We start from the raw sequence: 221,114 nt of genomic DNA on the forward strand, positions 1-221,114 counted from the left end.
CCGCCTGCCTGGACGCAAGGTGGTGCTGTCTAACGGGCCGACTCACTATGTGGAAGGCGTCGTCGAGCGGATGGGGGTCGAGCGCCACTTCTTCGATTGCTACGGCGTCGAACGGCTCGCCTTCCGCCCCAAGCCGCACAAGGCGGCTTTTCGCGCGGTGTTGGCCGAGCACCGGCTCGATCCGGCCCGCTGCGTGATGGTGGAGGATTCGCTCGAGAACCTGAGGAGCGCGAAGGCGCTGGGGATGCGTACGGTGTGGGTCAGCAGGGAGGCACGCCGTCCGGCCTATGTGGACCGGCGCGTCGGCCGCATCGCCGAACTACTTCGTTTTTGAGGCGCTCCCCCGCATCCGCCACTCGTGAATCAGCGACGCGATCAGGCAAACGCCGGCGATCCACGGCCACAGGTGGGACAGGAATTCGACCAGCGCGCCCATGTTCTCCAGATGACCATAGCCCCAGCGGAACAGGCCGAGCATGTCCTGCGAGTCGGCGCGCAGCGGCCAGATCGCCGCGACCGACTGGCTCGCGACCAGCGCCAGCAGCGCACAGACGGTCTGTACCTTGCGCCCGAAGCGGGTGATACCCCAGACGAGCAGGAAGCCCGCCGACAGGCCGGTCATCACGTTCTGGTCGAACCATTCGAAGAAGGCGAACGGTTTCAGCAGTGCGCCCGCGGCCAAGAGCTTGAACAATAGCGCGAGCAGGATCAAGCCGGCGACCGCGCGCGCGGTGTAGCGGCGGTGGCGCAGGAAACAGGTGGCGAACAGCAGAAACGCGATCAGGTTCAGCATCGCCCCGACGGCTTCGAGCAGGAACAGAAACAGCATCGGGTCGTCGAGTGGCGAGATGAAAGGCTGCGGCAGGCCGATCGGGCGCACGACGACGCCGAAGATCGGCACCGACGGGTTCAGCTGGGTCACGAACCACAGCACGATCAGCACGACCGCGTAGTCGGCCGGGCTGCCGGCGGCGAACCATTCGGCGCGCCAGTAGCGGATATGGCGCCAGGCCCAGACGGTGAACGGACTGATCGCGAGCATCGCCCCGGTGGCCGCGCCGGCGACGTTGTACGCGATGTCGAGGTTGGAGGCGACACGCGTCGGCAGGAACTGCTGCACGAACTCGACGGAAAAGCTGGTCGCACCGGCGGCGGCGATCGCCCACAAGCAGCCGAGCCAGCGCGAGCGCGGCATCAGCGCCAGCGCGAAGCCGTAGGGAATGTAGATCAGATAATTGACGACGTTGTCGAACAGCCGGAAATAGTAGGGCAGCGGGTAGAACAGGAATTCGAGCAGCGGCCGGCCGGAATAGGCCCAGTCGGTAAACGGGTAGAAGCTGGTGAACGCGATCACCGCCAGCATCAGGAGAGCGACGTGGGCGGGCAGGCGGGACGTCGAAGTCGGAGGCAACATGACGCGGTTAAGGGGTACCCCAAGGTTGGCCGAGCCGCCCGACCGGGGAAACCGGCCGGGCGCGGGCTAGACGCTTACTTCAGTTTGATCTCGGACCATACGCGGTTGAGGTCGCGGCGCTGCTTGGCGTTCAGATCCTGCAGCTGCTGCAACTTGGCGACGTCGGCCTTGCCCGGGAAGATCGCCGAGACCTTGGCGATCTCCGGCTTCACGAACGGCTTGGCCGCGGCGTTCGGGTTGCCCGAGCCCACTTCGTTGGTCAGGTCGGCCGCGTTCTTGCCGTCGGCCATAAAGTTGATGAACTTGTATGCCAGATCCTTGCGCGGCGCATCTTTCAGTACGACGAAGTTGTCGAGCGACAAGGTGTTGCCTTCCTTCTGCAGAGCGAAGCCGACGCTGAACGGGCGCTTGGCCTTCTTCGCGTCGACCTGCGCCTGGAACATGTCGCTCGAGTAGCCGTGCGCGACCCAGATGTTGCCGGTCGTCAAGAGCTTGATGTAGCTCTGGTTGTTGAAAGCGGCCCAGAACGGCTTGGCCTTGAGGATCACTTCCTTGGCGGCCTTCCAGTCGTCCGGGCTGGTGCTGTTGGCCGGTTTGCCGAGGTACATCAGCGCGGCGGCCATCAGTTCGCGCTGCGAGTCGAGCACGGTGATCTTGCCCTTGATCTTGGCGAGCACCGCCGGATCGAAGATCAGCGCCCAGCTGTTCGCCTTGTCGAGCACGCCGGCCTTCTTCAGCTGCGTCTCGTTGTAGCCGAGCAAGGTGGTCGTGAACGAGTACGGCACCGAGTACTGGTTGCCCTTGTCGAAGAAGGTGTTCAGGTAGCCGGGGTCGAGGTTCTTGAAGTTCGGCAGCTTGGACTTGTCGAGCGGCGCTGCGGCCTTCTGGTTGATCAGCGTCTGCACCGCGAAGCCGGTCGGCACGACGATGTCGTAGCCCTTCGCGCCGGCGGCGAGCTTGGCCAGCATCTCTTCGTTGTCGCCGTAGAAGTCCTGCACCAGCTTGCACTTGCAGGAGGCTTCGAAGCGTTTGGCGGCGGCTTCCGACAGATAGTTGTTCCAGTTGTACAGATGCAGTTCTTCGGCGGCAAAGGCGTTGGCCGAGGTGGCGAGTGCGAGCGCGAGCAACAACTTCTTCATTAGGATCCCTTTCACTGGCGGGAAGAGCATGACGACGGGCGGATCGCGCCGCCCGGACCGGGTTCACCCATTTGTTCTGAGAGCGCTGGGCGATACGCGCGACGCGATCACGATCAGCACGAGCGTGAGCAGCATCAACAACGAGGATACCGCATTCACTTCGGGTGTGACGGCGATCTTGATCATCGAGTAAATCTCGAGCGGCAGCGTCGACGCGCCGGCGCCGGCGGTGAAGAAGGTGATCACGAAGTCGTCGATCGACAGCGTGAACGCCATCAGCGCGCCGGCGATGATGCCGGGCATGATCAAGGGCAGCGTCACCAGACGGAACGCCTGCAACGGCGTGGCGCCGAGGTCGCGCGCTGCCTCGACCAGGCTCTCGTCCATGCCCTGCATCCGCGCGCGCACGACGATGGCGACGAAGCCGATGCAGAACGCGATGTGCGACAGGATGATGGTGCTCATCCCCAGCTCGAGGATGCCGATCATCTGGTTCACGAGCACGTAGAAGATCACCAAGCTTACGCCCATCAGGATTTCGGGAATCGCGATCGGCGTCAGCACCAGGAAGGGCAGCAGCCTGAGCTTGTACTTCGACAGCGCGACACCGGCGAGCGTGCCGAACACGGTCGAAAACAAGCTCGACACGATGCCGATCATCAGCGAGTTGCCGGCCGCGGTCAGCATCTTCTCATTCTGGAACAGCTGCGTGTACCAGTGGGTGGTGAAGCCGACCCATTCCGCGTTCAGCTTCGAATCGTTGAACGAGAACACCACCACGATCACCAGCGGCAGGTAGAGGAACAAGTAGGTGATGACGGCGGCCGCCCACAGCCACCACGACGGTTTCTTAGCCACGTTTTCCCCTCCTGGCCAGCACGGCGCCGAGCGCCGCCATCAACAACACGCCGCCGGTCAGCATGATCGACAGCACCGAGCCGAACGGCCAGTCGCGCGTGTCGAGGATCTGCTGCTTGATCAGGTTGCCGATCATGATCGAATCGGTGCCGCCGAGGATGTCCGGGATCGCGAACATGCCGAGCGCCGGGATGAACACCAGCGCGGAGCCTGCGAACACGCCGGGCAGGGACAGCGGCCAGGTCACCTTCCAGAAGCGCTGCCAGGCGCTGGCGCCGAGGTCCTGCGCGGCGTCCAAGAGCGCGAGGTCGTGCTTCTCGAGGTTGGCGTACAGCGGCAGCACCATGAACGGCAGGTGCACGTAGACCATGCCGACGATCACCGCGAACGGCGTGAACAACAGCTGCACCGGCTCGAAGCCGAGCGACGTCACGACCACGTTCACCGCGCGGGTGAACGCCGACGCCGGGCCGAGGATGATCATCCACGCGTAGATGCGGATCAGGAAGTTCGACCAGAACGGCAGGATCACCAACAGCAGCAGCAGGTCGCGGTACTTCTTCGGGCTCCGCGCGATCAGCCACGCGAGCGGGTAGCCCATCGCGATGCACGACAGCGTCGTCACCGTCGCGTAGCCGGCCGACTTCAGGAACAACTGCCAGTACAGCGGCTCTTCGAACAAGCGCTGGAAGTTCTCCAGCGTCAGGTCCCACACCAGCTTGCCGTCCTCGATGTTGTACATCGGCGCGAGCCCGCCGAATTCGCCGGGGAAGCGGAACGCCGCGACGAACATGATCGTGGTCGGCACGAGGAAGAACAGCACGAGATAGACAAGCGGCGGCCACGACAGCACCCACTTGCCGAGATTGTTTTTCACCCAGTTCACCGCGTCACTCCGTCACGAAGCTGCCGGCGTCGAAGCGCCAGGCGATCTCGACGCTATCGTCGTCGTCGAACAGCTTGGCGAGGCCCGGCGCGCTGTTCGGCAGCATGGTCTCGATCAAGACGCCGTCGCCGACCTCGACCATATAGATGGTGACATCGCCCCGATACAGGCAGTCGTTCACGCGACCCTTGAAGTGCGCCTCGTCGGCGTCCGACGCCAGCGCTCGGCCAACCTTGATCTTTTCCGGGCGCAGCGCGAACCAGCCCTTCTGCCCCGGCGCGGCGCCGGCCTTCGCGCGCACGCGCATCTGGCCGCAGCCCCTGATCGCGATCGTCATCGTGTCGTCGCCGCCCACCGCCGCGACTTCGGCCTCGAGCACGTTGCACTGGCCGATGAAGTCGGCGACGAAGCGGTTCTTCGGGTAGCTGTAGATGGTTTCCGGCGTGTCGAGCTGCTCGACCTGGCCATTGTTCATCACCGCGATGCGGTGCGACAGCGCGAGCGCCTCGCCCTGGTCGTGCGTGACGTAGACGAAGGTGATGCCGACTTCCTTCTGCAGGTTGATCAGTTCCAGCTGCATCTGCTCCCTGAGCTTGGCGTCGAGCGCGGACAGCGGCTCGTCGAGCAGCAACACGCGCGGACGGTCGACGAGCGCGCGCGCGATCGCGACGCGCTGGCGCTGGCCGCCGGACATTTCGTGCGGATAACGGTCGCCGAAGGCGGTCAGGCGCACGTCTTCGAGCAGTTCGTCGACCTGCGTCGCGATCTTCTTGGCGTCCCAGCCGGCCATCTTCAGCGGGAAGGCGATGTTCTCGCGCACCGTCATGTGCGGGAACAGCGCGTAGCTCTGGAACACGGTGTGCACCGGCCGTTTTTCCGGCGGCACGCGCGACATGTCCTGGCCGTCGAGCAGGATCTGCCCTTCGTTCGGTTGTTCGAAACCGGCCAGCATTCTAAGAAGGGTGGTCTTGCCGCAGCCGGAAGGGCCGAGCAGGGTAAAGAATTCGCCGGCCTCGATCGACAGGCTGACGTTGTCCACGGCGGTGAAGTCGCCGAAGCGTTTCACGACGTTCTTGATTTCCAGCAGAGCCATGAGCTTCCCCGCCCGATGAAAAAGGGCGCCATTGTAACAAAAACCCCCCGTTCGGGGACCCGTCAGCCCGTCTTCGTTTTGGGTCGCCGTGCCGAAAAAAAGCCATGCCATCAAGGTCTCGGCCAACGCTTTAACAAGCGCAAGCCGGGCAGCTGTCATGGTAAACCATCCCCTTCCTGCCATGCAGCATGACGACGCGTCACCACGTCCCTTTTTCAAACCAACGCTGGAAACGCGCGACCCACGGGTCGATGTCGACGCGCTGCGCGGCGAGCCAAGCACGGTCGTAGTAGCTCTCTAGGTAGCGGTTGCCGTCGTCGCAGATCAGCGTGACGACCGAACCGACCTCGCCACGCGCCGCCATCGCGCTCGTCAGTTCGCACACGCCATAGAGATTGGTGCCGGTCGAGCCGCCGCAACGTCGGCCGAGCACCCGTTCGAGGAAGTGCAGCGCGGCGTAGCTGGCGGCGTTCGGCACGCGGATCATGGCGTCGATCACGCTGGGGAGGAAGGACGGCTCGACGCGCGGCCGGCCGATGCCCTCTACGCCGGAGCCGCCGTGGCATTCGAGGTCGCGCCGGCCGGTCAGATACGCGTCGTAGAACACCGAGTTGTCCGGGTCGACCACGCACACCTTCGTCGCGAGGCCCTTGTAGCGCACGTAGCGGCCGAAGGTCGCGCTGGTGCCGCCGGTGCCGGCGCCGACGACGATCCACGATGGAATCGCGTGCGGTTCGAGCGTCATCTGGCGGAACACCGTCTCGGCGATATTATTGTTGCCGCGCCAGTCGGTCGCCCTTTCCGCGTAGGTGAACTGGTCCATGAAGTGGCCGCCCAATTGCTCGGCCAACCTTCGCGATTCGTCGTACAGCGCGGCCGGGTCGTCGACCAGGTGGCAGCGACCGCCGTAGAAGGCGATCGCGCGGATCTTTTCGGCCGACGTGCCCTTGGGCATCACCGCGATGAACGGCAGGCCAAGCAAACGTGCGAAGTAGGCCTCGGACACCGCGGTGCTGCCGCTAGAAGCCTCGATGATGGTCGTACCCTCCTTCACCCAGCCGTTGCACAGCGCGTAGAGGAACAGCGAACGCGCGAGCCGGTGCTTGAGGCTGCCGGTCGGGTGGGTCGACTCGTCCTTGAAGTAGAGGGCGATGCCCGGCAGGCCGGGGATGGTGAGCGGGATCAGGTGCGTGTCGCTCGAACGGTTGAAGTCGGCCTCGATCTTGCGGATGGCCTGCGCGACCCATGGATTCATGTCGTCACCCCCGGTTTGATGTCAGCTTCATTCTACGCACGGCAAAGGCGCACCGCGGGGTGCGCCGCCCCGGTCGCGTTGCGATGGCCTGCTCGCACCCGGCCGACGTTGACTTGGGATCAAGCCGGCAGTAGCGTGCGACGCACGGGGCAGATTACCGAAGCTCCGATCTAGATCATGAAAGAATCATGCGATACCACGACCTGAGGGACTTCCTCGCCCAGCTGGAACAACAAGGCGAACTCAAGCGCATCGCGACGCCGGTGTCGCCCCGGCTCGAGATGACCGAGATCGGCGACCGCGTACTGAAGGCCGGCGGCCCCGCGCTGCTGTTCGAGAACCCGACGCTGGACGGCCGGCGCTTCGACGTGCCGGTGCTCGCCAACCTGTTCGGCACGACTCGCCGCGTCGCGCTCGGCATGGGCGCGAGCGACGTGATGGAGCTGCGCGAGATCGGCAAGACGCTCGCCTACCTGAAAGAGCCCGAGCCGCCGAAGGGCTTCCGCGACGCGTGGGACAAGCTGCCGCTGTTGAAACAAGTCTTGAGCATGGCGCCGAAGGAAGTGAAGAAGGCGCCGTGCCAGGACGTGATCGTCGAAGGGCCGGACGTCGACCTCGGCCAACTGCCCATCCAGCACTGCTGGCCGGGCGACGTCGCGCCGCTCGTCACCTGGGGGCTGACCGTCACGCGCGGCCCGCATAAGAAGCGTCAGAACCTCGGCATCTATAGACAACAAGTCATCGGCAAGAATCAATTGATCATGCGCTGGCTCGCGCACCGCGGCGGCGCGCTCGACTTCCGCGAGCACCGCGTCGCCCATCCGGGCACGCCTTTCCCTGTTTCGGTGGTCTTGGGCTGCGACCCGGCGACCATCCTCGGCGCGGTGACCCCGGTGCCCGATACCTTGAGCGAATACCAGTTCGCCGGCCTGTTGCGCGGCAGCAAGACCGAACTGGTCAAATCGATCGGCAACGACTTGCAGGTGCCGGCGAGCGCCGAGATCGTGCTCGAAGGGGTGCTGAGCCCTTGCGAGGCGGGTTTCGAAGGAAAAACCGAGCACGGCGTGCCGGTGAAGGAAAAGGACGGTTACCTGCACGCGCTCGAAGGCCCGTACGGCGACCACACCGGCTACTACAACGAGCAGGACTGGTTCCCGGTGTTCACCGTAGAACGCATCACCAGCCGCCCGAGTCCGATCTACCACAGCACCTATACCGGCAAGCCGCCGGACGAGCCGGCCATCCTCGGCGTCGCGCTGAACGAGGTGTTCGTACCGATCCTGCAGAAGCAGTTTCCCGAGATCGTCGACTTCTACCTGCCGCCGGAAGGCTGCAGCTACCGGATGGCGGTGGTCAGCATCAAGAAGGCCTACGCCGGCCACGCCAAGCGCGTGATGCTCGGCTGCTGGAGCTTCCTGCGCCAGTTCATGTACACCAAGTTCATCGTCGTGGTCGACGACGACGTGAACACGCGCGACTGGAAAGAGGTCATCTGGGCGATCACGACGCGCATGGACCCGGTGCGCGACACGACGCTGATCGACCACACGCCGATCGACTACCTGGACTTCGCCAGCCCGATCTCGGGCCTCGGCGGCAAGATGGGGCTGGACGCGACCAACAAGTGGCCGGGCGAAACGATGCGCGAATGGGGCACGACCATCGTGATGGACGACGCGGTGAAGCGGCGCGTCGACACGCTGTGGCAGGAGCTTGGGCTGTAACAGGGCCGGACCTTAGGCGCTCGGCCAAGTTTTTTGGAACTCGAAGCCCTCAAGGGGCGGATGGACGCCCGGCCCCGGGCACGAGAAGCCATGGCAAATTCCGTCGAATCCCACTACAAGCGGCTTGCCTTGCCACGAATCGCTGCGACAATGCAGACCACCCTGTGACTACCTAGGAGTTTCCATGCCCCGCAACCCGCAATCGAAACAGCGCCTGAAGCGTCTGAGCCCGCGCCAGCAGAAAAAACTGCGCGTCGGCGCGTTCACCGAAATGGGCTTCGCCTTCGAGGCCGCGCTGAAGGACGGCCTGGTGCCGGCGGCGGAAGACGCCTTCCTCGACGCGTGGCTGAACGAGGTCGACACCCAGGGCGTGAGCTTCGGCGGCAGCTTCGACGCCGGCTCGCCGTCCATCCTCAACGGCATGGTGTTCCCGGTGTCGGGCGTCAAGGTCGACGCCGACCTGCGCGAGACGCTGATCGCGTGGCTGGCGCAGCGCGCCGAAGTCGCCAGCGTCACCGCCGGCGAACTGTCCGACGTCTGGCACGGCGAATAGGCTCGGCCTGCGTCATGAAAAAGCCCCGCGATGCGGGGCTTTTTTGTCGGGAATTTAGCCTTACGCGTGCAGGAAAGCCGCGAGGCAGGCGGTGCCGATGAAGAACACGCCGGTCACCGCGTTGAACAGCTTCTTGCCGGTGTACGAGCGCAGGAAGGGATTCACCACCTTGGCCGACAGGCCGTATGACAGCTTGCACGCGACGTCGACCGCGATCCAGGTCGCGACCATCACGCCCAGCTGCACGTAGATCGACTTCGCCGGGTCGATGAACTGCGGCAAAAAGGCGATGAAGAACAGGATGTCCTTCGGGTTGCTGATGCCCAGCAAAAACGCGCGATTGAACAGCAGGCCGAACTTCGGCTCGAACAGCACCTGCGCGGCCTTGCCGGTTTCGGCGGGCTTTTGCACCGGGATCAGTACGGTCTTCAGGCCCAGGTAGGCGAGGTAGGCGGCGCCGCCGTACTTGGCGACGTTAAAAAGCAGCGGCGACGATACGATCAGCGCGCCCAAGCCGAGCGCCGAGATCACGAGCAGGATCAGCGACGCTGACACGCCGCCGGCGATCGCCGGCCACGACTTCCTCAGCCCGTGGTTGATCACGTTGGAAATCATCAGCAGCGACAGCGGGCCGGGGATGGCGATCACGACGAAGATCGCGGCGACGTACAGCAACCAGACGTCCAGGTTCATCGGTATTGTCTCCTAGTCTTTTTGTTCGAAGCTTCAGGGGTCCCCGAAAAAGGACACACGCCGCAAGAGGCGGCGTGCGGGGGGATGCAGCGATCATAGCATTCGTCGCGCGGACCGAGACAGGGACAAAAACCTGCGAGAGCTTGCGGTACAGTCGGGCTCGGCCAACGTCAGCGAAGGGGTTGCACACCCCCCTCGCCACTGGCCAGCCGCTTAGCTTTTTTTGGAAACGAGGACGGCGTCGGCTCGTGAAGGCATTGCCTACACTATTGACACGGGGCTCCCCCGTGTCTTCACAACGACTAAGGAGAAGAAGATGCATTCCAAGCTACTGGCGGGTGCGCTGATCGTCCTGGCCATGCAAGGCGTACAGGCTGCCGACACGCCGATGAAAGAGGAAGCCCTGCTCCTCCCCTCGGCCGAAATCCAGTGGAAAGACGCCCCGAAGCTGGGCAAGGGCGCCAAGATGGCGGTCCTCGAGGGCAAGCTCGACCAGGCCGAACCGTTCACCTTCCGCGCCAAGCTGCCGCCGCGCCTGCAGATCGCGCCACACACCCACCCGCTTTGGGAGCGGGTCACGGTGCTGTCCGGCACCTTTCACTTCGGGCTGGGCGACAAATTCGACCGCACCAAGGCGCGCGCCTATCCCGTGGGGAGCCTGCTCGTCATTCCACCGGGACAGAGCATGTTCGCCTTTGCCGGAACACGCGGCGCCACCATACAAGTTCACGGCACCGGTCCCTGGGGCATCGATTATCTGGAGCCCGGCGACAAGTGAGCAGCAACCACCGCGGCTCCTGACATGAGCCTGGCGGCTTCGGCACGACAAAGACACGCGCGAGGGAGTCTAGGGATTTATCACCGGCCTTCGCTGCTCGACTTTTCGCGACTCGCAGTCGCACAGCTCGCTGTAGCGGTGGCTCGCGCAGCAGCGCAAGGACGGGCCGGTCGGGCGCGACAAGCGCGCCAACCAGTAGTAGACGCGCAGCCAGTGGCGGCGGAGCGAGCGGGCGGCGCGGATCAGGCGATGGTGACGCCGGGAGTCGGTGCGAGCGGGGGGCTTCGCGCGATGAGAGTCGGGCTCGGGTTCGGCGACGAGCGGATAAAAGACGTGCATGGCAGGCTCCGTGTGGGGAAGTTCTGCATTCATGCTAGGCAGGCGGGTATCAGGATCGCGTAAAGAAACGGACGGACGGCGTAAAGAATCGGCAAGGTTGGCCGAAACGGGCGTCTTACCGGCTAGCCGCCGAAATGGAGCGCGGCCCCTATTCGGCCCTGCTCACAGCGCTGATGTACGCTCCTCGGGAAGTCGCCGCGGCCCACCCCAAGCCATCTATAGTCAGGAAGAGAGGATAGCCGGCCGCTCGTACGCTTGCGGGCGAACGGCAGCCGTTCAGCCATCCGCTTGCAGCCCGCCCTCTCTGTGGGAACGGCCGTCGATCCCTCCACTCGAGTCAGGAGGTCACGATGGGACGCTTATACATTGACTGCCGCGAATATCCGAGCGAATCGCACTGCAGCTTGGCGATGAGCGCGGACAGCGCAGAAGAATTGCTGGAGGCGGCCGTCCAGCATGCGGTGGCGGTCCACCAACATCAGGATACGCCAGAGTTTCGTCAACAAATCAGGCAGCTGTTCAAGGAAGGGACGCCGCCCGTTGAGTCGCCGCCTCATGCATGGGACATAGAAACGGGCTAGCGCTGTGCCCGGCCCGTTCTATCGGTAGCCGACAAAAGCCTGGCGCGAGCCGGGCTTTTCAAGACACTAGCCGTCATGTCTCGAGACTACCGCAGATTCAAAGGTAAAGGCCCTCCGGCCGCTACTCCACCAAACGCACCCAATCCTGCGTCCGCTCCGCCGCGTTAAACTCCCGCACCACCTGCTGCAGCAGCCTAAACGCCGCCTCGGCGTCGAGCGATTCGCACGCGACGGCCAGGCTCTCGAGATAGGCCGCCAGCTCTTCCGGCGGCAGGTGGTACTCTTGCGCGCGCAGGATGCGCGGGTGACCGGTGCCTAGCACGCCGTCGCCGATCAGCAACTCCTCGTACAGCTTCTCGCCTGGTCTCAGACCCGAGTAGCGGATCTCGATGTCGCCGGCAGGGTGCAACTCGTCCTTCACCTCGAGGCCGGACAGATGGACCATCCGGCGTGCAAGCTCGGCGATCTTCACCGGCTCGCCCATGTCGAGCACGAACACGTCGCCGCCCTGCCCCATCGCGCCGGCCTGCAGCACCAGCTGCGCCGCCTCGGGGATGGTCATGAAGTAGCGCGTGATGTCCGGATGGGTGACGGTGACCGGGCCGCCGGCGGCGATCTGCTCTTTGAACAGCGGCACGACCGAACCGGAAGACCCCAGCACGTTGCCGAAGCGCACCATCACGAAGCGCGTGTCGCCGCTGCTCTGTTCACACTGGGCGTGGCGCGCCTGCAGGCACAGCTCGGCCAACCTCTTGGTCGCGCCCATCACGTTGGTCGGGCGGACGGCCTTGTCGGTGGAAATCAGCACGAAGGTCGACACGCCGGCGTCCTCGGCCGCCGCCGCGCAGGTGTCGGTGCCGAACGCGTTGTTGACGATGCCGGCGACCGGGTTGTGTTCGACCATTGGCACGTGCTTGTACGCCGCCGCGTGGTAGACGGTGTCGACGGAAAACGCGCGCATCACCGATACCAGCCGCGCGTGGTCGGTGACCGAACCGAGGATGGCGACGCGCTCGATGCTAGGCGCGAGCTTCGCCAGTTCCTGGTCGATCGCGTAGAGCGCGTATTCGGACAGCTCGAACAGCACCAGCCGCTTCGGCTTGCCGCGCACGATCTGGCGACACAGCTCCGAACCGATCGAGCCGCCGGCGCCGGTCACCATCACCGACAGCCCGTCGATATTGGCCGACAAGAGCTCCTTCTTGGGCGGCACCGGGTCGCGGCCGAGCAGGTCCTCGATGTCGACCTGCTTGAGTTCCTCGACGCGTACCTCGCCGGTCACCAGGTCGGCCAGACGCGGCACACGCTGGATCGGCACGTGCAGCGGTTCGAGCGCCTCGATGATCTCGCGGTGGCGCGCGCGGCTCGCCGACGGGATCGCGAGCAGCACCTGCGCGAAACGCTTCCTGCCGACCAGCTCGGCCATGCGCGCCGGGTCGTACACCTCGACGCCGCGGTAGGTGCGGCCCCACAGGTCTGGCTTGTCGTCGAAGAAGGCGACCGGCTTCATGTCGCGCCCCGACTGCAGCGCAGCCATCAGCGCGAGGCCGGCGTGGCCGGCGCCGTAGATCGCGACCGGCGTGCGCGGCATCTGGCCCGCGTCGATGCTGCGCAACAGCCCGCGCAGCAGGAAGCGGCTGCCGCCGATATACGCCATCGCGAACACCCAGAAGATCAGGATCGACGAGCGCGGGAACGGCGTGATGCGCGCCATCACGATCACCGCGGTCAGCACCAGCACCGCCAGCGTCACGCCGTAGAACACCGTCGTCACGACGCGGTCGTCCATGAAGCGGATCACCGCGCGGTACAGGCCGAGCTTGATGAAGATCGGGATCACCCACAAGGGCGGCACCGCGAAGATCCACAGGTAGGGGTCGAGCTTCGGGTCCCACGCGCCACCGAGGCGCAGCAGCACCGCCGAAAGCAGCGCGAGTGGCAGCAACAGCGCGTCGAGCACCATCAGGAGCGCCATCTTGTGGTGGCGCGAAAAGGACAGCAGCGAATCGAGCATGGTCAGCGGGTGACGATCTTCTTCAGGGGTGGCAAGGATGATGGCGATATCGCCGAAGAGCGTGTGGCTCTTTGCGTAGCGCGCCGAATAGGCGAGCTTCTCGGGCATCACCTGCTGGATGTAGGCAGTTTCCGGGTCGACCGCGGTCGCGAGGATGTCATTCTCGTCGATCATCTCGATCGACGCCCACTCGGTGATGCCCGGGCGCACCGACAGCACCAACGCCTTCACGTCGGCCGGGTAGTGCGCGACGTAGCGTGGCACCTCGGGGCGCGGACCGACCAGGCTCATGCTGCCGAACAGCACGTCGATCAGCTGCGGCAGCTCGTCGAGCTTGGACTTGCGCAAAAACGCCCCGGCGCGCGTGACGCGGTGGTCGCGGCCGACCGTCAGCTGGCCGTGCTTTTCGGCATCCACGCGCATCGTCCGGAACTTGTGGATACGGAACGGCACGCCGAAGCGGCCGACGCGCTGCTGGCGGAAGAACACCGGGCCCTTCGAATCGAGCCTGATCCAAACCGCGACCGCGATCAGCAGCGGCGATAGTGCCAGCAGGCCGGCGCTGGCCGCCACGATATCGAAGGCCCGCTTGGCGACGCCGCAGCCGGGCCTCGCGCGTGAAGGCTCGGCCAACGTTTTGGCCTCGTTCATGCGCCGAGAATCCCGCGCACGGCGGCGATCACGCGCGTCTGGTCGGCGTCGCTCATCTTCGTGTACAGCGGCAGCGTGACCTCGGCCTCGAACGCGGCGTCGGCGATAGGGAAGTCGGAACTTTTCAATCCGTAGCCGTCGCGCCACACCGGGTGGCGGTGCAGCGGGATGAAGTGCACCGAGCAGCCGATGCCCTTCTCGGCCATCTGCACGATGAAGTCGTCGCGGCTGACGCCGGCCTCGGGCTTGATCCGCACCGGATACAGATGCCAGGCGTGCAGGTCGGACGCCAAGGTTGGCCGAGCCGGCAGGATCAGCGGCAGGTCGGCCAGTTCCGCATCGTAACGCGCCGCCATCGCCTCGCGCTCTTCGCGGAAACGCTCGATCTTCTTCAGCTGGTGCAGGCCGATCGCGGCGGCGATGTCGGGCATGTTGTACTTGAAGCCGGGCGCGACCACCTCGTAGAACCAGGCGGGCGTCTTCGACACGTAGCGGTCGAACGCGTCGCGGCTGATGCCGTGCAGGCGCATCACCTTGCAGCGCGCGATGATGTCCTTGTGCTTCGACACCACCATGCCGCCCTCGCCGGTGGTCATCGTCTTGTTCGCGTAGAAGCTGAACACGGTGACATCGCTATCGAGCGTGCCGATCAGCTTGCCCTTGTAGGTCGTCGGCAGCGCGTGCGCGGCGTCTTCGATGATTTTCAAATTATGTTCGCGCGCGATGGAAATGATCTCGTCCATCTCGCACGCGAGGCCGGCGAAGTGCACCGGCATGATCGCTTTTGTTTTCGGCGTGATCGCCGCGCGGATCGCGTCCGGGCTGATGTTGAACGTCGCCGCATCGACGTCGACGCACACCGGGTGCGCGCCCAGATAGCGCACCACCTCGGCGGTCGCGGTGAAGGTGTAGGTCGGCACGATCACTTCATCGCCCGGTTGGATGCCGACCGCCTCGAGCGCGAGGTGCAGGCCGGCGGTCGCCGAATTGACCGCGATCGCCTCGACGCCATCACCGATGAAGGCCGCGAAGTCGGCCTCGAACTGTTTGGTCTTTGGCCCGGTGGTCACCCAGCCGGAGCGCAGCGCGTCGACCACTTCGGCGATTTCTTCTTCGCCGATGTCGGGCAGCGCGAACGGGAGGAATTTTTGTTCGGACATATTCTGCATCTATCGCTTGTCTAATGACCGCCGACTTTGGGATGGGGGCGAGTCAAATTCGTTTGAAATTGTTCGGGATGACGCGTGGGCACGCTGCGCTTTGCCCACCCTACCGCGCTCGGTCGCACCAAAGGTTGGCCGAGCATTAGCCGCGCTCATCCACGTAGATCTCGATCCGCTCCTTGCCGCCGCCGACGTTCTTGCGCCTGAGCCGCAGCACGCCGACCTCCCCGGTCGTCTTCAGGTGGGTGCCGCCACACGGTACTCGCGCGAAGCCGGCGACTTCCCAGTAGCGTCGCTCGTTCGCCTCGTCGGAGAAGGCGCTGACGATGGGCGCGTCGGCGTCGATCAGCGCCTGCGCCTCGCGCGTCAGCTCGGCCAGCATCGGCGTCAGCGGTTCGTGCCACACGAAGTCGATACGCGCCTTGTCCTCTGCGATGTGCGCGCCGACCTTGCCGACGCCGGCGAGCCGCCGCGTGACGAGTTCGAGCACGATCTCGGCGGCGAAGTGCAGCCGCATCAGCTTGTAGCGGCGCGGCCAGTCTATCTTCACCGTCACCACGTCGCCCGGCCACAGGCCGTGGTCGGGCGGCAGCGTGTAGACGATGTCGCGTCCCTGCCAGCGCGCGGCGAGCACCCTGTGGCCGGCGATGCTGCCGGTGTCGCTCTCCTGCCCGCCCGACTCGGCGAAGAACACCGTCGCCGCGAGCGTGACGTCGAGGCCGGCGACGTGCGCAACGCGCGTGTTGAGCGTGGTGAGGTAGGGGTCGGCCCAGAAGACCTTGTCCGTCATGCGTATTCCTTGGCCAGGCAGGCCGGCATCTTAGCTGATGGCCGCGCCGGCGGTCGGCGGAGCCCATGTCGTCTTTCTTTCAGCTCAGCATCCCGGGCGCGGAAGGTCAATCATCCGCGCAAGCGGCAGGCGTCGAGAAAACGCCGCGCCAGCACGCGGTAGTCGTGCTTTTCCAGCACCGCCTGCCTACCGGCTTCGCCCATGCGCGCACGCTCGGTCGCCGGCAGCGCTACCATCCGCCGCACCGCGTCGGCGATCGCCGCCGGGTCCTCGGCGGCGACGGAAAGACCGGCGCCCGATTCGGCCACCAGGTCGTTGCCGGCCTCGACCGAGTGGATCACCGGCTTGCCGGCCATCAGGTAGTCGAACAGCTTGTTCGGGTTGATGCCGAAGCGGTAGATCGGCAGGCGCCGCCAGCCGATGAACAGCGCGTCCATCTGTTCTAAAAACGCCGGCACCGCGCGCTTTTCGATCGCGTCGAGGAACACCACGTTGGCCGAGCCTCGCGCCTTTTCTGCCAGCGCCGCCTTGTCCGGGCCGTCGCCGACCAGCACGAAGGTCACCGGCACATCGTTAAGCTGCGCGGCGGCGTCCAGCAGGTAATCGAGCGCGTTCGCCAGGCCATGGCCGCCGGCGTAGCCGACGAGGAAGCGCCCGGCCGCCTTCAGCTCGGCCAACCTTGCGGCGTGCACGGCCGGCAGCGGCGCGGGATCATCCTGCCATTCCTCGACGTCGACGCCGTTAGGGATCACCGCGTACTTGGCCGGCTCCATGCCGTGCTCGACCATGTAGTCCTTCGCGCACGGCAGCATCGAGATCACCGTATCGGCCTTTTTATATCCAAAATCCTCGGCCCACTGCAGCAGCCGCACGAAAGGATGCTTTTTCGACATGCCACCGACCTCTACCGGCGTCAGCGGCCACAGGTCGTGCACCTCGTACACCAGCCGCGCACCGGTCTTTTTCGCGAGCCACGCCGCCGGCACGGTGTCGAGCGGGTAGGTGCTCGACGCGATGATCAGGTCGGGCTTCTCGCGCTGGATGCGACCGGTCAGCCCCACCAGCCGCCTGAGGAAGGCGAAGATGTTGACCACGCGCTTCGCGCCGTTGCCGCTGTATTCGGGGGTCCGGCACCAGGTGTAGGTGACGCCGTCGATGACCTCGTCGCGGCAGGGCGTGTCCAGGCTCGGGTTGACCTGCCGCAGGTGCGAGAAGTCGGCGGCGACGATGTGCACCTCGTGCCCCGCCCTCACCCACTCGCGCGCGAGGTAGTACGGCCGGAACTCCATGCCGTGGCACGGGCTGCCGGCGTAGTGGTTGAGGTAGAGGATGCGCATCAATACTCCAGCGCGCGGCGCAAGGCCGGCAGACGGCACGACACCGCCGGGACCGGCGCCGACCAGCGCGCTCGCGCCGGGTTCTTCAAGCGTTCGTGGTACACGCTGCCGGGCACTTCCCGCCATTCGCCATCGAGGTAGGCGAAGTGATCCGGTCTCACGCGCACGATCAGGTCGCGGCGCTGCCGTTGGCCTTCGATCAGGTAGTCGTAGCGCACGGCGGCGCGGCCGCCCTGCGCGAGCGGCGCCGGCTTGATGCGGCCGCGGCGGCCGTCCTTTTCATGCGGCAGGAAGGCCAGCTTCCCCGCCACGCGGCCGTGTTCCAACACCAGCCGCGCCGCCACGCTCTGGTGGCGGTCTCTGAGGTAGTAGCAGCGCTCGACAGCGGCCTCGGCCAAGGTCGCGGCACCGACGAGCGTCAACGCCAAGAGCGCGCGCTTCATACTTCGCCGTCCTTGTCGTAGCCCTTGCTACGCGCTTCTTCGTCCAGCCCCTTGAAGCGCGCCTCGTTGAAGCGCCAGCCGATGTAGCACAGGATGGCGATCAGCGCCGCGAGCGAGCTGACGTTCATCAGGTGGTAGACCGGGTCGGGGTTCAGCGGCTTGCCGCGCGCGACGTCGTATAGATACCCGACCGGCAGCGCGATCGCCATGTAGATCAGCCCCTTGCGGGCGATGAAGGCCAGCGGGCCCTTCTTGCGTTGCAGGCGCCAGCGCGCCCAGAATGCCCCGGCGGTTTCGCGTGCCATGTCAGTTCTCCAGATTTTCGTAGAGGGCGACGAGCTTCTCGCTTTCCGCCGCCCAGCTGTATTTCTTTTGCACCGCCGCCCGGCCGGCCGCGCCCATCGCGCGCGCGCGTTCCGGGTCGGCGAATAGGTCTTTCAGCGCCGACGCGATCGCCGCCGGGTCCTGCGGGTCGACGAGCAGCCCGCAGCCGGCGTCGTCTACGATGCCGCGCCAGACCGGGAAGTCGCTCGCGACGACGGCGAGGCCGGCCGCCATGTATTCGAACAGCTTGATCGGCAGCGCCTCGACGTAGTTCGGCGTCGGGAACAAGGTGACGAGGCCGACCTTGGCTTCACGCAGCACGGCAGCGACGCCGGCACGGTCGAGCACGCCCAAATCATCCACCAGACTCCAGCCTTGCTGTTTGACCATCTCGTCGCGCAGCCCCCCTTCGCTCCACGGCCCGGCGAGCTTCAGCCGCACGCCCGCCTCGGGCAAGGCCTCGACGATGGGGCCGATGCCGCGTATGCGCGTGATGCCGCCCAGATAACACGCGACGTCGGCGCGGTCCTCCCAGCGCGTGTCGTTAAGCAGCTCTTCGAGGATCGGGTAATTACACACGTCGACGGCGATCGGCACCCAGCCCGCGAAGCGGTCACGGATCAACGGCGTCGCGGCGACCACTGCGTCGAAGCGGCGCACCGCGTAGCGCTCCATGACTTCTACCGCGCGCGACACGAGGGGTCTGGCTAGCGCCGGGATCCACGGCTTGGCGAGCACCTGGCGCGGCAGGTCCTCGTGCACGTCGTAGACGACCTTGATGCCGGCCTTCTTGAGCGCGAGCGCCGCCGGGATCAGTTCGGGGTCGTGGAAGTGCGCGACGTCGGGCTTCAAGGCAAGCGCCTTTTCCTTCACGCGGCGCACGGTATCGGTCATGCGCGAGAAGCGGCCACCCGATTTCGGGCCGACGTCGACGATATTCACGCCGCCGCGCGTCTCGTCGCCCTGCCCGTCGGCGACGACCAGGGTCACGTCGTGGCCGGCGGCGGCGAGGCTCTGGCATTCCTTGATGAAAATTCTTATGTCGTGGCGCGGGTGCGCGCTGGAGAGATGGGCGATCTTCATGCGGTGCGGGACAAGAGTTTCTTATACAGCGCGGCGTAGCGCGCGACGTTGGCCGAGTTGAGCGCGCGCGTTTCGACCAGCCGCCGGTTGATCGCGGCGGCCTCGGCCAACTTGGCGTCGCAGGAAGCCCATTCGAGCGACTCGGCGAGCGCGCTGGGCAGATTGGCGATATCGGGCACGATGCGGCCGTTGACGCCGTCGAGCACCCATTCGCCGTTCGCCGGCAGGTTCGACAGTAGCGGCAGGCAGCCGTGGCCCATCGCCTCCAGCAGGCTGACGCTGGTCGCGTCCGACTCGGGCACGCTGACGAACACGCGGCTCTCGGCGTAGAGCTCGGCCAGTTTCTGCGGACTCACAAAACCGGCGAAGTCTACACGTCGCAGCTTGAGCCGCGCGGCCTGCGCGCGCAAAGCGTCGGTCTCTGGGCCGCTGGCCGCTATGGTGAGCTGCCAGTCTTTAAATTGCGGCTGCGCCTCGATCGCCGCCCACGCGGCTATGATCTTGTCGATCCGGTACAGGCTCTTGTGCAGCCGACACGACAGCACCTTCTTCGGCCGCCCCGGGGCGGGCTCCACCGGCAGCGCGTCGATGCCGAAGTAGACGATGTCGATGCTTGATGCATTGGGTGCCAGCTCGCGCATCTGCGCGGCCAGATGAAACGAGTCGGCGGTAAGCGCCGACGCCGCCGCGAGGTTGGCCGAGACCATGCGCCGCATCAGCGCGTTCTGCTTCGGCAACAGCAGCACGTCCGAGCCCCACGCGGTCAGCACGCTCGGGATCGCACGATTCTTCAAGGCGCGGAACGCGTGCCAGGCGACGCTGTTGGCCTGGTGCACGTGCGCGAGCTGCGGCTCGACCGCGTCGACGAAACCGGCGAGCTTGGCCGCGCTGCCGAAGGCCTTCAGCGAGAAGTCGAGCTTGCACACGCCCAACAGGTTGGCCGGGGTGAGTTCGGGCGGCGGCTCGCCGTTGCTCGCCAGGTACACCTCTTTCGCGTGCGGCGCGATCCCGGCGAGGTAACGCCAGGTGTGCACCGACGCGCTGCCGACGACGAGCAGGCGTTCAACGACGGTCATCGGCCCACGCCTTGTAGAAACGGTTGAGTTCGGGATGCTCGGCCAACCACGGCGCGTCCATCTCGCGCGTGTCGCCGATCACCTCGGCCGGGTTGCCGGCGAGGATGGCGAAGTCCGGGTAGGAGCCTGCCGCCACGAAGCTGTACGCGCGCACCAGCGAACCCTTGCCGAGGCTCACGCCCGGCATCAGCACCGTGTGCGGGCCGACGAAGGAGTAAGGGCCGATCACGCTCGGTTTCTTCAGGTAGCCGGCGTGTTCGCGGTGGTCGAGGTATTCGGCGCCGTACAGCCGGATTGCGATGTGGCTCGAATGGGTCAGGATGGACACGTAATTGGTGATCTGGCAGCCTTCGCCTATCGTCAGCCCGCCCGACGCGTCGACGAAGTTGAAGTGGCCGATGAAGACGTTCTCCTCGACGTCGAGCTTCGCCGGCGCCTCGATGCGCGTCGTGTTGCTGACGCGCGTGCGCATGAGCTGGATGCCGTCGCCGCGCGTGAAGCCGACCACCATGCGCGGCCGTACCCAGGCGGACAGGCGGAACTTGATCTTGTCGAGAAAGTGGGTCGGACTCATCGCACCGCCTTGTAGATCCAAGCGAAATAAGAAAAGAAATACGCCGCCATCGCCGCCGACAACGCCCACAGCGTCGACGCCAGCGGCCAGCCCGACGCGAGCCCCGACCACAGCACAACGAGAAACAGGCCGTTGCCGACGACGGTGAACGCCAGCGCCGCCTTCTGGCGGCGGATCACCAAGGGCACCATGCCCAAGGGCGACGCGACGAAGTGGCACAGCATATACGGCGACAGCGCGCGCGCGTACTCGCCGGCCTCGCGCCATCCTTCGCCGAACACCAGCGCGAACAGCGCCGGGCCGAATGCCGCCATCACGATAGCGCCGGGCAGCGCCAGCAGCGTCAACAGCACGAACAGCTTCCTGATCTGCGGCGCGAGCGGCTCGCCCGCCGCGTGCGCGGCGGCCAGGTCGCGGTAAGCGACCTGCGCGACCGCCTGACCGACCAGCGCCGCCGGCAGCTTCAAGACGCGCATCATCAGCCCGTAGAAGCCGACCGTCGCCGAGCCACTCATCGCCAAGAGCAGCGTCATCGTCAGCGTGTCCTGCGCCGCGCCGACCAGCGCGTTCACCGCGTTCACGCGCGGGAACTCCGCATACTCGCGCGCGACCTGCTTCATGCCGGCCACGTCGACGTCGCGCCGCCACGCCGCGCCGGTAAGCAGGTCGGGCAAGGCCTGCGCGACGAGCGACGCGGCGAAGCCTGCCGTCTGGCCGATCAGCAAACCGCCGGCGCCGAGGCCGGCCAGCCCCAGCTGCAAGGCTGTCATGCCGACCGCCTGCGCGATCCGTCCGCCGGCGTTCGCGCGGTAGCGCTGGCGGCGGTTGTTCCACTGCGTGTACGCCTGGGTGAAACCGGCGAGGCCGACCGTCAGCGGCAGCAGCCACAGCCACGGCGCGAGCGCCGGCTCGCGCATCAGATGCGCCCAGAAGCCGGGCGCCGGCCACAGCACGAGCCCGAGCAGCGCGGCCAGCGACGCCGCGATGGCGAGCGAGACGCCGAAAAGGTTGGCCGAGCGCCTGTCGCAGGAAGGCAGCACGATCGCCAGCTCGTAGCGGCCGGTGGAGATCACCGCCAGCGCCGACAGCCACGCGGCGTAGACCGACAGCAGGCCGAAGTCGGCCGGCGTATAGAGCCGCGTCAACAACGGCGACGCGATCAGCGGCAAAAACTGCGCGAGCGCCGCGCCGCCGGCGAGCGTCGCGATGTTGCGCGCGAAACCGCCGTCGGCGAAGCGTTTGAGACGGGCGAGCGCCAAGGTCAGGCCAGCGCCTGCTTCACCGCAGCGGCCACCTCATCCTGCGTTTGCTCATCGAGGAAAGGATGCATCGGCAGGCTGATCACGCGGCGGGCGGCCGCCTCGGCGACCGGGAAGCTGCCGACCGATTGGTCAAGGTACGCGAACGCCGGCTGCAGGTGCAGCGGGATCGGGTAGTGCACCGCGGTCGGCACGCCGAGATCCTTGAGCTTCGCGGCGACGTCGTCGCGCTCGTCCACTTCGAGCGTGTACTGCGCGTAGACACTGCTATTTCCCTCGGCCAACGTCGGCACGCGCGCGACGTCTTTGAGCAATTCGCGGTAACGCGCGCCGATGCGTTCGCGCGCGGCCACCTCGGCCGGGAAGCTCGGCAGCTTGGCGAGCAGCACGGCGGCCTGGATCGTGTCTAGCCGGCCGTTCAGGCCGATGATCGGATGGTGGTAGCGGCGGTCCTGGCCGTGCACGCGGATCTCACGCATCTTCTTCGCCAGTTCGTCGTCGTCGGTGAAGCACGCGCCGCCGTCGCCGTAGCAGCCGAGCGGTTTGCTCGGGAAGAAGCTGGTGCAGCCGATACTCGACAGTGCGCCGGACTTCCTGCCCTTGTAGCTCGCGCCGAAGCTCTGCGCGCCGTCCTCGATCACCGGCAGGCCGTGCTTTTCGGCGATCGCGTTGATCGCGTCGAAGTCGGCGCACTGACCGTAGAGACTCACCGGCATGATCGCTTTGGTGCGCGGCGTGATCGCCGCCTCGAGCAATTTCGGGTCGAGGTTGTAAGTGTCCGGGTCGACGTCGACGAACACCGGCTTGGCGCCGAGCAAGGCGATCATCTCGCCGGTGGCGATGAAGGTGAACGGGCTGGTGATCACCTCGTCGCCGGCCGTAACGCCCAAGGCCATCAGCGCGATCAACAGCGCGGTGGTGCCGTCTGACACGCCGATCGCGTGCTTGACGCCGACGTATTCGGCCAGCTGGTCTTCGAGCTCGGCCACTTCCGGGCCCATGATGTACTGGCCGTGGTCGAGCACCGCGTGGATGCGCGCGTCGACGTCGGTCTTCAGCTGCTGGTACTGCGTTTTCAGGTCGATGAAATTCATGGTGCGCATGCTCTCTCGGCCAGGCCGGCCGCTTCTCGCGCCAGGCTAGGCGCGGTGGTCCATTTGCCCCCGAACACGGTCAACAGCCGGCCGTGGGTCGTGAATTGATAGTCGCGCCGCTCGCGGTTCGGGTCGGCCGCCGAGCGGATCAGCGGCCTTATGCCGGCGAAGCGCGCTGCGACGTCGGCCGGGCCCGCCGGCGCGACGAAGTAATGGTTGTAGAGCGCGAGCAGATATTCCTCCTCGGCGGCCGAGCATTCGACCGGGTCGAGCGGCGACTGCCTGAGCTCGGTCGTGCCGATCAGCGTCCTGCCCTGGTACGGCAGTACGAACACCACGCGCCGCTCGTGCGGCACTTCGAACAGATAGCCCTGCGACAAGGACCTATCGAGCACGAGATGGCTGCCGCGCACCGTATCGAGCGCGACGTTGGCCGAGAGTCCGCTGTCTTTCAACAGCGTCTCGGCCCACGGCCCGGCGGCATTGACCACCGCGTCGAAACACAGCGTCTCGCCATCGACGACGACCGTGCCGTCGGCCCCGACGCGGGTCACCGCTGCGCGCTCGCGCAGCGTCACGCCGGCCTGCCGCGCCTCATCAGCCGCCCACAGCCCCAGCCGGTAATCGTCCATCTGGCCGTCGACGTAGCGGTAGCCGCCGGCGAGGCCTTCCGGTTTCAAGCCGTCGCCGCTCTCGGCCAAGCTACGGCGGTCGAGCCAGCGATGCCGGCCCAAGTTGGCCGAGCCCGCCAGCAGGTCGTACAGCACGAAGCCGGCCTTCATCAGCCAGCGGCCGCGCCGCGCGCCTTTATAAATCGGCCAGACGATGGGCAGCGGGTGCGCGAGCGCGGCGTCGGGCGCGTGCGCCAGCCACCATGCGCGGTCGGCGAGCGCCTTCTTCACCAGGCCGAACTCGCCGTTCTCGAGATAACGCACGCCGCCGTGCAGCAGTTTTGACGACGCGCGGCTGGTGGCGCCCATCAGCGTATCGCGCTCGAACAGCGTCACCGCGTGGCCGCGTTTGGCGAGCGTCCACGCGATCATTACGCCGTTGACGCCGCCGCCGACGACCGCGAGGTTCATGCAGGGCTTACGCCAGCGGCGAGCAGTGGTTGCCGCCGATGTCGTAGCGCGCGCCGCATGCCGGGCACGCGTGCTCGCCGATGTCGTTCGACAGGCGCTCGCCGCACGCGCACATCCAGCCAATGCGCTTGGCCGGCGTGCCGACCATCAGCGCGTAGGGCTGCACGTCGCGCGTGACCACCGCGCCGGCGCCGATGAACGCGTACTCGCCGATCTCGTGGCCGCAGACGACGGTGCTGTTCGCGCCGAGCGTCGCGCCCTTCCTCACCACGGTGCGGCGGTATTCGTTCTTGCGATTGACGTGGCTGCGCGGGTTGTTGACGTTGGTGAACACCATCGACGGGCCGCAGAACACGTCGTCCTCGAGCGTGACCGCGTCGTAGATCGACACGTTGTTCTGCATCTTGACGTTGTCGCCGATGATGACGTCGTTGCCGACGAACACGTTCTGGCCGAACGAACACGCTCGGCCAACCTTGGCGCCGCCGCAGATGTGGGTCCAGTGCCAGACGCGGGTGCCCGCGCCGAGGGTGGCGCCTTCGTCGACGATGGCGGTGGGGTGAATCTGAACTGAGCCTTCCATACGCTTCATCGTCCTTATTTCTCGCATTGACGCGTCGGCACACGCGGCACCGGCTTGCTTTGATAACCCTTATCCGGGTCCATCCACACTTCCGTCACCCCCAGTCCACAGCTGACCCACCGGCTGGACACCCGATAATCCTGCCCCACCTGATAGGTCTTTCCCTGCTCCGGGATGAAGGTCAACTCGACCCCACAAGCCTCCCTCATATGAGCCGGCCCTTCGTAGAAGGTGTTCAGGGTCACCGGGACTCCGGCCGGGATGTAGTGCTCGTTGTAATACCCCAGTTTGTAAGACGGCTTGGGCATGCCCAAGTCCTGGTGCGCACGCAGCTCGGCGAACGCCGGATTGGCATAGCCGGCGTTAGGATCGGTGAAACACGCCATATCGCTACCAGGGAAAATCCGGATGCCCTTACCCATGGTGCGCAACTGGGCGCGCGGGCCGTCGGTCGGATCACTGTAAACAGCAGTCAATCCATGCATCACGCCACACCCCGACAGCAACGCGCCAAACACCGCAGCGGCCATTATTTTCTGCAAACCATTCATGCTTTTCTCGCCTGTTTCCTGAATCAGTAATCCAGCGGCAAACTCACGCGGCGGCCGTCGCGCGCCGAGATATAAGTGGCAATCAGCAGCTCCAGCGACTTCAGCCCCTCGCGGCCGTCGGTCTCCGGCTCGGCCAAGCCCTGGAACACGCGGATCACGTTGTCGTAATACAGCGGGTGGCCGAAGCCGTAGACGCTGGTGGTCGCGTAGCTGGCTTCCTTGATGTTTTCGTCCATCGCGTGCGGCGCGTCGAATTCCCAGTGTTGCACCTCGTTCACCGCCACGCCGCCGACGCGCACCGTGCCCTTCTCGCCAATGATGGTGATCGAGCCTTCCAGGTTCTTCGGGTAGGTCAGCATGGTGACGTTCATGCTGCCCATCGCGCCCGAGCGCCACTTGACGCTGACCACGCCGGTGTCCTCGACCTCGATGTTGCGCGCCAGCGTGCCGGTGTACGCCTGCACGCTCTCGACCGGGCCGATCAGCCAGTCCAACAGGTCGACGTAGTGGCTCGCCTGGTTCATGAACGCGCCGCCGTCGAACTCCCAGGTGCCGCGCCACTTGGCCGAATCGTAGTAGTCCTGCGGACGGGTCCAGAACACGTTGACGTTGACCATGTAGATGCGGCCGAAGCGGCCGGCCTCGACCGCCTGCTTCAACAGTTGCAGCGTCGCGTTGCGGCGGTTCTGCTTGACGACGAACAGGCGCTTGCCGGCAGCATCGCCGGCCTCGACCATCTTCAGGCCGTCCTGCCAGCGCGTCGCCATCGGCTTCTCGGTCATCACGTTAAAGCCGGCCGCGAACGCGTCGACCGCCTGGCGCGGGTGCAGCCCGGACGGCGTGGTCAGGATCACGCAGTCGGCGTCGCTGTGTTCGAGCAACGCGGCCAGGCTCGTATGGCCGCGCGCGCCAGTGCGTGCGACCGCGGCTTCGAGCGCCGCCGGGTCGATGTCGCACACGTCGGTCAGTTCGACGCGGTCGGCGTGCTGTTCCAGCGCGCCGAAGTGGTTGTTGGCGATGCGGCCGCAGCCGACCAGGGCGAAGCGGATCTTGCGGTCGAGGATGGGCGTATTCATGGAGGCATCCGGTAGTGGCAAAAACAACGGGCGACCTCGTCGCCCGCCTTCGCGTTCAATACGGCCGATTATACCGCTCAGATCAAGAGGCGGCTGGCCGAATGAAGGTTGGTCTGTTTGATCCGGCCGACCATCTCGGCGAACTCGAGATGGAAGCGCGACTCGAGCTCGGCGGCGCGCTTTTCGAGCGCGGCGAAGGCCGTCGGCGATGGGCTCTCCTTGAACGCCATCACCGCGACGTTGCCGTGGCTGGCGGCCGGCAGCTCGATCACCCGCCCTTCGAACACGTTCAGCAAGCGCTCGAGGAAGACCTGGTAGCGCTGGTCGCCGCTCCACCAGTTGCTGACGAAAACCCCGTGCGGGCTCAGCGCGCGGTGGCAGTTCTCGAAGAAGTCTTCGGTCGTCAGTTCGTCGACGATCTGGAAGCCGTCGTAGCCGTCGACGAGGATGGCGTCGGCAGACTCGCGCAGGATCTTCACGTAGTCGGCGCCGTCGGCCTCGACGATCTCGAAACGCTCGCCCTCTTCGGGCAGGTCGAAGAAGGCGCGCGCGACCGCGATCACCTGCGGGTGGATGTCGACCGCGACGCTCGTCGCGCCCCTCAGATAGAAGTCGATCCAGCGCGCGAACGAACCGCCGCCCAGGCCGATCTGCACGATGTGGCGCGGCGCGTCGTTGAATAGCAGCCAGCCCATCATCGCGCGCGTGTACGACAGCACCATGCGCACCGGGTCTTCGACGTCCATCGAGCTTTGCACCGTCTCGCTGCCCAGGTGCAGCGAACGCACGCCGTCGAGTTCGGAAATCTCGACCTCGGACAAGGCCTCGACGCCGCCGCGCACGCGGCGGCGGAACGGGTGACGCGCCTTACCCGCCACAGGCTTCCCCTTTCGGCCTCGAGTCGAGGATGCTGATCGTGCGGCGCAGCGCCTCGGCCGACGTTTCTCCGTCGGTCGCCGGCTCGCGGAATTCTTCCTTGTCGAACGCGGTGTCGCCGCCGGCCTCGGGCACGGCGCCGGTCTTCAGGTTCACGAAGTCGAACGCGCGCGGGTCGGCCAGGTGCGACGGCACGACGTTCTGCACCGCGCGGAACATCGACTCGACGCGGCCCGGGAAGCGCTTGTCCCAGTCGTTGACCATGTCCTTGACCACCTGGCGCTGCAGGTTGGGCTGCGAGCCGCACAGGTTGCACGGGATGATGGGGAAAGCCTTGACCTTGGCGTAGCGCTCGAGATCCTTCTCGCGGCAGTAGGCGAGCGGGCGGATCACCATATGCTTGCCATCGTCGGACACCAGCTTGGGCGGCATCGCCTTCAGCTTGCCGCCGAAGAACATGTTCAGGAACAGCGTGTGCAGGATGTCGTCGCGATGGTGGCCGAGCGCGATCTTGGTCGCGCCGAGCTCGTCGGCGACCCTATAGAGTATCCCCCGGCGCAGCCGCGAACAGAGGCCGCAGGTCGTCTTCCCCTCGGGGACGACACGCTTGACGATGGAATAGGTGTCTTCCTCGACGATGCGGTACTCGACGCCGACGGACGCCAGATACTCGGGCAGCACGTGCTCGGGAAAGCCCGGCTGCTTCTGGTCGAGGTTGACCGCGACGATGGAGAAGTCGATCGGCGCCGACTTCTGCAGGCCCAGCAGGATGTCGAGCATCGCGTAGCTGTCCTTGCCGCCGGACAGGCAGACCATCACGCGGTCGCCTTGCTCGATCATGTTGAAGTCGTTGATGGCGTCGCCGACGTGGTGCCGGAGGCGCTTGGCAAGCTTGCTGGCCTCGAACTCGGCCTTCTTGGCCTTGTCGTCGATGAGAGCCGTATCGGACATGGAAAGCTACCGCTAAGAAACTGAAAAACAGGCGATTTTAGCGGATTTTCACCGTCACAGCACCACGCTTCTGCCGCCGTCGACCGCCAGCACCTGGCCGGTGACGTAGCTCGCGTCGAACAGCAGGAATTGCACCGCGCGCGCGATGTCGTCGGGCTGGCCGATGCGCGCGAGCGGAATCGACGCCTCGATCGCGGCGCGCCTGGCCGCGTCGAAGAACGCGTCATCCTCGGGCCAGATATTGCTGCCGGGCGCGACGCCGTTGACCCTCACTTCGGGCGCCAATTCGAGCGCGAGGCTGCGGATCAACTGCGCGTGCCCCGCCTTGGCGAGGTTGTAGACCACGTGTGACTTCATCGGCCGCTCGGCGTGGATGTCGACGATGCCGACGATGGCGCCGCCGCTCTGCTTCAGATACGGCGCGGCCGCCTGCGCGAGAAACAGCGGCGCCTTCAGGTTGGAGCCGATCAGGTCTTGCCACGCGGCCTCGTCGATCGCGCCGACCTCGGTCGGGAAGAAGCTCGACGCGTTGTTCACCAGGCCGTCGAGCCGGCCGAAGGCGGTGATCGCGACGTCGACGAGCTCGGCCAAGCTGTCTGTCTTCAGCAGGTCGGACTGCACCAGCAAAACCGACCCCGGCCGCGCGGCGTTAAGCTCCGCGGCGAGCGCCTCGGCGTCGGCGCGCGACGCGCGATACTGCAGCACCAGCCGGCAACCGGCCGCGTGCAGACGTCGGGCGATCCCCGCCCCGATCCGGCGCGCCGCGCCGGTCACCAGCACCACCTTGTCGTGCATCCCCCCCCCTGTCATTGCAGAAGCTCGGCCAACCTCGTGTCCTTACGCTCCGCAGCCTGAGAGAGCGCGCTTGAGCGGGGCGCTGTCGCCCGGCAGGTCGAAGCGCGCCTCGAGCGGCGACGCACGGCCCTTGGCCGGCTTCAGCCGGAACTGCAGCTGGCGCACGTCGACGAGCGCGGCGGCCTCGCGAGCCGGCAGCGCGAAGCTGAGGCCGAACACGCCGGATTCTGCCCAGGCACCGCTGACCTTGGCCGGCAAGAAACGCGCGCGGCCGACCGCGTAACTCGCGAGGCGGCCTTTCTCGCCGGCGCCACCCGGGCCTTCGAACGGCGCGAGGTCGAAACCCTTAGGCTTGCCGAGCAGCCGCACCGACGTCCACGCCGGCGGCGCATCGCGCCGGCAGCTAAGCGCCAGCTCGGCCGGCACGCTGTGGCGACCGAACGAGACCGTGCCCTTCACTCGCGCCTCGATCAGAGGATTGTCGGCAACAGGCTCGGCCAACTGCCACGACGCCGCGTTTACAACGCCGCTCAACAGCGCCAGACCCAGCGCCCAGACTCCGTTCCGCATGCCCTGCCTCCCGTCTTCCGTTACCGGGCGATTTCGCCCACAATGCCAGCCAGATTGTACATGAAGCCCGCCATGACCACCCTGCCCGCCCCCGCGCCCGAGGCGCTCGCCGTAAGCACGACCCTGGCGCAAAAAATCGCCGACGAGATCGCCGCCACCGGCGACTGGATCCCGTTCTCGCACTATATGGAGCGCGCGCTGTACGCGCCGGGCCTTGGCTACTACGCGGCCGGCAGCCGCAAGTTCGGCACGGCGGGCGACTTCGTCACCGCGCCCGAGCTGTCGCCGTTCTTCGCCGCGTGCCTGGCGCGCCAGTTGGCCGAGCTGTTGCCGCAGACGAGCGGCGTGATCTATGAATTCGGCGCCGGTACCGGGCGGCTGGCCGCCGACCTGTTGGCCGAGCTCGACACGCTCGGCGTGACGCCTGCCGCCTACCGCATCGTCGACCTGTCGCCCGACCTGATCGAGCGCCAGCGCGAGACCTTGGCCGAGCATCTATCCAAAGTGGAATGGTTGGCCGAGCTGCCGGCCGAAATCGACGGTGTCGTGATCGGCAACGAAGTGCTCGACGCGATGCCGTGCGAACTCGTCCACTGGACCGAGACCGGCGCGCTGCAGCGCGGCGTCGTTGTCGAAAACGGCGCCTTCGCCTTCGAGGACCGGCCGATTACGGACAAAAGGTTGGCCGAGCTTGCCAAGCGTTACGATAACGGCCTGCCCGGTTACGTCAGCGAGATCTCGCTCGCCAACCGCGGCTTCGTACGCGAGCTGGCCGGCCGTCTGACGCGCGGCGCGATCCTCTTCGTCGACTACGGCTTCTCCGAACGCGAGTACTACCTGCCCGAGCGCCGCATGGGCACGCTGATCGGCCACTATCGCCACCACACCGTGCACGACCCGTTCTACCTGCCCGGGCTGATGGACCTGACCTGCCACGTCGACTTCACCGCCGTCGCCGAGACCGGCATCGGCGCCGGACTCGACCTGATCGGCTACCTGAACCAGGCGCAGTTCCTCGTCAACTGCGGGCTGTCCGAACTCTTGCCCCGGCTCGACGCCTCCGACACCGTGCCGTATGCGAAAGCGGTGTCCGCGGTGCAGAAACTCGTGTCGCCGGCCGAGATGGGCGAACTCTTCAAGGTGATCGGCTTCGGCCGCGGCGTCTCGATCGACTGGCTCGGCTTCACCGACGGCGACCGCTGCCACACGCTGTAAAACGTTTGTCATGGAAATTCGTGGCGCGCGGCAAAAATTGCGCAAGCCCGCTTGACAGTGGAAAAACGCCTGCGTATAGTTCGCTCCACTTCGACGCCGCAAGGCAAGAAGACGTGGCGAATTAGCTCAGTTGGTTAGAGCGACGGAATCATAATCCGCAGGTCCGGGGTTCGAGTCCCTGATTCGCCACCACCCCACATTGAAGAACCCAGCTGCTTAGGCGGCTGGGTTTTTCGCTTTCAAGCCCTTGAAAATCAAGGACTTAGCTGCAAACCCGGTCGCCCCGACACGCCCCAGACTGCTACATTGCACTGCTACAAGGTGCCGTGGCAGACTGCAATCCCACCGGGAGCGCCACATGCACACCTATCTGTTCCGCCGCGAGCAAAGCCAGAACTACTATTTCCGTCGCGCCGTGCCCCCGCATCTGCGCCAGTCCATCGGCAAACGCGAAATCCTCGTCTCGCTGCGCACCAGCGACCGCCTCACCGCCGAACGGCTGGTCCGTCAGCACGCCGTCGACACCGACGCGCTGTTCGAGATGCACGAGCGCCAGCTCAGCGATGCACAGAACACCTTTCCCTACGGGCCCGACGAACCGACCCTCGCGCTGCAGCCGAGCATGATCCCCACCCTGGTGGAGCGCTATCGGGCGGAGGTCATCAATACCCAGCTGGCCACCCCACCGACCAAGCATGAGCTGGCAGAACTGCGAACCTGGTATCGCGAACTGGAGGCGCGACTGACCGACGACGCCGTCGTCGGCGACACATCCTTTATCGAAGAGACGGGGACGTTCCACCTGGAGGCCGAGGGCATCGATCCGGAGCTCAGCGACCCGGCGACCGTGAACCTGTATCTGCAGCGACTGCTGTACGCCGACCTGCAGGCCATCCGCCTGCAGCTCGCCAAGCTGAACGGCGACGACGTCAAGAAGCAAGCCATGCCGCCCCACCCGCTCAACGCCGACCACTGGGACGCCATGCTGGAGTGCTGGCAAGCGGAACGCGCCCCAAGCGCCAAGACCTGGCACGAGGCGTGCAGTCTGGTCGAGCGTTTCAAAGCCTACGCCGGCGACATCTCGCCGCTCGATATCACGGCCGAAATCGCCGAGGGGTTCCGCGACAGCCTGCTCGACCACGGCCTGAGCCGTTCCCGCGTGCACACGATTTTTGCGCTGCTGCGCGCCGTGGTGAATACCGCCATCGAAATGAAGGCCTGCAGCCTGACCGAGAACCCGTTTGCGCAGGTCAAGGTCAACGTGCCGGACCATGAAGCGGACGAGGCACAGCGCCAGCCGTTCGAGCTCGAACAGCTGCGCGCACTGTTCCGCAGCCCGGTCTACCGCGACGGAGCCCGCCCCGCCAAGGGCGGCCGCGACGCGGCGTTCTGGCCCCCCCTGCTGGGGCTGTACACCGGCGCGCGCCTGGAAGAGCTGGGCCAGCTGCACCTCGACGACGTCCAGCAGCACGAAGGGCAGTGGTTCCTGCGCATCCGCGCCCTCCAGCCGAGCCAGAAGCTGAAAACCTCGACCTCCGCGCGCACGGTGCTCGTGCACGAGGAGCTGCTGAATATCGGCTTTATCAACTACGTCGCGGGGCTGCGCGAACAGGGCGAAGAGCGGCTGTTCCCGGCCCTCACCCCGGACAAATACGACAAATACACGAAGACCTTCTCCACCTGGTTCAACGAGTACCTGGACGCACACGTGGTGGACGACCGCCGCTACACCTACCACTCGTTCCGCCACGCCTTCGAGGAGTACGCGGGCTGGTCGGGGCTGACCCACTACCAGGTGGACGGCATCCTCGGCCACGCCCCCACCGGCATGGCGAAAATCTACGGGAAGAAACAAGGCGGTCGCCGCCGCTTCGAGCCCAGGGTGCTGGCCGACGGCATGCAAAAATTCCGCGTCGAGGGACTGGACCTGAGCCACCTGCACTGCACCTATTGACCCCTCAGGCTAGCCGGCGAGGGCCACCGCCCTCCCCCCCCACACACACACCAAGCCCCTCCTTGCCCAATGCCCCCTTCCCCGTCAATGCGCCGGTTGACACCGAAGCGTACACGATTTAGTTTCATATCGTAACGTAACATAACAAAGAGAAATCGATGCCACGCGCCCCCAAGATCAGCCAGCAGCAGGTCGATACCGTCGCCGCCGAGATGCAGGCGATCGGTGAAGCGCCGACCGTCCGCGCCGTGCGGAGCGCCCTCGGTGCCGGCAGCAACCACACGGTGGCCAAGCTGCTAAACGATTGGAAGTCCAGGAACGCTCAGGCGCACCAGGAGGCGAGCGAGCTTCCCGCCGGGGTCAGACAGGCACTGGGGGATTGGGTTGCGCAAGCCATCGCCACGGCCACCGCCGCACTGAGGACTGAGCTCGCGACGACGCAACAGGACAACAGCGACGTCATCGCCGAGTCAGAGCGACTCGCCGTCGAGCTGGATGAACAGACCCAGGGACTGAATAGGCTGGCGACCGAAAAAGCGGAGTTGCTCGGCCGGTTGTCGCAACTCGAGACCGAGCTGGAACTGGCCCGCAAAGCGGTCATGACACAGCAGCAGGCGGCCGAGGCCGCCCGCAGCGAAAGCACCACGCTGCGGCTCAGACTGGAAGCGTTGTCGCGTCTGGAAAACGAAGTCGAGCGACGGCGGAAAGGACTGGAGGAGGAACGCGCTCGTCGCATTGCCGCAGAACAAGCGGTCGCTGTCGGCAGCGCACGACTGGACGCGACCGAAGCACAAGTGGTTAACCTGCAACGCCGCTTGACCGAAGCCGAGAATGAAGCCAAACAGGCGACGCGGGAAGCCCACGAAATGCGCGGGCAGCTGCAGATATTGCAAGGGATGCGGGGCACTAGAGCCCAACCTTAAAGGCCGCTAACAAAACCTCCTTGATGCCGATCGCGTGAAGCCCCATCTGGTCGGCATGTAGCGAAGTGTCATCAGCCAGAAGCTGTGGAAATCGTTGCAACCGCTGTTGCCAACCGTGCCCCGTTCACGACGGGGCGGGTGCCCTCGCCTCTATGACCGGGTGGCCCTCAATGGCATCCTGTGCGTCCTCACAACCGGCATCCCGTGGGAGAAGCTACCGCAGAAACTTGGGTTTGGTAGCGGCACCTGCGCGAGGGGCAGGACCAAGAGGGTTGGAACCGTCTGTACCCAGCGGTGTTGACGCATCTGCATCAACCCAACCAGATCAACGGGATCGCGGCAGCATCAATACGGCGAGAGTTGCCAGGCCAAGGAACTAGAAAACAGCCCCAACCCCACCGACCAGTGCTAGCTTGGCAACAAGAGGTGCAAAAAATCGGCGACCGGATGCGAAATAGCATTCCAACTGCGCACTTAATTGCATTTTCACTGCGCACCCATGACCATTCACACTGCACACTTGTAACATCTACTTGCGAACTGGACTCCCGCAAGGGGCAGACCGATGGGCTGCAGTCGGCCAGAAGCGGACTTCCAACCGCAATCCACGCCTCGACGGATGTGACGTGTTTTGTATATGATTAATGAAAATTGAAGGCTGTGAAGCTAGGCAGGGCAAGGCTTGGCAGCGACCAGAGCGTCAGTGATGCGATATTTAGGCCTCACTTTGTTACTGGTTTAGGGATCACATCGTCACTGGGGTAGACCTCAGTGGTGAAGGTTAATTAATAGTTAGGGTGCCATAAATTCACGCGCCTTTGGTGCTTAGAATTCAACTGGGATTTATATGATATTACGATGCAAGATTGAGCCACATAGTGAAAAACTAGCACTAGAAGCAATTGAATGGCTGCATTCAATTGGAGCAACTTACGTAGATTCAATTGAAGAGCTAATAAAATTACGCCCTGTTGAAGTTCAATTAAAAGTTGTGCCAGAGGTATTGGCGTTTTTTGGTAAATTAGTAGACGCAATTTCAATTTCATCCATAAATGAAAGAGGGATTGCATTTTATCTTACCAATATCCCTCTCCTGGCGGGAATCCCAGAGGAGCGGCAGCGAGTTACCTCAGAAGCGTCAGACGGTGATATATTCTGTCCAATGAATAATGTTGTGGCTGTGAACTTTTTTGGCAGTGTGTCTCGCAAAAAACAAGCATCCTAACATTGCGTTGAAGGCGCGCCCTAAAGGGCGCTGGGACGTTCCGCGCGTGGCGCGAAACACCCCTTAACTTGGGCGTTACCCCACGAATAACCGCTTAGGGTCGATCTGAGCCATTCATGGTCAGGTGCGCAAGTAGGTGCACTTGAGTGTGCAGTCGGTTTGCAATCAGATGAGCAAGTCTGTGCAATTATGCAACCGGAGTGATGCGTTGTTGGCGCTGAGCAATAACCGCCATTTCAACTCATACAAACAGCATTAATGCTACTTGGGACAGGTGGTGAACGGAGAGTTCATCAAGGGTGCCCGGAAGGCACTTGCCTTGCCATTGACGGGCTCGGAGTGAGCATACGCTACCCTCGGCTCTGGGGTCTTCCCAGCCCCGCGAGGATCAAACGCGGCCGTTTGTGGGGCTTGGGGCAACGCCCCAAGGTTTTCGGCTAAACTTCATACGTGCTCTAGCTGTGGCAAGGTAAAGCAATGCCTAAGAGGAAAATCAATTTAACGTGCCCCATACCTCTAACAGAAGAGGAGCTTGAATGGCTAAACGCAACGCCTGTTGGAATGGAGTGGGGAAGTGAGGATTGGGACAAGGAGTTCAACCAAAGTTCAACACCTTTGTCATCAGACGATGATTCAAAGTCACACAACGACAACTAACCTTTTGTAAAGTAAAGCATAGTTGCATATAGTTGAGCTTCTCACTGGCATCATAATCCCCAGGTCCGGGGTTCGAGTCCCTGATTCTTGATGACGAAATACAGAAGGTGCGCAGCCTTGCTTTCGAGGGTAGCGTAGGCCGGCTGCCCGAACACTGTCTGGTCTAGGTTGCACAGAATTGCTGCAAGTCCATCCTCGCGCTCGCGGCCAAACAAATCACTGGCCTCGCCCCGTGTCATCAGGTCAGCCTTCAGGGTGGCAATGGCCTGCCGCGCCTCAGCGGGTACAGCAGAGTGCCACCGGGCGTCCCTTGCGGCTCGGTCAGCCCCCCCTCGTCGTAGCGTTGCAGCAGCAGGAAGGTTTGCGTGTAGCGGCTGACGATCTCCACCAGGCTCCGCCCGGCATCGGCGGTCAACTCCGGAGCTTGGGCGGTTTTCCTGACCAGTGCCAGTGCCGCTTCAAGCTCGGCAGCGTTGCGCTCCAAGCGGGCACGATCCAGTGTCCAGCCCTGGGTCAGGTGGTCGCGCAGCACGCCGGTTGCCCACTAGCGGAATTGCGTGCCGCGCCTGGAGTTGACCCGGTAGCCGACGCTGATAATGGCATCGAGGTTGTAGAACTTCACCGGCTTGTCCGAACCAGCAATGTGCAAATTTTGCACATTGCTTTCTTCGGCCAACTCGCCCTCCCTGAAAACATTTCTCAGGTGTTTGGTAATCACCGAGCGCTCACGGCCGAACAGCTCGGCCATCTGCTCTTGGGTCAGCCACAGGGTATCCCCCTCCAGCCGTACCGTGACCGGTTCGCCGGCTTCATGCTGGTAAATCACCATATCGCTCATTGTTCTTCCTATGCCCTTCCAGTGGGTGGCCACCGGCCAAGAATGGAAGCCAGCCACCCAGCGTATCTTGCGGTGCCCCACACTACCGTCACGAGCCAGCCAAGGCCGATAGCGGCGATCACTGCGCCCCAGCCCGCGCCAAGCCCAAGCTCCAGGGCAAACCCTGCCAGCAGTCCAACGGTCAGGCCGGCGTAGTTGTGCTAATTTTGGCCAAAATGACGCGCATATGCAATATGGTATTGCACGCCACAAGGACTATTTGTTGTGTTTTTGGCCCATATGCCCCACCACAGCAACAAGTTGCTTGGCGGACTGCTCGGCCAACACGCCCAGCACCGCGTAAGCAAACAGCGGATCGACCTCGGCAGCCTGGCATCGTGCACCGATGGTCTTCCGGTCAACATCCAGCAGCTCGGCCAGCTTGCGCTGGGAATAACCCGCCGCCTTGATGGCAGCCTCAAATTCTTGTCCAGTCATCGGATCACCGCCATCTTCACGCTGTTCGTTCTGCCATTAGTCATTGAGCCTCCCCAGCGCCGCTTTGTACGCCGCATTGCGGTCCCGCCGGCCTACGGCGAGCACCAGCACGGTTACGCGCTCATCCTCGACCCGGTAGACCAATCGGAAGCCCGCCGAGCGCAATTTGATCTTGAAGAGGTCGGCCGCGCCGCTGACGCGGGCGCCCGGCACGCGTGGCTCTTCCAGCCGTTCGGCCAACTTCTTCTTGAACTGCTCACGCACCGGCTTATCAAGCTTGTGCCACTCGTCGAGCGCATCCGGGTGAAAGGCCAGCTTAAAGGTCATCAAGTCGCACCTCGACCGCCGCTTTACCATCGGCCAGTCGCTGTTCGGCCACCTCTTTCAGTTCGATGTCTTCGAGCCGGTCGCAGATGGCCTCCCAAGCAGCGGCCGGCAGGAGATAGGCAACCGGCTTGTTTCGGTTGAGCACGGCCACCGGCATGCCTTCAGCCGCCTCGATGACGGCGTTCGGGTTGACCTTTAATTCACTGATGCCGACCGAAGACGGGGCAAGGATGACATCCATATCTAACCTCTTTAACAACCTGTTGAATGGTTTTATTCTACTACCGGGCAGGCTGGACCGTCACTGAAATGACCTTCCAATAGGGCTGAATAGTGGTCTTTAGTCGACTCGCTGAACGTGATTCTGCCCGCCTTCCCAGTGCGGGCCGCCTCGGCAGCCGCCCGGATTCCCGCTGTCAGTAGCGGGATGTCGCGCAGCGGCGTCGCAGGCGACACCCCAATGCGGCGATAGCGGTACAGCACACCGTCCAGTTGCTCCATCACCACCAGCAACCCGCGTAGGCATTGATCGGTCGCCGGGTCCGGCGGAAACAGGTCGCTCGGCAGGATGGTGACGTGTCGGAACGGCCGCAACCATCAATCCACTCACCCTCACCCGCGCAGCCAGGCCACGCCAGCGGGCATCCCGGCCGCGCACAGCCCGGGGCAACGAGTGACGAACCTATCTACACAGTCCTGCTTCGGCGGACCGTTCCGGTACTTAACCCGGTGTCAGGCAGAACCTGGGCCAGTCGAGGCGGAGTAGATGGGCGGCAAGCTCGGCCTCACCGGGACAATCCGCATCAATACGCCTGACCGCTCACTCATGAGCGGAAATATGGCATTACAGCTCATGTGTGAGCTGTTATTTGGTGATGAAATTGACGGCTGGTGGTTGGGTGCCGATAATGGGGTAATTGCCAACTCGCCATCTAACCGCTCACATGGATTCGATAAACAAGGAAAAGCGCTCGCATGTAAGCGTTAAAAGTAAGGCGACTGTGGTGCCGACCCCGGTGGCGCGCGCCTTGAAAAAGCTTGGCCATGACCTCGCCCTAGCCCGCAGGCGGCGCCGGCTGACGCAGGAGTCCATGGCGGAGCGAATCCAAACCTCTGTCGCGACCCTACGGCGGCTGGAAAAAGGCGACCCACGTGTTTCTATTGGGTTGATTGCGCAAGCGTTCTTTGTGCTCGGTGAGCTGGACAAAATCAACTCGCTGCTCGACACGGCGACTGACGACATTGGCCTGACGTTGATGAATCAGCAACTGCCTAAGCGTGTCCGGTCGAAGGGTGGCAAGCCACCCTCGGGAGCATTGTGACCATGGCTTCGGTACAGCAAACCGTCCAGGTTGCGCTCGGACAGTCCGCCATCCCGCTAGGAACCCTGACCTACAACAAGGATGGCGGACGCGAATACTCGACATTTGCCTACGTCCCGTCCTGGCGTGCCGACGCGAACCGGTTCGAGATTTCTCCGGACCTTTCACTGGTCGAGGGGCATCAGTTCCGCAAGGCGCCGTCCAAGGAAGACTCGGTTTTTCATTTTGCCTTCGCGGATACTGAGCCTGACGGGTGGGGCTGCCGGGTTATCGCGCGCGACCACGCCAAGCGCCGCAAGACTGCGCAAGCCGCTGGCAGCTCAACGTCGAGTGCCGCGCTGACCGAAATGGATTACCTCCTCGGCGTGGACGACATGAGCCGCATCGGCGCCATCAGGCTGATGGGCGCTGACGGCCGGTTCCTGCGTACCATCGAAGATGGTGGGCGCGGCACGCCGCTACTACTCGATCTGGCGCAGTTGATGACCGCTTCGCGCGCTGTGGAGATGAACAAGGAAACCGAGGCGGACCTGCGCTACCTGCGCGGCCGTGGCACCTCGGTGGGCGGCATGCGCCCGAAGTGCACGGTGCTCGATGACGATGGGCACCTGGCCATTGGCAAGTTTCCCAGCATCAAGGATGACCGCAGCGTCACGCGCGGCGAGGTGCTCGCCCTGCACTTGGCCAGGAAAGCGGGCATCACCGTGGCCGACTCGCGGGTGGTGATGTCCGATGACCTTCCCGTCGCGCTCATTCGTCGGTTCGACAGGGTCGAGGGTGGCGGCCGGATTCCGTACCTGTCTGCCGGCTCGATGATGCAGGCGTCGCGACAGGAAGACCACGCCTACACGCAGATTGCAGAAAGCATCATCGCCAACTGCGTCAACCCGAATCAGGACCTGGAGGAGTTGTGGCGTCGGCTTGCCTTCAATCTGCTCATCACCAACGTAGACGACCACGTGCAAAATCATGGTTTCCTGCACGTCGAGCATGGCCAGTGGCGCCTAGCACCAGCCTTCGACATCAATCCGTTTCCGGACAAGGACCAGGAGCTGAAGCTCTGGCTCGATGAAGCCTCCGGTCCGGTTAATTCGATAGGAGAGGTGGTGGCCCGTGCGAACTACTTCCGCCTGGATGAGACGGCCGTTCGGCGCGTGCTCGGCGATGTCTACTCCACTGTATTGTCTTGGCGGACCGTCGCCAAATCAGCGCCGGTGGGTATGTCGGAGCGCGACCAGGATGACTTTGCCCCAGCCTTTGAGAACGAACAGATGCGCATCGCAAAGACGTTCCTCAAATGAGCCACGTCGGCTACTCGGTGCCATACCCAACTGAGCTTGGGCGCGATTTCCGGATACCAAGGTAGCGCCTAAGCCGCCTTACCTTCCTGCTCGAACCAAGCGGCATGCTGCTGCGCCGGGGTTCGGTAGCCAAGGGAAGAGTGGCGACGTTTTCGATTGTAAAACACCTCAATGTACTCAAAGAGGTCTTGCCTGGCTTCCGCCCGAGTCGCGTAGTCTTCGTGGAAGACGCGTTCGTTCTTCAAACTGTTGAAGAAGCTCTCCATCGGCGCATTATCCCAGCAGTTGCCTTTGCGGCTCATCGACGCCTGCATGCCGTACTCAGCCAGCAAAGCCTGGTAATCGTGACTGCAATACTGGCTGCCGCGATCCGAATGATGCAGCAGGCCCGACGCGGGCTTGCGGCGGAAACGCGCCATCCGCAAGGCCCCGATCACCAGGTCCCGTGTCATTCGGCCATCCATCGCCCAGCCCACGATGGCGCGGGTGTACAAGTCCATCACCACGGCCAGGTACAGCCAACCTTCGCGGGTCGGGATGTAGGTGATGTCTGTCGTCCAGACTTGATCCGGCGCGGAGGTGTGGAATTGCCGGCTCAGTCGGTTGGGCGCCACCGGCAGGGTATGCTTGCTGTCGGTGGTGACCTTGTAGCGGCGCTTGTGCCGGGCACGAATGCCGTGCAGCTGCATCAAGCGCCGAATCCGGGCTTTGCTCGCCGGATGCCCACGTGACTTGAGCTCTTGATAAATCCTGGGCGAGCCGTAGGCGCCGTTGCACTCGGCATAGACGCTTCGAATCAGCGCCAAGAGCTGGGCATCCGACAGCCATTGCGCCGGTCCGCCGCTAGCCTTCCAGTCGGCAAAGCCACCGGTGCTGACCGATAGCACGCGGCACAAGGATTGCAGGGGATAGTGAGCGCGCATTTGATCGAGCCAGGCGTACTTCACTGCGACTTCTTGGCGAAGTACGCCGTGGCTTTTTCCAGGATTTCGAGCTCCATCTTGAGGTGGGCATTCTCGGCACGCAGCCGGGAGAGTTCCATCTGCTCTGGAGTGACGGGTTTGCCAGAGCCGGAGGCCAGCTTGCCGGCCTTGTGTGCTTTGCGCCAGTTGCTGAGCGTCTGTTCGGAAATGCCTAGATCGCGGGCGACCTGGGCCAGAGACTTTCCCTCGGCCTCGATCTGCCGGATGGCTTCTTGCTTGAACTCTGTGGTGTAGCTTTGTCGTGGAATCTTGTACATCGGAACCTCTGCATGCCAGTTTAGCTGACTACGCTTGGTATCCGAAATCCGCGCCCAAGCTCACACTGCGTCGAACCACTAAATGGCCTGGCCCGCCGCTGGGGCCTTCTAAGCGGGGTGAGCAGAGCCCATCTGCTACGGGTTTTCGACGGTCATCCCGTATAAACCAATATGAGGTAGGCGAACTTCGTTGAACCGTTTCCACCCAGTTTTCAGCTTCGTCTATCATGGTGCGGCAAACTGGCGCTCCAGCTGGTTTGGCACCACCGGCAGCACAGACTTGCCATTCGGCACCGGCCGCCAACGTTTGCGAGAACGCACCGCAAGCCACCTTCCCGCATCAATCGTGCGACCCAATGTCGTCCACAGGCCATATCTTGCGCGACCAGTTCGACATGAATGCGCCGGTGAGTGTATATGCCGTTCATTTCGGCAACCTCCAGGCGAATTTCCCGTCACAAACGACGATGGGGCCTGCTCCCGAGCCGACGGTGGAGGTTGCCGCCACGCGTAGTCGCCACTGCGCAAAACACGCAGCAGCCGGCACGTCAGCGTCACCGGTTGCTCGCGGCCAACAGGTCGATGACCTGAAACCTGACTTCGTGGAGGGCGAGAAGAGGGAGAGCGCCTTTTTGTGTATGTCGCGCTCTGGGGTGACGCGCGCCAGCTCGTCGCGCAGCCGCTTGCGCACGGCAGCCTCGCCGAACTGTTTAACGTTACCGGGATATGCGTCGGCGTCGGCGCCAGCGGTCAGTACTGCTTCCACTTGCCCAGCAAATTCTCGGACAGGCCGAGCGCCCGGTCAAAGTGACGTGGCGGCGAACCGGCCAGAACTTGCTCGACAGCCTCGCGCTTGAAGGAGTCGGGAAAGCATCTATGGGTTGGGTCATGAACGCGCTTTGGTGGGCATTATCCACTTTCAGCCAGTGTCCACCGAGCCCGGGACAGACCACTTTCCCTCTCAAGAAAAGTACGCAGGCAAGGCTGATGTAGCAGAAAAATGCTCAGTTTGAGTCGCCGCTGTTTTTCTGCGCAACCATCTCTGCGTCTCTTAGCAACTCAGATGCGGTTGTTTCTAGGGCATCGGCTAGTACGAACAAGGAGTCCAAGGCAATGTTGCTCTGACCACGCTCAACGAGAGAAACGAAATTCCTGTGCAGGCTGGCTTTCTCCGCTAGATCTTCCTGTGTAAAACCTTTTAAAAGCCTTGCTCTGCGCACAACCTGCCCGAAAGCCATTACGCGGTCCATCTGCCCCCCAAATCCAAAGTGGTGGGGCGAGTGTCTAGGGAGTCAAGATGACAATCTACACAATATATTGTGCATCCAGCCAGACTTGCCTTACAATGCACAACATATTGTGCAATCTGCAACGGGCGACAGCTCTCCTTGCTTGCATATCGCTGCTAGCTCAAGTGGAAACTGAAGGCCCTCATCCATAACTACAAACTCCGGACCTTGCTATGCATCCAATCTTGTTTCTTGATTACGATGGTTGCCTCCACCCTGACGACGTCTACTGCGTCAACGGCGAACCCGTCTTCCGCACACAGGGAGCCCAGCTGTTCGAACATGCCGAACTCTTGGCAGAACTACTTGAGCCGTACCCACAATTGAAAATTGTGCTCAGTACATCATGGGTGCGTGTGTTTGATTTCAATCGGGCAAAAGGATACTTGCCTACAACGCTGCAGAATCGGGTTATCGGGACAACCTATGAATTCTGTGACGATGCTGGGGAATGGTTTGAACTCTCCAAATTCGACCAAATCATGCGATACGTCCAAGGCCACCAAATTCAGTCGTGGCTCGCACTCGACGATGACAATAACTGCTGGCCTGAAATTTTCGAAAACAACTTGATTTGCCCTTACAGGCGCATTGGCTTGGGAGAGTCTCGTGTGCGAGTTGAATTGGCCACTAAGCTTGAGCAACTTCACCAGAACGTCCAATAAGTTGGCTTCTTGGTGCGAAGTCAATGACGCTTTGACGCCATCAACGCTTGAATTGTCAGATTGAGTGCGCAATTGTGCGGCTTTGTTGCATAACCCATTCGTAGGTCGAGCCGCCCCTACCCAAGACGGATTTCAGGCGTGAACAACCGTTTTCGGCATGCCCAGATGCACGAACCGGTTCAAGATCGCGCAACGCACATGCACCTCCGCCACCTGCCGCTCCGGGTTCCGAGCGAGCAGCCTGTCGCCCAGCCGCTTAAAGCGATGCATCGCGGTTTCCACCAGGCTGCGTCGATGGTAGCCGCTCCAGCGCTTCCAAATCGCCCGGCCCAACCGGCCTATCGCTGCCAGCTTGTCGTTGCGGCTAGCCGCCCAAGCGGCTTTGTCTTTCCACGATTTGCCATTCTTGCGCGGTGGAACCACCAATTCCGCCCCGTACTCATGTACGACCCGATAGACCCGGCGGCTGTCATAGGCGCCGTCTCCGCCGAGGCTCGCCAGCACGGTTTCCGGCGGAAGTTGCAACAGCAACTCCTCCACTTGCGGGCCATCGTGACCTGCTCCCCGAATTTAGTCCCATCCTGATGTAGAGTCTGTTTCACCTGAGAGGAACAGACGTGAAGAAGCGCTTCAGCCAAGAACAGATCATCAGCATCCTCAAGGAGGCCGAAACGGGTCTCAAAGTCGCGGAGCTATGCCGCAAGTACGGCATCGCCGACGCGACCTACTACAACTGGAAAGCCAAGTACGGCGAGATGACCGTTTCGGAGGCGCAGCGCCTGAAGGAGTTGGAGCAGGAGAATGCCCGGCTGAAACGGCTCCTCGCCGAGTCCTTGCTGGATAACGCCGCGCTGAAAGACCTGCTTGGCCGAAAGTGGTGAGCCCGCAAGCCCGGCGCGAAGCGGTCACGCTGCTCATGACCGAACGCGCCATGGGCGTGACCCGCGCTTGCGGGCTGGTCGGCATTTCACGGTCGCTGTATCGGTATCGGTCTAGCCGAACGGGTACCGACGGTCTCCTAACGGAGCGGATGGTGGCATTGGCCGGCGAGAAACGGCGTTATGGCTACCGACGGCTGCAGGTACTGTTGCACCGAGAAGGCTGGCGGGTAAACCACAAGCGATGCTATCGCCTCTATCGGCAGGCCGGCTTGAGTATCAGGAAACGCCGGCGCAAACAGATTGCCGGTGTAGAGCGCAAGCCGCTACCGCGCCCGCAAGCGCCCAACCTGAGCTGGTCGATGGACTTCGTTGCGGATGGGCTGGCTGACGGCCGGCGACTGCGTTGCCTGAACATCGTGGACGACTACACCCGGGAATGCCTGGCCATCGAAGTCGACACTTCGCTGCCAGGGCTGCGCGTGGCGTCGGTGCTGGAGCGGCTGGCGAACGCCAGAGGATTGCCCCTTTCCATTACCGTCGACAATGGCCCGGAGTTTGCTGGCAAAGCGCTGGATGCATGGGCTTACGCCCAAGGCGTCAGGCTATCGTTTATTCGGCCGGGTAGGCCGGTGGAAAACGCCTACATCGAGAGCTTCAACGGCCGCTTCCGGGACGAGTGCCTGAACGAGCACTGGTTCGTGTCGATGCGGCATGCGCGGGAAGTGATTGAAGCTTGGCGCATCGAATACAACGGCGAGCGTCCGCATAGCTCGCTGGGCTACCTGACCCCGAACCAGTTTGCCGAAGCCTATCGGCAAGCTGAGTTGTTAACCCCTGACTCTATATTGGTTTCGGACTAAAAATGGGGGCAGGTCAGGTCACTTCCACCGCCTGGATTTCCTGCGTATCCCGGTTGATGGCCAAGTGCACCTTGCGCCAGCCGCGCCGGTACTCCGGCCCGTGTTTCTTCACCTTCCACTCGCCTTCGCCGTGAATCTTGATGCCGGTGCTGTCCACCAGCAGGTGCAGCGGCTCGCGGCTGCGGCGTACCGGTATTTGCACCGTCAGCGTTGCCTGGCGTCGGCTCACCGTACTGTAACTCGGTACGCGCCAGGTCCAAACCTAGCAGGCGCACCAGGCTCGCTGCCAGCCCCTGAGCCTGACGCAAGCCTTGCTGGAACAGTACCTTCAGCGTCAGCATGATCTGAATGGCCTGGTCGCTGTAGTGGGTCGGACGCCCGGCCTTACCCGCTCGCTCGTTGGCGTGCCAAGCCACTTCGGGGGAGAACCAGATCGTCAGATCGCCCCTCGCTTGAAGACTCCGGTTGTACTCGGGCCAGTTGGTGGTGTGGTAGCGTGGTTTCGCGGGTTTCATCCTCTCAGCATGCCAGAACTGTCAAGCCCCCGGACTTCTGAGTTATGCAACAAAGCCCCGTCATAAACACAGTCTTATGCCTATCTCTTGGCTAAGGGGGCACGGATGTCCTGTGTTTCAGGGGGGGGCTCATTCATGCGCAGCGACAGGGTGGGCTGTCAGCGGGAAGGGTTGGGGCATTATGTGTCAGTGGTCGTCTGTACGATTAGACGCAGTTCAAAGCGATTTCTACATATCTTGATTCGTAAAACACATATTTTGTGGTGTTAAATAAATGTTTTGCTGTGGTTGTTGCCACGTATGTGATATCATCATCTTATGATTTACGAAGAATTCCGGCGGCAACTGGGAAAGGCCGGGCTGACCGTCAAGGAGTTTGCCGAGCTGATCAAGCAAACGCCGAACTCGATCACCAACCACGCTGCCGAAGGTGAGGTGCCGTCGCATCTGGCGATCATCGCATCGCTCATGGGCGACATGGCCGAGGCTGGGGTGGATTTCCGGGCAACGCTGGGCCGGATCGAATACGAGCCCAGCAAACCGCGAGGTGGTGCCACGAAGGGAAGGTTCGGCGGAAGCAAGCAGCCGGACATGTTCATCCGAACGGGAAAGGGGCCTAATAAAACCATGACGAACGCAACCACTGGCCTTGGAGGGAACGAGCGGGGAGACATGTTTGCCGGAGATGGAGAGGAGCACGACGATGCCCAGCATTGAACTTTTCACCGGCTGTGGTGGCTTGGCCCTGGGGCTGTCCCGCGCGGGTTTGATGCCAGACATGATGGTCGAATGGAATGCGGATGCTGTGGAAACTGTTCGCCACAATATCGCCTTGAACGTTCCTCTCGTCAGGGACTGGAACATCGAGGCGGCAGATGTCCGCACCATGAACTGGGGGCAGTTCAATGGTAACCTGCATTTGGTGGCAGGGGGGCCACCCTGCCAACCATTCTCGGTTGGCGGGAAACACAAGGGGCATGACGACCACAGGGACATGTGGCCGGAGGCGATTCGGGCCGTTCGGGAAACCCATCCGAGCGCATTCTTGTTCGAAAACGTCCGCGGCCTAACCCGGGAGGCGTTCGCGGACTATCTCCGTTGGATCACGGCTCATCTTCGCCACCCAGGTGTCGTACGCTTGAACGGTGAAACCCATTACGAGCACCTTGAAAGGCTCGAACGCGCTGACGTTCCCCCAGTGTACGAAGTTCAGGTGCTCAAGGTAAATGCCGCTGACTATGGTGCGCCGCAAAAGCGGCATCGCGTCATCGTCGCAGGGGTGCGCCAGGACTTGAACATTGACTTCACCCCTCCGGCTCCCACGCACTCCCGGGATCGTCTGCTATGGGATCAGTGGGTGACGGGTGAGTATTGGGTTCGTCACGGGCTACCAGTGCCGGATGATGTGGCTATTCCGAGGCAGGATGTCTCCCTGGTCCGCAAGCTGCGCGCCAGGAACACTCCTCCCGCAGGCGCTGCCTGGTTGACTACCCGGGACGCCATCATGGGCCTTGGGGAACCCAACGGTGTCAATAACCACCTCTTCCAGGCTGGTGCGAGGGTTTATCCCGGACACACAGGGAGCCCATTGGATCAGCCGGCGAAGGCGCTGAAGGCTGGCGACCACGGCGTGCCCGGTGGGGAGAACATGATGGTGCGCGACGACGGAACCGTACGGTACTTCACCATCCGCGAGGCCGCTCGACTTCAGGGGCTTCCGGACGAGTACGTTTTCCCCGGCTCGTGGACTGAGAGCATGCGTCAGATCGGCAACGCGGTCCCCGTGCAATTGTCCGAGGCGATGGGGAACTGGATCGCTGAATTGCTTGATCGTGCCGACGGGCAGGCGGTGGCTTAGGGCTCGCGGTGAATGATTGTGCCGTGCCGATAGCCACGTGACTCTTTGTATAAGATCATGTGGCTCGGGAAGGCGGTCGATTGCCACCCGGGTAGAGCTTGCGTGATTAGTCGGACTAGTTCTACCACGGGCATGTTGGCGTCCGGCACGGCCACCGTTGCCACCCGGTGGTCTGGATGGCCCTTGCGGTAATCTGCATACTTGTCGCTGCTAAGTTTCTCTGTCTCGTAGCGAATGAGGTATGGAAGCTTCTCCGAATTCTTTAGCGCCACTAGTAGGTCCAGCGCATTCCACGTTCCGGGAACCACCCAAGCGCACGGCCAGTCTTTCTTGATCGGATAACGCATGTCAAAGCCGTCGGGAGCTTTGTTGGTCAGTTCGCGGTTGCGGCCGGGATCGTGTGGACCAAAGCCGTTACCATTCCACTCGCACTCGCCCGTACCTTTCGTCTTGTAGTGGCGGATCATGGCTGTTTCGGGCGCCAACGTGGTCCAGTTCTCATGCACATAAAGGCACTTGAAGCTCATGTCGCCGACGTTGATGTCGCACCTTCCTCTGAGTTTCAGGTGATGCTCACGCAACCGTTTTGGAAGGTTGTCGGCCTTGCCGACATATACCAACAGGTTGGTTTGGTACAGCTGATAGATGCCTTGGCCGGCCTCTAGCGTATCGAGGATCTCGGGCGTCAGCGGTCCCGGGATCAATTTGTCAAAAGCGGCCTCCAGTTGAGACGATAGGGCGCTGATGATGTCTATTTCAAATTTCGCCGAGTGCATAGGGCCTCATGTTCGTCCAATGATGTCCTGGTGCCTTAACCGCACCAGCGGCGCGTGATGCTACCCTACAGTTATGCCAAACGCTAGAGACGTGTCTCTAGGCCGCCCGCCCCACGGGTGTGTGCGGGGCCGAGGAAATCGGAGATTCGTTGGCGGAGCCTGGCGCTGTCGGCGAGTTCGCATTCCCACAGCACCAGAACCTCCCATCCAAGCTCCTGAAGGGCGGCGATGTTCCGCTTGTCTCTGTCGCTGTTGGCGGTGAGTTTTGCCGTCCAGAATTCGACCCTGGATTTCGGAATCCTGGCCTGGGCGCATCCCTCGTGGCGGTGCCAAAAACAGCCATGAATGAAAATCACCTTGCGCCGACCCGGAAAAACCAGATCCGGCCGGCCGGGCAAGCGCCCGACGTGCAGCCGATAACGAAACCTCATCGAGAAGACGAGACGTCTGACTATCATCTCCGGTCCGGTGTCCTTGTTCCGGACTCGGGCCATAATGCGGCTGCGGGTTTCCTTGGTGACGGTATCAACCATAGTTCAAGAATACCGCAGCGCTCAACAGAGGGGAGCTATCTAGGGCAGAAATGCCGACAGGAGCCGGGACGATCCAGTCTGGGCAGAGCCCATGACCGTGGTGGCCGAACCGTTCGGCCTGCCTGACGTCGAGCTCAAGAAGGTATGCATACGCCTAAAAATCCTAGCGCCGACGCGCGGCTACTGGGCCGGTGTGCGTGCGGAGAAGGCCATGAAGCAGCCCCGTTTGCCTGAGCTCAATGCCTCCACCACGAAATCCGATCGTGCTACCGCGAAGGTCAGGCAACAAAACCGCTATCCCGTCTCCAAGGCTATCGTTTGCTCCGTCCGCGCCGCGCGAAACAGATGCCATCGCAAGTTGGGAGCACGGTGAGATCGATCATCGGTACCAGGAGCCACTGCTAACCCCTGCGGCAAAGGATGAGCACAAGCTGATCGCGTTGACGCGGAAGCAATTGCTCAAACGAACGGTGGCCAAGGATGAGCATGGCCGGTTGCGTGCAGTGCAGGTCACCAGGGCGCTCGAAGCGCTGCGGGCAATGCCAGCTGAGATCCGGGCGCACCGAGAAAGGGAAGAGCGGCGCGAGGCGGCCTATCAGGCAGCGCTGCAGAAATACTATCGAGAGCAGAGCTTGTTGTGGGAAGAGGCGGAACGCCTCAAGCAGCTACAGGCTGATGCCGATCCGTGGGAGGCGGCCAGCAAGATTCGTAACTACGTGGCTGCTGTCGAGGAGCGAGCCAAGCAGGACGGGCGCTTGCACGAGTTGCAGGACTTGCACGAGTTGCAGGACTGGACGCGTGGGCGCGGGCGAAGGCCGATGGGCTCGATCCGAGTCTGCCGATGTTGGATCCGATCCTGGGTAGGCCCAAGACGGCGGAGCCTTGGAAAGGGGGCTTTTGAGCGTCTCTACCGTATTAGTTGGATCCATAACTCTTTGTTTTTGCTTGGATTGATACAAAATTTTCACGAAGAGTGCAAATTCTGTAGGGATTTTTCATGATCTCCGCGTATTTGCGGCCCTTTGCGATGCGCACGGCGGTGAAAAAAGCCTTAGGAATCAATAGGTGCGTTTTTCATGATCTCTGCAAACCTACAGCACGCCCAATTGCATCACATCTTATCAGCCAGTTGCAGCGGCTTGCACACCCAGCCGTGAGCGGCTCACATCGGCCCAGAGTGGACGCTTAGACTGTTCAATTTTCCGAAACTCTCTTAAGTAAGAATGGGGACCAGTTCGGATGGCAACATTAGTTTAATTGACGGAAATTCGGTCTCAATTTCACTCCGATACTTCAGGATTGTGATTTTGTCACACGTCAGGAAAACGTCGCAATTGCTCTCGATGGCTTGCATGACGTGCTTGGCGTCATTCTCATCCAGGCCGATCTGTTGAAGTCGCGTAAAAGTTGGATGGTCATCCATTCTCGGGGATGCCAAAAAGCCAAACTGGTTGTCTTGGATGTTGTAACCCTTGAGTTCATGAGCCTCAACGTACTTCACTTTGTTCAGCCGGTCATAAGTCTGGTTGTGCTTCTTTTTCCATTCCTCTGGGCATTTATCGATCTCTTCCTTTGTGACTTGCGACGTCACCAGCTCCAGCCGGTGTTGATCATATGCCTCAAGGATCTTAACTAACGCAGCAGACTCGCCTTTTTGATCGTCGCTGTAGATTGCGCACACCAGAACATTGTCAAGATATGCCTTTTTCATGGATGGTTACTCCTTCCCAGTCTACTGGTGCACTAGCGCTTTATCGCCCGTATGCGTGCAGCCTGCTTCTCCAGTGCTACCGCCTCTTCGACTCGATTCGTTGCCCGGTAAAGTACCGCCATATTCTCAAGGGTAGTGGCCACTGAGGGGTGATCCGGGCCGAGGGCCTTCTCGTCGATCGCCAGCGCGCGCCGGAACAACGGCTCGGCCTGCGCGTACTGGCCTTGGTCTTGGTACAGCCCCGCCAGGTTGTTCAGGCTGGTGGCCACAGCGGGATGATCCGGACCGAGGGCCTTCTCGGCGATCGCCAGCGCGCGCCGGAACAGCGGCTCGGCCTGCGCGTACCGGCCTTGGGCGCGGTACAGTTCCGCCAGGTTGTTCAGGCTTGTACCCACTAGGGGATCATTGGGACCAAGGGCCTTCTCGTTGATCGCCAGCGCGCGCCGGTACAACGGCTCGGCCTGCGCGTACAGGCCTTGGTCTTGGTACAGCGCTGCCAGGTTGTTCAGGCTGGTGGCCACAGCGGGATGGTCCGGGCCGAGGGCCTTCTCGGCGATCGCCAGCGCGCGCCGCAATAGTGGCTCGGCCTGCGCGTACCGGCCTTGGGCGCGGTACAGTTCCGCCAGGTTGTTCAGGCTCAGGGCCACAGCGGGATGATCCGGGCCGAAGGCCTTCACGTTGATCGCCAGCGCGCGCCGGAACAGCGGCTCGGCCTGCGCGTACAGGCCTTGGGCTTGGTACAGCGACGCCAGGTTGTTCAGGCTGGTGGCCACAGCGGGATGGTCCGGGCCGAGGGCCTTCTCGTCGATCGCCAGCGCGCGTCGGAACAGCGGCTCGATCTGCGCGTACAGGCCTTGGGCGCGGTACAGTTCCGCCAGGTTGTTCAGGCTCAGGGCCACAGCGGGATGATCCGGACCGAGGGCCTTCTCGGCGATCGCCAGCGCGTGCCGGAACAGCGGCTCGGCTTGCGCGTACTGGCCTTGGTCTTGGTACAGCGATGCCAGGTTGTTTAGCCTCGTGGCCACAGCGGGATGGTCCGGGCCGAGGGCCTTCTCGGCGATCGCCAGCGCGCGCCGGAACAGCGGCTCGGCCTGCGCGTACCGGCCTTGGGCGCGGTACAGTTCCGCCAGGTTGTTCAGGCTCAGGGCCACAGCGGGATGATCCGGGCCGAAGGCCTTCACGTTGATCGCCAACGCGCGCCGGTACAACGACTCGGCCTGCGCGTACTGGCCTTGGTCTTGGTACAGCGACGCCAGGTTGTTTAGGCTTGTACCCACTAGGGGATCATTGGGACCGAGAGCCTTCTCGGCGATCGCCAGCGCGCGCCGGAACAGCGGCTCGGCCTGCGCGTACCGGCCTTGGGCGCGGTACAGTTCCGCCAGGTTGTTCAGGCTGGTGGCCACGGCGGGATGATTGGGGCCAACGGCTTGTTCGGCGACTTGTAACGCTTTCTTCGCCACCACGACGGCACGGTCATAGCGGCCTTGCCGGTAAAGCGAGTTGACCTCAGCGTTCAGCGTCTCCCATTCGATGCCTTGCGCATGGACGGGTACTCCGCAGCCATACGAGAACAGAAGCAGTAACCATGCGGTTATGAGTACTCTCATACTTCCTCCTTGTATGGCTAACGACGGAGGTAACAGGCGGCCGCCGGGTTGTCCCGATTGGCTACCATGTCAGCTAGGATATGCGGAAAAACCTGTTGGTTTTGGGGTCTGAAAGCCACGCCACACACACGCAACAAATCGGAATTTCCTGTTGAATCGTAGCGGCATTCTCTCTATGATGCAATCATTGTTAATTCGGATAAACCTGTTGGTGATGCTATGAAGCCATCCGACGCTCTTAATGCCCACCGCGACGCCATCCGTCGCATCGTCGAGGCCCATCGCGCCCGCAATGCACGGGTATTTGGTTCGGTCATCCACGGTGACGATACCGACGACAGCGACCTCGACCTCCTGATCGACCCGACGCCCGACACCACGATGATGGACATCGGTGCCATCCGCCACGAGCTGCGCACGCTGCTGGGCGTGCCAGTCGATGTGCTGACCCCCAGGGCACTGCCTGACTCCTTCCGCGCCAAAGTCATTGCGGAGGCCGTGCCGGTATGAGTCGTGACAAGCAGAGGCTGGCCGACTATCTGGCGCACATTCTCAAAGCCATCGGTCGTATTCATCGCTACACCGAGGACATGGCCGAGTGGGCGTTCCTGGAGAACGAGCTGGTGCAGGATGCGGTGATCCGCAACTTCGAGATCATCGGAGAAGCCAGCCGCAATATCGAGCGTCACTATCCGGACTTCGCCGAGGCGCACCCTGAGGTGCCGCTGGCGTTCGCCTATGAAATGCGCAACGCCTTGGCGCACGGCTACTTCAAGGTAGACCTTGAGATCGTCTGGAAGACCATCCTGCGCGACTTGCCAGTGCTCGCCGAGCAGGTTGAGGGCCTGGCTGCAGAAGTGGCCGAAGAGCATAACGACGGGCCGCGCCCATAAGGTGAGTTGATGACGAACGAGCAATTTGACTGCTGCCTGACCCATCGAAGCGGGGCCGCATCGGAAGCGGCCCCGCTGGTGCTGGTGGAAGGGCTAACCGTTGAGGAGGCGAAGGCTAGGACCAAGCTGGCCGAGTCCACTATCCGCAACGCGAGTGGCGACACCTCTGTGATCGAGCAGCGCAAAGCCGTTATCGAGCCGCTGGCCAAGTCCCTTTTGGCCAGGCTCGGAGGTCGATAATCACGCCCCAGAAGAGCCAGACACTGGCCAACGGAAGTATTCCATGCCCGCCAACATTTTAAACTTGCCGCAGTACCGTGTACTGTCGGTGGAAGAAACCGAACACGACTATCATATCGCTGCCGAACCCGTAGAGCCGACCCGTCAATGCCCGCATTGCGGGTCTTCGCGCTTTCAGGGCTGGGGCGGCGCTGAGCAGCCGCGCCTGGTCAAAGACCTGCCGATGCACGGCAAGCGCGTGGGCATCTACATCAACCCCAGGCGCTACCGCTGTCAAGCTCAGTCCTGCCTGAAGACCTTCTTCGTGCCACTGCCTGTGGTGGCCGAAAACCGGCAGATGACGGAACGGCTGGTGAAGTGGCTCAGCCAGCAGTCATTGAAGCGCACCTTCCTGTCGCTGGCCGATGAAACCGGCGTGGACGAGAAGACCGTCCGCAACATCTTCCGCGACTACATCAACGATCTGGAAGCCAAGGTCACGTTCGAGACGCCGAAGTGGATGGGTATCGACGAGATCCACCTGATTAAGCCGCGCTGCGTCATCACCAACATCGAGAGCAACACCGTGGTGGACATGCTGGTCAACCGCAACAAGGATACGGTGGCCAAGTACCTGTACCAGCTCAAGGGCAAGGAGCAGATCGAGTACGTAGCGATGGACATGTGGCAACCCTACCGGGATGCCGTCAAGACGGTGTTGCCGGATGCCCGTATCGTGATCGACAAGTTCCACGTCGTGAAGATGGCCAACGAAGCCATCGAGAAGGTGAGAAAGGCGCTGCGGGCCGAACTGACGCCCAAGCAGCGCCGGGGCCTGATGCACGACCGATTCATCCTGTTGAAGCGTGAACGCGACCTGACGCCGGAAGAGGCGTTCAACCTGGATGACTGGACGAAGAACTACCCGGTGCTGGGACAGGCATACCGGCTCAAGGAGGACTTCTACGGCATCTACGAGGCCGAGACCCGGCAACAGGCGCAAGTCCGCTTCGAGGCTTGGTATCGCGGCGTGACGCCGGACATCTACGAACACTTCGCCGACCTGATTCTAGCCTGGACGAACTGGCAGCCCTATATCCTGAGTTTCTTTGAGCACCCCGTCACCAATGCCTACACGGAGTCGCTGAGCAACCTGATCCGCTGCACCGACCGCGCTGGGCGCGGCTACTCGTGGGAGGCCCTGCGAGCCAAGATTCTGTTCACGGAAGGACTGCACAAGAAGCAGTTCATCCGCCCGAAGTTCGAACGTCGCCGACCCGAGACCGTCATGGAGCGGAGCGTCGGCTTCTACGTGCCAGGTGGCGAAATGGGGTACGGCCTTCCTCCGGGTGCCATCAGCAAGGCCACGACGCGAAACCAACAGGACGGCAAAGGCCAAGAGGTCAATTACGGGGTGGACATATCAACACTGGTGCGAATGATCGAGGCTGGGGAGATTTAGCCCCGACCAACAGGAAAATCCGCAAACCCAAAAAGTGCAAAACATTTACCACAGCTTCAAGCATTCAACTGGCACTAGCATGTAAAACATGCCTGAGTGAGCAAGTCACCAAGTTGAAAGTGCCAAACAGGTCCAGTTTGCCGCTTGGTGAGGTAGAGCTGCAGAAGGGCAAAGCACCCCCAAGGAAGATAACTACCCTCCTCGTGCCTTACCCTTGGACTCTGCCGCTCGGAGCCGGCGTCGCCACGTCAGGGCACGCGGGTCGTGATGCGACGCCCGCGCACAGCCAGACTATCGGACGGCAGCATCCCGCCCCAGTCACCCTCTAGCTGCTCACACCCAGGTCGCGTCCATGACTTCCCGCTTGACGCTTTACAGACGGGCGCGGTGGTTTGAGCCCTCTCCTCCGTCCGGAGCGTGTCACGACAGCACAACGCTCATCACAGAGTAGAGAGCGATTTTAGACATCAGCCCGCTTCTCGACTGGCTCGCTGGATAAGTTGGTTTAAAACACGGCGCTAGACTGAGTCCGACCAACAACTCAACGCCACTACCAGCCACATAGGCCATAACGCAAGACCGACCACCAGCCTTCCAAGCAGGAGGCCACATGGAAAAAAATTTCCCACAAAAATTCAATAACTTACCATCAATTCGTTATTCGGTAACGCAAGTTTATAACGCACCAAATCTCAGCTGGTCTGTTGGCGTCCACGATTCAGCCATGGACGTTACGTACAAACAACTTATCGAGTTTCATCGCGCCCGTATCGAGGCTGGCTGCGTAGCAGAGGCAGGCACCAGTCAGGTCTTCCGCAACCAGATGTCCACACTGCACGGTTACCTAGCCTGTTACAGAAAAACGACAGATGGCAATGTCGGGCGTGAGCTGCGTGGCAGCATCGAAGAAAAGATCGCCGATTACCTGGCGGCACTGGGTCAGCAGCCCAAAACCCTTTCCGACAAGCGCAGTCATTTACGGGCGTGGAAATCCAGCTTTGAGTTGCTTGAACAACGGCTCACCTCCCATACCCCCACTCCCACCACTTTTAACCAAGCGTTGCGCGTGGCGGTAGCGGCGACTGGACTCGCCCCGAAGACATTAGCAAAGCAATGTCATATCTCGACGTCGGCCATGCAACGTTGGATTGCGGGAGCCAAGCCCAATCGGACAACTCTGCCGGCCCTACGCCGCCTCGAAAATGCCTTGGGTTTGACTCGTGGGACGCTGGAAGGCTTGCTTGGGGGCCATTTCGACACAACGGCCGATACAACACCCCAACCCATGGAAATTGAGTATCGGCATCGCCTGAGGGAGCGGGTGACGGACCGCTATCTGCTGAAAGCCGAGCAATTCCTCCCCTCTTTGGCATCGGAATGGCGCGAGTTACTGATTTACAAGACCTCGACCCATCCCCGACTGCAACGACGCAGCGGCGCCATGTGGCGGCTCTTGCCGCTTACGGCAATCCAAAATAGACCGTCGCCACTCACCCAGGTACACGGACTCGGCTGCACCAGCGCCGATGCGATGTTGGGCCGCCTGCGCGCCTATTGGGGCTACCTGCGGCGCGAAGTTGCGGACGGCGGTTCCGGACTCCCCGATAGCCACGCGCAGACCCTCGCCAGCTTGGTCGTGCCCGAATGGGTCGAGGGCTTCATGCAGTTCATGAAACGCCGTGCTCAGGGGAAAACACACCAGAGCCATGCCGTGTTCGCTAGTATCGTGGTCAGCCTGGTCAATCCCGAGGTCGGTTATCTCGCCCAGAGACCGGAGCTGTACCAAAGACTCCCCATCGAGGCGACTCAGGGGCGCCCATGGGAAAGGCTATGTCATGAAACGCTCTTGCTGGCGCGGGCATGGAAAAGGGCTGCGCAGGATGTGTCGCGTGACCCCAGCCTACCGATCCAGCCGCTGCTCAGCCTTGCTGAGCCCCTGGCCCCGATACTGCGCACCGTGTCGCGTCTCGACCAGGCCGCCGCAGCGGCGCTACCCGGTAGCGTCCAACAAGCCATTCACAGGCGCGATGCCTTGCTCATTAGTCTGGCGCTGGTCAACCCATTGCGCCTTCGGACTCTGACGCTCATCACCTATCGCGGCAATACCGGCAATCTGTATCAACGCGGCCACGAGTGGCGATTGCGCTTCCAAGGGAACGACTTCAAGAACGATCGAGGCTCGCGACAGGACAAATACGACGCCCGTGTCCCAGGCCTGGATGAACGCATTGAGGAATATCTCGTGGAATACCGTCCAGTCCTAATAAAGCACTGTCCAGACTGCCCCTACCTGTTCCCGAGCACCCGCAGCCTCGACGGTAAACATACGGGGTTGCACCGTGTTATCGAAAAAATCACTAAACAATACATCCCGGAGGTATTGAGCTTTGGGCCTCACGCATTTCGTCATCTAGTAGCATCGGCATATCTGAAAGCACATCCAAAGGACTATTTGACCGTGGCGCAATTGCTGCATGACGAACTGACGACCGTGATGTCACACTATGCGCATTTATCGGCAGATGATGCCTTTGACCGCCATGCCGAACACATTGCCAAGCTAAAGCATCACAGGGGCGATTGATAAGTATGACGCCACAGGCGACACATGCAAGGGATGGCTCAGCACGACCACGTGCTACACCTTCTGGTGGCTATACGTGGTGCAGGCTCTTTGGCCTGTTCACTTGAACTATCAGGAGGACAACGATGGATGTGAGTCAGCTTTTTGGAACCCGGCTGGATTTTCATTTTCTGCGCGCCGAGGGCTATCGGTGTTTCGGCCCTGAGACCGGCCCCTTTGTTGCCTACACAGACACCTTGAAGCTCGTTTGTGTATGCGGCCATTCCCATCCCACACAGCCCGGCTACCTGCAGCTCGACCGCGCGTGGGACTTTACGATGCCGCTGTTCGAAAATCATATCAGTCTGTCATTCACGTACTTATGGCACGGCTGGCAAGCCCGCTTGGGGAGTGCGACAGCGATGGGGGACAATTTACTAGAGGCAGGTATGCGGTTATCGTCTTGGCGGAATTTAGCAAACAAAACCCAAATCAAAAATAAAACATTTCACATCGGGGGCCTTGGCCCCCGATTTTTTTGACGGGACAATAAGTTGCATAAGTACTGCCAAGCCCGCACAGGAAGCGGCAGTTAGACACTGGACGGCTTTGTTGCATAACACATTCGCAGGTCGAGTTTCCCCTTCCCTAGACGGATTTCAGGCGTGAGCAACCGTTTTGGGCATGCCAAGATGCACGAACCGGTTCAGGATCGCGCAGCGCACATGCACCTCAGCCACTTGACGCTCCGGATTCCGAGCCAGCAGCCTGTCGCCCAGCCGCTTGAAGCGTTGCATCGCAGTTTCCACCAGGCTGCGCCGATGGTAGCCGCTCCAGCGCTTCCAGATCGCTCGCCCCAAAGGGCCTATCGCCGCCAGTCTGTCGTTACGGCTGGCCGCCCAAGCGGCTTTGTCTTTCCACGATTTGCCATTCTTGCGCGGCGGAACCACCTTTTCCGCCGCGTTCAGAATTCGGTCGACTTACTCGCCGGCATGTAGCCGTTGCCCATGTCCTTGGCTTCGGCTTCGCCCGCGATGACCACCAACGCAGCAGCCAGGCGACGCAGGCTGTCCGGGACGATTTCCTGCCCGTTTCCCAGCGGGCTATTGAGCATCACCAGTGGGTGACCGTGCCGGTCGCGGCAAATGGTGTACTTGAGTTCTCGCATCTTCGACGGAGCCAGAGCTGTGCGGATGAAACCGTCAGACATAAACTCCGCCACCAGTTCACCACATGCGGGGCAGTAGCCTTGCTCTTTGTCTTGGCCTCCAGGCACCCCCATTGGATGCTCGGTGACAATGACCTTTGCGTGGCACTTCTTGCATTCGGTCTCGTAACTCATCTCGACTTCTCTCCTGGTTGTGGGCCGGTGGCGTCGGACTGGCTCTCAATAAGGTGCATGTATGACAAGGCCGGTTGACCAGCAGTATGGTCGATGATTGATTCATGGGTGGCGGAAATCACCATTGCGGCAACCTTCTGCGAGGCTACATTAGATACGCCGACTACTGCCTCAATGTAAAAAGGACCGTGGCGGCCTAAGTCCCACCGCATCTCTTCAATACTTTTTTCGAGGACATCTTTGGCAATGCCTTGGTTACGGAAGGGTTCCGCAACTGCGTAGCCAACCTGAAAGCAGGGGATACGATTGTGGTAGCCGCTATGAACATAAACGACGATGGCCTTGACCGTGTCGTTCTCGGTGAGTGCATAGGTAAGACGCTGCTCTCCCTCCGCATCGTCCAGCAGCATCGTCAGATGCTCATAAATCTGGCAGGGCACGGGAGCGATCTTCCCATTCAAATGTGCCTGCTGATAACTGAGCAGGCCAATATGTGGGTCAGCCATTTTTGGCATTGGTTTCTTCCTCATTCTTGAGCCGATCGACCCGCTTTTTCGGCTGCCGGCCGGCGCGGGCACCCGCCTGGGCGCGATGAATTTCCGGGTTAGTGGGTAATGCTGGTTTCAGGCGGGCTGAATGGATAACACTTCTGCTTTTGCCAGTTCGCGTAACGTTCTGGTCAGAACGGTAGCCCATGTCGCCGGCACCATTCATACTCACTGCGGAACGCATCTGCAGTGTTCGCCGCGTGCAGTTCCTGCTCCCAGCTCACCTCGTCGGCCCGGGCCGCTTGAAAGGTAGCCATGCGCTTTTTGCCATCCGCATCGGTCCAGTTGACACCGAACACGAGGTAAAGCGGGCGGCCATGCCTGCGGTTATCAACGCGAAAGTGGCGCGATACGCCATTACGCCACCAGCTCTGCTTGTTCCTCTGCGGCTCGCTACGCATTCGTTCCTTTCCGTTACCTTGATCGGGCTGCTTCCAGGTCGCGGCGGGCCACATCGTTGGCGACCATTGTGTCCGTATATTTGCTCTCCAATTGCGAAATTTTGATGGCCAGCGCGTGCACCAACCCAATCCCCTGCGCGAGTTCTACCTCGGTCGTCGCAGCAGCATAGCGATGCACGGTTTCAAGTTCGGACTTCAGGGAGGCTATGGCCGCTTGGTCCGTCTCTAAATCACGATCCCAGAGTTGCTTAGTTCCAGAATTGAACGCCCCAGCTGCGGCCAGTACGGAGTTGCGTGAAGCGGTCGCGCGGCGGAGAAGGTCCGGGATTTCATCGAGCTGGGAATTCGCGACCACCAGCGCCTTTTCCAGCTTCAACCGCAAATCCAGCGCCTTATGCGTTGCTGCCAGACGTATCGCTTTGCTTCCGGTGATTGCCCCATAGATGCCTGTCACGGTGCCAACTGCACCGGTTATCAAGCCTATGTAGCTCATCCATACGGGTTCAGCCATCATTCCTCCCGTAATCCGTGTCTTCGCGCTTGGCGGTTGAAACAAGCTCCAATAGCCGTGTTTGCTGATAGGTGAGGTTTTTGTCCATTGCAGGTTTCTGATCAACTCAGGTCGTAGTCCCGCTCAAGCGAATTTTCAGCCAGCGGACACTCCCGTAGCGTCTGTAACATGACATGCCCATCCACCACCCTGCGCATCACATTGCGCAGGGCCTCCAGAGAGGCGTCCGTTTGCAGCTCCACTTCAACATCCGGAAACTGGTCATCAGGCTTGGCTTGCAGCGCTGTAATCAGCCCGACTTTCAGGCACTCCTGGTGGAAGCGCTTCACATCTGCCTGGCACTCCGCCCTGAAAGAATAAATTGCCATTTAACTGTCCTTTTCCGGCCCTAGCTGTTAAGCAGTTTTTGCAGTGCTGTACTGGTGGACTGCGCATCCAGGATGGCTTTGTCCTGCTGGCGGAGAGCAACCGCGCATGCTGCCATGTCACCTTTTTCAGAAGCCTCCAGGGCTTTGCGTTGACATTGATTAATTGCCAACAGGTGGACATTCAGAAGGGTTTCAGTCAATTCAATAAGGTCTTGCTTGTTTGCCATGATAATTTTCCGCTGCTTAGAGGGTGTCCGCTGCCGCCCGAGCAGCGTCCAACAAATCGTGCACGATCGCGGCAACCTGTTTGGTGGCAACTTCCTTACTTGGAGTTGGAAATTTGTTCTGAACGGACACGACTCCGGTTACGTCGCCCTCTGCCTCACTCCCCTGGCGCAGCCATTCGGTGACCGTTCGGATAGCATCGTCTCGCCCCATATCCCCAGCAGCGACAAGCGGCGCCGCTGTCCGCGCAATCTGTTTCGCGCAGTCCTCACGGTACTGTTCTTCAGCCTCTTCAACTGCCAGCGTCGATCCGATACCCATTATCGATTCCTATCTTGTCTGATCCCGGCTACCGGCCGGCGCGGGCGCTCTAGGGCGCGATGATGAAAGCTTGCAGATGCCGGCGACCACCGGCATGAACAAGGCTTTTCCGAGTCGGTTATTGAACGATCCAGCGCCCGTTGCGCTTGATCTCATCGTGCATGGCGTCCGGGGCCAGGTCCAGCTCGTCCGGCCAGGTCACTACCCCATCGACCACCTGCACGGCCTCGAACGCCTGCGGGTTGATCAGGTGCGCGAACACGCCCCGGAAGAACGACGGCTTGAACTCCATTTCGCCCTGCACGCCGTCGCGGAACTGGACGAACAGCGTATGCGGCCCGGCCACCTTGACGTTCACCACATCCCATTCCATCACATTACTCCAGCGGTTGAATCGGTTTCGGGTGCTGCATCTGGCGGCACAGCTCCCAATCTTCCAGCAGCTCGGCGCGGTGCGTTTGCGCCCACTCCCGCACCAAGGCGAGCGCCCGGCGCGGCAGTTTGCCTTGGCTAACCTCCAGCGTTTGGATATCAACGACAGCCTTGAATTCGCCGTACTTCACATGGAAGTGGGCCGGTGCGTGGTCATTGAAAAACATCTGGATCAAGATGCCGTAAAAGTGGCTGATGGTCGGCATTTACGTGTCCGCCTATGCGTTAAACATAGCCATATGTATGAACTATAGTTCATACAGGCGCAAGTGTTGTTTTGAACTATTGTTCAAACTATTTTGCCATTGGCAACCCCCGAACAGCATCATCCCAATGCTGATCTCGCTCGGGATTACTGGCGATCTTGCTGATCCAGGTCTCGGATTTTCCCCAGCGGGCGGCCAGCGCTCGCCCCGTCCAGCCGCGTCGTTTGAACTCGGCCTTGAACTCGTCCGGTGTCAGTCGTTTATCAGTAGACATTTGTACCTATACTGCAAATATTTGAATCCAAGTTCAATCATAACGCTGTTTCGTACATAGCGCGAAGCTGTTTTTCTCTACGTGGATATAGGCCGATGTGACCTCGGTATCCTGATGACCTAGGAGAATGGCAACCTGCTCCAGCGTCACGCCGGACTTGAGCAAGGCGCTGGCAAATGAGCGCCTGCCAGCATGGCTGCTGGTCTTTATGCCGGCTGCTCGGTACAAATCGCGGAATCTGGCTTCCAGTGCGTCGGCGGCCCAATAATCGACCTTTCGGCCATCCGGCAGCGTCCGGCGTTTGCGCACCAGCTCGAAGCTACTACCTCGATGCGTGAGCAACAGCTTGGTGCAGGGCATCAGGCCGCGATACTCGGCGTCGCCAAGGGCACACCCAAGTCGATGACTCAGCCGGTACGACAGATAGGTTTCAAGTGCGACGCGGAGCTTCGGACTGGTGAGAAAAATAAGGCGGGCACGGCAGTTCTTTGTGGTCTCGGCGCGCAACTGCACCTCGTCGCGGAGCCTGCCGGTCGGCCATAGCACGTCACGGATTTCAAGGCGGGCAGCCTCCGTGCAACGAATGCCAGTCGCATGAGTTAGAAGGATGGCGAGGCAATCGCGCTCGGGGTGGCGACTGGTTGCCTGGGTGACGGCTAGGACATGGCGAAGCTGTGATGGTTTGAGCGTGGGGGCTCGTTTGATGGCGGGCATGGAACCTCTCTGAAAAGTGCCGGTTTCATTAACGATTCAGAGAGAGTTGCGCGGGGCGTCTTTTTCAAGCGTACCACCGCGCCGTTGTTGATGTCCTCGGAAAATGGTAAGGAGCGGGTGATTGCACTGCCGGACGACAGTTCATTTTCGGTCCGGGCCGGCCAAGAGATCATGCTGATTGGCGTACACAGCCTGCATCTCGAGAAGAACACGGTTTACTACATTGCTCTTGTCAATCACGCTACAGAGAGATGGGTGACGCTAAGCCAACGCGATGTGCTCCGGCGGCTGGCGAGAATCAACAGTGCCGCAGCACAGGGGTTGGTTAACCTGTTTGTCCTTGCCACGCTTGGCGCCGGTGTGATCGTACTCATGCTCATTAACAGGTCGATGCACATTAACTACGCCGCACCGATAAACCAACACGTCCAGCAGATCGCCCAATGGAGCCTCCAACAGACCTAGGCCTCCATACCCAGGCGAAAAGCGGGGTAAGATAGGACTGCTCCTCCAAAATAAGGCATAGCCATGAAAGCTTTGGTGGTCAGCGATCTGCACCTGGAGTTCTCGACACTGGATCTGGATGTTTCTGGCATCGATATCGTTATCCTCGCCGGCGACATCCATCTGGGTACACGTGCTCTTCCCTGGATTCAGGCTCATTGCGCAGACCTGCCGGTGATCTATGTGCCCGGCAACCATGAGTTCTATCGCGGGGAGTATAGCCGCGTGTTGAGTGATCTTAGGGCAGCAGCTGACAAGACGCCGAACGTTCATCTCCTCGACAAAGAGAGCCTTGTCATCGGCGATATCGAGTTCCTGGGGGCCATCTTGTGGACCGATTTTGCCCTCAACGGTGACACGCCTGAAGAGATACGCATCGCAGAATCATTTGCGGCGACTCGCCTGACGGATTTCACGGGAACAATTCGTTTTGAGGAGCACGGCAACTTCCGCCGCTTCCGGCCCAGTGACACGGCCTTGCTACACGCTGAAGCCAAGGCTTGGCTCGCCAGACGCTTGTATGAGCCAAGCGAGAAGAAGCGCGTTGTGATCACACATCACCTACCTTCAGCTCATAGTGTCGCCCCTAGGTTCCAGAACGACCAACTCTCCCCTGCCTTCGCCAGCAGGCTCGACTCGTTGGTGGAACTCGCCGACGTGTGGATTCATGGACATACCCACGACAGCTTCGATTATCAACTCGGGAAATGCCGGGTTGTCTGCAACCCGCGTGGCTACGTGGTTGCAGGCCGACCTCCAGAAAATACATCGTTCACACCAAGACTAATCATCACCCTCTGAACGCTTGAGATACGCAGGGCGCTGTTGCACAAATGCCGGTCAGGGCGCGGAGCCCCTTTCCCGGACGGATTTATGCCACTCGGACGGTGGTCGGCGTGCCCAGATGTGTGAAGCGATTCAGGATCGCCGCCCGCACCTGCAACTCCGCCACCTGACGATCGAAGTCTCTGGCCATCACCCGTTCGCCCAGGAGCTTGAAGCACCGCATCTTGGTTTCGACCAGGCTGCGCCGGTGCTAGCCGCTCCATGTCTTCCAGATCGCCCGACCCAGATGCCGTGTGGTGCGCAGGATCTCGTTACGAGCAACGGCACCCGGTCGATTCTCTTTCCACAGCTTGGCATTCTTGCGGGTCGGTATCACCGCAGCGGCCTGGCGCCGGGTGATCGCCTCATGGCAGCCCTGGGTGTCGTAGGCGCCATCGCCGCTCACGGAAAGCACCGTTTCATCGGACGGGATCTGATCCAGTAACTCGGACAGCATCGGCGCGTCGCCCACCGTGTGGTCGGTGACCTCGATGGCCCGGATCTCCAGCGTCTGCGCATCGATGCCCAGATGGACCTTGCACCACTGGCGGCGGGACTCGGCGCCGTGCTTTTTCGTCTTCCACTCGCCTTCTCCCCGCATCTTGATGCCGGTGCTGTCGATCAGCAGGTACAGCCCCGAACTGGTCGTGCGTGCGGGGATTTGGACCGTCAGGTGCTGCTGCCGGCGACAGAGGGTACTGAAGTTCGGCACGGTCCAGTCCAGACCGGCCAGCTTGATCAGGCTCTCCACCATGCCCGCTGCTTGTCGCAACGCGAGGCCGAAAAGGCATTTGACCGTCAGGCAGAACTGAATGGCCGGATCGCTGAACGTCGGCGTGCGACCCCGTTTTCCGCTTGGGGCGCCCTGCCAGCGCATGCCCTTGTCCAGCCAGATCATCAGCGACCCGCGTGCCTTGAGGGCCGCGTTGTAGGCCTTCCAGTTGGTGGTTTGATACTTGGCGGGAGCGAGTTTGCTCATGCTGCGAGCTTACCTGAAGAGATGCTCAGGCCGCTCTTCGAGCGATTTGCGCAACAAAGCCCAAGTGGACCGGCCGCAGCCAGCAACCGACAAGAGTGACTTTGGCAATGACGGCTCAGCGCTCCGACGCTACAAACGCTGAACGCGGAGGCCAAGCCTCGGCCTGCGCATCGGCCTCCTGCCCCCGATGCCCGACGAGCCACCTGACACCAGCGGCCGAAGAGGCCGCCATGCCAGCCCCCTTCACCTCTTACTCTCACTCACGCGACGATACCGCCATTGAGTTTTACCAAGCAAAACCAACGCTAACCTAACGTCATCCACTCTGGGGGCCGCGCCAGGTCGCATGTGAAATTCCGCCGCCTAATGGCCAATCTGCCTATGGACTCATGAATTCGACATCCCTCGCAAAGCCCTTGCCATTGATACAATCCGCTGCTACAAATTAGTTCATGCAGCCTGGAAAAGTTATATTTTTCAATGTGTTGTTGGTGTATTTTGAAAAATCCCTGATTCGCCACCACCCGATTCGAAAAGCCAGATGCTCGTGCATCTGGCTTTTTCCGTTTCCGGCTGCCATCTTGTCGATCATCGACGAACAGGATCGGAGCCACACCATGAAACTCCCGCTCGCCGCCGCCCTCGACCTCTTGCACGCCGCCGCCTACGGTACCCTCGCCACGCATTCTGTACATCTGCCGGGCTACCCGTTCGCCACCGCGCTGCCCTTCGCACCGGACGAGCACCATTGCCCGCTTTTCCTCGTCAGCGCGTTGGCCGAGCATACCCACAACCTGAACGCCGACCCGCGCGCCAGCCTGCTGCTGGTCGAGCCCGACCTGCCCGACATCCTTGCCGGCGCGCGGCTGACGCTCGTCGGCGACGTGCAGCCGTTCGCGCCGACCGAAGCGCAGATAGCGCGTTACCTGCGCTACCAGCCGGGAGCCGAGCAATATCTTGCGCTCGGCGATTTCACCTTTTTTCGGCTGCAGCCGAAGCGGCTGCGGCTGATCGCCGGCTTCGGCCGCATGGGCTGGATTGAGGCCGACGAGATGCGACGGGCTCTCGCCCTCGCGCCCGACGCGGAAGCGGTGGAACTCGCGGCCTTGCCATCCCTGCCACCGGCGGCCCGCTGGCTGGGCCTCGACGTCTACGGTGCCGACCTGGCACAGGGCAGCCAGCGCCTGCGCCTGTCTTTCGCCGCGCCAGCCGACAGCGCCGACGCGCGCCGCCAGGCGGTCGCCGACGCGCTCGCCGCGCGCTGACTACTCCGTCAAAGGCGAAGGCCGCGCCCGCCCGGTTCGACAGCCGGCGGCCCGCTGCGCTACCATGCCCGCCCTCTGAACCTTGCCCGTATTTTCGATGCCGTCCGCGCCACTTCGCCCCAGCCGTTTTCGCCCGGCGCGGCCCGCCTGATCCGCCATGTCCACCCAGTCACCCCGTTCCGACCCGCGCATCGGCCTGCGCACCATGCAGGAGGCCGACCTCGAAGCCGTTCTCGCCGTCCAGCGCCACTGCTACCGCCCCGAACTGATCGAATCGCGCCACGCGCTCGCGTCGCGCCGCCGTCTCGCGCCCGACACCTGCTGGGTCGCCGAACGCGCCGATACGCTGCTCGGCTATCTGTTCGCCCACCCGTGGGCCGGCGAGAAGCCGCCGGCGCTCGACACGCCTCTGGCCGGCCTACCTGCCGGCGCCGACACGCTGTTCATCCACGACCTCGCGCTGCACCCCGACGCGCGCGGCCACGGCGTCGGCCCCAAGCTGGTCGACGAGGCGTTGAGGGTCGCGCGCGCCCGCGGCCTCGTCTACTCGCGGCTGGTCGCGGTGCAGGGCGCCGACGCGTTCTGGGCGCGCTTCGGCTATCGCGCCTACCGGCTGCCAACGTCCAAACTCGCCTGCTACGGCGATGACGCGCTAGGCATGCAGCGCGCGCTGTAGGCGCGCCGAAGCGACGCGACGAAGGCTCGGCCAACCTTGAACGCGCCGCGCCGCTTGGCCGCGGCGACGTAGCTACCTAATATACGGGAATGCCGCGCGGATACCGCCGGCGCCACCGCCTATGGTAGACTCGCTAACTTGTTATTTTGCCTATGAAAACCCGCCCGACCGTACGCCCCGCCACGGGTCGGCGCCATCGTGGACTTCATGGGCAATGTGAATCGAATCTGGGTGCTGACCGCCGAGGAATACGCGGCCCGGATGCAACAGCTGGAAGCTTCGCCGCAATGAAAAAGGTGTACATCAAGACCTTCGGTTGCCAGATGAACGAGTACGACTCCGACAAGATGGTCGACGTACTCGGCAACGCCGAAGGCATGGTCAAGACCGACACGCCGGAAGACGCCGACGTGATCCTGTTCAATACCTGTAGCGTGCGCGAGAAGGCGCAGGAAAAGGTGTTCTCCGACCTGGGCCGCGTGCGCGAGCTGAAACTCGCCCGCCCCGACCTCGTGATCGGCGTCGGCGGCTGCGTCGCGAGCCAGGAGGGCGAGGCGATCGTCAAGCGCGCGCCCTACGTCGACGTCGTTTTCGGCCCGCAGACGCTGCACCGCCTGCCCGAGATGATCGCCGCCAAGCGCAACACCGGCGCGTCGCAGGTCGACATCTCCTTCCCCGAGATCGAGAAGTTCGACCACATCCCGCCGGCCAAGGTCGACGGCGGCGCCGCCTTCGTGTCGATCATGGAAGGCTGTTCGAAGTACTGCTCGTTCTGCGTGGTGCCGTACACGCGCGGCGAGGAAGTGAGCCGCCCGTTCGACGACGTGCTGACCGAGATCGCCGGCCTCGCCGCGCAGGGCGTGAAGGAAATCACGCTGCTGGGCCAGAACGTCAACGCCTACCGCGGGCTGATGGCCGACGGTGAGATCGCCGACTTCGCGCTGCTGCTCGAATACGTGCACGAGATCCCCGGCGTCGAGCGCATCCGCTTCACCACCAGCCACCCGCGCGAATTCTCGCAGCGCATCATCGACTGCTACGCCCGCCTGCCGAAGCTCGTCTCGCACCTGCACCTGCCGGTGCAGAGCGGCTCCGACCGCGTGCTGATGGCGATGAAGCGCGGCTACACCGGCCTCGAATACAAGTCGATCATCAGGAAGCTCAGGGCGATCCGCCCGGACCTGTGCCTCAGCTCCGACTTCATCATCGGCTTCCCCGGCGAGACCGACGCCGACTTCGAGGCGACGCTGAAACTGGTGAAGGACCTGGAGTTCGACTTCAGCTTCGTGTTCATCTACAGCCCGCGCCCCGGCACGCCGGCGTCCAACCTGCCGGACGATACGCCGCACGAGGAAAAAGTGCGCCGCCTGACCGCGCTGAACGAGGCGATCGAGGCCCGTGGCTTCGCGATCAACCAGGGCATGGTCGGCAGCGTGCAGCAGGTGCTGGTCGAGGGCGTGTCGAAGCGCGACCCGGCCATGCTCGCCGCGCGCACGATGAACAACCGGGTGGTCAACTTCGTCGGCCACCCGCGCCTGATCAACCAGATGATCGAAGTCGTCATCACCGAAGCGCATCCGCACTCGCTGTCGGGCGAGATCCTCACCGTCGAAACCGCCTGACACCCCGCCTCGGCCAACCTTCACACGTTGGCCGAGCCCCAAGGCCCATCCATGCCCCAGACCGAACACCTCGCTTTCAATCCCGTCGACAATGAACGGCTCGCCAACCTGTGCGGCCCGCTCGACGAAAACCTCAGACAGATCGAGACCGCGCTCGACGTGAGCATAGCCCGGCGCGGCGAATCGTTCCGCGTGAAGGGCGACAAGGCGCGCGAGGCGGTCGCCGCGCTGACGCGCTTTTACCTCGCCGCCGAAAAACGCGCGCTCGAGGTCGACGACATCCAGCTCGGCCTCGTCGAAGTGCGCGAACTCGTCCACCACCACGTCGACCCGGCCGAAGATAACGTGCCGGTGCTGCACACGCGCCGCGGCGATCTGCGCGGCCGCACGCCGCGCCAGAACGGCTACATCAAGGCCATCCTCGAGCACGACATCACCTTCGGCATCGGCCCGGCGGGCACCGGAAAGACCTACCTCGCCGTCGCGTGCGCGGTCGACGCGATGGAGCGCGACGCGGTCAAACGCATCGTGCTGGTGCGCCCGGCGGTCGAGGCCGGCGAGAAGCTCGGTTTCCTGCCCGGCGACCTCGCGCAGAAGGTCGACCCCTACCTGCGGCCGCTGTACGACGCGCTGTACGACCTGATGGGCTACGACAAGGTCGCGCGGCTGTTCGAGAAGAACCTGATCGAGATCGCGCCGCTCGCCTACATGCGCGGCCGCACGCTGAATTCGTCGTTCATCATCCTCGACGAGGCGCAGAACACCACGCCCGAACAGATGAAGATGTTCCTCACGCGGATCGGCTTCGGTTCGCGCGCGGTGGTCACCGGCGACATCACGCAGATCGACCTCGCCAAGAGCCAGAAGAGCGGCCTGATCGAGGTGCGCCAGATCCTCAACAATGTGCGCGGCATCCATTTCCACCAATTCCACAGCGACGACGTCGTGCGCCACCCGCTGGTGCAGAAGATCGTCGACGCCTACGAGCAATACCAAGCCAATGAAAAGCGCGAAGCGTAATCCGGCCGGCCTCAGGTTGGCCGAGCGTCTGTCCCTGTCCGTCGACAACCGCAGCGGCGACGCCGCCGTGCCGAGTCGCGCCGACTTCGTGCGCTGGGCGCGCGCGGCGCTGTTGCCGCCGGTCAGGTCGGCCGAGGTGTCGCTGACGCTGGTCGGCGAAGAAGAAGGCCGTACGCTTAACCGCGACTACCGCGGCAAGGATTACGCGACCAACGTGCTGAGTTTCGCGCTGAACGAGGGCGGGGAGCTCGTGCCCGGGCTGCCGCTGGTCGGCGACATCGTGTTCGCGACCGGCGTGGTCGCGCGCGAGGCGGCGGAGCAGGGCAAGACGCTCGCCGCGCACTACGCGCACCTCACTGTGCACGGCATGCTGCACCTGCAAGGCTACGACCATCTCGAAGACGACGACGCCGACGAAATGGAAGCGCTTGAAAGCGCCATTCTCGCCCGGCTAGGATATGCGAATCCCTACGCCGAGGAGGCCGTCTGAACCTGCCCATGGAAGAGCCCAGTAAACCGCGCGGCACCTGGCTGGAGAGGCTGTCCGCTTTCCTGCTGCGCGAACCCGAAGACCGCGAAGAGCTGGTCGAACTGTTGCACGGCGCCTTCGAGCGCCACCTGCTGGACGCCGAAGCGCTCGGCATGATCGAGGGCGTGCTGTCGGTCGGCGAACTGACGGTGCGCGACGTGATGGTGCCGCGCAGCCAGATGGACGTGATCCGCGTCGACGAGGTCGACCGCTTCCTGCCGTTCGTGATCGACACCGCGCACTCGCGCTTCCCGGTCATCGGCAACGACAAGGACGACGTGCTCGGCATCCTGCTGGCCAAGGACCTGCTGCGCTACTTCCACCAGCCTAAGACCTTCGACCTCAAGGCGCACCTGCGTCCGGCGCTGTTCGTGCCCGAGTCGAAGCCGCTGAACATGCTGTTGCGCGACTTTCGCGCGACGCGCAACCACATGGCGCTGGTGGTCGACGAATACGGCGGCATCGCCGGCCTCGTCACCATCGAGGACGTTATCGAGCAGATCGTCGGCGACATCGAGGACGAACACGACCTCGAGGAGGCCGACGACGCCATCGTGCCGGTGCGCGGCAACCGCTTCCGCGTGAAGGCGACCACCGAGATCGCCGACTTCAACGCGCACTTCGGCACCGCGTTCTCCGACGCCGAGGTCGACACCGTCGGCGGCCTGTTGCTCTCCAAACTCTGCCACCTGCCCAAGCGCGGCGAGGTGCTCGACCTCGACGAGCTGCGCATCACCGTGATGCGCGCCGACAGCCGCCGCGTGCACCTCTTGCTGGTCGAACGCGTGCGCGCAGAACCGGACAACAATGCTCAATAAACGCCCGGGCCGCGCCGCCTGGCTCGCCTTCCTCGTCGCGCTCGTCGCCGGCGCACTCACCGTCTTCGCGTTCGCGCCCTACCGCCTATGGTGGCTGATGCCGCTGTTGTTGGCCGCGCTCGGCGTGCTGGTCGAGCGCCGCCCGCAGCAGGGCTTCGCGCTCGGCTACGGCTTCGGCCTCGCCGCGTACACGAGCAACTTCCACTGGATCTACCAGAGCCTGCACAACGTCGCCGGCCTGCCGGCGTTCATCGCCGCGCCGCTGGTGCTGCTGCTGCCCGCCTACCTCGCGCTCTACCCTGGGCTGGTGCTGTGGTGGGTCGGCCGCCTCAAGCCTCGGCCAGGCTTGCGCTGGCTGATCGCCTTCCCGGCGGCGTGGACGCTGACCGAGTGGCTCAGGAGCTGGATGCTGACCGGCTTCCCATGGGGCGCGATCGGCTACAGCCAGATCACCGAGAGCCCGCTGTCGAGCTTCGCGCCGATCGGCGGCATCCATCTGGTGACCTTCGCCGTAGCGCTCACCGCCGGCGCCGTGGTCACCCTCTACCGGCTACGCGGCGCGTGGCTGTTGCTGCCCATCGCGGCGTCGACCGCGCTGTGGTGGGGCGCGGTCGCGCTCAAACCGCTACGCTGGACCGAACCCGCAGGCGCGCCGATCAGCGTCGCACTCGGCCAGGGCAATATCCCGCAGGCGCTGAAGTGGCGGCCCGACGTCTACGAGATGACGCTGGCCCGCTACTACCGCCAGGTCGCGACCACGCGCGCCGACCTGATGATCCTGCCCGAGACCGCGCTGCCCGCCTTCCTCGACGACCTGCCGTCAGGTTATCTCACGATGCTGCTCGGCGACGCGACGCGCAAGAACATGGCGCTCGCGCTCGGCATCCCGCGCCACACGCGCGACGGCGAGGGCTACCTGAACGCGGTCGTCGCACTGACCGAACCGGGCGCGCCGTCGTACGCCAAGGACCACCTGGTGCCGTTCGGCGAGTTCGTGCCGCTGCCGCTCGTCACCGGCTGGATCTACCAGTTCATGGACATGCCGCTGTCGGGCTTCTCGCGCGGCGGCGCCCGGCAGGCACCGATCGCGCTCGCCGGCCAGAAGGTCGCGTTCAACGTCTGCTATGAGGACAGCTTCGGCGAGGAACTGATCGGCCCGGCGAAAAGCGCGACGATGCTCGCCAACGTCAGCAACCTCGCGTGGTTCGGCAAGAGCAACGCGATGAGCCAGCACCTGCAGCTGTCGCAGGCGCGCGCGCTGGAGACCGGCCGGCCGATGCTGCGCGCGACCAACACCGGCATGACTGCGATCATCGGCCCCGACGGCCGCATCGACGCGGTCGCCGCGCCCGACACCGAGCAGGTGCTGACCGGCCAGGTGCAGGGCTACGGTGGCGACACGCCGTATATGCGCGTCGGCAACATGCCGGTGCTGCTCGGCGCCGCGCTCTTGGCGCTGATCGCCGGCCTGATCGGGCGCCGCCGCTAGACCGAGCAGACCAGGCCCCAGACGGGGCTCGGCCAACCTCTCACACGCCTTTCCCAGCACTTGCTTCATAAACCGCGCGCGACCGACGTTGGCCGAGACCCAAGGCAGGCCGGGTCCCGCAGCACCGCCCTGACCGCCTTCGCCCCACGTCCGGAAAAGCTCGGCCAAGCTTGAGCCGGGCGCATGCCGCCCCCAAAGCAAAACGCCGCGCCGGCGGGTTTCCCCGTCGGCGCGGCGTTGCGGCTGGCAATACGCTTACAGCCTGAAGCGCGAGAACTGCTGGCGCAGACTGCCCGCCGCTTCGGCCAGGCCCGTCAAAGTATGATGCGCGCCCTGCAGCGCGCCGTCGCTCTCGATGATGCGGTTGTTGATGCGCTCGGTGCTCTGGGCGATCTGCGTGGTCGCGTTATGCTGCTCGCTGGTCGACAGCGCGATCTCGCTCATCTTTGCGACCACCGCCTCCATCGTCCGGCGGATCTCGCCGATCTGCGCGACTGCCGCCTGCGTCAGCGCGACCCCGCCGTCTACCGAGCCGAGCGCATGCTGCATATTGTCGACCGCCGAGCGCGTCTCGTCGCGGATCGCGCTGACCATGCCCGAGATCTCGACCGTCGCCGCTCCGGTGCGCTCGGCCAACTTCCTGACCTCGTCGGCGACGACGGCGAAACCGCGGCCCTGCTCGCCAGCGCGCGCCGCCTCGATCGCGGCGTTCAGCGCCAACAGATTGGTCTGGTCGGCGATGTCCTTGATCACGTTGGTGATGCCGGAAATCTGCTGCGAGCGGCCGTCGAGCGTCGTCAGCATGCCCGACAGCTCGCGCACCGCGTTCATCGTGCGCTCCATCTCGCGGGTGATGCGTTCCATCGCCTCGGCGCTCTCGCTTGACACCTCGCCGGTGCGCACCACCAGGCCGTCGGCCTCACGCGCCGCGTCGGCGATGTGCGAGATGCTAATGGTGATCTCCTCCAGCGTCGCGGCGTTCGAGCCGGATACGTCGGCGATCTGCCGCGAATCGTCGGCGACGCGTTCGATGGTGGAACCTACCGCCTCGACGCCGCCCGACACGCGGTCGGCCTCGTCGCGCACCGCGCGGAACATCGTGTGCAGGCGCTCGATGAAGGCGTTGAATGCGTGCGCGGTCTCGGCGATCTCGTCTTCGCCGGCCACCTGGATGCGGCGCGTCAGGTCGCCTTCGCCCGCCGAAATCTCCTTCATCGCGTCACGCATGCGGCCGAGGCCCGACAGCATGCGGCCGAGCACGACACCCGCCAGCGGCACCATCGCGAGGAACACGATCAGCGCGGTCGCGAGCACCGTGTAGAGCAACTTGTTGAGCGGGGCAAGCACCTGGTCGCGGTTGACCACCACGCCGAGGTACCAGTCGGTGCCCGGCACGGCGACGAGACGCGTGAAGTAGCCGACGCCGTCACTGTCGACCTCGGCCAACTCGCCGCTGTCGGCCAGCGCACCGACCTTCTCTTCACCCAGCGTCGGAATCTTGTCGGCGATCGGTTTGAGTGTCAGCGACGGGTCGGGGTGCGCGATCACCTTGCCCGACTTCTCGACGAGGAAGGCATAACCGTCGACGTTCAGCTTCACGCCGAGCACCGACTTGACCAGCGCGTCGATGAACACGTCGCCGCCGGCGACGCCGACCAGCTGGCCGTTCGCCATCACCGGCGACACCACGGTCACCACCAGCTTCTTGGTATCGAAGTCGACGTAGGGCTCGGAGATCGCCGGCTTGCCGACCTGCTTCGCCAGCGCGTACCACGGGCGCGCGGTCGGGTCGTAGTCGGGCTTTTGCGGCCGTCCGTCCGAGTACAGCATGCGCTTGTCGGCGTAACCGACGTAGCTGACGTCGAAGCCGCCGGCGCGGTTCAGGTTGTCCAGATACACGAGGGGCTCGGCCAACGTCGCGACCGGCACCGCCGCCTCGACGATGCTGACCTTGCCGCGCGCCCATTCGCCGATCACGTTGCCCTGCCCCGCAACGACGGCCGACAGCTCCTTGGCGATGCCATCCTCGACGCTCTTCTTCATCTGCAGATAGATCAGGCTGGTCAGCACCACGCCGAGCACGCCCAGCATCAGCGCGATCACCAGGATCATTTTGGTGCGTAATGAACGCATGCTATTTCCCCACTGGGCGGCGTGTTATGGGGCAACCCGATCGGCCGCCCAGCGCCCGGGTTGTTGCTTGTTGCTCTAATACGGAATCAGCGTAAGGCCGGGCGGTTGGTCAGCCACACGCCCAGACTGACCAGCGCGCCGCCTATCACCATGCTCCACAGCAGCTCTTCTCCAAACAACAGTACGCCGATCAGCACGGCGAACACCGGGACCAGGTTGGTGAAGACCACGGTGCGCGTCGGGCCGATCGCCTTCACCCCCTCGGCGTACCACAGGAAGGCGACCACGGTGGCGAGCAGCCCCAGGTGCAGCAGGGCCAGCCACATCGCGGGGCCAAGAGTCAGCGTCGCGATCATCCGGCCCTCCCACAGCGCCGGCGGCAACAGCATCAGCGCACCGGCCAGCGCGGCCCAGGTGGTGCTCGCCAGCGGCGAGAAATGTTGAGCGGCGTTACGCCCCAAGAGCGTGTACGCGCTCCACGCCAGCGAACTCCCGAAGACGATCAGCTCTCCGGCGCCGACGTGCGATACGAGTTCATTCAGCTCGCCGCGGCTGATCACCAGCGCCGCGCCGAACAAGGACACCGCGACGCCGCCCCAACGCACAAGGCTCAATCTCTGACCATAGACCGCGGTGGCAGCCAGCGCGACGAGCACCGGGTTCAGCGCGACGATCAGCGCGGCACGGCTGGCCGGCACCCGCTCCAGCCCGAAGAAGAAGCAGATGTTGTAGGCGAACACGCCGGTGAAACCGAGCGCCAGCGCCAGGCGGCCGGCGGCCCCCGTGGGCCGCAGCAGTCGTTCTCGACGCGCGAGGAGAGCCATCAGCGCCGCCGCAGCGAGCGCAAAGCGCCATTCGGCTACCGCCAGCGGCGCCGCGGCCTTCGCGGCGTAGCGACCGATAGGAAAAGTCGCCCCCCAGATCAACGTCGTCAGCACCAGCTTGAGATAGATCAACCCGCCTGCTGTTGGCGTGCGCATAGCAAAGATGAATATTGTATCCGGACGTGCATTGTCGGATCGAAAAAGGGCTCGGCCAACCCCGGTGTTACCCCAAGGTTGGCCGAGCCCCGAAAGCACGCCACAAAAGAAAAAAGCCGGCACGAGGCCGGCTTTTTTCTTCTACAACCGAGGATTACTCGGCCGCGTCGTCCACCAAGACTTCACCTTCCGGACGGTCCACGAGCTCTACCAGAGCCAGCGGGGCGTTGTCGCCCTTGCGGAAACCGTACTTCAGGATGCGCAGGTAGCCGCCGTTGCGCGCTGCAAAGCGCGGGCCCAGAACGTCGAACAGTTTGACCACGATATCGCGATCGCGGGTGCGGTCAAATGCCAGACGACGGTTAGCCAGCGACGGCTTCTTGCCCAGGGTGATGAGCGGCTCAGCCACGCGACGCAGTTCCTTGGCTTTCGGCAGCGTGGTCACGATGGCTTCGTGACGCAGCAGCGAGTTAGCCATGTTACGCAGCATCGCCAGACGGTGGCTGGTCGTACGATTCAGTTTACGATTGCTATAACGATGACGCATTCTAGTGTCCTTTTATCTCAAGCCTTACGGCTTCTCCAGCCCTGCCGGCGGCCAGTTCTCGAGCTTCATGCCGAGCGTCAGGCCCTTGGAGGAGAGAACTTCTTTAATCTCGTTGAGCGACTTGCGACCCAGATTCGGGGTCTTCAAGAGCTCGGTCTCGGTGCGCTGGATCAGATCACCGATGTAATAGATGTTCTCTGCCTTCAGGCAGTTGGCCGAGCGAACCGTCAGTTCAAGATCATCGACCGGGCGCAGCAGAATCGGATCAATCTGAGGCGCCTTTTCCACGACCTCTTCCACCGCCGTTCCTTGCAGATCGGCAAAGATCGACAGTTGATCCACCAGGATACGCGCTGCCATGCGCACAGCTTCTTCCGGCTCGATCACGCCGTTGGTCTCGATGTCGAGAACCAGGCGGTCGAGGTCGGTACGCTGCTCGACGCGGGCGCTTTCGACGCCGAAGCTCACGCGGCTGACCGGCGAGAACGACGCGTCCAGCTGGATGGTGCCGATCGTACGGTTGTCTTCGTGGCTCACGCGCGTCGCTACCGGTTGGTAACCGCGGCCCAGTTCCACTTTGACTTCCATATCGATCTTGCCGCCCGCCGACAGATGGCAGATCACATGATCCGGGTTGATGACTTCAACATCGTGCGGAAGCTCGATATCGCTGGCCAGCACAGCGCCTTCACCTTCCTTTTTCAAGGAAAGGATGACGTTGTCGCGACCATGCAGTTTAAGCACCACGCCCTTGAGGTTGAGGAGGATGTCGACGACATCCTCCCGCACGCCGTCAAGCGCGGAATACTCATGCAAAACGCCAGCGATGGTCACTTCGGTCGGAGCAAAGCCCGGCATCGACGACAGCAAGATACGGCGCAGTGCATTGCCCAGGGTATGGGCGTAGCCACGCTCGAACGGCTCCATCGACACACGAGCGTGCGTCGAGGAAACCGGCTGAACGTCGATCAAACGCGGTTTCAGAAATTCCGAAGCGCTGTTTTGCATAGTGATTCCTTAAAGGCTAGCGATTACTTGGAGTAGAATTCCACAACGAGCTGTTCGTTGATATCGCTAGACAGTTCGGAACGTTCCGGCGCGCTCTTGAACACGCCTTCCATTTTCTTCGAATCCACCGAAACCCAGGACGGGAAACCGGCTTGCTCGGCCAACGCCAGTGCCTCTTGAATGCGCACTTGCTTCTTGGCTTTTTCGCGAACCGTCACCACGTCGCCGGCTTTCACCTGGTAGGACGGGATGTTGACCACGATGCCGTTCACGGTGACGGCCTTGTGGCTCACCAGCTGACGGGCTTCGGCGCGGGTCGAACCCAGGCCGACGCGGTACACCACGTTGTCCAGACGCGACTCAAGGATTTGCAGCAGGTTTTCGCCGGTCGAACCCTTGCGACGAACCGCTTCAGCGAAATATTTGCGGAACTGGCGTTCCAGCACGCCGTAGATACGGCGGACTTTTTGCTTTTCACGCAGCTGGGTGCCGAACTCGGACACGCGCGGTTTTTTCGCACCGTGCTGCCCCGGGGGGGTGTCGAGTTTGCACTTGGAATCCAGTGCGCGACGCGCGCTCTTCAGGAAAAGGTCAGTTCCTTCGCGACGCGCGAGTTTACATTTTGGGCCGATGTAACGTGCCATGTTCTCACACTCTCCGAATTAGATACGACGTTTTTTGGGCGGACGGCAACCGTTGTGCGGCACCGGCGTCACGTCGGAGATGCTGGTGATCTTGAAACCCAGCGAGTTGAGGGCACGCACCGCGGATTCGCGACCCGGGCCAGGGCCCTTGATGCGAACTTCGAGGTTCTTCACACCGTATTCTTGGGCAACTTTACCAGCGTGCTCTGCCGCTACCTGAGCAGCAAAGGGTGTACTCTTGCGCGAGCCTTTGAAACCAGCACCGCCGGAGGTAGCCCAAGAAAGTGCATTCCCTTGACGATCGGTGATGGTGATGATGGTGTTGTTGAACGAAGCGTGCACGTGCACGATACCTTCGCTAACAGACTTGCGCACCTTCTTGCGTACACGGACAGCTGTGTTTGCTTTAGCCATTCTCTGTGTTCCTTAAAATTACTTCTTGCCGGCGATCGCCTTGCGCGGGCCCTTACGGGTACGGGCATTGGTGCGAGTACGCTGGCCGCGGCATGGGAGGCCACGACGATGGCGCATGCCACGGTAGCTGCCCATGTCCATCAAGCGTTTGATGCTCATGGTGATTTCGCGGCGCAGGTCACCTTCAACGGTGAACTTAGCCACTTCCTCACGCAGTGTTTCCATCTCTGCGTCGGACAGATCCTTCACCTTGGTGGAAGGAGTCACGCCGGCCGAAGCGCAAATCGCTTGGGCGCGGGTCAAGCCGATGCCGTAGATGGCCTGCAGGCCGATTACGGCGTGCGCATGGTTGGGGATGTTTACCCCTGCGATACGGGCCATAGTCTTTCCTTAAGACCTCGAAAAGTCGAAGAGTGTACCACGCAACATCGCGGCTAACAAATATTAGCCTTGGCGTTGCTTGTGGCGGGGATCCGTGCAGATCACGCGAACCACGCGATTGCGGCGGATGACTTTGCAATTACGGCAAATTTTCTTTACCGAAGGTTGTACGCGCATTGCAGTTCCTTTCGTACAAAGATCGTATGCGAATCACTTCGCACGGAACACGATACGGGCACGGGACAGATCGTAAGGTGTCAGTTCGACCGTCACTTTGTCACCCGGCAGGATGCGGATATAAAACTTCCGCATCTTCCCGGAAATATGCCCCAATACCACGTGTCCATTCTCAAGCTTGACCTTGAAGGTTGCGTTGGGCAACGACTCCACGATTTCGCCCAATATCTGGATGGTATCTTCTTTAGCCATAACCCAGCGAACTCGGTCACTTAGCGAGTAAACGCGCCACCGTTGCCCTTGAAGTTGGCCTTCTTGAGCAGGCCCTCATACTGGTGCGACAACACGTAGGACTGCACTTGCGTCATGAAGTCCATCGTCACCACCACCATGATCAGCAGCGAAGTCCCGCCGAAATAGAACGGCACGTTCCATTTCAGGATCAGGAATTCCGGCAGCAGGCACACCAGGGTGATGTAGACCGCCCCCACCAGCGTCAGACGCATGATGATCTTCTCGATGTAGCGCGAGGTCTGTTCGCCCGGACGGATGCCCGGGATGAACGCACCGCTCTTCTTCAGGTTATCTGCCGTTTCCTTGGGGTTGAAGACCAAGGCGGTATAGAAGTAGCAGAAGAAGATGATCGCCGCCGCATAGAACAAGATGTAGATCGGTTGACCCGGATGCAGTTTGTCAGCCACACTTTTCAGCCAGCCCATCCCCTCGGTATTCCCAAACCAGCCGAGAACCGTGGCCGGGAACAGGATGATACTCGAGGCGAAGATCGGCGGAATCACGCCGGCCATGTTGAGCTTGAGCGGCAGGTGCGTGCTCTGTCCCTGCATGACACGGTTACCGACCTGGCGCTTGGCGTAGTTCACCAGCACCTTGCGCTGACCACGTTCGACGAAGACGACGAGGTAGGTCACCAAGGCAACGCCGATGAACAGCACAACGGCGAACAGGATAGGCAGCGAACCCTGGCTGGTCAGCGTCAGCGTCTTGCCGATCGCCGACGGCACACCGGCTGCGATACCCGCGCAGATGATCAGCGAAATGCCGTTACCGATCCCGCGCTCGGTAATCTGCTCACCAAGCCACATCAGGAACATCGTACCCGTGACCAGCGTCACGACCGTGGTGAGGTAGAACTCCCACTGTCCGCTCGTCACCAAGTTCGGCTGCTGAAACAACATCACCGCAATACCGAAACTTTGGAAAGTCGCGAGTACTACGGTTGCATACCGAGTGTACTGAGTTATTTTGCGCCGCCCAGCGTCGCCCTCTTTCTTCAACTGCTTCAAGGCCGGAACGGCCTCGGAGGCGAGCTGCAGAATGATGGAGGCCGAGATATACGGCATGATGCCGATGGCAAATACCGTAAATCTCGAAAGGGCGCCCCCGGAAAACATGTTGAACATGTCCAGGAGGCCCGTTTGCGACGTGTGGAACAACTTCGCTAGTTCGGCAGGGTTGATCCCCGGAACCGGAATATGAGCACCGATCCGGTAGACGATCAAAGCACCGATCAGAAACCAGATACGGCTCTTCAGGTCACCATACTTGTTGGCATTGGCCACTAGAGAAGTATTCGCCACAGAGGTGCGCCTTATTCGACGAAGCTGCCACCGGCGGCTTCAATTGCAGCACGGGCACCGGCGGTAGCGGTGATGCCACGCAGTTTCAGCGCACGCTCCACCTTGCCGGACACGATCACCTTGGCAATATCGGCACCGGCCGGCACGACACCGGCTTGCTTCAGCACCAAGAGATCAATTTCGTCGACCGGCAGCAGGTTGAGTTCGGACAGACGCACTTCAGCGGTCTTGCCAGCAGTCAGCGACTTGAAACCACGCTTCGGCAGACGGCGTTGCAGCGGCATCTGACCGCCTTCGAAGCCTACCTTGTGGAAGCCACCAGCGCGGCTCTTCTGACCTTTGTGGCCACGACCGGCAGTCTTGCCGAGGCCGCTACCGATACCACGACCGACGCGACGCTTGGCGTGCGTTGCACCCTCTGCGGGTTTAATGGTGTTCAGCTCCATTTAGCCCTCGCTCTTGAGCAGGTAGCTGATCTTGTTGATCATGCCACGGTTTTCAGGCGTATCGAGCACTTCGACAGTCTGGCGAATCTTCTTCAGACCCAGACCGCGAGCGCACGCTTTGTGGGACTCGAGGCGACCGATCAGGCTCTTCACCAGGGTCACCTTGACAGTCTTTGCATTACTCATGCTCAACTCCCAGGATCTCGTCCACGCTCAAGCCGCGCTTGGCAGCCACTTGACCGGGGGTGTAGATCTTCTGCAGACCGTCCAGCGTGGCGCGAACCACGTTGTACGGGTTGGTCGAACCGTGCACCTTGGCCGAGACGTTACGCACGCCCATGGCTTCGAACACGGCACGCATCGGGCCACCGGCCTTCACGCCGCTACCCTCTTTGGCCGGCTGCATGAACACGGTGGTCGCGCCATGCTTGCCGAACACTGCGTGGTGCAGGGTACCGTTCTTCAGCGGCACCTTCACCAGATTGCGGCGGGCTTGTTCCATTGCTTTTTGCACGGCAACCGGCACTTCTTTCGACTTGCCTTTGCCCATGCCGATGCCGCCATCGCCGTCACCCACCACGGTGAGTGCCGAGAAGGCCATGATCCGGCCGCCCTTCACCACCTTGGTGACGCGGTTGACGCCGATCATCTTCTCGATCAGACCGTCGCCACGATCTTCCATTTCGTGCTTAGCCATTCTTCACTCCGAATTAGAATTCCAGACCGTGCTCGCGGGCAGCGTCCGCCAGGGCCTTGATACGACCGTGGTACTTGAAGCCGGAACGGTCGAACGCCACTTGGGCAACGCCAGCAGCCTTGGCCTTTTCGGCGATACGCTTGCCCACCACGACGGCGGCGTTCACGTTGCCACCCTGGGCAACGTCAGCGCGCACTTCGGCTTCCAGAGTAGAAGCGCTGGCCAGCACGCGAGCGCCGGCAGCATCGATGACCTGGGCGTAGATGTGGCCGTTGGTGCGATGCACGCTAAGACGCACCATCTTGAGCTCTGCAATACGTGCACGGGTTTTGCGTGCGCGGCGGAGTCGAGCTTGTTTTTTGTCCATTTCAGTGCCTCAATTACTTCTTCTTGGTCTCTTTCAGAACCACCACCTCGTCGGCGTAACGCACGCCCTTGCCCTTATAGGGCTCCGGAGCACGATAAGCACGAATCTCGGCGGCCACCTGACCCACGCGCTGTTTGTCAGCGCCTTTGATCAGGATTTCGGTCTGCGTCGGGGTTGCCACGGTGATGCCAGCCGGCATCTGGTGGGCCACCGGGTGCGAGAAACCAAGCGACAGGTTCAGGGTATCGCCTTGAGCTTGGGCGCGGTAACCCACGCCGACCAGCTGCAGCTTCTTCTCGAAGCCTTTGGAGACACCCGCAACCATGTTGTTGAGGAGCGCACGCAGCGTACCAGACATGGAACGCGCGAACTTGCTGTCGGTCTTGGCTGCGAAGGTCAGCTGATTGTCTTCCAGCTTGACTTCCACCTCGTTGCACAGGGCAGTGCTGAGGGTGCCAAGCGCGCCCTTCACGGTCACCTCGGAAGCACCGAATTTCACTTCGACACCGGCCGGGATCGCGACAGGGTTTTTAGCTACGCGAGACATTACACCCTCTCCTTATGCCACGAAGCACAGCAGCTCACCGCCGATACCGGCAGCGCGCGCTTTGCGATCGGTCATCACGCCCTTGGAGGTGGACAGAATCGCCACGCCAAGACCGTTCATCACCTTCGGAATATCCGTGGTGCCCTTGTAGACACGCAGGCCCGGACGAGAAACGCGATCGATACGCTCGATCACCGGACGGCCAGCGTAGTATTTCAGCTGGATGTCGAGAACCGGTTTTTTCTCGTCGCCGGAGATCGCGAAATCTTCGACATAGCCTTCGTCTTTCAGCACCTGGGCAATCGCCAGCTTCAGCTTCGAGGACGGCATGGAAACAGCCGTCTTGGCAGCGCGCTGGGCGTTACGGATGCGGGTCAACATGTCGGAAATAGGATCATGCATGCTCATTCGTTTTCTCCTATTACCAGCTGGCCTTCACAACCCCCGGGATCTCGCCTTTCATGGCGAGTTCACGAAGCTTGTTACGACCCAGACCGAATTTACGGAACACACCACGCGGACGACCGGTAATGGCGCAACGGTTACGTTGGCGCACCGGGCTGGCGTTGCGCGGCAGGGCCTGAAGCTTCAGGCGGGCCTCGAAACGCTCTTCATCCGAGAGGTTGGAGTTGTTGATGATTGCGAGAAGCTCTTCACGCTTGCCAGCAAATTTGGCGACGAGCTTGGCGCGCTTCTTTTCACGGTTAATCAGTGCAAGTTTTGCCATGTGCTTAACCCTTGAACGGGAACTTGAACGCTGCCAGCAGCGCGCGGGCTTCTTCGTCGGTTTTCGCCGTGGTGGTGATGGTGATGTTCATACCACGCAGCGCATCGATTTTGTCGTACTCGATTTCCGGGAAGATGATCTGCTCGCGCACACCCATGTTGTAGTTGCCGCGGCCGTCGAAGGACTTGCCGGACACACCGCGGAAGTCGCGCACGCGCGGCAGGGCGATGGTCACCAGACGGTCGAGGAACTCGTACATGCGTTCGCGGCGAAGGGTCACCTTGCAGCCCACCGGGTAGTGGTCGCGAATCTTGAAGCCGGCGATCGACTTGCGGGCGGTGGTCACCACCGGTTTTTGACCGGTGATCTTTTCCAGATCGCCCACGGCAAATTCCATGACTTTCTTGTCAGCAACCGCTTCACCGACACCCATGTTCAGGGTGATCTTTTCGATGCGCGGCACTTCCATCACGGACTTGTAGCCGAACTGTTTCACCAGTTCCGGAACGACGTTGCTTTTGTAAATATCGTAGAGACGTGCCATGTTCACTCCTTACGCGCCAACGACTTCACCGCTGGACTTGAACACGCGCACTTTGCGGCCGTCTTCCAGCTGCTTGATGCCTACGCGGTCAGCCTTTTGGGTGGCCGGGTTGAAAATGGCTACGTTCGAGATGTGCAGCGGCATGGTTTTTTCAACAACGCCACCAGCTACGCCACGAATCGGGTTCGGCTTCTGGTGCTTCTTGGCGATGTTCACGCCCTCCACAACCAGTTTATCTTCGAGCACGCGCAGGACGGTGCCGCGCTTGCCTTTGTCTTTACCGGTGAGGACGATGACGTCGTCACCTTTACGGATTTTTCGCATCAATCTCTCCCTTACAGCACTTCCGGAGCGAGCGACACGATCTTCATGAATCGCTCGGTACGCAGTTCGCGGGTCACCGGGCCGAAGATGCGGGTGCCAATCGGCTCAAGCTTGGTGTTGAGCAGCACGGCGGCGTTGCTGTCGAACTTGATCAGCGAACCGTCCGGACGACGCACGCCCTTAGCCGTACGAACCACAACCGCGTTGTACACGTCGCCCTTCTTGACGCGACCGCGCGGAGCGGCGTCCTTGATGCTCACCTTGATGATGTCGCCAACGCTAGCGTAGCGACGCTTGGAGCCGCCCAGCACCTTGATGCACATAACGGAACGCGCACCGGTGTTGTCTGCGACCTCAAGCATGGTCTGCATTTGAATCATGTGAAATTACCTTTCTCTCCAACTTAACCCGTCACTTTCATCCGGCTTTGGTGCGAGAGTGCACCTCAACTCAGATGAAACGCCGCGAAGCTTACGCTTGCGGCGTATCAAACGGCCAGTCTTGGAGCCCGTCAGGGCAGAATCCCACCCATAGAGAGGGGCGGAAAATGGCCATTATACAGAGGGGTCACCCCCTCCGCAAGCTTTTACACTTGACGAGCGCGCTCGACAAGCGCAGTCACCACCCACGACTTAGTCTTCGAGAGCGGGCGGGATTCGCTGATCACCACCACATCGCCTTCGCGATACTCGTTGCTTTCGTCATGTGCGTGGAATTTCTTGGAGCGACGGATCACTTTGCCGTAGATCGGGTGCTTAACTTTGCGCTCGACCAGAACGGTTACGGTTTTATCCATCTTGTCGCTGACCACTTTACCGGTCAGCGTACGGACCACCTTGGTTTCGCTCATCTTAAACCGCCTTTTCTTTCAGAACAGTGCGAACGCGCGCGATGTCACGACGCACCTTGTTCAGTTCACTGGTCTTGGCGAGCTGCTGGGTAGCGTGTTGCATGCGCAGCGCAAACTGGGCCTTGAGTAGGCTCAGCAGCTCAACCTTCAGGTCGTCGACGGTTTTTGCTCTCAGTTCGGACGCTTTCATTACTGACCTACCTGTCTAGTCACAAACACAGTCGGGATCGGCAACTTGGCTGCGGCCAAACGGAAAGCTTCACGAGCGAGTTCCTCGTTGACGCCGTCCATTTCATACAGCATTTTGCCAGGCTGAATTTCGGCCACGTAGTACTCCGGGCTACCTTTACCGTTACCCATACGCACTTCCGCCGGCTTGGAGGAGATCGGCTTATCCGGGAACACGCGGATCCAGATACGGCCGCCACGTTTGATGTGACGGGTCATGGCGCGACGAGCCGCCTCGATCTGGCGCGCGGTCAAACGGCCTCGGCCAACCGCTTTCAGACCGAAATCGCCGAAGTTGACCTTGTTACCACGGGTAGCGATACCCGTGTTACGGCCCTTCTGCTGTTTGCGGTACTTGAGTCTAGTTGGCTGCAGCATTTCGACCACCTGCCTTTCTGGATTTCTTCTCCGGAGCTGCCGGTGCAGCCTGCACCTGGCCCGGCTTCAGCTCACCTTTGTACACCCACACCTTGATACCGATGATGCCGTAGGTGGTCTTCGCTTCCGAAGTCGCGTAGTCCACGTCGGCACGAAGGGTGTGCAGCGGCACACGGCCTTCGCGGTACCATTCGACACGCGCGATTTCGGCGCCGTTCAGACGACCCGAGCTCATGATCTTGATGCCCTGGGCACCCATGCGCATCGCGTTCTGCATCGAGCGCTTCATGGCGCGGCGGAACATCACGCGCTTCTCGAGCTGCGAAGCGATACCGTCGGCAACGATCTGAGCATCGATTTCCGGCTTGCGGACTTCTTCGATGTTCACATGCACCGGCACACCGAGACGCTTCTGCAGCTCTTGCTTCAGCAGCTCGATGTCTTCGCCCTTCTTACCGATCACGACACCCGGACGGGCGCTGTGAATGGTGATGCGGGCCGACTTGGCCGGGCGCTCGATGATCACGCGACCGACGGAAGCGTGAGCAAGGCGCTTTTTCAGAAACTCGCGAACTTCGATGTCCTGCTTGAGCATGCCTGCGAAATCCAGGGAATTCGCAAACCACTTCGAGGACCAGTTCTTGTTGACAGCAAGACGGAAACCCGTCGGATGAATCTTCTGACCCATTGCTTACCCCTTAATTGCCCACGACCAGCGTGATGTGGCAGGTCTGCTTTTCGATACGGTTGCCGCGGCCTTTGGCGCGGGCCGTAAAGCGCTTGAGGCTCGGACCCTTGTCCACGAAAACAGTGGCCACTTTCAGGGTATCGATGTCAGCGCCCTCATTGTGCTCGGCGTTGGCGATAGCCGACTCCAGCACTTTCTTGAGGATGGCAGCACCTTTTTTCGGGCTGAAGGCCAGGATATTCAGCGCCTGGTCGACCGGCTTACCGCGAACGAGATCAGCCACCAGACGGCACTTCTGTGCCGACAGGCGGGCATTATTCAGTTGTGCAGATACTCTCATCGCATCACCTTATTTCTTCTTCGCCTTCTTATCGGCCGCGTGGCCTTTGAAGGTACGAGTCAGGGAGAATTCACCCAGCTTGTGACCCACCATGTTCTCGGAGACGTAGACCGGAACGTGGGTACGGCCGTTGTGAACAGCGATGGTCAGACCAATGAAGTCCGGCAGGATGGTCGAACGACGCGACCAGGTCTTGATCGGACGTTTGTCGTTGGTTGCACGCACCGCGTCGACTTTCTTCAACAGGTGCAGATCAACAAACGGGCCTTTTTTCAGCGAACGTGCCATATGTCAATTAACCCTTGTTAGAGAAGCGACGACGCACGATCATGTTGCTCGTACGTTTGTTGCGGCGGGTACGGTAGCCTTTGGTCGGCGTGCCCCACGGGCTAACCGGCACACGGCCTTCACCAGTACGACCTTCACCACCACCGTGCGGGTGATCGATCGGGTTCATCGCCGTACCGCGAACGGTCGGACGAATACCACGCCAGCGGTTAGCACCGGCTTTACCGATCTTACGCAGGCTGTGCTCTTCATTACCGACTTCACCGATGGTGGCGCGGCAGTCGACGTGCACCTTGCGAATCTCGCCCGAGCGCAGACGCAGCTGAGCGTAAGCGCCTTCACGAGCCAGCAGCATCACCGATGCACCGGCCGAACGAGCCAGCTGGGCACCTTTGCCCGGCTGCAGTTCGATGCAGTGAATCGTGGTACCCACCGGGATGTTGCGGATCGGCAGGGCGTTACCTGCCTTGATCGGCGCTTCCGAGCCGGACAGCAGCACGGCACCAGCCTTCACGCCACGCGGGGCGATGATGTAGCGGCGCTCGCCATCGGCGTAGCACAGCAGGGCGATGTTCGCAGTGCGGTTCGGGTCGTACTCGAGACGCTCGACTTTCGCCGGGATGCCGTCTTTGTTGCGACGGAAATCGACGATACGGTAATGCTGCTTGTGACCACCGCCGCGATGACGCGTGGTGATGTGACCGTTGTTGTTACGACCGGCAGTCGATATTTTCTTGTCGAGCAGCGGGGCGTAGGGCGCGCCTTTGTGCAGGTCAGGATTAACGACCTTCACCAGGGCACGACGGCCAGCGGACGTCGGTTTTACTTTTACGATAGGCATGCTCTATCTCCCTTACTCGGCAGCGGCTGCGGTCAGATCGATTTCCTGACCCGGCACCAAGCTGACGTAAGCCTTTTTCCAGTCCTTGCGACGGCCGACACTGCGACCGAAACGCTTGGTCTTGCCTTTGACGTTCAGGGTGCTAACACCTTGCACCTTGACGTTGAACAGCAGTTCAACAGCAGCCTTGATTTCCGGCTTGGTGGCATCGCCAACCACGCGGAACACCACCTGCTGGCTCTTCTCGGCCACCATGGTGCTCTTTTCGGAGACTACCGGAGCAAGGATAACTTGCATCAAACGTTCTTGATTCATGCCCACTGCTCCTCAAACTGCTGCACGGCATCGCGGGTCATCACGACCTTCTTGAAACGCACCAGGCTGTACGGGTCAGCTTGCTGAGCCTCGATCACCAGGACATTCGGCAGGTTGCGGGACGAGAGATAGAGGTTTTCATCCAGCTCTTTGGTAATGAACAGCGCCTGCTCGAGACCCAGCGACTTCACCTTGGCGGCGAACTCCTTGGTCTTCGGGCTTTCAACAGCCAGGCTGTCCACGATCACCAGACGCTCTTCACGCACCAACTGCGACAGGATAGCCGCCATACCGGCACGGTACATCTTGCGGTTAACCTTCTGGCTGAAGTTCTCTTCCGGGCTGTTCGGGAAGGCACGACCACCACCACGCCATACCGGCGACGAAGTCATACCGGCACGGGCACGACCGGTGCCCTTTTGACGGAACGGCTTCTTGGTGGAGTGCTTCACCTCGGCGCGCGTCAGCTGGGCACGGTTGCCGCTGCGAGCGTTCGCCAGGAAGGCAGTCACCAGCTGGTGAACCAGCGATTCGTTGTATTCGCGACCGAACAGCGTGTCGGATGCATTCAGACCTTCGACGGCCTGACCTTGGATATTGATAACTTTCAGTTCCATCACGCACCCGCCTTAACACTAGGACGTACGACCACGTCGCCGTTCTTGGCGCCCGGAACGGCACCTTTCACGAGCAACAGCTGACGTTCCGCGTCAACGCGAACAACTTCCAGGCTCTGAACGGTCGACTTGACGTTACCGTACTGACCGGCCATGCGCTTACCCGGGAAAACGCGACCCGGATCTTGAGCCTGACCGATGGAACCCGGCGTGTTGTGCGACAGCGAGTTACCGTGCGACGCGCGGTTGGAAGAGAAGTTGTGACGCTTGATCACACCGGAGAAGCCCTTACCTTTGGAGGTACCGGTCACATCGACCAGTTGACCCACGGCAAAGATTTCAACGGTAATGGCGTCGCCTGCTTTCAGGCTCGATAGCTCTTCGCTGTTGAGCACGAATTCTTGCAGGACGCTGCCCGCTTCAACACCGGCCTTGGCAAAATGCCCGGCTTCGGATTTGCTGACGCGGTTAGCCTTGCGGGTGCCGAAAGCAACCTGAACGGCGGTGTAGCCGTCGGTTTCGGCGGTTTTGATTTGTGTGACGCGATTCGCGGACATGTCCAGCACCGTCACCGGGATGGATGCACCATCTTCGGCAAAGACGCGGGTCATGCCGACTTTGCGACCGACAAGACCAAGACTCATGGTTATTTCCTTTTGCAGGTGCCGATTGCGATTGACCGGCAGTCTCTAAAACAAAAGCGGACTCGCCCAAAATTGGGCGAGTCCGAGACTCTATCACAGAAAATTCAAGCATCGCAAGCACTTACATGCTTGCGCGCTTTCGTTTCGTGATTACTGCAGTTTGATTTCCACATCGACGCCGGCCGGCAGATCGAGCTTCATCAGCGCGTCCACGGTTTTATCGGTCGGGTCGACGATGTCCATCAGGCGCAGGTGGGTGCGGATTTCCAGCTGGTCGCGCGAGGTCTTGTTCACGTGCGGCGAACGCAGCACGTTGAAACGCTCGATCTTGGTCGGCAGCGGAACCGGGCCCTTGACCACGGCGCCGGTGCGCTTGGCGGTCTCGACGATTTCCTGGGCGGAACGATCGATCAGGTTGTAATCGAAGGCCTTCAGACGGATGCGGATTTTTTGGCTCATATCAGTCTCGATTAGGCGATGATCTTGGCAACGACACCGGCGCCGACGGTACGACCGCCTTCACGGATGGCGAAGCGCAGACCTTCTTCCATGGCGATCGGCGCGATCAGTTCCACGGTGATGGACACGTTGTCGCCCGGCATCACCATTTCCACGCCTTCAGCCAGCGTCACCGCACCGGTCACGTCGGTGGTACGGAAGTAGAACTGCGGACGGTAGTTGGCGAAGAACGGGGTGTGACGACCGCCTTCGTCTTTCGACAGCACGTACACTTCAGCGCTGAACGTGGTGTGCGGGGTGATCGAACCCGGCTTGGCCAGCACCTGGCCACGCTCGACGTCTTCACGCTTGGTGCCGCGCAGCAGCACGCCGACGTTGTCGCCAGCCTGACCCTGGTCCAGCAGCTTGCGGAACATTTCCACGCCGGTGCAGGTGGTCTTGACGGTCGGCTTCAGGCCGACGATCTCGAGTTCTTCGCCGACTTTGACGATGCCGCGCTCGACGCGACCGGTCACCACGGTGCCGCGGCCCGAGATCGAGAACACGTCCTCGATCGGCAGCAGGAACGGCTTGTCGATCGCGCGCTCCGGGGTCGGGATGTAGCTGTCCAGCGCGTCGGCCAGGCGGAAGATCGCCGGTTCGCCGTATTCGCTCTGGTCGCCTTCCAGCGCCAGACGAGCGGAGCCGGTGATGATCGGGGTGTCGTCACCCGGGAAGTCGTACGACGACAGCAGGTCGCGCACTTCCATTTCCACCAGTTCCAGCAGCTCGGCGTCGTCCACCAGGTCGGCCTTGTTCAGGAACACGATGATGTACGGCACGCCCACTTGGCGCGACAGCAGGATGTGTTCGCGGGTCTGCGGCATCGGGCCGTCAGCGGCCGAGCACACCAGGATCGCGCCGTCCATCTGGGCCGCGCCGGTGATCATGTTCTTCACATAGTCAGCGTGACCCGGGCAGTCAACGTGAGCGTAGTGGCGGGCTTCGGTTTCGTATTCAACGTGCGCGGTGTTGATGGTGATACCGCGGGCCTTCTCTTCCGGCGCGCTGTCGATCTGGTCGTAGCCCTTGGCTTCGCCACCGAATTTCTTCGACAGAATGGTGGTGATAGCAGCAGTCAGAGTGGTCTTACCATGGTCAACGTGACCGATGGTGCCAACGTTTACGTGCGGTTTCGTCCGCTCGAACTTTTCTTTTGCCATTTTGCAAAATCCTTGATTTAAAGAACAAAAAGGGTTGGCCGAGCCTATTCGGCCCGGCCGACAGCGCGCTTATTTCTTGGCGTTCATCACCGCGTCGGCAACATGCTTCGGCGCTTCAGAGTAGTGCTTGAACTCCATGGAGTAGGTTGCACGACCCTGGGACATCGAACGCAGCGTGGTCGAGTAGCCGAACATCTCGGCCAACGGCACTTCGGCGCGAATCTTCTTGCCACCCGCTTCGTCATCGTCCATGCCCTGCACGATGCCGCGACGGGACGACAGGTCGCCCATGATGTCGCCCATGTACTCTTCCGGAGTTTCCACTTCGACGGCCATCATCGGCTCGAGCAAAACCGGGCTGGCCTTGCGCATGCCTTCCTTGAACGCCATCGAACCCGCCAGCTCAAACGCGATCTGCGAGGAGTCGACGTCGTGGTAGGAACCGAAGGTCAGGCGGACCTTCACGTCGACCACCGGGAAGCCGGCGAGGATACCGTTCGACAGGGTGTTCTGGATGCCCTTGTCAACCGACGGGATGAATTCGCGCGGAATCACGCCGCCCTTGATCTCGTCGACGAACTGGTAGCCGCCGCCCTCTTCCATCGGCTCGATGGTCAGCACCACGTGGCCGTACTGACCCTTACCGCCGGACTGCTTGACGTGCTTGGCATCGGATTCCACCGTCTTGCGGATGGTTTCGCGGTAAGCCACTTGCGGCGCGCCGACGTTGGCTTCAACGCCGAATTCGCGCCTCATGCGGTCAACCAGAATTTCCAGGTGCAGTTCGCCCATACCGGAAATGATGGTCTGGCCGGATTCTTCGTCGGTACGCACGCGGAACGACGGGTCTTCCTTGGCCAGGCGGTTCAGCGCCACGCCCATTTTTTCCTGGTCGGCCTTGGTCTTCGGCTCGACGGCGACGTGAATCACCGGCTCCGGGAATTCCATGCGCTCGAGGATGATCGGCGAGTCGACGGCACACAGGGTCTCACCGGTGGTGACTTCCTTGAGGCCGATGGCAGCGGCGATGTCGCCGGCGCGGACTTCTTCGAGCTCGATACGGTCGTTCGCCATCATCTGCACGATACGGCCGATACGCTCTTTCTTGCCCTTCACCGAGTTCAGCACGGTGTCGCCCGACTTCACTACGCCCGAGTAGACACGGAAGAAGGTCAGTTGACCGACGTACGGGTCATTCATCAGCTTGAACGCGAGCGCCGAGAATTTCTCGTCGTCGGAAGCGTGACGAACGGCGGCGACGCCATCTTCTTCACCGGCGATCGGCGGAACGTCCAGCGGCGACGGCAAGAGTTCGATCACGGCGTCGAGCATGCGCTGAACGCCCTTGTTCTTGAACGCGGTACCGCACAGCATCGGCTGGATTTCGTTACGCAGCGTACGCTCGCGCAGGCCCTTGATGATTTCTTCCTCGGTCAGCGCTTCGCCGCCCAAGTACTTGTCCATCATCTCGTCGCTGACTTCGGCGGCCGCCTCGACCATCTTCTCGCGCCATTCTTCGGCAACGGGAACGATGTCGGCCGGGATCTCGCCGTACTCGAACTTCATGCCTTGCGAGGCCTCGTCCCAGATGATCGCTTTCATCTTCAGGAGGTCGACCACGCCCTGGAAGCCGTCTTCGGCGCCGATCGGCACCACGATCGGCACCGGGCTCGCGCGCAGACGGGTTTTCATCTGCTCGACCACGCGAAAGAAGTTGGCGCCTTGACGGTCCATCTTGTTCACGAAGGCCAGACGCGGCACTTTGTACTTGTTGGCCTGACGCCACACGGTTTCGGATTGCGGCTGAACGCCACCGACCGCGCAGTACACCATCACGGCGCCGTCCAGGACGCGCATCGAACGCTCCACCTCGATGGTGAAGTCCACGTGACCCGGGGTGTCGATGATGTTGAAGCGGTGTTCCGGGAACTGCAGGCCCATGCCCTTCCAGAACGTGGTGGTCGCGGCGGAGGTGATGGTGATGCCACGCTCCTGCTCCTGCTCCATCCAGTCCATGGTGGCGGCGCCATCATGCACTTCACCGATCTTATGGTTTACACCGGTGTAGAACAGAATACGCTCGGTCGTGGTGGTCTTGCCGGCGTCAATGTGAGCGCTGATACCGATGTTACGGTAGCGCTCGATAGGAGTTTTCCTAGCCACGGGGAAACCTTCTCGATGTAGGTTAAATTAGAAGCGGAAGTGCGAGAAGGCCTTGTTGGCTTCGGCCATACGATGCACTTCTTCACGCTTCTTCATAGCACCGCCGCGGCCTTCCGCGGCATCGAGCAGTTCACCGGCCAGACGCAGGTCCATGGACTTTTCGCCGCGCTTGCGGGCGGATTCACGCAACCAGCGCATGGCCAGAGCGAGACGACGTGCGGGGCGTACTTCAACCGGAACCTGGTAGTTGGCACCACCCACACGACGGCTCTTCACTTCGACGACCGGCTTGACGTTGGAGATGGCGGTGTTGAACACCTCGATCGCGTCTTTACCGCTCTTCTTGGAGATCTGTTCGAGCGCGCCGTACACGATACGTTCGGCGACGGATTTCTTGCCATCCATCATCACGACGTTCATGAACTTGGTCAGCTCCTGCGAACCGAATTTCGGATCCGGCAGGATGTCGCGCTTCGGTACTTCTCTGCGTCTTGGCATTTCAATTCCTTACTATTCAATTCAGTTGAGCGTTTCGCTCGCGACCGCTCATCGAAGCGATCACTTACTCGACGACCTTCACTCGGGTGGTCGCCGTCTCAGCGCACCTTACTTGGGGCGCTTGGCACCGTACTTCGAACGGGACTGCTTACGGTCTTTCACGCCGGCGGTATCCAGCGAACCGCGCACGGTGTGGTAACGCACACCCGGCAAGTCTTTTACACGACCGCCGCGGATCAGCACGACCGAGTGCTCTTGCAGGTTGTGGCCTTCACCGCCGATGTACGAAATCACTTCGAAACCGTTGGTCAGGCGCACCTTGGCCACTTTACGAAGCGCCGAGTTCGGCTTCTTCGGGGTGGTGGTGTACACGCGGGTGCATACGCCGCGTTTCTGCGGGCAGGCTTCGAGCGCCGGGACCTTGCTCTTCGCTTTGATAGCGACGCGGCCCTTGCGCACGAGTTGGTTAATAGTTGGCATTACTCAGGTTCCTATTGAGTGAAAAAACGGCAGTCTCCCGCCGAATCGCAGGATTATAGGGGAGTCGTTAACCGCTCGTCAATGAAACAAACGCCGCCAATCCAGCGTTAACCGTTGAATTGGCAGCGTTTTTTGTTACACCCTGGCGGGTGTCAGACTTATTCCTGGCTTTCAATCGGCTCCGCGCCCACCTCGGCCAACAGCGCGCCGGTCAACGAATCGCTGCCGGGCTCCTGGCGACGACGGTTGCGATGGTAAGCCAGACCGGTACCGGCCGGGATCAGACGGCCGACGATCACGTTTTCCTTCAGGCCGCGCAGGTCGTCCTTCTTGCCCATGATCGCCGCTTCGGTCAGCACACGCGTCGTTTCCTGGAACGAGGCCGCCGAGATGAACGAGTCGGTCGACAACGAAGCCTTGGTGATGCCGAGCAGCACGTTTTCGTACTGGGCCGGCAGCTTGCCGTCGGCGTTCATCCGGTCGTTGGCCGCGTACACTTCGGCGCGCTCGACCTGTTCGCCCAGGATGAAGTCGGTGTCGCCCGAGTCGCTGATGACCACGCGACGCAGCATCTGGCGGATGATCACCTCGATGTGCTTGTCGTTGATCTTCACGCCCTGCAAGCGGTACACCTCCTGCACTTCCTGGACGATGTAGCGCGCCAGCTCTTCGATACCCTGCAGGCGCAGGATGTCGTGCGGATCGACCGGACCGTCGACGATCGACTCGCCGCGGTTCACCACCTGACCGTCGTGCACCAGCACGTGCTTGTCTTTCGGGATCAGGCTCTCCATGGCATTGAGGTCCATATCGGTGATGATCAGACGCTGCTTGCCCTTGGTGTCCTTGCCGAACGACACGGTACCGGTGACCTCGGCCAACATGCCGGCGTCCTTCGGCGAACGCGCTTCGAACAGCTCGGCCACACGCGGCAGACCACCGGTAATGTCGCGGGTCTTCGACGTTTCCTGCGGCAGACGTGCGAGCACCTCACCGACGCCCACTTCCTGGCCGTCCTTCACGGTGATGATCGCACCGACCTGGAAGGTGATGGTCACCGGCGTCTCGGTGCCGGAGAGCTTCGCTTCGTTGCCAAACTCGTCGATCAGTTTCACCATCGGGCGCAGCATCTTCGACTGCGAACCGGCGCGGCGCTTCGGATCGATCACGACCAGCGTCGACAGACCGGTCACATCGTCGGTCTGCTTGGCCACCGTGTTACCCTCTTCGACGTTCTCGAAGCGGACGCGACCACCGTACTCGGTGATGATCGGACGGGTGTGCGGGTCCCACGTCGCCAGCGGCGTGCCGGCCTTGATCGCGATGCCGTCGGTCACGCGCAGCGTCGCGCCGTACGGCACTTTGTGACGTTCACGTTCGCGGCCGACGTCGTCGTGGATCACCACTTCGCCGGAGCGGGTGATCACGATCAGCTCGCCCTTGCTGTTGGTGACGTAACGCATCAGGCTGCCGAAACGCACGGTACCGTTCGACTTGGTTTCCACCTGGCTGGCTGCGGCGGCTCGCGACGCGGCACCACCGATGTGGAAGGTACGCATGGTCAGCTGGGTGCCCGGCTCACCGATCGACTGCGCGGCGATCACACCGACGGCCTCGCCGGCGTTGACGACCTTGCCGCGTGCCAGGTCGCGACCGTAGCACTTGGCGCACAGGCCGTAGCGGGTTTCGCAGGTGATCGCGGTGCGGACCTTCACCTCGTCGATGCCGAGGCTGTCGATCAGGTCGACCATCGCCTCGTCGAGCAGCGAGCCGGCTTCGATCACGGTCTCTCCGGTCGACGGGTCGATCACGTCGATCGCGGTCACGCGGCCGAGGATACGGTCGCGCAGCGCTTCGATCACGTCGCCGCCCTGCAGCACGGCCTTCATGTTGAAGCCGTTCACGGTGCCGCAATCGTCCTCGATCACGACCAGATCCTGCGTCACGTCAACGAGACGACGCGTCAGGTAACCCGAGTTCGCGGTCTTCAGCGCGGTATCCGCCAGACCCTTACGCGCACCGTGGGTCGAGATGAAGTACTGGAGAACGGTCAGGCCTTCGCGGAAGTTCGACGTGATCGGCGTTTCGATGATCGAACCGTCCGGCTTGGCCATCAGGCCCCGCATACCGGCCAGCTGGCGAATCTGCGCCACCGAACCCCGGGCGCCGGAGTCGGCCATCATATAGATGGAGTTGAACGACTCCTGGTCGACTTCATTGCCTTCGCGGTCGATGACCTTCTGCTTGGCAAGCTCTTCCATCAGCGCCTTGGCGACCTTGTCACCGGTGCGGCCCCAGATGTCGACCACCTTGTTGTAGCGCTCGCCCTGGGTCACCAGACCCTGGCGATACTGCTCTTCGATCTCTTTGACTTCTTTTTGCGCGTCGGCCAGCAGTTCGACCTTCTTGGCCGGCACCAGCATGTCGTCGACGCAGATCGAGATGCCGCCGCGGGTCGAGTAGGCGAAACCGGTATACATCAGCTGGTCGGCGAAGATCACCGTATCGCGAATGCCGCAACGACGGAACGAACCGTTGATCAGCTTCGAGATCTCTTTCTTCTTCAGCGCCTTATTGATGTATTCGAATGGCAGGCCCTTCGGCAGGATCTCCGACAGGATGGCTCGGCCAACGGTGGTCTCGAACCGCTTGACCACGGTGACGAATTCGCCCTGCTCGTCGTGCTCCCATTCTTTCAGGCGCACGGTGATGCGCGAGGCCAGCTCGACCAGACCGTTGCCGTAGGCGCGGTGCAGTTCGGCCAGGTCGGCGAACACCATGCCTTCGCCCTTGCCGTTCACCTTGTCGCGGGTCATGTAGTACAGACCCAAGACGATATCCTGCGACGGCACGATGATCGGCTCGCCGTTGGCCGGCGACAACACGTTGTTGGTCGCCAGCATCAAGGTGCGGGCTTCCATCTGCGCCTCGAGCGACAGCGGCACGTGGACGGCCATCTGGTCACCGTCGAAGTCGGCGTTGAACGCCGCGCAGACCAGCGGGTGCAGCTGGATCGCCTTGCCTTCGATCAGCACCGGCTCGAACGCCTGGATGCCCAGACGGTGCAGCGTCGGAGCACGGTTCAAGAGAACCGGATGCTCGCGGATCACGTCTTCGAGGATGTCCCAGACTTCCGGCACTTCCTGCTCGACCAGCTTCTTGGCAGCCTTGATCGTCGTCGCCAGCCCCATCACTTCGAGCTTGTGGAAGATGAACGGCTTGAACAGCTCGAGCGCCATTTTCTTCGGCAGGCCGCACTGGTGCAGACGCAGGTACGGACCGACGGTGATCACCGAACGACCGGAGTAGTCGACGCGCTTACCGAGCAAGTTCTGGCGGAAGCGACCGCCCTTGCCCTTGATCATGTCGGCCAGCGACTTCAGCGGGCGCTTGTTGGCGCCGGTCATCGCCTTGCCGCGACGACCGTTGTCGAGCAGCGAGTCGACCGACTCCTGCAGCATGCGCTTCTCGTTGCGCACGATGATGTCCGGCGCGCGCAGCTCCAAGAGACGCTTCAGGCGGTTGTTACGGTTGATGACGCGGCGGTACAGGTCGTTCAGGTCGGAGGTCGCGAAGCGGCCGCCATCGAGCGGCACCAGCGGACGCAGCTCCGGCGGCAGCACCGGCAGCACCTCGAGGATCATCCAGTGCGGCTTGATGCCGGTGCGCTGGAAGGCCTCGAGCACCTTCAGGCGCTTGGCGATCTTCTTGATCTTGGTGTCGGAGCCGGTCGTCTCGAGTTCGCGGCGCAGGTCCTCGATCTCGGTCGTGATGTCCATCTTGCTCAAGAGCTCGCGCACGGCCTCGGCGCCCATCATGGCGACGAATTCTTCACCGTACTCGTCCTGCTTGTCGAGGTAGTCTTCCTCGGTCAGCAGTTGACGGCGCTGCAGCGGGGTCATGCCCGGCTCGGTCACGACGAAGGCTTCGAAGTACAGCACGCGCTCGATGTCGCGCAGTGCCATGTCGAGCACCATGCCCAGACGGCTCGGCAGCGACTTCAGGAACCAGATGTGGGCGACCGGCGACGCGAGCTCGATGTGGCCCATGCGCTCGCGGCGCACCTTGGACAACGTCACTTCGACGCCGCACTTCTCGCAGATCACGCCGCGGTGTTTCAGGCGCTTGTACTTGCCGCACAAGCACTCGTAATCCTTCACCGGGCCGAAGATGCGCGCGCAGAACAGACCGTCGCGCTCCGGCTTGAAGGTGCGGTAGTTGATCGTTTCGGGCTTTTTGACTTCACCGTACGACCAGGAGCGGATCTTGTCGGGCGAGGCGACGCCGATCTTGATCGCGTCGAATTCCTCTTCCTGGGTGACTTGCTTAAAAAGATCAAGCAGGGCTTTCATTTTTACTCCCGTGAGGGTGAGCCTTCGAAAGGTTGGCCGAGCCTCGGCCAACCTTTCAGGCTCACGCCTTCATCAATAGCGTTCCAGATCGATGTCCAGACCCAGCGAGCGGATTTCCTTCACCAGCACGTTGAAGGATTCCGGCATGCCGGCATCGATCTTGTGCTCGCCCTTGACGATGTTTTCGTACACCTTGGTCCGGCCGGTCACGTCGTCCGACTTCACCGTCAGCATTTCCTGCAGCGTGTAGGCGGCGCCGTAAGCCTCCAGCGCCCACACCTCCATCTCCCCGAAACGCTGGCCACCGAACTGCGCCTTGCCGCCCAGCGGCTGCTGGGTGACGAGCGAGTACGGGCCGGTGGAACGGGCGTGCATCTTGTCGTCGACCAGGTGGTGCAGCTTCAGGTAGTGCATCACGCCGACGGTGACCTTGCGGTCGAATGCTTCGCCCGAGCGGCCGTCGAACAGCGTCATCTGGGTCTTCGAACCGTTGAAGCCCAGTTGAGCGGTGCGCTCGTCCTCGTCAGGGTAGGCGATGTCGAGCATCGCGCGGATTTCGTTTTCCTTCGCGCCGTCGAACACCGGCGTCGCGAACGGCATGCCGCGGCGCAGGTTGTGCGCCAGTTCGAGCACCTCCTGGTCGCTGTACGACGCGATGTCCTCGCTCTTGCCGGTGGTGTTGTACACCTTCTCGACCAGACCTCGCACCTCAGCGGCGGCGCGCTGCTCGCGCAGCATGCGGTCGAACTGTTCGCCGATACCCTTGGCGGCCCAGCCCAGGTGCACTTCCAGGATCTGACCGATGTTCATCCGCGACGGAACGCCCAGCGGGTTCAGCACGATGTCGACTGCGCGGCCGTCGGCCATGTACGGCATGTCCTCGACCGGCAAGATGCGCGATACCACACCCTTGTTACCGTGGCGGCCGGCCATCTTGTCGCCGGCCTGCAGGCGACGTTTGACGGCCAGGTAGACCTTGACCATCTTCTGCACGCCCGGCGGCAGTTCGTCGCCCTGCGTCAGCTTACGCTTCTTGTCTTCGAACTTGAGGTCGAATTCTTCGTGCTTCTGCGCGAGGCTTTCCTTGATCAGCTCGAGTTGCTTGGCGACGTCTTCGTCGCTCATGCGGATGTCGAACCATTCGTGCTTCGAACCCAGGCCTTCCAGGTACTCGGCGGTGATCTCAGTACCTTTGACCAGGCGCTTCGGCCCGCCGTTCGCGACCTTGCCGACGATCAAGCGCTCGATACGGCTGAACGCGTCGTTGGCGAAAATCCGCAGCTGGTCATTCAGGTCGAGGCGGTAACGCTTCAGTTCGCCGTCGATAATCATCTGCGCGCGCTTGTCGCGCTCGATGCCTTCGCGGGTGAACACCTGCACGTCGATCACGGTGCCGGTCATGCCGGTCGGGACGCGCAAGCTCGTGTCTTTCACGTCGGACGCTTTTTCACCGAAGATCGCGCGCAGCAGCTTCTCTTCCGGCGTCAGCTGGGTTTCGCCCTTCGGCGTCACCTTGCCGACCAGCACGTCACCGGCTTCGACTTCGGCGCCGATGTAAACGATGCCCGAGTCGTCGAGGCGGTTCTGCATGCGCTCGGACAGGTTCGGGATGTCGCGGGTGATCTCTTCCGGCCCCAGCTTGGTGTCGCGCGACACCACCGACAGCTCCTCGATGTGGATCGAGGTGTAGCGGTCTTCGGCGACGACGTTTTCCGAGATGAGGATCGAGTCCTCGAAGTTGTAGCCGTTCCACGGCATGAACGCGATGGTCATGTTCTGACCGAGCGCCAGTTCACCCAGGTCGGTCGACGCGCCGTCGGCGACCACGTCGCCGCGGGCGATCTGGTCGCCGACCTTCACCAGCGGACGCTGGTTGATGTTGGTGTTCTGGTTGGAACGGGTGAACTTGGTGAGGTTGTAGATATCGACGCCGACTTCGCCGGCGACCGCCTCTTCATCGTTCACTCGCACCACGATACGGCCGGCGTCGACATAGTCGACCACGCCGCCGCGACGGGCGATCACGGTGGTGCCCGAGTCGACGGCCACCGAGCGCTCGATACCGGTGCCGACGAACGGCTTCTCGGCGCGCAGGCACGGTACGGCCTGACGCTGCATGTTGGCGCCCATCAACGCACGGTTCGCGTCGTCATGCTCGAGGAACGGAATCAGCGAAGCGGCCACCGACACGACCTGACCGGTCGCCACGTCCATGTACTGGACGCGATCCGGCGTCGCGAGGATGGTCTCGCCCTTCTCGCGGCAGGTCACCAGTTCGTCGATCAGCGTGCCGTTCTCGTCCAGCTCGGCGTTGGCCTGGGCGATCACGTAGCGGCCTTCTTCGATCGCCGACAGGTAGTCGATGTCGGCGGTCACCTTGCCGTCGGCCACCTTGCGGTACGGCGTCTCGAGGAAGCCGAACTCGTTGGTGCGCGCGAACACGGCCAGCGAGTTGATCAGGCCGATGTTCGGACCTTCAGGCGTTTCGATCGGGCACACGCGACCGTAGTGGGTCGGGTGCACGTCGCGCACCTCGAAGCCGGCGCGTTCGCGCGTCAGGCCGCCCGGGCCAAGGGCCGACACGCGGCGCTTGTGGGTGATCTCCGACAGCGGGTTGGTCTGGTCCATGAACTGCGACAGCTGGCTCGAACCGAAGAACTCCTTGATCGCGGCCGACACCGGCTTGGCGTTGATCAGGTCGTGCGGCATCAGGTTGTCGGACTCGGCCTGGTTCAGGCGCTCCTTCACCGCGCGCTCGACGCGCACCAGACCGGCGCGGAACTGGTTCTCGGCCAACTCGCCGACCGAACGCACGCGACGGTTGCCGAGGTGGTCGATATCGTCGACTTCGCCGCGGCCGTTCTTCAGCTCGACGAGGATCGCGATCACCGACACGATGTCCTCGTTCGACAGCACCACATCGGCGGTGTCGCGACGATGGCCGAAGGTCTCGCCGATCAGCGACTTAAACCACTCAGGGGTCTTGTCGTCGAACTTGTAGTCGTAGGTGCGGGTGTTGAACTTCATCCGGCCGACGCGCGACAGGTCGTAGGTCTCTTCGCTGAAGAACAGGCGGTTGAACAGCGCTTCGACCGCGTCTTCGGTCGGCGGCTCGCCCGGGCGCATCATGCGGTAGATCGCGACGCGCGCCTGCTGCTTGTCCTGGATGTCATCCGAACGCAGCGTTTGCGAGATGTAGGCGCCTTGATCCAGATCGTTGGTGTACAGCACCTCGATTTCCGGCACGCCGTGGATGTCGAGCTTGGCGACGAGGTCGTCGGTGATCTCTTCGTTGGCCTTCGCCAGCACTTCACCGGTATCCGGGTTGACCGCGGTCTTGGCGAGCACCTTGCCGACCAGCACGTCGAACGGCACTTCGATCCGGTCGATGCTGGCGGTGGCGATGTCGCGCATGTGCTTGGCGGTGATGCGCTTGTCCTTCTGGACGATCACGGTGCCGTCGGCTGCGACGATGTCGGCCTTCGCCACTTCGCCCTTCAGGCGCTCGGCCACCACCTTCATGAACACGCCGTTTTCGGTCAGGTAGAAGGTGTCGGTGTTGTAGAACTCGGACAGGATCCGCTCTTCGCTGTAACCAAGCGACTTGAGCAGGATGGTCACCGGCATCTTGCGGCGACGGTCGATACGGAAGTACAGCAGGTCTTTCGGATCGAACTCAAAGTCCAGCCACGAGCCGCGGTAGGGAATCACGCGGGCCGAGAACAAGAGCTTGCCGGAAGAGTGCGTCTTGCCGCGGTCGTGCTCGAAGAACACGCCCGGGGAGCGGTGCAGCTGCGACACGATGACGCGCTCGGTACCGTTGATGATGAACGAACCGTTGGTGGTCATGAGCGGAATCTCGCCCATGTACACCTCATTCTCGCGCACTTCCTTCACCACCGGTTTGGACGACTCTTTGTCCAGGATGGTCAGACGGATCCGGGCCCGAAGCGGTGCCGCGTAGGTAATGCCGCGCAGATGGCATTCCTGCACATCGAACGGAGGTTCGCCCAGCACGTAGTGAACAAAGTCCAGGCGCGCATAGCCGTTGTGGCTATTGATCGGGAAAATCGACTTGAACGCCGCCTGCAGGCCCGCTTCCTTGCGCTGATCTACCGGCACCCCCAGCTGGAGGAAGTCGGTGTAAGAATCGATCTGGGTCGCCAACAGGAATGGGACATCGAGAACACTATCGCGCTTCGCAAAACTCTTGCGGATACGCTTCTTCTCAGTAAACGAATAACTCATGAGAGTCTCCATCGAGGTGGGGTGGCGCAAGAAACCAAAAGTCAGCAGCCACCTGCAGCGGATTGCTGGCTTTTACCTTCTTTTGTCGAACAACAGGGCGCTATCGGTTACAAGCGCAACAAGGCTGGCGGATTTCTCCGCCAGCCTCTTCATCTTCCCGGAGGGAAGATTATTTCACTTCGGCTTTCGCGCCGGCTTCGGTCAGCTGCTTCAGCACGTCTTCGGCTTCGGCCTTGGACACGGCTTCTTTCACAGCTTTCGGAGCGCCGTCGACCAGGTCTTTGGCTTCTTTCAGGCCCAGACCGGTGATCGCACGCACAACCTTGATCACGTTCACCTTGTTGTCGCCAGCGGCGTTCAGGATCACGTCGAATTCGGTTTTTTCTTCAACAGCAGCGGCAGCGGCCGGGCCGGCAACGGCAACGGCAGCGGCGGACACGCCGAACTTCTCTTCGAACGCCTTGACCAGCTCGTTCAGTTCCAGCACCGGCATAGCGGCAACGGCTTCGAGGATGTCGTCTTTGGTAATAGCCATTTGTAAAACTCCTGAATCGGTATTCGTGTAAAGCAAATCGGATTAAGCGGCTTCGGCCTGCTTCTGCTCGGCCACAGCGGCCAGAGCGCGAGCAAGACCAGCAACCGGAGCCTGCATAACGTACAGCAGCTTGGACAGCAGCTCTTCGCGGCTCGGGATAGACGCAAGCTCAGCAACCTGAGCGGCGTCCAGCACGTTGCCGTCGTAAGAACCCGCCTTGATGACGATCTTGTCATCCTGCTTGGAGAATTGATGCAGAACTTTGGCAGCAGCCACCGGATCAGCGGAAACGCCGTAGACCAGCGGACCGACCATGTGGTCAGCCAGACCGGCGAACGGGGTGCCTTCCACTGCACGGCGGGCCAGCGTGTTCTTCAGAACGCGCAGGTACACACCCTGCTCACGTGCTTTCGCACGCAGCTGGGTCAAGCTGCCCACCCCGATGCCGCGGTACTCGGCGATAACGACGGTCTGAGCTTTGGCAACTTCTGCCGCCACTTCAGCCACGACCACCTTCTTGGCTTCGATATTGAGACTCAAGGTCTACCTCCTAGTCATGAACGGAACGGCCTGTGCCATTCCCCTTCAGTGCAGCGGCGACCAGTTTCAGGAGACATTACGGAATTCCGCCATCGAAACTGGTGCCCATGGGCAGAATTGAACTGCCGACCTCTCCCTTACCAAGGGAGTGCTCTACCCCTGAGCTACATGGGCCCTATCCGACAGCAGATATAAAGCCTGCTGTTCGGGCACACCATCTGCGTAGGATGCTGAATACAGCGATTAAGCCCGAAGGCTCCTACGGTCTTTGACAATCTGGCAGCGGGCGAACCCGCCACCAGCCCAAAGCCTTGGCAAACCAGAGCGGCTTGCCGAAACATCACTTAAGCAGTAACGGTACCGGTATCTACGCGAACGCCGACGCCCATGGTGCTGGACACGGCGACCTTGCGCAGGTACTGGCCCTTGGCTGCAGCCGGCTTGGCTTTCAGCAGCGCATCAACCAGTGCATTCAGGTTTTCACGCAGCGCATCGGCTTCGAACGAAGCGCGACCGATGGTAGCGTGAATAATGCCGGCCTTGTCGGTACGATACTGGACCTGACCGGCCTTGGCGTTCTTCACGGCCTCGGCAACGTTCGGGGTCACGGTACCGACCTTCGGGTTCGGCATCAGGCCACGCGGGCCGAGGATCTGGCCGAGCTGACCGACCACGCGCATCGCATCCGGGGAGGCGATCACGATGTCGAAGTCGAGCTGACCGGCCTTGACCTGCTCGGCCAGGTCGTCGAAGCCGACGACTTCAGCACCGGCAGCCTTAGCCGCTTCGGCGTTGGCGCCTTGAGCAAACACGGCAACGCGAACCGACTTACCGGTGCCGCGCGGCAGCACGACGGAACCACGCACGACTTGGTCCGACTTACGCGGATCAACGCCGAGGTTCACGGAAATATCGATCGACTCGTCGAACTTGGCGGTAGCCGCGCCCTTGACCAGAGCGATGGCTTCGTCAACCGGGTACAGCTTGTTACGATCAACGTTGGCGTTGAGAGCTTGCAGACGCTTGGAAACCTTAGCCATCTTACAGACCCTCCACTTCGAGGCCCATCGAGCGGGCCGAACCAGCGATGATGCGCACCGCGGCGTCAAGATTGGCAGCGGTCAGGTCCGGCTGCTTGGCCTTGGCGATCTCTTCCAGTTGAGCGCGGGTCACCGTGCCGACCTTGTCGGTATGCGGCTTCGGCGAGCCCTTCTGGATGCCAGCGGCTTTCTTCAGCAGGATGGTCGCCGGCGGGGTCTTCATCACGAACGTGAAGGACTTGTCCGCGAAGGCGGTAATCACCACCGGAATCGGCAGACCCGGCTCAACACCCTGAGTCTGGGCGTTAAAGGCCTTGCAGAATTCCATGATATTCAGACCGCGCTGACCCAGAGCCGGGCCGATAGGCGGCGACGGGTTGGCTTTGCCAGCGGGCACTTGCAGCTTGATATAGCCGACAATCTTCTTTGCCACGATTTACTCCTAAAACGGGTGATAACGCGCACGCCAAGCGAGCGCTTCCCAGCGAAAGCGCAGAATTTTACACGCTTCCCAACAACCTGCCAATCAAAGTTTCTCGACCTGGCCGAATTCGAGTTCGACCGGCGTCTCGCGACCGAAGATTTGCACCGCTACGCGCAGCTTGTTGCGCTCGTAGTTGACTTCGTCGACCACGCCATTGAAGTCGGTGAACGGGCCGTCGTTGACGCGCACCTTCTCGCCCACTTCGAACAACACCTTCGGCCTCGGCTTTTCGGTACCCTCTTGCATCTGCTGCATGATGGCCTCGACCTCCTTGGCCGAGATCGGCGCCGGCCGGTTTGCCGTCCCACCGATGAAGCCGGTCACCTTGGGAGTACTCTTCACCAAGTGCCAGCTCTCGTCGGTCATTTCCATCTCGACCAGCACGTAACCCGGGAAGAACTTGCGCTCGGTGATCGACCTGCGACCGTTCTTGATGTCGACGACTTCTTCGACCGGCACCAGAATCTGGCCGAACAAATCCGGCACATCCGAGCGATCGATACGCTCGCGCAAGGCCTTTTGCACGCTCTTTTCAAAACCCGAATAGGCGTGCACCACATACCAACGTTTTGCCATTGCTTAACCTCGACCGAGCAGGAGATCGTAGAAGAGCCAGGAAAGACCAGAGTCGACCGACCACATGAAGAGCGCGAGCACCAGCACGAACAGGAACACGAGACCCGTCAGCTGCAGGGCCTCCTTGCGCTCGGGCCACACCACCTTGCGCGCCTCGCCGACCGAGTCCTGTGCGTAAGAAGCAAACGCCTTACCCGGCGCCGAAACCCACAGCACACCACCGGCCAGCACGAGACCCGCCACGAAGGCAAGCGCACGCAACAAGCCCTGCGACTCGGGAACCAGATAGAAACCCACGATACCGCCAACCAGCAACAAGGCCGCGAAAGCGAGCTTGAGTTTGTCTTGCATTTCCATGCGGAATATTCTCTTCGCGTATGCGACAAAAGACCAACCGGCGAAAACTCGCCGGTTAGTCTTGTTTGGCAGGCCAGGAGGGTCTCGAACCCCCAACCCTCGGTTTTGGAGACCGATACTCTACCAATTGAGCTACTGGCCTAAAAACCTTTCAGATATCGCGATTAGGCGATGATCTTGGCAACGACACCGGCGCCGACGGTACGACCGCCTTCACGGATGGCGAAGCGCAGACCTTCTTCCATGGCGATCGGCGCGATCAGTTCCACGGTGATGGACACGTTGTCGCCCGGCATCACCATTTCCACGCCTTCAGCCAGCGTCACCGCACCGGTCACGTCGGTGGTACGGAAGTAGAACTGCGGACGGTAGTTGGCGAAGAACGGGGTGTGACGACCGCCTTCGTCTTTCGACAGCACGTACACTTCAGCGCTGAACGTGGTGTGCGGGGTGATCGAACCCGGCTTGGCCAGCACCTGGCCACGCTCGACGTCTTCACGCTTGGTGCCGCGCAGCAGCACGCCGACGTTGTCGCCAGCCTGACCCTGGTCCAGCAGCTTGCGGAACATTTCCACGCCGGTGCAGGTGGTCTTGACGGTCGGCTTCAGGCCGACGATCTCGAGTTCTTCGCCGACTTTGACGATACCGCGCTCGACGCGGCCGGTCACCACGGTGCCGCGACCCGAGATCGAGAACACGTCCTCGATCGGCAGCAGGAACGGCTTGTCGATCGCGCGCTCCGGGGTCGGGATGTAGCTGTCCAGCGCGTCGGCCAAGCGGAAGATCGCCGGTTCGCCGTATTCGCTCTGGTCGCCTTCCAGCGCCAGACGCGCGGAGCCGGTGATGATCGGGGTGTCGTCACCCGGGAAGTCGTACGACGACAGCAGGTCGCGCACTTCCATTTCCACCAGTTCCAGCAGCTCGGCGTCGTCCACCAGGTCGGCCTTGTTCAGGAACACGATGATGTACGGCACGCCCACTTGGCGCGACAGCAGGATGTGTTCGCGGGTCTGCGGCATCGGGCCGTCAGCCGCCGAGCACACCAGGATCGCGCCGTCCATCTGGGCCGCGCCGGTGATCATGTTCTTCACATAGTCGGCGTGACCCGGGCAGTCCACGTGAGCGTAGTGGCGGGCTTCGGTTTCGTATTCAACGTGCGCGGTGTTGATGGTGATACCGCGGGCCTTCTCTTCCGGCGCGCTGTCGATCTGGTCGTAGCCCTTGGCTTCGCCACCGAATTTCTTCGACAGAATGGTGGTGATAGCAGCAGTCAGAGTGGTCTTACCATGGTCAACGTGACCGATGGTGCCAACGTTTACGTGCGGCTTCGTCCGCTCGAACTTTTCCTTAGCCATGGCAAATTCCCTGAATCCGAAAACAAGGTTAAGCGATGGTGCCCATGGGCAGAATTGAACTGCCGACCTCTCCCTTACCAAGGGAGTGCTCTACCCCTGAGCTACATGGGCCCTATGACAGGCGTTTACGCTTGGAGCGGGTGAAGGGAATCGAACCCTCGTCGTAAGCTTGGAAGGCTTCTGCTCTACCATTGAGCTACACCCGCCTTTACGATCTCGGACGCTTCCAGCTTCACGTCGTCAAGACGCTAAAGTAATCTGGTGGAGGGAGAAGGATTCGAACCTTCGAAGGCAGAGCCGTCAGATTTACAGTCTGATCCCTTTGACCGCTCGGGAATCCCTCCTGAAAGAGACCCGAATATTATAGATCGCCCGATTTTCCGTCAATACCTTTTCGCACATTTTTCCGTGTTTTTTGCCGCTCGAAAGCCGAAACGCCCCACCATTCATCAGAACGACGGGGCGTTTTCTTTCGGATCAACAACTTAGGCCTTTTCGCTGATCACGAGGTATTTCTGGTACAGCTGCTCCTGGGTCTCTTCGTGGCTCGGGTCGAGCGGAATACAGTCGACCGGGCAGACCTGCTGGCACTGCGGCTCGTCGTAATGGCCGACGCACTGGGTACAGAGATTCGGGTCGATCACGTAGATCTCTTCACCCTGCGAAATGGCGTTATTCGGGCATTCCGGTTCGCACACATCACAGTTGATGCATTCGTCGGTAATCATCAAAGACATGGACGGATTCCTTCACACTACTATCACGGACAACCTGGGATTCTGGCAGCCGTCAAGCCCGACGGCAAGCGCAATCGATCATTAGCTTATTCCTTTGGGCCAAGTTGCGCCACTTGCAACAACACACAGTGCACTTGTCCGGCCTTGGCCTCGCGCACGATCTGCCAGTCGCCGAGCGCCGGCAGGCGCCGCGCCTCGCAATAGAGGAAACCGCCGTCGGCGAGATGTTCCCGCATCAAAGGCAGCAGCGCCCCGAGCAGATCGCTGTCGAACGGCGGATCGAGCAGGATCAGGTCGAAGCGCTCGCGGCTATTCCTTATATATAAGTTGGCGTCGGCCTCGATGACTTCGATCTCGGCCGCGCTCAACATTTGTTTGTTATCGCGCAGGCTGGCGACGGCGACGCGCGACTTCTCCACCATCACGACACGCTTGGCTTCCCGGGACGCCGCCTCGAAACCGAGCGCACCGCTGCCGGCGAACAGGTCGAGACAGGTCCAGCCGTAGAGTTCCTGCCCCAGCCAGTTGAACAGCGTCTCGCGCACGCGGTCCGGCGTCGGGCGCAGGCCGGGCTGGTCGGGGAAGGAAAGCAGGCGGCGCCGGTAACGGCCGGCGATGATGCGCACCTGGTTGCGTGTCGCGCTCATGAAGACTCCAGAGAAGGGCAAGGCCGGCAGTTTACCGCGACTGGCCCGCCGGCTCACCCTTGGCGCCCTGCTCGGCCAACGTCGCCGGACCGATCACGACGGTAGCGAGCCTGGCCGGATCGATACGGCGACGCCACGCGTCACGCACGTCGGAAACGGTCAGCGCCGACACTTTTTTCGGGTAGTCGGACAGGAAAGTCAGCGGCAGCCGATACCAGCCGATCACCGCCAGATAGCCCAGGAGCTTGCGGTTGCTGTCGAAGCGCATCGGGAAGCCGCCGACGATATTGGCCTTGGCCTGTTCGAGTTCGGCCTCGGTCGGGCCGTCTGCGACGAAGTCGGCGATCGTGCTGCGCGCCACCGTCAGCGCTTCGCCCGCCTGGTCCTTGCGCGTCGAGAACGACACCTCGAACGGACCGGCCTTTTCATGAGGCGCCAGCATGCTCGACGCGCCGTAGGTCAGACCCCGCTTGTCGCGCAGCTCGCGCATCAGCCGCGCATCGAAACCGCCGCCGCCGAGCACGTAGTTGCCCGCCATCAGCGCGTAGTAGTCCGGATCGTGGCGCGTGATCAGCGGCAGGCCGAATACGACGTGCGCCTGGCTCGCCGGGTGGGCGATCACCTTCTGCTGCCCCGGCACGATGGCTGGAACGTCAGCCAGCGCCGGCGGCGCCGGGCGCCCCTTGGGCAGACCGGCGAGCAATCTCTCGGCCAAGCGTTGTGCGTCGGCACGCGTCAGATCGCCAACGATGGCGACCACCGCCGACTCCGGTCGGTAATACGTACGCCAGAACGCCAGCAGGTCTTCACGGCTTATGCGCTTGAGGCTGTCTGCCGACAGCCGGGCGCCGCTGCCGTACGGATGGGCCGGGTACATCAGCCGGGTCAGCTCGCGGCCGGCGAGAAAGCCCGGGTCGGTCTCCCGCTGGCGCAGGTTGTCGATGCTGCGCTCCCGCTCGCGCTTCAGCACCGCCTCCGGGAAGGCCGGATGCGCGACCAGGTCGGCGACCAGCGCGACCGCCGGATCGCGCACCTCAGGACGCGCGAGTACGCGCAGCGTGAGGCTCGCGCTGTCAGCGTCGGCCGAGCCAGACAGGCTGGCGGCCAGATCGGTGAGCCTCTCGCGCACCGCCTCCTCGCCCATCTTCGCGGTCCCCGCGTCGATGAGGCCGAGCGTGAGGTCGGCCAGCCCCGGCTTGCCGGAGGGGTCGCGCCGGTTGCCTGCGTCGAAGTTCAGCTGCACGTCGACGATAGCATTCTCGTGCGCCTCTACGAACAACACGCGCGCGCCCTCTTTCGTCTGCCAGCTCTGGAGCTGCGGATCGGCGAGCGCCGGCAGCGCGGCGGCCGCGACGCCGGCGGCGATAATCAGTCTTTGCAGGCGCATCAGCGCAGCTCCTTGGGGTTGGCCGGCGGCGCGACCTGGCGGCCTTTCAGCGGCTGGGCGACGAGCGTCACCACGGTGAGTTTGTCATCGACGAGGCTCTGCGCGGCGCGCTTGACCGCGGCGGCGTCGACCGCGAGCAGGCGGCGGTTCATCTCGTCCTCGTCGCGCCACGAAAAGCCGAGGCTCTCGAGCGAGCCGATCTGCATCGCCTGGCCGAACATCGAATCCTTCTCGAACACGCGGCTCGCCTCGACCTGGCGGCGCACGCGAGCGAGCTCTACCTCGCTGACGCCGCCCTGCGCGATGCGGGCGATCTCGCCCTTGAGCGCGGCCTCGAGCTTGCCCATGTCGGCGCCGTTGGCCGGCACCGCGGTCAGCGTGAACAGCGTCGCGCCGCGGCCGAGTGGGTCGTAGCTAGACGAGGCGCTCAGCGCGACCTTCTTCTCGCGCACCAGATGGCGCGGCAGACGCGCCGCGTCGTGGCCGTCGAGCAGCTCGGTCAGCATCGACAGTGCGTAGGGATCGGCCTCGGCCAACCTGGTGAGCCTGGGCACCTGCCAGGCGAGCGTCAGGTAGGACAGTTCGGACGGCGCCTTGACCGACACGCGCCGCACGCCCTTCTGCTCCGGCTCGCGCTGCGGCCGGCGCTCGGCCAACGTCTTGGACTTGAGCGGTTCGAACTCCTTGCGCGCCAGCGCGATCACCGCCTGCGGGTCGACGTCGCCGACCACCACCAGCGTCGCGTTGTTCGGCGCGTACCACTCCCGGTACCAGGCCCTGAGGTCGTCCGGCTTCATGTTCTGGATGTCATCCATCCAGCCGATCACCGGGTAGCGCACCGGGTTGGCGACGAAGGCGTTCGCGTACAGCGTTTCGGCGAGGATGCCGGTCGGCTGGTCGTCGGTGCGCCAGCGGCGCTCCTCCTTCACCACCTCGAGTTCTTTCTTGAACACGTCGTCGGCGATTGTGAGGTTGGCCATGCGGTCAGACTCCAGCGTCAGCGACAAGGGAAGCCTGTTCGCCGCCAGTTGCTGGAAGTAGACGGTGTAGTCGCGGCTGGTGAACGCGTTGTCCTGGCCGCCGGCGGCGGCGATGCGGCGCGAGAACTCGCCGGCCGGCACGGTCTTCGTCCCCTTGAACATCATGTGTTCCAACAGATGCGACAGGCCGGTGCGGCCGTTGACCTCATCGACCGAGCCGACGCGGTACCACAGCTGCGACACCGCGACCGGCGCGCGCGCGTCGCGCCGCACCACCACCTTGAGGCCGTTCTCGAGCGTCGCCTCGACCGTTTCGGCCGCCGCCGCGCCGGCTGCGGCGGCGAAAAGCCCCGCCACCACGAGCTTGTGCCAGTTTTTCATAGGCTTATTGGGAGCACTCCGGTAATTGACGATACAATTGCACCATTTTCATCGAGTTGCTTGACTCCGGATTCGCATGTTTAGTTTCTTCAAGAAGAAAGCCCCGCCCGCCGCTCCTGCCGCCCCGTTGCAGGAAGAGGCCGCCCTCCCGGTCGCCGACGAAGCCCTCGTCGCCGCGGAACCCGTCGCAGAAACCGCTGCGCCGACACCCATCACCCCGAGCCCCGCAGCTGCGTTGGCCGAAGACGCCCCCGTCGTCGCGCCGGCTCCGGACGCCGAAGCGGCGCCGGTCAAGAAGGCGAGCTGGACCGAGCGCCTGAAGGCCGGCCTGTCCAAGACGCGCGACAAGCTCGGCAAGTCGCTCGCCGGCCTGTTCGGCGGCGGCCAGATCGACGAGGACCTGTACGAAGAGCTGGAAACCGTGCTCTTGACTTCCGACATGGGCGTGCCGGCGACGACCGGGCTCCTGAAGGACGTTCGCGAACGCGTGACGCTGAAGGGCCTGAAGGACGCCAGCGAACTGAAGGGCGCGCTGAAGGACTCGCTGTCCGAGCTGATCGAACCGCTCGAAGTGCCGCTGTCGGTCGAAGGCGGGAAGCCCTTTGTCATCATGATGGCCGGCGTGAACGGCGCCGGCAAGACCACCAGCATCGGCAAGCTCGCCAAATACTTCCAGTCGCAGGGCAAATCGGTGCTCTTGGCGGCCGGCGACACCTTCCGCGCCGCGGCGCGCGAGCAGCTGATCGCCTGGGGCGACCGCAACAACGTCACCGTGATCGCGCAGCAGGGCGGCGACTCGGCGGCGGTGTGCTACGACGCGATCCAGGCGGCGCAGGCGCGCGGCATCGACATCGTGCTGGCCGACACCGCCGGCCGCCTGCCGACGCAGTTGCACCTGATGGAAGAGATCAAGAAGGTGAAGCGCGTGATCCAGAAGGCGATCCCCGACGCGCCGCACGAAATCATGCTGGTGCTCGACGCCAACATCGGCCAGAACGCGATCAACCAGGTGAAGGCGTTCGACGACGCGCTCGGCCTGACCGGCCTGGTGCTGACCAAGCTCGACGGCACCGCCAAGGGCGGCGTGATCGCGGCGATCGCCAAGGAGCGCCCGGTGCCGTTACGGTTCATCGGCGTCGGCGAAGGCATCGACGACCTGCGCCCGTTCGACGCACGCGACTACGTGAACGCGCTGTTCGATTGACGTGAACGCTTGCTGATGCAAAGGTTGGCCGAGTTCGGCCAACCTTTATCTTCCAACCGCGACTTCTCCGAGGTCCCGATGATCCAGTTCGATCAGGTCAGCAAACGCTACCCCGGCGGCATAGATGCACTGAAAAACCTGTCTTTCACGATCGAGTCCGGCGAAATGGTCTTCCTCGCCGGCCACTCCGGCGCCGGCAAGTCGACGCTGTTGAAGATGATCGCCGGCATCGAACGCGCGACCTCGGGCGGCGTGCTGGTCAACGGCCAGAACCTGTCGAAGCTGCGCGCGAGCCAGCTGCCCTATGTGCGCCAGCACATAGGCCTCGTGTTCCAGGACCACAAGATCCTCTACGACCGCAGCGTGTTCGACAACGTGATGATGCCGCTCGACATCATCGGCTACGACCGGCGCGAAGCGGTGCGCCGTGCGCGCGCCGCGCTCGACAAGGTCGGCCTCGCCGGCAAGGAGAAGACCGCGCCGGTCAGGCTGTCCGGCGGCGAACAGCAACGGCTGTGCATCGCGCGCGCGGTCGTACACCGCCCGGCGATCCTGCTGGCCGACGAACCCTCGGCCAACCTCGACCGCGCGTACGCGCTCGACATCATGGAATTGTTCAAATCCTTCCACCAGGTCGGCGTCACCGTACTCGTGTCGGCGCACGACGAAACGCTGATGGAAGACTACGGCCGGCGCATCCTGCGCCTTCGCGAAGGGCAGTTCGCCGCATGAAACACTATTTCTATCTGCACTGGCTAAGCGCGAAGACCGCGCTCGGCAAACTGCTGCGCCAGCCGCTGGCGAGCCTGTTGTCCTTGCTGATGCTGTCGATCGCGCTTGCGCTGCCGATCTCGCTGTACCTGACGGTGACGAGCCTGCAGGACTGGATCGGCCGGCTGACCGCGACGCCGCAGGTCACGCTGTTCATGGAGATGAGCGCCGAGGAGGCCGACCTCGCCGCGGTCAACGGTTCGCTCAAGGGCCACCCGAAGGTCGAATCGTACCAGTACGTGAACCGCACCCAGGCGCTCGCCGAGCTAGAAAACCGCCACGGCCTGGCCGGCGTCGCCGAGGGACTGGACGGCAACCCGCTGCCCGACGCCTTCGTCGTCACGCCGGCGACGCTCGAGCCGGGCGACCTCGAACGGCTGCAGAAGGAGTTGTCCGGCCTGCCGATGGTAGAGGAAGCGCAGTACGACGCGCACTGGGCGAAACGGCTGTACGGCCTGATGGAGCTAGGCAAACACCTGACCGTGGCGCTCGCCGTCGCGTTCGCGGTCGCGCTGGTGCTGGTCACGCACAACACCATCCGCATGCAGATCCTCGCGCGGCGCGACGAGATCGAGGTCGCCACGCTGATCGGCGCGACCGAGAGTTTCATCCGCCGCCCTTTCCTGTACCATGCCTTTTGGCAGGGCCTCTTGGCCGCGCTGATCGCGTGGGGCCTGTCGGCACTCTACGTCGCCAACGCGAACCCGGCGATCGTCGAGCTGGCGCGCCTCTACAACGAGCGCGTGGAACTCAGGGGCCTCGCGCCACTCGAACTGGCTGCGCTGATCGCAGGCGCGATCCTGTTGGCTGCGCTCGGCGCGCGGCTCGCCGCCAGCCACCACCTGCGCCGCCTCGCGCCGCGCTGAAGCCGCATAGTCTGGCCCTATCGGCCGATAGAAAATCACATTGACCGGGAACCCGGAACCGCCTGGCACTCTCCAATCGCGAGTGCTAGGATTGCTCTACCGAAGGAGGTAGTAGATACATGACAGCGACTTTCGCCTTGCCCGTCCCTTCTGCCAGCGGCAGCCTGGAGCAGTACATCCAGGGCGTGAACAGCGTCCCGATGTTGACCGCCGAAGAGGAAAACGCGCTCGCGACCCGCTTCTCCGAACACCAAGACCTCGACGCCGCCAAGCAGCTGGTGATGTCGCACCTGCGCGTCGTAGTGTCGATCGCTCGCGGTTACTCCGGCTACGGCCTGCCGCACGCCGACCTGATCCAGGAAGGCAATATCGGCCTGATGAAGGCGGTCAAACGCTTCGAACCGAACCGCGGCGTGCGCCTGTTTTCGTTCGCCGTGCACTGGATCAAGGCCGAGATCCACGAATTCATCCTGCGCAACTGGCGCCTGGTGCGCGTGGCCACGACCAAGCCGCAGCGCAAGCTGTTCTTCAACCTGCGCAGCATGAAGTCGACCTTCTCGGCGCTGTCCGACAAGGAAGCGCGCCACATCGCCGAACAGCTCGGCGTGAAACCCGAGGAAGTGCGCGAGATGGAAACGCGCATGAGCGGCCAGGACATCGCGCTGATGGCCGACGACGGCGACGACGAGGGCTTCGCGCCGATCGACTGGCTGGCCGACAGCGAGCACGAACCGACGCGTCGCCTCGAAAAGCAGGCGTTCGACCGCCTGCAAAGCCGGGGCTTGATCGAAGCGCTGGGCTCCCTCGACGCGCGTAGCCGCCGCATCGTCGAGGCGCGCTGGCTGGCCGACGACGGCGGCGCGACGCTGCACGAACTGGCCGCCGAGTTCGGCGTGTCGGCCGAGCGCATCCGCCAGATCGAAGCCAAGGCGCTGCAGAAGATGAAGGCGGCGATCGGCACGCGCGACGCGGCGCTGGTCTGACGCGTTTCTTTCGCCGCGACGAAAAACCCGGTCCATGCGACCGGGTTTTTTCATGGCTGGCGTTTGGCGGCACTTAAGGTTGGCCGAGCTGATTGCATGAGCGGCTCGGCCAACCCTGGCGCGCGTCAGCGATAGCGCTCGGGAAGCTTCGCGATCGCTTCTTCGGCCTGACGGCGCAGGCCGGCATACGCCGGATCGTCCTCGGGCAGGTCGTCGAGGAACTGCGGCGCGTAGGTCGGGAAGGAACCGAGCGCGCGCGCCATGCTGCGCTCGGCGCTCGTCTCGTCGCCCGCCAGCGCGGCGAGGCGCGCCTCCTTGAACAGCACGTCCGGGTATGGCCGGAACGCCGACAACTGCGCGATCCAGCGCCGCTTGGCGTCGAGGTTGCGCTTGTCGACGGTGAGATAGTTGTCGAGCGTGTTGAGCGCGTGAAAGGCGAACAGCGGCTCGGTGCGGACGATCTCGGCCAACCTCGCGACGCGCGCCTCGTCGCGCGCGCCCTGCCCGGTCGGCGAATAGAGGCTGACCATCTCCCAGTAGCGCGGAATCGCCATCAGTGACACGACGCCGAGCGCGACCGCCAGCACCAGGTTGGCCGAGCCTGCGAACAGGGAACGGCGTGGAGCGGCCGGCGCAAGCGCCATCATCATCACCAGCACGGCGAGGAAATACAGATACCACAGCGGGTATTCGAGCTGGCTGTGGATCAGCGTCGCCGCCATCACCGAAAGCGGCAGCACCTGCGCCGCGCGCGCAGCCCGGCCGAAATAAGGCCACACCGCCCAGGCGAAGCCGCCGATCGCCAACAGCGCGCCCGGCCAGCCCATCTCGGCCAAGAGCTGCATCTCGAGGTTGTGCGCGTTGGAGAACAGGCCGCTGTTGAAACCGGCGTCGCGGAACATCGGCAGCATCTGCAGACGTACGCTTTCGGCGGCGAACTGCGACCAGCCGGCACCGGTCAGCGGCGCATCGCCGAACACCAGCCAAGCCTTGTGCCACTCGGTGATGCGGCGCGCGCCCATGCCGTCGCCGCTGGCAGCGAGGCGCTCGATGCCGCTCTCAACCGTCATCGCGCTGTGGGTGAAATGCGCGACGAGAGCATTCACCAACGGCAGCACGAACTGCATCGCGACGATCGCCGCTGCCGCGACGGCGAAGGCCGCGAACAGCCGCTTCGATTCTTCGCCGCGCACACGCCAATGCCAGACGCCGGCGATCGCGACCAGCGCCACCGCGTAGATCAGCACCGTACGCGAGCTCGCCCACGCGATCGACAGCGCCAGCCAAAGCAAGAGGAAAACAAAAACGCGGCGCGACACCGCACGCTGCGCAAACAGGTAAGCGAGCGCGGCGCAGCCCCAGGTCAGATAGTGCGCATACTGGTTGCGCTGGCCGATATGGCCGAACACATTGGTCGTAGGGTGTGCGCGGTCGTAGAACAGCACGCCGCCCATGACCTCGGCCAACCCTGTGACCTGACAGAAGCCGATCGCGGACTGCAGCACGGCGCCGGTCAGCAGCGCCCACGCGAGCGAGCGCACCAAGTATTCTTCGCCCCAGCGCTCGGAGAGGCCCGCGGTGACGCCAGCCAGCAGCGCGAGAGACAGAAAACCGAGCGCCGTCGCCCAGTTCATGCCCGGGAAGTCGAGCGGCAGCCACAAGGGCTGCGCCGCCCAGAATGCGGCGAGCGCCAGCATCCACCACGCGGCGCGCGGCCAGCTCACCGCACTTGCGCGCGGCGCACAGAGCCAGGCGAGCACAGCGAGCCACACCACCGTCGCCTCCCCCCACCATTGCGGCAACGGAACGTAGTGCAGGCGCGAGATAAAGGGCAGGACCGCGACCGCGCACCAGGCGAGAAGCGCGGCGCGGTTGAGGACGGCTTGGACAGGCATCGGACGGCTCGCTACGGGCAAAACAACCATGTTAACGCATCCTGCACCTTCAACGCCGCGACACTTTAAGCAAGGCCGACGCGGCATCGGCCGCCGCCACCGGCCCGCCGGCCTTGTAGGCTTGCGCGGCGCGCGCGGTGAACGCGGCCAGCGGTTTCATCGCCGGGTCTTTCATCTGCGCAAAGTAGGCCATGTAGGCGGGCGTCAGCCCCGGATAGGCGGCGACCGCCATCGCCAGCGCCTCTTTGGCGCCGCGCGTATCGCCTTGCATCTGCCTGGCGACGGCCAGCTTCTGCAGCACGTTCGGATACGGCCGGTAGCTCGCCAGCCGCTCGAACAGCGGGCGCTGAACGGCCACGAGTTGACGGCTCGGGATCTGATAACCCGACAAGACCAGGTCGGCCTCGTACGACCACAGCGGGTTGCGGCCGAGGTCGACCAGGGAACGGATGCGCTCGACGTTCTCGGCCGGCGACGGCGACGGGTAGAGCCAAGCGCTCAGGTTGCGGAAGTGCGACACGCCGGTCGCCGCGTAGGCGAGCACGGCGACCGCCAACACGGTCGCGAAGAAACGGCGCAAGGAAGAACGCACCGGCAGGCCGATCGCCGGCGCCGGAGAAAACCCCAGCAACAGCGTCACACCCAGCAGGAAGGGCAGATACCACAACGGATACTCGAACAGGCTGTGGATCGTACTGATCATCAGCATCGCGAGGACGAACAGGCTGTTAGCGTTCGCCGCCCGCCGGGCAAACAAGGGCCATGCCGCCCACAAGCCACCACCGACGACGATAATGGTGCCGGCGACACCCGTCTCGGCCAGCAATTGCATGAAGATATTGTGCGTATGCGTGAACAGCGCATTCTCCGGCATGCGACCAAAGAGGCCGAGTGCCTCGAGGCGCACGCTCTCGTAGGCATACCCCCCCCAGCCGACGCCGGCCAGCGGATGGTCGAGAAAGACTCGCCAAGCCTTCGCCCATTCGACACGGCGGCGCGCGCCGAAGCCGGCGTCCATCATGCGCTCGGAACCGCTGGCCGCATGAACCGGCAAACCGAGCCAGCGCAGGAAAGCGTTGATCTCCTGGCTCCACAACAGGCAGACCGCCAGGCACAGCAGCGCGATCCCTGCCGCCTTGCCGAACCGCCTCAAAGCGCCGTCGTCGGCGCGCCGCAGCCAGATCAGCGTCAGTACGCCGAGACCGAGGCCGTAGCCGAGCACCAAGCGCGAAGCGGACCAGCCCATCAGCAAGGCCAGCGCCAGCGCGACCGGGACGAACAGACCGATGCGCAGCCGGCCGACGCTGTGCAGATAGCAGGCCGACACCAGCCCCCAGCCGAGGTAGTGACCGAGCTGGTTGCGCTGACCGATGTTGCCGAGCACCGTGGTCGGCGCGTTCATGTCGAACAGCAACCAGCCCTGCGCCAGCGGCGCGAGGCCGAGCGCTTGGGCGAAGCCGATCGCCGCCTGCAGCAAGGCGCCGAGTAGCACGACGGCGGCAAAAGTTGTCAGCACGGCGTCGCGACCCAGACGCGCGATAGCCTGCTGCTGGAGCGACGCGGCGAGCATTAGAAGCAGCAGCACGGTGGCGGCCTGCAGCGCCACGCCCGGATAGGCGGGCATCACGCTCAACGAAGGCAGCACCAAGCCCACGGCCAACGCGGCCAGTCCGAGCTGGACCCGGTGCAGCCGCGCCGACGGCGAAACGGATGGCAGCCAGGCAGCGAACAACGCGGCGAGCGCGATCAAGGCGGCGGCGGCGACGTCGCTGCACCAGTCGGGCAATGGCGCGTAGCGCAAAGGGCTGAGGAACGCAAAGGAAAGAGGTGCCAGCAACATGGCACCCAGCATATGTGGGGCGAACCGGAAACGCATGGATTAACCCATGAAAAACGGGCGGTTACCCGCCCGTTCGAGAAGGATGACGACTCGGAAATTAGCCGCGGCAGTTGGCCGGCAAATATTTCACATTGATACCAGACGAGGCCGCTACAGCGCACCTCCACTCGACCCCAGTAGAAGACAGGGTAGGCGTCAGAGCAAATTGGTTTGCACCACTCGCAACCTCGCCACCGACATTCGCCGCATTCAGCACTACAGTAATCACCCCACTAGTCCCAACAGTAAGGCTGGTAACGTATTTTGAAGTGGTCGACGTAACTCCTGCCGACGCATTGCTGACCGGCAACACGTTATTAGTCAACGCAAATTCAGAAACGGCCGTTTTGGCCGCTGCTGCAGCTTGCATACCTTCACTTACTTTGGCTCGTACCGTGTAATCCTGGTACGCCGGAATCGCGATCGCGGCCAAAATACCGATGATCGCGACGACGATCATCAGTTCGATCAAGGTAAAGCCCTGTTGTGCCTTCTTCATTTCCACTCCTCGTTATAGGTATGCATTAAAAATGCAGGGGTAATTTATCACAAACTCATTCATTCCCGGCAACTGGAAGGCATAAGCCGTCGCAAAGTGGACTCTCCGCCGCAGCGCCAGCGGTAGGAACCGCTCGCGTCCTCTTCGGAGGCGAGCCAGACTTGGGCGTTGTCCTGCACCTTGTCGTTCAACGTGATCCGGATCACGCCGACCGAACCCGATGCCGCCAGGGTCAACGCCTTCACGGCTTCGCCCCAGTAAGCCTCCGGTTCCTGCAGTCCCGCCGACGCGTTGCTGGTCGGCCAAGCCCCCTTCGACGCGTGATACTCCTCGGCCGACGTTTTCACGCTGCCGGCGAAGCCCATCGCCTCGGCCAGATAAGCGCGCTTGGTGTAGTCCTGATACGCGGTTATCGCCATCGCTGCGAGGATGCCGACAATCGCGATCACGATCATCAGCTCTATCAGCGTGAAACCTTGTTCACGGTCTTTCATGGCATAACCTCTTGTGCGCGGATATGACAAAGCATGGATCGTGCCAGCCGCTTTTCCTGAAGATTTTCCCGTTTCACGCCGCAAATTACGGCGTCATTGGTCACGAACTGACAATTTGCGTCAGTCCCGTCACGTAAACGGCGGCTATGTTAGCATCGCGCATCATTTAAATTCCTGCTTTGACGAGGCGAACGTGAGCGAATCCAGCGACTGGCTCGAACGCAGCCGACGCGCGGTATGGCACCCGTGCACCCAGATGAAACGCCACGAGCGGCTGCCGCTGATCCCGATCGCGCGCGGCGACGGCGCGTGGCTGATCGATTTCGACGGCAAGCGCTACCTCGACGCGGTCAGCTCGTGGTGGGTGAACCTGTTCGGCCACGGCCATCCGGCGATCAAGGACGCGATCAAGGCGCAGCTCGACACGCTCGAGCACGTGATGCTGGCCGGTTTCACCCACGCGCCGGTGGTAGAACTATCGGAGCGGCTCGCCGCGCTGTCCGGCCTCGGCCACGCGTTCTACGGCTCGGACGGCTCGAGCGCGACCGAGATCGCGCTGAAGATGAGCTTCCACTACTGGAAGAACCTCGGCCAGGCGCAAAAGTGCCGCTTCGTCAGCCTGGAGAACGGCTACCACGGCGAGACGGTAGGCGCGCTGGCTGTGACCGACGTGCCGCTGTTTTCGGCGACCTACGCCGAACTTACGCACAAGGGCCTGCGCGTGCCGACGCCCGACGCGCGCCTCGCCTTGCCCGGCGAGAGCGCCGCCGACGTCGCTGCGCGCGCCGCGACCGCGCTCGAGAACGTGCTGGCCAAGCGTCACGGCGAGATCGCCGCGCTGATCCTCGAGCCGCTGGTGCAGGGCGCCGCCGGGATGGCGATGTACCACCCCGACTATCTGAAGCGCGCGCGCACCGCGTGCGAGCGCTACGGCGTGCACCTGATCGCCGACGAGATCGCGGTCGGCTTCGGCCGCACCGGTACGCTGTTCGCGTGCGAGCAGGCCGGCATCCGTCCCGACTTCCTGTGCCTGTCGAAAGGCATCACCGGCGGATTTTTGCCGCTGTCGTGCGTATTGACGACCGATTCGGTATACGATGCATTTTATGACGATGACGTCGCGCGCGGCTTCCTGCATTCGCACAGCTATACCGGCAACCCGCTCGCGTGCAGCGCGGCGCTCGCGGTGCTCGACCTGTTCGAGCGCGAAGACGTGCTGTCCGCCAACCGCGACAAGGCCGAGCGCTTCAGCAAGCTGATGGCGCCGTTGGCCGAGCATGAAGCGGTGCGACATTTTCGCCACACCGGCATGATCTGGGCGTTCGACGTTACGACGTCGCGCGCCGACTTCTCGCAGGCCTTCTTCTCGGCGATGCTGGAAAAATCGTGCCTGACGCGACCGATCGGCCAATCGGTCTACTTCATGCCGCCTTACGTGGTCGACGACGAGCAGATGGCGCAACTCGTCGATGCGACCCTCGAAACGCTGTCGACGCTGCGCCTGGCCGGCGACGACGAAGCCGCCGAGGCGGCCCTGCCCTGACGATGTGAAAGCATGGAAGCGATCCTGGTTGATACCGACCCGGGCAGCGTGGCCGATTGGCTGGCCCGCCTGCCCTACGCCCAACCCAAACTGGCGGCCAAGCTGCTCGCCGAGACGGTGCACGCGCTCAACCGCGCCGAAGCGAAGCCTGCGCTGCGCCAGAAGCTGATGCGGCTGTACGCCGAGGCGGCCGACAAGCTGATGCACGCCGCCGAGAATGCGCTGGCGCTCGAGGAACTGACGCTGTCGCAGGACGCGCAGATCATCGCGTCGCGCACCCAGCGCGCGTTGGCCGAGGTCCATCGCGGCACGCTGCTCTGCCTGTCCGAACAATTGCAGAAGAAGGGGTGGTTCGAGCGCGACCAGCCCAAGGTCGAACTCGTCGTGCAGGCGCTGGCCAGCGCGCGTGCCTGGCTCGGCTGGGTGCACCAGAGCTATTTGCCGTTGCCGCGCGGCTTCTGGCACGAGGTGCACGCCCTCTACCGCCTCGCCGACGAGCGCGGCTGGCTGCGCGAGGCGCGCGACGCGTTGCCGCAGGCCATCACGCTCTACCGCGAACTGTTGCTGCTCGGCCTCACCGACAGCCGTCGCCTGACGCAGGAGCAGATCCGCTGGCTGCGCGCCGCCTTGCCCGAACTGGCGGCGACCGCACGCGTCCTGCCGCTGACCGGTCCGCTCGACGGCGGCCGCGGAGCCTACCTGGTCGACACCGCCGCCGACGCCCAGCCGTGCTACATGCTGATAGCGCCGCGCGACCCCGCGCACAGCTGGCTGTGGCTCGACCTGTCCAACACGCTGGCCGCGCTCGCCTTGCGCGAAGACAAGCTCAAGCACGCCCTGGCACAGGGCCCTGACGGCGCGGCGGAGGCCGAATTCGAACTGATCCAGCTGCTGTCGCACGCTTGGCAGCAGCCGCAGCGCCGCCGCCATTCGCGCGATGCGGCCAGCGGCGAATTGAACGTCGTCAGCCAACTCGCCGCCATCTGGCGGCACCTGAACGACGGCGCGGCGGCGCAGCCCCAGGCTCACGCGGACGCTCCACCCTGCCCATTGAGCGTCGTCAACCAGAGTCCGATCGGGCTGATGCTGCGCGGCGTGCCGCAAGGCCACAGCCTGCGCGCCGGCGACGTGCTGTTCGCCGAGGACCACGGCGTGCCGGCCGGCCTGTTCTTCATCCGCTGGGTGACGCTGGTGCAGGACCGGCCGCTGGTCGAATGCGGCATCGAACGCATCGCGACCGAAGCGCGCGCCGCCGAGGCGATGCCGAGCATCACCCGCGCCGACGACCACTTCCTGCCGGCGCTGATCGTGCCCGGCAACCCGCGCTTCGGCGTCAGCGAGCGCTTGTTGATGCCCGGCCGCGTGTTCGGCCGGCTGCGCGAGTTCCGGCTGCGCGACGGCGGCGTTGAGCGGCTGATACGCGTGACGCGCATCGTCAGCCAGTCGCCGTACTACCAGTTGATGGAATTCCGCGCGAGCGAAGACTTCTGACGCCTTCCCGATGACCGGCAAGCTTGGCCGAGCTTTTGTCACCCAGGCTCGGCCAAGCTTCGCGGCGCGCTATAATCTCCCGATCCGTTTTTCAAGAAGACAGACATGCAATCGGTCATTCACGCGGCCAGCCGCATCGTGGTCAAGGTGGGCTCGAGCCTCGTCACCAACGACGGCAAGGGGCTGGACAGGGACGCGCTCGCGCGCTGGGCGGCGGAAATCGCCGACCTCAGGCGCCGCGGCAAGGAAGTGGTGTTGGTGTCCTCGGGCGCGATCGCCGAGGGCTGCCAGCGCCTCGGCTGGACGACGCGGCCGAAGGCGGTGCACGAGCTGCAGGCCGCCGCCGCGGTCGGCCAGATGGGGCTCGCTCAGGCCTACGAGACCGCGTTCTCGCTGCACGGCCAGAAGACCGCGCAGGTGCTGCTCACGCACGAAGACCTCGCCGACCGCACCCGCTATCTCAACGCGCGCTCGACGCTGACCGCGCTGTTGGCGCTGAACGTCGTGCCTATCATCAACGAGAACGACACCGTCGTCACCGACGAGATCCGCTTCGGCGACAACGACACGCTCGGCGCGCTCGTCACCAACCTGATCGAGGCCGACGCGCTCGTCATCCTCACCGACCAGCAGGGCCTGTACACCGCCGACCCGCGCAAGGACCCGGCCGCCGAGTTCGTTCACGAGGCACAAGCGGGGGATATGGCGCTCGAGGCGATGGCCGGCGGCGCGGGTTCCAGCGTCGGCACCGGCGGCATGTACACCAAGATCGTCGCCGCCAAGCGCGCGGCACGCAGCGGCGCGGCGACGGTGATCGCCAGCGGCCGCGAAGCGAACGTGCTGTCGCGGCTCGCCGACGGCGAAGGCATTGGCACGCAGCTGATCGCGCCGACCACGCGCATGGCCGCGCGCAAACAATGGCTGGCCGACCATCTGAAACTGTCCGGCCGTCTGGTGCTCGACGCCGGCGCGGCGCGCGCCTTGCGCGAGAACGGCGTCAGCCTGCTGCCGATCGGCGTGATCGGCGTCGACGGCGACTTCCTGCGCGGAGAGGCGGTCGCCTGCGTCGACGAGAACGGCGCCGAGGTCGCGCGCGGCCTCGTCAACTACAGCTCGGACGAGGCGAGGCTGATCATGCGCCACCCGACGCGCGAGATCGAAACGGTGCTCGGCTATCTGGTCGAACCAGAGCTGATCCACCGCGACAATATGGTCAGCCTGTGAGATATCCCGGTCCACGAAAAAACCGCCCAGATGGGCGGTTTTTGTTTTTCGACTCCCAGCGCGCCGCGTCTCAGAAGTGGTAGGAGACGTTGACGCCGATCTCGTCGGTCTTGTTCTTCGGCTCCATGCCGCTTCCTATCACGATCCCCGAAACACGAATCGGTTGCGTATCGCTGTCGTCGATCCGCCACGCGCGCCAGAACGGCGTGATCGACACCGCCTTGCGCTCCTCGAGCTCGCGCACGAAGGAGGCGCTCAGCTCGAAGCCATAACCGTGCTTCTGGTTATTTTTCAGGTCTTCGGCGGCCGGGTTGATATCGCTCAGGCGCGACACCTGCTTGCCCTTGAGCAAGTAGTTGTACGACAGCTTGGGTTCCACTTTCCACTCGCTGCCCAGCGCGTGGACGCTGCGCAAGCCGAGCGTCGCGTACTGGTAGGTGGACTCGCGCTGATAGCCGCCGAGACCGGCTTCCTGCAGCTTGTCCTCCAGACGGCGGCGACCCAGACCGATCTCGGGAATGATCCGCTGCTGGCCGACGTCGAAGTCATGCTGATAGACCAGGCGGAGATCGTAGGTACTGCGCCCCAAACCGCTGTGCTCGCTCGACGCACTCGAGTAGTCGGCATCGCCCCAGCCCCAACGCCCCTCCAAGGACAAGGCGTCTTTCTCGCTCAAATCGAAACGGATCGCGCCGCTGACGCCGAGCATGCGCGCCTTTTCTTCCATGAAGCGCGAACCGTCAAGGGTTTCTTCATACTTTTCCTGGTAACCCTCAAGGCCGACCTTGACGATAGGCTGGCTGCTGTCGGCCAGTGCCACGAAGGATGACATCAGCCCTAGCAAGCCCAACGATGCGACAGTTTTTTTCATTGTGTTCAGACTTTATGGCTTTAGTGGAAGACCGGCATTTTCGTTAGCGCAACAAACAATGTCAAACGGATATTTGTCCTGGGCATGCCCTGTTACAAATACGCTTGAGCCAGGCGCTGCTTGCAGCTTGCCGGCGCGAATGATCCTGGTAGCGTCATCTTGACGACGGCCAAGGGAAGGCCCCGCAGGAGCAAGGTTGGCCGAGCCTTGACAAGACGAGTAGGTGCCTGTCACTGCGGGAAGGGATGTGGCAAGCCTGGCGCGAGTTCGGGGGGCGGGAAGCGGCCGGCAGGGCGCCGGCCGCGCGGCGGCTCACTCGCCGAGGTGCTTGTCGTGGTGCTTGATCTCGATCGCGCGCACGATCACATAGGCGATCATCGCGGCCAGGAAGAACAGCAGCATCATCCACGCGATGCTCTGCAGCGTCTCGATCAGCGTGCGGTAGATCTCGAGCGTCCAGCGCATGCCGTTCAGCTCCAGCGTCGCCGACTCGCGGCTGGCCGTCACGTACTTCTCGAGCTCCCACAAGCGCACGCCGCCCGACACGCCGACCACGAGGATCGCGAAGCGCAGATACTTGCGCCACGCGTCGGCCAGGTCGTCGCCGACGATGCGCGCGAGGATCTTCTGCACCGCGGAATCGAAGAAGCGCGCGGTGACGTAGGCGGTGGCCAGCGCTACCACGAGCGTTGCCACCAACAGAGCGAAGAACATGCGTATCCCCTAATGTGTGATGTAAGCGATTGTACGCGAAACGCTTGCCCCCCCACCATCGCCCCCGACAGCGTCATCGCGTTGACAACTTACCAAGCAGTAAGTAAGGTCGTTTCTGGCTAACAAGACCACAACGACCATCATTCATAAGGTGGCCAACACGAGGATGCCCCCATGACCGCTTACCCCGCCTTGCTCGCCCCGCTCGACCTGGGCTTCACGACGCTGAAAAACCGCGTGCTGATGGGGTCGATGCACACCGGCCTCGAAGAGGCGCCGCAAGGCTTCGAAAAGATGGCCGCCTTCTACGCCGAGCGCGCGCGCGGCGGCGTCGGCCTGATCGTCACCGGCGGCGTGGCGCCGAACGAGGAAGGCCGCGTCGCCGAGGGCGCGGCGATGCTCACGGACGAAGCAGAGGTGCCCCACCACCGCCTCGTCACCGACGCGGTGCACGAAGCAGGCGGCAAGATCGCGCTGCAGATCCTGCACACCGGGCGCTACAGCTATCAGGAAACGCTGGTCGCGCCGTCTGCATTGCTCGCGCCGGTCAACTTCTACACGCCGCACGAGATGAGCGAAGATGACATCGAGCGCACCATCGCCGATTTCGCGCGCTGCGCGAGGCTCGCTCAAGCCGCCGGCTACGACGGCGTCGAGGTGATGGGTTCCGAGGGCTATCTGATCAACCAGTTCATCGCGCGCCGCACCAACCACCGCACCGATCGTTGGGGCGGCGCGTTCGAGAACCGCATCCGCTTCCCACTCGAAGTGCTGAAAGCCGTACGCGCGGCGACGGGTCCCGACTTCATCATCATCTACCGGCTATCTATGCTCGACCTGGTCGACGACGGCAGCTCGTGGGATGAAGTCGTCGCGCTCGCCAAGGAGGTCGAAAAGGCCGGCGCGACGATCATCAACACCGGCATCGGCTGGCACGAGGCGCGCGTGCCGACCATCGCAACCATGGTGCCGCGCGGCGGCTTCTCATGGGTGACCCGCCGCCTCAAGGGCGAGGTGAAGCTGCCCTTGATCACCACCAACCGCATCAACACGCCCGAGGTCGCCGAACAAATCCTCGCCGAAGGCTCGGCCGACATGGTGTCGATGGCGCGGCCCTTCCTCGCCGACCCGGCCTTCGTCGCCAAGGCGGCGGCCGGCAAGCCCGAGACGATCAACACCTGCATCGGCTGCAACCAGGCCTGTCTCGACCACATCTTCCAGGGCCGGCTGACGTCGTGCCTCGTCAACCCCTTCGCGTGTCGCGAGACCGAGCTCAAGGTCGAACCGGCGACGATGAAGAAGACGATCGCCGTCGTAGGCGCGGGCCCGGCCGGCCTCGCATTTTCGTGCACCGCCGCCGAGCGCGGCCACGCGGTGACCTTGTTCGACGCGGCGGATCAGATCGGCGGCCAGTTCAATATCGCCAAGCAGATCCCCGGCAAGGAAGAATTCCACGAGACGTTGCGCTACTTTGGCGAACGGCTGAAGTCGGCCGGCGTTCAAGTTAAGCTCGGCCAACGTGTCGCCGCGTCGGACCTCGAACGCTTCGACGAGGTCGTGCTCGCCACCGGCATCGCGCCGCGCCTGCCCGACGTCGACGGCATCGACCATCCGAAGGTCTTGAGCTATTTGGATGTATTGCGCCACAACAAGCCGGTAGGCAAGACGGTGGCGATCATCGGCGCCGGCGGCATCGGCTTCGACGTCGCCGAATACCTGACGCAGGACGGCGAATCGACGTCGCTCGATCCGTCCGCCTTCATGACCGAGTGGGGCGTTGACATGAACGTCAGCCGCCCCGGCGGCCTCGCGCCGCAGGGCCCGCAGCCGCACCCGAGTCCGCGCAAGGTGTGGCTGCTGCAGCGCAAGAACAGCAAGCCCGGCGAAAAGCTCGGCAAGACTACCGGCTGGATCCACCGCGCGAGCCTGAAGATGAAGGGCGTAGAGATGCAGGGCGGCGTCAGCTACGACCGCATCGACGACGCCGGCCTGCACGTGACGATAGGCGGCGAGGAGGCGACGCTCGCGGTCGACAACGTGATCGTCTGCGCCGGCCAGGAGCCGCTGCGCGAGTTGGCCGAGCCCTTGAAGGCGCTCGGCAAGCCGGTGCACCTGATCGGCGGCGCCGACGTCGCGACGGAGCTGGACGCCAAGCGCGCGATCGACCAGGGCACGCGCCTCGCGCTCGCGATCTGATTCGTTCTTAAAAAAAGCTCGGCCAACCTTCATAAGGTTGGCCGAGCTTTTTGACGAATAAGGGCAAACGAATCAGTCGAGCGTGCGCCGCATCTTGCGCCCCGCCACCGGCGCGAGGCCGTTGGCCTGGTAGAAGGCGAAGGAGCGGGCAAACGCGGGCAGCGGCGGCGTGGTGACTTCGAGCGCGCGCCAGCCGTCGGCGCGACCCAGCGTCTGCGCCTCACACAACAGGCGTTGGCCTACACCGTGCGAGCGCCATTCGGGGCGCACGTAGCACTCCTGCACGACGCCGATGCCTTCGGCGCTGGCGAGGGTGGCGACGCCGACGGCGCGGCCGGCCATTTCGGCGATCAGCGCGCGGGTCTCGCCGCCGTTCAGCCGTTCGCGGCAGGATTGACGGTTTTCAGCGACGTCGAACGCCGAATGGCGCAGGTCGGTGCGGGCGCAGATTTCGGCCATCAGCGCCAGCACCAGGTCGGCCACGGTATCGGCATCCTGGAGGCGGGCTTCGCGCACGGTCACGGGGTACGGTGTCATGGCGGGCAAGAAGGGACGGATATCAGCGCAGTTTATTCCTCGCCCGCGCCGAATGAAGTCCGGAGATTCCCTACTGCCGCACCTCGACGCGCGTCACAGCCGCGGTTCGACCGCCGCGCGCAGGTTGGCCTCGCTGACGGCGCCGAGCAATCGCGCGACGACCTTGCCGTCGCGGTCGAGCACCACGGTGTACGGCAGACCGCCCGACGGGTTGCCGAGGCCGCGCATCAGATTCATCGTGTTCGCGTCGCCCATCCACACCGGGTAGCCGATCTTCAGTTGCTTGACGAAGGGTCTGACCTCGGCCGGCTGGTCGAGTGCGATGCCGACCATCGTCATGCCGCGGCCCTTCAGCTCGCGCGCGACCTTGTCGAGCATCGGCATCTCTTCGCGGCACGGTGCACACCAGGTCGCCCAGAAATTGACCACGGTGACCTTGCCCTTGAACACGTCGAGGCTCACCGGCCGGCCGGACAGATCGGCGAAGCGCGCGCCGGCAAACACCGGGTTGGCCGAGGCCGGCAGCGCGGCGGCGGCTAGACAGGCCGCCAGCGCGATGCTCAGCAGCCGGGTTGTGACGATTCGGTTTTTCATTCGGGTTTCCTTGGCGAAGGTCGGGAGGCGTCGATTGTAAGCGCGCCCTCCCTTTATCGGCGATGCGCGCCGCCCGTGCTTGACCGGCCGCGCGGCCGCCGGTTCCGGGCGTGGTAAAATCGGCCATCGTCTACCCGAAAGCCGCCATGAGTCTCCTCGTCTGCGGGTCGCTGGCCTTCGACACCCTGCTCGCCTTCGAAGACCGTTTCGCCGATCACATCCTGCCCGATCACCTCGCCAAGCTGTCGGCCGCGTTCCGCGTGCCCGTCATGCGCCGCGAATGGGGCGGCTGCGCCGGCAACATCGCCTACACGCTGGGCCTGCTCGGCGAAGCGCCGTGGGTGCTCGGCGCGGTGGGCGCCGACTTCGCGCCGTATCGAGCCCATTTGGCGGCCAACGGCGTCGAAACCGACGCGATCCGCGTGCTGCCCGACGCGTACACCGCGCAGTGCTTCATCATCAGCGACGTGGACGCCAACCAGATCACCGCCTTCCACCCGGGCGCGATGGATCGCTCGGCCGAGTGCAGCGTCGCCGACCTGCCGACGTTGCCCAAGCTCGCCATCGTCGCCCCGAGCGGCCGCGAAGGCACGCTGAAGTTCGCCGAAGAACTGAGCGCCGCCGGCATCCCCTTCGTGTTCGACCCGGGCCAGGAGCTGCCGCTGTTCGCGCGCGACGAACTCATCGGGCTGATCGACGCCGCGGCCTACGTCACCGTCAACGACTACGAATCGGAACTGCTGCTGCAGCGGGCCGGCCTGACCTTAGCCGAGATCGCCGACAAGGTCGACGCGCTGATCGTCACGCGCGGCGCGGCCGGCTCCGACATCTACACCGGCGGCGAGCGGCTTTCCATCCCCGCTGCCGCGCTCGAAGCCGAACTGGCAGACCCGGCCGGCTGCGGCGACGCCTACCGCGCCGGCCTCTTGTACGGCCTCGCGCACGGCCTTTCCTGGGCCGACACCGGCCACGTCGCGAGCCTTCTGGGCGCGCTCGTCGCCGAGCAATCGGGCGCGCAGAACCACCGTTTCGATATTGATAGCCTCGCCGCGCGCTACCGCCGCGCCTATGGTCACGGTTGGCCGTTGCGCTAAGCGACGCTTAATCGTCATGCAGCAAGGGTTGAAGACCGCGGTAGCAACCCCCACCATGGATAAGTTGCATTCACCTTCATTAGGGAACGCCATGCCGGTACCCCACCTCACCACCGCGCTGCAGGGCCCGCTGCTCGAGCTCGAAACGCGCATCCTCGCGGCCCAGCCGCAGATCGAACACTGGTTCCGCAGCCAGTGGCACCAGCACGCCGCGCCGTTCTACGGCTCGGTCGACCTGAGAAACAGCGGCTTCAAGCTCGCACCGGTCGACATGAACCTGTTCCCCGGCGGCTTCAACAACCTGAACCCCGACTTCATGCCGCTCGCGGTGCAGGCGACGATGGCGGCGGTCGAGAAAATCTGTCCGGAGGCGAAGAGCGTCCTCTTGATCCCGGAAAACCACACGCGCAACGCCTACTACCTGCAGAACGTCGCGACGCTGGTGCACATCCTCGAACAGGCCGGCCTCAAGGTGCGCTTAGGTTCGCTGAACCCCGAGATCACCGCGCCGACCGAGCTTGTAGCCGCCAACGGCGACACCGTCACCGTCGAGCCGCTCATGCGCCAGGGACGGCGCGTGCTGCTCGAGGACGGCTTCAACCCGTGCATGGTGCTCTTGAACAACGACCTGTCGGCCGGCCTGCCCGACATCCTGAAGGACCTCGAACAGAACCTGCTGCCGCCCTTGCACGCCGGCTGGGCGGTGCGCCGCAAGACCCATTTCTTCGACGCCTACGACAAGGTCGCCGCCGACTTCTCGAAGCTGTTGTCGATCGACCCGTGGTTCATCAACCCCTACTTCGAGCGCTGCGCCGGGCTCGACTTCCACAGCCGCCAGGGCGAAGAAGAACTCGCGGCGACCGTCGACGCGCTGATCGCCAAGATCCGCGCCAAGTACGACGAGTACGGCATCGACCAGGAGCCGTTCGTCATCGTCAAGGCCGACGCCGGCACCTACGGCATGGGCGTGATGAGCGTGAAGTCGGGCGAGGAACTCGTCGGGCTGAACCGCAAGCAGCGCAACAAGATGGCGGTGGTCAAGGAAGGGCTCGAGGTGTCCGAGGTGATCGTCCAGGAGGGCGTGTACACCTTCGAGAGCGTCAACGAGGCGGTCGCCGAGCCGGTCGTCTACATGATCGACCACTTCGTCGTCGGCGGCTTCTACCGCGTGCACACCGGCCGCGGCATCCACGAGAACCTGAACGCGCCGGGCATGCACTTCGTGCCGCTGTCGTTCGAATCGCCGTGCCTGCCCGACAGGAAGGGCGCGCCCGACTGCCCGCCGAACCGCTTCTACGCCTACGGCGTGATCTCCAGGCTCGCGCTGTTGGCCGCGGCGTACGAGCTCGAGGCGACCGACCCGGACGCGCACTGAGCACCCGCCCCGAACCGCCGCCCCGCCCGCCGGGGCGGCGTCGCTTGAGCTACCCTTAATCCGAATCCCCGACGCCCGACTCGAAAGACCGCCATGCGCATCCTCGTCATCGCCGACCCGCTCGAACACTTCAAGATCTACAAGGACACCACCTTCGCCATGATGGAGGCGGCCGCGAAGCGCGGCCACGCGCTGTTCGCTTGCGAGGCGCACCAGTTGGCGATCGAGGGCGGCCGCGTGCTCGCCGATGTCGCGCGCATCACGCTCACCGGCGACAAGGGCGAATGGTTCAAGCGCGGCGACACCGAGCGTCACCCGCTATTCGCGTTCGACGCGGTGCTGATGAGGAAAGACCCGCCGTTCGACCTCGAATACCTGTACGCGACCCAGCTGCTGACGTTGGCCGAGCAGCAGGGCGCCAAGGTATTCAACAGCGGCCAGGCGATGCGCGACTTCAACGAGAAGCTCGCCATCCTGAACTTCGCCGACTACACGTCGCCGACGCTGGTCTCGGCCGAACCCTCGCGCCTGCGCGCCTTCGTCAACCAGCACCAGGACGTGATCCTGAAGCCGCTCGACAGCATGGGCGGCGACAGCATCTTCCGCGTCACGCCGCAGGACGCGAACCTGACGGTGATTATCGAGACGATCAGCCGGCGCGGCACGCGCACGGTGATGGCGCAGCGCTACATCCCCGAGATCCGCGACGGCGACAAGCGTGTGATCGTGATCGGCGGCAAGCCGGTCGACTTCTGCCTCGCGCGCGTGCCGCTGGCCGGCGAGACGCGCGGCAACCTCGCCGCCGGCGGCACCGGTGTCGCGCGCGAGCTGACGAAGCGCGACCGTGAGATCGCCGAGGCGCTCGGCCCGGAACTGGTACGCCGCGGCATCCTGTTCGCCGGGCTCGACGTAATCGGCGACTACCTGACCGAGGTCAACGTCACCAGCCCGACCTGCTTCAGGGAGATCATGGACCAGAGCGGCATCGACGTCGCCGGCCTCTATATCGACGCGCTGGAAGCCGCGTGCGGGCAGACGGCGTAAAGAACGGTTTGCAGCACCCATACACGTCGCAGGAAAAAGGCTTAGGGACGGCACCGCCGTCGCGCGGGCGCAGCGCTCGGCCAACCCTGGCCCTGCTCGCCACCTTCGCCGCGCTCGCCGGCTGCCAACGCGCACCCGAGCCGTACCGGCAGGAAAGCTACGCCTTCGGCACGCGCATCGAGATCACCGTCGCCGGCGTACCGGACGCCACCGCACGGCAAGCCGTAGGCGCGGTGCTCGCCGACCTCGACCGCCTGCACCGCGAACTGCACCCGTGGCAGGCCGGCAGCGCGCTGGTGCGGATCAACGCGGCGCTCGCCGCCGGCAACACCGTTTCGATCCCGCCTGAGGTCGCCGAACTGGTTTCGCTGTCGCAGGACTACGCGCGCCGCTCCGACGAGCTGTTCAACCCGGCGATCGGCGCACTGGTCAAGGCGTGGGGCTTTCACGCCGACCACTACGCGCCGCTTGCGCCGCCGGCCAAAACCTTGGCCGAGCTCGTCGCCGCGCGGCCGGTGATGGCCGAGCTGTCGCTCGACGGCACGACACTGAGCTCGGCCAACCCCCGGGTACAGCTCGACTTCGGCGGCATCGCCAAGGGCTGGGCGCTCGACCGTGCGCGCGACACCTTGAAAAGAGCCGGCGTCGCGTCGGCCCTGGTCAATATCGGCGGCAATGTGCTGGCGATCGGTAAGAAGCCGGACGGCGCGCCGTGGAAGGTCGGCCTGATGGCGCCGCGCGGCGCGGGCGCGATGGCGGTGCTGGCGCTTGCCGACGGCGAGGCGGTCGGCACCAGCGGCGACTACCAGCGCTACTTCGAACTTGCCGGCCGCCGCCACTGCCACCTGGTCGACCCGCGCGACGGCGACACCGACTGCGCGCAGCAGGCCGCGACGCTGATCGCGCCGCCGGGCCCGCACGCCGGCGCCGTCTCCGACGCGGCGACCAAGCCGCTCTACTTCGCCGGCGCCAAAGCCGCGTTACACTACGCGCGCCGTTTCGGCGCCCGCGACGTATTGCTCGTCGACGGCCGCGGCGCGGTGTGGGTGAGCCCGACGCTCGCGCCGCGCCTGGAATGGCTGGACCCCAAACCTTCTTCCCTGCACACGCTGACACCATGAATCCGCACAAGGAAAGCCCGTTCAAGGGCAAGACCGGCGTCAGGCGCCTGATCAACGCCTTTGGCTACTCGATCGACGGCCTGAAGGCGGCCTTCACCCACGAAGACGCGTTCCGCCAGTTGGCGCTATTGGCGCTGGCGCTGATTCCGCTGGCCTTCTTCATCGACGCGACTGGGGTCGGTCGCGCGCTGTTGATCGCCAGCAGCCTGGCGACGCTGATCATCGAACTGTTGAACTCGGCGATCGAGGCGGCGGTCGACCACACCTCGCTCGAACGCCACCCGCTCGCCAAGCGCGCCAAGGACATGGGCAGCGCCGCGCAGCTTCTGGGGCTGATCAACCTCGCGTCGATGTGGGCGCTGGTGCTGTGGGGATAAGTCGCTTGAAGCGACAAGGTTGGCCGAGCCTCGGCCGAGCTGAAGAGCGCCACGGTACCGGACGGGCGCCACAAAGAGGAACGCCCCGCGGGGGCGGGGCGCTTTTCACCGGATGGTGGGGTGTTCAGTCTTCCAGACGGCGGTAGATCAAGCCGGGACAGACCCGGATCGTATTGCCAACGACATTGACCTCGTCGTCCGTGCCGAGCAATTGCCAGCGTGCATCGCGGCTCCTGAGCACCCGGTACACGGGGTAGCCCGCGCGATAGCCGATCAGCCCTTCTCCCGTGAAGCCTTCCAAAGGGAGGAGAGGCAATTCGCAGCGGGGCAGGAACATTTCGGCCACGCGTGCGTCCAGACCGGCCAACTGCTCGCGATCGGCCAGTACCAGCCCGAAGAACAACACGAACAGCGCCAACAACAACATCGGCCATGCTTCACTGACAAAGGCGATACCTGCCAACACCGAACCGCCGGTGAAAAAGAAACTGCTGTGAAGTTTCATGGCGATCGTAAAACTTCTTAAGAATAAAAACGCCGCCTGAACAAGGCGGCGTTTAATGCCTGTCTTGGCATTCCGGCCCATCTTGGCGCCGTAATTGCCAGGCCTAACCTGGCTTCTGGATCAGGGCCAACCACGCCCCTTACAGTAATCACTATAAACCGGCCCCGGCGATTTACCAGCATAAAGTTTATTATTTGCCCATGCCTCACGGGTAAAGTAAACGATGTGGCGCGGGTTTACCCTTGTTTTAAGCCATGGGGTTGGCCGAGGCTGCGGGCTTCACCCGAGCGGGCTTAGCAACAAAAACGGCGCCCCAAGGGGCGCCGTCTTCGAATCAAGGTCTTAGTCGACCTTTTCTTCCTTGGGCTCGGGCGGGGCGATCACCTCGCTGTAACCGCATTCCTTCTGCGGGCAGACCTTCTCGGTGCCGCGGCGCTTGGTGACCTTGATCGTCAGGATCGGCCAGTTGCACTTCGGGCACGGCTCGGCGACCGGCGGGTTCCACGTCGCGTACTTGCACTTCGGATAGGTGTTGCAGCTGTAGAACAGCTTGCCGTAGCGGCTCTTGCGTTCGATCAGCGAGCCGGTCTTGCACTCGGGGCAGGTCACGCCGGTGTCGCGCGGCTTTTCCAGCGGTTCGATGTGCTTGCACTTCGGATAGTTGGCGCAGCCGATGAACTTGCCGTAGCGGCCCTTCTTGATGTGCAGCTCGCCGCCGCACTCGGGGCAGGTGCGCCCTTCGACCACCGTCGGCTCTTCGGCCTCGGCGGCGGCGCTCTCGGCGGTCTCGCCGATGTTGCGCGTGTAGTCGCAGTCCGGGTAGCCGGTGCAGGCGATGAAGCGGCCGCGCTTGCCGAACTTGATGATCAAGGGCTTCTCGCACTTCGGGCACGCCTCGTCGAGGCTCTCGGTCGTCACCTCGGCGCGCGAGATGCCCTCCTTCTCGGCGAGTTGCTTCGCAAAGCCCTTCCAGAAGCTGTCCATCACCGGCACCCACGGGCGGCCGCCGTTGGCGATGTCGTCGAGCTGGTCCTCGAGCTTGGCGGTGAAGTGGTAGTCGACGTACTGGCCGAAGTGCTCGGTCAGGAATTTGTTGACGATCTCGCCGGTATCGGTCGGCAAGAAGCGCTTTTTGTCGATCACGACGTATTCGCGGTCCTTCAGCGTCGAGATGATGCTCGCATAGGTCGACGGGCGGCCGATGCCGAACTCCTCGAGCGCCTTCACCAGGCTCGCTTCCGAGAAGCGCGGCGGCGGCTGGGTGAAGTGCTGCTCGCCGGTGATCGCGTCGACCGGCAGCGATTCGCCTTCTTCGAGCGCCGGCAGCTTGGCGTTGTCTTCGTCCTCGGCGTCGTCGACGTCCTCCTCGTACACCGCGAGGAAGCCGGCGAACACCAGCACCTGACCGGTCGCGCGGAACACGCCTTCGCCGACGGCGATGTCGATGCTGGTGGTGTCGAACTTGGCCGGCGCCATCTGGCAGGCGAGCGTCCGTTTCCACACCATTTCGTAGAGCTTGAACTGGTCGGCGGTCAGGAAGGGTTTGACCGACTCGGGCGTGCGGTAGATCGACGTCGGGCGGATCGCCTCGTGCGCTTCCTGCGCGTTCTTCGCCTTGTTCTTGAACGCGACCGGGTTCTTCGGCAGCGACGCGGCGTCGAACTTGTTCTCGATGTAGTGGCGGATCTCGGTCACCGCTTCGGCGGCCAGCGCCACCGAGTCGGTACGCATATAGGTGATCAGACCGACGGTCCCCTGGCCGACGTCCATGCCCTCGTACAGCTGCTGCGCGGTGCGCATCGTGCGGTCGGTCGTCATGCCAAGCTTGCGCACGGCTTCCTGCTGCAGCGTCGACGTGGTGAACGGCGCGGCAGGGTTGCGGGTTTTCTTTTTCTTCTCGATCGTGCCGACGACGGCCGGGTGGCCGGCAAGGCGCGCGAGGATGTCCTTCTGCGTTTCTTCGTCAGGGATGTCGAACTGGTCGAGCTTCTGGCCGGCCAGCTGCGTCAGCTTGGCGCCGAACTTGGTGCGGCCCTTGTGGCTGGCCAGATGGACCGACCAGTATTCCTGCGTCTCGAACGCGCGGATCTCGATCTCGCGCTCGCAGATCAGGCGTAAGGCCGGGCTCTGCACACGGCCGGCGGACAGGCCGCGGCGGATCTTCTTCCACAACAAGGGCGACAGGTTGAAGCCGACCAGGTAGTCGAGCGCGCGGCGCGCCTGCTGCGCGTCGACCAGCGGCTGCGAGATGTCGCGCGGGTTCTGGATCGCATCGAGCACCGCGTTCTTGGTGATCTCGTGGAACACCACGCGCTGCGCGGTCTTGCCCTTGAGCAGTTTCTTGCCCTCGAGGATCTGCACCAGGTGCCACGAGATGGCTTCGCCTTCGCGGTCCGGGTCAGTCGCCAGGTAGACGTGGTCGACGTCGCGCACCGCGGAGACGATCGCGTCGACGTGCTTGCTGTTCTTCGCGATCAGCTGGTACTTCATCGCGAAGTCTTTTTCCGGGTCGACCGCGCCGTTTTTCGGCACCAGGTCGCGCACGTGGCCGTAGGAGGCGAGGACTTCGAAGTCCGCGCCCAGGTATTTTTTCAGCGTCTTCGCCTTGGAGGGCGATTCAACGATCAAGAGGCTCGAAGGCATGTCGGCGTCCGCTGGGGTTCCATCGTAGTGACTGACACATCCTGTATCCGTCAAACAAAACAAGAGCGCAAGGGGCGCTCTTGTGCATAAGGTTCAAAAGGCCGCGATGGTAACAGCGTGCCTCTTGCGCCTCAAGTTGAGGCGCTTGTCCCCGATTCAAGCTTTATTGCATCGTCGGCTCGCCGTGGATCGCCGCCAGCAGCTCTTCGCCGACCAGGATGGGCAGCTCGCTTTGCTGGCTCCATAGCACCATCAGCGCGACCAGTTTGGCGAGGTCGACGTCGATGTCGTCTTCGGGCAGCGCCATCAGCCGGTCTATCGTCAGCTCGCGCTGCGCCGGCGTCAGCCCGCTATTGTCCTCGAGGAACTGGATCAGGCCGCGCACTTCGGTCGGCAGGTGTTCAAGCTCGCCGCGGCTGTAGACGCGCATCGAGGAGGCATCGTTGGCGCCGTCGAACACGCCGGACGATTCGCTCGTCAGGTGCTCGACCCAGTCGAGCGCCTCGTCGATTTCGTCGTCCTCGAAGCCGGCGGCGACGAGGTGGCGCGACAGGTCGTCGCGGTCGGGGCAGGTTTCAAGGTCGCTGTATTCTTCGAGCAGATAGCTGAGAACGTCAAACATCAAGGCTTCTATGGGGTACGGTCAGGATTCAGGAGAGGCGCTGGAAGCGGCCGCCGGGCAGACCCGCCACGCACCCTTCCAGTTCGAGCTCCAGCAGCATCGCGTAAACCTCCCCGGCCGTCAACTTGAGGCGCACCGACAAGGTGTCGACGTCGACCGGGTCGTAGCCCATCGCCGCCAACAGCGGCGGCTCGGCCAACCCTTCCCCTCGCTCCACCGCTTGGGGCCTCGTTTCCGTCTTTTCCGGCGCGATGTGCGCAAGCGGCGCCGGCGCTCGGCCAACCTCGGCGAGCACGTCGTCGACCGTCTCGACCAGCTTGGCGCCGTCCTTGATCAGCCGATGGCAGCCGCGCGACTGCGGGTTGTGGATCGAGCCCGGGATCGCTAGTACCTCGCGGCCAGCCTCGGCGGCGAGCCGCGCGGTGATCAGCGAACCCGATTCGACGTTCGCCTCGACCACCAGGCAGCCCACCGACAGCCCGGCGATGACGCGGTTGCGACGCGGGAAATTGTGCGCGAGCGCGCCGGTGCCGAGTGGAAATTCGGACAGGATCAGCCCGTGCTCGGCCAACCTCAGCCCCAGTTCGCGGTTGCGCGCCGGGTAGATGCGGTCGATGCCGGTGCCGATCACCGCGATGGTCGACGCCGGCGCGGCGAGCGCGCCTTCGTGCGCGGCGGCGTCGATGCCGCTCGCGAGTCCCGAGACGATGGTGTAGCCGGCCTTGGCCAGTTCACGGGAGAACGCGCGCGCGTTGTCGAGGCCCTGCGGCGTCGCGTTGCGGCTGCCGACGACCGCGAGTTTCGGAAACCCGAGCAACTCGCGCCGGCCTCGTGCGAACAGCAAGGGCGGCGGGCCGTGCGTTTCGGCCAGTGGCGCCGGGTAGTCGTCGTCGAGCAAGGTCAACAGGAAGGCGCCTTGCGTGCCGTCTACCCAGACTTCGGCCGCTTCGACGCGCTCCTTGGCCGCGCCGGCGATAAGCGCGTCGGCCGCTTCCTCACCGATATGTGGCGCAAGCTGCGCGCGCCGCGCGCCGAGCGCCATGCCTGCCGAGCCGAAGGCGCCGATCAGCTTGAGCAGCCCGACCGGGCCCAGGCCCGGCGTCAACGCGAGCGTCAGCCACGCGCGGCGTTCGGCGTCCATCAGTCGCGCGGGCTGCCGAACGGGTCGCCGACGTTGATCGCGACCGGGCTTTGCATCACCAGCGCATACGCGACCTTGTCGAACACGCGGTAGACGAACAGCGTGCCGGCGTCTTCGGTCGGCAGTTTCAGCACCTGCGACTTGTTGCCGCCCTCGCCGGCGACCTTGATCGCCCCGCCCTTCTTGAACACGGTGAACACGTGGCCGATCTCGACGCCGTTACGACGGCCACGATTGATCACCAGGTTCTGGAACTGCGCCGCCTCGGCGACGCCGTTGTACACCGCCATCACGCGGCCGCGGATGTCGCTCTCGGGCGCGTGCGGCGCGTAGCTGACGAAGGTATCCTTCGGCGCCTGCACCAGACGGTCGCCGACCTGGATCTCCTCGCTGATGGTGGTGATGCGCAGCGTTTGCGCCTCGCCCGCCTGGCCGAGCTTATGCACCTCGAGGTCGCCGCCGTAGATCGCCTCGAAGCCGAGGTTCTCTCCGGTGTCCGGGTCACGCAGCGGCACGCCGGCACGGTAGGCCTGCCAGGTGCCGCCCTCGGCCAGGCCGGTCGCGTAGGCCTTGTCGCCGGTGGTCAGCACGACGCGCTCTTCCGGGCCGGCGACCAGGCGCGGCGCGCCCTGGAACTGCTTCTCGTCGATCACCAGCGGGCGCTTGAGGAAGGGTTCGATCAGCCTGGACGGGATGCTCGCGATCGCGCGGTCCGCATCTTCGATGCGGATGCGCGGCGACAGCTTGACGTTGCGCTGCCCGCCCTCACGCGACAGCCGCGGCTGGCCGTCGACGAAGGTCAGCAGCAGCGCTTCGCCCGGGTAGATCAGGTGCGGATTTCTGACCTCGTCGCGGTTCATGTCCCACAGCTTCGGCCACTTCCACGGGTTCTTCAGATAGCGGGCGGAGATGCCCCACAAGGTGTCGCCCTTGACCACCACGTAGCGCTGCGGCGCGTCCGGACGCAACGAGAGAGTATCGGCAAAAGCCGGAACGGACAGCCCTAGACCGACGAGCAGAGATATAATTGTTTTACGCATGGCTAAAGTGACCCATTGTTCGACGCCTTCGCGCGTCGTTTCGCCCCGACGGGCAGACTTGCAATGTGCATAGTCTAATGGCGGTCGCTGCGCTCGACTACGACTACATGGAGTGACCCGGCAAGATGGCATTGCTGAATATTCTGCATTACCCCGACGAGAGGCTGCATACCGTGGCCAAACCGATCGCCACGGTCGACGACCGCATCCGCACGCTGGTCGACGACATGGCCGAGACCATGTACGAGGCGCACGGCATCGGCCTGGCGGCCACCCAGGTCAACGTCCACGAACGCCTGGTGGTGATCGACGTGACGGAAGACAAGACCGGCCTGACCGCCTTCATCAACCCGGAGATCGTCGAACGCCGCGGCGACACGGTGTACGAGGAGGGCTGCCTGTCGGTGCCCGGCATCTACGACAAGGTGCACCGCTCCGAGTGGGTGAAGGTGCGCGCCGAGGACCGCAACGGCGAGCCGTTCGAGATCGAGACCGACGGGCTATTGGCGATCTGCATCCAGCACGAGATCGACCATCTGAACGGCAAGGTCTTCGTCGAATACCTGTCTCCGATGAAGCAGGAACGCATCAAGACCAAGCTGAGAAAGCGCGAAAAGAACACGCTGTGACCGGCACGCTCGCCTGCGAGCCCCACGGATCGTCCCACCCCAACGTTGGCCGAGCTTAAGGCTCGGCCAACGTCTTTTCACTGCGAGCGATACCGCCCGATGAAACTGATTTTTGCCGGAACCCCCGACTTCGCCGCCGCCGCGCTCGCCGCGCTGATCGCCGCCGGCCACGAGATCGCGCTGGTGCTGACGCAGCCCGACCGCCCCGCCGGCCGCGGCATGAAACTGAAGCCGAGCCCGGTCAAGGCGCTGGCGCTCGAGCACGGCCTCACCGTCGAGCAGCCGGTGTCGCTGAAGACGCCCGACGCGCAGGCGATGCTGACCGAGGTCAACGCCGACGTGATGGTGGTCGCCGCCTACGGGCTGATCCTGCCGCAGGCGGTGCTCGACATCCCCGCACGCGGCTGTCTCAACATCCACGCGTCGCTGTTGCCGCGCTGGCGCGGCGCCGCGCCGATCCAGCGCGCGATCGAGGCGGGCGATGCCGAATCGGGCGTCGTCATCATGCAGATGGACGCCGGCCTCGACACCGGCGACATGCTGCTCACGCACAAGGTCGACATCGCGCCTACAGAGACCGGCGCGACGCTGCACGACAAGTTGGCCGAGGCCGGCGCCGAAGCGATCGTCGCGGCACTGGCCGAGCTCGATCAGCTGGTAGAAGAGACGCAGCCCCATGACGGCGTCACCTACGCACAGAAGCTTTCCAAGGCCGAGGCCGAGGTCGACTGGATGCAGGACGCCGAGACGATCGCTCGGCGCATCCGCGCGTTCAACCCGGTGCCGGGCGCATTCACGGTGCTCGAGGGACAAGCGCTGAAGCTGTGGTTGGCCGAGGCCACAGACGGCAACGGCCGGCCGGGCGAGGTACTGCACGCCGACGCGAACGGCGTGCTCGTCGCGGCCGGTTCCGGCGCGGTGCGCGTCACCGAACTGCAGGCGCCGGGCGGCAAGCGGATGGGCGCGCGGGACTTCGTCTTAGGCCGGGCGCCGCTCGCGGGAACGTTGCTAGGCGCTTGATTTTCCAAGCCTGCGACCCATATCTGTAACGAAAGCAACCACCCCTAAAGAGGGCAAGCGATGAGCGGCAACTGGTTCAAGACCACGCTATTGATGGCGGCGATCGTCGCGCTGCTCGGCGTCATCGGCGCGATGATAGGCGGCAAGGGCGGGATGCTGATCGCGCTGCTGTTCGGCGGCGCGATGAACGTCTGGGCGTACTGGAACTCGGACAAGATGGTGTTGCGCATGTACAACGCGCAGCAGGTCGACGCGTCGACCGCGCCCGAACTCTACAACATGGTCGCCGAACTCGCGCAGCGCGCCGGCTTGCCGATGCCGCGCGTCTACGTGATCCACGAAGACCAGCCTAACGCGTTCGCCACCGGCCGCAACCCCGAGAACGCCGCCGTCGCGGCGACCACTGGCATCATGCGCCTGCTCGACTACCGCGAACTCAGAGGCGTGATGGCACACGAACTCGCGCACGTGAAGCATCGCGACACCTTGATCTCGACCATCTCGGCGACGATGGCCGGCGCGATCTCGGCGCTCGCCAACTTCGCGGTGTTCTTCGGCGGGCGCGACGAGGACGGCCACCCGGTCAACCCGATCGCCGGCATCCTGGTCGCCATCCTCGCGCCCTTGGCCGCCAGCCTGATCCAGATGGCGATCTCGCGCGCGCGCGAATTCGAGGCCGACCGCGGCGGCGCCGAGATCTCGGGCGACCCGCTGGCGCTCGCCAACGCGCTGTACAAGATCGAACGCTACGCGCAGGGCCTGCCGATGTACGCGGCCGAGGCGCACCCGGAAACGGCGCAGATGATGATCATCAACCCGCTGTCCGGCGGCGGCGTGTCCGGCCTGTTCCGCACCCACCCGCACACCGAGGAGCGCATCGCGCGCCTGCAGGCGATCGCCGCCGGCCACGGCTGACGCGCCCCTCGGCCAACCTTTAGATACCAGCCACGGCAGAGACGCCGTGGCTGGTATCGTTTTAGAAGAAACCCATGTCCAGCATCCAGACCCTCGCCGCCCACGTCCTCGCTCGCATCGACGAAGGCCGCACCCTGACCGACGCGCTCGCCGAAATCTGGCAGCGCCACCCCGACCTGCCGCCCGGCAACCGCGCCGCGCTGCAGGACCTCGCCTATGGCAGCGTGCGCCGTCTGGCCGAGCTGCGCTTCATCCTGCGCCAGCTGGTGCCGCGCGCGCTGCCGGAGCCGGCGCTCGAGCGCCTGTTGACCGTCGCGATCTACCAGCTCGCCTACACGCGTACCGCCCCGTATGCGGTGGTCGACCAGGCGGTGACCGAGGCGAGCAAGTTCGCCGGCGGCCGCTTCAAGGGTCTGGCCAACGGCACGCTGCGCAACTTCCAGCGCCAGCAGCAGGAGCTCTTGACGCGCGCGTCGCGCGACCTCGAGGCCGGCACCAACCACCCGCGCTGGTGGGTCGACAAGCTCAAACAGGCGTTCCCGAAGCAGTGGCTGGCGATCGTAGAGGCCGACAACGGCCATCCGCCGATGACCCTGCGCGTCAACCGCCGCCACGCCGACGCCGACGCCTATCTGGCGACCTTGGCCGAGGCCGGGCTGGACGCCGAGAAGCTGTCCGACGGCGCGGTCCGGCTGGCCCGTCCGGTGCCGGTGCGCGACCTGCCCGGCTTCGCCGACGGCGTCGTGTCGGTGCAGGACTTCGGCGCGCAAGCTGCGGCGATCCGGCTCGACGTGAAGGAAGGCCAGCGCGTGCTCGACGCGTGCGCGGCACCCGGCGGCAAGACCGGCCACATCCTCGAGCTGGCCGACGTCGACCTGACCGCGCTCGACGTCGACGCCGCGCGATTGAAACGCGTCGAGGAAAACCTCGACCGCTTGCGACTCTCGGCCACGCTGAAAGCCGCCGACGCGGCACAGCCCAATACCTGGTGGGATGGCGTGCCGTTCGACCGCATCCTCGCCGACGTGCCGTGCTCGGCATCGGGCGTCGTGCGCCGCCACCCGGACATCAAGTGGCTGCGCCGTCCGGGCGACTTTGCCGGGCTCGCGCGCCAGCAGGCGGCGATGCTCGACGCGCTGTGGCCCTGCCTCGCCAGCGGCGGCAAAATGCTTTACGCTACCTGCTCGATTTTTCCCGAAGAAAACCGCCAGCAGCTGGCCGCCTTCCTGACGCGTCATCCCGACGCGACCCATCTGGGCGACGAAGCGCTGATCCCGTGCGAGCGCCATGACGGCTTTTACTACGCGCTGCTTGAGAAACGTTAGCCTGGTGCTGGGGCTGTGGTTCGCCATCGCCCTTACCGCCTTTGCCGACAACATCACCGCCGGCCGCGCCGAAGCCGAGATCGTCGACGGACAGCTCTCGCTCAATACCCGCTTCCAGACCCGGCTGCCGCCTACGCTTGCCGACGCGCTGTCGCAGGGGGTGCCGCTGACCTTCCGGCTCGACTTCGAGCTGACACGGCCGCGCACCGAGGCGTACAAGCTCGACGTCTCGAACTGGTTCGAGCCGCACGCGTCGCTGACCTTCAAGCTCTCCTACCAGTCGCTGACCAACCGCTACCGCGTCACCATCGGCACGCTGCCGCGCTTCTATAGCAGCCTCGCCGAGGCGCTGTCGGCCATCGGCAGCATCCGCGGCTGGCGCGTGCTCGAACCGGGCACGCTGTCCGGCGTCGAGGCGGGCGACGTGAAGGCGCGCGCGCGGCTGGAACTCGACATCACCGAACTGCCCAAGCCGTTCCAGTTCAACGCCTTCGGCTCGTCCGACTGGGCGCTGTCGTCGGGCTGGGTCGGCATCGGCGTCAAAGAGGCCAGCTGATGCGCTATCTGGCGATCGCCGGCGCCACGCTCGCCGCCATCCTGCTCTACCTGTTGGCGGTCGCCACCGGCAACACGTCGAAGTTGGCCGAGTACTACTGGTGGGTGTTCGGCCTCAACGTGCTGCTCTTCCTGTCGCTCGCCGGCGTGCTCGGCCGCCAGCTGTTCCGCCTGCGCAAACGGCTGAAGAACCGCATCTTCGGCGCCAAGCTCACACAGAAGCTGATGGCGATGTTCGCCGTCGTCGCGCTAGTGCCCGGCGTGCTCGTGTTCACCATCTCGGCGCAGTTCCTCACGCACAGCATCGAGAGCTGGTTCGACGTCAGGGTCGAATCGGCGCTCGACAGGGGGCTCGGGCTCGGGCGCAACGCGCTCGAGTACGTGCTCGACGACGTCGCGCGCAAGAGCCGCGTCGTGCTCGCCGACATCGACGGCAGCCCCGACTCGCTGTTGCCCGCCCGGCTCGAGCAGCTGCGCGAGCAGTTCGGCCTGAGACAGGCAGCCATCTTCACCCGGACCGGCCAGCTCGTCGCGTTCGCGGTGTCGCCCGACACCGCCGCGACGCCGATGCCGCCTTCGTTCGACACCTTGCGCCGGCTGGGGAGCCGCGTACCGCTGAAGAGCATCGAGAACAGCGGCGACGAACTGGTGCTCAAGGTGCTCTTGCCCTACCGCACGCCGAACGAGGAGTCGCGCGTGCTGGCACTGGAACAGCCGGCGCCGACGGCGATCGCGCGCGACGCCGAGATGATCGAGGCGGCGCGCGCCGACTACCGCCAGTTGCTGCTGTCCCGCGACGGCCTGAAGACCTTCTACATGCTGACGCTGCTGTTGGCGCTGCTGTTGGCACTGACCGCCGCGCTCGCCTTTGCGCTGTTTCTGTCCGAGCGCTTGTCGGCGCCGCTGTCGGAGCTGGCGGCCGGCACCCGCGCGGTCGCGCAGGGCGACTTCTCGCGCCGCCACCCGGTCTACCGGCGCGACGAGCTCGGCGTGCTGACGACGATGTTCAACCGGATGACGCAGCAGCTCGAGGACACGCGCCACCTCGCCGAGGAAAACCGCCAGGAACTGGAAGCGGCCAAACTCTACCTGGAAGGCGTGCTCGCCAACCTGACCGCCGGCGTGATGGCCTTCGACGCCGACTGGCACCTCAGGGCCGCCAACCACAGCGCGGCGCGCATCCTCGGTGCCGACTTCGAAGCGCTGGCGGACGAACCCTTCCCGTCCTGGCGCGACAAGCACGCGGCGCTCTCGCCTCTGGTCGACACCCTGCTCGAACACGCCGGCGGCAACGGCAGCCCGGACTGGCAGCAGCAGATCGACTTCGCCGCGCAGAACGGCACGCGCATGCTGGTGCTGCGCGGCGCGCGCCTGCCCGAGGCATCGGGCAGCGGCTACGTGATGGTGTTCGACGACATCACCCAGCTGGCGCGCGCGCAGCGCGACGCGGCGTGGGGCGAAGTCGCCAAGCGCCTCGCGCACGAGATCCGCAACCCGCTGACGCCGATCCAGCTGTCGGCCGAGCGCCTGGCGATGAAGCTGGCCGACAAGCTCGAAGGCCCGGATGCCGATATGCTGCGTCGCTCGACCGACACCATCGTCAAGCAGGTCGCTGCATTGAAAGGCATGGTCGACGCCTTCCGCGACTACGCGCGCGCGCCGCGCACGCAGCTGGCGCCGCTGAACCTCGACCAGGTGCTGCGCGAAGTGCTGACGCTGTATGAAACCAACCCGGCTGTGAAGGCCGAGTTTTCCGGAGAAAGCCTGTCGATCATGGGAGATGCCGCGCTGTTGCGGCAGGTTCTGCACAACCTGATCCAGAACGCGCAGGACGCGGTCCTTGACGCTGGCATCCCGATGATTCAAATTAGCAGCCGACTCGAAGGGAGGAACGCCGTCGTCAGCGTCGAAGACAACGGACCAGGCTTCAACCCCGACATCCTGCCCCGCGCATTCGAGCCCTACGTCACCAGCAAGTCCAAGGGGACGGGACTGGGGCTCGCGGTGGTGAAAAAAATCGTCGAGGAACACAAAGGCCAGGTCGCGCTCGTCAACGTCGAGCCGCACGGCGCGCGTATCCTCCTCACCCTGCCATTGCTGGAGGCCTAATGCGTAGCAGTGACATCTTGATCGTTGACGACGAAATCGGCATTCGTGAGCTGTTGTCGGAGATCCTGCAAGACGAAGGATATACGGTGGCGCTGGCGGAAAATGCCGAGGTCGCCCGTCAACTGCGCAACCAGACGCGCCCGGCGCTCGTCCTCTTGGACATCTGGATGCCCGACTGCGACGGTGTCACGCTGCTCAAGGAATGGGCGAAGTCCGGCCTGCTGAACATGCCGGTGGTGATGATGTCCGGCCACGCCAGCATCGACACCGCCGTCGAGGCGACGCGCATCGGCGCGTTCGACTTCCTCGAAAAGCCGATCGCCTTGCAAAAACTGCTGTCCACCGTACAGCGCGCGCTCAAGTACGGCGACATGCAGGCCAACACCTCGCTGTCGCTCGACAAGCTCGGCAAGAGCGAACCGATCCAGGAACTGAAGCGCCAGCTCGAAAGAGTCGTCAAGGTGAAGTCGCCGGTGCTGTTGACCGGCGAGTCGGGTTCGGGCTTCGAGCTCGTCGCGCGCTTCTTCCACCACGGCAACACGCCGTGGGTGACGCCGGCCAAGCTCGAGCAGCTGGCCGACGCGCCGCTCGAACTCTTGCAGAAGGCGAACAACGGCGTGCTCTACCTGCCCGAGATCGGCCAGTACAACCGCCGCATCCAGCAGGGCCTGTTGTTCCTCCTGTCCAAGCTCGACCGCTTCAACGTGCGCCTGGTGTGCTCGTGCAGCCGTCCGCTGCAGGAATTGCTGGTCGACCCGGAGTGCGACAACCGGCTGTTGACCGCGCTGTCGAGCGTGATCGTGCCGATCCCGCCGCTGAAGGAACACGCCGAGGACATCATCTTCGTCGCCGAGCAGATCCTCACCGAACTGGTCGAATCGAAGCAGGTGCCGACGCACCGGCTGACCACCGCCGCGCTGAACGCACTGCGCCAGTACGACTGGCCGGGCAACCTGGAGCAGCTGAAGAGCATCATCAAGAGCCTCGCGCTGACCGCCGACGCCGACGACATCGACGCGCCCGAGGTCAACAAGGTGCTCGCGCAGTTCCGCCACGAAAAACCGGTCGAAGAGACCGGCTTCGACTTCAACATGCCGCTGCGCGAACTGCGCGAACAGCTCGAACGCCGCTACTTCGAGTACCATATCACGCTGGAAAACGGCAATATGAGCCGGGTGGCGCAGAAGGTCGGCCTCGAGCGCACCCACTTGTACCGCAAGCTCAAGCAGCTCGGGATCAAGTTCGCCCGCAAGACCGCCGAAGAATCATAGCGCCGGGCCGCGAGCCCACGCACTGAAGAACGGGGCCGCTCAAGCGGCCCCTTTGCATGTGACCCGCCATGACCGAATTGAACGATACCACCCTGCTCCGCTACAGCCGTCACATCCTGCTGCCCGAGATCGACATCGCCGGGCAGGAACGCCTGCTCGCGTCGCGCGCGCTGATCATCGGCGCCGGCGGCCTCGGCTCGCCGGTCGCGCTTTATCTGGCGAGCGCCGGCGTCGGCCATCTGACCATCGTCGACGATGACGTGGTCGAATTGACCAATCTGCAGCGCCAGATCGCGCACGACACCGCGAGCCTCGGCCACGGCAAGGCCGAGTCGGCGGCCAAGCGCATGCGGGCGATGAATCCGGACATCGCCGTCACGCCGGTCGCCGAACGCCTCGAAGGCGCAAGGTTGACCGAGCTCGTCGCAGCGCACGACCTGGTGCTCGACTGCTCGGACAACTTCGCGACGCGCCACGCGGTGAACAAGGCGGCAGTATTCGCGCGCGTGCCGCTGGTTTCGGGAGCGGCGGTGCGCTTCTCGGGGCAGCTGGCGGTGTTCGACGCGCGCGATCCTGCGTCGCCGTGCTACCACTGCCTGTTCCCCGAGGAAGGCGAGGCGACCGACGGGCCGTGCGCGACCTTCGGCGTCTTGTCGCCCTTGGTCGGCGTGATCGGCAGCCTGCAGGCGGTCGAGGCGGTGAAACTCTTGTCGGGGCTGAAACCGGCGCTCGGCAGGCTGACGCTGTACGACGCGCTGACCGGCGACTTCCGCGCCATGAAGGTACCGCGCGACCCGGGCTGCCCGGTGTGCGGCGCTCACTAGCTCGGCCAACCTTCAGCCCCCGCACCAACGAAAACCCCCGCTCTCGAGCGGGGGTTTTGCTATGCAGCGGAAACGTTGGCCGAGCGCTAGGCCTTGATCGCTTTCTCGATCAGGCCGTTCAGCTCGGTGAAATCGGGCACGCCGACGAAGCGCTTGATCACGTTGCCGTCCTTGCCGATCAGGATCGAGGTCGGCGTCAGCTGCACGTCGCCGAAGGCCTTGGCGATCGAACCCTGGCTGTCGAGCACGACGAAGAACGGCAGCTGCTTGTCGCTGACGTAGGCGTGCACGTAGTTCGGCGGGTCATAGCTCATCGCCACCGCGACCGTCTCATAGCCCTGAGGCGCGTAGCGCTCGTGCGTCTTCTTCAGCTCTGGCATTTCCTGGATGCAGCCCGGACAGCTGGTCGCCCAGAAGTTCACCAGCACCACCTTGCCCTTCAGGCTGTCGGTGCTCGCGGTCTTGCCTTCGATCGACGTGTACGCGACCTGCGGCGCGCCCGCCTTGTCGAACCACAGCGTATAGCCGGCCAGCGCCAGCACCACCAGGCCCACAACGATCAATATGCCCTTTTTCATCTTGCCTCTTTCCTGCTCATTCAGTCTGCGTCTTGGTCCCGCATCGCCTCGAGAAGTTCCTTGAGCCGCCCGTCGAGCTCGACCGCGCGGCCGAGTTTTCCGTCGAACACGACGAAGGTGACGTCGGCCTCGGCGACCACCGTGCCGGTGCCGGCCAGCATCACGCGCTGGTGGATCACCGCGCTGCGGCGGCCGATGCTCTTCACGCCGCTCGACACCGCCAGTTCCTCGTTCATCAGCGCCGGCCGGCGGTAATCGATATTGATGTTGACCACCACCAGCGCGAGGCCGGACGACAGGAACCACGGCAGGTCGCCGTGCTCCTCGAAGAAGGTCCAGCGCGCCTCCTCGAGAAACTCGAGATAGCGCGCATTATTCACGTGACCGTAAAGATCGAGATGATAGCCCCTTACCTTGATAGACGTCAGATGCGGCATGTTATTCCTCGTAACGGTGGTGTTATCCGCCGCGCGGTTCACCCATGTCGAGCGGGATGAATGGCTCCCGCTCGAGCGCGGCGTCGACCAGGTCGGTCAGCACCGAATGGATCTCCACCTCGAACCATTCGGTGAAAAGCGGCTGCGTCAGCGGCGCCGGCCACAGCGCCTCGTCGTCGCACCAGTCGGCGAGCTCGGCGGCGAACAGCGCGCGGTAGTGCACACGCACGAAGTCCTCGGCGCTCGCGTAGTCGTCGGCGGCCGGAATCAGGAGCGCGTTGCAGTCGCCCCTCAGTTCGTCCAGCGAGGGCAGGCCGTCGACGTCGCCGGGCAGCGACTCGAGCCAGTCGATAAACGGCGCCTTCGGGCGCAACAGCGCGACACTGCGGTTGACTTCGTACATGGGAAATCCTTACTGGCCCGAGAGCCGGTTGTCGGTGGTAAACGTCCACCTGCGGGTGATTTCTAGCGAGCCGAAGCGCTCGGCGAGCGCCGGCGGAAAAGGCGCGAACGGCGCGGCGAGCTTGACGATGTTCCTGGCCGCCTCGTCGAGCACCGGCTGGCCGGAGCCGCGGCGGACGCGCACCGAGCGCAGGCTGCCGTCGGCGTTGATCAGCACGGTCAGCAGCGGCCCGCCGGTCAGTTGCTGGCGGCGCGCCTCTTCCGGATAATTCAGGTAACCGACGCGCTCGACCTTCAGCCGCCAGTCTTCGATATAGCGCGCCCAGTCGACGCCTTTCGCCGACACCCCGTACACCGCTTTGACCCTGCCGCCAGCCTGAGGCGTCTCTTCACCCGCCTCGGCCGCGCCACCGACGCCGCGCGCGAGCAAGCGCGCCTGCGCCAGGAGACCGTAGCGGTCGCCCGACAGCGCGGGCGAGGAAGGCCCTTCGTCAGGGGAGGGAAGCGCCGGCCGATGCGCTCTTGGCGGCGGGCTCTTCGTCTCGCCGCCCTCGCCTGGCGGCGGGGCCGGGTTCCGGGCCGGTCTTGCAGGCTCGGCCACCGGCGCGGGCGTCTTGCGCCGCGGCGCTTCGCGCGGGCTTTCGGACCTGGCCGGCGGGGCTTCTGCCGGTTTTTCGGCCGGCGGCGCGACGGGCATTGAAGCCGCCCGCGGCGCGAGCAGGGTCACGGACAGCGTCTGGGCGGCCGGCGGCATGGGTACGCGCAGCCACGGCAGATTCGTCACCAGCAGCAGGGCAAGGTGGACCAGCGCCGACACGACGACAGCACCGGCGAGAACGGTCTGCGACAGCGGGGGCGGCGTTCGGTGAAGGGGGAGGCTCATGGGCGAAGAAAAGCCAAGCGTTGTCGGCCAGTGTAGCACGCGCCGATTACGCTTGACCCTGTGCGGACGGGCCCGCTGCGACGATCAGGATTCGAGCAGGCTGCGCAGCATCCACGCGGCTTTTTCATGCACCTGCAGGCGCTGGGTCAGGAGGTCGGCCGAGGGCTCGTCGTGGCTCCGCTCGACCAGCTCGAACAGCGAACGCGCGGTGCGGCACACGGTTTCGTGGCCTTCGATCAGTTGGGCGACCATCTCGTCAGCGGCCGGCACGCCGTCTGCCTCCGTGATCGCGGTCAGCTTGGCGAACTGGCCGTAGGTGCCCGGCGCCGGGTGGCCGAGGGTGCGGATGCGCTCGGCGATCAGGTCGACCGCCAGCCACAGCTCGTTGTACTGCTCTTCGAACATCAGGTGCAGCGTGCGGAACTGCGGGCCGGTGACGTTCCAGTGGAACTGATGCGTCTTCAGGTACAAGGTGTAGGTGTCGGCCAACAGGCGCGACAGGCCCTGGGCGATCTCTGCTCGGTCTTGCGTGGAAATGCCGATATCCATGCCTGATCTCCTTGAATGGCGGCAGACGACGCTGCCACAATGCGCGCGAACGAATCCAACGAACTGCACTCACCGATGAAACCCTGGTACCGCCGCGCCGCCGACCACGTCGAACTCGCGCTTTACGTGCAGCCCGGCGCGAAGAAAACCGAATGGGCCGGCGAATATGACGGCTCGCTCAAATTGAGGCTAGCGGCCCCGCCGGTGGAGGGCAAGGCCAACGCGGCGCTCGTCGCCTGGCTCGCCGACGCGCTCGGTGCGTCTTCTCGCCGGCGACAAGAGCCGGCACAAGCGGCTCGCGCTCGACACCGACCTCGACTACCCCGAGCTGGCAAGGCGCCTGGGGCTCCCGTCTTCCTGAAGCCGCCCCGGCGCTAATGACGATCAGTGCAGGCGGCGACCCGGATCGGCCGGATCGTCGACGCGGCGGAATTCGCCGTCGATCACGTCGTCGGGGCCTGCCGCCGGCGGCCGGTTCGGCATGCGCACGCTCGGCCCCTTCAGCGGCAACAGCAGCAGCAGCGCGATCAGGTCGCTGATCGGGCCGGGGATGATCAGCAACACGCCGGCGAGCAGCGTGCGCACCGGCCACAGCAGGCTGTAGAGCGAGACTTCGCCGCCGCTGCGCAGGAGCGCGCCGGCGGAAAGCAGCATCGCCAGCTTCTGGTTGCGCAACAGCACGAAGCCCAAGAGCGCGCTTGCGATCAGCCACAGCAGAACCGGCCCGCCGCCGAACTTGTCGGTCAGCATGATCAGCGAAACGATCTCCGCCAGGGGATAAAGAAGAATCAGCCACAAGAGACCGCGCATGATGAAGGAGCTTCCCGATGAATGAATGGATCGTATTGTGTAACGCGCCCGACGAGGCCACCGCAAGCCGCCTCGCCGAGACGCTGGTCGGCGAGCGCCTCGCCGCCTGCGTGAACCTGTTGGCGCCGTGCCGCTCGGTCTACCGCTGGCAAGGCCGCGTCGAAACCGCAAGCGAAGTCCCGATGCTGATCAAGACCACCGCCGAACGCTACCCGGCGCTCGAAGCGAGGTTGGCCGAGCTGCACCCGTACGAGGTGCCGGAAATCGTCGCGCTGCCGCTTTCGGCCGGCTTGCCGGCTTATCTAGCATGGCTCGCCGACAGCATCGCCTGAAAGCCGCGGCGCGAAAGATGAAAATGGGGACGAAACGCGCCTTCCTCAAGTCCCTTTTAAAACAGAAGTTTACGGATTATCGGCGGCAATCGCGTCGAAACCTGCCGAAAAAGGATTGACAGCCCCGGGGGCTGTCTTTATAGTTGCGTTCTCTCGCGGGTCGTTAGCTCAGTTGGTAGAGCAGCGGACTTTTAATCCGTTTGTCGCAGGTTCGAGCCCCGCACGACCCACCACGAGAACCCCCAAGGGGGTCGTTAGCTCAGTTGGTAGAGCAGCGGACTTTTAATCCGTTTGTCGCAGGTTCGAGCCCCGCACGACCCACCAAGAGATTCAAGCAGAAGCCCGGTCAATCAGACCGGGCTTTTTGTCGTCTGACCGGAGCGCAACCCTTCCTTCCCCCGTCATCGGCGCGCCCTGCTCACGCCCCTGGCTCCCGCGTCGTTTCGCAACCACCCGCCCTCCCGCCTCCAGCAAAGCGACTTCGCCGGCCCGGGCCGAAGCCCCATGGAACCATGCAAATACGTGAAATATATACACTATTCACAATATAAAGTGTATTGGTATATACCATAAGAATTTTGAGTGTTAACATTTTTTAAATTGTTTACACATGACGTTTAAGCAACAGAAACGATTCAAGCCATTCCGCCGGGCCTTGCACGATAGAAAAGACATAACGATCAATCACTTAACATGAATTCGTTGATTTTAAATGGAGTGGCGGTCGCGCTTCTCTGCGCGGCGCTACCGGCTCATTCCGTTCCACTATGGAAACGAGCCGACTACGTCCAGGCCATTCGTTCGGCGCGCGACGGGGCTCCGGCCTCGGCACTTCGAATACTGGAGCCGCTCCATCGGGCGGGGACGCTGCAACAGCCGCTGGTCGACGATTATCTGACGCTGCTCGTCTGGGCCGGGCGGGACGACGAGGCCGTGGCGCTGGCCGAAGGCCGCTACCCTGCCTACATGCTCGGCCCCGGCGCGCTCAATATTCTTGCGCGCCATCAGCGCGACCGCGGCCATTACGAGGCGGCCGAATCGCTGTACCGGACCTCGCTACGGAAACAGGCGACCGCGTCCGCGAGCGCCGGGCTCGCGATGACGTTGGCCGAGGCCGGCAGGAAAAGCGAAGGGATGGCGGTTCTCGACGCGGCCACCGCGGCCGGTGCGGCGGATGCGCTCGCGCTGGACCGCGCACGAAGCTATCTGCTCGCGATGTCCGACGAGCACACGGCCGCCCTCACGGAAATGCAGGCCCTGCTCGCCAGGCATCCTGACGACCCCGAGCTGGCCAGGTCCTACGCTTCGCTGCTCGTGCGCATCGGCGCCCCCCACGAGGCGTACGCCTATCTGAAGCAGCGCGATATCGCGGCGCCGGCCCTCTACAACCGCATGCTGCTGGACAAGGCCGCCATCGAAACCCGCTGGGGCAAGAGCGAGACGCGGCTCGAGGTCGGCGAAAACCGGTTCCGGATGACCGATCTCGCGCTGGCCAGCAACGAACAGGCCGGGCTCGGCCTGCTGCCGGGCGACCTAGCGGCCAGGCGAACCGCCGTCGCGGACCGCCTGGTCGCACTCGAACAGCGCGCCCGCTATCGCGACGCCATCGCTCTTCATCGACAGCACGCCGACGACGCCCAGCCCCGTTACGCGCTGGCGGCGGCGGCTAGCGCCTATCTCGCCGAAGAGCAGCCGCTCGAAGCGATCCGCCTCTCAAGGCAGGCGATGGACGGCACGCCGCGCAGGGACGTCCCGATCGACTGGCGCATCACCCTCGTCTACGCGCATCTGGAAGCCGAGCAGCCCGACGAGGCGCGTGCCGAGCTCGAGTCGCTCGAGCAGGACGTGCAGCGCATCCGCTACGACGCGCCCAGCGGCCAGAACCGCTTCAACCCCGCTTATCAGCAGGTGAGGCTGCTTAGCGCGATGTTCGACGCCTACGTCGGCCGAACCCGCTCGGCGAGGGGCCGGCTCGACGCGCTGCTCGAAGACGCCCCCTTCAACGGCGAATTGCGTCAGGATGACGGCGAACTCGAGCTGATGCGCGGCCACCCGCGCGCGGCGGCGGACATCTTCGGGCGCCGGCTGGTCGACGATCCGCGCGCGGTCGAAGCCAAGCGCGGATTGGCGGCCGCCCATCTGGACAGCCACCGCTACGCGGACGTGCCTCTGCTCGTCGCCGACGTCGCCGCGCTCGCGCCGGAAAGCCCGTCGACGCGCAAGTTGCTTGAACGCTGGAAATGGAGCCGGCGCCCGCAGCTGGTCATCGATGCCGAACGCGAGCTATCCGGCAGCCGCGGCGAGGGAGACGACGGCGGCTGGGGCGTGGAGACCCGGCTTTACAGCGCGCCGATCGCGTCCCACTGGCGGGCTTTCGCCCGCTCCTACAGCTCGCGCGCCGACTTCGTCGGCGGCGGGCGCTCACGGCGCGACACGGTCGGCCTCGGCGCCGAATACCGAGGCCCCGCATGGTCGGCCGAGGGCGCGCTGACCGGCGGCCGGAACGGTGGCGGCGGCTTCGTCGCTGCGACCCGCAGCTTCGACGACCGGTTCAGCGCCGGCCTGCGCTACGAGCACGACAGCGACCAGGTCCCGATGCGGGCGCGTCGGGACGGTGTCGACGGCAACCGCCTCGCCGCCGAATTCGCCTACCGGGTCGACGACCATCGCCGTTTCGACGCCGCCGTTTCCGCGCTCGACCTCTCCGACGGAAACCTGCGCGAGCGCATCGGCGGCTCGTGGACGGAACGCTGGCTCGTCGGACCGAGCTATACGCTGGACACCGTCCTGTCGGTCGGCGCGAGCAGGAACCGCGGCGCGACCGGCGTGGGCTACTTCAACCCGCGCAAGGACGGCGAGGTCGGGCTGACCGTGCTGCAGGAGGGGCTGCTCTGGCGCCGCTACGACGCCAGCTTCCGGCACCGGCTCGGCCTCTACGCGGCCCACTACCGGCAGGAAGGCTACGGCGGAAAACCGGCTTCGGCCGCCTTCTACGAACAGGAATGGCGCTGGGCGTCGAGGGCGGGCCTGCGCTACGGCATCGCCCACACCGTTCATCCCTACGACGGCGACAGCGACGTGGCCAACCGCCTCTATTTCAACTTCGACTGGCGCTTCTGAGATGACCATCCGACCCTGGAAAATCGGCCTGATCGCCGCGCTGGGCCTCGCGTGTTTCGCGCCGGCGCAGGCGGCGTCAAAATTCATCGCCCTGTGTTACCACGAAGTCGTTCACAATGAGGGCGCGACCGACCCCTTTGCCGTCGACACGCGCGGCCTCGTCAACCAGCTCGAATGGCTGCGCGCCCGCGGCTACAGCTTCGTCGGCATCGACGACGTGCTCGCCGACCGCGAAGGCCGCCGCCCGCTTCCCGACAAGGCGGTGCTGCTCAGTTTCGACGACGGCTACCGCAGCGTGTACAAGCACGTCTTCCCCATCCTCAAGCTCTACAAGGCGCCGGCGGTGGTCTCGCTGGTCGGCGGCTGGCTCGACGCGCCGATGGGCCACACGGTCAAGGACACTAAGCTCGCGCGCGAAGGCTTCTTGCTGCCCGGCGAGATCCGGGAGATGCAACAGAGCGGCCTGATCGAGTTCGCGAGCCACAGCTACGAACTGCACCGCGGCATCACGGCCAACCCGCAGGGCAACCAGCAGCCGGCGGCGACGGCGCTCGGCTACGATGGACGGGGCTACGAAAGCCCGTCCGCGCAACTGCAGCGGATCGACCGCGACCTGGCTCACAACAGCGCCGCGATCGAGCGCCTCACCGGCAGGAAGCCGCGCGTCATGGTCTGGCCCTACGGCAGCTACACCCGGCCGCTGCTCGACATCGCCCGCAAGAACGGGATGCCGATCACGCTCACGCTCAACAACGGCATCAACGAGCCCGACACGCCGTTGGCCGAGTTGAGCCGCGTGCTGGTCGGCGCCGACATGACGCTGACCGACTTCGCCGAAGAGATCCTCGTCCGCGAGCGCGAACCCGGCGGCATCGCGGCGTCCTGGACCCGCGCGATGCATGTCTCGCTCGACCAGGTCTACGACCCGGACCCGGCCGCCCAGGAAAAGAAGCTCGGCCAACTGCTCGACCGGGTGCTGGCGATGGGGGCGAGCGCCGTCTATCTGCGAGCCGATACCGACCGCGACGGCGACGGCCGCGCCGACGCCGTCTACTTCCCGAACCGGCGCGTCGCGGTGAAGGCAGACCTGTTCAACCGCGTCGCCTGGCAGCTCAGGACCCGCGCCCACGTGCAGGTCTACGCGGCGCTGCCGCTGGCGGCCTTCGAGCTGGCCGGCGCGTCGCCCTCCGATAGCGACAGGCGCGCCGCGCGCGAGCTGGTCGAGGACCTCGGCGTCTCGTCCCGGTTCGCCGGCCTCGTCCTGAGCGACGATCCGGCCCGCCCGGGGTTGGCCGAGCCCGGCGCGGCCGCACTGTTCGATCTGGCCGGCGAGCTGTTCGCCGCCGCGCGGGCGTATCAGCCCGAGCTCAAGTCCGTCGTCACGCTGCACGCGGGGAAACTGGACGACGAGCGGGAAACCCTCCGCTTCTCGGAGGCTATCGCCAAGGCGCTGTCCCGCGCCGACTACGTCGAACTGCAGCCGCAGGCAGCCGTCTCCCCCGGCCGGCCCTGGATGGAGCGGGCATTCGCCGCCGCCGGGTCTTCGCAAAAAACCGTGTTCGCGCTGCCGAGCCGCGCCGTTGACAGCGGCGATCTGGCGCGGGCGGTGGCGACCCTCCACCTGCTGGGGGCGCGGCACATCGCCTACGGCCCCGACGACGTCGCCAACGACCTGCCCCGGCTGGCGGTGATGAGGCGGGCCTTCTCGCTGCGCAGCCAGCCCGAACGATGACAAGAAAACGCGACCATGTTTCCGCTTCCCTTTGACCTGCTGCACTGGCTATGGGCCGCCCTGTTGGGCTACGCCTTCTATTACCCGCTTTTCATGGCTTATCTGTGGATGGCGGGCGCCCTTCATTACTACTTCCACTACGAAAGGAAGGAGCCGCCGCTGGACGCGCTGCCCGAGCTGGACTATCCGCCGATCAGCATCCTGATCCCGTGCTTCAATGAGGAGGACAGCGTCGAGGAGACGCTGCGCTACGCGCTGGCGGTGGACTATCCGGAATTCGAGGTCATCGCGATCGACGACGGCAGCTCCGACGCCACCGCCGGCCTGCTCGACGAAGCCACCCGGCGCGAACCGCGGCTGCGCGTCGTCCACCTCGCGCAGAACCAGGGCAAGGCCATCGCGCTGAACACCGGCTGCCTGCTGGCGCGTCACGAACACCTGGTCTGCATCGACGGCGACGCGCTGCTCGAACCCAACGCGCCCAAGTGGCTGGTCCGGCAGCTGATCGGCAGCCCGCGCGTCGGCGCGGTCACCGGCAACCCGCGGATCCGCAACCGCTCGACCCTGTTCGGCAAGGTCCAGGTCGGCGAGTTCTCGTCGATCATCGGCATCATCAAGCGCGCGCAGCGCACCTACGGCCGGCTGTTCACGATCTCGGGCGTGATCGCCGCGTTCCGGAAGACGGCGGTCCGGCAGGCGGGGTACTGGAGCGACGACGTGCTGACCGAAGACATCGACATGAGCTGGAAGCTGCAGCTCGCGCACTGGGACGTGCGCTTCGAGCCGCACGCGCAGGCGTGGATACTGATGCCGGAGACCTTCCGCGGGCTGTGGAAGCAGCGCCTGCGCTGGGCCAAGGGCGGGCTGCAGGTGCTGCTGCGCAACGCGGGCGCGCTGTGCAGCTGGCAAAAGCGCCGGATGTGGCCGATCTACGCCGAATACCTGTTCAGCCTGGTATGGGCGTACGTGATGATACTGCTCGTCGTGGTGTGGCTGGCCGGGATGCTGTTCCCGCAGATCGGCTGGATGCAGATCTCGTCGCCGCTGGTCCCGGGCTGGCACGGAATGGTGCTCGGGATGACCTGCCTGCTGCAGTTCACGCTCAGCAAATGTCTCGACCGCCGCCACGACCACGGGATCGGCCGCAACTTCTTCTGGATGATCTGGTACCCGCTGGTCTTCTGGACCATCCATATCGTCACGACCGTCGTCGCGCTCCCTCAGGCGGTCGCGCACGGCCGGGGGCTGAGGGCCCGCTGGACGAGTCCCGACAGGGGGGTCAGGGCATGAAGAGGACCATCATCAACGTCGAACACCGGCTCGGGCACACCCATCGCGTCGTCGCGCGCTCGCTCACCGCGCTGCTGTGGCTGGCGTGGGGCTATCTGTGCCTGCCCTTCCTCAGCCTGTTGGCGTGGCTCGCCGGCATCGAGCTTTTCTACCGGGAAATGCTGGTGCGCAACGACGTCGACAAGCTGCTCGACCTGCTTTTCGTCTACGCGATCGTGGTCGGCGCGACCAGCAGCGTCCTGATCCTGTGGGCGCGCGTCAACTACCTGCGCTTTCGCAACCGCGAAAGGAGGCGACGGGCGCCCGACGCATCGCTCGAGGAGTTCGCCGGCGACTACCGCGTCCCGCCCGCCGAGCTCGCGGCGACGCAGCAGCGGCAGATCGTCACCGTCCATCACTCCGATCACGGCCATATCGTCAGGATCAGCCGGCATTGATTCCGGATCCGAGCCGCCCCGAGGGGCGGCCTTTTCCTGGTGCTTCGCGGGTCGCCGGGCAAAGCGGCTTTGATCTTCGGGAAGGAATGCGCGCCGTCCCGCCGGCCGGTGTGCACCGGCCTACGCCCTCGCCGGCCCGGCCCGGCCGGCCTCCGCCATGAGGGTGTTCCACACCTTGCACAAGGCATCGCTTATGACTAGCTTAATGACATGTTTGAAGATATCTGGGCACTCACATGGGAAACGATATCAGGCTCGAGCTCCCTGACAACCTGTTTGTGCGACACCGCTTGCATCAGGAGGGGGCCCTGCACTTCCGGCTGGACAAAAAGTTCCGTCAAGTTCTGATCGCCCCCCACCCTGCGGGCGCCGAACCGCAGCTGCCCGAGCGCTCGCCTTTCGCGTTGTGGGAAACCAGCGCACTGGTCAGTTACTACAGCCAGCTGATTCCCACCTTCGCCGGCGGCCGCCTTCGCGCCGAACAGTTGACGCTCCTGTGCGAACGGCTCGCCGCGTCGGCCCGCCAGTCACGCGATGGCGTGGTGGCCGCGATCCTGCTGTGCCCATGGCAAAACTATGTCGCTCACCATGCGGTCAATACGGCTTTGTTGGCCTGCCAACTGGCCGATGCGCTCAAACTCTGCGCGGAAGAACATCGAGTGTTGATGTTGGCGGCGTTGGCGATGAACCTCGGCTCTATCGCGCTGCACAACGAAATGGCCCGGCAAGAAGGGCCGCCCAGCACCAGCCAGCGCCAGCTGATCGATATTCATCCTTTCGTGGGTTCCGCACTGTTGCGCGAAGCCGGCCTCGACGATGAACGGCTGCACCGGATCGTGCTGATGCATCATGAGCGCCATGACGGACACGGCTACCCCTTCCGGCTGAAGGGGGACGAGATCGATCCGTTGGCCCACCTCCTGCACGTGCTGGACGTCACGACCGCCAAGTTGATGCCGCGCAGCTATCGTCCGCGCATACCCGCTCAACGGGCCCTCGCCCAGTTGTACACCAATGCCAATGAGAAATTCGATCCGCGCTATACCACGCAGCTCGTCAAAGCCCTGGGAGTGTACCCGTCGGGGAGCTTCGTAAAGCTCGAGTCGGGCGAAACCGCGATCGTCGTGGCCCAGACCGATCACCTCCATGAACCTCAAGTCGCCACCCTGCGGAGCCGTTACGATTTGATCGCCTCGGCAACGCCCGGCCAGCGCATCGCCAAGAGCGTCACAGTAAAGGTCGATGAGCGCCACCTTTCCAAGCTCGCGCCCTTCTGGGGCCTGCAATAACGATTTTCTTGTGAACAGCACATAGGCTCGATGAGCTTCGTGTTCCCCGTTCGAACCGGGGAAAAATCCGGATGGCCGGCCCTGCTTCGGTCTCTTTATCGCCCATGCATCGACATGACATTTTTCACGACGAACCGGGGGGGGGATACCCCATGCTTTGGATACCCGCAGAACCCGGCACCTCCCCTACCGGCGGGCCTCGCACTGGTCGCGCCTACGGCAAGAAAGGACAAGCCATGCTAGGGATGGTATTTACCGAATTCGTGGAAATGGTGGAGTCCGCCTTCTCGTCCGAGCTAGCCGACGCCATGCTCGTGGCCGCAAAGCTCCCGCATGGCGGCTCTTATACCGCAGTGGGCTATTACCCCCACGAAGAAATTGTCCGGCTCGTGGCCGCCTTGGCCCGCCTGACCGGCGAGCCCGCAGAAGGGCTGGTGCAAGCCTTCGGCCGGCACCTCCTCAAGGTCTTTTCCACGGCCCATCCGGCCTTTTTCGCCAGCAAGGTCAATGCGTTCGACTTGCTGGCCTGCGTGGACGCAGAAATTCATCGGGAGGTACGCAAGCTGTATCCGGACTCGCAGCTCCCCACCATTGAAGTCATCGGACGCGATGCGCAATCGATCACTTTGCAGTATCGCTCGCCGCGTTCAATGGAGGCGCTGGCGCTGGGACTGATCGAGGGTACCGGCCTGCACTACGGAACCCCGTTGACGATTACCCAAAGCAAAGCCCGTGACGCGGATGACACGACCCTGTTTCATGTAGCGCTCACGGAATAAACGGAATAAGTGGCATGCCACCACCCTCCACCACGCTCAGCCCTCCCGGCCTTGGCCCCGACGTTCTGGAGCGCCGGCTACTGCGAGAGCGTGCGGCGCGCAAGGCCGCCGAGCAGTTGCTCAACAGCAAAAGCCTGGAATTGTACGAGGCATCGCAGCGCTCTTCCCATGCGCAAAGACTCCTGGAATTGGCGCTTTGGGCAAGCAGCGAATCGATCTGGGAGTGGTCGGCGGAACACGACCTGTATGTAGTCAGGACCTTTCCCGACACCGACAGCCCGCCGGCGGTACGCCACGGCTTGCTCCGCGAATTCATGGGCGGCCTTCATCCCGAAGATCGCGACAAAGCCCGCGTGAGTTGGCAGAGGCATGTCGCCGGAGCCACGGATGTGCTCGAGATCGCGGTACGCCATCGAGGAGACGAAGGTTGGCGCTGGCTGCGCATCCGGGGCAAGGTCGTCGAATGGGGCGCCGACCGGCAGGCCGTCAGGGTGGTCGGAACCGTCAAGGACATCACGTCCCACCGCGATGCCGAGCATTCGTTCCGCCTGATGGCTTCGGCCTTCGCCAGCTCGCGCGATGCCATGACCGTGCTCTCGGAAACATGGCAGATCATCGAGGCGAACAAGGCCTTCCAGCAGCTGGCCCTCGCCGAATCCTACCCGATCGAGGGCGCGCCCCTGTCGCATTATCTCGAGCTGCCGGCCGAGCTGCTCGACGAGGTTGGGCAAAGGGGTTATGCGCAACGCGAAAGCCGCTTTCGCACGCACCGTCTCGATCAGATCCCGGTGGAGGTCACGTTGAGCCGCTTCGTCGCAGGGGACGGTGCCGCGTCCTACCTGATTGCGACCATCCGCGACATCACGGATCGCAAGCAAGCCGCAAGCGAACTCGAACGGATCGCTCACTTCGACGCGCTCACCCAACTCCCCAACCGGGTCTCCCTCCAGCTGGAGCTCGCCCGCCGCCTGCAGCATATCTCGCCCGAACAGTCTCAGGCCGTCTTGTTCCTCGACCTCGACGGCTTCAAGGAAGTCAACGATTCCCTCGGGCATGACGCGGGTGACGAACTGCTGCGGACCATGGCGCGCCGGCTGCCGACCCTGCTGGGCCCCAAAGACATGCTGGCCAGGTGGGGAGGCGATGAGTTTGTCGCGTTGCTCGCGATCGAGGGCGCCGCCGAGCGGGCACAAGAGATCGCGCAGCTCATTCTTTCGACATTGAGCCAGCGCATGGAAATCCGGGGGCACGGGATCAGCGTTTCCGGCAGCATTGGCATCGCCCTAGCACCGCACGACGGCCAGGATGTGGAAACCATCCTGCGCCATGCCGACGCCGCCATGTATGCAGCCAAGCACGCAGGCAAGAATCGCTGCGCCGCCTATCACAAAGCGATGACCGCCGATGCCCTGTGGCGCGTGACGCTTCTTGCCCAGTTGCGGGCAGCCGTAGAGCAGGACGGCCTGGATTTCGTGTTGCAGCCTAAATTTTCCGCCAGGGGCACGATCGTCGGAGCCGAACTGCTTGCGCGCTGGAATACCAAGCAGCACGGAACGATTTCCCCATCGCTCTTCATTCCGCTTGCGGAGCAAAACGGCCTGGCGGCACCACTCGGCCGGCTGGCGATCCAGAAAGCCGCACAATACGCCGCCACGCTGGCGCAAAACGGCCACCCCATTCCTGTGGCCGTCAACATTTCGCCGCTGCAGGTCCTAGACGACCAGCTCGCCAGCGTGCTGCAGGAGGCCTGCCGCGCCCATCGCATCGAACCCGCCCAACTCGAGCTTGAGGTCACGGAGTCGATCTTCCTGCAGGACTCGGACACGCCGGTACAACGTCTCATGGCACTACGCGAGAAGGGCTTTCCCATTGCGATGGACGACTTCGGGACGGGCTACTCGTCGTTGGGCTACCTGCGCCGCTTGCCGTTCGACACCATCAAGATCGACCGTAGCTTCCTGGTCGATGTGGACCAGGATGAGAAATCGAAACGGCTCCTGATTGGCATCGTCAACCTGTGCTCGCTTCTTGGCGTTCACACCGTCGCGGAGGGCGTGGAAACCGCCGAGCAATTCCACCTTCTGCAAGAGCTAGGCGTCGTCCATTACCAGGGTTTTTTCCTGGCCCGGCCAATGCCGCTAAAAGGGGTGCTGGCCTTGCTTGCCGTCCATTCGACAATGGCCGATAGCCGAGTAAAGCCGGGGATGCAAAGAGATTAATAGCAGCGCCAAATCTCGAGAAAACGACATTATCAAGCCATCTTGCATGCATCGATTCAATGGCCTAGAAAAACTGTAAGACGTTTATTTGGCGGATGGATCCATCATGTTTACAGTCAACTATTACAAGCATTTCTTGTATCGGACGCGAAGGCCATACCGTCATGGCTGCAAGCGATGGGGGCAGGAGCCTTTCTGTTCCATGCCACTCAGGCACCACGAGGCGAGTTCCTCGACACCGCCTTCTCTTCCAGTGCATTGATTTTTTCCTGAATAGACCAGGCATTAACCTGAACCGTCTCGCCTCGACACACGGAACCGTCTTCCCCTTAAAAACCACGGTCTCACCTCACTCGGCGCGGAGGAAATTATGCCAGCATCCATAGATGATATCCGGACGGCGCAGCAGCGCTTCCTGATAGAAAATCCCCATGTGCAAAAAGAGCTCTATGCGATTACGCCGTTTTACGCAGAGTTCATGGGAGAGGATCTGGAGCAGCTGCGGCAATATCATCTTGCCACGACGATGGAAAGATCGGCCTGGGCAAAAAACATGGACATGATCGAGTATCAGATCCTATTTGGCGTAGACGACCCCCGTAGAGCGAAACCGCCTTCGCATCGCCCGCCACAAGGAAATGGCCGATGCGCTGGGATATGATTGGGAGGACTACCTCGCGCTGAATTGGGTGAAGCTCGAATGAGCCCCTTTTCGGACGGGGAAATACCGTCAGAAAAACAGCCGGTCACCGCATAAAAACACGAGCCGCGATGCCGCAGGATTAGCGCTGCTCAATAAGGACTCGGGCCGGACTCGCAAGGCGACGGGATGCCTTCGCGTCTGCCCTGGGAACTTGCTTTTTGGCGGTGCGCGCCCTCCCGTCCCACCATAAGCCGTACGGCCCGAAGCGCCGGGCTTCAGCCTTTGCACGCCACGCAGTTCTTGCCCGCCATCTTCGCCCTATACATCGCGGCATCCGCGCCGGACAGCACCGCATCCGGTGACAGGTTTTGGGTCGGCGTGAAGATGGCGATGCCTATGCTGGTCGATATCGATACGGCATGGGTAGAAACGATGGCCGGCACGGAGACATTGGCGACGATTTTCTTCGCGAGCGCTTCCGCCTCTTTAAACGGCTCCTTCAGCCCTTCCAGGATGATGGTGAACTCGTCGCCCGCCAGTCTGGCGACCGTATCGGTCTTGCGCACCGAGGCCTGCAGCCGTTGGGCGAACAACTGGAGGATCTGGTCTCCGACATCATGGCCGTAAGCGTCGTTGATCTGCTTGAAGCCGTCGAGGTCCATGAACAGGACGGCGCCGGCCTTGTCGTTGCGCTGGGCCCGATCAATCGCCTGCTGCAACCGGTCCATAAAGAGACGCCGATTGGGCAGATCGGTGAGCGCATCGTAGGTCGCTTCGCGCTGCAGCGTCGCCTCCAGGCGTTTACGCTCGGAAATATCGCTGAACGCGACCACGGCGCCGATGCGCTGCCCCTCCCGGACGATGGGGGAAGCGCTCGCCTCGACCGGTAGCGGACGGCCATCCTTGCGCCAGAAGGTTTCTTCGCCACGATGGAGCCGCCCGGAGCGCAACACCTTCAGCATTTCGCTGGCTTCGGGAAGCAGCGGCGATCCATCGGCATGCATGTAATGGAACAGGGAATGGGCCTTCTGGCCGAGCATTTCATGCTCGGCCCGGCCCAGCAGCCGGCAGGCTTCGGGATTGGTGAATATGATCCGCCCGTCTTCGTCCAGCACGTACACCCCCTCCGCCAAGGCCGAGGCGATCTCGAGGATTCTCGCCTCGCTTTCCTTCAACGCCTCAGTGCGCTCCTTGACCTGCGTTTCGACCCTGGCGGTATGACCGCTCGCCAGCATCAGCAGCGCCCCCAGCAGCCCTATGCCCAGCGTCCCGGCGGCGAGCACGACCCAGCCCTGCCATCCGCGATGCTGGGCAAGATAGGAAGGCTTCGGCGCCGTTTCCAGCAGGTAGTGACGGCCGCCGAATGACACGCGCTGCTGGAACAGCGCGGCGCCGTCCGGCATGAAGAAGCTGTTGTAGAGGGTACGGCGCGCATCCGTGTCGATCAGCCGGACGCACAGCAATGCCTGCGACCCGGGCAGCAGTTTTTCCATGAAGTCGGCGACATGGAGGACGACGAGCACCACCCCGCCGAGCCCATCGCCCGTTTTGACGTTCAGCAGCAGGAGCAATCCCCCCTGCTGCGCCAGCACCAGCCGGAGCGGCACGCTGGCGATAACCGAACCCGTCCGGGTCGTCTTGCCGATCGCCTCCCGGCGATCCGGCAACGACGCCAGATCGAAGCCCGAGACCGCCTGGTTGCCGATCCATGGCTCCGTGAAGGTGACCGGATAGAAATAGTCCCGCCCCCGCGCGCGCCTGAAGCCGTGCCCGTCGCCGAGCTCGCGAATTTCAAAGCCGGGAACGTCTCTGCCCTGCGCCGCTTCGAAGGCCTGCCGCTGCGATGCCTCGACGCGCGGCGCCCAGTCGATCGCCTGAATCATCGGAAAGCGCTGCAGCGCCTTTTGGGTAAAGCGGCGGAATTTCTCGCGGGTGATATTCCCGCCGTTGACGAACAGGCCTTCGGTCTGCTCGAGCAAGGACGCCTGCTCTTCCAGCCGATGATGGAAATTATTGGCCAGCCGCTGCGACTGGACCCGGAACTCCATGAGCGAATCGCCTTCTTCCCACCGGCTAACATTGATGAAGAGGGCGACGAGCAAGGCACAGGCCGCCAGCATCGGCACCGCGACCGTCATCGCCCTTTTCCGCCACAATGCCCGCGGTTCGCCCGCGACGACCAGCGCCAGCGGCAACATGACCAGCACGCCCAGCATGTCGCCTATCCACCAGACAAACCAGCTCATGGCAAAACTGCCCGCCGGGATGACGCCGAGCGCAACCAGACAGGATACCGACAGCGTGGCGCTGACGAGGCAGATCACAGGGGAAAGGAACAGGAAGAAGAGCACCTCGCGCGCGCTGTCGAACGGTGCCGGGTAGGCTACGGCCTTACGCAGGCACCAGCCCCCCACGCCCGCCTGCAGCGTCGACGCCAGCGCGATCAGGCATGCCGCGCTCAAGCCCAGGACGGTCAGCCGATCGCTGCTCTCGTACCCGATCCAGACGTTGAGCAGCAAAGAACCCAGCAGAATCCCGGGGAGGGTGCGCTTCCCCCCCATGAAGGACGCCGCGACCGCGATGCCGGCCGGCGTGAATATTGCAGACGCATATCCTGGAGGAATGGCCAGCCATAGACTCAGCTTGCCCGTGCCGATATAAGCGGCGACCAGGAGCAAGGTGAGCCAGCCGAGAGGCTGCGTGCGGCTAGGGACCGCCATATCGGGAGCGGACTGTTTGCTTGCGGGTCGACGCTTCGTGTCCATCTCTTGACCTTGCTGTACGGCATTCATTCCGGATGAACTGTCGATATTATCAGCTCGGCCCGGCGACACGCATAAATCGTCCCCGCCGCCGCCATCGCCTTCCCTCCGCGCACCTTTGCCGCCATTTTCTGTCCAACCGCCATACCGGGAGGAGAGCCATCATGAGCGCACGGTCTCTTGTCGCAGGCATGGGCCTGTTCATCGCGCTGGCGCCGGCCGTCCGGGCGGAAGTCACGGTCGAGTTCGTCGAACCGCAGCGCTACACCGACGGCTCGGAGGACGGCTATCGTTACGATCGCGGCACGCTTGACGCGCTCGAGCGCCATCTCAAGGCCCTCGGCCAACGTTGCCTGAGGGAGGGCGAGACGCTAGAACTGCGCGTCCTCGACGTCGACCTCGCCGGGCGCTACGAATGGTGGCGGCCAGCGGCTTACGACGTCCGGGTGATGCGCGACATCACGTGGCCGAGGCTGGACCTCGAATACATGTGGCGCGATGGCGACGGCCGGGTCCTGGGTCGGGCGCGCGAGCGGGTCTCGGACATGAATTATCTGTGGCGCAGCCCTTACGTGCGCAACGACCTCAATTCTCTTCCCTACGAAAAGGCGATGCTGCGCGACTGGTTCGACCGGCGCTTCTGCCGCGGCTAACTGTTCGGACCTTATGACGCCCCGAAGGCCGGTCGAATCGACCGGCCTTTCTGCTCCCTTCCCTCATCCCGGTCATCGCCGCCCGCCCGCAAGGCCGGAATCCGAAGCTTTCTGTCGCGGCTGGCTAACGACACGGACGAGCCGCGCCATTTAGCATGCCAGAGCCATCAACCGGCACCGCATGCACTGTCGGCGCGACCCGGCCGCGTGCGGACTCCCAAAAAATGCCCGAGACCTAGAGGAGATTCTGATGAACCTTGCCCATACCGTACTGGCGCTCGCGATCCCGCTCTGCTTCGCTCACGGCGTCGCCCACGCCGCGCCGGAGCTCGCCACCGCCGGCCACGTCAAGGCCGCCGCGCCGGCCAGCAACGCCTGGGTCGAGATCGACAAGGCGGCGTTCGAACACAATATCCGCACGCTGCAGTCCGAACTGAACGGCAAGTCGAAGATCTGCGCGATCCTGAAGGCCGACGCCTACGGCCACGGCATCGGCCTCTTGATGCCGTCGGTGATCAAGATGGGCGTGCCCTGCGTCGGCATCGCCAGCAACGAGGAGGCGCGCGTGGTGCGCGACAGCGGCTTCAAGGGCCGGCTGATGCGCGTGCGCACCGGCTCGCTGCAGGAAGTCGAAGCCGGACTGAAGTACAACATGGAAGAACTGGTCGGCAACGCCGACTTCGCGCGCCAGGCCTCGGCCATCGCCCGCCGTCACGGCCGCACGCTCAGCGTGCATCTGGCGCTGAACTCGGCCGGCATCAGCCGCAACGGCCTGGAGCTGTCGAGCGATGCGGGCAAAGCCGACGCGCTGGCGATCGCCAAGCTGCCGTCGCTGAAAATCGCCGGCATCATGACCCACTTCCCGGTCGAGGAAAAAGACGACGTGGTGAAGGGTCTGGCGGTGTTCAAAGAGGAGGTCGACTGGGTGATCAAGGAAGCCCGCCTCGACCGCAAGAAGCTGACCGTCCACTGCGCGAACTCGTTCGCGACGCTCGAAGTGCCCGAGGCGCGCATGGACATGGTGCGCCCGGGCGGCGCGCTGTTCGGCGACACCGTGCCGTCGCACACCGAGTACCAGCGAGTGATGCAGTTCAAGTCCCGCGTCGCCTCGGTCAACCGCTACCCAGCGGGCAACGCCGTCGGCTACGACCGCACCTACACGCTGAAGCGCGATTCGCTCTTGGCCAACCTCCCGGTCGGCTATTCGGACGGCTACCGCCGCGTGTTCACCAACAAGGCGAGCGTGCTGATAGCCGGGCAGCGCGCGCCGGTGGTCGGCAAGGTGTCGATGAACACGCTGATGGTCGACGTGACCGACATTCCGGGCGCGAAGAGCGGCGACGAAGTGGTGCTGTTCGGCAAGCAGGGCAAGGCCGAGATCACGCAGGCCGAACTCGAGGACTTCAACGGCGCGCTGTTGGCCGACCTGTACACGGTGTGGGGCAACTCCAACCCTAAGGTCCTGAAGGCCCGATAAGCCGCGGCGAGCGATCCCCCGGCGTCATGCGCCGGGGCTGGTGGCCTACTCAACGCGATTGGCGCGATAATCTGCCCTTTCTATTCCAGACAGGAGCACATCGTGCGAATGATTACGGGGCTTCTCGCCTCCTCCCTGCTCAGCTTGCCGGCGCTGTGCGCCGCGCAGACCATCGACGAAGCGCTGCTGGCGGCGCAGATGGCCTATCAGCAGGCCGACGGCCAGTCCGGCCAGTCCGCACTACGGCTGAAGTCGGCCGAGTCGGCGCTGACGCAGGCGCAGCAGCGCCTGGCCGATGCGCAGAACGCCGTCACCCGCGCCGAATCCGAACTGTCGGCCGCGAAGAGCGCCGAAGAAGTCGCACGCCGCCGGCTGGCGGCCAGCGCCGACTCGTTGAAGTCGGCGTGGGCGCGCAAGGAACGCACCAACTAGGCCCATGCAAAAGCCCGCCAAACGGCGGGCTTTTTTGATGGCACCCAGATGAACGCGTCAGGGTGTGTTCGCCCCCCTCAACACTTTCAGCCTTTCGGCGTCGGCCGCCGCGCGGGCGCGGATCTGCGTCATGTCCTGCCGGCGCTGCACGATCTTCGCGTCGAGCGCGGCCAGCTCCTGGCGCGCGCCGGCCTGCTGCGCCGCAGGCTGCCGGGCCAGCTCGGCCAACTTCGCCGCCTGCGCCTGGCGCTGCGCGCTCAGCGTCTTGAGCACCGCCTCGCTCTCGGCGAGCTTGCGGTCGCGCTCGCGCTCGACGTCGGCGGCGCTGCGATAGCTCTCCAGCAAGGCCCGGTCGTGGTGCCGCGCCTCGATCGCGCGCTGCTCGGCTTCCTTGGCCGCCGCCTCGCGCGCCTCCCGCGCCTGTCTTTCGGCCGGGCTCTCCGCCTGCCGCGTGACGCGACCGTGGCGGTTCAGCTCAGACATGCCCTGCTGCGGCAGCTGCAGCGGCGGCTTGTCGCTGTACTGGACCTTGCCGTTCTCGTCGACCCACTTGTAGAGGCCGGCTTCGGCAATAATCGGCGTCAGCGCGAGCGTCGCGGCGAACAGCAACGCGCGGCGCATCAGGCCTTGACCCCGTACTCGGCGCGGTAGGCTTCGACCGCCGCAAGGTTGGCCGAGAGTTCCGGGCTGTCGGCGAGGAAGCCGAGGATGTCGTCGAGCGTCGCGATCGCGACCACCGGCAGGCCGTACTGCTGTTCGACTTCCTGCACCGCCGACAGCGCGCCGGTGCCGCGCTCCATCCGGTCGAGCGCGATCGCCACGCCGGCCGGTTCCGCGCCCGCGTCGCGGATCAGCTTGACCGATTCGCGCACCGCGGTGCCGGCGGTCATCACGTCGTCTACGATCAGCACGCGGCCTTTGAGCGGCGCGCCGACCAGCGTGCCGCCCTCGCCGTGGTCCTTCGCTTCCTTGCGGTTGTACGCGAACGGCAGGTTGCGGCCGCCCTCGGCCAAGGCCATGCCGGCGGCGGCCGCCAGGATGATGCCCTTGTAAGCCGGGCCGAACAGCATGTCGAACTGAAGGCCGCTGGCGTTGATCGCCTGCGCGTAGAAGCGCGACAGCTTCAAGACGCTGTCGCCGTCGTTGAACAGGCCGGCGTTGAAGAAATACGGCGACTTCCGGCCGGACTTGGTGATGAACTCACCGAATTTCAGCACCTGCTTATCCAGGGCAAAACGAATAAAATCCTGACGAAAATCGCTCATTACCTACCTCACTGCTTGTTGATGGCCAATCCTGGCGGCAAGCATATCACGGGAGAACCCCCTTGCTCAGAATCGTCTCGGCCAACCTGAACGGCATCCGTTCGGCCGACAAAAAAGGCTTTTTTGCGTGGCTCGCGAACAGCGGCGCCGACGTCGTCTGCGTGCAGGAACTGAAGGCGCAGGCGGCCGACCTGGCCGAACACCAGCGCGCCCCGGACGGCTACCACGGCTTCTTCCACTACGCCGAGAAGAAGGGCTACAGCGGCGTCGGCCTCTACAGCAAGACCGCGCCCGACCGCGTCGAGGAAGGCCTCGGCGTGCCCGAGTTCGACGCCGAGGGGCGTTACCTCAGGGCCGACTTTGGCAATCTGACGGTGATCTCGCTGTACCTGCCGTCCGGGTCGAGCTCGCCCGAGCGCCAGCAGGTGAAGTTCGCGTTCATGGAGGTGTTCCTGCCGCAGCTGGAGGCGCTGTACGAGGAAGGCCGCGACATCGTGATCTGCGGCGACTGGAACATCGCGCACCAGGAAATCGACCTGAAGAACTGGAAAGGGAATATGAAGAACTCGGGCTTCCTGCCCGAGGAACGCGCGTGGCTGACCGACCTGTTCCACCGCGTCGGCTGGGTCGACACCTGGCGCCGCCTTTACCCGGACGCCCCCGGCTACACCTGGTGGAGCAACCGCGGCCAGGCGTACGCGAAGGACGTCGGCTGGCGCATCGACTACCAGATCGCGACGCCCGGCTTCGCCTGCCGCGCCGGCTCGGCCAACGTCTACAAGGACGAGAAGTTCTCCGACCATGCGCCGTTGACCGTCGACTACCGGGACACCGCCGATGCTTGACGATGACGACATCACGCTGGTGATCGTGCCCGGCTGGCAGGATTCCGGTCCGAACCACTGGCAGACGCTGTGGGAGCGCGGCTACCCGCTCAGCCGCCGCGCCCTGCAGGCCGACTGGGAAACGCCGGTGCGCGCGCACTGGGTCGCGGCGCTCGACGCCTTGCTCGCCGACATCGACGGTCCGGTCGTCATCGCCGCGCACAGCCTCGGCGTGGCTACCGTCGCGCACTGGGCCGCCGGCCACGACTACGCCGCCTTCCGCCGCGTGAAGGGCGCGCTGCTCGTCGCACCGCCCGATGTCGAGCGCGCCGGCTTCACCGCCGCGATCCCGGCCCAAGGCTTCGCGCCGCTGCCGCGCCTGCCGCTCCCCTTCCCGGCCATCGTCGTCGCCAGCCGCAGCGACCCGTTCTGCGACTACGCGCGCGCCGAAGCCTTCGCCCGCGCCTGGCGCGCGAAGCTGGTAGACGCCGGCGACGCCGGCCACATCAACACCGCCGCCGGCTACGGCTCGTGGCCGGCCGGTCAGCGGCTGTTGCAGACGCTGATGCTCGCCTAGGCTCGGCCAACCGTTTAAAAGGACAAGAAATGAGCTGCGAACTGTGCACCTTTGAGCCCGGCATCGAGCTGTTCGCCGACGACCGCCTGCGCGTGATCCTGGCAGACAACGAGCCCGACTACCCGGCGTTCTGCCGCGTGATCTGGCGCGCACACGTCAAGGAAATGACCGACCTCGCCCCGGCCGACCGCGCCCACCTGATGGACTGGGTGTACCGCGTCGAGGCCGCGCAACGCGCGGTGCTGAACCCGACCAAGGTCAACCTCGCCAGCCTCGGCAACGTGGTGCCGCACCTGCACTGGCACGTGATCCCGCGCTTCGCCGACGACGCGCACTTCCCGGCGCCGGTCTGGGCGGCGAAGAAGGCGACCGGCGGCGTCGCGCACGGCGTAGCCGATCTCGCCGAACGCCTTCGCGCGGCGCTCGCGGCCCAGCCGTAAGCGACCTGGCCAGGTTGGCCGAGCCCCGAGCGCGCTCGGCCAACCTTGCCGCGCTGCGCGCTTCCCCGCTAGGCTGTCTTTGGGAACCGCTTGCCAGCCGCCCGCGAAAGACGGCTGGCAAACGGCTCCCCTTCACCCAAGGAGAGCCGCATGTACCGCACCCTGATTTCCGCCGACGAACTGATGGCGCTGCCCGCCGACGACGTCGTGATCGTCGACTGCCGCTTCAAGCTCGCCGACCCCGACTGGGGTCACACCGCCTACGCCGCCGGCCACCTTCCCGGCGCGCACTACCTCAACCTCGACTACCACCTGTCCGGTGCCAAGACCGGCCAGAACGGCCGCCACCCCTTGCCCGACGCCGAACGCCTCGCGGTGAGCCTAGGCGCGCTCGGCGTCGCGCCCGACACGCAGATCGTCGCCTACGACGACGCCGGCGGCATGTTCGCCGCGCGGCTGTGGTGGCTCGCGCGCTGGCTCGGCCACGAGGCGGTCGCCGTGCTCGACGGCGGCATCCCGGCCTGGCAGACCGCCGGCGGCGACCTTTCCGCCGAAGAGGCCAAAGCGGCGCGACTGCCGTCGCGCTTTGTGATCCGCGCCAGCCTCGCGCCGACCGCAGACGCGGCCGCCGTGCTCGCCAACCTCGACGCGCCGCGCTTTGCCGTCGTCGACGCGCGTGCCGCCGACCGCTTCCGCGGCGAGAACGAGACGATGGACCCGGTCGGCGGCCACATCCCCGGCGCCTTGAACCGTCCGTTCGCGCTGAACCTCGACGCCGAAGGCCACTTCAAGTTGCCGGGCGTGCTCGCCGCCGACTGGCAGGCGGTGCTCGGGGGGCGGCCCGCGACCGACATCGTGCACCAGTGCGGCTCGGGCGTGACCGCCTGCCACAACCTGTTGGCGATGGAGCACGCCGGCCTCGCCGGCAGCCGTCTCTACCCGGGATCGTGGAGCGAATGGTGCGCCGACCCGGCGCGCCCGGTCGCCACCGGAGACGCCTGAAGCCCGCAAGCCCGGCCAGCCCTCGCTACCGACGGGATTTTCTGGCGCCGGCGGCTGTCTATTCCTCCACGTCCGTTCGCATCGCGAACGGGCGGGGATATGCCGTTTGTTTCCGAGCGCTCGGAAAGAACGACATGATCTTCCCACCGAGGCCGCGCCGACCCGTTCGGCGCCCGCCTCGCCGATGAGGTAAGAATCATGAAGAAAACCGCATTCGCCCTCACCCTCCTGCTCTTCGCGGGCCTGGCTCAAGCCGACGCCAGCTCCGAATCCCATGCCCGGCAACTCCAGGGCTACGAACCGCCCGCCACACGCGACAAGATCGCGGTGTCGCCCCAGGAGCTGGCGCCGCCGCCCGCTCCGAAAAGCGCCGAGGAGCGCATGGCCGCCGACGACTACGCGGGCAAGGTGCTGCAGATGAACCGCAAGCGCTGAACCGCGCCGCGATTGCCGGCCGGGCCCCGATCGGAGCCCGGCCGTTTTTTTGGGGCCACACCGAGCGGCGGCGCCATCACTATAAAATCGACACTGTATTGTTTAGTAAAATCAACAAAAAAATGATGGCAACTCCACTTTTATGACAAATGCGTGCTTCAATAAGGCTTTCACCCCGCCAAGAAAGGTGTTTGTCATGACGCAGTTCGTGAAGCTCGCTACCGCCGTCCTGTTCGCGCTGACCGCCAGCGGCGCCACCCTCGCCGCCGAGCCGGCCAAGGCGCAGCATGCTCCCAAGGGCGTACTGGAAATCGGTGTCAAGCAAGCCGTGTTCAACGTCGAAGCGGTCGATCCGAACACGCGCCTCGTCACCCTAGGCGACGAAGCCGGCAACAAGCGCGTGGTCGCGGTGGGCGACGACGTGAAGAACCTCGACAAGCTCAAGGTCGGCCAGAAGGTGCGCATCACCGGCAGCGAGGCGCTGCTGGTGACGCTGAACGCGTCCGGCAACGCGTCGACCGTCAAACAGGTCATAGAGAAGACTAGCCAGACCGCCAACCCGGCCAAGCCGAACCTGAGGCTCGAGCGCACCGTGACCACCGCGGTGACGGTCGACGCGATCGACCTCAAGAAACACACTGTGACCGTGCGCAACCGCACCGGCGAGCTCGAACGGCTCAGGGTGCGCGACCCGCTGCTCAAGTCCAGACTCAAGCACCTGAAGGCCGGCGCGGCGCTCGACGTGGTCTACCGCCGCGCCGTCGCGGTGAAGCTGCTGCCGCAGGGCTGATCGCGGCAAAGCTGGGCCGGGCCTCTGGGCTCGGCCCAGCTTTTTCGGCACCCCCTACCCCGTACGACCCACTTTGTACGCCAGCTGCACCAGCCCGCTCGCGAAGGTCTCGGTCTTTTCCAGCTCCAGCGCGAGCGGCGCGCCGGCCAGCGGCAACAGCGGGACGCCAGAGCCGAGCGCGACCGGAATCAGCGACACGATCAGCGTGTCGAGTCGCCCCGCGTCGGCGAGCGCCGCGGCGAGCCGCCCTCCTCCTACCACCCACACGTTCTGCGCACCGACCGCGTCGAGCCGTTCCTCGAGCCCGGAAAGATCGGCGACGCACTCGACCGCGTCGGGCAAACCCTCCGGCCGCCTCGACGCGAGCACCACGCAAGGTTTGCCCGGGTACGGCCAGTCGCCGAAGCCCTGCGACACCTCGGCGGTGCGCCGCCCCATCACCACAGCGTCGACGCCCTCATAGAAGCGCGCGTAGCCGTAGTCCTCGCCGGGGCGTTCTACCGACGCGAGCCAGTCGAGTGCGTCGTCGGGGCCGGCGATGAAACCGTCGAGACTCGCCGCGACGTAGTAGAGGTATCGACGTGCCATCACGGTCCTTTCAAAGAAAAACAGGGTTGGCCGAGGCTCGGCCAACCCTGTGACGTTACACGATCAGAGACCTTACAGCAGCACGCGCTCGATGCCGCCGTTGCGCGCCTTCTCGACGTACTCCGGCATCCAGTTCTCGCCGAGCACGTGCTTGGCGATCTCGACGACGATGTAGTCGGCGGTGGTGCCGGTGTCCTCGTCGTAGCGCGACAGGCCCTGCAGGCAGGACGGGCAGCTGGTGAGGATCTTCACCGGTTTGGCCGGGGCTTCGCCCTTGGTGAGTTCCTGCACGCCCTTGTTGATTTCCTCTTGTTTCCTGAAGCGCACCTGGGTCGCGATGTCCGGACGGCTGGCGGCGAAGGTGCCCGACTCGCCGCAGCAGCGGTCGGACAGCGGCACGCCGCCGCCCATCAGCTCGTTCACCACCTTGATCGGCTGGTAGGCCTTCATCGGCGTGTGGCACGGGTCGTGGTACAGGTACTGCTGGCCGGTGACGCCTTCGAGCTTCACGCCCTTCTCCATCAGGTACTCGTGGATGTCGATCAGACGGCAGCCCGGGAAGATCTGCTCGAATTGGTAGCGCGTGAGCTGGTCGTAGCAGGTGCCGCACGACACCACGACGGTCTTGATGTCGAGGTAGTTCAGCGTGTTGGCGACGCGGTGGAACAGCACGCGGTTCTCGGTGGTGATCGCCTCGCCCTTGTCCTCGAAGCCGGCCGAGGTCTGCGGGTAGCCGCAGCACAGATAGCCCGGCGGCAGCACCGTCTGCACGCCGACGTGCCACAGCATCGCCTGCGTCGCGAGGCCGACCTGGCTGAACAGGCGCTCCGAGCCGCAGCCCGGGAAGTAGAACACCGCCTCGGCGTCGTCGGCGACCTTCGGGTTGCGAATCACCGGCACCACGTTCGGATCCTCGACGTCCAAGAGACCGCGCGCGGTCTTCTTCGGCAGGTTGCCCGGCAGCGCCTTGTTGATGAAGTGGATCACCTGCGCCTTGACCGGCACGCCGCCGGTGGTCAAGGGCGGCGCCTTCGCCTGGCCCTGGTACAGGTTCAGCTTCTTGGCGACGTTGTGGCCGAGGCGCTGCGCCTTGTAGCCCCATTCGATCATGCCCTTGCGCATCAGCTTGATCGTCGCCGGGTCCTTGGCGGTCAGGAAGGCCATGCCGAGCGCGGTGCCCGGGTTGAACTTCTTGTTGCCGGTCTTGCGCAAGAAATTCCTCATCGCGACCGACACGTCGCCGAAGTCGATCTTCACCGGGCACGGGTTCGCGCAGCGGTGGCAGACGGTGCAGTGGTCGGCGACGTCGGACAGCTCGTCGAAGTGCTTCATGCTGACGCCGCGGCGCGTCTGCTCCTCGTACAGGAACGCCTCGGTGAGCAAGCCGGTGCCGAGGATCTTGTTGCGCGGGCTGTAGAGCAGGTTTGCGCGCGGCACGTGCGTCGTGCACACCGGCTTGCATTTGCCGCAGCGCAGGCAGTCCTTGACCATCTCCGAAATCTGGCCGATGTCCGACTGCTCGAGGATCAGCGACTCGGCGCCGAGGAGCTCGAACGACGGCGTGTACGCGTTGGCCAGATCGGCGCCCGGCAACAGCTTGCCGCGGTTGAAGTGACCGTTCGGGTCGACGCGCTGCTTGTACGCGATGAACGGCGCCATCTCGTCGTCGGTGAGGAACTCGAGCTTGGTGATGCCGATGCCGTGCTCGCCCGAGATCACGCCGTCGAGGTTGCGCGCGAGCGCCATGATGCGCGCGACCGCGTGGTGCGCGGTCTGCAGCATCTCGTAGTCGTCGGAGTTGACCGGCAGGTTGGTGTGGACGTTGCCGTCGCCGGCGTGCATGTGCAGCGCGACGAACACGCGGCCGCGCAGCACCTTCTGATGCACGGCGCGCACCGCGTCGAGGATCGGCGCGTCGGTCTTTCCGGAGAACAGCGTCTCGAGCTCGGACAGCAGTTCGGTCTTGTACGACACGCGCAGCTTGAAGTCGCGCATCGCGATGAACACGCTGGCAGCAGGGTCGGCCACGCCGTCTTCGAGCGGCGCGTCCGGGTAGCGCGCGGCGTAGTCGGCGAACGGCGCGTCGAGGTGGTCGAGCAGCCACTGCCAGCGCTCGCGCACCGTCTCGATCAGCGTCAGCGCCAAATCGCGGCGGTCGCCGATCAGCTCGGCGGAGGGCAGGTCGGTGTCGAGCTTGTCGACCGGCAGACGGCCGTGGAAGGTGTCGGCGAGCGCGGCGGTCAGCGCGAGCTTGTTCTTGATCGACAGCTCGATATTGATGCGCTCGATGCCGTCCGAGTAGTCGCCGAGGCGCGGCAGCGGGATCACCACGTCTTCGTTGATCTTGAACGCGTTGGTGTGCTTGGCGATCGCCGCGGTACGCGCGCGGTCGAGCCAGAATTTCTTGCGCGCCTCCGGCGTGACGGCGATGAAGCCTTCGCCCGAACGCGCGTTGGCGACGCGCACCACGTGGCTAGCCGCCTCGCCGACGGCGTTCTCATCGTCGGACACGATGTCGGCGATCAGCACCATCTTAGGCCGCCCCTTGGACTTGGCCTTGGTCGCGTAGCCGACCGCGCGCACGTAGCGCCAGTCGAGGTGTTCGAGGCCGGCCAGCTGCACGCCGGCGGCGACACCGGCGCCGCCCGGCTTGAAGTAGTCGGTGATCTCTACGATGGCCGGCGTCGCCTGCGCGACGGTACCGAAGAACTCTAGGCAGACGGTACGCGTGTGCTTGGGCATCTTGTGCAGCACGAAGCGCGCGCTGGTGATGATGCCGTCGCAGCCTTCCTTCTGGATGCCGGGCAGGCCGGCGAGGAACTTGTCGGTCACGTCCTTGCCGAGGCCGACCTTGCGGAAGGTGCGGCCCGGGATCACCAGTTCGCGCGTGTCGAGCACGGTCTGGCCGTCCTCGGCCAACTTGGTGATGCGGAAGGTCGCCTTGTCGACGTCGTGGATCTTGCCGAAGTTGTGGCCGACGCGCTCGATGAACAGCCAGTTGCCGTCCGGGTCGACCATCTTCCAGCTCGCGAGGTTGTCGAGCGCGGTGCCCCACAACAGCGCCTTCTTGCCGCCGGCGTTCATCGCGACGTTGCCGCCGATACAGGACGCGTCGGCCGAGGTCGGGTCGACCGCGAACACCACGCCGGCGGCGTACGCGGCTTCCTCGACGCGGCGCGTCACCACGCCGGCGCCGCACTGGATCGTCGGACGCTTGCCTTCCAGACCCGGCAGGTCGATGTACTCGACGCCGTTGTGGAGGTCGAGCTTCTCGGTGTTGATGACGGCCGACATCCGGTCGAGCGGCACGGCGCCGCCGGTGTAGCCGGTGCCGCCGCCGCGCGGGATGATGGTCAGCCCGAGCTCGATACAGCCCTTCACCAACGCAGCGATCTCGGCCTCGGTATCCGGGCACAAGACGACGAACGGGTACTCGACGCGCCAGTCGGTAGCGTCGGTGACGTGCGACACGCGCGCGAGGCCGTCGAACAGCACGTTGTCCTTGCGGGTGATGCGGGTCAGGCGCTTGAGGATCTTCGCGCGCAACTCGCGCGTCTCGGCGAAGCGCGCCTCGAAGGCGGACACCGTCTTGCGGCTCTTTGCGATCAGCTCGGCGACCTTCTCATTGCCGACGCGGCGCTTCTCGATCTCGGACAGGCGGTGGTGCATCGCACCGACGAGCGCCGTCAGGCGTTTCGGGTTCTCGAGCAGGTCGTCGACGAGGTAGGGGTTGCGCTCCACGACCCAGATGTCGCCGAGCACCTCGAACAGCATCCGCGCCGAGCGGCCGGTCTTGCGTTCACCGCGCAGCACGTCGAGGGTTTGCCACATCGGTTCACCCAGCAGGCGGATGACGATCTCGCGATCGGAGAACGACGTGTAGTTGTACGGAATTTCGCGTACACGCTGGTGGGCAGGCGCGTTCATGGAGCAATCAACCACAGCAGAGGTAAGAGATTTGATTTTAACGGATTTGACGCGCTGCGAAAAATGGTGTTGGAAGCAGGGTTTTGCCTTAGGGGTCAACCCTGTACGAACCGTAGCACCGTTATGACGACAGCAATGAGGTTGGACTAGCCTACCGGGCGGTTGCGGCGGCGAGCTGCTCGGCCAGCGCGACCGCCTCGAACAGGCTGCCCGGCTCGGCACGGCCGGTGCCGGCCAGATCGAGCGCGGTACCGTGGTCGACCGAGGTGCGCACGATCGGCAGGCCGAGCGTGATGTTCACGCCGGCGCCGAAGCTCGCGTACTTGAGCACCGGCAGGCCCTGGTCGTGGTACATCGCGAGCACCGCGTCGGCATGGTCGAGGTAGCGCGGCTGGAACAAGGTGTCGGCCGGCAGCGGGCCGGTCAGATGCATGCCCTCAGCGCGCAAGGCTTCCAGCACCGGCGCGATCACGTCGATCTCCTCGCGCCCCATATGGCCCGATTCGCCCGCGTGCGGGTTGAGGCCGGCGACGAGGATGCGCGGCACGGCGATGCCGAACCTGGCGACGAGGTCGGCGTGGAGAATTCTGATCACCTCGGCCAAGCCCTCGCGGGTGATCGCGGCGGAGACGTCTTTCAGCGGCAGGTGGGTGGTCGCGAGCGCGACGCGCAGGCCGCCGCCGGCGAGCAGCATCACCACCTTGTGCGTCTGCGTGCGTTCGGCAAGGTATTCGGTATGGCCGGTGAACGGCACGCCGGCCTCGTTGATCACGCCCTTGTGCACCGGCGCGGTGACGATCGCGGCGAATTCGCCCGACACGCAGCCGGCTATCGCGACGTCGAGCGTGTCGAGCACGTAGCGGCCGTTGGCCGCGTCGAGCTTCCCTGCCACTGCCGGCGCCGCGAGCGGCACGTGCAGCACTTCGAGTGCGCCCTTAAGCGGCGCCGCATCGCGCCGGTAGTCTGCGAGCGTCACGTCGAGACCCAACTGCCGCGCGCGCGCCTCGAGCAGGCCGCGGTCGGCGACGATCACCCGGCGGCGCGCGCCGGCAAGCTCGGCCAACCTTAGGACCAGGTCGGGGCCGATGCCGGCCGGCTCGCCGGCGGTGATCGCGATCGGGCTCATTTTTCGATCAGCCTGTCTTCGACGAAGGCCGAGTCGCGCAGCTGGCGCGCCCAGTCGAGGTAGGCCTCCTCGATCTTGCGCGCACGGATCTGCTGCTTGATCGCGAGTTTCTCGCGCTCGCCCGACATGTCCTGCGTGCGTTTTTCCTCGACCTCGATCAGGTGCCAGCCGAACGGCGAGCGCACCGGCGCGCTCAGTTCGCCGAGCTTCAGCGAGAGCATCGCGCGCTCGAACTCGGGCACGGTGTCCCCAGGGGACAGCCAGCCGAGTTCGCCGCCGCGCGAATTGCTCGCGTCCTCCGAATACAGGCGCGCCTGTTCGTCGAACCTGGCGCCGCGCGCGATGCGGTCGCGGATCTGGTCGATGCGCTGCTTCGCGTCGGACTCGGACACCGCCTCGTTGGTACGGACCAGGATGTGACGCACGCGCCGCTGCTCGACCATCTGCGCCGCGCCCTGCGCGCGCTTGTCGACCAGCTTGAAGATCACGAAGCCCTGCTGGGTGCGCACGAGATCGGTGTTCTCGCCCGGCTTGAGGTTCTCGAGCAGCGAGACGAAGTTGGGCGGGAAACCGGCGGCGCTGCGCCAGCCCATGTCGCCGCCCGACAAGGCGCTCTTGGCGTCCGAGTAGCTCGCCGCCACCTGCGCGAACGGCTTGCCGGCCTTCAGCGCGGCCAACGCTTCCTGAGCGCGGCGGCCGCGCTCCTCGATCACTTTCGAGTCGGCGCGCTCGGGCACGCTGACCAGGATGGTGGCGAGGCGGTATTCATTGCGCGACTTGCCCGACAGCTCGCTCTTCACCACCTGGTCGACCTCGGTGTCGGTGACGTTGACGCGCGAATCGACCTCGCGCTCCTTCAGACGGCCGAGCAGGATCTCGCGGCGGATCTCCTCGCGGAACTGCGAGAGCGCGACGCCTTCCTTCTTCAGCCGCGCCTCGAGGCCGGCGACCGACAGCTTGTTCTGCTCGGCCAGCTTCTGCACCGCCTTGTCGAGGTCGCCGTCGGCGAGCGTGATGCCATTGTTCTGCGCGTACTGCAGCTGCACCTCTTCCGAGATCATCTGCTCGAGCACCTGGTGCTTGAGCGTCGCCTCGTCGGGCAGCTCGACGTTCTGGCGCTTGAGGTTGGCCGAGACCTCCTGGATGCGCGCGCTCAGCTGGCGCTCGGTGATCACGTTCTTGTTCACCACCGCGACAATGCGGTCGATGTCTTTGACGGCGGCGTGCGCCGCACCGCCAAGCGAGGCGGCCAGCATCAGGGCGATGAGGGTCTGTTTCATAAGCCTTGTCGGGTGTCGTTGATCTTGCTGTAGCCGGGAATCGCCAGACGGAGCGTGTCGATCGGGTTGCTGCCGATGCCGCCCATGTCCTTCAGTTCCAGCTGCAAAAATACCGCGTTCTTGGTGTTGGTCAGGTCGGTCACGTAGCGCTGGCCGACCACGCGCGCCGTCCAGCAGCCGTCGTTGTATTCGACGCCGGCCAGCTGTTCGAGCGAGGTGTTGTCGATCAGCGAATAGTTCTCGCGCGCGACCACGTACCACTTCTTGGCGATCGGCCACTGCGCGGCGATGTCGATCTGGCGCATCGGCGCGCGGATGCCGCCGAAGCCGATGTCTTCGTCGCGGCCGTAGCGGTAGCGCAGGCTGACCGTCTTGCCCGCCTCGGGTGAGTAGCGCGCCGCCCACTCGTAGCGCTCGGTCTTGCCCAGCTGCTGGTTGTACTGGTAGGTCGCGTCGGCGCGCCAGGCGTCGGTGATCTCGCCGCCGACGGTCGCGACGATGTCGGAGCCGCTGTTCTCGAGGTCTTTGGTCGAACCGGACAGGCTGATGTCTTCCTTGCGGAAGTAGTAGCGTTGACCGATCTCCATCCGCAAACGTTCCAGGCCGGATTCGTCGTCGAGGTAGCGGCTGGAGAACGCCACCGTCAGCGCGTTGGCGCCGTTGATCCTGTCCTGCCCCGAGAAGCGGTTCTCGGTGAACAGCTGAGCGAAGCTGAAGTCCTTCTCGGCGGAATCGAAGTTCGGCAGATCGTTCTGCGCCTTGGTCGGAATGTTGACATAGTAGAGCCGCGGCTCGAGCGTCTGCGTGTGATCGCGACCGAAGAAGGAGGTCTCGCGGTCGAAATAGAGCCCGGCGTCGGTGCTGAAGATCGGCAGCGTGCGGCTCTTCTTGCCGCCGTTCTGACCGGCGAAGGGGTCGAGGTCGTATTCAGTCGCGTGCATGCCGAACTTGGGCCGCACGAAGCCCCACGGCCGCTCGAGCGCCCAGGACACGCTCGGGTAGGCCACCAGCCGGTTGCCTTCCTGCAAGGTCGGGTGCGTGAAGCGGGTGAACTCGGCGAACAAGTTGGCCGAGAAACCGGCCGGCAACGACTGGGTCGCGTTGCCGGACAGGCGCGGCAGCAGCGCGTACGGCGGCGTGACCGGAGCGAGCGGGTCCTGCAGCGTCTGGTAACGCAGCACGCGCAGCTGGCCGGAGGCCGCGCCGCCTTGCCAGCCCGTGCCATAGTTGAGCCACGCGTCGCGCGGCAGGTTGACGTTGGACGCGATGTCGACCCGGTCGCCGAAGTCCTTGAAGTAGCGGTCGTCCGACACATAGTTCGCGTCGTAGCCGAAGGAGAAGCCGGCACCGAGTTTCTGGCTGTGCTTGGCGCGCCAGGCGTAGCGGCTGTCGTTCGCCTTCTTGTCGTCGGGCATCTGCTCGGTGGACAGCGTGCCGCTGTAGTCCGGCCGCAGATAACGGAATTCGGCGCCGAGCATCGCGCCGCGGTTGGAGACCCAGCGCGGCGTCAGCGTCAGGTCGTAGTTCGGCGCGAGGTTGAAGTAGTACGGCAGCGACACTTCGAAACCGTCCGAGCCGGTCTTGAAGGTCGGCGCGAGCACGCCCGACTTGCGCCCGCCGTCGAGCGGAAAGTCGATCCACGGCGTGTAGAGGATAGGCACGCCCTGGAAGTCGAGCCACGCGTTGCGGGCGACGCCGACGTTGCGCGTGTAGTCGATGTCGAGCGTGCCGGCCTTCAGGTACCAGGAGTCGTCGCCCGGCTCGCAGGTGTTCGCGCGCGCTCGCTTGAGCCGGTAGCGGTCCTTGCCGCGGAATTCGATCTTCTCGCCGTCGCCGCGCAGCGTGCGGCCGTCGGCGCCCTGCCCCGCGAAGGTCGCGTCGCTCGCCTCGCCCTCGCGCGTGTCGAGCTTGTAGTCGAGCGCGCGGCCGCTGATGCGGCTGTTGCCCTCGGTGAACTCGACCTGGTCGCCGGCCTTGAGCCGGTTCTCGTTCTGGAAGTAGTCGAGCCAGTCGGCCTTGACGGTCTGGTCGTCGCGGCGGACGACGACGTTGCCGCGCGCCTGGATCCGGCCCTCCATCTGGCCGTCGATGCGGTCGGCGTCGATCACCGTCTGGCCGGGGGCGACGGGCGCCACCTCCGTAGCGAACGCCGGCAACGCGAAGGCGGCCGCCAGCGCGACGGCGAGCGGGGAGGGACGCAAAAGTGACGGCGTCAAAGCCATATCGTGGGTCAACCAAGCCGGTATAGAATCTCGGCATTCTATCTCATTCCCGTTGCTTGACTACCGCCATGGAGCGTATCGATTTGCTTAAGGCCTGGGTGGCCACCCTCTATCCCGACACCGCGTTCGAGGTCGAGTTCGCCGCCGCCGACGCCGACTTCCGCCGCTACTTCCGGCTCGTGCTGCCGGACGGCGTCACCCGCATCGTGATGGACGCGCCGCCCGACAAGATGAACACCGAGCGCTACGTGCACGTGCGCGAGGTGTTCGCCATGGTCAACGTGCCGGCCATCCTCGCCCGCGACGCCGAACAGGGCTTCATGCTGCTCGAGGACCTCGGTCGCGTCACCTATTTGTCCGCGCTGCAGCACGACGAGCGCGAGGTGGTGCACAAGCACCTCTTGCTCGAGGCGGTCGACACGCTGATCGACATCCAGAAGGCGAGCCGCCCGGGCGTGCTGCCCGAGTACGACGCGGCGCTCCTGACGCGCGAACTGAACCTGTTCCCCGAGTGGTTCTGCGCGAAGGAACTCGGCCAACCGTTGAGCTTCGCGCAGAAGAAGCTGTGGGACGCCGGCGTGAAGGCGCTGCTGCCCGCGCTCACGAGCCAGGCCAGGGCGTTCGTCCACCGCGACTTCATCGTGCGCAACCTGATGCTGACGCCGGGCAGGCCCGGCGTGCTCGACTTCCAGGACGCCGTCTACGGCCCGGTCAGCTACGACCTGGTGTCCTTGCTGCGCGACGCCTTCATCGAGTGGGACGAGGAGTTCGTGCTCGACGTCGCCGTGCGCTACTGGGAAAAGGCGCGCGCGGCGAACCTGCCGGTGCCGGCCGACATCGACGCCTTCTGGCGCGACTTCGAATGGATGGGCGTGCAGCGCCACCTGAAGGTGGCCGGCATCTTCGCGCGCCTCCACCACCGCGACGGCAAGGACAAGTACCGCGCCGAGATCCCGCGCTTCATTCGTTACCTGAAGAAGACCACGCGCCGCTACGGCGAGCTCGCGCCGCTCTACCAGTTGCTGGTGCAGCTCACCGGCCCGGACGAGGACGACGCCAGCGTCGGCCGCGTGTTCAGCGCCACGCGACTGTCGTCGGGCGAATAGATGAAAGCGATGATCCTCGCCGCCGGGCGCGGCGAACGCATGCGCCCGCTGACCGACGCGACGCCCAAGCCGCTGCTGATGGCCGGTTCGCAGCCCTTGATCGGCTGGCACCTGAAAAGGTTGGCCGAGGCCGGCGTCAAAGACGTCGTCATCAACCACGCGTGGCTCGGCAAGGAAATCGAGGCGCGGCTGGCCGACGGCGCCGAGTGGGGCGTGCATATCGCCTACTCGCCCGAGCCCGAAGCGCTCGAGACCGCCGGCGGCATCGCGACCGCGCTGCCGCTGCTGGGCGACGCGCCGTTCGCCGTCGTCAACGGCGACGTGCTGACCGACTTTCCGTTCGCCCACCTGATCGACGCCGCCCCCCGGCTCGACGGCGCAGAACGCCTCGCCCACCTGGTGCTGATCGACAACCCGGCGCACCACGCGGCGGGCGACTTCTCGCTCGACAAGAACGGCGTCGTGCACGACGAACCCGGGCTGACCTTCGCCGGCATCGGCGTCTACCATCCGGCGCTGTTCGAAGGGCTAGAAGCGCACCGGCCGGCCAAGCTCGCGCCGCTGTTGCGCGCGGCGATGGCGCGCGGCCAGGTCACTGGAGAACACTACCGTGGCCTGTGGCACGACGTCGGCACCACGCAAAGGTTGGCCGAGGCCGACGCGATCGCGCGCACCTGGGTATGACACACCGCCGCATCCTCGGCATCGACCCGGGCTCGCGCATGACCGGCTTCGGCGTGATCGACGTGCTCGGCCAGGACCGCCACTACATCGCGTCCGGCTGCATCCGCACCCCCGAGGGCGCGGGCCTGCCCGAACGCATCCGCGTCATCGTCGAGGGCCTGATCGAGGTCGTCGACGCTTACGCGCCGACCGAGGCGGCGGTAGAAAAGGTGTTCGTCAACGTCAACCCGGCGGCGACGCTGATGCTCGGCCAGGCGCGCGGCGCGGCGATCAGCGCGCTGGTGCTGAAAAAACTGGCGGTCGCCGAATACACCGCACTGCAGGTCAAGCAGTCGGTGGTCGGCCACGGCAAGGCGGCCAAGGAGCAGGTGCAGCACATGGTGGTGCACGCGCTGAAGCTGTCGGGCACGCCGCAATCGGACGCCGCCGACGCGCTCGCGGTCGCGCTGACGCACGCCAACCACAGCCACGCCGCGCTCGCCGGCCTGACCGCGCGCGGCTTCAAGGTCAAGGGCGGGCGGCTGGTCTGAGCGGCGCGCCGCTTTACGTCTTCCTGACCGGGCCCCGAGGCTCGGCCAAGCTCTTAAGAACCGCAAGGACAATCATGATCGGACGCCTGACCGGCACGCTGATGGAAAAACTGCCGCCGCAGGTGGTGGTGAACGTGGGCGGCGTCGGCTACGAAGTCGACGTGCCGATGAGCACCTTCTACCAGCTGCCGCACCTCAATGAACCCGTCACGCTCTATACGCATCTGGCGGTGCGCGACGACGCGCATCTGCTTTACGGCTTCGCGAGCAAGGCCGAGCGCGAGACCTTCCGGCAGCTGTTGAAGGTGACCGGCATCGGCGCCAAGATCGCGCTGGCGATCCTGTCGGCGCTGACCGCCGACGAGCTGGCGATCGCGATCGCGTCCGAGGACCTCAAGCGCCTGTCGTCGATCCCCGGCATCGGCAAGAAGACCGCCGAGCGGCTGGTGCTCGAACTGCGCGGCAGGCTTTCGACCGGCGGCGTCGTCGCGACGCCGGGCGGGCTGCCGCTCGCGCCCGAGCCGGCCCCCACCGACGACATCGCCAACGCACTGATCGCGCTCGGCTACAACGAGAAGGAGGCCGCCGCCGCGCTGAAGGCGCTGCCGGCGAACGTCGGCGTCAGCGACGGCATCCGCCTCGCGCTCAAATCGCTGGTGAAGGGATAGACGATGGCCAACGTCGCGGTACTGATCGATGCCGACAACGTGTCGCCCGACTGGATCGGCAACGTGCTCGAAGAGGCGAGCCGGCTCGGCGTCTTGGCCTTGAAGCGCGTGTACGGCGACTTCAGCAAGCACGACCGCTCGTGGCGCGACCTGTGCGCGCGCTTCGCGATCCACCCGGTTCAGCAGTTCCCTAACACCAAGGGCAAGAACGCGTCCGACATCGCGATGGTGATCGACGCGATGGACCTGTTGCACTCGGAGCGTTTCCACAGCTTCTGCCTGGTGTCGAGCGACAGCGACTTCTCGCGGCTGGCGACGCGGCTGCGCGAGGACGGCCTCGAGGTATGGGGCTTCGGCGAGCAAAAGACGCCGGCTGCCTTCGTCAACGCATGCAGCAAGTTCGTCTACGTCGAGATCCTGGGCTCCGAGCCGGACGACGAGACGCCCGTGCCCGGAAGCGCCGAACCGGCGGCGAAGAAGGCCGCGCTGCAGCCCTTGTCGCGCGCGCTGCGCCAGCGCTTCAGGCAGGCGATCGAGAGCCGCTGCGACGATGAGGGCTGGGCCAACCTCGGCCCGGTCGGCTCGCTGCTCAGTGAATGGATGCCCGACTTCGACCCGCGCAACTACGGTTTTCGCAACCTGTCCGACCTCGTCAACAAGTCGGGCTGGTTCGACATCAGCCAGGACGGCGCGCGCGGCAACTTCCGCGTCCGCCTGAAACAGGGCAACGGCAAGAAGGCCTGAGCATCGCAACAGGACAAAAGCTCGGCCAACCTTGAGACGGCGTTCAAGGTTGGCCGATTTACAGACCGGCGCAAGGGTCGGCGCGCGGGTGTCCTTTGATCAGCACTGCGGCGTCGTATGTGCCGGCTGCCGGCACCTGCTCGACGTAGCCGACCGACAGCGCCGTGGTAACAAGCCAACGCGGCACGCCGAGGTCGCGCCGCACGTGGCCGTTGCCGGCCAACAGCACCACGCCGCGCGCGGCGTTCGCGTCGACCACCCCTGCCATCACCGCGTCGCGTGCGACCTGCGCGTCAACCATCCTGGGCAGCGCCGACGCCGGCAGCTTGCCGCAATGCCCGGCGTCGACCTCGCGGCGCTGGCCGGCGGCGAGGTCTTGGGGCACGGCCGCCAGCCGCGCGGCCAGCCCCATGCCTAGCACCGGCGCGTAACCTTCGCGCATCACGCGCAACGCGTCGGCCCGCGACAGGTTGGCGGCGACGAGCGGCAAGTCGTAGCGCAACGCGAGCGCGACCACCGGCCGGTAGAAATCCCAGTTCCAGCCCGACGGCTCGGTCCCCCCTCCTCCCAGCCCGGCGCGGATCACGCAGTCGGCGTCGTGCCCGCAGGTCTTCAGCGCCGCGTCGAGATCGGCCTGGCGTTCGCGGTCGAACTGCTCGAGCGCGATCGCCGGCCGCCAGCCGGCTTCGACCGCGCGCGCAAGCGCTTCGAGCCGCTGACGGTGGCCGTCGGCGTTGTCGTGCACCTCGCCTAGCAGCACCGTCTTGTGCACCGGCAAGGCGAGCGCGAGGCGCTCTGGCGTCCAGTCAGAGCGCGGCGTCGCGCAGCCGGCGAGCGCGAGGCCGGCGACGGCTGCCATCAGGAAACGCATATACCCAGACTCCTTCTAATGACGGGCTCGGCCGCCCGTCCCTGGCTTCCGACTACGTTACACTAGCGGCTGTTCCCCCCGACTACCGACACCACCATGATCGAAACCGACAACCTGATCGGCGGCGCCCCCGAGCGGCGCCTCGTCACCCAGCAGAGCCTGTCGCAGCAGGAAGAGGCGCTCGAGCGCGCGCTGCGCCCCAAGCTGCTCGACGAGTACGTCGGTCAGAAGAAGGCGCGCGAGCAGCTCGAGATCTTCATCGAGGCGGCCAAGCGGCGAAGCGAGGCGCTGGATCATGTGCTCTTGTTCGGCCCGCCGGGCCTCGGCAAGACGACGCTCGCGCACATCATCGCGCGCGAACTCGGCGTGAACCTCAGGCAGACGTCCGGCCCGGTGCTCGAACGCGCCGGCGACCTCGCCGCCTTGCTGACCAACCTCGAGCCGCACGATGTTTTATTTATCGACGAGATCCACCGCCTCAGTCCGGTCGTAGAGGAGATCCTCTACCCGGCGCTCGAGGACTACCAGATCGACATCATGATCGGCGAAGGCCCGGCCGCGCGCTCGGTGAAGATCGACCTGCCGCCGTTCACGCTGATAGGCGCGACGACGCGCGCCGGCATGCTGACCAACCCGCTGCGCGACCGCTTCGGCATCGTCGCGCGGCTCGAATTCTACACGCCCGACGAGCTGACCAAGATCGTCGCGCGCTCGGCCAACCTTCTCAACGTGCAGCTGTCCGACGGCGGTGCTTTCGAGGTCGCGCGTCGCAGCCGCGGTACGCCGCGGATCGCGAACAGACTGCTGCGACGCGTGCGCGACTACGCCGAGGTGAAGGCCGACGGCGTCGTCACGCGCGAGGTCGCCGACGCCGCGCTGGCGATGCTCGACGTCGACCACGCCGGCCTCGACGTAATGGACCGGAAACTGCTGCAGGCGATCCTCGAGAAGTTCGCCGGCGGCCCGGTAGGCTTGGACAACGTCGGTGCGGCGATCGGCGAATCGACCGACACGATCGAAGACGTGATCGAACCGTTCCTGATCCAGCAGGGCCTGCTGCAGCGCACGCCGCGCGGCCGGATGGCGACCGCGCTCGCGTTCCAGCACTTCGGCCTGCCGGCGAAGGACTGACGATGCGCTTCGGCATCGACCTCGGCGGCACCAAGATCGAACTGATCGCGCTCGATGCTGCAGGTCGCGCAGTGTTACGAAGACGCGTAGCGACGCCGCAGGGCGACTACGAAGGCACCTTGGCCGCGATCAAGGCGCTCGTGACGTCGGCCGAGGCGGAACTGGCCGTCGCCGCGACGCTCGGCTTCGGCACGCCGGGCGCGCTGTCCACCGCCACCGGCCGGATCAAGAACGCCAACTCGACCTGCCTTAACGACAAGCCGCTGAAAGACAACCTCGAGGCGCTGCTGCAACGCGAAATCCGCATCGCCAACGACGCCAACTGCTTTGTCCTGTCCGAAGCCGCCGACGGCGCCGCGGCCGGTTCGAGCGTGGTCTTCGGCATGATTCTCGGCACCGGCGTCGGCGGCGGCATCGTCGTAAACGGGCAGATCCTCGAGGGCGCGAACCGCATCGCCGGCGAGTGGGGGCATAACCCGCTGCCACAGCCCGAAGCGATCGACCTGCCGCTGCCTTCTTGCTACTGCGGCCGCGCCGGCTGCGTCGAGACCTATCTGTCCGGCCCGGGACTGTCGGCCGACCATGCACGGCAGACCGGCACGCCTCTTTCCGCCGCCGAGATCGTGAGCTTGGCCGAGGGTGGCGACGGCGCGTGCGCGCAAGCGACGCTCGAGCGCTACGAGCGGCGCCTCGCGAGGTCGCTCGCCGGCGTGATCAACCTGATCGACCCCGACGTGATCGTGCTCGGCGGCGGCCTGTCTAACGTCGCGCGGCTGTACGACAACGTGCCGCGGCTGTGGCACGAATGGGTGTTCTCCGACGCGGTCGCGACCAAGCTCGTGCCGCCGAGGCACGGCGACAGCTCGGGCGTGCGCGGCGCCGCGTGGCTGTGGCCGGCATGATCTCTGTTGCAATAAAAAAAGCTCGGCCAACGTTGGCCGAGCTTTTTTATGTCAAATCCCGATCAGGCGGTCAACTTGACCAGCGCCTCGCGGTACTTGTCGGCGGTCTTCTGCGCGACCTCCAGCGGCACGGCCGGCGCCGGCGGCTGCTTGTTCCAGCCGGTAGCCTCGAGCCAGTCGCGCACGAACTGCTTGTCGAACGACGGCGGGTTCGACCCTTCCTTGTAGCTGTCGGCTGGCCAGAAGCGGCTGGAATCCGGCGTCAGCGCCTCGTCCATCAGCGTCAGCGTGCCGTCCTCGTCGAGGCCGAATTCGAACTTGGTGTCGCAGATGATGATGCCGCGCCCTCGTGCGTACTCGGCTGCGGCGGTGTAGAGCGCGATCGCGGTGTCGCGGACCTTGGCAGCCAGCTCTTTGCCGACGATGGCTTCGCACTGCGCGTATGAGATGTTTTCGTCGTGGTCGCCGACCGCGGCCTTGGTCGACGGGGTGAAGATCGCCTCGGGCAGCTTGCTCGCTTCCTTCAGACCCGCCGGCAGCGCGATGCCGCACACCGAGCCTTGCTGCTGGTACTCCTTCCAGCCGGAACCGGCGAGGTAACCGCGCACGATGGCTTCTACCGGCACCGGTTTCAGGCGCTTGGCGACCACCGCGCGGCCCTCTACCAGCGGCAATTCGGCCGCCGGCACCACGTCCTCGACCTTGTCGCCGGTGAAGTGGTTGGGGACGAGGTCCTTGAGCTTGTCGAACCAGAAGTTGGAGATCGCGGTCAGGATCTGGCCCTTGCCCGGGATGGCATCGGGCAGGATCACGTCGAAAGCCGACAGGCGGTCACTAGCGACCATCAGCATGCGCTGGTCGTCGATCTCATACAGGTCGCGCACCTTGCCGGAGTAGAGTTTTTTCAGGCTCAGCGAAGTCGGGGTGCCGGTCATGGCGTATTCCATTCCAGGGTGACAAGGCGACCGGTTCGCGGTCGCCTGACAGAATTACAGGGTGTCCTTGAGCGCCTCGGCCTGCACCAGCGCCGCCTCGGCCGAGTCGGCGAGCACGGTGAAGTGGCCCATCTTGCGGCCCGGTCGCGCTTCCCTTTTGCCGTACAGGTGCAGCTCGACGTTGGGTGCCTCCATCAGCACCGCCCAGTTCGGCTCGCGGCCGCTCTCGGGCCACACGTCGCCGAGCAGGTTGACCATCACCGCCGGCTTCAACAGCGCGGTGCTGCCGGGCAACAGCCCGCACAGCGCACGCACCTGCTGCTGGAACTGGCTGGTGATGCAGGCGTCGAGCGTGTAGTGGCCGGAGTTGTGCGGGCGCGGCGCGATCTCGTTGATCAACAGCGTGTCGTCTTCGAGCACGAAGAATTCGACCGCGAGCACGCCGACGTAGTCGAGCGCGTCGGCGAGCTGTTTCGCCATGCCCTGCGCGGTCTCGGCAACAAAGGGCGACAGCGTCGCCGGCACGATCGACACGTCGAGGATGCCTTTCTCGTGGCGGTTCTCGGCGACCGGGAAGGTGTTCATCTGCGTGTGGCTGACGCGGGTGACGATCACCGACACCTCGGCCTTCAGCTCGACGCGCTTCTCGAGCACGCAGGCCTGGCCGCCGAGGTCGGCGTACGCCTCGCGCGCGGCGGAGGCGGTTTCGACGAGCACCTGGCCCTTGCCGTCGTAACCGAGGCGCGCGGTCTTCAGGATGCCGGGCAGGTAGGGCGCGAGGTCGGTGTGCAGGTCGTCGACGGTTTCGATCGCCAGATAAGGCACGGTCGCGAGACCCGCCTTCTTGATCCAGCCCTTCTCGACGATGCGGTTCTGCGCGACGGCGACGCAATCGCCGCTCGGTGCGACGCGCACACCGCGGCGTGCGAGCTCGCGCATCGCGTCGGCGTTGACGTTCTCGAATTCGGTGGTGATCGCGGCGCAGGTCTTGGCGAGGATGTCGAGCGCCTGCGCGTCGTTGAACGGCGCCTTGATATGGACGTCGGCGAAGTCGGCGGCGGGCGCGGCCTCGTCCGGGTCGAGCACCGTCACGCGGTAGCCCATGGTCTTGGCGGCGGCGGCGAACATGCGGCCGAGCTGGCCGCCGCCGAGGATGCCGAGCATGGAAGGCGGCAGGATGGCTTTTGCGCTCATGCGTCGAGCTCCGGCAGGGTCATCGCGAGCACGGTGTCGGTCTGCTTCTGGCGGAAGGCTTCGAGCTTGGCCGCGAGTTCCGCGTCGTGGTTGGCGAGCAGCGAGACGGCGAACAGCGCGGCGTTCGCGGCGCCGGCCTCACCGATCGCGAAGGTCGCGACCGGCACGCCCTTGGGCATCTGCACGATGGAAAGCAAGGAATCCTCGCCGCGCAGGTAGCGCGACGGCACCGGCACGCCGAGCACCGGCAGCGTGGTCTTGGCGGCGATCATTCCCGGCAGGTGGGCGGCGCCGCCGGCGCCGGCGATGATGGCCTTGATGCCACGGCCGCGCGCCTGTTCGGCGTATTCGAACATCAGGTCGGGCGTGCGGTGCGCCGACACGACGCGGGTCTCGCAGCGCACGCCGAAGTCCTTCAGCACCCGGGCGGCGTGCTGCATCACGTCCCAGTCGCTGTTGCTGCCCATTACGATGCCGACTTCGATCATGGCGTCACCCTGTGCGGAATAAAGTCCGCCATTTTAACCAAGACGGTGCGCCGCCCCAATCGGGGCGGCCCCTAGGGCGGCGGCGGGACGGGCCGCCCTCTCACCTTTTATAGCTTGGCGAGCTGCTCCTTGGCCTTGGCGGCCGCGTCGCTCTTCGGATAGAGCTTGATCAGGCGCTTGAGCGTCGCCTTCGCGATGTCGACCTGGCCGAGGTCGCGCTGGCAGTTGGCGATATTGCGCAGCGCGTCGGGCGCCTTCGGATGCGTCGGGTACTTGTCGGCGAAGCGGCGGTGGATGTCGATCGCCGCGTCGTACTGCTTCTGCGCGGTGTGCGCGACGCCGAGCCAGTACTGCGCGTCCGGCGCCTGGTCGCCGTCCGGGTTGGCGGCGAGATATTTCTGCAACGCTTCGATCGCCTTAGGGAAGTCTCGGCCCTTGAGCAGCGTCATCGCGCGCTCGTAGTCGGGGCTCGCCTGCGTATCGGCGGCGCCCGCCGATACCGCCGGCGCGACCGCAGAGCCCTTCGCGTCGCCGGCGTGGCTTTCCAGCTTGCCGAGGCGGCCGTCGAGGTCGTTGTACAGGTCGTTCTGGCGCTTCTGCGTCGTCGTCAGGTTGTAGGTCTGCACCTCGACCTCGCCCTTCAGGCGCGCGACTTCGGCGCGCAGGCTGTCGATCTGGCCGACCATCTCCAACAGCTTGTCGTTGGACAGCTTGGTCTCGATCTGCGCGAGGCGCGTCTGCGCCTGCTGGTTGACCGTGTCGATCTGGCGACGCGTTTCCTCGATGTCGCTGGTGGTGGCGCAGCCGGCCAAGAGGCCCAGCAAGGCGCCGCCTGCGACCAGGCGGTGGGGCAATCTCATGCTCTATTCCTCTGACGGACAAAACCGGGCCCAAGGCCCGGTCCGGTTCTACGTTTGACGCATCGCGCTTATTCGCCGCGGTAGACGATGTCGGCGCGACGGTTCTCGGCGTGGTCGGCGTCGGCGCTGCCGGTCGCGCGCGGTTTTTCCTTGCCGTAGCTGACCGCCTCGACCTGGTTTTCCTTCACGCCCAGCACCTGCAGCGATTTCTTCACCGCCTCGGCGCGACGTTGGCCGAGCGCGATGTTGTACTCGCGGCTGCCGCGCGCGTCGGTGTTGCCCTGGAGCTGGACGCCCTTGGCCGGGTTGGCCGACAGGTAGCCGGCGTGAGCCGACACGGTGCCCTTGTCCTGCTCCTTGACGCTCGACGCGTCGTAGTCGAAGTAGACGCTGCGCTTGGCCAGCGGGCTGTTCGGGTCTTTCAGCGGGTCGAGCGCGCCCGCGTTGCCGGCGGCACCGGTCGAGGCGCCCGCGTTCGCACCGGCGCCGCCGGCGTTGGCGTTCGCGTCGGCCGGCTTGGTGGTCGAGCACGCGGCCAGCGCGGTCACGATGGAAAGGCCGATCAGGGTGGTCTTCAAGTTCATGGGGTTTCCTTTTTCTTGGGGTTAAGGCGTGTTGAACGGCCCCCAGGCCGGGTCCTGCACGTCGCCGTTGACGGTGCCCAGACGGATGCGTTGCCCGTTCTCGGGGTTGATCGCGTACAGCACGCTCTGGCGGCCTTCGTCGCTCGCGTAGAGCACCATCTGGCCGTTCGGCGCGAAGCTCGGGCGTTCGTTGTACGCGGCGTCGGACAGCACGCGCGAGTCGTGGCTGCCGAATTCCTGCACCATCACGCGAAAGCGCCCACCTTCCTTGCGGATGAAGGTGAAGCGCTTGCCGTCGGGCGCGACCTTCGGCGACACGTTGTAGCCGCCCTGGAAGGTCAGCCTTTGCGGCGTGCCGCCGTTCGCGTCGACGCGGTAGATCTGCGGGCCGCCGCTGCGGTCTGACACGAACAAGAGGCTGTTGCCGTCGGGCGTCCACGTCGGCTCGGTATCGATCGCCTCGCCGTAGGCGACGCGCTTGGGCGAACCGCCCTCGGCGTTCATCACGTAGATCTGCGAGTTGCCGCTGGTGGTCAGCGTCAGCGCGAGGCGCGTACCGTCCGGGCTCCAAGCCGGTGCCGAGTTGCTGCCCTTGAAGTTGCCGACCGCGCGGCGCTCGCCGGTGGACAGGTCCTGCACCCACACCACCGGCTTCTTGGTCTCGAACGACACGTAGGCGAGGTAACGGCCGCTCGGCGACCACGCCGGCGAGATGATCGGCTCTTTCGAGCGCAACACCGTCTGCGGGCGGCTGCCGTCGACGTCGGCGATCTGCAGCTGGTAGTCGCGGCCGCTCTGCAGCACGTAGGCGATGCGCGTATTGAACACGCCCTTCTGCCCGGTGATCGCCTCGTAGATCATGTCGGCGATCGTGTGCGCGACGTCGCGCGCGCGCTCGGGCGGCACGGTGAATTCGCCCTGCGTCAACTGACGCCGGCTCGCCACTTCCAGGAGCTGGAAGCGGATCTTCACCTCGCCGCCGCCGGCCGCCTCGACCTTGCCGACCGCCAGATACTTGGCGCCAGCGCCCTGCCAGTCGGGGTAGCGGACTTCCTGCGGCGTGAACGGCAGGTTGGCGACGCCGTCGGCGGGCACGATGCTGAACGCGCCGGTGAAGACCAGGTCCTTCTTCACCGTCGGCGTCAGCGGCTCGCGCACGCGGCTCGTCTCGTCCTTGAACGGCGCGATCGCGATCGGCAGCCGGCTCGCTGCGCCGCCGACGATCTCTACCGTCATTTCGGCGCGCGCGACGAGCGCGACGCCCAGCAACATCAGGCCCATCAGCCAGCTTCGCCAGCCAGGGGAACGAGTAAACATCGACATGGGTTCTCCAGCAGGGTTCAAAATCGGGCAGTCATTCAATGCGGGCGGAACACCAGCCTGACCGTCCGGACGTCGTCGAAAGCCATGCCCGGCATCAGGCTGGGGAAGGTGCGCGCCTCTTTCACCGCGCGCTGTACCGCCGCATCGTAGGCGGCATTGCCGCTCGACTTGATCACTTGCACGCCGCGCACTTCGAGGCTGGGCAACAGCGCCACCCGCAGCTCGACTGACGGGTTGCCGGACAAATCGTCGGGGACCTGCACCAGCGGGCGCACCTTCTGCACCACGCGGTTCTGATAGGCAGCAAGGTTGGCCGAGCCATTGACCGCACCGCCTTCGACGCCCTGCCCCTTCGCGCCGGCCTGCGTGACGCGGTCCTTACCAGTACCTTTGCTGCCCTGGCCGAGCTCGGCCAACATGTCGTCGGCCTCCTGGCTCGCGCGGCCGGCCGGCTTGGCGGGTTTCGCCGGCTTGGCGTCGGCCTTGGCCATTTTGTCCGGCGCAGGCTTGGCGTTGGCCTTCGGCTTGGGTTCGGGCTTAGCTTCCGTCTTGGGCACCGGCTTGGGCTGCGGTTTCGGTTCGGGCTTGGGTTCGGGCTTATGCACCGGCCTCGGCGTTTCGGGCTCGGGCTTGGGCGGCGTATCCTTTGGCGGCTTGCGGCCGAGGTTGATCTCGGCCGGCGGCGCGGGCGGCTGCGGTGCCGGAGCCGGCGACGGGGCCTCCACCGGCGCGACCGGCTCGACCTCGACCGCGGCGGTCTTGGCGGCCGGCGCGCCGCCGCCTTCCCACAGCTCGACCGACAAGGCCGGCTGCGGCACGTTCTTCGGCTGCCACCACTGGGCCCACAGCACCGCCAGCCCGATCAGGGCGTGCAGCACGAGCGACGCGAACCAAGGCCAGGAAGTGCGACGCGGACTCATCGGGCCGTGCTGTCCTGCTTGACGGTCAAGGCGACGCGTTTGACGCCGGCCTCGTACAGCTCGTCGGCGACCTTCACCACGTCCTGGTACTTCGCCTCGCCCGACGCCGACACCGCGACCGGCCGGCCGCTGGCGGCGAGTTCGGCGACGCGCGGCAGCGCCGCCTCGATCGACTCGAAAGGCTGCACCCGGCTTTCATCGACCAGCTTCACCTGGCCGTCGGACAAGAGCTGCAGTTCGAGCGGCTGCGTCTCGACGGCGCGCGCGTTCGACACGCTCGGCACGTCGATCACGCCGGGCGTGAACAGCGGCGTGGTCACCATGAAGATCACCAGCAGCACCAGCATCACGTCGATGTAGGGCACGACGTTCATCTGGTTCATCTGGCGGCGGGGTCGTCGGTTCAGCATGGTCGGGTTCTGTCTTTATTCAGTTCGGACGGCGCGTTCCATTCCGCCGCGCACATGCGCGAGCGTCAGCCCGTCGCCCATCGGCAGCACCGTCACGTCGACGCGCGGATCGGCGATCAAGGCCGTGTTGAACGCGGCGAGGATGCCGACGCCGGGCGGATCGTCGGGCTGCGGGTCGGCCACGCGGCCGTTAAGGAACACGTTATCGATGGCGATCACGCCACCGCGACGCACCAGTTTCAGGCACGCCTCGAAGTAGGCCGGCGTGTTCGGCTTGTCGGCGTCGATCAGCGCGATATCGAAGCGGCCGGCCTGGCCTTGCTCCAGCAGCTCGGCCAACGTTTCGAGCGCAGGCTTAAGCCTAAGTTCGATCTTGCCGTCGACACCGGCAGCGCGCCAGTGCTCGCGTGCGATCTGCGTGAAGATGTCGGACACGTCGCAGGCGACGATCTCGCCGTCCGGCGGCAGCGCCTCGGCCACCGCCAGCGAACTGTAGCCGGTGAAAACGCCGATCTCGAGATAACGTCGCGCGCGGGTCAGCCTCACCAGCCACTGGAGCAAAGCCCCCTGCTCGGGGGCGAGCTGCATCTTGGCGAGCCGATGGTTCGCTGTCTCCTCGCGCAAGCGCGCGAGCGCCGGCGATTCGTTCACGCCGACGCCGAGCAGGTAGTCGTACAGACGGTTGTCGAGCGACATCGTTCGCCGCGTCATCTTGCCTCTTTCAAATGACAAAACGCCCGAAAGGGCGTTCTAGGGGCGCTCTACCGCCGCTCAGTCGGGCTGGTAGACGTAGGGCTTCTGCGGCACGCATGCTTCCTTGAAGCGACGCTGCTCGTCGAGATCGATCTTCCTGTCCCACCAGGTCAGGCGCAGCTCGCGACGCTCGCTGTCGATCTCCGGGTTCTGCTTCAGAAAACCGTTCATGAATTCGGTAAAGTCAGACTGGTACATGCTCATGCTGGAACCTCCACTAAACCCCGCTAGTGTACTCCAAAACCCGCACGCGCGATCCGCTTGTCAGCACCCACCCACCATGCATACAATCATCATCAGGGGCCGGTAGCTCAGCTGGGAGAGCGTCGCGTTCGCAATGCGAAGGTCGTGAGTTCGATCCTCATCCGGTCCACCAATAAATTCAACGACTTACGGCGAATTTTTTCGTTTTTTGTCGGTCTCGATTTTTCCGTAAGTCCAATATAAGTCCAGCCAAAAAACCTACGGGCACAGCTGGCGGCATACCGATGTGTTTTAGCGTGAGACACAAGGCCCAAGACAAAGCTCCCGTCCGGGAGCTTTTGTGTTTTCCGCCCCCTCTTCCCAAAGCTCCAACGGCTTCATTTGCCACGCGTTGGCATGTCCGCAAGCTCAGCCACCCCGTTTCCGGCCATGATTGGAGGGCGCGGCAAAGGATGACGAGAAATTCCAATCATGATGACGACTCCGCGGACCACTTAACGAACCCGCCGGTGAGCGTGACGATCACACTGATTGAAAAGCACACCACACCGGTGCGCTTGTCGAGTCATCCAAGCCGTTTGTGCTTTCGGACTCGGACTTGCAAGCTATGAATGCCGATGGCGGTGGTGGATGTCCGGGTAATGCGCGTGCTTATGCGTGACAGGGATATGGCGATGCGGGTGGGTATGCGGTTCGGTGCCGTCCCACTCGAAATCATGCTCGTGCTGATGGTGCGCATCGTGTACATGCCGATGGCGATGCTCGAGGGCTTCGTGGCTATGCTCGTGTTCATGCCGCTCGGTCAGGTGCAGCCACACGCCGGCCGCCATCAGCGCACTTGCCAGCCAGAACAGCAGCGACGTGCTGTCACCCAGCATCAGGATCGCCGTGGCGGCGCCGATGAACGGCGCGGTCGAGAAGTAGGCGCCGGTCCGCGCGGCGCCCAAACCGCGCAGCGCCAGCACGAACAACACCAGGCTCACGCCATAGCCCAGGAAACCGATCAGCATGGCCGGGGCGGCGACGGTAACGGTTGGCAAGGTCGAGCCAGCGAACAATGCCACGCCCAGGTTGACCGAGCCGGCAACCAGCCCCTTGATTCCAGCGATGAACAGCGCGTCGCTGGCCGAGACCTTGCGCGTGAGGTTGTTGTCGACGGCCCAGGCGAGGCACGCCGCCGCGATCAGCGCGGGGCCAGCGAATCCGGCCGTGGCTTGGCCTGCACCCGGGACAGCCAGCAGTGCCCCGCCGGCGACGATCAGCACCATGCCGAGCACGATGCGGCGATCGGCGTTTTCACGGAACACCACCCAGGCGAGCACGGCGGTCAGCACCGCTTCGAGGTTGAGCAGCAGCGAAGCCGTCGCCGCTTCCGTGTGTGCCAGCCCGGCCATCAACAGCACCGGTCCGGCGACGCCGCCGGCGGCAATCGCACCGAGCAACCACGGCCACTCGACCATTGGCAATCCCGGAGATTTCCAGCCGCGGTCGCGAAACAGCCTGACCAGAGTCAGGCCGACGCCGCTGCCGAGATACAGCAGTCCGGCCAGCAGGAACGGCGAAACGCTGCCGGCGAACAGCTTGGCGAAGGGGGTACTCGCGCCGAACAGGGCGGCGGCGCCCAGGGCGGCCAGTACCGCCGGCGAAAAATCCAGCGATTTCATCAGTGCTTTCCAGAAGACGATGCCGGGTCGGTGGCGCAATGGCTGCCGGCGACATGGCTCGGCAGCGCGGACGGGCTGCGCCAGGCCGCGTCGCCGGGCTGATCGAGTTCGCGCAGGATGCCGCAGTCGCGCGTCGCCCGGGCCGCATGGCACTGGCCACGCAGTTCGGTCAGCTGCGCGGCCAGCGCCTTCAATTCCGCCATCCTAGCCTGGACATGCTCCAGATGGGCGTCGATCAGCTCGTTGATCGACTCGCAGCTGGCGTCCGGTTCGACGCGTGCCTGCAGCAGCGCCCGGATCTCGCCGTGGGTCATGTCCAGTGCCCGGCAGCGGCGGATGAACGTCAACCGCTCCAGGTGGCCGTGGTCGTACTGCCGGTAGTTGTTGGCTTCATCGCGCACCGCGGCGGGCAGCAAGCCCTCGCGTTCGTAGTAGCGCACCGTCTCGACCAGGCAGCCGGCCTGCTTCGCCAATTCGCCGATTTTCATGGGCAGTCCTTTTCCGCTTGACCCTGTAGCAGCTTCAGGGTGTTGAATGCCGAGCATACGACGAAAAATGGAGTCCCACCATGGCCGGCTGCTGCGACCACGATCACGAACCTGCCCATAGGAACGGTCATGCCGACCTTCCCCATGATCACGCCCTTGCCCACAGCCAGGCGGGCGGGAAATATCGCGTTCCCGCTCCCGCCGCTTCGCAGACTCACCAACACGACCATGACCATGCTGGCGGTCAATGTTGTTCCTCCGCGCCCGTTGCATTCGGCAGTTTGGCCCCTCCGGCGGTCGTGGCAGACGGTGCCCGGACCGCGATCCGCATCATGCAGATGGATTGCCCCACCGAAGAGGCGCTGATCCGTAACAAGCTGGCCGGCATGGCGTCGGTCAAGAGCATGGAGTTCAACCTGATGCAGCGCGTGCTGACGGTGGTGCATGCGCCGAACGCGCTGGATCCGGTGCTGGAGGCGGTGCGTTCACTCGGCTTTCAACCGGAAGTGCCTGACGCCAGCGGCCAACTCGCCGCTACCGAGGAGCCGAAAAAGCCCTGGTGGCCGTTGGCCCTGGCCGGCGTGGCAGCCATCGCGTCGGAGGCGGTGGGCTGGTTAGGCTTACCCGGCGGGCTGGCCGCCGCACTCGCCATTCTGGCTGTCATCGCTTGCGGACTGACCACCTACAAGAAGGGGTGGGTGGCGATTCGCAACGGTAAGCTGAACATCAACGCGCTGATGAGCATTGCCGTGACCGGCGCCCTACTGATTGGGCAGTGGCCGGAGGCGGCGATGGTGATGGTGCTGTTCACGATCGCCGAGCTGATCGAGGTCAAGTCGCTCGATCGCGCACGCAACGCGATCGAGGGGCTGCTGAAACTGGCTCCGGAGACGGCCTCTGTGCAGCAAGCGGATGGCTCGTGGCGGGAGACGGACTCCAAGGCCGTCATGGTGGGCAGCGTAGTCCGGGTCAAGCCGGGCGAGCGCATCGCGTTGGACGGCGATATCGTGCGGGGCCGCTCGACGGTGAACCAGGCGCCGATTACCGGGGAGAGCCTGCCGGTGGACAAGGCCGCAGGCGATGCCGTGTTTGCCGGTACGATCAACGAGTCAGGCTCCTTTGAGTTCCGGGTCACGGCGGCGGCAGGCAACACCACCCTCGCGCGCATCATCCACGCGGTCGAGGAAGCGCAAGGGGCGAAAGCGCCGACGCAACGCTTTGTCGATCAGTTCGCCCGCGTCTATACGCCGATCGTGTTCGCGATCGCGCTCGCTGTCGCCGTTCTGCCGCCGTTGCTGATGGGGGGCAGCTGGCACGACTGGGTCTACAAGGCCTTGGTATTGCTGGTGATCGCCTGCCCGTGCGCGCTGGTGATCTCGACGCCGGTGACGATCGTCAGCGGCCTGGCGGCCGCTGCACGGCACGGGATCCTGATCAAGGGCGGCGTCTATCTGGAGGAAGGGCGCAAGCTGGCGTGGTTGGCGCTCGACAAGACCGGCACCCTGACGCACGGCAAGCCGGTGCAGACCGACTTCGAGTTGTGCGCCGACGTGAATGCCGCGCGCAGTCGGCGCCTGGCCGCCAGTCTGGCCGGCCGCTCCGACCATCCGGTGTCGCAAGCCGTTGCCCAAGCCGCCGACGCCGATGGAATCACGCGCGAGAACGTCGACGCGTTCGAGGCGCTGCCCGGACGCGGCGTGCGCGGCGTGATCGAGGGCAAGGCGTATAGCCTCGGCAACCATCGCCTGGTCGAGGAATTGGGCCGTTGCTCCGCAAAGCTCGAGGCCCGACTCGACACGCTGGAACGCCAAGGCAAAACGGTCGTCATGCTGATCGACGATAGCCAGGTGCTGGCCTTGTTCGCCGTGGCCGACACGGTAAAGGATTCCAGCCGCGCCGCGATCGCCGACCTGCACCGGCTGGGGGTCAAGACCGTGATGCTGACCGGCGACAATCCGCACACCGCCGAGGCGATCGCCCAGCAGGTCGGGATCGACCGGGCCCGCGGCAACCAGCAGCCCGAAGACAAGCTGAAAGCGGTCGAGGCTTTCTTGGCCGATGGGACGGTCGGCATGGTCGGCGACGGCATCAACGACGCACCGGCGCTGGCGCGCGCCGATATCGGTTTCGCGATGGGCGCGATGGGCACCGACACCGCGATCGAGACGGCCGACGTCGCCTTGATGGACGACGACCTGCGCAAGATCCCGACCTTCGTCCGCCTGTCGCAAGCCACGCGCTCGGTGCTGGTGCAGAACATTGCGCTGGCGCTGGGCATCAAGGCGGTGTTTCTGGCGCTGACCCTGCTTGGCCTGGGTACGATGTGGATGGCGGTATTCGCCGACATGGGGGCGAGCCTGCTGGTGGTCGGAAACGGGCTTCGGCTGCTGCGCCACTGATTCCGCCGTGCGGCAAGCAAGTTGGTGATGCCGACGAAGCGGAACTCCTGCTGCCATTCCGGGTCTTTGACTACGCCGCGCCTGCACCCATGCCCAGCGTGCCAGGCTCCGTGCACGCTATCCGATGAACGTCAGACCGGTGCGGCCGGCCAACGGCTGCCCCATTTGGAAAACCTGTGTTACCGCGAAAGGACAACGATGAAATGCCCGGTATGCCCCGATGCCACGCTGGTCATGAGTGAGCGCCAAGGGATCGAGATCGATTACTGCCCGCAATGCCGCGGCGTGTGGCTGGACCGCGGCGAGCTCGACAAGATCATCGAACGCTCGCCTGACGACGCGCCGGCAACTCAGCCAGCCTCCCAAGCGCAGCCCCGGCACCCACAGCCGGATCCGCGTTACCCGTCGCAGCCCGCCTCCTATCATCACGATGATCGCCACCAGCACGGCAAGCACGGTCACCGTCGCAAATCGTTCTGGGAAGAGTTGTTCGACTGATCGGTGACTTCGGCAAGCCGGCCCTGGGGTCGGCTTGTTCCCGGTCGGACGGCCGCTCACACTTCGGCTCATGATGAAACTGTTCCGGATTGCCTACCTGCTCCTTGCCTTGGCGCTGCTGCCCCTGCACGCCATGGGCATGGCTACGGGCGTGCTGTCCGGTAGCACCTGCAGCCCGCCATCTGGCGTGTGTCCCGCCCATGTCGACAAGGACAAGGCTGACACCCTGCATGGCATGGCGAAAACCGGTGCCGATTGCTGCTCCCCACAACTGACCGCCTTGCCGGCCATGCCCGTCTTGGCGGGAACCGCCGTTCTGACTCCAAGGCTCGCCCACGAGCCTCCCCCTCTCTTGGAGCGGACTATCGCGCCGCCCGAGCGTCCTCCCCGGATCTGACATTTTCCTGACGCAATATGCCGGCGGAACGGCCGACCCGCGCCGTTCTGCCCACCCGTGAAATTCATTCATGCCCCTCCTACCTTGTTCTCGGCCAACGTTGCCGAGCGATAGCGAGCGGGCTGGATTTGAAGGAAAACCCATCATGATCCGTTCGTTCATTACCCTGACCAGTGCCGCTGTATTCGGTCTTATCAGCCTCCCGGCCTGGGCGGCACTCCCCACCGTCACCCTGTACAAGAACAAGCAGTGCGAGTGTTGCACCGCTTGGGCGCATCACCTGGAAGCCGCCGGCTTTACCGTCAAAACCGTTTCAATGGACGACGTCACTCCGGTCAAAGACCGGCTCGGGGTGCCGCAGAAACTGCGTGTGTGCCATACCGCGCAAGCTGGCGCTTATACCCTCGAAGGTCACGTGCCGGCCGACCTGGTCGCCAAGGGGCTGAAGGACAAGCCGCGCATCGCCGGGCTGGCCACCCCCGGCATGCCGATCGGCTCGCCTGGCATGGAAGCCCCTGGAGCCAAGCCGCAGCCGTACTCGGTCATGGCCTACACCCGTAGTGGCAACGCGTTAGTCTATGCCCGGCGTTGATGCCGTACCCACTCGCTCATAGGGCAACGTTTCTGAATGCCTAAACCGGTGCCGGAATTCGCGCTGTGATTCCGGCTCCAGACCAACAGCAAACTCTGACGAAAGCAATTCTATCGATGACGGTCATGGAACTTCCTGCGCGTACGCGCAATGAATCGACGGCGTGGATGCTGGTTTTTGGCGCTTGGCTGATCGCCAGCGTGTCGACGCTCGGCGCACTGTTCTTCGGCGAGGTGATGCACCTGCCACCCTGCGTCCTCTGCTGGTATCAACGCATCTTCATGTTTCCGCTCGCGTTGATCTTGCCGATGGGGCTGTTCCCCTTCGACCGGAAAGTGGTCCGCTATGCGCTGCCGTTGGCCGTGCTCGGCGGGCTGTTTGCGGCCTTCCACCTGCTCCTGCTCGCCGGGGTGATTCCTGAAAACGTCCAGCCCTGCACGCAGGGCGTGCCCTGCTCGGAAACGGTGATCGAGTGGTTTGGCTTTGTGACGATTCCACTACTGTCGGCCGCAGCTTTTTCAATCATTACTGCGTTGCTGATCGCGACGCATCTTCGAGGTTCCAAATGAAGCAAAAGACGTTGTTTATCGTGGCCGCCGTTGTCCTGCTGCTGGCATTCCTGGGCGGCGCACTGGCCTACAAGGGCGAAAAACGCGACCAGTCCGCACAACTGGCCGACCTGAATCGCGAAGCTCTCGTGCGCATGCATTCGCCGACCCTTGGCAAGGCCGATGCGCCGGTCGCCATCGTCGAGTTTCTCGATCCCGCCTGCGAAACCTGCCGGGCGTTCTATCCACGGGTCAAGGAGATGATGGCTGCCAATCCGGACCAGATTCGGCTGGTGCTGCGTTACGCCCCCTTCCACGAGGGGTCGGACAAACTCGTGGCCGTGCTGGAAGCGGCGCGCAAGCAGGGCAAGTTCTGGCCGGTACTGGAAGCCTTGTTGACGGCGCAGGCCGACTGGGCGCCGAACCACACGGCGCAGACGGATCTGGTCTGGAAACACCTCGAAGGATTGGGGCTGGATCTGGCAAAGATGCAGGCGGACATGAATTCCCCGGAAATCGCCAGCGTGATCGCCCAGGACATTGAGGATGCCCGAACCCTCAACGTCACCAAGACACCGGAGTTCTTCGTCAACGGAAAACCATTGCCTAGCTTTGGCTATGAACAGCTGAAGGCACTGGTGGACGAGGCGTTGTTGTCCGCCCAGCGCTAGGTAGTTTGCTGTTTTCAGTGAACCGGAATCATGAACAGGCCGAACTGCACGGGGGGCGGTTCGGCCTGATCTTGCTTACCCAGTCTGGAGGCCATGTACAGGCGGCTTGACCAAGGCCACGCGCCACCTTCCGCTAATGCCACCCGAGGAATTGGCGGGCCGCGGCCGACTTAGGCCACGCGCGGTCGATTGATCCCGACATTTCCCGGCACAAACTCCAATCAACGCCGATTTCGACCGGCCATTTGCGGTCGGCCGTGAAGCCATGGACATCACACCCGCGTCGACTGATGCTTACGCCGACGGCGCGCTAGCCCAGCATACGCCCGAGCGTCGCCAGCCCGATGGTCAGGACACCGAGCACCAAGTTCGACCCGACCGCCCGCCGGATGCGATTGAGCGCAGCGCCGCCGGCCTTCCAGTCCTCGGCATCGACGGCTCGCTTGAGTGCGGCGTAGGGGCCGGTGGCGACGTAGACGAAGATCGCGACCATGACGACGCCGCTCGTCAGCATCAGGTGCCAGTTGAGCGGAGCGGCGGCGAAGCCGACGCGGCCGAGCAGGATGAGGCCGCTGGCGGGGATCAGGACGACGGCCCCCCACACCCAGACGAAAAAGCGCGCAAAGACGCGTTGCCAGAGCCGCAGCCGTTGCGGTGGCTCGAGCAGTTCAGCCACGGCCGGGCGCAAGCAGACGTACGCGAAGAACATGCCGCCGACCCACAGGGTGACGCCGGCAATATGCAGAAAGCGAAGGAGCGGTTCCAGGGTCATGAGTTTCTAATCGGCCTTAGGCGAAGTGGATTTGGAATCCTGCATTTTATACCCCAGCTACCGGCCAGAGTCCCTAGCCGAAAGAACGCCTACGGCCAGGATCGGTCAACCCGGCAATACCCAATAGCCGCTTCTGGCAAAATAGAGGGTCGCGTCAGCCTGGTGCGCGCGTAAAATCGGCGGACGATGGAAGGTGTGGAGCATGAAGCAATGAGGTGGGTTCGAAACGGGTCGAGGCCCGAAGAGGGTGTGGCGCCGGTCAGCGACCCTCGCACTGGCGTGCCGCAAGCGGCCGTAATGTCCGGGGCTTTTCTATGCTAGGCCAGTCCATCCGCGTGTTGTCGGTGATCCCGCCGATGACGCAGCTCAACACGCCCTACCCATCGACGGCCTACCTGACCGGCTTCCTGCGCTCACGCGGCGTGGATGCCGTGCAGGAAGACCTGGCGTTGGCGCTGGTCCTCGAGCTGTTTTCCCCCGACGGGCTGTCGGCTATCCGCGAGCGGATCGAGGCCATGCCGGCACGCAAACGCTCGCATCGCGTCAGCGCGTTTCTCGATCAGTTCGATCGCTACCGGATGACGATTGCGCCGACCGTGGCGTTCCTGCAGGGGCGCGACTCCACCGTCGGCCATCGTATCTGCGGGCGCAACTTCCTGCCCGAAGGGCAGCGCTTCGAATCGCTCGACGTCTATATCGACGAAGACGGCGGCGATCCTCTGGCCTGGGCGTTCGGTGCGCTCGGCATGCAAGACCGGGCCAGACACCTGGCCACGCTTTATCTGAACGATATCGCCGACGTGCTGCGCGACGCGGTCGATCCGCGCTTCGAATTCGTGCGCTATGCAGAATCCCTCGCGCAAAGCCAGCCCACCTTCGACCCGCTCGCCAGCGCGCTGGCGGCGCCGCTCAACCTGGTCGACAGCACGCTGCGCGAGCTGACGCTTCAGGCCGTGGCGCGGCACTCGCCGGATCTGGTCCTGGTGTCGGTTCCCTTCCCGGGCGCGGTGTATGCGGCCTTCCGCATCGCGCAGACGATCAAGGCGCACAATCCGTCGATCAAGATCGCGCTCGGCGGCGGCTTCGTGAACACCGAGCTGCGCGAGTTGGCCGAGCCTCGCGTGTTCGACCATTTCGACTACGTCATGCTCGATGCCGGCGAGCGCCCGCTCTTGGCCTTGCTCGAGCACCTGCAAGGCAAGCGCTCGCAGCAGCGCCTGGTGCGTACCTTCGTGCGTAGCGCCGAGACTTCGGAAGTCCGCTACATCAACTTCGCCGAGCTGGACGTGCCCTTCGGCGAAGTCGGTACGCCGACCTGGGACGGCCTGCCGCTCGATCGTTATCTGTCGCTCTTGGACATGCTCAACCCGATGCACCGGCTGTGGTCGGACGGGCGCTGGAACAAGCTGACCGTCGCCCACGGCTGTTACTGGAAGAAGTGCAGCTTCTGCGACATCAGCCTCGACTACATCTCGCGCTACGAAGCGGCCTCCGCCGCCACCCTCGTCGACCGGATCGAGGCGATCGTCGCGGAAACCGGACAGACCGGCTTCCATTTCGTCGACGAGGCCGCGCCGCCAAAGGTGTTGAAGGCGCTCGCCGAGGAACTGCTCAGAAGGAAGGTTTCGATCTCGTGGTGGGGCAATATCCGCTTCGAGAAGTCGTTCACCCCTGATCTTTGCCAGCTGCTGGCGGACAGCGGCTGTATCGCCATCTCCGGTGGGCTTGAGGTCGCGTCCGACCGCCTGCTCAAGCTGATGAAAAAAGGCGTTTCGGTCGAGCAGGTCGCCCGGGTGACGAGCGGCTTCACCGAGGCCGGCATCCTGGTGCACGCCTACCTGATGTACGGATTCCCGACCCAGACCGTGCAGGACACGGTGGACGCGCTCGAATACGTTCGGCAACTGTTCGACACCGGCTGCATCCAGTCCGGCTTTTTCCACCGTTTCGCCTGCACGGTGCATTCGCCGGTCGGCAAGAATCCGGAAGAGTACGGCGTCTCGCTCGAGCCGCTGCCGCCGGTCACCTTTGCGAAAAACGACGTCGGATTCATCGACCCGACCGGCGTCGATCACGATGCGCTGGGCGATGCGCTGAACAAGGCGCTCTACAACTACATGCATGGCATCGGCCTCGAAGAGGATGTTCGAAGCTGGTTCTATGGCCGAGCCCCACGCACCAAGGTGCCGCGCGACTTCATCGCACGGGCCCTCTCGGCGCGCCCGGGCGTCGATGCGCCGCACCGCTAGGTGTCCCATCCCTCCGGTTGACCTCCGGCGTCCTGCCGCCGAAACCCGCCGAGCCCGAACGCCGGCAAGACAGGCGTGTCTATCCCCCTGTTTGCGGTGGCAGCCGCCCTGCCTTCGTCTCGACGGCGGTCGAATTCGAGAGCAAGGTCCGGAGTGAAACCGTTTGCGTCCGCGGCTACATTCACCTTCATCATGTGGACCTCGGAAAGGAACGCATCATGAACGCCACAGCGAAAAACGCGCGACTCGCCGCCGCGACGGAAAGCGACCCCCGCTGGGCCGCCGTCGTCGCTCGCGACCCCAAGGCGGACGGCACGTTCTATTACTCGGTCAAGAGCACCGGCGTGTACTGCCGCCCTTCGTGCGCAGCGCGGCTGGCACGCCCCGAAAACGTCCGGTTCCATGCGACGCGCGCGGACGCCGAGCGGGCGGGCTTCAGGCCCTGCAAGCGGTGCAAGCCCGACCAGCCTTCGTTGGCCGAGCAATACGCGGCGAAGGTCACCGAAGCGTGCCGGATCATCGAGGCGTCGGAAAGCGCGCCCACTCTCGACGCGTTGGCCAGGCGCGTCGGCGTCAGCCCCTACCACTTCCACCGCGTGTTCAAGCACATCACCGGGTTGACGCCGAGGGAGTACGCGGCGGCGCAGCGCGAGGAACGCGTACGTCACGAACTCGGCCGCAGCGGCACGGTGACGGAAGCCATTTTCGGCGCCGGCTACAACGCCAACAGCCGCTTCTATGAAAAATCGGACGCGATGCTGGGCATGACGCCGAGCAACTACCGCGCCGGCGGCGCCAATACCGAGATCCGCTTCGCCGTCGGCGAATGCTCGCTCGGCGCGATACTCGTCGCCCAGAGCGAACGCGGCGTGTGCGCCATTCTGATCGGCGACGATCCCGACGAACTGGCTCGCGACCTGCAAGACCGCTTCCCGCGCGCCGACCTGATCGGCGGCGACGGGGAATTCGAACGGCTGGTCGCCAGAGTGGTCGGGTTCGTGGAAGCGCCGGCGCTCGGCCTGGACCTGCCGCTGGACGTGCGCGGCACGGCGTTTCAGCAGCGCGTGTGGCAGGCGCTGCGCGAGATTCCGGCCGGCGAAACGGCCAGTTACACCGACATCGCAAACCGTATCGGCGCCCCGAAGGCGGCGAGGGCCGTCGCGGGAGCCTGCGCAGCGAACGCGCTGGCGGTCGCCATCCCCTGCCATCGCGTGGTGCGCAACGACGGCGGGCTGTCCGGCTATCGCTGGGGCGTGGAACGCAAGCGCGCGCTGCTGGAAAAGGAAGCCAAGTCATGAATGCGACTCTCGACAAGACACCGGCCATCGCCGGACTGGCCGGCGTCACCTTCCACGACGCGACGTGAGGCCGGACGGATGACACCCGATCTATTCAGCGACGAGAATCAGACATGGAGCGAGGAACTGTGTCCGGGCGCGATGGTGCTGCGCGGTTTCGCCATGCCGGATGAAGCGGCCCTGCTCGCGGCGCTGGATGACATCGCCGCCGCGGCGCCGTTCCGCCGCATGGTCACGCCGGGCGGTTTTTGCATGTCCGTCGCAATGACGAACTGCGGCACCTACGGCTGGGTGAGCGATAGCACCGGCTATCGCTACGACACGGCAGACCCGGAAAGCGGCCGCCCGTGGCCCCGCCTGCCGGATGCCTTTCTGCAATTGGCGACGGACGCGGCGGCTCGCGCCGGCTTCGACGGTTTCGCGCCCGACGCCTGCCTCGTCAATCGCTACGCGCCGGGGGCACGGCTCTCCTTGCACCAGGACAAGAACGAGCACGACCTCGGCCAAGCTATCGTCTCGGTTTCGCTCGGCCTGCCTGCGGTTTTTCTGTTCGGCGGATCACGCCGGGATGACAAGCCGGCCCGTGTGCCACTGACGCACGGTGACGTGGTGGTGTGGGGCGGGCCGGCGAGGCTGCGCTATCACGGGGTGATGCCCCTCAAGGACGGACTCCACCCGCTGCTGGGTGGGCAGCGGATCAACCTGACGTTCCGAAAAGCGGCTTAGAAACGACATCCCATGACCCCCAATAGTCAGAAGATCCGGTTTTTCCGGGCGCGTATTCCCTCCTTCGAGTGCAAACCCGGATGCCACGACTGTTGCGGGCCGGTGACCACCTCCACAGAGGAGATGGCGAGGCTGCCGGTCAAAAGCGAGGAAGAACATGCGGCCGCGCTCGCCGACCTGAGCTGCCCGCACCTTGGCGAAAAAGGGTGCCAGGTCTACGCCGAGCGCCCGCTGATCTGCCGTTTGTTCGGAACGACCCCGCGACTCGCCTGTCCGCATGGCAAACGGCCTGATGCGATGATCGATGCGCGCATCGAGCAACAGATTCACCGCTACTTTGCCGAGGTGCGCCATGTCCTGGTTTGACGCCTGAAGGGAAATGATCCCCGGCCTATTCGACCTGCCCGCGGCGTGCTACGCCTCCGGGCCGAACTGCAAGGCGGCGAGGCGTGCGTAGAGCGGCGAAGCGCCGAGCAGCGTCTGGTGCGTGCCTTCGGCGACGATACGCCCCTGGTCGAGAACGACGATGCGGTCGGCTTTCTTGACCGTCGCCAGCCGGTGGGCGATGACCAGCGTGGTCCGGTTCTCGGCCGCGCGCTCCAGCGCCTGCTGCACCAGTCGCTCCGACTCGGCGTCGAGCGCGCTGGTCGCTTCGTCGAGCAGCAGCACCGGCGGATTTTTCAGGATGGCGCGCGCGATGGCGATGCGCTGGCGCTGGCCGCCGGACAGACGGACGCCGCGCTCGCCCAGGTAGGTGTCGTAGCCTTGCGGCAGCCGTTCGATGAACTCGTGGGCCGCCGCGGCCTCTGCCGCCGCCTGCACCTCGGCATCGGTCGCGTCGGGCCGGCCGTAGCGGATATTCTCCAGCGCGCTGGCGCCGAATATCACCGAATCCTGCAGCACCACGCCGATATGGCGGCGCAGCCCGGCCAAGCCGATCTCCCGCAGATCGACCCCATTGAGCGTGAGCCTCCCGTGTTGCGGGTCGTAAAAACGCAGCAGCAACTGGAACAAGGTCGACTTGCCGGCGCCCGACGGCCCGACCAGCGCGATGTGTTCCCCCGGCGCGATCCGCAGCTCGATAGCGTGTAGCGACGGCTGCCCGGACCGCGACGGGTAGGAAAACGTCACGCCCTCAAAGGCGATGCCGGCGCCGCTGGAGGGCAGCACCCGTGTTCCGTCGGCTTCTGCTACCGGGGAACGCAGCGCCAGCAACTCCATCAGCCGCTCCGTCGCCCCGGCGGCCCGCTGTAGATCCCCCCACACTTCTGCGATCGCGCCGATCGCCCCCGCGGTCACGACGGCGTACAGGATGAACTGCCCCAGTTGGCCGAGGCTCATCCGGCCGCCGAGCACCTCGTGGGCGCCGAGCCAGAGCACGAACACGATCGCGCCGAACACCAGCAGGATCACGGCGACGGTCAGCAGCGCCCGCGCGCGGATACGCGCCAGCGCGGCCTGGAAACTGGTTTCGACCGAGCGGGTGAAACGCTCCGTCTCGTAGGGTTCCTGGCCGAACGCCTGCACGGTCGGGACCGCGTTCAGCGTCTCCCCCGCGATGGCGCTGGAATCGGCGATCCGGTCCTGGCTGGACTTCGACAAGCGCCGCACCCGGCGGCCGAACACCACGATGGGCAGAACCACCAGCAGCAGCGTGACCAGGATGTAGCCGGTCAGGCTCGGGCTGGTCGCGGTCAGCATCGCGAGACCGCCTAGCATCAAGAGCAGATTGCGCAACCCCATCGACAGGCTGGTGCCGATGACGGTCTGCACCAGCGTCGTGTCGGTCGTCAGCCGCGACAGCACCTCGCCGGTCTGCGTCGTCTCGAAGTATTCGGGACTCATCCGGATCACGTGGCGATAGACCGCATTGCGGACATCCGCCGTCACCCGCTCGCCCAGCCATGACACCAGGTAGAAGCGGGCGGCCGTCGCCACGGCCAGCACGACGGACACGCCGAACAGCAGCAGAAAATAGCGGTCGATATGCCCCTGGCTCGCCGGGCTGAAACCCCGGTCGATCAGGTTGCGGAATGCGACCGGCAAGACCAGCGTCGCACCGGCGGCGATGCCCAGCGCCACAAAGGCCAGCAGCCCGAGCCAGCGGTAGGGTCGCAGGAAAGGCAGCAGGCCCGCCAGCGGGGTGACTCGGCGTACAGGGGCGGGAATCGCCGTCGTTGCAGGCATCGTGTAGGAGGGAGTGAGGCCGCTTGGCCGATGGCTCCACTCTAGCCGCAGGCGGCGGTCGCCGCCTAGACACGCCGTGCCACACAAAAAAAGCCGCGACACGCGTCGCGGCTTTTTTTACGCGGCCCTCGGCCAAGCGGGAGCGTCAGTTCACATTGCCCCGGATGAAGGTCAGGTGCGCGCCGCGCGTCGGCAGGCGCGCTGCGAGACTTCATCCTCGGCGTCGTGCTGCTCTCGGGAAAAGGGCCAGGCGCTGACCTTCGGCGGCCAGGTGATGAAGAACGTCGCCGGCTCGCTCGGTACCTTGGGTTTAATTCTGGAGGCGTCGCTCAAGGTGCTGCCGCGCCCGTTCGCCGAGGCGACGCCGCGCTTCGAGATGGACGAGGCCGACGCGCTGAAGCAGCTGAACCAATGGGGCGGCCCGGCCGCTGCCGATCTCGGCCAACGTCTGGCACGACGGGGGGCTGCACGTACGGTTAAGCGGCGCGACCTGCCCGACCTACCAGCTGCTCGGCGACGAGCTTGACGGCCCGCGCGGCCGGATCTATCTGATCAAGCAGGTGCTCGAAGGCTGCGTGCAGCCGACGATGCTGCCCAACATCAACCACGAGACCGCGCGCGCTCGACGCGCTGGGCATAGAACTGATCTCGCCGCTGTCTGCCGGCTGCTGCGGCGAGATCCGCTACCACCTTGACGAGCAGGAACCAGGCCTTAACGACATGCGGCGCAACATCGACGCGTGGTGGCCATTTGTCGAACAAGGCGTCGAGGCGATCGTGATCAACGCGTCCGGCTGCGGCGTCACCGTCAAGGAATACGGCCATTACCTGAAGCACGACACGGACTACGCTGAAAAGGCGCGGCGCGTCAGCGGGCTGGCGCGCGATCTCTCCGAAGTGCTCGCGCCCGGGGCGCAAAGCTTGGCCGAGCTCGTCGCCGCGTCGCCGCTAAAGCGCGTCGCCTACCACCCGCCGTGCACCTTGCAACACGGGCAGAAGGTGCGCGGCCATGCGAAAAACTGCTGTAAAGTCTGTGACTTACCGTTTTCTTGCCCGCCGACAGCCACCTTTGCTGCGGTTCGGCAGGCACCTATTCGGTATTACAACCTGAGTTGTCTTTGAAATTGCGCGACAATAAGCTCGAAGCGCTCGCCGGAACCGAGCCGGAAATGATCGTCTCCGGCAACGCCGGCTGCATCGGGCACCTGCAAAGCGGCACCGCCACCCCGGTCGGACACTGGGTGGAGCTCGTCGACAAGATGCTGGCCGACAAGCGCGCAAACCAATCACAACAAGGAGCTGAGACATGCAACAAAAAGCCGTACTGACCCTCGACGAAATCAACACCATCCTGAACGCCGCCCGCCAGGAAGCCGAAAGCAACCAGTGGAAGGTCTCGATCGCCGTCGTCGACGACGGCGGCCACCCGCTCGGCCTGGTGCGCATGAACGACTGCGCGCCGATCAGCGCCTACATTGCAATGGAGAAGGCGCGTTCCGCCGCGCTCGGCCGCCGCGAGTCGAAGAACTTCGAAGACATGATCAACAACGGTCGCACCGCCTTCCTGTCGGCCCCGATCCTGAGCGGCATGCTCGAAGGCGGCGTGCCGGTGCTGGTCGACGGCCAAGTCGTCGGCGCGGTCGGCATTTCCGGTCTGACGCCGGATCTCGACGCCCGCATCGCCAAGGTCGGCATCGCCGCCTTGGGGCTGTAAGGGCGTAAACGCGCGGGCTTGCGGCCCGCCGCCCAGCCAGGAAAGAAGAACCATGACCGAACGTATCCGCTGCCACCGCCTCCAGGTGGCCGAAGTCCTCCATCGTTTCATCGAACAGGAGGCGTTGCCGGGTACCGGTCTCGACGCCGCCGCCTTCTGGCGCGGCGTCGACGCGCTGGTGCACGATCTGGCGCCGAAGAACCGGGCGCTGTTGGCCGAGCGCGACCGACTACAAGCGGAACTGGACGACTGGTACCGCCGGCATCCGGGGCCGATCGCCGACATGGGCGCCTACCAGGCCTTCCTGAAGTCCATCGGCTACCTGGTCGACGCGCCGGATGCGGTTGTGGTCGACACCGACAACGTCGACGTCGAGATCGCCGAACAGGCCGGCCCGCAACTAGTGGTGCCGGTGATGAACGCGCGCTACGCGCTGAACGCCGCCAACGCCCGCTGGGGCAGCCTGTACGATGCGCTGTACGGCAGCGACGCGATCCCCGACGAGGGCGACGCGGCTCGCACCGTCGGCTACAACCCGGTGCGCGGCGCCCGCGTCATCGCCTTCGGGCGCGACTTTCTCGATTCCAGCGCGCCGCTCTCCCAAGGCTCGCACGCATCGGCCACCGCCTACCGCGTGGCAGGCGGGCGACTCGAAACCGTTCTTGACGACGGCGCCGTCGCAACGTTGGCCGAGCCCGGCCAGTTCCTCGGCTACCGAGGCGAGGCGGCGGCGCCGTCGGCCGTCCTCATCAAGCGCCACGGCCTGCATTTCGAGATCCAGATCGACAAATCCCACCCCATCGGCGCGCACGACGCGGCCGGCGTGAAGGACATCCTGATCGAGGCGGCGATCACCACCATCATGGATTGCGAAGACTCGGTCGCCGCGGTCGACGCCGACGACAAGGTCGTCATCTACCGCAACTGGCTGGGGCTGATGAAGGGCGACCTCGCCGAAAACGTCAGCAAGCACGGCCAGGCGATCACGCGCCGGCTGAACCCGGACCGCGACTACACCGCCGCCGACGGTGGCACGTTGACGCTCCCGGGGCGCTCGCTGATGTTCGTCCGCAACGTCGGCCACCTGCTGATCAACCCGGCGGTGCTCGACGAAAACGGCGACGAGGTGCCCGAAGGCCTCGTCGACGCCGTCGTCACCAGCCTGATCGCCATCCACGACCTAGAGCGCCCCGGCGGCAACTCGCGCACGGGCTCGGTCTACATCGTCAAACCGAAGATGCACGGCCCGGCCGAGGTCGCGTTTTCCAATGAACTCTTCGGCCGCGTCGAAGACCTGTTGGGCCTGACGCGCTTCACGCTGAAGATGGGCATCATGGACGAAGAGCGCCGCACCAGCGTCAACCTGAAAGCCTGTATCGCCGCCGCCGCGTCGCGCGTGGTGTTCATCAACACCGGCTTTCTCGACCGCACCGGCGACGAGCTGCACACGTCGATGGAAGCCGGGCCGATGGTGAAGAAGGGCGACATGAAGCATTCGCGCTGGATAGCCGCCTACGAAAAAAACAACGTGCAGGTCGGCATCGCCTGCGGCCTCAGGGGCCGCGCGCAGATCGGCAAGGGCATGTGGGCGATGCCGGACCTGATGGCGGCGATGCTCAAGGAAAAGATCGCTCACCCTCTGGCCGGCGCCAACACCGCCTGGGTGCCGTCGCCGACCGCCGCGGTGCTGCACGCGCTGCACTACCACCAGGTCGATGTCGAAGCGGTGCAGCGCGCGCTCGAAGGCAAGTTGGAAGACCTCATCGACGAGCTGTTGACCGTGCCGATTGAGCCGGCCCCGGCCTGGTCGGCCGCCGAGATCCAAGAGGAGCTCGACAACAACGCGCAGGGCATCCTCGGCTACGTCGTGCGCTGGGTCGACCAGGGCGTCGGCTGTTCCAAGGTGCCCGACATCCACAACGTCGCGCTGATGGAGGACCGCGCGACGCTGCGCATCTCCAGCCAGCACATCGCCAACTGGCTGCGCCACGGCGTCATCACCGAAGTGCAGGTACTCGAGACGATGAAACGCATGGCGGCGGTGGTCGACGGCCAGAACCAGGGCGATCCGTTTTACCGGGCTATGGCGCCCGACTTCGACGCGTCGGTCGCGTTCAAGGCCGCGTGCGACCTGGTGTTCAAGGGACGCGAACAGCCGAACGGCTACACCGAACCGCTGCTGCACCACTGGCGCCGCGTGGCCAAGGCGCGGCGCTGAACACAAGACGGGGCTCGGCCAACCTTCAGAGGGGATAGGCCGAGCCCCCGCCGCTTGTCGTTTCTGGCGTACGATCCCGGCCCTAGAAGCGTCCGCAGCTCGGCCAGCCTCCCCGCCACGACCGGCCCCCTGCGGGCCGAAGCCCGCCGGCCGCTTCGCCCGTACCGTCCCCCTACAAACCAACCATTCGGCATGGCGGGTGCCGCCAGCCGGAACGACTGCGGCTATACTTGGCGGCATTCGTGTATCCGGACCGCGCCATGCTGGCCCCGCCCACCCCCTCCGACGAACCGCAGCGTCTCGAGGCGCTCGACACCGCGCCCGACGAAGAACTCGACCGCATCACGCGCACCGCGTCGCGCCTGTTCGGCGTGCCGATCGCGCTCGTGTCGCTGGTCGACGAGAATCGTCAGTGGTTCAAGTCGCGGGTCGGGCTCGACGTCGGCGACACGCCGCGCGACGTGTCGTTCTGCGGCCACGCCATCCTCGGCGACGATGCGCTGATCGTCGAGAACGCCGGCGAAGACGCGCGCTTTCGCGACATGGTGCTGGACGGCCGCCGCATCGCGTTCTACGCCGGCCAGCCGATCCGCTCGCTGAGCGGCAAACGGCTCGGCACGCTGTGCCTGATCGACAGCCGCCCGCGCCGCTTCACCGAGGATGACGCGGACGCGCTGCGCGACCTCGCGACGTTGGCCGAGCGTTTTTTCCACAGGCTCGAAGCGGGCAACGAACTCGAGCATCGTCTAGCGCTGCGCACCGCCGAACTCGAGACGGCCAAGCGCGAGCTGAACCGCGAGATCCACGAGCGCGAACGCTTCCAGCGCTCGCTGTCGGAAGAAGAGGAACGCTTCAGCACCATCCTGGAGAACGCGACCGACGCCTTCATCGCGGTCGACAAGGCGGGCCACATCATCGAATGGAACCAGTCGGCCGAGCGCGTGTTCGGCTGGTCGCGCGCCGAGGCGCTCGGCCGACCGCTGGCCGAGACCGTCATCCCCGAAACGCTGCGCGGCGCGCATCATGACGGCTTCGCGCGCTTCATAAGGAGCGGTGTGGGCACCATCATGAACCGGCGCATCGAGATCACCGCCCGCCGGCGCGACGGCAGCGTGTTCCCCGCCGAGCTGACGCTGACGTCGAACCATCTGGGCGAGCAGCAGATCATCAGCGCCTTCCTGCACGACATCAGCGAGCGCAAGGCCGCCGAAAACCTGCTGCGCAAGAGCCGCGAACGGCTGCGCCTCATCACCGACAACATGCCGGCCCTGATCGCCTACGTCGACGTCGACCTGCGCTACCTGTTCAACAACCGGGCGTATGAACACTGGTTCGGCGTGCCGCCGGAGAAACTCGCCGGCACGCCGATGCGCGAGTTGCTCAGCGAGACCGCGTTCGAGCGCGCCTTGCAGGGCGAGCAGGTCACCTTCGAGAACCTGTTCGACTGCCGGCTCGGCCGCATCGACGTCACCACCACGCTGATCCCCAACGCCGGCGACGACGGCAAGATCGAAGGCTTTTACGTGCTGTCGCTCGACGTCACCGAAAGAAAGCGGCTGATGTCGCGCCTCGAACAGGAGGCGAGCCTCGATGCGCTGACCGAACTGCCGAACCGCCGCGCGTTCATGCGCCAGCTGTCGCGCGCGATCACGGGCAGCCGCCGCAACCGGTCGGCCTTCGCGCTGTTGTTCATCGACCTCGACGGTTTCAAGCGGCTGAACGACGGCCACGGCCACGACTTCGGCGACGCGGTGCTCAAGCGCTTCGCCGACATCCTGACCGGCGCATTGCGCCAGACCGACACCGTCGCGCGGCTGGCCGGCGACGAATTCACCGTGATCCTCGAAGGGCTCGACACACCGGCGTCGGCCGCGCCGGCGGTGGCGGCCAAGCTGCTCGATACGCTGTCGGCAGTGCGCGAGATCGACGGCCGGCCGGTGACCCTGTCGGCCAGCATCGGCGTCGCGCTGCACCACCCCGCGTCGAACGCGACGCCCGACTCGCTGCTCGCGGCGGCCGACCGCGCGATGTACGAGGCGAAGCAGTCGGGCAAGAACCGTTACGCGCTGTCGGTCGGCGAACCGGGCTGAGGGCAAGCCTCGTCCCGGCCTCATGCCGAGAAAAGGCCCGACCGCAAGGTCGGGCCTTTTTCGTCGCCGCTCTTCTTCGCCGCGCCGCCCCATCGAATCCAAGGTTGGCCGAGCCGATCCACGGCTGAGATAGGGCATGGCTTGCCCGACAGGAGACACGATGCGTTAATGCCCCTCCGTCAACCGCCCCCTCACGCGAGGTCGGCCACCAGCGACGAACGCACCGCGTCCGGCACCGGACTCACCTCGACCCGGTACTCGGGATGATCGATGCCAGCGGCAAGTTCCGCGCCATCCTTCGCCGCAGCCGCCATTTCGGGCGTCAACTCGAAGCGCAGGAAGTGCACCGCGGCGGTCTTGTCCGGCGTTTCGCGGCTGAGATCCTCGTTGGCGATCGGCGTCACCCTCTCGAAGCCCTCGACCTGCAGCCACACCGCCTTCTCGACGCCGATCAGCTTCGCCAGCGCCGCGCGGCGTTCGTCGACGTCGTCGTACTCGATCATGAAGGTCGCCTTCCAGTTGCGCCCGCTCGGGATCAGCGGGTTGTAGACGTCGAGCTCGTCCTGGATCAGCCCGGGCTCGAAGATGCGTTCGAGGCGCAGCATTTCCTGTACCTGGTACTGCATGGTCAGCGCGTCCTCGAAGTAGAGCGTCGCGTGTTCGCCGAGCGCGAGGCGGCGCCGCGCCTTGTGTTCCATCACGCGCGCCCGGAACGTTGGCCGAGCCCGCGCGTATTCTTCGAGGCTGAAAAGGTCCTGATGGGTCAGTGCGGTCATGGTCTTTTCCCCGGTGATCGGGCCGGCCTCACAGCCCGTAGGCGCGGCGCAACAGCGTGATCGGGTGCTCGGCGACACGGCCGTCGGCGACGGCGTGCTCGATGTGGTGGCCGGCCATCGCGCAGTCGCTGCCGTAGTGGTCGGCCTCGTAGCGTTTCACGCGTTCGGCCACCGGTTTGACGATCTTCATCGCGAACGGGTGGAACTCCTTCTTCACCGCATAGGTGCCGTCGTGGCCGGAACAGCGCTCGATCAGCTCGACCTCGGTGCCGGGCACCATCGACAACAGGTCGAAGGTCTTGTGGCCGATGTTCTGCACGCGCTGGTGACAGGCGGCGTGGTAGGCGACCCTGCCGAGCGAAGACTGGAAGTCGGTTTTGAGTTTGCCCGCCCTGTGGCGCAGCATCAGGTACTCGAACGGATCGTAGAAAGCGTCGGCGACTTTTCTCACCTGTTCATCGTCGGGAAACATAGCCGGCAGCTCGTTCTTGAACATCAGCACGCAGGACGGGAGCAGCGCGGTCAGGTCCCAGCCCTTGTCGACGAGCTCGGCCAACATCGGCACGTTGTGCTCCTTGGCCTGGCGCACCGATTCGAGGTCGCCCAGTTCCAGCCGCGGCATGCCGCAGCAGCGTTCCTTGCCGGCCAGGATCACCGGGATGCCGTTGTGCTCGAACACCGCGAACAGGTCTTCGCCCGGCCCCGGCTCGTTGCGGTTCATATAACAGGTGGCGAACAGCGCGACGCGGCCGCGCGTCGTATGGGTCGGTTCGGCCGACGCCAGCGTCGCGTGGTGCTTCATCCGCTTCCTGAGCGTCTTGCTGTGGAAGACCGGCAGCTTGGCGTCGGCGTGCACCTCGAGCACCGCTTCCAGCAGTTTCCTCGCCGGCTTCGCCTTGTTGGCGGCGTTGACGATGCCGGCGACCACCGGGATGCCGGCGATATTGCCGACCGCATCGGTGCTCGTCAGTATCCTGTCGCGCAGCTTGACCTTGCCCTCTTTGTACTTGACCGCCTTCGCGCGCAGCATCAGGTGCGGGAAGTCGACGTTCCACGGGTGCGGCGGCACGTACGGGCATTTGGTCATGTAGCAGAGGTCGCACAGGTAGCAGTGGTCGACCACCTTGCCGAAGTCGGCCTTGTCGACGCCGTCGACCTCCATCGTGCTCGACGCGTCGACGAGGTCGAACAGCGTCGGGAAGGCGAAGCACAGGTTGACGCAGCGCCGGCAGCCGTGACAGATGTCGAACACGCGCTCCATCTCGGCGAGCACGGCGGTCTCGTCGTAGAACGCCGGGTCGTCCTGGCCTAGCGGGTGACGGGTCGGGGCGTCGAGGCTGCCTTCGCGCTTGTCGCTGGCCATCGCAATACCCTCCTGAACGCGTGTCGGGAATCGGAAAGCGCCCGGCAGAGGCCGGGCGGTGTTAGCTCAAAGGACTTGCAGCTCGTTCAACGCCTTGGTGTAGCGGTTGGCGTGCGAGCGCTCGGCCTTGGCGAGCGTTTCGAACCAGTCCGCGACTTCGTCGAAGCCTTCGTCGCGGGCCACCTTGGCCATGCCGGGGTACATATCGGTGTACTCGTGGGTCTCGCCGGCGATGGCGCTCTTCAGGTTGTCGACGGTGCGGCCGAACGGCAGGCCGGTGGCCGGGTCGCTGCATTGTTCGAGGTATTCCAGATGGCCGAAGCCGTGGCCGGTCTCGCCTTCGGCGGTGGAACGGAA

243 protein-coding genes, 9 tRNA genes and 4 pseudogenes (2 of these 256 running past the window's edge) are annotated in these 221,114 nt (G+C 64.2%); 101 read left to right on the plus strand and 155 right to left on the minus strand.

Going from position 1 to position 221,114, the window contains the following annotated elements; translation table 11 throughout:
- Window positions 1-334: the 3' portion of a pyrimidine 5'-nucleotidase gene (locus DWG20_RS02930; protein WP_115432403.1), read on the plus strand. 290 nt of this gene lie to the left of the window's left edge; only the last 334 of its 624 coding nucleotides appear in the window; its start codon lies beyond the left edge, outside the window; it ends in the stop codon at window positions 332-334.
- Here DWG20_RS02930 and DWG20_RS02935 read toward each other — a convergent pair.
- From DWG20_RS02935 to DWG20_RS02960, 6 genes are all read right to left on the minus strand, one after another.
- Window positions 320-1,414 carry a VanZ family protein gene (locus tag DWG20_RS02935; RefSeq protein WP_115432404.1) on the minus strand — a complete coding sequence of 365 codons (1,095 nt, stop codon included), beginning with the start codon at window positions 1,412-1,414 and terminating at the stop codon, window positions 320-322. The genes DWG20_RS02930 and DWG20_RS02935 overlap by 15 nt on opposite strands.
- Window positions 1,415-1,488: 74 nt before the next feature.
- Entirely contained in the window at window positions 1,489-2,553 is a 1,065-nt protein-coding gene (locus DWG20_RS02940) for an ABC transporter substrate-binding protein (RefSeq protein ID WP_115432405.1), read from the minus strand.
- 63 nt (window positions 2,554-2,616) lie between these two features.
- Window positions 2,617-3,411 (minus strand): ABC transporter permease, encoded by a 795-nt coding sequence (locus tag DWG20_RS02945; protein WP_115432406.1) that lies wholly within the window; start codon window positions 3,409-3,411, stop codon window positions 2,617-2,619.
- Complete coding sequence (locus DWG20_RS02950; protein WP_245944758.1) at window positions 3,404-4,297, minus strand: ABC transporter permease; 894 nt, start codon at window positions 4,295-4,297, stop codon at window positions 3,404-3,406. Before DWG20_RS02950 ends, DWG20_RS02945 begins: the two co-directional genes overlap by 8 nt.
- A 4-nt stretch (window positions 4,298-4,301) precedes the next feature.
- The gene (locus DWG20_RS02955) at window positions 4,302-5,390 is read right to left on the minus strand and encodes an ABC transporter ATP-binding protein (RefSeq protein ID WP_115432407.1); all 1,089 of its coding nucleotides are present in this window, start codon (window positions 5,388-5,390) and stop codon (window positions 4,302-4,304) included.
- Between the two features lie 199 nt (window positions 5,391-5,589).
- Window positions 5,590-6,645 carry a PLP-dependent cysteine synthase family protein gene (locus tag DWG20_RS02960; protein ID WP_115432408.1) on the minus strand — a complete coding sequence of 352 codons (1,056 nt, stop codon included), beginning with the start codon at window positions 6,643-6,645 and terminating at the stop codon, window positions 5,590-5,592.
- Window positions 6,646-6,833: 188 nt separating this feature from the next.
- On the opposite strand from DWG20_RS02960, the gene DWG20_RS02965 reads away from it, so the two are divergent.
- A complete protein-coding gene (locus DWG20_RS02965) occupies window positions 6,834-8,369 on the plus strand; it encodes a UbiD family decarboxylase (protein WP_115432409.1) in 1,536 nt (511 codons plus the stop codon).
- Between the two features lie 184 nt (window positions 8,370-8,553).
- Window positions 8,554-8,922 carry a 50S ribosome-binding protein YggL gene (locus DWG20_RS02970; RefSeq protein ID WP_115432410.1) on the plus strand — a complete coding sequence of 123 codons (369 nt, stop codon included), beginning with the start codon at window positions 8,554-8,556 and terminating at the stop codon, window positions 8,920-8,922.
- A 60-nt stretch (window positions 8,923-8,982) separates the two neighbouring features.
- Here DWG20_RS02970 and DWG20_RS02975 read toward each other — a convergent pair whose 3' ends face one another.
- On the minus strand, window positions 8,983-9,615 hold the full coding sequence (locus DWG20_RS02975) for a LysE family translocator (RefSeq protein ID WP_115432411.1): 633 nt from the start codon (window positions 9,613-9,615) through the stop codon (window positions 8,983-8,985).
- Between the two features lie 316 nt (window positions 9,616-9,931).
- Here DWG20_RS02975 and DWG20_RS02980 point away from each other — a divergent pair, with 316 nt between their 5' ends.
- Window positions 9,932-10,393 carry a cupin domain-containing protein gene (locus tag DWG20_RS02980; protein WP_115432412.1) on the plus strand — a complete coding sequence of 154 codons (462 nt, stop codon included), beginning with the start codon at window positions 9,932-9,934 and terminating at the stop codon, window positions 10,391-10,393.
- A 69-nt stretch (window positions 10,394-10,462) separates the two neighbouring features.
- Here the strand turns inward: DWG20_RS02980 and DWG20_RS02985 are convergent, their stop codons facing one another.
- Window positions 10,463-10,732, minus strand: coding sequence for a hypothetical protein (locus DWG20_RS02985; protein ID WP_115432413.1), 270 nt, complete (start codon window positions 10,730-10,732; stop codon window positions 10,463-10,465).
- Window positions 10,733-11,082: 350 nt separating this feature from the next.
- Here DWG20_RS02985 and DWG20_RS02990 point away from each other — a divergent pair, with 350 nt between their 5' ends.
- A complete protein-coding gene (locus tag DWG20_RS02990; protein ID WP_115432414.1) occupies window positions 11,083-11,313 on the plus strand; it encodes a DUF1059 domain-containing protein in 231 nt (76 codons plus the stop codon).
- A 121-nt stretch (window positions 11,314-11,434) separates the two neighbouring features.
- Here DWG20_RS02990 and DWG20_RS02995 read toward each other — a convergent pair whose 3' ends face one another.
- The 20 genes and pseudogenes from DWG20_RS02995 to DWG20_RS03085 form a co-directional block, all read right to left on the minus strand.
- Entirely contained in the window at window positions 11,435-13,327 is a 1,893-nt protein-coding gene (locus tag DWG20_RS02995; RefSeq protein WP_181881001.1) for a polysaccharide biosynthesis protein, read from the minus strand.
- An 84-nt stretch (window positions 13,328-13,411) separates the two neighbouring features.
- Window positions 13,412-13,978, minus strand: a pseudogene (locus tag DWG20_RS16680) (sugar transferase); the annotation flags it as partial.
- Entirely contained in the window at window positions 13,975-15,138 is a 1,164-nt protein-coding gene (locus DWG20_RS03000) for a DegT/DnrJ/EryC1/StrS family aminotransferase (RefSeq protein ID WP_115434715.1), read from the minus strand. The pseudogene DWG20_RS16680 and the gene DWG20_RS03000, both read right to left, overlap by 4 nt.
- 145 nt (window positions 15,139-15,283) lie before the next feature.
- Window positions 15,284-15,931, minus strand: a complete 648-nt coding sequence (locus DWG20_RS03005) for an alanyl-tRNA editing protein (RefSeq protein ID WP_115432416.1) — start codon at window positions 15,929-15,931, stop codon at window positions 15,284-15,286.
- Window positions 15,932-16,041: 110 nt separating this feature from the next.
- Window positions 16,042-17,268 (minus strand): glycosyltransferase family 4 protein, encoded by a 1,227-nt coding sequence (locus DWG20_RS03010; protein WP_115432417.1) that lies wholly within the window; start codon window positions 17,266-17,268, stop codon window positions 16,042-16,044.
- On the minus strand, window positions 17,268-17,711 hold the full coding sequence (locus tag DWG20_RS03015) for a hypothetical protein (protein ID WP_115432418.1): 444 nt from the start codon (window positions 17,709-17,711) through the stop codon (window positions 17,268-17,270). The genes DWG20_RS03010 and DWG20_RS03015 overlap by 1 nt, the downstream gene beginning before the upstream one ends.
- Window positions 17,708-18,016 carry a hypothetical protein gene (locus DWG20_RS03020; RefSeq protein ID WP_115432419.1) on the minus strand — a complete coding sequence of 103 codons (309 nt, stop codon included), beginning with the start codon at window positions 18,014-18,016 and terminating at the stop codon, window positions 17,708-17,710. Before DWG20_RS03020 ends, DWG20_RS03015 begins: the two co-directional genes overlap by 4 nt.
- 1 nt (window position 18,017) lies before the next feature.
- Window positions 18,018-19,118, minus strand: a complete 1,101-nt coding sequence (locus DWG20_RS03025; RefSeq protein ID WP_115432420.1) for a glycosyltransferase family 4 protein — start codon at window positions 19,116-19,118, stop codon at window positions 18,018-18,020.
- On the minus strand, window positions 19,115-20,194 hold the full coding sequence (locus tag DWG20_RS03030) for a glycosyltransferase family 4 protein (RefSeq protein WP_115432421.1): 1,080 nt from the start codon (window positions 20,192-20,194) through the stop codon (window positions 19,115-19,117). Before DWG20_RS03030 ends, DWG20_RS03025 begins: the two co-directional genes overlap by 4 nt.
- Entirely contained in the window at window positions 20,181-20,768 is a 588-nt protein-coding gene (locus tag DWG20_RS03035; protein ID WP_115432422.1) for an acyltransferase, read from the minus strand. Before DWG20_RS03035 ends, DWG20_RS03030 begins: the two co-directional genes overlap by 14 nt.
- Entirely contained in the window at window positions 20,765-22,027 is a 1,263-nt protein-coding gene (locus tag DWG20_RS03040) for a lipopolysaccharide biosynthesis protein (protein WP_181880959.1), read from the minus strand. Before DWG20_RS03040 ends, DWG20_RS03035 begins: the two co-directional genes overlap by 4 nt.
- A 2-nt stretch (window positions 22,028-22,029) precedes the next feature.
- Window positions 22,030-23,121: a DegT/DnrJ/EryC1/StrS family aminotransferase gene (locus tag DWG20_RS03045; RefSeq protein WP_181881002.1), complete on the minus strand. Its 1,092-nt coding sequence runs from the start codon at window positions 23,119-23,121 to the stop codon at window positions 22,030-22,032.
- A complete protein-coding gene (locus DWG20_RS03050; RefSeq protein ID WP_115432425.1) occupies window positions 23,118-24,203 on the minus strand; it encodes a glycerol-3-phosphate dehydrogenase/oxidase in 1,086 nt (361 codons plus the stop codon). Before DWG20_RS03050 ends, DWG20_RS03045 begins: the two co-directional genes overlap by 4 nt.
- A gap of 7 nt (window positions 24,204-24,210) precedes the next feature.
- Window positions 24,211-24,786 (minus strand): acyltransferase, encoded by a 576-nt coding sequence (locus tag DWG20_RS03055; protein WP_115434716.1) that lies wholly within the window; start codon window positions 24,784-24,786, stop codon window positions 24,211-24,213.
- A 14-nt stretch (window positions 24,787-24,800) separates the two neighbouring features.
- Entirely contained in the window at window positions 24,801-25,337 is a 537-nt protein-coding gene (locus tag DWG20_RS03060; RefSeq protein ID WP_115432426.1) for a hypothetical protein, read from the minus strand.
- Window positions 25,338-25,360: 23 nt separating this feature from the next.
- On the minus strand, window positions 25,361-26,413 hold the full coding sequence (locus DWG20_RS03065; RefSeq protein ID WP_115432427.1) for a Gfo/Idh/MocA family protein: 1,053 nt from the start codon (window positions 26,411-26,413) through the stop codon (window positions 25,361-25,363).
- Window positions 26,414-26,490: 77 nt separating this feature from the next.
- Window positions 26,491-27,291: a polyamine aminopropyltransferase gene (locus DWG20_RS03070; RefSeq protein ID WP_115432428.1), complete on the minus strand. Its 801-nt coding sequence runs from the start codon at window positions 27,289-27,291 to the stop codon at window positions 26,491-26,493.
- Window positions 27,281-28,240, minus strand: a complete 960-nt coding sequence (gene ttcA, locus DWG20_RS03075; protein ID WP_115432429.1) for a tRNA 2-thiocytidine(32) synthetase TtcA — start codon at window positions 28,238-28,240, stop codon at window positions 27,281-27,283. Before ttcA ends, DWG20_RS03070 begins: the two co-directional genes overlap by 11 nt.
- A gap of 54 nt (window positions 28,241-28,294) precedes the next feature.
- Complete coding sequence (locus tag DWG20_RS03080) at window positions 28,295-29,035, minus strand: pteridine reductase (RefSeq protein ID WP_115432430.1); 741 nt, start codon at window positions 29,033-29,035, stop codon at window positions 28,295-28,297.
- Window positions 29,036-29,077: 42 nt separating this feature from the next.
- Entirely contained in the window at window positions 29,078-29,605 is a 528-nt protein-coding gene (locus DWG20_RS03085; protein ID WP_115432431.1) for a hypothetical protein, read from the minus strand.
- A gap of 72 nt (window positions 29,606-29,677) precedes the next feature.
- Here DWG20_RS03085 and DWG20_RS03090 point away from each other — a divergent pair, with 72 nt between their 5' ends.
- The 6 genes from DWG20_RS03090 (at window position 29,678) to DWG20_RS15880 (ending at window position 34,922) form a co-directional block, all read left to right on the plus strand.
- Entirely contained in the window at window positions 29,678-30,820 is a 1,143-nt protein-coding gene (locus DWG20_RS03090) for a class I SAM-dependent methyltransferase (protein WP_115432432.1), read from the plus strand.
- 115 nt (window positions 30,821-30,935) lie between these two features.
- Window positions 30,936-31,012 (plus strand) — tRNA-Met (locus DWG20_RS03095).
- A gap of 166 nt (window positions 31,013-31,178) precedes the next feature.
- Window positions 31,179-32,774, plus strand: coding sequence for a site-specific integrase (locus tag DWG20_RS03100; protein ID WP_115432433.1), 1,596 nt, complete (start codon window positions 31,179-31,181; stop codon window positions 32,772-32,774).
- Window positions 32,775-32,932: 158 nt separating this feature from the next.
- On the plus strand, window positions 32,933-33,697 hold the full coding sequence (locus tag DWG20_RS03105; protein ID WP_115432434.1) for a DNA-binding protein: 765 nt from the start codon (window positions 32,933-32,935) through the stop codon (window positions 33,695-33,697).
- A gap of 82 nt (window positions 33,698-33,779) precedes the next feature.
- Complete coding sequence (locus DWG20_RS16685; protein WP_425451610.1) at window positions 33,780-33,998, plus strand: transposase; 219 nt, start codon at window positions 33,780-33,782, stop codon at window positions 33,996-33,998.
- A gap of 546 nt (window positions 33,999-34,544) precedes the next feature.
- Window positions 34,545-34,922, plus strand: a complete 378-nt coding sequence (locus tag DWG20_RS15880) for a hypothetical protein (RefSeq protein WP_147289903.1) — start codon at window positions 34,545-34,547, stop codon at window positions 34,920-34,922.
- A gap of 907 nt (window positions 34,923-35,829) precedes the next feature.
- On the opposite strand, the gene DWG20_RS16065 is transcribed toward DWG20_RS15880, so the two are convergent.
- The 6 genes from DWG20_RS16065 to DWG20_RS03135 form a co-directional block, all read right to left on the minus strand.
- On the minus strand, window positions 35,830-36,111 hold the full coding sequence (locus DWG20_RS16065) for a hypothetical protein (RefSeq protein ID WP_181880961.1): 282 nt from the start codon (window positions 36,109-36,111) through the stop codon (window positions 35,830-35,832).
- A 12-nt stretch (window positions 36,112-36,123) separates the two neighbouring features.
- Complete coding sequence (gene rhuM, locus DWG20_RS16070; protein ID WP_181880962.1) at window positions 36,124-36,417, minus strand: RhuM family protein; 294 nt, start codon at window positions 36,415-36,417, stop codon at window positions 36,124-36,126.
- Between the two features lie 255 nt (window positions 36,418-36,672).
- Window positions 36,673-36,894: a hypothetical protein gene (locus DWG20_RS03120; protein ID WP_115432436.1), complete on the minus strand. Its 222-nt coding sequence runs from the start codon at window positions 36,892-36,894 to the stop codon at window positions 36,673-36,675.
- Between the two features lie 36 nt (window positions 36,895-36,930).
- Window positions 36,931-37,221, minus strand: a complete 291-nt coding sequence (locus DWG20_RS03125; protein ID WP_115432437.1) for a type II toxin-antitoxin system RelE family toxin — start codon at window positions 37,219-37,221, stop codon at window positions 36,931-36,933.
- On the minus strand, window positions 37,211-37,462 hold the full coding sequence (locus DWG20_RS03130; RefSeq protein ID WP_115432438.1) for a type II toxin-antitoxin system Phd/YefM family antitoxin: 252 nt from the start codon (window positions 37,460-37,462) through the stop codon (window positions 37,211-37,213). Before DWG20_RS03130 ends, DWG20_RS03125 begins: the two co-directional genes overlap by 11 nt.
- A 32-nt stretch (window positions 37,463-37,494) precedes the next feature.
- A complete protein-coding gene (locus DWG20_RS03135; RefSeq protein ID WP_115432439.1) occupies window positions 37,495-37,815 on the minus strand; it encodes a hypothetical protein in 321 nt (106 codons plus the stop codon).
- Window positions 37,816-37,987: 172 nt separating this feature from the next.
- On the opposite strand from DWG20_RS03135, the gene DWG20_RS15885 reads away from it, so the two are divergent.
- The 3 genes from DWG20_RS15885 to DWG20_RS03145 are packed head-to-tail and all read left to right on the plus strand — an operon-like array spanning window position 37,988 to window position 39,844.
- Complete coding sequence (locus DWG20_RS15885) at window positions 37,988-38,209, plus strand: SH3 domain-containing protein (protein WP_147289904.1); 222 nt, start codon at window positions 37,988-37,990, stop codon at window positions 38,207-38,209.
- A gap of 16 nt (window positions 38,210-38,225) precedes the next feature.
- The gene (locus tag DWG20_RS03140) at window positions 38,226-38,543 is read left to right on the plus strand and encodes a helix-turn-helix domain-containing protein (protein ID WP_245944759.1); all 318 of its coding nucleotides are present in this window, start codon (window positions 38,226-38,228) and stop codon (window positions 38,541-38,543) included.
- A 2-nt stretch (window positions 38,544-38,545) separates the two neighbouring features.
- Complete coding sequence (locus tag DWG20_RS03145) at window positions 38,546-39,844, plus strand: type II toxin-antitoxin system HipA family toxin (RefSeq protein ID WP_115432441.1); 1,299 nt, start codon at window positions 38,546-38,548, stop codon at window positions 39,842-39,844.
- A gap of 68 nt (window positions 39,845-39,912) precedes the next feature.
- Here DWG20_RS03145 and DWG20_RS03150 read toward each other — a convergent pair.
- The 4 genes from DWG20_RS03150 to DWG20_RS03165 form a co-directional block, all read right to left on the minus strand.
- Window positions 39,913-41,084 (minus strand): IS3 family transposase gene (locus tag DWG20_RS03150; protein WP_115432442.1). Its coding sequence is split into 2 segments (ribosomal slippage): window positions 39,913-40,826 and window positions 40,826-41,084, totalling 1,173 coding nucleotides; the frame shifts between segments, so codons are not numbered across the junction.
- A 212-nt stretch (window positions 41,085-41,296) separates the two neighbouring features.
- Window positions 41,297-41,512 (minus strand): transposase, encoded by a 216-nt coding sequence (locus tag DWG20_RS16690; RefSeq protein WP_115432443.1) that lies wholly within the window; start codon window positions 41,510-41,512, stop codon window positions 41,297-41,299.
- Window positions 41,509-41,850, minus strand: a complete 342-nt coding sequence (locus DWG20_RS15890) for a hypothetical protein (RefSeq protein WP_147289905.1) — start codon at window positions 41,848-41,850, stop codon at window positions 41,509-41,511. The genes DWG20_RS16690 and DWG20_RS15890 overlap by 4 nt, the downstream gene beginning before the upstream one ends.
- Before the next feature lie 238 nt (window positions 41,851-42,088).
- Window positions 42,089-42,334, minus strand: coding sequence for a helix-turn-helix domain-containing protein (locus DWG20_RS03165; protein WP_115432444.1), 246 nt, complete (start codon window positions 42,332-42,334; stop codon window positions 42,089-42,091).
- A gap of 212 nt (window positions 42,335-42,546) precedes the next feature.
- Between DWG20_RS03165 and DWG20_RS03170 the strand changes: the two genes are divergently transcribed.
- Window positions 42,547-43,038 carry an HAD domain-containing protein gene (locus DWG20_RS03170; RefSeq protein WP_115432445.1) on the plus strand — a complete coding sequence of 164 codons (492 nt, stop codon included), beginning with the start codon at window positions 42,547-42,549 and terminating at the stop codon, window positions 43,036-43,038.
- A 132-nt stretch (window positions 43,039-43,170) separates the two neighbouring features.
- Here DWG20_RS03170 and DWG20_RS03175 read toward each other — a convergent pair whose 3' ends face one another.
- On the minus strand, window positions 43,171-43,608 hold the full coding sequence (locus DWG20_RS03175) for a transposase (protein ID WP_115432446.1): 438 nt from the start codon (window positions 43,606-43,608) through the stop codon (window positions 43,171-43,173).
- Window positions 43,609-43,655: 47 nt separating this feature from the next.
- Between DWG20_RS03175 and DWG20_RS03180 the strand changes: the two genes are divergently transcribed.
- Window positions 43,656-44,779, plus strand: a protein-coding gene (locus DWG20_RS03180) for an IS3 family transposase (RefSeq protein ID WP_425451587.1) whose coding sequence is annotated in 2 segments (ribosomal slippage) — window positions 43,656-43,896 and window positions 43,896-44,779 — 1,125 coding nt in all. Because the reading frame shifts where the segments join, the coding sequence is not laid out codon by codon here.
- A 16-nt stretch (window positions 44,780-44,795) separates the two neighbouring features.
- Here DWG20_RS03180 and DWG20_RS16310 read toward each other — a convergent pair.
- Window positions 44,796-45,294, minus strand: a pseudogene (locus tag DWG20_RS16310) (IS5 family transposase); the annotation flags it as partial.
- A gap of 318 nt (window positions 45,295-45,612) precedes the next feature.
- On the opposite strand from DWG20_RS16310, the gene DWG20_RS03195 reads away from it, so the two are divergent.
- Entirely contained in the window at window positions 45,613-46,011 is a 399-nt protein-coding gene (locus DWG20_RS03195; protein WP_220272002.1) for a hypothetical protein, read from the plus strand.
- Entirely contained in the window at window positions 45,998-47,152 is a 1,155-nt protein-coding gene (locus DWG20_RS03200) for a DNA cytosine methyltransferase (RefSeq protein WP_115432449.1), read from the plus strand. The genes DWG20_RS03195 and DWG20_RS03200 overlap by 14 nt, the downstream gene beginning before the upstream one ends.
- Here the strand turns inward: DWG20_RS03200 and DWG20_RS03205 are convergent.
- On the minus strand, window positions 47,149-47,928 hold the full coding sequence (locus DWG20_RS03205; protein WP_115432450.1) for a GIY-YIG nuclease family protein: 780 nt from the start codon (window positions 47,926-47,928) through the stop codon (window positions 47,149-47,151). The genes DWG20_RS03200 and DWG20_RS03205 overlap by 4 nt on opposite strands.
- A gap of 83 nt (window positions 47,929-48,011) precedes the next feature.
- Entirely contained in the window at window positions 48,012-48,461 is a 450-nt protein-coding gene (locus tag DWG20_RS03210; RefSeq protein ID WP_115432451.1) for a very short patch repair endonuclease, read from the minus strand.
- 91 nt (window positions 48,462-48,552) lie between these two features.
- Here DWG20_RS03210 and DWG20_RS03215 point away from each other — a divergent pair, with 91 nt between their 5' ends.
- Window positions 48,553-48,834 carry a hypothetical protein gene (locus DWG20_RS03215; protein ID WP_115432452.1) on the plus strand — a complete coding sequence of 94 codons (282 nt, stop codon included), beginning with the start codon at window positions 48,553-48,555 and terminating at the stop codon, window positions 48,832-48,834.
- Window positions 48,835-48,916: 82 nt separating this feature from the next.
- Window positions 48,917-49,462, plus strand: coding sequence for a hypothetical protein (locus tag DWG20_RS03220; RefSeq protein WP_147289906.1), 546 nt, complete (start codon window positions 48,917-48,919; stop codon window positions 49,460-49,462).
- Between the two features lie 212 nt (window positions 49,463-49,674).
- On the opposite strand, the gene DWG20_RS03225 is transcribed toward DWG20_RS03220, so the two are convergent.
- Together DWG20_RS03225 and DWG20_RS03230 are read right to left on the minus strand one after the other, a co-directional pair.
- Window positions 49,675-50,172 (minus strand): hypothetical protein, encoded by a 498-nt coding sequence (locus DWG20_RS03225; protein ID WP_115432454.1) that lies wholly within the window; start codon window positions 50,170-50,172, stop codon window positions 49,675-49,677.
- 32 nt (window positions 50,173-50,204) lie between these two features.
- The gene (locus DWG20_RS03230) at window positions 50,205-51,779 is read right to left on the minus strand and encodes a tetratricopeptide repeat protein (protein ID WP_115432455.1); all 1,575 of its coding nucleotides are present in this window, start codon (window positions 51,777-51,779) and stop codon (window positions 50,205-50,207) included.
- Window positions 51,780-51,998: 219 nt separating this feature from the next.
- On the opposite strand from DWG20_RS03230, the gene DWG20_RS03235 reads away from it, so the two are divergent.
- The 6 genes from DWG20_RS03235 to DWG20_RS03260 all read left to right on the plus strand — a co-directional run bounded on the left by DWG20_RS03235 (window position 51,999) and on the right by DWG20_RS03260 (window position 57,458).
- A complete protein-coding gene (locus DWG20_RS03235) occupies window positions 51,999-52,289 on the plus strand; it encodes a nucleotidyltransferase family protein (RefSeq protein ID WP_115432456.1) in 291 nt (96 codons plus the stop codon).
- Window positions 52,286-52,672 carry a HepT-like ribonuclease domain-containing protein gene (locus DWG20_RS03240; RefSeq protein WP_115432457.1) on the plus strand — a complete coding sequence of 129 codons (387 nt, stop codon included), beginning with the start codon at window positions 52,286-52,288 and terminating at the stop codon, window positions 52,670-52,672. The genes DWG20_RS03235 and DWG20_RS03240 overlap by 4 nt, the downstream gene beginning before the upstream one ends.
- A gap of 9 nt (window positions 52,673-52,681) precedes the next feature.
- Window positions 52,682-52,912, plus strand: a complete 231-nt coding sequence (locus DWG20_RS03245; RefSeq protein ID WP_115432458.1) for a hypothetical protein — start codon at window positions 52,682-52,684, stop codon at window positions 52,910-52,912.
- 43 nt (window positions 52,913-52,955) lie between these two features.
- Window positions 52,956-54,353, plus strand: a complete 1,398-nt coding sequence (locus DWG20_RS03250) for an ISL3 family transposase (RefSeq protein WP_115432459.1) — start codon at window positions 52,956-52,958, stop codon at window positions 54,351-54,353.
- A 610-nt stretch (window positions 54,354-54,963) separates the two neighbouring features.
- Complete coding sequence (locus DWG20_RS03255; RefSeq protein ID WP_147289907.1) at window positions 54,964-56,937, plus strand: hypothetical protein; 1,974 nt, start codon at window positions 54,964-54,966, stop codon at window positions 56,935-56,937.
- A 125-nt stretch (window positions 56,938-57,062) separates the two neighbouring features.
- The gene (locus DWG20_RS03260) at window positions 57,063-57,458 is read left to right on the plus strand and encodes a hypothetical protein (protein ID WP_115432461.1); all 396 of its coding nucleotides are present in this window, start codon (window positions 57,063-57,065) and stop codon (window positions 57,456-57,458) included.
- Window positions 57,459-57,575: 117 nt separating this feature from the next.
- On the opposite strand, the pseudogene DWG20_RS16315 reads toward DWG20_RS03260, so the two are convergent.
- The 12 genes and pseudogenes from DWG20_RS16315 to DWG20_RS03315 all read right to left on the minus strand — a co-directional run.
- Window positions 57,576-57,863, minus strand: a pseudogene (locus DWG20_RS16315) (IS5/IS1182 family transposase); the annotation flags it as partial.
- Window positions 57,864-57,880: 17 nt separating this feature from the next.
- Entirely contained in the window at window positions 57,881-58,258 is a 378-nt protein-coding gene (locus tag DWG20_RS03265; RefSeq protein ID WP_115432462.1) for a hypothetical protein, read from the minus strand.
- Window positions 58,255-58,773, minus strand: a complete 519-nt coding sequence (locus tag DWG20_RS03270) for a GNAT family N-acetyltransferase (RefSeq protein ID WP_147289908.1) — start codon at window positions 58,771-58,773, stop codon at window positions 58,255-58,257. Before DWG20_RS03270 ends, DWG20_RS03265 begins: the two co-directional genes overlap by 4 nt.
- Window positions 58,774-58,937: 164 nt before the next feature.
- Complete coding sequence (locus tag DWG20_RS03275; RefSeq protein ID WP_115432464.1) at window positions 58,938-59,207, minus strand: hypothetical protein; 270 nt, start codon at window positions 59,205-59,207, stop codon at window positions 58,938-58,940.
- 13 nt (window positions 59,208-59,220) lie between these two features.
- Complete coding sequence (locus tag DWG20_RS03280; protein ID WP_181880965.1) at window positions 59,221-59,823, minus strand: hypothetical protein; 603 nt, start codon at window positions 59,821-59,823, stop codon at window positions 59,221-59,223.
- Window positions 59,820-60,086 (minus strand): hypothetical protein, encoded by a 267-nt coding sequence (locus DWG20_RS03285; RefSeq protein WP_115432466.1) that lies wholly within the window; start codon window positions 60,084-60,086, stop codon window positions 59,820-59,822. Before DWG20_RS03285 ends, DWG20_RS03280 begins: the two co-directional genes overlap by 4 nt.
- A 20-nt stretch (window positions 60,087-60,106) precedes the next feature.
- Window positions 60,107-60,313 carry a hypothetical protein gene (locus DWG20_RS03290; RefSeq protein WP_115432467.1) on the minus strand — a complete coding sequence of 69 codons (207 nt, stop codon included), beginning with the start codon at window positions 60,311-60,313 and terminating at the stop codon, window positions 60,107-60,109.
- Between the two features lie 16 nt (window positions 60,314-60,329).
- Entirely contained in the window at window positions 60,330-60,632 is a 303-nt protein-coding gene (locus DWG20_RS03295; protein ID WP_115432468.1) for a hypothetical protein, read from the minus strand.
- Window positions 60,633-60,750: 118 nt separating this feature from the next.
- Window positions 60,751-61,005 carry a DUF2442 domain-containing protein gene (locus DWG20_RS03300; protein WP_115432469.1) on the minus strand — a complete coding sequence of 85 codons (255 nt, stop codon included), beginning with the start codon at window positions 61,003-61,005 and terminating at the stop codon, window positions 60,751-60,753.
- 4 nt (window positions 61,006-61,009) lie between these two features.
- Complete coding sequence (locus DWG20_RS03305) at window positions 61,010-61,270, minus strand: DUF4160 domain-containing protein (protein WP_115432470.1); 261 nt, start codon at window positions 61,268-61,270, stop codon at window positions 61,010-61,012.
- Between the two features lie 88 nt (window positions 61,271-61,358).
- Window positions 61,359-61,544 (minus strand): XRE family transcriptional regulator, encoded by a 186-nt coding sequence (locus DWG20_RS03310; protein WP_115432471.1) that lies wholly within the window; start codon window positions 61,542-61,544, stop codon window positions 61,359-61,361.
- A gap of 33 nt (window positions 61,545-61,577) precedes the next feature.
- On the minus strand, window positions 61,578-62,258 hold the full coding sequence (locus DWG20_RS03315; RefSeq protein WP_115432472.1) for a tyrosine-type recombinase/integrase: 681 nt from the start codon (window positions 62,256-62,258) through the stop codon (window positions 61,578-61,580).
- A gap of 90 nt (window positions 62,259-62,348) precedes the next feature.
- Here DWG20_RS03315 and DWG20_RS03320 point away from each other — a divergent pair, with 90 nt between their 5' ends.
- Both DWG20_RS03320 and DWG20_RS03325 read left to right on the plus strand, forming a co-directional pair.
- Entirely contained in the window at window positions 62,349-62,723 is a 375-nt protein-coding gene (locus DWG20_RS03320; protein WP_147289910.1) for a hypothetical protein, read from the plus strand.
- 63 nt (window positions 62,724-62,786) lie between these two features.
- Window positions 62,787-63,563 carry a metallophosphoesterase gene (locus DWG20_RS03325; RefSeq protein ID WP_115432474.1) on the plus strand — a complete coding sequence of 259 codons (777 nt, stop codon included), beginning with the start codon at window positions 62,787-62,789 and terminating at the stop codon, window positions 63,561-63,563.
- 70 nt (window positions 63,564-63,633) lie between these two features.
- On the opposite strand, the pseudogene DWG20_RS03330 reads toward DWG20_RS03325, so the two are convergent.
- Window positions 63,634-64,566: pseudogene (locus tag DWG20_RS03330) on the minus strand (IS5 family transposase).
- A 617-nt stretch (window positions 64,567-65,183) separates the two neighbouring features.
- Here DWG20_RS03330 and DWG20_RS03335 point away from each other — a divergent pair.
- From DWG20_RS03335 to lnt, 7 genes are all read left to right on the plus strand, one after another.
- Complete coding sequence (locus tag DWG20_RS03335) at window positions 65,184-65,831, plus strand: HugZ family pyridoxamine 5'-phosphate oxidase (RefSeq protein ID WP_115432475.1); 648 nt, start codon at window positions 65,184-65,186, stop codon at window positions 65,829-65,831.
- A gap of 157 nt (window positions 65,832-65,988) precedes the next feature.
- Entirely contained in the window at window positions 65,989-66,507 is a 519-nt protein-coding gene (locus tag DWG20_RS03340; RefSeq protein ID WP_220272003.1) for a GNAT family N-acetyltransferase, read from the plus strand.
- A gap of 287 nt (window positions 66,508-66,794) precedes the next feature.
- Window positions 66,795-68,129 (plus strand): tRNA (N6-isopentenyl adenosine(37)-C2)-methylthiotransferase MiaB, encoded by a 1,335-nt coding sequence (miaB, locus tag DWG20_RS03345; RefSeq protein ID WP_115432476.1) that lies wholly within the window; start codon window positions 66,795-66,797, stop codon window positions 68,127-68,129.
- 51 nt (window positions 68,130-68,180) lie between these two features.
- Window positions 68,181-69,149, plus strand: coding sequence for a PhoH family protein (locus tag DWG20_RS03350; RefSeq protein ID WP_115432477.1), 969 nt, complete (start codon window positions 68,181-68,183; stop codon window positions 69,147-69,149).
- Window positions 69,130-69,639 (plus strand): rRNA maturation RNase YbeY, encoded by a 510-nt coding sequence (ybeY, locus tag DWG20_RS03355; protein WP_115432478.1) that lies wholly within the window; start codon window positions 69,130-69,132, stop codon window positions 69,637-69,639. Before DWG20_RS03350 ends, ybeY begins: the two co-directional genes overlap by 20 nt.
- An 8-nt stretch (window positions 69,640-69,647) precedes the next feature.
- The gene (locus DWG20_RS03360) at window positions 69,648-70,496 is read left to right on the plus strand and encodes a CorC family transporter (protein WP_115432479.1); all 849 of its coding nucleotides are present in this window, start codon (window positions 69,648-69,650) and stop codon (window positions 70,494-70,496) included.
- Window positions 70,486-71,985: an apolipoprotein N-acyltransferase gene (gene lnt, locus DWG20_RS03365; protein WP_115432480.1), complete on the plus strand. Its 1,500-nt coding sequence runs from the start codon at window positions 70,486-70,488 to the stop codon at window positions 71,983-71,985. Before DWG20_RS03360 ends, lnt begins: the two co-directional genes overlap by 11 nt.
- 255 nt (window positions 71,986-72,240) lie before the next feature.
- Here lnt and DWG20_RS03370 read toward each other — a convergent pair whose 3' ends face one another.
- From DWG20_RS03370 to DWG20_RS03630, 53 genes are all read right to left on the minus strand, one after another.
- On the minus strand, window positions 72,241-74,118 hold the full coding sequence (locus DWG20_RS03370; RefSeq protein WP_115432481.1) for a methyl-accepting chemotaxis protein: 1,878 nt from the start codon (window positions 74,116-74,118) through the stop codon (window positions 72,241-72,243).
- Window positions 74,119-74,204: 86 nt separating this feature from the next.
- The gene (locus DWG20_RS03375; protein WP_220272004.1) at window positions 74,205-75,074 is read right to left on the minus strand and encodes a DMT family transporter; all 870 of its coding nucleotides are present in this window, start codon (window positions 75,072-75,074) and stop codon (window positions 74,205-74,207) included.
- Window positions 75,075-75,252: 178 nt separating this feature from the next.
- A complete protein-coding gene (gene rplQ / locus DWG20_RS03380) occupies window positions 75,253-75,645 on the minus strand; it encodes a 50S ribosomal protein L17 (protein WP_115432483.1) in 393 nt (130 codons plus the stop codon).
- Window positions 75,646-75,669: 24 nt separating this feature from the next.
- Window positions 75,670-76,653: a DNA-directed RNA polymerase subunit alpha gene (locus tag DWG20_RS03385; protein ID WP_115432484.1), complete on the minus strand. Its 984-nt coding sequence runs from the start codon at window positions 76,651-76,653 to the stop codon at window positions 75,670-75,672.
- A 23-nt stretch (window positions 76,654-76,676) separates the two neighbouring features.
- The gene (gene rpsD / locus DWG20_RS03390; protein WP_115432485.1) at window positions 76,677-77,297 is read right to left on the minus strand and encodes a 30S ribosomal protein S4; all 621 of its coding nucleotides are present in this window, start codon (window positions 77,295-77,297) and stop codon (window positions 76,677-76,679) included.
- A gap of 18 nt (window positions 77,298-77,315) precedes the next feature.
- Window positions 77,316-77,711: a 30S ribosomal protein S11 gene (gene rpsK, locus DWG20_RS03395; RefSeq protein ID WP_011137709.1), complete on the minus strand. Its 396-nt coding sequence runs from the start codon at window positions 77,709-77,711 to the stop codon at window positions 77,316-77,318.
- An 18-nt stretch (window positions 77,712-77,729) separates the two neighbouring features.
- A complete protein-coding gene (rpsM, locus tag DWG20_RS03400; protein WP_115432486.1) occupies window positions 77,730-78,092 on the minus strand; it encodes a 30S ribosomal protein S13 in 363 nt (120 codons plus the stop codon).
- Window positions 78,093-78,155: 63 nt separating this feature from the next.
- Window positions 78,156-78,269 (minus strand): 50S ribosomal protein L36, encoded by a 114-nt coding sequence (gene rpmJ, locus DWG20_RS03405; protein WP_049259016.1) that lies wholly within the window; start codon window positions 78,267-78,269, stop codon window positions 78,156-78,158.
- 33 nt (window positions 78,270-78,302) lie between these two features.
- The gene (gene infA / locus DWG20_RS03410; protein WP_115432487.1) at window positions 78,303-78,521 is read right to left on the minus strand and encodes a translation initiation factor IF-1; all 219 of its coding nucleotides are present in this window, start codon (window positions 78,519-78,521) and stop codon (window positions 78,303-78,305) included.
- 20 nt (window positions 78,522-78,541) lie between these two features.
- Window positions 78,542-79,867, minus strand: a complete 1,326-nt coding sequence (secY, locus tag DWG20_RS03415) for a preprotein translocase subunit SecY (RefSeq protein ID WP_115432488.1) — start codon at window positions 79,865-79,867, stop codon at window positions 78,542-78,544.
- 11 nt (window positions 79,868-79,878) lie between these two features.
- Window positions 79,879-80,313 (minus strand): 50S ribosomal protein L15, encoded by a 435-nt coding sequence (rplO, locus tag DWG20_RS03420; protein WP_115432489.1) that lies wholly within the window; start codon window positions 80,311-80,313, stop codon window positions 79,879-79,881.
- Window positions 80,314-80,499, minus strand: a complete 186-nt coding sequence (gene rpmD / locus DWG20_RS03425) for a 50S ribosomal protein L30 (protein ID WP_115432490.1) — start codon at window positions 80,497-80,499, stop codon at window positions 80,314-80,316.
- Complete coding sequence (rpsE, locus tag DWG20_RS03430) at window positions 80,492-81,010, minus strand: 30S ribosomal protein S5 (RefSeq protein ID WP_115432491.1); 519 nt, start codon at window positions 81,008-81,010, stop codon at window positions 80,492-80,494. Before rpsE ends, rpmD begins: the two co-directional genes overlap by 8 nt.
- A 13-nt stretch (window positions 81,011-81,023) precedes the next feature.
- On the minus strand, window positions 81,024-81,377 hold the full coding sequence (rplR, locus tag DWG20_RS03435; RefSeq protein WP_115432492.1) for a 50S ribosomal protein L18: 354 nt from the start codon (window positions 81,375-81,377) through the stop codon (window positions 81,024-81,026).
- A gap of 13 nt (window positions 81,378-81,390) precedes the next feature.
- Window positions 81,391-81,924, minus strand: a complete 534-nt coding sequence (gene rplF, locus DWG20_RS03440; protein ID WP_115432493.1) for a 50S ribosomal protein L6 — start codon at window positions 81,922-81,924, stop codon at window positions 81,391-81,393.
- A gap of 12 nt (window positions 81,925-81,936) precedes the next feature.
- A complete protein-coding gene (gene rpsH, locus DWG20_RS03445; RefSeq protein WP_115432494.1) occupies window positions 81,937-82,332 on the minus strand; it encodes a 30S ribosomal protein S8 in 396 nt (131 codons plus the stop codon).
- A 13-nt stretch (window positions 82,333-82,345) separates the two neighbouring features.
- Window positions 82,346-82,651 (minus strand): 30S ribosomal protein S14, encoded by a 306-nt coding sequence (rpsN, locus tag DWG20_RS03450; RefSeq protein WP_115432495.1) that lies wholly within the window; start codon window positions 82,649-82,651, stop codon window positions 82,346-82,348.
- 4 nt (window positions 82,652-82,655) lie between these two features.
- Window positions 82,656-83,195: a 50S ribosomal protein L5 gene (rplE, locus tag DWG20_RS03455; protein ID WP_115432496.1), complete on the minus strand. Its 540-nt coding sequence runs from the start codon at window positions 83,193-83,195 to the stop codon at window positions 82,656-82,658.
- A 9-nt stretch (window positions 83,196-83,204) separates the two neighbouring features.
- Window positions 83,205-83,519 (minus strand): 50S ribosomal protein L24, encoded by a 315-nt coding sequence (gene rplX / locus DWG20_RS03460; protein WP_115432497.1) that lies wholly within the window; start codon window positions 83,517-83,519, stop codon window positions 83,205-83,207.
- A gap of 11 nt (window positions 83,520-83,530) precedes the next feature.
- Entirely contained in the window at window positions 83,531-83,899 is a 369-nt protein-coding gene (gene rplN / locus DWG20_RS03465; protein WP_066613184.1) for a 50S ribosomal protein L14, read from the minus strand.
- Window positions 83,900-84,105: 206 nt separating this feature from the next.
- On the minus strand, window positions 84,106-84,369 hold the full coding sequence (gene rpsQ, locus DWG20_RS03470) for a 30S ribosomal protein S17 (RefSeq protein ID WP_115432498.1): 264 nt from the start codon (window positions 84,367-84,369) through the stop codon (window positions 84,106-84,108).
- A 1-nt stretch (window position 84,370) separates the two neighbouring features.
- Window positions 84,371-84,559 carry a 50S ribosomal protein L29 gene (rpmC, locus tag DWG20_RS03475; RefSeq protein ID WP_115432499.1) on the minus strand — a complete coding sequence of 63 codons (189 nt, stop codon included), beginning with the start codon at window positions 84,557-84,559 and terminating at the stop codon, window positions 84,371-84,373.
- Window positions 84,559-84,975, minus strand: a complete 417-nt coding sequence (gene rplP, locus DWG20_RS03480) for a 50S ribosomal protein L16 (RefSeq protein WP_115432500.1) — start codon at window positions 84,973-84,975, stop codon at window positions 84,559-84,561. Before rplP ends, rpmC begins: the two co-directional genes overlap by 1 nt.
- A complete protein-coding gene (gene rpsC, locus DWG20_RS03485) occupies window positions 84,959-85,663 on the minus strand; it encodes a 30S ribosomal protein S3 (protein WP_115432501.1) in 705 nt (234 codons plus the stop codon). Before rpsC ends, rplP begins: the two co-directional genes overlap by 17 nt.
- A 10-nt stretch (window positions 85,664-85,673) precedes the next feature.
- Entirely contained in the window at window positions 85,674-86,003 is a 330-nt protein-coding gene (gene rplV, locus DWG20_RS03490; RefSeq protein ID WP_115432502.1) for a 50S ribosomal protein L22, read from the minus strand.
- Between the two features lie 9 nt (window positions 86,004-86,012).
- On the minus strand, window positions 86,013-86,291 hold the full coding sequence (rpsS, locus tag DWG20_RS03495; RefSeq protein WP_017507372.1) for a 30S ribosomal protein S19: 279 nt from the start codon (window positions 86,289-86,291) through the stop codon (window positions 86,013-86,015).
- Window positions 86,292-86,298: 7 nt separating this feature from the next.
- A complete protein-coding gene (rplB, locus tag DWG20_RS03500) occupies window positions 86,299-87,132 on the minus strand; it encodes a 50S ribosomal protein L2 (protein WP_115432503.1) in 834 nt (277 codons plus the stop codon).
- 12 nt (window positions 87,133-87,144) lie between these two features.
- A complete protein-coding gene (gene rplW / locus DWG20_RS03505) occupies window positions 87,145-87,447 on the minus strand; it encodes a 50S ribosomal protein L23 (protein ID WP_115432504.1) in 303 nt (100 codons plus the stop codon).
- Window positions 87,444-88,064, minus strand: coding sequence for a 50S ribosomal protein L4 (rplD, locus tag DWG20_RS03510; RefSeq protein WP_115432505.1), 621 nt, complete (start codon window positions 88,062-88,064; stop codon window positions 87,444-87,446). The genes rplW and rplD overlap by 4 nt, the downstream gene beginning before the upstream one ends.
- On the minus strand, window positions 88,064-88,708 hold the full coding sequence (rplC, locus tag DWG20_RS03515; protein ID WP_115432506.1) for a 50S ribosomal protein L3: 645 nt from the start codon (window positions 88,706-88,708) through the stop codon (window positions 88,064-88,066). The genes rplD and rplC overlap by 1 nt, the downstream gene beginning before the upstream one ends.
- A gap of 150 nt (window positions 88,709-88,858) precedes the next feature.
- Window positions 88,859-89,167: a 30S ribosomal protein S10 gene (gene rpsJ / locus DWG20_RS03520; RefSeq protein ID WP_115432507.1), complete on the minus strand. Its 309-nt coding sequence runs from the start codon at window positions 89,165-89,167 to the stop codon at window positions 88,859-88,861.
- 11 nt (window positions 89,168-89,178) lie between these two features.
- Complete coding sequence (gene tuf, locus DWG20_RS03525; protein ID WP_115432508.1) at window positions 89,179-90,369, minus strand: elongation factor Tu; 1,191 nt, start codon at window positions 90,367-90,369, stop codon at window positions 89,179-89,181.
- Between the two features lie 69 nt (window positions 90,370-90,438).
- The gene (fusA, locus tag DWG20_RS03530; RefSeq protein ID WP_115432509.1) at window positions 90,439-92,532 is read right to left on the minus strand and encodes an elongation factor G; all 2,094 of its coding nucleotides are present in this window, start codon (window positions 92,530-92,532) and stop codon (window positions 90,439-90,441) included.
- A gap of 27 nt (window positions 92,533-92,559) precedes the next feature.
- Complete coding sequence (rpsG, locus tag DWG20_RS03535) at window positions 92,560-93,030, minus strand: 30S ribosomal protein S7 (RefSeq protein WP_115432510.1); 471 nt, start codon at window positions 93,028-93,030, stop codon at window positions 92,560-92,562.
- Between the two features lie 108 nt (window positions 93,031-93,138).
- Window positions 93,139-93,510 (minus strand): 30S ribosomal protein S12, encoded by a 372-nt coding sequence (gene rpsL / locus DWG20_RS03540; RefSeq protein WP_115432511.1) that lies wholly within the window; start codon window positions 93,508-93,510, stop codon window positions 93,139-93,141.
- 158 nt (window positions 93,511-93,668) lie between these two features.
- Window positions 93,669-97,862: a DNA-directed RNA polymerase subunit beta' gene (rpoC, locus tag DWG20_RS03545; protein ID WP_115432512.1), complete on the minus strand. Its 4,194-nt coding sequence runs from the start codon at window positions 97,860-97,862 to the stop codon at window positions 93,669-93,671.
- Between the two features lie 72 nt (window positions 97,863-97,934).
- Complete coding sequence (rpoB, locus tag DWG20_RS03550) at window positions 97,935-102,110, minus strand: DNA-directed RNA polymerase subunit beta (protein ID WP_115432513.1); 4,176 nt, start codon at window positions 102,108-102,110, stop codon at window positions 97,935-97,937.
- Window positions 102,111-102,279: 169 nt separating this feature from the next.
- The gene (gene rplL / locus DWG20_RS03555) at window positions 102,280-102,645 is read right to left on the minus strand and encodes a 50S ribosomal protein L7/L12 (protein ID WP_115432514.1); all 366 of its coding nucleotides are present in this window, start codon (window positions 102,643-102,645) and stop codon (window positions 102,280-102,282) included.
- A gap of 42 nt (window positions 102,646-102,687) precedes the next feature.
- Window positions 102,688-103,185, minus strand: coding sequence for a 50S ribosomal protein L10 (gene rplJ / locus DWG20_RS03560; protein WP_115432515.1), 498 nt, complete (start codon window positions 103,183-103,185; stop codon window positions 102,688-102,690).
- 99 nt (window positions 103,186-103,284) lie between these two features.
- Window positions 103,285-103,359, minus strand: a tRNA-Thr gene (locus tag DWG20_RS03565).
- Window positions 103,360-103,529: 170 nt separating this feature from the next.
- Window positions 103,530-104,225 (minus strand): 50S ribosomal protein L1, encoded by a 696-nt coding sequence (rplA, locus tag DWG20_RS03570; RefSeq protein ID WP_115432516.1) that lies wholly within the window; start codon window positions 104,223-104,225, stop codon window positions 103,530-103,532.
- Window position 104,226: 1 nt separating this feature from the next.
- Window positions 104,227-104,658, minus strand: coding sequence for a 50S ribosomal protein L11 (gene rplK / locus DWG20_RS03575; RefSeq protein WP_115432517.1), 432 nt, complete (start codon window positions 104,656-104,658; stop codon window positions 104,227-104,229).
- A gap of 93 nt (window positions 104,659-104,751) precedes the next feature.
- The gene (gene nusG, locus DWG20_RS03580; RefSeq protein WP_115432518.1) at window positions 104,752-105,285 is read right to left on the minus strand and encodes a transcription termination/antitermination protein NusG; all 534 of its coding nucleotides are present in this window, start codon (window positions 105,283-105,285) and stop codon (window positions 104,752-104,754) included.
- A gap of 3 nt (window positions 105,286-105,288) precedes the next feature.
- The gene (gene secE / locus DWG20_RS03585; protein WP_115432519.1) at window positions 105,289-105,642 is read right to left on the minus strand and encodes a preprotein translocase subunit SecE; all 354 of its coding nucleotides are present in this window, start codon (window positions 105,640-105,642) and stop codon (window positions 105,289-105,291) included.
- A 66-nt stretch (window positions 105,643-105,708) separates the two neighbouring features.
- Window positions 105,709-105,784, minus strand: a tRNA-Trp gene (locus DWG20_RS03590).
- A gap of 22 nt (window positions 105,785-105,806) precedes the next feature.
- Complete coding sequence (gene tuf / locus DWG20_RS03595; RefSeq protein ID WP_115432508.1) at window positions 105,807-106,997, minus strand: elongation factor Tu; 1,191 nt, start codon at window positions 106,995-106,997, stop codon at window positions 105,807-105,809.
- A gap of 36 nt (window positions 106,998-107,033) precedes the next feature.
- Window positions 107,034-107,108, minus strand: a tRNA-Thr gene (locus DWG20_RS03600).
- Between the two features lie 21 nt (window positions 107,109-107,129).
- Window positions 107,130-107,203: transfer RNA gene (locus tag DWG20_RS03605), tRNA-Gly, on the minus strand.
- Window positions 107,204-107,256: 53 nt separating this feature from the next.
- Window positions 107,257-107,341, minus strand: a tRNA-Tyr gene (locus DWG20_RS03610).
- Window positions 107,342-107,482: 141 nt separating this feature from the next.
- A complete protein-coding gene (locus DWG20_RS03615) occupies window positions 107,483-107,734 on the minus strand; it encodes a YfhL family 4Fe-4S dicluster ferredoxin (protein WP_115432520.1) in 252 nt (83 codons plus the stop codon).
- 86 nt (window positions 107,735-107,820) lie between these two features.
- A complete protein-coding gene (gene rsmD, locus DWG20_RS03620; RefSeq protein ID WP_115432521.1) occupies window positions 107,821-108,381 on the minus strand; it encodes a 16S rRNA (guanine(966)-N(2))-methyltransferase RsmD in 561 nt (186 codons plus the stop codon).
- A 31-nt stretch (window positions 108,382-108,412) separates the two neighbouring features.
- Window positions 108,413-109,768, minus strand: a complete 1,356-nt coding sequence (locus tag DWG20_RS03625) for a M16 family metallopeptidase (protein ID WP_115432522.1) — start codon at window positions 109,766-109,768, stop codon at window positions 108,413-108,415.
- A complete protein-coding gene (locus tag DWG20_RS03630) occupies window positions 109,768-111,129 on the minus strand; it encodes a M16 family metallopeptidase (RefSeq protein ID WP_115432523.1) in 1,362 nt (453 codons plus the stop codon). Before DWG20_RS03630 ends, DWG20_RS03625 begins: the two co-directional genes overlap by 1 nt.
- Before the next feature lie 76 nt (window positions 111,130-111,205).
- Between DWG20_RS03630 and ftsY the strand changes: the two genes are divergently transcribed.
- From ftsY to rpoH, 4 genes are all read left to right on the plus strand, one after another.
- Window positions 111,206-112,333: a signal recognition particle-docking protein FtsY gene (ftsY, locus tag DWG20_RS03635; RefSeq protein ID WP_115432524.1), complete on the plus strand. Its 1,128-nt coding sequence runs from the start codon at window positions 111,206-111,208 to the stop codon at window positions 112,331-112,333.
- A 78-nt stretch (window positions 112,334-112,411) separates the two neighbouring features.
- On the plus strand, window positions 112,412-113,065 hold the full coding sequence (gene ftsE / locus DWG20_RS03640; protein ID WP_115434718.1) for a cell division ATP-binding protein FtsE: 654 nt from the start codon (window positions 112,412-112,414) through the stop codon (window positions 113,063-113,065).
- Window positions 113,062-113,970 (plus strand): permease-like cell division protein FtsX, encoded by a 909-nt coding sequence (gene ftsX / locus DWG20_RS03645; RefSeq protein WP_115432525.1) that lies wholly within the window; start codon window positions 113,062-113,064, stop codon window positions 113,968-113,970. Before ftsE ends, ftsX begins: the two co-directional genes overlap by 4 nt.
- A 119-nt stretch (window positions 113,971-114,089) precedes the next feature.
- Window positions 114,090-114,953 carry an RNA polymerase sigma factor RpoH gene (gene rpoH / locus DWG20_RS03650; protein ID WP_115432526.1) on the plus strand — a complete coding sequence of 288 codons (864 nt, stop codon included), beginning with the start codon at window positions 114,090-114,092 and terminating at the stop codon, window positions 114,951-114,953.
- A gap of 125 nt (window positions 114,954-115,078) precedes the next feature.
- Here the strand turns inward: rpoH and DWG20_RS03655 are convergent, their stop codons facing one another.
- The 4 genes from DWG20_RS03655 to DWG20_RS03670 all read right to left on the minus strand — a co-directional run bounded on the left by DWG20_RS03655 (window position 115,079) and on the right by DWG20_RS03670 (window position 119,720).
- Window positions 115,079-116,848, minus strand: a complete 1,770-nt coding sequence (locus tag DWG20_RS03655; protein ID WP_115432527.1) for a PglL family O-oligosaccharyltransferase — start codon at window positions 116,846-116,848, stop codon at window positions 115,079-115,081.
- Window positions 116,849-116,897: 49 nt separating this feature from the next.
- Window positions 116,898-118,688 carry a PglL family O-oligosaccharyltransferase gene (locus tag DWG20_RS03660; RefSeq protein ID WP_181880966.1) on the minus strand — a complete coding sequence of 597 codons (1,791 nt, stop codon included), beginning with the start codon at window positions 118,686-118,688 and terminating at the stop codon, window positions 116,898-116,900.
- A gap of 97 nt (window positions 118,689-118,785) precedes the next feature.
- On the minus strand, window positions 118,786-119,226 hold the full coding sequence (locus tag DWG20_RS16535) for a pilin (RefSeq protein WP_115432529.1): 441 nt from the start codon (window positions 119,224-119,226) through the stop codon (window positions 118,786-118,788).
- Between the two features lie 59 nt (window positions 119,227-119,285).
- Window positions 119,286-119,720, minus strand: coding sequence for a pilin (locus DWG20_RS03670; protein ID WP_115432530.1), 435 nt, complete (start codon window positions 119,718-119,720; stop codon window positions 119,286-119,288).
- A 193-nt stretch (window positions 119,721-119,913) separates the two neighbouring features.
- Between DWG20_RS03670 and bioA the strand changes: the two genes are divergently transcribed.
- The 3 genes from bioA (at window position 119,914) to proB (ending at window position 123,978) form a co-directional block, all read left to right on the plus strand.
- Window positions 119,914-121,263 carry an adenosylmethionine--8-amino-7-oxononanoate transaminase gene (bioA, locus tag DWG20_RS03675; protein WP_115432531.1) on the plus strand — a complete coding sequence of 450 codons (1,350 nt, stop codon included), beginning with the start codon at window positions 119,914-119,916 and terminating at the stop codon, window positions 121,261-121,263.
- A 12-nt stretch (window positions 121,264-121,275) separates the two neighbouring features.
- Window positions 121,276-122,754 (plus strand): hypothetical protein, encoded by a 1,479-nt coding sequence (locus DWG20_RS03680; RefSeq protein ID WP_115432532.1) that lies wholly within the window; start codon window positions 121,276-121,278, stop codon window positions 122,752-122,754.
- A gap of 105 nt (window positions 122,755-122,859) precedes the next feature.
- The gene (gene proB / locus DWG20_RS03685; protein ID WP_115432533.1) at window positions 122,860-123,978 is read left to right on the plus strand and encodes a glutamate 5-kinase; all 1,119 of its coding nucleotides are present in this window, start codon (window positions 122,860-122,862) and stop codon (window positions 123,976-123,978) included.
- 70 nt (window positions 123,979-124,048) lie between these two features.
- Here proB and DWG20_RS03690 read toward each other — a convergent pair whose 3' ends face one another.
- Window positions 124,049-124,810 (minus strand): hypothetical protein, encoded by a 762-nt coding sequence (locus DWG20_RS03690; protein ID WP_115432534.1) that lies wholly within the window; start codon window positions 124,808-124,810, stop codon window positions 124,049-124,051.
- A gap of 351 nt (window positions 124,811-125,161) precedes the next feature.
- Window positions 125,162-125,563 (minus strand): hypothetical protein, encoded by a 402-nt coding sequence (locus DWG20_RS03695; RefSeq protein WP_115432535.1) that lies wholly within the window; start codon window positions 125,561-125,563, stop codon window positions 125,162-125,164.
- Window positions 125,564-125,737: 174 nt separating this feature from the next.
- Here DWG20_RS03695 and DWG20_RS03700 point away from each other — a divergent pair, with 174 nt between their 5' ends.
- Window positions 125,738-127,759, plus strand: a complete 2,022-nt coding sequence (locus DWG20_RS03700) for an NADPH-dependent 2,4-dienoyl-CoA reductase (RefSeq protein WP_115432536.1) — start codon at window positions 125,738-125,740, stop codon at window positions 127,757-127,759.
- Between the two features lie 72 nt (window positions 127,760-127,831).
- Here the strand turns inward: DWG20_RS03700 and DWG20_RS03705 are convergent, their stop codons facing one another.
- Together DWG20_RS03705 and DWG20_RS03710 are read right to left on the minus strand one after the other, a co-directional pair.
- Entirely contained in the window at window positions 127,832-128,296 is a 465-nt protein-coding gene (locus DWG20_RS03705; RefSeq protein ID WP_115432537.1) for a GNAT family N-acetyltransferase, read from the minus strand.
- Window positions 128,297-128,389: 93 nt separating this feature from the next.
- Window positions 128,390-128,890, minus strand: a complete 501-nt coding sequence (locus DWG20_RS03710; protein WP_115432538.1) for a TlpA family protein disulfide reductase — start codon at window positions 128,888-128,890, stop codon at window positions 128,390-128,392.
- A gap of 146 nt (window positions 128,891-129,036) precedes the next feature.
- On the opposite strand from DWG20_RS03710, the gene DWG20_RS03715 reads away from it, so the two are divergent.
- The 5 genes from DWG20_RS03715 to DWG20_RS03735 all read left to right on the plus strand — a co-directional run bounded on the left by DWG20_RS03715 (window position 129,037) and on the right by DWG20_RS03735 (window position 133,901).
- Window positions 129,037-129,984 (plus strand): carbohydrate kinase family protein, encoded by a 948-nt coding sequence (locus DWG20_RS03715; RefSeq protein WP_115432539.1) that lies wholly within the window; start codon window positions 129,037-129,039, stop codon window positions 129,982-129,984.
- 91 nt (window positions 129,985-130,075) lie between these two features.
- Complete coding sequence (gshA, locus tag DWG20_RS03720; RefSeq protein WP_115432540.1) at window positions 130,076-131,359, plus strand: glutamate--cysteine ligase; 1,284 nt, start codon at window positions 130,076-130,078, stop codon at window positions 131,357-131,359.
- A gap of 93 nt (window positions 131,360-131,452) precedes the next feature.
- The gene (gene gshB / locus DWG20_RS03725; RefSeq protein ID WP_115432541.1) at window positions 131,453-132,403 is read left to right on the plus strand and encodes a glutathione synthase; all 951 of its coding nucleotides are present in this window, start codon (window positions 131,453-131,455) and stop codon (window positions 132,401-132,403) included.
- A gap of 8 nt (window positions 132,404-132,411) precedes the next feature.
- The gene (locus DWG20_RS03730) at window positions 132,412-133,524 is read left to right on the plus strand and encodes an FAD:protein FMN transferase (RefSeq protein ID WP_245944760.1); all 1,113 of its coding nucleotides are present in this window, start codon (window positions 132,412-132,414) and stop codon (window positions 133,522-133,524) included.
- Window positions 133,521-133,901, plus strand: a complete 381-nt coding sequence (locus DWG20_RS03735; protein WP_115432542.1) for a diacylglycerol kinase — start codon at window positions 133,521-133,523, stop codon at window positions 133,899-133,901. Before DWG20_RS03730 ends, DWG20_RS03735 begins: the two co-directional genes overlap by 4 nt.
- 124 nt (window positions 133,902-134,025) lie before the next feature.
- Here DWG20_RS03735 and DWG20_RS03740 read toward each other — a convergent pair whose 3' ends face one another.
- From DWG20_RS03740 to DWG20_RS03760, 5 genes are all read right to left on the minus strand, one after another.
- Window positions 134,026-134,406: a hypothetical protein gene (locus DWG20_RS03740; RefSeq protein ID WP_115432543.1), complete on the minus strand. Its 381-nt coding sequence runs from the start codon at window positions 134,404-134,406 to the stop codon at window positions 134,026-134,028.
- Window positions 134,407-134,748: 342 nt separating this feature from the next.
- A complete protein-coding gene (gene topA, locus DWG20_RS03745) occupies window positions 134,749-137,049 on the minus strand; it encodes a type I DNA topoisomerase (RefSeq protein ID WP_115432544.1) in 2,301 nt (766 codons plus the stop codon).
- Window positions 137,050-137,212: 163 nt separating this feature from the next.
- The gene (locus DWG20_RS03750) at window positions 137,213-137,671 is read right to left on the minus strand and encodes a Smg family protein (RefSeq protein WP_115432545.1); all 459 of its coding nucleotides are present in this window, start codon (window positions 137,669-137,671) and stop codon (window positions 137,213-137,215) included.
- 28 nt (window positions 137,672-137,699) lie between these two features.
- Window positions 137,700-138,812 carry a DNA-processing protein DprA gene (dprA, locus tag DWG20_RS03755; RefSeq protein WP_115432546.1) on the minus strand — a complete coding sequence of 371 codons (1,113 nt, stop codon included), beginning with the start codon at window positions 138,810-138,812 and terminating at the stop codon, window positions 137,700-137,702.
- Window positions 138,812-139,780: a LysM peptidoglycan-binding domain-containing protein gene (locus tag DWG20_RS03760; protein WP_245944761.1), complete on the minus strand. Its 969-nt coding sequence runs from the start codon at window positions 139,778-139,780 to the stop codon at window positions 138,812-138,814. The genes dprA and DWG20_RS03760 overlap by 1 nt, the downstream gene beginning before the upstream one ends.
- Window positions 139,781-139,977: 197 nt before the next feature.
- On the opposite strand from DWG20_RS03760, the gene def reads away from it, so the two are divergent.
- From def to DWG20_RS03800, 8 genes are all read left to right on the plus strand, one after another.
- Window positions 139,978-140,481 carry a peptide deformylase gene (gene def, locus DWG20_RS03765; protein WP_115432548.1) on the plus strand — a complete coding sequence of 168 codons (504 nt, stop codon included), beginning with the start codon at window positions 139,978-139,980 and terminating at the stop codon, window positions 140,479-140,481.
- Between the two features lie 99 nt (window positions 140,482-140,580).
- Window positions 140,581-141,501, plus strand: coding sequence for a methionyl-tRNA formyltransferase (gene fmt / locus DWG20_RS03770; protein WP_115432549.1), 921 nt, complete (start codon window positions 140,581-140,583; stop codon window positions 141,499-141,501).
- 60 nt (window positions 141,502-141,561) lie between these two features.
- Window positions 141,562-142,416 carry a zinc metalloprotease HtpX gene (gene htpX, locus DWG20_RS03775; RefSeq protein ID WP_115432550.1) on the plus strand — a complete coding sequence of 285 codons (855 nt, stop codon included), beginning with the start codon at window positions 141,562-141,564 and terminating at the stop codon, window positions 142,414-142,416.
- A 74-nt stretch (window positions 142,417-142,490) separates the two neighbouring features.
- The gene (rsmB, locus tag DWG20_RS03780) at window positions 142,491-143,741 is read left to right on the plus strand and encodes a 16S rRNA (cytosine(967)-C(5))-methyltransferase RsmB (RefSeq protein ID WP_115432551.1); all 1,251 of its coding nucleotides are present in this window, start codon (window positions 142,491-142,493) and stop codon (window positions 143,739-143,741) included.
- Window positions 143,728-144,297: a DUF4390 domain-containing protein gene (locus DWG20_RS03785; RefSeq protein WP_245944762.1), complete on the plus strand. Its 570-nt coding sequence runs from the start codon at window positions 143,728-143,730 to the stop codon at window positions 144,295-144,297. Before rsmB ends, DWG20_RS03785 begins: the two co-directional genes overlap by 14 nt.
- Window positions 144,297-146,405, plus strand: coding sequence for a sensor histidine kinase (locus DWG20_RS03790; protein ID WP_115432553.1), 2,109 nt, complete (start codon window positions 144,297-144,299; stop codon window positions 146,403-146,405). The genes DWG20_RS03785 and DWG20_RS03790 overlap by 1 nt, the downstream gene beginning before the upstream one ends.
- Complete coding sequence (locus DWG20_RS03795) at window positions 146,405-147,676, plus strand: sigma-54-dependent transcriptional regulator (RefSeq protein WP_115432554.1); 1,272 nt, start codon at window positions 146,405-146,407, stop codon at window positions 147,674-147,676. The genes DWG20_RS03790 and DWG20_RS03795 overlap by 1 nt, the downstream gene beginning before the upstream one ends.
- A 68-nt stretch (window positions 147,677-147,744) precedes the next feature.
- A complete protein-coding gene (locus tag DWG20_RS03800; protein WP_115432555.1) occupies window positions 147,745-148,500 on the plus strand; it encodes a HesA/MoeB/ThiF family protein in 756 nt (251 codons plus the stop codon).
- Window positions 148,501-148,586: 86 nt separating this feature from the next.
- Here the strand turns inward: DWG20_RS03800 and DWG20_RS03805 are convergent, their stop codons facing one another.
- The 5 genes from DWG20_RS03805 to DWG20_RS03825 form a co-directional block, all read right to left on the minus strand.
- A complete protein-coding gene (locus DWG20_RS03805) occupies window positions 148,587-149,078 on the minus strand; it encodes a TlpA family protein disulfide reductase (RefSeq protein ID WP_115432556.1) in 492 nt (163 codons plus the stop codon).
- Between the two features lie 20 nt (window positions 149,079-149,098).
- Window positions 149,099-149,515, minus strand: a complete 417-nt coding sequence (locus tag DWG20_RS03810) for an acyl-CoA thioesterase (protein ID WP_115432557.1) — start codon at window positions 149,513-149,515, stop codon at window positions 149,099-149,101.
- Window positions 149,516-149,537: 22 nt separating this feature from the next.
- Window positions 149,538-149,918, minus strand: a complete 381-nt coding sequence (locus DWG20_RS03815) for a VacJ (protein ID WP_115432558.1) — start codon at window positions 149,916-149,918, stop codon at window positions 149,538-149,540.
- A gap of 9 nt (window positions 149,919-149,927) precedes the next feature.
- Window positions 149,928-150,800: an energy transducer TonB gene (locus DWG20_RS03820; RefSeq protein WP_115432559.1), complete on the minus strand. Its 873-nt coding sequence runs from the start codon at window positions 150,798-150,800 to the stop codon at window positions 149,928-149,930.
- Window positions 150,801-150,884: 84 nt separating this feature from the next.
- A complete protein-coding gene (locus tag DWG20_RS03825; RefSeq protein WP_115432560.1) occupies window positions 150,885-151,349 on the minus strand; it encodes a Dps family protein in 465 nt (154 codons plus the stop codon).
- 39 nt (window positions 151,350-151,388) lie between these two features.
- Between DWG20_RS03825 and DWG20_RS03830 the strand changes: the two genes are divergently transcribed.
- Window positions 151,389-151,727 (plus strand): DUF167 domain-containing protein, encoded by a 339-nt coding sequence (locus tag DWG20_RS03830; protein WP_245944763.1) that lies wholly within the window; start codon window positions 151,389-151,391, stop codon window positions 151,725-151,727.
- A 6-nt stretch (window positions 151,728-151,733) separates the two neighbouring features.
- On the opposite strand, the gene DWG20_RS03835 is transcribed toward DWG20_RS03830, so the two are convergent.
- On the minus strand, window positions 151,734-152,159 hold the full coding sequence (locus DWG20_RS03835) for an FxsA family protein (RefSeq protein ID WP_115432561.1): 426 nt from the start codon (window positions 152,157-152,159) through the stop codon (window positions 151,734-151,736).
- Between the two features lie 17 nt (window positions 152,160-152,176).
- On the opposite strand from DWG20_RS03835, the gene cutA reads away from it, so the two are divergent.
- The 11 genes from cutA (at window position 152,177) to DWG20_RS03890 (ending at window position 164,018) form a co-directional block, all read left to right on the plus strand.
- Window positions 152,177-152,491: a divalent-cation tolerance protein CutA gene (cutA, locus tag DWG20_RS03840; RefSeq protein WP_115432562.1), complete on the plus strand. Its 315-nt coding sequence runs from the start codon at window positions 152,177-152,179 to the stop codon at window positions 152,489-152,491.
- 157 nt (window positions 152,492-152,648) lie between these two features.
- Window positions 152,649-152,724, plus strand: a tRNA-Lys gene (locus DWG20_RS03845).
- Window positions 152,725-152,739: 15 nt separating this feature from the next.
- Window positions 152,740-152,815, plus strand: a tRNA-Lys gene (locus tag DWG20_RS03850).
- Between the two features lie 369 nt (window positions 152,816-153,184).
- A complete protein-coding gene (gene pgaA, locus DWG20_RS03855) occupies window positions 153,185-155,611 on the plus strand; it encodes a poly-beta-1,6 N-acetyl-D-glucosamine export porin PgaA (protein ID WP_115432563.1) in 2,427 nt (808 codons plus the stop codon).
- Window position 155,612: 1 nt separating this feature from the next.
- Entirely contained in the window at window positions 155,613-157,343 is a 1,731-nt protein-coding gene (gene pgaB, locus DWG20_RS03860) for a poly-beta-1,6-N-acetyl-D-glucosamine N-deacetylase PgaB (protein WP_115432564.1), read from the plus strand.
- A 15-nt stretch (window positions 157,344-157,358) separates the two neighbouring features.
- Window positions 157,359-158,633 carry a poly-beta-1,6-N-acetyl-D-glucosamine synthase gene (gene pgaC, locus DWG20_RS03865; RefSeq protein ID WP_115432565.1) on the plus strand — a complete coding sequence of 425 codons (1,275 nt, stop codon included), beginning with the start codon at window positions 157,359-157,361 and terminating at the stop codon, window positions 158,631-158,633.
- Entirely contained in the window at window positions 158,630-159,070 is a 441-nt protein-coding gene (gene pgaD / locus DWG20_RS03870; protein WP_115432566.1) for a poly-beta-1,6-N-acetyl-D-glucosamine biosynthesis protein PgaD, read from the plus strand. Before pgaC ends, pgaD begins: the two co-directional genes overlap by 4 nt.
- A 236-nt stretch (window positions 159,071-159,306) precedes the next feature.
- The gene (locus tag DWG20_RS03875) at window positions 159,307-160,359 is read left to right on the plus strand and encodes an HD-GYP domain-containing protein (protein WP_115432567.1); all 1,053 of its coding nucleotides are present in this window, start codon (window positions 159,307-159,309) and stop codon (window positions 160,357-160,359) included.
- Between the two features lie 236 nt (window positions 160,360-160,595).
- Window positions 160,596-161,138 (plus strand): heme NO-binding domain-containing protein, encoded by a 543-nt coding sequence (locus DWG20_RS03880; RefSeq protein ID WP_181880967.1) that lies wholly within the window; start codon window positions 160,596-160,598, stop codon window positions 161,136-161,138.
- Between the two features lie 14 nt (window positions 161,139-161,152).
- Complete coding sequence (locus DWG20_RS03885) at window positions 161,153-163,357, plus strand: putative bifunctional diguanylate cyclase/phosphodiesterase (protein ID WP_115432569.1); 2,205 nt, start codon at window positions 161,153-161,155, stop codon at window positions 163,355-163,357.
- A gap of 370 nt (window positions 163,358-163,727) precedes the next feature.
- Window positions 163,728-164,018 (plus strand): DUF6388 family protein, encoded by a 291-nt coding sequence (locus tag DWG20_RS03890; protein WP_115432570.1) that lies wholly within the window; start codon window positions 163,728-163,730, stop codon window positions 164,016-164,018.
- Between the two features lie 257 nt (window positions 164,019-164,275).
- Here DWG20_RS03890 and DWG20_RS03895 read toward each other — a convergent pair whose 3' ends face one another.
- On the minus strand, window positions 164,276-166,765 hold the full coding sequence (locus DWG20_RS03895) for a diguanylate cyclase domain-containing protein (protein WP_181880968.1): 2,490 nt from the start codon (window positions 166,763-166,765) through the stop codon (window positions 164,276-164,278).
- 161 nt (window positions 166,766-166,926) lie between these two features.
- Here DWG20_RS03895 and DWG20_RS03900 point away from each other — a divergent pair, with 161 nt between their 5' ends.
- The 3 genes from DWG20_RS03900 (at window position 166,927) to DWG20_RS03910 (ending at window position 169,324) form a co-directional block, all read left to right on the plus strand.
- On the plus strand, window positions 166,927-167,415 hold the full coding sequence (locus DWG20_RS03900) for a DUF3016 domain-containing protein (protein WP_115432572.1): 489 nt from the start codon (window positions 166,927-166,929) through the stop codon (window positions 167,413-167,415).
- Window positions 167,416-167,665: 250 nt separating this feature from the next.
- Entirely contained in the window at window positions 167,666-168,892 is a 1,227-nt protein-coding gene (gene alr, locus DWG20_RS03905) for an alanine racemase (protein ID WP_115432573.1), read from the plus strand.
- 102 nt (window positions 168,893-168,994) lie between these two features.
- Window positions 168,995-169,324, plus strand: a complete 330-nt coding sequence (locus DWG20_RS03910) for a hypothetical protein (protein WP_147289911.1) — start codon at window positions 168,995-168,997, stop codon at window positions 169,322-169,324.
- A gap of 57 nt (window positions 169,325-169,381) precedes the next feature.
- Here DWG20_RS03910 and DWG20_RS03915 read toward each other — a convergent pair whose 3' ends face one another.
- Together DWG20_RS03915 and pyrE are read right to left on the minus strand one after the other, a co-directional pair.
- On the minus strand, window positions 169,382-169,945 hold the full coding sequence (locus DWG20_RS03915) for a DUF4124 domain-containing protein (protein WP_115432575.1): 564 nt from the start codon (window positions 169,943-169,945) through the stop codon (window positions 169,382-169,384).
- Window positions 169,945-170,589, minus strand: a complete 645-nt coding sequence (gene pyrE, locus DWG20_RS03920) for an orotate phosphoribosyltransferase (RefSeq protein WP_115432576.1) — start codon at window positions 170,587-170,589, stop codon at window positions 169,945-169,947. Before pyrE ends, DWG20_RS03915 begins: the two co-directional genes overlap by 1 nt.
- Window positions 170,590-170,651: 62 nt before the next feature.
- On the opposite strand from pyrE, the gene DWG20_RS03925 reads away from it, so the two are divergent.
- The 6 genes from DWG20_RS03925 (at window position 170,652) to DWG20_RS03950 (ending at window position 174,657) form a co-directional block, all read left to right on the plus strand.
- Window positions 170,652-171,434, plus strand: coding sequence for an exodeoxyribonuclease III (locus tag DWG20_RS03925; RefSeq protein ID WP_115432577.1), 783 nt, complete (start codon window positions 170,652-170,654; stop codon window positions 171,432-171,434).
- The gene (locus tag DWG20_RS03930) at window positions 171,427-171,990 is read left to right on the plus strand and encodes an RBBP9/YdeN family alpha/beta hydrolase (protein ID WP_115432578.1); all 564 of its coding nucleotides are present in this window, start codon (window positions 171,427-171,429) and stop codon (window positions 171,988-171,990) included. The genes DWG20_RS03925 and DWG20_RS03930 overlap by 8 nt, the downstream gene beginning before the upstream one ends.
- A 29-nt stretch (window positions 171,991-172,019) precedes the next feature.
- Window positions 172,020-172,430, plus strand: a complete 411-nt coding sequence (locus DWG20_RS03935; protein WP_115432579.1) for an HIT family protein — start codon at window positions 172,020-172,022, stop codon at window positions 172,428-172,430.
- Window positions 172,431-172,580: 150 nt separating this feature from the next.
- Window positions 172,581-173,432, plus strand: a complete 852-nt coding sequence (locus DWG20_RS03940) for a sulfurtransferase (RefSeq protein WP_115432580.1) — start codon at window positions 172,581-172,583, stop codon at window positions 173,430-173,432.
- 198 nt (window positions 173,433-173,630) lie between these two features.
- Entirely contained in the window at window positions 173,631-173,867 is a 237-nt protein-coding gene (locus tag DWG20_RS03945) for a hypothetical protein (protein ID WP_115432581.1), read from the plus strand.
- Window positions 173,868-174,063: 196 nt separating this feature from the next.
- Window positions 174,064-174,657 carry a hypothetical protein gene (locus DWG20_RS03950; protein ID WP_115432582.1) on the plus strand — a complete coding sequence of 198 codons (594 nt, stop codon included), beginning with the start codon at window positions 174,064-174,066 and terminating at the stop codon, window positions 174,655-174,657.
- Between the two features lie 54 nt (window positions 174,658-174,711).
- Here the strand turns inward: DWG20_RS03950 and DWG20_RS03955 are convergent, their stop codons facing one another.
- From DWG20_RS03955 to DWG20_RS03975, 5 genes are all read right to left on the minus strand, one after another.
- A complete protein-coding gene (locus DWG20_RS03955) occupies window positions 174,712-175,245 on the minus strand; it encodes a dihydrofolate reductase family protein (protein WP_115432583.1) in 534 nt (177 codons plus the stop codon).
- A 72-nt stretch (window positions 175,246-175,317) separates the two neighbouring features.
- A complete protein-coding gene (locus tag DWG20_RS03960) occupies window positions 175,318-179,172 on the minus strand; it encodes a DUF3683 domain-containing protein (protein ID WP_115432584.1) in 3,855 nt (1,284 codons plus the stop codon).
- Between the two features lie 151 nt (window positions 179,173-179,323).
- Complete coding sequence (pdxA, locus tag DWG20_RS03965; protein ID WP_115432585.1) at window positions 179,324-180,298, minus strand: 4-hydroxythreonine-4-phosphate dehydrogenase PdxA; 975 nt, start codon at window positions 180,296-180,298, stop codon at window positions 179,324-179,326.
- A complete protein-coding gene (locus DWG20_RS03970; RefSeq protein ID WP_115432586.1) occupies window positions 180,295-181,578 on the minus strand; it encodes a peptidylprolyl isomerase in 1,284 nt (427 codons plus the stop codon). Before DWG20_RS03970 ends, pdxA begins: the two co-directional genes overlap by 4 nt.
- Complete coding sequence (locus DWG20_RS03975; protein WP_245944764.1) at window positions 181,575-183,779, minus strand: LPS-assembly protein LptD; 2,205 nt, start codon at window positions 183,777-183,779, stop codon at window positions 181,575-181,577. Before DWG20_RS03975 ends, DWG20_RS03970 begins: the two co-directional genes overlap by 4 nt.
- A gap of 89 nt (window positions 183,780-183,868) precedes the next feature.
- Here DWG20_RS03975 and amgK point away from each other — a divergent pair, with 89 nt between their 5' ends.
- From amgK to DWG20_RS04000, 5 genes are all read left to right on the plus strand, one after another.
- Window positions 183,869-184,906 carry an N-acetylmuramate/N-acetylglucosamine kinase AmgK gene (gene amgK, locus DWG20_RS03980; RefSeq protein WP_115432588.1) on the plus strand — a complete coding sequence of 346 codons (1,038 nt, stop codon included), beginning with the start codon at window positions 183,869-183,871 and terminating at the stop codon, window positions 184,904-184,906.
- Window positions 184,907-185,590 (plus strand): N-acetylmuramate alpha-1-phosphate uridylyltransferase MurU, encoded by a 684-nt coding sequence (murU, locus tag DWG20_RS03985; protein WP_115432589.1) that lies wholly within the window; start codon window positions 184,907-184,909, stop codon window positions 185,588-185,590. It begins immediately after the preceding gene.
- Entirely contained in the window at window positions 185,587-186,120 is a 534-nt protein-coding gene (gene ruvC / locus DWG20_RS03990) for a crossover junction endodeoxyribonuclease RuvC (protein ID WP_115432590.1), read from the plus strand. Before murU ends, ruvC begins: the two co-directional genes overlap by 4 nt.
- Window positions 186,121-186,194: 74 nt before the next feature.
- Window positions 186,195-186,788: a Holliday junction branch migration protein RuvA gene (gene ruvA / locus DWG20_RS03995; protein ID WP_115432591.1), complete on the plus strand. Its 594-nt coding sequence runs from the start codon at window positions 186,195-186,197 to the stop codon at window positions 186,786-186,788.
- A 3-nt stretch (window positions 186,789-186,791) separates the two neighbouring features.
- The gene (locus tag DWG20_RS04000; RefSeq protein WP_115432592.1) at window positions 186,792-187,532 is read left to right on the plus strand and encodes an NYN domain-containing protein; all 741 of its coding nucleotides are present in this window, start codon (window positions 186,792-186,794) and stop codon (window positions 187,530-187,532) included.
- 58 nt (window positions 187,533-187,590) lie between these two features.
- On the opposite strand, the gene DWG20_RS04005 is transcribed toward DWG20_RS04000, so the two are convergent.
- Window positions 187,591-188,403, minus strand: a complete 813-nt coding sequence (locus DWG20_RS04005; protein ID WP_115432593.1) for a ChaN family lipoprotein — start codon at window positions 188,401-188,403, stop codon at window positions 187,591-187,593.
- Window positions 188,404-188,499: 96 nt separating this feature from the next.
- On the opposite strand from DWG20_RS04005, the gene ruvB reads away from it, so the two are divergent.
- Together ruvB and DWG20_RS04015 are read left to right on the plus strand one after the other, a co-directional pair.
- On the plus strand, window positions 188,500-189,534 hold the full coding sequence (ruvB, locus tag DWG20_RS04010) for a Holliday junction branch migration DNA helicase RuvB (RefSeq protein ID WP_115432594.1): 1,035 nt from the start codon (window positions 188,500-188,502) through the stop codon (window positions 189,532-189,534).
- A 2-nt stretch (window positions 189,535-189,536) separates the two neighbouring features.
- Complete coding sequence (locus tag DWG20_RS04015) at window positions 189,537-190,436, plus strand: ROK family protein (RefSeq protein WP_115432595.1); 900 nt, start codon at window positions 189,537-189,539, stop codon at window positions 190,434-190,436.
- 62 nt (window positions 190,437-190,498) lie between these two features.
- Here DWG20_RS04015 and DWG20_RS04020 read toward each other — a convergent pair whose 3' ends face one another.
- The 10 genes from DWG20_RS04020 to DWG20_RS04065 all read right to left on the minus strand — a co-directional run bounded on the left by DWG20_RS04020 (window position 190,499) and on the right by DWG20_RS04065 (window position 198,107).
- Window positions 190,499-191,371 carry a phosphoribosylaminoimidazolesuccinocarboxamide synthase gene (locus DWG20_RS04020; RefSeq protein ID WP_115432596.1) on the minus strand — a complete coding sequence of 291 codons (873 nt, stop codon included), beginning with the start codon at window positions 191,369-191,371 and terminating at the stop codon, window positions 190,499-190,501.
- A gap of 54 nt (window positions 191,372-191,425) precedes the next feature.
- Complete coding sequence (locus tag DWG20_RS04025; RefSeq protein ID WP_115432597.1) at window positions 191,426-192,565, minus strand: 5-(carboxyamino)imidazole ribonucleotide synthase; 1,140 nt, start codon at window positions 192,563-192,565, stop codon at window positions 191,426-191,428.
- Window positions 192,562-193,053 carry a 5-(carboxyamino)imidazole ribonucleotide mutase gene (gene purE, locus DWG20_RS04030; RefSeq protein WP_115432598.1) on the minus strand — a complete coding sequence of 164 codons (492 nt, stop codon included), beginning with the start codon at window positions 193,051-193,053 and terminating at the stop codon, window positions 192,562-192,564. Before purE ends, DWG20_RS04025 begins: the two co-directional genes overlap by 4 nt.
- Before the next feature lie 107 nt (window positions 193,054-193,160).
- Window positions 193,161-193,913 carry a tol-pal system protein YbgF gene (gene ybgF, locus DWG20_RS04035; RefSeq protein WP_115432599.1) on the minus strand — a complete coding sequence of 251 codons (753 nt, stop codon included), beginning with the start codon at window positions 193,911-193,913 and terminating at the stop codon, window positions 193,161-193,163.
- A gap of 68 nt (window positions 193,914-193,981) precedes the next feature.
- The gene (pal, locus tag DWG20_RS04040) at window positions 193,982-194,497 is read right to left on the minus strand and encodes a peptidoglycan-associated lipoprotein Pal (RefSeq protein ID WP_115432600.1); all 516 of its coding nucleotides are present in this window, start codon (window positions 194,495-194,497) and stop codon (window positions 193,982-193,984) included.
- A 21-nt stretch (window positions 194,498-194,518) separates the two neighbouring features.
- Entirely contained in the window at window positions 194,519-195,820 is a 1,302-nt protein-coding gene (gene tolB, locus DWG20_RS04045) for a Tol-Pal system beta propeller repeat protein TolB (protein ID WP_245944765.1), read from the minus strand.
- 35 nt (window positions 195,821-195,855) lie between these two features.
- Window positions 195,856-196,740 carry an energy transducer TonB gene (locus tag DWG20_RS04050; RefSeq protein WP_115432602.1) on the minus strand — a complete coding sequence of 295 codons (885 nt, stop codon included), beginning with the start codon at window positions 196,738-196,740 and terminating at the stop codon, window positions 195,856-195,858.
- Complete coding sequence (locus DWG20_RS04055; protein WP_115432603.1) at window positions 196,737-197,150, minus strand: biopolymer transporter ExbD; 414 nt, start codon at window positions 197,148-197,150, stop codon at window positions 196,737-196,739. Before DWG20_RS04055 ends, DWG20_RS04050 begins: the two co-directional genes overlap by 4 nt.
- 15 nt (window positions 197,151-197,165) lie before the next feature.
- A complete protein-coding gene (locus DWG20_RS04060; protein WP_115432604.1) occupies window positions 197,166-197,861 on the minus strand; it encodes a class I SAM-dependent methyltransferase in 696 nt (231 codons plus the stop codon).
- Between the two features lie 60 nt (window positions 197,862-197,921).
- Complete coding sequence (locus tag DWG20_RS04065; protein WP_245944766.1) at window positions 197,922-198,107, minus strand: DUF3460 family protein; 186 nt, start codon at window positions 198,105-198,107, stop codon at window positions 197,922-197,924.
- 96 nt (window positions 198,108-198,203) lie between these two features.
- On the opposite strand from DWG20_RS04065, the gene DWG20_RS04070 reads away from it, so the two are divergent.
- Window positions 198,204-198,279: transfer RNA gene (locus tag DWG20_RS04070), tRNA-Ala, on the plus strand.
- Between the two features lie 433 nt (window positions 198,280-198,712).
- On the opposite strand, the gene DWG20_RS04075 is transcribed toward DWG20_RS04070, so the two are convergent.
- Window positions 198,713-199,771: a DMT family transporter gene (locus DWG20_RS04075; RefSeq protein WP_115432605.1), complete on the minus strand. Its 1,059-nt coding sequence runs from the start codon at window positions 199,769-199,771 to the stop codon at window positions 198,713-198,715.
- Window positions 199,771-200,259: a Cd(II)/Pb(II)-responsive transcriptional regulator gene (cadR, locus tag DWG20_RS04080; protein WP_115432606.1), complete on the minus strand. Its 489-nt coding sequence runs from the start codon at window positions 200,257-200,259 to the stop codon at window positions 199,771-199,773. Before cadR ends, DWG20_RS04075 begins: the two co-directional genes overlap by 1 nt.
- 332 nt (window positions 200,260-200,591) lie before the next feature.
- Here cadR and DWG20_RS04085 point away from each other — a divergent pair, with 332 nt between their 5' ends.
- The 6 genes from DWG20_RS04085 to DWG20_RS04110 all read left to right on the plus strand — a co-directional run bounded on the left by DWG20_RS04085 (window position 200,592) and on the right by DWG20_RS04110 (window position 205,364).
- Window positions 200,592-202,658: a heavy metal translocating P-type ATPase gene (locus DWG20_RS04085; RefSeq protein WP_425451599.1), complete on the plus strand. Its 2,067-nt coding sequence runs from the start codon at window positions 200,592-200,594 to the stop codon at window positions 202,656-202,658.
- A gap of 198 nt (window positions 202,659-202,856) precedes the next feature.
- Window positions 202,857-203,156 (plus strand): TFIIB-type zinc ribbon-containing protein, encoded by a 300-nt coding sequence (locus DWG20_RS04090; protein ID WP_115432608.1) that lies wholly within the window; start codon window positions 202,857-202,859, stop codon window positions 203,154-203,156.
- Window positions 203,157-203,226: 70 nt separating this feature from the next.
- Complete coding sequence (locus DWG20_RS04095) at window positions 203,227-203,553, plus strand: hypothetical protein (protein WP_115432609.1); 327 nt, start codon at window positions 203,227-203,229, stop codon at window positions 203,551-203,553.
- A 145-nt stretch (window positions 203,554-203,698) separates the two neighbouring features.
- Entirely contained in the window at window positions 203,699-204,145 is a 447-nt protein-coding gene (locus DWG20_RS04100; protein ID WP_115432610.1) for a DUF411 domain-containing protein, read from the plus strand.
- A 116-nt stretch (window positions 204,146-204,261) separates the two neighbouring features.
- The gene (locus DWG20_RS04105) at window positions 204,262-204,714 is read left to right on the plus strand and encodes a disulfide bond formation protein B (protein WP_220272005.1); all 453 of its coding nucleotides are present in this window, start codon (window positions 204,262-204,264) and stop codon (window positions 204,712-204,714) included.
- Window positions 204,711-205,364 (plus strand): DsbA family protein, encoded by a 654-nt coding sequence (locus DWG20_RS04110; RefSeq protein WP_115432611.1) that lies wholly within the window; start codon window positions 204,711-204,713, stop codon window positions 205,362-205,364. The genes DWG20_RS04105 and DWG20_RS04110 overlap by 4 nt, the downstream gene beginning before the upstream one ends.
- 310 nt (window positions 205,365-205,674) lie before the next feature.
- On the opposite strand, the gene DWG20_RS04115 is transcribed toward DWG20_RS04110, so the two are convergent.
- Window positions 205,675-206,136 (minus strand): CopD family protein, encoded by a 462-nt coding sequence (locus DWG20_RS04115; RefSeq protein ID WP_115432612.1) that lies wholly within the window; start codon window positions 206,134-206,136, stop codon window positions 205,675-205,677.
- A gap of 314 nt (window positions 206,137-206,450) precedes the next feature.
- Between DWG20_RS04115 and DWG20_RS04120 the strand changes: the two genes are divergently transcribed.
- From DWG20_RS04120 to DWG20_RS04140, 4 genes are all read left to right on the plus strand, one after another.
- Window positions 206,451-208,385 carry a B12-binding domain-containing radical SAM protein gene (locus DWG20_RS04120; RefSeq protein ID WP_115432613.1) on the plus strand — a complete coding sequence of 645 codons (1,935 nt, stop codon included), beginning with the start codon at window positions 206,451-206,453 and terminating at the stop codon, window positions 208,383-208,385.
- A 218-nt stretch (window positions 208,386-208,603) separates the two neighbouring features.
- Entirely contained in the window at window positions 208,604-209,683 is a 1,080-nt protein-coding gene (gene ada / locus DWG20_RS04130; RefSeq protein WP_115432615.1) for a bifunctional DNA-binding transcriptional regulator/O6-methylguanine-DNA methyltransferase Ada, read from the plus strand.
- A gap of 78 nt (window positions 209,684-209,761) precedes the next feature.
- On the plus strand, window positions 209,762-210,409 hold the full coding sequence (gene alkB, locus DWG20_RS04135) for a DNA oxidative demethylase AlkB (RefSeq protein WP_115432616.1): 648 nt from the start codon (window positions 209,762-209,764) through the stop codon (window positions 210,407-210,409).
- 12 nt (window positions 210,410-210,421) lie between these two features.
- A complete protein-coding gene (locus DWG20_RS04140) occupies window positions 210,422-210,775 on the plus strand; it encodes a YkgJ family cysteine cluster protein (RefSeq protein ID WP_115432617.1) in 354 nt (117 codons plus the stop codon).
- Window positions 210,776-210,823: 48 nt separating this feature from the next.
- On the opposite strand, the gene DWG20_RS04145 is transcribed toward DWG20_RS04140, so the two are convergent.
- Window positions 210,824-212,596: an ABC transporter transmembrane domain-containing protein gene (locus DWG20_RS04145; RefSeq protein WP_115432618.1), complete on the minus strand. Its 1,773-nt coding sequence runs from the start codon at window positions 212,594-212,596 to the stop codon at window positions 210,824-210,826.
- A 175-nt stretch (window positions 212,597-212,771) separates the two neighbouring features.
- On the opposite strand from DWG20_RS04145, the gene DWG20_RS16080 reads away from it, so the two are divergent.
- The 6 genes from DWG20_RS16080 (at window position 212,772) to DWG20_RS04165 (ending at window position 218,618) form a co-directional block, all read left to right on the plus strand.
- On the plus strand, window positions 212,772-213,122 hold the full coding sequence (locus tag DWG20_RS16080) for a hypothetical protein (protein ID WP_220272006.1): 351 nt from the start codon (window positions 212,772-212,774) through the stop codon (window positions 213,120-213,122).
- Window positions 213,123-213,274: 152 nt separating this feature from the next.
- The gene (locus DWG20_RS16335) at window positions 213,275-213,718 is read left to right on the plus strand and encodes a hypothetical protein (RefSeq protein WP_245944805.1); all 444 of its coding nucleotides are present in this window, start codon (window positions 213,275-213,277) and stop codon (window positions 213,716-213,718) included.
- A complete protein-coding gene (locus DWG20_RS16340) occupies window positions 213,709-213,924 on the plus strand; it encodes a hypothetical protein (protein WP_342767283.1) in 216 nt (71 codons plus the stop codon). Before DWG20_RS16335 ends, DWG20_RS16340 begins: the two co-directional genes overlap by 10 nt.
- Complete coding sequence (locus DWG20_RS04155; RefSeq protein WP_115432619.1) at window positions 213,903-214,310, plus strand: heme-binding protein; 408 nt, start codon at window positions 213,903-213,905, stop codon at window positions 214,308-214,310. Before DWG20_RS16340 ends, DWG20_RS04155 begins: the two co-directional genes overlap by 22 nt.
- Before the next feature lie 52 nt (window positions 214,311-214,362).
- Window positions 214,363-216,528, plus strand: coding sequence for a malate synthase G (locus DWG20_RS04160; RefSeq protein ID WP_115432620.1), 2,166 nt, complete (start codon window positions 214,363-214,365; stop codon window positions 216,526-216,528).
- Between the two features lie 260 nt (window positions 216,529-216,788).
- The gene (locus DWG20_RS04165; protein ID WP_147289912.1) at window positions 216,789-218,618 is read left to right on the plus strand and encodes a sensor domain-containing diguanylate cyclase; all 1,830 of its coding nucleotides are present in this window, start codon (window positions 216,789-216,791) and stop codon (window positions 218,616-218,618) included.
- A gap of 191 nt (window positions 218,619-218,809) precedes the next feature.
- On the opposite strand, the gene DWG20_RS04170 is transcribed toward DWG20_RS04165, so the two are convergent.
- The 3 genes from DWG20_RS04170 to DWG20_RS04180 form a co-directional block, all read right to left on the minus strand.
- A complete protein-coding gene (locus tag DWG20_RS04170; protein WP_181880969.1) occupies window positions 218,810-219,394 on the minus strand; it encodes a DUF3501 family protein in 585 nt (194 codons plus the stop codon).
- Window positions 219,395-219,422: 28 nt separating this feature from the next.
- Window positions 219,423-220,757 carry a heterodisulfide reductase-related iron-sulfur binding cluster gene (locus tag DWG20_RS04175; RefSeq protein ID WP_115432622.1) on the minus strand — a complete coding sequence of 445 codons (1,335 nt, stop codon included), beginning with the start codon at window positions 220,755-220,757 and terminating at the stop codon, window positions 219,423-219,425.
- Between the two features lie 66 nt (window positions 220,758-220,823).
- On the minus strand, window positions 220,824-221,114 hold the 3' portion of the coding sequence (locus DWG20_RS04180) for a rubrerythrin family protein (protein WP_115432623.1). It continues 132 nt past the right edge of the window; 291 of the gene's 423 nt are visible here — the last part of the coding sequence; its start codon lies beyond the right edge, outside the window — the gene reads right to left on this strand; its stop codon occupies window positions 220,824-220,826.

The sequence above is a fragment of the Crenobacter cavernae genome (genome assembly GCF_003355495.1).
Lineage (GTDB): Bacteria > Pseudomonadota > Gammaproteobacteria > Burkholderiales > Chromobacteriaceae > Crenobacter > Crenobacter cavernae.

Coding starts and splice junctions, on each gene's coding strand:
- rpsN (WP_115432495.1), bottom strand. CDS start 82,651: ATGGCAAAACTTGCACTGATTAACCGTGAAAAGAAGCGCGCCAAGCTC.
- rplF (WP_115432493.1), bottom strand. CDS start 81,924: ATGTCTCGCGTAGCTAAAAACCCTGTCGCGATCCCGGCCGGTGTCGAA.
- ftsX (WP_115432525.1), top strand. CDS start 113,062: ATGAAACACTATTTCTATCTGCACTGGCTAAGCGCGAAGACCGCGCTC.
- DWG20_RS03210 (WP_115432451.1), bottom strand. CDS start 48,461: ATGGTTGATACCGTCACCAAGGAAACCCGCAGCCGCATTATGGCCCGA.
- rpsH (WP_115432494.1), bottom strand. CDS start 82,332: ATGAGCATGCATGATCCTATTTCCGACATGTTGACCCGCATCCGTAAC.
- DWG20_RS03655 (WP_115432527.1), bottom strand. CDS start 116,848: ATGCCTGTCCAAGCCGTCCTCAACCGCGCCGCGCTTCTCGCCTGGTGC.
- DWG20_RS02960 (WP_115432408.1), bottom strand. CDS start 6,645: ATGAATCCATGGGTCGCGCAGGCCATCCGCAAGATCGAGGCCGACTTC.
- DWG20_RS03325 (WP_115432474.1), top strand. CDS start 62,787: ATGAAAGCTTTGGTGGTCAGCGATCTGCACCTGGAGTTCTCGACACTG.
- DWG20_RS03690 (WP_115432534.1), bottom strand. CDS start 124,810: ATGTCATCCTTCGTGGCACTGGCCGACAGCAGCCAGCCTATCGTCAAG.
- DWG20_RS03305 (WP_115432470.1), bottom strand. CDS start 61,270: ATGCCGACCATCAGCCACTTTTACGGCATCTTGATCCAGATGTTTTTC.
- DWG20_RS03055 (WP_115434716.1), bottom strand. CDS start 24,786: ATGGAAGGCTCAGTTCAGATTCACCCCACCGCCATCGTCGACGAAGGC.
- pgaC (WP_115432565.1), top strand. CDS start 157,359: ATGTTTCCGCTTCCCTTTGACCTGCTGCACTGGCTATGGGCCGCCCTG.
- DWG20_RS03255 (WP_147289907.1), top strand. CDS start 54,964: ATGGAAAAAAATTTCCCACAAAAATTCAATAACTTACCATCAATTCGT.
- DWG20_RS03370 (WP_115432481.1), bottom strand. CDS start 74,118: ATGCGTTCATTACGCACCAAAATGATCCTGGTGATCGCGCTGATGCTG.
- rpoB (WP_115432513.1), bottom strand. CDS start 102,110: ATGAGTTATTCGTTTACTGAGAAGAAGCGTATCCGCAAGAGTTTTGCG.
- infA (WP_115432487.1), bottom strand. CDS start 78,521: ATGGCTAAAGAAGATACCATCCAGATATTGGGCGAAATCGTGGAGTCG.
- tolB (WP_245944765.1), bottom strand. CDS start 195,820: ATGTCGATGTTTACTCGTTCCCCTGGCTGGCGAAGCTGGCTGATGGGC.
- DWG20_RS03670 (WP_115432530.1), bottom strand. CDS start 119,720: ATGAAAGACCGTGAACAAGGTTTCACGCTGATAGAGCTGATGATCGTG.
- DWG20_RS03875 (WP_115432567.1), top strand. CDS start 159,307: ATGGGAAACGATATCAGGCTCGAGCTCCCTGACAACCTGTTTGTGCGA.
- DWG20_RS03935 (WP_115432579.1), top strand. CDS start 172,020: ATGAGCTGCGAACTGTGCACCTTTGAGCCCGGCATCGAGCTGTTCGCC.
- DWG20_RS03130 (WP_115432438.1), bottom strand. CDS start 37,462: ATGGATGTCATCCTTGCCCCGTCTTCGGTCGGCATCAGTGAATTAAAG.
- DWG20_RS03350 (WP_115432477.1), top strand. CDS start 68,181: ATGCCCCAGACCGAACACCTCGCTTTCAATCCCGTCGACAATGAACGG.
- DWG20_RS03795 (WP_115432554.1), top strand. CDS start 146,405: ATGCGTAGCAGTGACATCTTGATCGTTGACGACGAAATCGGCATTCGT.
- tuf (WP_115432508.1), bottom strand. CDS start 106,997: ATGGCTAAGGAAAAGTTCGAGCGGACGAAGCCGCACGTAAACGTTGGC.
- DWG20_RS03820 (WP_115432559.1), bottom strand. CDS start 150,800: ATGAGCCTCCCCCTTCACCGAACGCCGCCCCCGCTGTCGCAGACCGTT.
- ruvC (WP_115432590.1), top strand. CDS start 185,587: ATGACACACCGCCGCATCCTCGGCATCGACCCGGGCTCGCGCATGACC.
- DWG20_RS03245 (WP_115432458.1), top strand. CDS start 52,682: ATGACGAACGAGCAATTTGACTGCTGCCTGACCCATCGAAGCGGGGCC.
- DWG20_RS04020 (WP_115432596.1), bottom strand. CDS start 191,371: ATGACCGGCACCCCGACTTCGCTGAGCCTGAAAAAACTCTACTCCGGC.
- pyrE (WP_115432576.1), bottom strand. CDS start 170,589: ATGAGCGATTTTCGTCAGGATTTTATTCGTTTTGCCCTGGATAAGCAG.
- DWG20_RS03830 (WP_245944763.1), top strand. CDS start 151,389: ATGCGCGCGAACGAATCCAACGAACTGCACTCACCGATGAAACCCTGG.
- DWG20_RS03885 (WP_115432569.1), top strand. CDS start 161,153: ATGCCACCACCCTCCACCACGCTCAGCCCTCCCGGCCTTGGCCCCGAC.
- DWG20_RS04025 (WP_115432597.1), bottom strand. CDS start 192,565: ATGAGCGCAAAAGCCATCCTGCCGCCTTCCATGCTCGGCATCCTCGGC.
- DWG20_RS03235 (WP_115432456.1), top strand. CDS start 51,999: ATGAAGCCATCCGACGCTCTTAATGCCCACCGCGACGCCATCCGTCGC.
- DWG20_RS04145 (WP_115432618.1), bottom strand. CDS start 212,596: ATGCCTGCAACGACGGCGATTCCCGCCCCTGTACGCCGAGTCACCCCG.
- DWG20_RS03825 (WP_115432560.1), bottom strand. CDS start 151,349: ATGGATATCGGCATTTCCACGCAAGACCGAGCAGAGATCGCCCAGGGC.
- DWG20_RS04160 (WP_115432620.1), top strand. CDS start 214,363: ATGACCGAACGTATCCGCTGCCACCGCCTCCAGGTGGCCGAAGTCCTC.
- DWG20_RS03705 (WP_115432537.1), bottom strand. CDS start 128,296: ATGACACCGTACCCCGTGACCGTGCGCGAAGCCCGCCTCCAGGATGCC.
- DWG20_RS03025 (WP_115432420.1), bottom strand. CDS start 19,118: ATGAAGATCGCCCATCTCTCCAGCGCGCACCCGCGCCACGACATAAGA.
- DWG20_RS03335 (WP_115432475.1), top strand. CDS start 65,184: ATGAAACTCCCGCTCGCCGCCGCCCTCGACCTCTTGCACGCCGCCGCC.
- DWG20_RS03265 (WP_115432462.1), bottom strand. CDS start 58,258: ATGAGTTACGAGACCGAATGCAAGAAGTGCCACGCAAAGGTCATTGTC.
- gshA (WP_115432540.1), top strand. CDS start 130,076: ATGCCGGTACCCCACCTCACCACCGCGCTGCAGGGCCCGCTGCTCGAG.
- DWG20_RS03300 (WP_115432469.1), bottom strand. CDS start 61,005: ATGGAATGGGATGTGGTGAACGTCAAGGTGGCCGGGCCGCATACGCTG.
- DWG20_RS03880 (WP_181880967.1), top strand. CDS start 160,596: ATGCTAGGGATGGTATTTACCGAATTCGTGGAAATGGTGGAGTCCGCC.
- DWG20_RS03145 (WP_115432441.1), top strand. CDS start 38,546: ATGGCTTCGGTACAGCAAACCGTCCAGGTTGCGCTCGGACAGTCCGCC.
- DWG20_RS03385 (WP_115432484.1), bottom strand. CDS start 76,653: ATGCAAAACAGCGCTTCGGAATTTCTGAAACCGCGTTTGATCGACGTT.
- pgaB (WP_115432564.1), top strand. CDS start 155,613: ATGACCATCCGACCCTGGAAAATCGGCCTGATCGCCGCGCTGGGCCTC.
- ftsE (WP_115434718.1), top strand. CDS start 112,412: ATGATCCAGTTCGATCAGGTCAGCAAACGCTACCCCGGCGGCATAGAT.
- DWG20_RS03080 (WP_115432430.1), bottom strand. CDS start 29,035: ATGCACGACAAGGTGGTGCTGGTGACCGGCGCGGCGCGCCGGATCGGG.
- DWG20_RS16535 (WP_115432529.1), bottom strand. CDS start 119,226: ATGAAGAAGGCACAACAGGGCTTTACCTTGATCGAACTGATGATCGTC.
- DWG20_RS03805 (WP_115432556.1), bottom strand. CDS start 149,078: ATGAAAAAGGGCATATTGATCGTTGTGGGCCTGGTGGTGCTGGCGCTG.
- DWG20_RS03360 (WP_115432479.1), top strand. CDS start 69,648: ATGGAAGAGCCCAGTAAACCGCGCGGCACCTGGCTGGAGAGGCTGTCC.
- rplW (WP_115432504.1), bottom strand. CDS start 87,447: ATGAATCAAGAACGTTTGATGCAAGTTATCCTTGCTCCGGTAGTCTCC.
- rplE (WP_115432496.1), bottom strand. CDS start 83,195: ATGGCACGTCTCTACGATATTTACAAAAGCAACGTCGTTCCGGAACTG.
- DWG20_RS03695 (WP_115432535.1), bottom strand. CDS start 125,563: ATGTTCTTCGCTCTGTTGGTGGCAACGCTCGTGGTAGCGCTGGCCACC.
- DWG20_RS03660 (WP_181880966.1), bottom strand. CDS start 118,688: ATGTTGCTGGCACCTCTTTCCTTTGCGTTCCTCAGCCCTTTGCGCTAC.
- DWG20_RS03930 (WP_115432578.1), top strand. CDS start 171,427: ATGCTTGACGATGACGACATCACGCTGGTGATCGTGCCCGGCTGGCAG.
- DWG20_RS02975 (WP_115432411.1), bottom strand. CDS start 9,615: ATGAACCTGGACGTCTGGTTGCTGTACGTCGCCGCGATCTTCGTCGTG.
- fmt (WP_115432549.1), top strand. CDS start 140,581: ATGAAACTGATTTTTGCCGGAACCCCCGACTTCGCCGCCGCCGCGCTC.
- rpsS (WP_017507372.1), bottom strand. CDS start 86,291: ATGGCACGTTCGCTGAAAAAAGGCCCGTTTGTTGATCTGCACCTGTTG.
- DWG20_RS04000 (WP_115432592.1), top strand. CDS start 186,792: ATGGCCAACGTCGCGGTACTGATCGATGCCGACAACGTGTCGCCCGAC.
- DWG20_RS03195 (WP_220272002.1), top strand. CDS start 45,613: ATGATTTACGAAGAATTCCGGCGGCAACTGGGAAAGGCCGGGCTGACC.
- DWG20_RS03125 (WP_115432437.1), bottom strand. CDS start 37,221: ATGACCTTTAAGCTGGCCTTTCACCCGGATGCGCTCGACGAGTGGCAC.
- DWG20_RS02940 (WP_115432405.1), bottom strand. CDS start 2,553: ATGAAGAAGTTGTTGCTCGCGCTCGCACTCGCCACCTCGGCCAACGCC.
- DWG20_RS04065 (WP_245944766.1), bottom strand. CDS start 198,107: ATGAGCATGTACCAGTCTGACTTTACCGAATTCATGAACGGTTTTCTG.
- murU (WP_115432589.1), top strand. CDS start 184,907: ATGAAAGCGATGATCCTCGCCGCCGGGCGCGGCGAACGCATGCGCCCG.
- DWG20_RS03320 (WP_147289910.1), top strand. CDS start 62,349: ATGTCCTCGGAAAATGGTAAGGAGCGGGTGATTGCACTGCCGGACGAC.
- DWG20_RS03960 (WP_115432584.1), bottom strand. CDS start 179,172: ATGAACGCGCCTGCCCACCAGCGTGTACGCGAAATTCCGTACAACTAC.
- DWG20_RS02955 (WP_115432407.1), bottom strand. CDS start 5,390: ATGGCTCTGCTGGAAATCAAGAACGTCGTGAAACGCTTCGGCGACTTC.
- DWG20_RS03105 (WP_115432434.1), top strand. CDS start 32,933: ATGCCACGCGCCCCCAAGATCAGCCAGCAGCAGGTCGATACCGTCGCC.
- rplC (WP_115432506.1), bottom strand. CDS start 88,708: ATGAGTCTTGGTCTTGTCGGTCGCAAAGTCGGCATGACCCGCGTCTTT.
- rpsK (WP_011137709.1), bottom strand. CDS start 77,711: ATGGCTAAAGCAAACACAGCTGTCCGTGTACGCAAGAAGGTGCGCAAG.
- lnt (WP_115432480.1), top strand. CDS start 70,486: ATGCTCAATAAACGCCCGGGCCGCGCCGCCTGGCTCGCCTTCCTCGTC.
- DWG20_RS03250 (WP_115432459.1), top strand. CDS start 52,956: ATGCCCGCCAACATTTTAAACTTGCCGCAGTACCGTGTACTGTCGGTG.
- def (WP_115432548.1), top strand. CDS start 139,978: ATGGCATTGCTGAATATTCTGCATTACCCCGACGAGAGGCTGCATACC.
- rpsM (WP_115432486.1), bottom strand. CDS start 78,092: ATGGCCCGTATCGCAGGGGTAAACATCCCCAACCATGCGCACGCCGTA.
- DWG20_RS02935 (WP_115432404.1), bottom strand. CDS start 1,414: ATGTTGCCTCCGACTTCGACGTCCCGCCTGCCCGCCCACGTCGCTCTC.
- proB (WP_115432533.1), top strand. CDS start 122,860: ATGCAATCGGTCATTCACGCGGCCAGCCGCATCGTGGTCAAGGTGGGC.
- DWG20_RS04100 (WP_115432610.1), top strand. CDS start 203,699: ATGATCCGTTCGTTCATTACCCTGACCAGTGCCGCTGTATTCGGTCTT.
- DWG20_RS03065 (WP_115432427.1), bottom strand. CDS start 26,413: ATGAATACGCCCATCCTCGACCGCAAGATCCGCTTCGCCCTGGTCGGC.
- DWG20_RS03100 (WP_115432433.1), top strand. CDS start 31,179: ATGCACACCTATCTGTTCCGCCGCGAGCAAAGCCAGAACTACTATTTC.
- DWG20_RS03740 (WP_115432543.1), bottom strand. CDS start 134,406: ATGAAACTTCACAGCAGTTTCTTTTTCACCGGCGGTTCGGTGTTGGCA.
- dprA (WP_115432546.1), bottom strand. CDS start 138,812: ATGGACGCCGAACGCCGCGCGTGGCTGACGCTCGCGTTGACGCCGGGC.
- DWG20_RS03915 (WP_115432575.1), bottom strand. CDS start 169,945: ATGCGCCGCGCGTTGCTGTTCGCCGCGACGCTCGCGCTGACGCCGATT.
- rpmC (WP_115432499.1), bottom strand. CDS start 84,559: ATGAAAGCGTCCGAACTGAGAGCAAAAACCGTCGACGACCTGAAGGTT.
- htpX (WP_115432550.1), top strand. CDS start 141,562: ATGAGCGGCAACTGGTTCAAGACCACGCTATTGATGGCGGCGATCGTC.
- DWG20_RS04165 (WP_147289912.1), top strand. CDS start 216,789: ATGCTGGCCCCGCCCACCCCCTCCGACGAACCGCAGCGTCTCGAGGCG.
- DWG20_RS03205 (WP_115432450.1), bottom strand. CDS start 47,928: ATGCACTCGGCGAAATTTGAAATAGACATCATCAGCGCCCTATCGTCT.
- DWG20_RS03060 (WP_115432426.1), bottom strand. CDS start 25,337: ATGAATGGTTTGCAGAAAATAATGGCCGCTGCGGTGTTTGGCGCGTTG.
- DWG20_RS04090 (WP_115432608.1), top strand. CDS start 202,857: ATGAAATGCCCGGTATGCCCCGATGCCACGCTGGTCATGAGTGAGCGC.
- DWG20_RS04170 (WP_181880969.1), bottom strand. CDS start 219,394: ATGACCGCACTGACCCATCAGGACCTTTTCAGCCTCGAAGAATACGCG.
- DWG20_RS04175 (WP_115432622.1), bottom strand. CDS start 220,757: ATGGCCAGCGACAAGCGCGAAGGCAGCCTCGACGCCCCGACCCGTCAC.
- DWG20_RS03240 (WP_115432457.1), top strand. CDS start 52,286: ATGAGTCGTGACAAGCAGAGGCTGGCCGACTATCTGGCGCACATTCTC.
- rpsG (WP_115432510.1), bottom strand. CDS start 93,030: ATGCCAAGACGCAGAGAAGTACCGAAGCGCGACATCCTGCCGGATCCG.
- DWG20_RS03710 (WP_115432538.1), bottom strand. CDS start 128,890: ATGAAAAACCGAATCGTCACAACCCGGCTGCTGAGCATCGCGCTGGCG.
- miaB (WP_115432476.1), top strand. CDS start 66,795: ATGAAAAAGGTGTACATCAAGACCTTCGGTTGCCAGATGAACGAGTAC.
- DWG20_RS02990 (WP_115432414.1), top strand. CDS start 11,083: ATGGGACGCTTATACATTGACTGCCGCGAATATCCGAGCGAATCGCAC.
- rplV (WP_115432502.1), bottom strand. CDS start 86,003: ATGAGAGTATCTGCACAACTGAATAATGCCCGCCTGTCGGCACAGAAG.
- rplA (WP_115432516.1), bottom strand. CDS start 104,225: ATGGCTAAGGTTTCCAAGCGTCTGCAAGCTCTCAACGCCAACGTTGAT.
- nusG (WP_115432518.1), bottom strand. CDS start 105,285: ATGGCAAAACGTTGGTATGTGGTGCACGCCTATTCGGGTTTTGAAAAG.
- DWG20_RS04095 (WP_115432609.1), top strand. CDS start 203,227: ATGATGAAACTGTTCCGGATTGCCTACCTGCTCCTTGCCTTGGCGCTG.
- DWG20_RS03900 (WP_115432572.1), top strand. CDS start 166,927: ATGAGCGCACGGTCTCTTGTCGCAGGCATGGGCCTGTTCATCGCGCTG.
- rplN (WP_066613184.1), bottom strand. CDS start 83,899: ATGATTCAAATGCAGACCATGCTTGAGGTCGCAGACAACACCGGTGCG.
- DWG20_RS04015 (WP_115432595.1), top strand. CDS start 189,537: ATGCGCTTCGGCATCGACCTCGGCGGCACCAAGATCGAACTGATCGCG.
- amgK (WP_115432588.1), top strand. CDS start 183,869: ATGGAGCGTATCGATTTGCTTAAGGCCTGGGTGGCCACCCTCTATCCC.
- DWG20_RS16690 (WP_115432443.1), bottom strand. CDS start 41,512: ATGAACGGCATATACACTCACCGGCGCATTCATGTCGAACTGGTCGCG.
- DWG20_RS03170 (WP_115432445.1), top strand. CDS start 42,547: ATGCATCCAATCTTGTTTCTTGATTACGATGGTTGCCTCCACCCTGAC.
- DWG20_RS04075 (WP_115432605.1), bottom strand. CDS start 199,771: ATGAAATCGCTGGATTTTTCGCCGGCGGTACTGGCCGCCCTGGGCGCC.
- ybgF (WP_115432599.1), bottom strand. CDS start 193,913: ATGAGATTGCCCCACCGCCTGGTCGCAGGCGGCGCCTTGCTGGGCCTC.
- DWG20_RS03290 (WP_115432467.1), bottom strand. CDS start 60,313: ATGGCAAACAAGCAAGACCTTATTGAATTGACTGAAACCCTTCTGAAT.
- DWG20_RS04140 (WP_115432617.1), top strand. CDS start 210,422: ATGACCCCCAATAGTCAGAAGATCCGGTTTTTCCGGGCGCGTATTCCC.
- DWG20_RS04050 (WP_115432602.1), bottom strand. CDS start 196,740: ATGAGTCCGCGTCGCACTTCCTGGCCTTGGTTCGCGTCGCTCGTGCTG.
- DWG20_RS03890 (WP_115432570.1), top strand. CDS start 163,728: ATGCCAGCATCCATAGATGATATCCGGACGGCGCAGCAGCGCTTCCTG.
- rplO (WP_115432489.1), bottom strand. CDS start 80,313: ATGGAGCTGAACACCATTAAACCCGCAGAGGGTGCAACGCACGCCAAG.
- DWG20_RS03750 (WP_115432545.1), bottom strand. CDS start 137,671: ATGTTTGACGTTCTCAGCTATCTGCTCGAAGAATACAGCGACCTTGAA.
- DWG20_RS02965 (WP_115432409.1), top strand. CDS start 6,834: ATGCGATACCACGACCTGAGGGACTTCCTCGCCCAGCTGGAACAACAA.
- ttcA (WP_115432429.1), bottom strand. CDS start 28,240: ATGTCCGATACGGCTCTCATCGACGACAAGGCCAAGAAGGCCGAGTTC.
- rpsQ (WP_115432498.1), bottom strand. CDS start 84,369: ATGAGCGAAACCAAGGTGGTCCGTACGCTGACCGGTAAAGTGGTCAGC.
- rpsJ (WP_115432507.1), bottom strand. CDS start 89,167: ATGAGCCAAAAAATCCGCATCCGTCTGAAGGCCTTCGATTACAACCTG.
- DWG20_RS03955 (WP_115432583.1), bottom strand. CDS start 175,245: ATGGCACGTCGATACCTCTACTACGTCGCGGCGAGTCTCGACGGTTTC.
- DWG20_RS03270 (WP_147289908.1), bottom strand. CDS start 58,773: ATGCCAAAAATGGCTGACCCACATATTGGCCTGCTCAGTTATCAGCAG.
- ruvB (WP_115432594.1), top strand. CDS start 188,500: ATGATCGAAACCGACAACCTGATCGGCGGCGCCCCCGAGCGGCGCCTC.
- DWG20_RS03950 (WP_115432582.1), top strand. CDS start 174,064: ATGACGCAGTTCGTGAAGCTCGCTACCGCCGTCCTGTTCGCGCTGACC.
- DWG20_RS03945 (WP_115432581.1), top strand. CDS start 173,631: ATGAAGAAAACCGCATTCGCCCTCACCCTCCTGCTCTTCGCGGGCCTG.
- DWG20_RS15880 (WP_147289903.1), top strand. CDS start 34,545: ATGATATTACGATGCAAGATTGAGCCACATAGTGAAAAACTAGCACTA.
- DWG20_RS04115 (WP_115432612.1), bottom strand. CDS start 206,136: ATGACCCTGGAACCGCTCCTTCGCTTTCTGCATATTGCCGGCGTCACC.
- rpsD (WP_115432485.1), bottom strand. CDS start 77,297: ATGGCACGTTACATCGGCCCAAAATGTAAACTCGCGCGTCGCGAAGGA.
- DWG20_RS03050 (WP_115432425.1), bottom strand. CDS start 24,203: ATGAACCTCGCGGTCGTCGGCGGCGGCGTCAACGGCGTAATGATCGCG.
- DWG20_RS03310 (WP_115432471.1), bottom strand. CDS start 61,544: ATGTCTACTGATAAACGACTGACACCGGACGAGTTCAAGGCCGAGTTC.
- tuf (WP_115432508.1), bottom strand. CDS start 90,369: ATGGCAAAAGAAAAGTTCGAGCGGACGAAACCGCACGTAAACGTTGGC.
- DWG20_RS03010 (WP_115432417.1), bottom strand. CDS start 17,268: ATGCGCATCCTCTACCTCAACCACTACGCCGGCAGCCCGTGCCACGGC.
- rsmD (WP_115432521.1), bottom strand. CDS start 108,381: ATGAGCGCGACACGCAACCAGGTGCGCATCATCGCCGGCCGTTACCGG.
- DWG20_RS03015 (WP_115432418.1), bottom strand. CDS start 17,711: ATGAAGCGCGCGCTCTTGGCGTTGACGCTCGTCGGTGCCGCGACCTTG.
- DWG20_RS03835 (WP_115432561.1), bottom strand. CDS start 152,159: ATGCGCGGTCTCTTGTGGCTGATTCTTCTTTATCCCCTGGCGGAGATC.
- DWG20_RS03230 (WP_115432455.1), bottom strand. CDS start 51,779: ATGAGAGTACTCATAACCGCATGGTTACTGCTTCTGTTCTCGTATGGC.
- DWG20_RS04155 (WP_115432619.1), top strand. CDS start 213,903: ATGCAACAAAAAGCCGTACTGACCCTCGACGAAATCAACACCATCCTG.
- alr (WP_115432573.1), top strand. CDS start 167,666: ATGAACCTTGCCCATACCGTACTGGCGCTCGCGATCCCGCTCTGCTTC.
- DWG20_RS03815 (WP_115432558.1), bottom strand. CDS start 149,918: ATGTACGAAGTCAACCGCAGTGTCGCGCTGTTGCGCCCGAAGGCGCCG.
- ada (WP_115432615.1), top strand. CDS start 208,604: ATGAACGCCACAGCGAAAAACGCGCGACTCGCCGCCGCGACGGAAAGC.
- DWG20_RS03715 (WP_115432539.1), top strand. CDS start 129,037: ATGAGTCTCCTCGTCTGCGGGTCGCTGGCCTTCGACACCCTGCTCGCC.
- DWG20_RS03800 (WP_115432555.1), top strand. CDS start 147,745: ATGACCGAATTGAACGATACCACCCTGCTCCGCTACAGCCGTCACATC.
- rpmD (WP_115432490.1), bottom strand. CDS start 80,499: ATGAGTAATGCAAAGACTGTCAAGGTGACCCTGGTGAAGAGCCTGATC.
- rplL (WP_115432514.1), bottom strand. CDS start 102,645: ATGGCTATTACCAAAGACGACATCCTCGAAGCCGTTGCCGCTATGCCG.
- DWG20_RS03285 (WP_115432466.1), bottom strand. CDS start 60,086: ATGGCAATTTATTCTTTCAGGGCGGAGTGCCAGGCAGATGTGAAGCGC.
- DWG20_RS02970 (WP_115432410.1), top strand. CDS start 8,554: ATGCCCCGCAACCCGCAATCGAAACAGCGCCTGAAGCGTCTGAGCCCG.
- rplQ (WP_115432483.1), bottom strand. CDS start 75,645: ATGCGTCATCGTTATAGCAATCGTAAACTGAATCGTACGACCAGCCAC.
- rplD (WP_115432505.1), bottom strand. CDS start 88,064: ATGGAACTGAAAGTTATCAATATCCAAGGTCAGGCCGTCGAAGGTCTG.
- DWG20_RS03260 (WP_115432461.1), top strand. CDS start 57,063: ATGGATGTGAGTCAGCTTTTTGGAACCCGGCTGGATTTTCATTTTCTG.
- ybeY (WP_115432478.1), top strand. CDS start 69,130: ATGAAAAGCGCGAAGCGTAATCCGGCCGGCCTCAGGTTGGCCGAGCGT.
- DWG20_RS04110 (WP_115432611.1), top strand. CDS start 204,711: ATGAAGCAAAAGACGTTGTTTATCGTGGCCGCCGTTGTCCTGCTGCTG.
- rplB (WP_115432503.1), bottom strand. CDS start 87,132: ATGCCTATCGTAAAAGTAAAACCGACGTCCGCTGGCCGTCGTGCCCTG.
- rpsE (WP_115432491.1), bottom strand. CDS start 81,010: ATGGCTAAGCACGAAATGGAAGATCGTGGCGACGGTCTGATCGAGAAG.
- rpsC (WP_115432501.1), bottom strand. CDS start 85,663: ATGGGTCAGAAGATTCATCCGACGGGTTTCCGTCTTGCTGTCAACAAG.
- DWG20_RS04060 (WP_115432604.1), bottom strand. CDS start 197,861: ATGACGCGGCGAACGATGTCGCTCGACAACCGTCTGTACGACTACCTG.
- topA (WP_115432544.1), bottom strand. CDS start 137,049: ATGCCTTCGAGCCTCTTGATCGTTGAATCGCCCTCCAAGGCGAAGACG.
- DWG20_RS04055 (WP_115432603.1), bottom strand. CDS start 197,150: ATGCTGAACCGACGACCCCGCCGCCAGATGAACCAGATGAACGTCGTG.
- DWG20_RS03000 (WP_115434715.1), bottom strand. CDS start 15,138: ATGTCCGAACAAAAATTCCTCCCGTTCGCGCTGCCCGACATCGGCGAA.
- DWG20_RS02980 (WP_115432412.1), top strand. CDS start 9,932: ATGCATTCCAAGCTACTGGCGGGTGCGCTGATCGTCCTGGCCATGCAA.
- DWG20_RS03630 (WP_115432523.1), bottom strand. CDS start 111,129: ATGAAAAACTGGCACAAGCTCGTGGTGGCGGGGCTTTTCGCCGCCGCA.
- DWG20_RS03225 (WP_115432454.1), bottom strand. CDS start 50,172: ATGAAAAAGGCATATCTTGACAATGTTCTGGTGTGCGCAATCTACAGC.
- DWG20_RS03615 (WP_115432520.1), bottom strand. CDS start 107,734: ATGTCTTTGATGATTACCGACGAATGCATCAACTGTGATGTGTGCGAA.
- pal (WP_115432600.1), bottom strand. CDS start 194,497: ATGAACTTGAAGACCACCCTGATCGGCCTTTCCATCGTGACCGCGCTG.
- rpmJ (WP_049259016.1), bottom strand. CDS start 78,269: ATGCGCGTACAACCTTCGGTAAAGAAAATTTGCCGTAATTGCAAAGTC.
- rplX (WP_115432497.1), bottom strand. CDS start 83,519: ATGCGAAAAATCCGTAAAGGTGACGACGTCATCGTCCTCACCGGTAAA.
- DWG20_RS03085 (WP_115432431.1), bottom strand. CDS start 29,605: ATGCGGAACGGAGTCTGGGCGCTGGGTCTGGCGCTGTTGAGCGGCGTT.
- purE (WP_115432598.1), bottom strand. CDS start 193,053: ATGATCGAAGTCGGCATCGTAATGGGCAGCAACAGCGACTGGGACGTG.
- rpoH (WP_115432526.1), top strand. CDS start 114,090: ATGACAGCGACTTTCGCCTTGCCCGTCCCTTCTGCCAGCGGCAGCCTG.
- DWG20_RS03020 (WP_115432419.1), bottom strand. CDS start 18,016: ATGGCACGCGAAACCGCCGGGGCATTCTGGGCGCGCTGGCGCCTGCAA.
- DWG20_RS03275 (WP_115432464.1), bottom strand. CDS start 59,207: ATGCGTAGCGAGCCGCAGAGGAACAAGCAGAGCTGGTGGCGTAATGGC.
- DWG20_RS03005 (WP_115432416.1), bottom strand. CDS start 15,931: ATGACGGACAAGGTCTTCTGGGCCGACCCCTACCTCACCACGCTCAAC.
- rpoC (WP_115432512.1), bottom strand. CDS start 97,862: ATGAAAGCCCTGCTTGATCTTTTTAAGCAAGTCACCCAGGAAGAGGAA.
- rsmB (WP_115432551.1), top strand. CDS start 142,491: ATGTCCAGCATCCAGACCCTCGCCGCCCACGTCCTCGCTCGCATCGAC.
- alkB (WP_115432616.1), top strand. CDS start 209,762: ATGACACCCGATCTATTCAGCGACGAGAATCAGACATGGAGCGAGGAA.
- DWG20_RS03810 (WP_115432557.1), bottom strand. CDS start 149,515: ATGCCGCATCTGACGTCTATCAAGGTAAGGGGCTATCATCTCGATCTT.
- DWG20_RS03165 (WP_115432444.1), bottom strand. CDS start 42,334: ATGGACCGCGTAATGGCTTTCGGGCAGGTTGTGCGCAGAGCAAGGCTT.
- DWG20_RS03030 (WP_115432421.1), bottom strand. CDS start 20,194: ATGACCGTCGTTGAACGCCTGCTCGTCGTCGGCAGCGCGTCGGTGCAC.
- DWG20_RS03970 (WP_115432586.1), bottom strand. CDS start 181,578: ATGAAACAGACCCTCATCGCCCTGATGCTGGCCGCCTCGCTTGGCGGT.
- rpsL (WP_115432511.1), bottom strand. CDS start 93,510: ATGCCAACTATTAACCAACTCGTGCGCAAGGGCCGCGTCGCTATCAAA.
- DWG20_RS03625 (WP_115432522.1), bottom strand. CDS start 109,768: ATGCGCCTGCAAAGACTGATTATCGCCGCCGGCGTCGCGGCCGCCGCG.
- pdxA (WP_115432585.1), bottom strand. CDS start 180,298: ATGAGCCCGATCGCGATCACCGCCGGCGAGCCGGCCGGCATCGGCCCC.
- DWG20_RS03315 (WP_115432472.1), bottom strand. CDS start 62,258: ATGCCCGCCATCAAACGAGCCCCCACGCTCAAACCATCACAGCTTCGC.
- pgaD (WP_115432566.1), top strand. CDS start 158,630: ATGAAGAGGACCATCATCAACGTCGAACACCGGCTCGGGCACACCCAT.
- ruvA (WP_115432591.1), top strand. CDS start 186,195: ATGATCGGACGCCTGACCGGCACGCTGATGGAAAAACTGCCGCCGCAG.
- gshB (WP_115432541.1), top strand. CDS start 131,453: ATGCGCATCCTCGTCATCGCCGACCCGCTCGAACACTTCAAGATCTAC.
- DWG20_RS04105 (WP_220272005.1), top strand. CDS start 204,262: ATGACGGTCATGGAACTTCCTGCGCGTACGCGCAATGAATCGACGGCG.
- DWG20_RS03680 (WP_115432532.1), top strand. CDS start 121,276: ATGGAAGCGATCCTGGTTGATACCGACCCGGGCAGCGTGGCCGATTGG.
- DWG20_RS03700 (WP_115432536.1), top strand. CDS start 125,738: ATGACCGCTTACCCCGCCTTGCTCGCCCCGCTCGACCTGGGCTTCACG.
- DWG20_RS03090 (WP_115432432.1), top strand. CDS start 29,678: ATGACCACCCTGCCCGCCCCCGCGCCCGAGGCGCTCGCCGTAAGCACG.
- rplR (WP_115432492.1), bottom strand. CDS start 81,377: ATGGACAAAAAACAAGCTCGACTCCGCCGCGCACGCAAAACCCGTGCA.
- DWG20_RS03790 (WP_115432553.1), top strand. CDS start 144,297: ATGCGCTATCTGGCGATCGCCGGCGCCACGCTCGCCGCCATCCTGCTC.
- DWG20_RS03035 (WP_115432422.1), bottom strand. CDS start 20,768: ATGAGTCCGACCCACTTTCTCGACAAGATCAAGTTCCGCCTGTCCGCC.
- DWG20_RS03215 (WP_115432452.1), top strand. CDS start 48,553: ATGACCGTGGTGGCCGAACCGTTCGGCCTGCCTGACGTCGAGCTCAAG.
- secE (WP_115432519.1), bottom strand. CDS start 105,642: ATGGAAATGCAAGACAAACTCAAGCTCGCTTTCGCGGCCTTGTTGCTG.
- rhuM (WP_181880962.1), bottom strand. CDS start 36,417: ATGAGCGATATGGTGATTTACCAGCATGAAGCCGGCGAACCGGTCACG.
- cutA (WP_115432562.1), top strand. CDS start 152,177: ATGAATGAATGGATCGTATTGTGTAACGCGCCCGACGAGGCCACCGCA.
- DWG20_RS03940 (WP_115432580.1), top strand. CDS start 172,581: ATGTACCGCACCCTGATTTCCGCCGACGAACTGATGGCGCTGCCCGCC.
- DWG20_RS03200 (WP_115432449.1), top strand. CDS start 45,998: ATGCCCAGCATTGAACTTTTCACCGGCTGTGGTGGCTTGGCCCTGGGG.
- DWG20_RS04120 (WP_115432613.1), top strand. CDS start 206,451: ATGCTAGGCCAGTCCATCCGCGTGTTGTCGGTGATCCCGCCGATGACG.
- DWG20_RS03120 (WP_115432436.1), bottom strand. CDS start 36,894: ATGACTGGACAAGAATTTGAGGCTGCCATCAAGGCGGCGGGTTATTCC.
- cadR (WP_115432606.1), bottom strand. CDS start 200,259: ATGAAAATCGGCGAATTGGCGAAGCAGGCCGGCTGCCTGGTCGAGACG.
- DWG20_RS03735 (WP_115432542.1), top strand. CDS start 133,521: ATGAATCCGCACAAGGAAAGCCCGTTCAAGGGCAAGACCGGCGTCAGG.
- DWG20_RS02995 (WP_181881001.1), bottom strand. CDS start 13,327: ATGCTCGATTCGCTGCTGTCCTTTTCGCGCCACCACAAGATGGCGCTC.
- DWG20_RS03340 (WP_220272003.1), top strand. CDS start 65,989: ATGTCCACCCAGTCACCCCGTTCCGACCCGCGCATCGGCCTGCGCACC.
- ftsY (WP_115432524.1), top strand. CDS start 111,206: ATGTTTAGTTTCTTCAAGAAGAAAGCCCCGCCCGCCGCTCCTGCCGCC.
- DWG20_RS02985 (WP_115432413.1), bottom strand. CDS start 10,732: ATGCACGTCTTTTATCCGCTCGTCGCCGAACCCGAGCCCGACTCTCAT.
- DWG20_RS03295 (WP_115432468.1), bottom strand. CDS start 60,632: ATGGGTATCGGATCGACGCTGGCAGTTGAAGAGGCTGAAGAACAGTAC.
- DWG20_RS03895 (WP_181880968.1), bottom strand. CDS start 166,765: ATGGACACGAAGCGTCGACCCGCAAGCAAACAGTCCGCTCCCGATATG.
- DWG20_RS15885 (WP_147289904.1), top strand. CDS start 37,988: ATGGGCGGCAAGCTCGGCCTCACCGGGACAATCCGCATCAATACGCCT.
- DWG20_RS04085 (WP_425451599.1), top strand. CDS start 200,592: ATGCAGATGGATTGCCCCACCGAAGAGGCGCTGATCCGTAACAAGCTG.
- DWG20_RS04005 (WP_115432593.1), bottom strand. CDS start 188,403: ATGCGTTTCCTGATGGCAGCCGTCGCCGGCCTCGCGCTCGCCGGCTGC.
- DWG20_RS03045 (WP_181881002.1), bottom strand. CDS start 23,121: ATGAATTTCATCGACCTGAAAACGCAGTACCAGCAGCTGAAGACCGAC.
- rplP (WP_115432500.1), bottom strand. CDS start 84,975: ATGCTGCAGCCAACTAGACTCAAGTACCGCAAACAGCAGAAGGGCCGT.
- pgaA (WP_115432563.1), top strand. CDS start 153,185: ATGAATTCGTTGATTTTAAATGGAGTGGCGGTCGCGCTTCTCTGCGCG.